The sequence below is a fragment of the Gulosibacter sediminis genome, from assembly GCF_023370115.1.
GTDB lineage: Bacteria > Actinomycetota > Actinomycetes > Actinomycetales > Microbacteriaceae > Gulosibacter > Gulosibacter sediminis_A.
The window spans coordinates 1,780,226-2,010,911 of sequence record NZ_CP097160.1 but is presented as its reverse complement, the minus strand read 5'-3'; the positions used below and the strand labels follow the sequence as shown (position 1 = coordinate 2,010,911).

Here is a 230,686-nt window from a genome sequence, read left to right as displayed (position 1 = left end):
CCGACCTACGGGCCTACGCCGCGCGCATCCCTGCGGGTGCTGCGTTCTGCGGCGAGAGTGCCGCGCGAATCTACGGACTGCCGCATCCCGATAGTCCGAAACCCAGGCCCACGTCACAGATTCCTGCCACCCCGGCGCAACCGGCACTACCGCAAGCCGTCGACGAATCACCGCAGCAAATTTACGTTGCTGCCGCGCGCGGCCGCTCGAAGCCGCGGGGCGTTGGAATCGTCGGCCGCAGACTCAGCAAGCCGATGTTTCAGGTCCGCACGTTTCGACGGCTCCCGGTCCTGCAGCCCGTCGAGACATTCCTCAGTTGCTGCGGCAGCCTCACGGTTGAGGATGCCGTCGTGATGCTCGACGCGTTGCTGACGAATAAGTCTCACTACCCGGGCCTCAGATTGAATCAGCGGCCCGCAGCCACGATGAAGACACTCGAGGTGCGGCTGCAAGAAGTGGGCTCGATCCCCGGAATCGGCATTGCGAGACAGGCCCTCGCCTTAGCGCGCCGTCGCGTAGCGTCGCCGATGGAGACACGGCTTCGGCTCCTGCTCGTGCGATCCGGACTTCCCGAGCCCGAGGTGAACGGCATCGTGAAATCGCCCGCGGGGGACTGGTCGGCCGAGATCGATCTGCTCTATCGCGAGGCAATGATCGCCGTCGAGTACGAGGGCGATGTTCACCGCACCGACGAGAAGACCTTTCGGCGCGACCTCGAGCGAGAACGGCGGCTGCGGGCGCTGGGCTACGAGTACGTCCGCGTCACAGTGACCGCCATGGGCGAAGACGGTACCCTCATCGCCGACCTGCGAGCGGTCTTGACACGGCGCACGAACCCGCCCGCCGCATCCGGCGCACCGTCTGCGCACTAGCGAGCCCTCCGAGACTGCGACTTAGTGTCGCCGATGTCCCATTTCTGGCGGAAAAGTGGGACTTTGGGGACACCGTGCTGCGGCACCAGCTCGTGCTCGAGGGACCGGGACTCGGCGGAGCGAACTACGGATGCGCGGGCCAGGCGGGATGCGCGAGGCCGGGGGAGCGGACCCGCGCAGGGGGCGCCCCGTGGAAACGAAGCGGGCGCCCCACCGGAAGTGGGGCGCCCGCCAAAGCACAGGATGCGCGGCTTAGCCGAAGCGGCCGGTCACGTAGTCCTGGGTCTGGTTGTTGCTCGGGTTCTCGAAGATCGTGCGAGTGTCGTCGAACTCGATGAGCTTGCCGGGCTTACCGGTGCCCGCGATGTTGAAGAATCCGGTCTTGTCGCTGACGCGAGTGGCCTGCTGCATGTTGTGGGTCACGATGACGATCGTGTAGTCGGTCTTGAGCTCGTGAATGAGGTCTTCAATCGCGAGCGTCGAGATCGGGTCGAGGGCCGAGCAGGGCTCGTCCATCAGCAGCACATCGGGCTTCACCGCGATGGCGCGGGCGATGCACAGACGCTGCTGCTGACCACCCGAGAGGCCGCCACCGGGAGCGTCGAGGCGGTCCTTGACCTCTTCCCAGAGGTTGGCGCCGCGCAGCGACTTCTCGACGAGCTCGGCTGCCTCGTTGCCGCCGATGCGGCGGTTGTTGAGGCGCACACCGGCGAGCACGTTTTCACGAATCGACATCGTGGGGAACGGGTTGGCGCGCTGGAACACCATGCCAACCTGGCGGCGAACGTTCACCGGGTCAACGCCGGTGCCGTAGAGGTCGTCGCCGTCGAGGAGCACCTCGCCGTCAACCCACGCCTTGGGGATGACCTCGTGCATGCGGTTGAGGGTGCGCAGCACGGTTGACTTGCCGCAGCCCGACGGGCCGATGAAGGCAGTGACGCTCTTCGGCTCGATGGTCATGTTGACACCCTCGACAGCCTTGAACTTGTCGTAGTAGATGTCCAGGTCTTTGATTTCAATACGCTTCGACACTGTGAAAGATCCTTTGTTTCGAAGATAAGCCCGCGACCTAGCGGTCCTTCTTGGGCGAGAAGTAGTAGCTGATGATGCGGCCGATGATGTTCAGCACGACGACGATGAGCAGCAGCGCGAGCGCGCCGGCCCACGAGAGCATCTCGGCCTCGTCACCGGTGAACTTCCACTGCTGGTACACGAGGGTCGGCAGCGTCGACATGGCGCCCTGGAACGGGTTCAGGTTCATGTTGATCGTCATGCCGGCGGCGACCATCAGCGGCGCGGTCTCACCGATCACGCGGGCAATGGCAAGCAGCACACCGGTGACGAGACCACCGAGGCAGGTCGGGAGCACAACCTTGACGATGGTGCGCCACTTCGTCACACCGAGGGCGTAGGACGCTTCGCGGAGGTCCATCGGCACGAGGCGAATCATCTCTTCGGCCGAACGCACGACGGTCGGGATCATGAGCACCATGAGCGCGATCGAACCAACGAAACCGCTCTTGATCGTGGTGATGTCACCGCCGGCCATCTGCGTGAACATCATGAACAGCGCGAAGGCGAACAGACCGGCAACGATCGACGGAATACCCGTCATCACGTCGACGAAGAAGTTGAGCAGCTTGCTCAGCCAGTTACCGCGGCCGTACTCGACGAGGTAGATCGCCGTGAAGATGCCGATCGGCACCGACATGAGCGTCGTGAGACCGGTGATCCAGAGCGTACCGATGATTGAGTTGAGCGCACCGCGCTGGCCGGGCACCGATGCATCGCGCGTCCAGAAGTTCGGCTCAAATAGGCCAGGCAGACCGTTCACCACGAGGGTGAAGATGAGCGACAGCAGCGGAATCATCGCGATGATGAACGCAACGGTGAGCAGCCCCGTAATGAAGCGATTCGTCGCCTGACGCGGGCCCTCGACCTGGCGTGAGATGAAGTACACCCCGAGCAGGTAGAGCAGGCCGCCGAGCGCGAGCCAGCCACCCCAGTTGAAGTTGAGGGTGAGCTTGCCGGTCTGCTCGGTGAAGATGAAGAACGGGTCGCCGCTCATGAGCCAGAGCAGGCCGAAGATCACGGTCGAGATGACGAGCGCGCCAACGGCGATCATGGCGACCTGCGCGCCGGTGAGGTGACCGGCGGTGAGGGCGTTCTTGACGCGTGCCTTCGTCGGGGCCGCGGGAGTAGTCGTGGTAGTAGACATGAACTCTTCCTCTCTACTTCTTCACGTTGCGGCTGATGATCCAGCGGCCGATCGAGTTCACGAGCAGGGTGATCGCGAACAGCACGAGACCGCCGGCGATGAGCGTCGACGAGTTCTGACCGTGCGCTTCGGGGAAGTTGAGGGCGATGGATGCGGCGATGGTCGTGGGGTTCTCGGAGGTGAGCAGGTGGAACGACACCGCGCCGGTCGCCGAGAGCACCATCGTGATGGCCATCGTTTCGCCGAGCGCTCGACCGAGGGCGAGGATCGCCGAGGCGAACATACCCGAGGATGCGTAGGGGAAGACCGCCTGGCGCACCATCTCCCAGCGCGTGGCGCCGAGGGCGAGCGAGGCCTCCTCGTGCAGGCGCGGGGTCTGCAGGAAGATCTCGCGGCTCAGCGAGGTCATGATCGGGAGGATCATGATCGCGAGCACGATCGCCGCGGTGAGCATGTTCTTGCCGGTCGGGGTGGGGTTACCGGCAAACAGCGGGAACCAGCCGAGGTACTCGCCGAGCCAGGTGTAGAGCGGGCCCGCGATCGGGGCGAACACGAGGATGCCCCAGAGACCGAAGATGACCGAGGGGATCGCCGCGAGCATGTCGATGACGAAGCCGAGCACACCGGTGAACTTGCGGCTCGCGAAGTGGCTGATGAACAGCGCGACGGCGACGCCGACGGGGAAGGCCATGATCATCGCGAGCAGCGAGGCCCAGATGGTGCCGAAGACGAGCGGGCCGATGTAGCCGAGGAAGCCGCCGTTCTGGCGGAGCGAGTCGGCGGAGTCTTCGGTGACCGGGGTCGTGAGGGCGGGCAGGCCCTGAATGAGCAGGAAGAAGAACACGGCGGCGAGAATCGCCAGGATGAGCGCGCCGGAGGTAGTGGAAATGGTCTCGAAGACGGTGTCGCCGACGCGTCGAACCGCTTTAACTCGGCTCGGGGGCGTCGGAGTCGCCGTGTCAGTGGTGGTCATCTGACGTGCCTTCCTCGATGAAACGTGGGGGAGAGGTAAGTCTCAAGGTGTCGGGATGTTCTACGCAGTAGGTGCCCGGGGCCGGCATAATGCACGGCACCGGGCACCTTACTTCAGCGCGTAGAACGCAGCAGGAGAACTACTGGATCGAGTCGATCGCGGTCTGCGCGGCGGTGCGGATCTCGTCCGAGATCGGGGCGTTGCCGGCAACCGAAGCAGCGGCGTCCTGCGCCTCAGCGGTGATCACGTAGTTGAAGTACGCCTTCACGAGCTCACCCTTGGCGTCGTCCTGGTAGTCGGCGCAGCCGATGAGGTACGACACGAGGACGATCGGGTAGGCACCGTCAACGCCGGTGTAGTCGAGCGCGTAGGCGAGGTCGGTCTCAGAGCGACCCTCCTCGAGCGACGAGCCAGCGACGACCTGCGCGGCAGCCTCGGGGCTGTACGGCACGAAGTCCGAGCCCGACTGAATCGACGCGGTCTGGAGGTCGGTCGCCGCCGAAGCGTCGAGGTAACCGATGGTGCCCTCACCAGCGGCAACGGCCTCAGCAACACCAGCGGTCTGGTTCGCGGCCTCGCCACCGAGGTCGGCGGGGAAGTCGTCTTCGTCGCCGTAGGTCCAGGCGTCGGGAGCGGCCTCGGTGAGGTACGCGGTGAAGTTGCCGGTGGTGCCCGAGGTGTCGGCGCGGTGCACGGCGGTGATGGTCGTGTCGGGGAGCTCGACACCCTCGTTGAGCGCGGCGATTGCAGCGTCGTTCCAGGTGGTGATCTCGCCGGCGTAGATCTTCGCGATGGTCTCGGCGTCAAGGTTGAGGCCGTCGACACCCGGGAGGTTGTACGCAACCGCGATCGGCGAGATGTAGGCGGGGAACTCGACGAGGTCGCTGCCATCGGCGCAGAGCGGGAACTCGCTCGACTCGATCTCTTCGAGGTCGTAGGGGCGGTCCGAACCGATGAAGTCCGACGAGCCGGCGACGAAGTTCTCGCGGCCGGTGCCCGAGCCGGTGGCCTCGTAGTTGACGGTCACGCCCGACTCGACGCCCTGGAAGCCAGGAACCCAGGCGTTAAGCTCGGCCTGCTCCTGCGAGCTCGCGCCGGTGGCGTTGAGCTGGCCCGAGAGCGAACCACCCGACGCAGCGGTCGAGTCAGCGCCGCCGGTCGAATCGGTACCTGCGTCGCCGCCAGCGCAGCCGGCAAGAGCGAGCGCGGCAATTGCGGTCATGGCGACCGATGCGCCAACACGCGAAAGCTTCATTGAGTTTCCTCCATAAGAAACGTATGTGGTTTCGAACCAGTTCGGGTTCGTGAACCGAAGCTATGCGTGGGCGGTGACATGCTTGCAGCGGAAACATGAACGCACGGTGAACGATCCCTGATGGCCGCGCGAAATGAATGCAATCTGTCATTGATGCGTACGCAACGTGAATCGGCGCTGATCACGGCGCGAATTTCGCGCGGGTAGGGATACTCTCCCCACCCTAGGCGTGCTAGATGCGCGGGCCCTGAGTTTCGACCGCGACGAGGCCGCGCTCGGTGCCCTCGGCGGGCACATGCAGCAGCGTGAACTCGGCGGTCGAGAGCATCGCGTAGCGCGACAGCGGCGCCGGCTCGTTGCCGCAGGCGCGCGCGACGGAGCGCACGATGTCGGGCATCACCGGTGAGTGGCTGCAGATGACGACGGTGCTCGGCTCGGCGAGCGCTGAGAGCACGACTTCGTCGACATCGCCATCGCCGGGGCCTGCCGACTGCGAGATCGCCCGCTCGCTTGACAGCACGAGGCCGAGCGAACCCGCGACCGGGCTCACGGTCGTGAGGCAGCGCACTGCCGAGGACGACACGATGCGCTTCGGCCCGTAGGCCTCGAGGATGCCCGCGACCTGCTCCGCCTGCTCCTGGCCGCGCGCGGTGAGCGGCCGCGACTCATCGTTGCCGGGCCACGACAGCGGCGGCACGGCCTGCGCGTGCCGCAGCGCGATCACCGCGAAGGTGCGTGCGGTGCCCGCCTCGATGCGTTCGCGCAGCACCTCGAGCAGCTCTTTGTCACGCGCGTAGGTGAGGTGCTTGCCGGCCTTCTTCAGGCCCATCCACTCGAGCTTGTCGACCTCGTCATTCGGCACGAACTGATTGCGTGCGAACTCCTCGGCCGAGACCTCGGCGGCCCAGTAGTGGACTTCCTTCGGCCGGCCACTCGGCAGGGTGTACTCGATCGAGCCGAGGGGCGCATCCAGCGTCACCCGAAAGCCGGTCTCTTCGCGGATCTCACGCACCGCCGTCTCGGGCAGCGTTTCGCCCGGGTCGACCTTGCCCTTGGGGAACGAGTAGTCGCCGTGGCGATCGCGGTGAATCACGAGCACCCGCGGCTTCTCACCATCCATGCGCCAAAGAATGGCGCCGGAGGCATAGACGGTGTCGTCACGAAGTGCGGTGGTCATCGCGGAGGTGCTCCAGAGGGTCGATCAGGATGCGCGGGCTCGGCCGCGCGGGGGTGCTTCCGAATGCTAACGCAGGGCGTGGCGCATCGGTCGCGCCTGGATGCGACGCATCAGCTCGTCGTGGAGCTCGGGCAGCCGGCGACCGTTCTCGTCGACGCTGCGGCGCACCCACTCGCCGCTCGCCTCGAGCGCCCAGGTCGCGTAGTCGTTCGACATGCCCATGTCGAAGAAGTCCTCGAGCTCCTTGACGTGGTGCGGGTCGGCGAGGCGCACGAGTGCTTCGATGCGACGGTCGAGGTTGCGGTGCATCATGTCGGCCGAGCCGATGTAGGTGTGCGTGTCGCCGCCGTTGTGGAACGTGAAGATGCGCGAGTGCTCGAGGTAGCGGCCGACGACCGAGCGCACGCGGATCGTCTCGCTGAGGCCGGGCACGCCGGGGCGGATGCCGCAGATGCCGCGCACGTAGATGTCGACCGGTACGCCCGCCTGCGCCGCGGCGTAGAGGGCGTCGATGATCTCCTCGTCGACCATCGAGTTCACCTTGATGCGGATGCGGCTTTCCTCACCGCGAAGCGCTGCCTGGCGCTCGCGCTCGATGAGGTCGAGCAGCCCCTTGCGCAGGTGCAGCGGTGCGACGAGCAGGCGCTTGAAGTCGCGCTCGATCGCGTAGCCCGAGAGCTGGTTGAACAGGCGGGTGACGTCGCCCGAGACCTCGGGGTCGCAGGTGAACAGGCCGAGGTCCTCGTAGATGCGCGAGGTCTTCGGGTTGTAGTTGCCCGTGCCGATGTGGTTGTAGGCACGCAGCTTGCCGTCTTCGCGGCGCAGCACCTGCAGCAGCTTGCAGTGGGTCTTCAGGCCGACGAGGCCGTAGACGACGTGCACGCCGGCCTTCTCGAGCTTGCGGGCCCAGACGATGTTGTTCTGCTCGTCGAAGCGCGCCTTAATCTCGACGAGCGCGAGCACCTGCTTGCCCGACTCGGCCGCCTTGATGAGCGCCGCGATGATCGGCGAGTCGCCCGAGGTGCGGTAGAGCGTCTGCTTGATGGCGAGCACATCCGGATCGGCTGCGGCCTGCTCGATGAACTCGACCACGCTGGTGGAGAACGACTCGTACGGGTGGTGCACGAGCACATCCCGCTCGGCAATCGCGCGGAACATGTCGGCCGACTCGTCGGAGTCGGAGGTGCGGAACGCGGGGTGCGTCACCGGCACGTGCGTCTCGAACTTGAGGTCGGGGCGGTTGATGCGGCCGAGCGCGAAGAGCGAGGTGAGGTCGAGCGGGCTCGGCAGCACCGTGACTGCGTCGTTGTCGACGTCGAGTTCGTCCTTGAGCAGGGCGAGGGTCTCGTCGTCCATGTCTTCCGACACCTCAAGGCGGATCGGCGGGCCGAAGCGGCGACGCAGCAGCTCCTTCTCGAGGGCCTGGAGGAGGTTCTCGGTTTCGTCTTCTTCGATCGTCACGTCTTCGTTGCGGGTGACGCGGAAGGCGTGGTGGTCGAGCACCTGCATGCCGGGGAAGAGCGCGTCGAGGTGCTGTGCGATGAGGTCTTCAAGCAGGATGTACCAGGTCTCGCCCTCGGGAGAGTCGAGGGGGAAGAGGCGCGGCAGCATGGGCGGCACCTTGAGCCGCGCGAATTCGGCCTTGCCCGCATCCGGGTTCTGCACGCGCACCGAGAGGTTGAGCGAGAGGCCCGAAATGTAGGGGAACGGGTGCGCGGGGTCGACCGCGAGCGGCATGAGCACGGGGAAGATCTCGGTGCCGAATATCTCGGTGAGCTTCGCCTGCTGCTCGGCGCTGAGGTCGTTCCAGGCGAGAATGTGGATGCCCTCGGCCGCGAGCTTCGGCCGGATCTCGTCGCGGAAGTGCTCGGCGTGGCGAATCTGGAGGTCGCGCGCGGAGGCGCGGATGGTCGCGAGCTCCTGGCGTGGGGGGACGCCCGCCGGGGTCGGCACGGCGAGGCCGGTGTCGATGCGGCGCTTCAGGCCCGCGACGCGCACCATGAACCACTCGTCGAGGTTCGAGGGGAAGATCGCCATAAAGTTCGTGCGCTCCAGCAGCGGCACGTTGGCGTCCTCGCCGAGCTCGAGCACGCGCTGGTTGAACGCGAGCCAGCTGGTCTCGCGGTCGATGTAGCGGTCGAGGCCGATCGTGTCGTTCGTCACGGGGGTTCCGGTGTCCATAAGACGCATCTTTCCTAGTGCCGGTAAACGGTGGGTAATGCAGTGGGCGAGCGCCCTGGGGTGGTTGTGGTGGCGTTGTGGTTCGCGGCCTGGCGGCTTGGTTGTGTGGGGCCTGGCGGCTTGCAAGCGCGCGGCTCGGTGGCGATGCGTTAGCGGTATTGCACGTCAAGCGAGCGCGGCGTGAAGCCGAGCTTGCGGTAGAGCTCGACGGCGCGCTCGTTGTCGCCGTCAACGTAGAGCACCGCGGTGTCGGCGCCCGTCTCGCGCAGGCGGGCGAGGCCGGCCTGCATGAGCGCCTTGCCGAAGCCGGTGCCCGCGGCCTCGGGCGCCACGCCGACGACGTAGATTTCGGCCTCGTCGTCGGTCACCTTGAGCCAGTTGTAGCCGAGCAGAATGCCGCCCGCGCCCTCGAGCACGAGGAAGTTGTCGGCCGAGAACCACGGCTGCGCGATGCGGTCGGCGAGGTCGTCGCGGGTGATCGAGCCCTGCTCGGGGTGGTCGTGGAAGACGCGAGCGTTGAGCTCGACCCAGGCCTGCGCATCCTTTTCTTCGTTGAAGGGGCGGATGTGCGCGCTTGGCGGCAGCTGTGCCGGCGCCGTGTCGTCTTCAGTGAGCGGGCGCTCGAGCACGTAGAGGCGGCGGGTGGCGGTGAGGCCGGACTTCTGCGCGAGCTGCTGGGCCTGCGGCAGGTCGCCGTGGGCCCAGAACACGCTCGGGCCAGCAGAGCGGATGCGGTCGACGAGTTCGCGGCCGAGGCCGAGTCCGCGGGCGGTCGGGGCGACGGCGAGCTCCGCTTCGATCGTGCCGTCGTCGAGGGTGTGGGTGAGCGCGAGGGCGTCGATGTCGCCGCTGTCGCCGCGGATGACGCGCGCCTCGCGGTCGGCCGGGCTGAGCAGGGTCGCCTCGTTAAACGGGGCGACTCCATCGGCCGTGGTGATGAGGGTGCTGAACTCCTCGAATTCGGGGCCCAGATCTGCTGCGGTGAGGTGAGGTGAGGCCATTGCTTCACTGTAGTGGGCGTCGGTGACGCGTGTGGGTGAGCTTGCGTAGACTGTGGCGCATGTCCGATGCACCCACGCCGCGCGCGGCCGATGAGCGACCCGAATCGCGGGCGTCGCGCTTTCGCATCGTGGTCGTATGGGCGGTCGCCGTGGTCGCGGCGGTGCTCGTGGGGGTGCTCGCGTCACCGGAGCGGCAGCTGACCTGGGTGCCCATCGCGATGCTGTTGCTGCTGTTCTTCACCGCGATTATGCAGCTCATCGAGGGCAAGCCCGAGGGCTTCATCCACCGCTTCGCGCTGAGCCTCACCGGCGCGGGCGTCGTCATGGCGATCGCCTCGCTCGTCTTCGTGCTCATGGGCGCGAGCGCGACGGTCCTGAACCCGTAACGCAGGGCGTCGAGGCCGCGCGGGCTGCCGGCCGGGGCATCCGCGGATTGCTGTGCCCGGGCATCCGTTAGTTGCTGCATCGATGCGTCCGACCGCTTCTGAACCACCGGACCTTGGCGTCACAGCAACCAACGAGCGCACCCGACCGAAACGGTCGCGATGCGGTTTTCTAGGATCGACGCGGTTGTAAGCGCATCATTTCTAGAAAACCGCGTCACGGATGCGCGGGTCGGGATGCGCAGTCGCGCCCAGCAAGGGCCGCGCTCCGCGCGCGCTACCCCTACGCCAGCGGCCGGAGGGCCGCCGCGACGCGGTGCTCGATTGATTCCGGGCCGATGCCGAGCGCCTGCATGTCACGCAGGAACGCGACGGTCAGCGCCAACGCGCGCGCCTCGTCGGCCGCGCTGAGCTCGCGCTCCGCGATGTGGGTGCCGTTGCGGCCCGCGGTCACGACGTGCCCGTCGACCTCGAGCTCGCGGTACGCGCGCGCCACCGTGTTCGCGGCCAAGCCGATCTCACTCGCGAGCGCGCGCACCGACGGGAGGCGGTCGCCTGGCGCGAGCCGTCCGTCCGCAATCGCCGCGACCACCTGCATCCGCAGCTGTTCGTACGGCGGCGCGGCGGACGACTCGTCGATTCCTTCGAAGGCGATCGTCATCGAAGCGGCCCGCCCGCTACTTCTTGACCGGCGGCTCGCCGAGTTCGATGTCGCGCACGTCGAGCACCGCGCCCTCCGCGAACGCGGCATCATCGGCCGCGCCCTCGGTGAACGAGAACGACTCGATGCGACCCACCGCGGCGATGTCGCCCGCGGCGCCCTCGAGCAGCGACAGCACGCTTGCGCCCTCACCGCCCGGCTTCGTCACGAACGTCGCCTGCAGCATTGGCGTCTTCTGCGAGACCTTCGCCGCGGTCTTCGCCCCGCGAATCGAGGTCAGCGCGGCCGACGCGAGGTCGAGCATCCGCGGGTCGCCGTCGCCGGCCGCCGCGAGCTCCTCGACCGTCGGCCATGCGGCCTGGTGCACCGAACCCTCGTTCGACCACGACCACACCTCTTCGGTTGCGAACGGGATGAACGGGGCGAGCAGGCGCAGCAGCACGTCGACCGCGCGGCGCATCGCGGCCACGGCCGAGCGCTGGCCCTCGGGGGTCGCGCCACCGTAGGCGCGCTCCTTCGCGAGCTCGAGGTAGTCGTCGCAGAACGACCAGAAGAACGACTCGGTCACCTCGAGGGCGCGCGCGTGGTTGAACGCGTCGAACGCGACGGTCGCCTGGGCGACCACGTCGCGCAGCTGCGCGAGCATCGCCTGGTCGAGCGGGTTCGTCACGTCGGCCTCACCGGCGTCGCCGGCCTCGTAGCCGAGCACAAGCTTCGCGGCGTTGAGCACCTTGATCGCGAGGCGGCGGCCGATCTTGATCTGCGTCGGGCGCTGCGGGTCGAAGGCCGCGTCGGTGCCGAGGCGGCTCGACGCCGCCCAGTAGCGCACCGCATCCGAGCCGTGCTCGTCGAGCAGGCCCTTCGGCGTCACCACATTGCCCTTCGACTTCGACATCTTCTTGCGGTCGGGGTCGACGATGAAGCCGCTGATGGTCGCGTTGTCCCACGGCAGGCGGTCGTCCTCGAGCAGTGAGCGCAGCAGCGTCGAGAACAGCCAGGTGCGGATGATGTCTTGGCCCTGCGGGCGCACCGAGAACGGCGCGACGAGGTTCCAGAGCTCGTCGTCGCGCATCCAGCCGCCGGCGAGCTGCGGCGTGAGCGACGAGGTCATCCACGTGTCCATCACGTCGAGCTCGCCCTCGAAACCACCGGCCTGGCCGCGCTGCGACGCGTCGAACCCGGCCGGCGCATCCGACGACGGGTCGACCGGCAGCTGCTCGGGCGCGGGTACGATCGGCTGGTCGTACTGCGTCACGCCGTCGGCGTCGATCGGGTACCAGACGGGAATCGGCACGCCGAAGTAGCGCTGGCGCGAGATGAGCCAGTCGCCCGAGAGGCCCTCGACCCAGTTGAGGTAGCGGACGCGCATGAACTCGGGCCAGAACTCGAGCTGCTCGCCGAACTGCAGCAGCTTCGCGCGCAGCTCCTCGTCGTTCGCACCGTTCTTCACGTACCACTGGCGCGTCGAGACGATCTCGAGGGGCTTGTCGCCCTTCTCGAAGAACTTCACGGGGTGCGAGATCTTGTTCGGCTCGCCGATGAGTTCGCCCGACGCGGTGAGCGCCTCGACGACGGCCTGCTTCGCGCTGAACACGGTCTTGCCAGCCATCGCGGCGTAGACCTTACGGCCACGCTCGCTCGTGATCGCCTCGGGAGCGTCGGCAATGATGCGGCCGTCTTCGCCAAGGATCGATCGGTTCGGCAGGCGCAGCTCGCGCCACCAGATGACGTCGGTGACGTCACCGAAAGTACAGATCATCGCGATGCCCGAACCCTTGTCGGGCTGCGCGAGCGGATGCGCGAGCACCGGCACCTCGACGTCGAACAGCGGCGTGCGCACCGTGCTGCCGAACAGCGGCTGGTACCGCTCGTCGTCGGGATGCGCGACGAGCGCCACGCACGCGGGCAGCAGTTCGGGGCGGGTCGTCTCGATGAACACGTCGCCGTCGGCACCGTGGAACGCGAGGCGGTGGTAGGCGCCCGGCTGCTCGCGGTCCTCAAGCTCGGCCTGCGCGACGGCGGTGCGGAACGTGATGTCCCAGAGCGTCGGCGCCATGTCCTGGTACGCCTCGCCGCGCTCGATGTTGCGCACGAACGCGAGCTGCGAAACGCGGCGCGCGTCGTCGTCGATGGTGCGGTAGGTCTGGGTCCAGTCGACCGAGAGGCCGAGCTGGCGCCAGAGCTCTTCGAAGGCACGCTCGTCTTCTTCCGAAAGCTTCAGGCAGAGCTCGATGAAGTTCTGGCGCGAGATCGGCTGCTGGTCGGCGGCCTTGATGCTCTTGCCGTCGCCACCCTCGTGCGGCGGCACGAAGCCCTCGACGTACGGCAGCGACGGGTCGCAGCGCACGCCGTAGTAGTTCTGCACGCGACGCTCGGTCGGCAGACCGTTGTCGTCCCAACCCATCGGGTAGAACACGCGCTTGCCCTGCATGCGCTGGTAGCGAGCCACCACATCCGTGTGCGTGTACGAGAACACGTGGCCGATGTGCAGCGAACCGGATGCGGTGGGCGGGGGAGTGTCGACCGAGTAGACCTGCTCGCGGGTCGCGCCGTCGCGTCGGAACGCGTAGGTGCCCTGTGCATTCCAGGCGTCACCCCACTTCTGCTCGAGACCTTCGAGGGCGGGGCGGTCCGGGATGTTCGCGGGCGTGGCCGTCATTCGTGCTCCGATCACTATGGGCGGCACCGAGTCTGGGGTGCCTGCTGTAGGTGCGCCCAAGTCTACCGGCGCGGCGCCGCGCTTGGGCCCGACGCGGACTAGGCTCAAGTCAAAGCGCAACGATGCGCGCGCATCCTTTCTGTCAGGAGCTCTCATGTCCGATCCACGCACCCTCCGCACCCGGAGTGCTTTGCAACGTGCGGTCGTTGAGCTCGCGTCGGCACAGGACCCGAGTTCGGTCACCGTCGCGTCGCTCACGCAGGCCGCAGGCATTAACCGTGCCACCTTCTACGACCACTATGACTCGCCACAGGAAGTGCTACTCGAGGTGCTGCGCGAAGACCTCGACCGGGCCCGGCAGCACGACCTCGAGTTGCGCGACGCGTCGGATGGCCCGCGCGGCGAGATCTTCCGCGCGACGATGGCCGACGTGCTCGACCACGTTCGTCGCTTTCGACCGGTGTACGAGCAGTCGGTGCGCAGCCCCGTCGACTCGACACTGACCCGCGCGGTGAGCTCGCACTTCGTGGAGTCGATCAGCGGCATCCTCGCGCGGCAGGCCGTGCTGCCCGGGGGGGGTGGATGCGGAGATCGCGTCGGCCTGCATCGGCAACGCGGTGCTGGGCGGCATCGGGGTGTGGCTGCACCGGGACGATCTGTCGGATGCGGAGTTTGCCGACGCCGTCGCCGCCTGCCTGCCGGTGTGGTGGGGCGAGCTGCGGTAGCGGTTCGCGGTGCCGCGCGCGGCCCGAAGCTGAGGACTTGCCGAGTCTCAACGCCACCTGTTGGTTAAATCACGGGTGTCAAATAGTGTCCTAAGACATCGCTTATGTGCTCGCGCGTCAACGACGACGCCCGAGGCATTGGCAGATTCGAGTGCAAAGGAGCTCTCCCATGAAGGCAGCGGTACTCAACGGAGTCGGCCAGGACTTCGTTATTGAAGACGTCGACATCGCCGATCCGATCGGTCGCGAAGTACTCATCGATGTCAAAGCCTGCGGCTTGTGCCACAGCGACGCGCACATCCGCACCCACGACTTCGGCTTCCCGATGCCAACCGTGCTCGGTCACGAACTCGCCGGCGTCGTCACGAAAATTGGCCCCGACGTCAAAGAAATCTCGGTCGGCGACCACGTCGTCGGCTGCCTCGTCGCGTTCTGCGGCCACTGCCGCAACTGCGCGGCCGGCAAGCCGTATCAGTGCGAGCATCCCGAAGAGACGCGTCGCGCAGAGGGCGAACCGCCGCGCCTCAGCCGCAACGGCGAGGTCGTCACCCAGTTCTCAGAGCTCTCCGGCTTCGCCGAGCAGGCCCTCGTGCACGAGAACTGCGTCGTGCGCGTCACGAAGGACATCCCGTTCGAAAAGGCGTGCCTGCTCGGCTGCGGCGTTGTCACGGGCGCGGGTGCCGCGATCAACACCGCGAGCGTGCGCGTCGGCGACACTGTGGCGGTCATCGGCTGCGGCGGCGTCGGCCTCAACGCCGTGCAGGGCGCGCGGCTCGCGGGGGCGCACAAGATCATCGCGATCGACCTGCAGCCCGAAAAGCTCGAACTCGCGAAGACCTTCGGCGCGACCGACACGATTAACCCGAACGAGGTGGACGACGTCGTCGCAGCGGTGCGTGAAATCACCCAGTCGAGCGGCGTTGACCACGCCTTCGAGGTCATCGGCCTCAAGCCCACCGCCGAACAGGCCATCAAGATCCTCGGCGTTGGCGGCGGCGCCTACCAGATCGGCATGATCCCGATCGGCAAGCAGCTCGAGATCGATCCCTTCGTCGACATCCTCATGCAGCAGCGCAAGTACCAGGGCGTCTACATGGGCTCGACGAACTCGAAGCGCGACATCCCGCTCTACGCCGACCTCTACCAGCAGGGCCGCTTCAACCTTGACGACCTCGTCTCGAAGACGATCCGCCTCGATGACATCAACGAGGGCTACGCCGAACTCGAGGGCGGCAAGATCGCGCGCAGCGTGATTGTCTTCGACTAGGCGCCTGCGCCTCGCGGGAGCGGCCGGATGCGCACCCCGCGCACCCCGGGCCGCTCGCCGCCCGCACCTGCCACCACCATCCGCAACGACGACCCAACCGCGAACCACCACCCGGGGGCGGATGCGCAACTCGCGCATCCGCCGCCGCTCGCGTGCGTCGGTGACTAAGCTCGACGCGTGAGTAAGCGATCTGTCACCGACGAATCTGCCACCCCCGCCGCGAGCCCGGCGCCCGCATCCGGAGCGCCCGGCTGGCTCGAGCGCATCTTCAACTTCTCGGGCCGCGGCACGACCATGGGCCGCGAGCTGCGCGGCGGCCTGGTGACCTTCGTCACCATCTCGTACATCCTCGTGCTCAACCCGCTCGTGCTCGGCGGCGCGGCCTCGGCCGACCTCGAGGGCGGCGTGCTCGACTCGATTCAGGTCGCGTCGACGACCGCGCTCGCGGCGGGCCTGCTCACGATCGTGTTCGGCTTCGTCGCGAACCTGCCGTTCGCGCTCGCGGCGGGCCTCGGCATCAACTCGTTCCTCGCGGTGTCGATGGTGCAGCAGATCACCTGGCCCGAGGCGATGGGCCTCGTGCTGCTCAACGGTGTCGTCATCGTCATCCTCGGGGCGACCGGCGCGCGCACGGCGATCTTCAACGCGGTGCCCGCGGGCCTGAAGTCGGCGATCACCGTCGGCATCGGCATGTTCATCGCGTTCGTCGGCCTCGTGAACTCGGGCTTCGTCACCCGCACCGAGGGCGGTCCGCCCGTGCAGCTGGGCCTCTCGGGTTCGATCTCGACGATCCCGACGCTCGTGTTCATTGTCACGCTGCTCATCATGGCGGTGCTGCTCATCCGTAAGGTGCCCGGTGCGATCCTCATCGGCATCGTCATCGGCACCGTGCTCGCGCTCGCGGCCGAGGCGATCTGGCACCTCGGCGCATCCGGCGCCGACAACCCCGGCGGCTGGCACCTCACCGTGCCGAGCCTGCCCGAGCAGCTCGTCGCCGTGCCCGACCTCAGCCTTGTCGGCGCAGTCGACCCGGTCGGCGCCTTCACCCGACTCGGCCCGGTCGCGGCGCTCATGCTGCTGCTCACGCTCGTGTTCATGAACTTCTTCGACGCGATGGGCGCCATGACCGGCCTCGCGCGCAACGCGGGCCTCGCGCACGCCGACGGCACGTTCCCGCGCATCCGCCACGCCTTCATCATCGAGGGTTTCGGCGCCGTCGTCGGCGGCGCCACCTCGAGCTCGTCGAACACGATCTTTGTCGACTCGGCCTCGGGTATCGGCGAGGGCGCGCGCACGGGCTTCGCGTCGGTCGTCACGGGCGCGCTCTTCCTCATCGCGATGTTCTTCACACCGCTCGCGGTCATCGTGCCGATGGAGGTCGGCTCGGCCGCGCTCGTCATCGTCGGCGCGATGATGATGGTGCAGGTCGCCGACATCGACTGGCAGGACTTCTCGATCGCCCTGCCCGCGTTCCTCACCGTCATCGCGATGCCGCTCACCTACTCGATCGCGAACGGCATCGGGGTCGGCTTCATCGCCTTCGTCGTCGTCAACGCCCTCGCAGGCAAGATCCGCGAGATCCACTGGCTGCTCTGGATCGTCGCCGCCGGCTTCGTCATCTACTTCGCGCGCTCGCCGATCGAGGCGTTGCTCGGTTAGCTGCGGGCCTCGGGCACGGATGCACATGCGCTCCGGTTGTGCCTCGGCTCGCCGAGTCGTTCTTTCGCGTGAGGTTGTGGACCGTGTGGAGTGGGGGGCACTTCCGCCGCCGCGTCATGGCCGATGCGCGCTGATTCGTGCTTTGTGACCCAACTGTCCCACTATTCGACCAGAAGGGATATATACCCCCTGTCGCGTATATGGGACACCTGGGTCACCGCGCCCCACTGCTCGGCGCAATGGGGTCGCAATCTGCTTCGCGGCGTCGCCCAGCTGTGCGCTGGGGACAGTCGCGGGACGGGTGGCGCGTTCAGCGACAACTGGCGCGTTCAGCGATGGTGTGTGTGTGTGTGGCGGTGGCGCTGTCAGCGATGGGGCATGACGAGATGGGGCGCTGTCAGTGACGAGTGGCGCGATCGTGACGGCGCCACTTGTTGGTAACGGCGCCACTTGGCGCGGTGGTGGCGTGAACGGGCAACGCGAGCGCGCGCGAGGCTACCAGCGGGCAAAGGCGAGCGGGATTGCTCATTCGCTGACCGCACGTATTGGTCGACTTGCGACGCTCACCACGTCCCAGGGAACTCCATCCAGCGGTGTCGGCCGGGTGATCCACCCCGCGCCTCGGCCGATCGGGGCGCTCGGTTAACCACCGGCAAACGGCCACCCCGCGAGGCGGTCGGGCGATGGGATGCGCGGCGCGTTACCTCAGGTTTGCTCGGCGTACATATCCTTAGAGATATGCGAACTCTGCAGCTTCAAGAGAAATTCGGGAGTCGGGAACTTTTCGCGCACCGCGCGCATCCAATTCCCAGATCGCGTCACGACGGCGCGAGCTCACCACCCCCGAACCCGAGGAAGCATCATGGGCGAAGTTGACTACGAGTACTGCGAAGAACTCGTCGTCGCCATCCCAATGGCGGCACTCACCTGGTACCCCCCGATTGACGTGAGCGACGAAGCCACCCGCTTCATCGCCTAGCGCATCCGCTCCGTCTCACCGACCCACACCGACCTCCCGCTCCGCGCCTCCCGGCCTCGCGCATCCCGACCCGTCTCCCGCGGCCACGCGCAGCCGCGCCCCAAGTCATGGGTGTTGCGTTTAGCCCCATTCGGGGGCTGATTTCGCCGTGGAATGGGGCCAAACGCAACACCTATGCCTCGCGTGGCGCACGTCGAATGGCGACCGCCCCGCAACGCGCGAAGCGCCCACAAAAAATCCCACCCGGCAGCCGAGGCTGGTCAGGTGGGATTCTTCGTTGCGAGAGCTAGCTGTCGAAGCCGGCGCGCACCTTGCTGAGCTGCTCGTGCAGCTGCGCGGGCACACGGTCGCCGATCGACGCGAAGTACTCGTCGGTCTTGCGCAGCTCTTCGACCCAGCCCGCGGCCGGCACATCGAAGAGCGCCTGCAGCTGCTCGTCGCTCACGTCGAGGCCGCTCACGTCGATGTCGGAGATCTCGGGCAGCAGACCGATCGGGGTCTCGACCGCGGTGACCTTGCCCTCGAGGGCCTCGATGGCCCACTTGATGGCGCGGATGTTTTCGCCGAAGCCCGGCCAGAGGAAGCTGCCGTCCTGGTCGCGGCGGAACCAGTTGACCTGGAAGATCGCCGGCGCCTTGTCGCCGAGCGTCTCGCCCATCTCGAGCCAGTGCGCCCAGTAGTCGCCCATGTGGTAGCCGGTGAAGGGCTGCATGGCGAAGGGGTCGCGGCGCAGCACGCCCACGGGGCCCTCGGCCGCGGCGGTCTGCTCGCTGCCGAGCGTCGCGCCAAGGAAGCAGCCGTGCTCCCAGCTCTTCGAGCGGTAGACGAGCGGCACGTTGGTGCGGCGGCGGCCACCGAACAGGATGATGTCGACCGGCACGCCGTCAGCGGCCTCCCAGTCGGGCGAGATGGTCGGGCACTGCTCGGCGCGCACGGTGAAGCGCGCGTTCGGGTGCGCGGCGGGCAGGTCGGATGCGGGGGTCCAGCCGTTGCCCTGCCAGTCGGTGAGGTGCGCGGGCGCCTCGTCGGTCATGCCCTCCCACCACACGTCGCCGTCGTCGGTGAGCGCGACGTTCGTGAAGATCGCGTTCTCGCGGATCGTCTCCATCGCGACCGGGTTCGTCGACCAGCCGGTGCCGGGGGCGACGCCGAAGAAGCCGAACTCGGGGTTGATTGCGTTGAGGCGGCCGTCTTCGGCGGGGCGCATCCAGACGATGTCGTCGCCGATGGTCTCGACCTTCCAGCCGTCGAGCTTCGGGCGCATCATCGCGAGGTTCGTCTTGCCGGTGGCCGACGGGAACGCGCCCGAGATGGTGTACTTCTTGCCCTCGGGGCTCGTGGCCTGAATGAGCAGCATGTGCTCGGCCATCCAGCCCTCGTCGCGGGCCATCACCGAGGCGATGCGCAGCGCGAAGCACTTCTTGCCGAGCAGCGCGTTGCCGCCGTAGCCCGAGCCGTACGAGATGATCTCGAGGTCGTCGGGGAAGTGGGTGATGTACTTCGTGTCGTTGCAGGGCCACACGACGTCGTCGCGCTCGACGCCATCGGCGCTGACGAGCGGGTAGCCGACCGTGTGCAGGGCCTTGACCCATTCACCCTCGGGCTTGATGTAGCTGAGCGCCTCGGTGCCCGAACGGGTCATGAGCGCCATCGAGAGCACAACGTAGGGCGAGTCGGTAATCTCGACGCCGTACTGCGTGATCTTGCCGCCGAGGGGGCCCATCGCGAAGGGCACGACGTACATCGTGCGGCCTCGCATCGAGCCGTCGAGCAGGCCGTCGAGCTCGGCACGCATCTCGGCGGGCGCGCGCCAGTTGTTCGTCGGGCCGGCGTCCGCTTCCTTTTCGGAGCAGATGAACGTGCGGCTCTCGACGCGGGCGACGTCGGCGGCGTCGGAGCGCGCGAGATACGAATTCGGGCGCAACTCGGGGTTGAGCTTGATCAAAACACCCTGCTCGACGAGCTCCGCGGCGATGCGGTCATACTCCTCTTGCGAACCATCCGCCCAAACGACGCGGTCGGGCTTGGCGAGCTCAGCGACCTTCACCACCCATTCGTTGACCTCTGGGTTGGCCGACAGCTGTTCAATGTCGGCGGCGGTGACTGGCGCATGGGTCGTCATGGCAAAGCAACTTTCATTTGGCCGATTGGGGCTTTTCACCTGATGGCCTCAGCTATCCCGACTATGGGCGCGAGGCACGGGGCGAAGGTTGTTCAAATCAGTATTGCACGCATATCGCACACAAGAGTTGGCGAGCGGTCCAAGGATAACTACGTTCTGTCGTAGTTTCTCGACGAGGCCTCAAGCCCGAGCAGACGGCGCGTCGCGCGATGTTTCGGGGCTGAAAACAAACCGCTGGTGGGGCCGGATTCGACGATTGAGCCCGCCTCGACGACCGCGACCCGGTCGGCGATTTCGCCGACGACGTCGAGATCGTGCGAGATGAACACGACGCTAAGTTGTCTGGATTCTTGCACGCGTTGCAATAAATCGAGCACTTGGCGACGAACGGTCGCGTCGAGCGCTGACACCGCCTCGTCGCAGATGAGCACCTCGGGGCCGGCCGCGAGCGCCCGCGCGATCGCGAGCCGCTGGCGCTCGCCGCCCGACATTCGGCTCGGGCGCACCTCGAGATGCTCGGCGCCGAGACCGACCTCTTCGAGCATCCGCACGAGCTCGCCGCGCTGGCGGCCGACGCGACGCGAGCGGCCGCGGCTGCGCGCATCCGCGAGAATCTGGCCAGCGCGCAGCCGCGGGTTAAAGCTCGCGAGGGGGTCCTGCGACACGAGCCCGATGCGGTGGCGCTCGGGGCGGCGGGCGCGCTCGCTCGCCGGCTGCCAGGTGAACTCACCGAGGCGGATGCGCGCGTCGGCCCGCTCGGGCGGCTCGAGCGCGAGCAGCTCGCGCGCGAGGGTCGACTTGCCCGAGCCCGAGGCGCCGACGATGCCGAGCGTCTCGCCGCGGTGCAGCGTGAGGGCGTCGACGTCGAGCGCGGTGAAGCGCGTGCCGTCGGGCCGGGCGTAGCTCCGGGCGACGTGCTCGGCCTGCAGCACAGGTGCGGTCTCGGCCGGGGCGCCGGCCTCGGGCGGCCGGGGGAGCGCCTCGACGAGGGCGCGGGCCTGCGGCGTGGTCGGGGCGGTGAGGATGCGCGCGGTCGGCCCGGTCTCGACGATTTCGCCCGCGTCGATCACCGCGACCCGCTCGCAGAGCAGCTGCACCGAGGCGAGGTCGTGCGAGACGAACAGGATGCTCATACCCGCGTCGGCGAGCTCGCGCAGCAGGGCGAGCAGCTCGCGGCGGGCGCTCGCGTCGAGCGCGGTGGTCGGCTCGTCGGCGATGAGCAGCTCGGGTTCGTGCGCGATCGCGGTGGCGATGAGCGCGCGCTGGCGTTGGCCACCCGAGAGCTGCACGGCGCGTTGACGCAGCCGCACCTCGGGTTCGGGCAGGCCGACGCGGCGCAGGAGCTCGAGCGAGCGTTCGTGCACGGCGACGCGGCTAAGGCGGCGGTCGTGTGCGGTGATCGCGGTGGCGAGCTCGGCGCCGATCGTGCGCGCGGGGTCGAGCGATCCGAGCGCATCCTGCAGCACGAGGCCGACGCGGCGGCCGCGCAGCCGCTGCCAGCCGGGCTCGCGGAGCTCGAGCAGATCGGTGTCGCCGAGCCGCAGCCGCTCGGCGGTCACGCCGGCGTCGGGCGCCGACAGCGTCACGAGCCCGAGCAGCGCCTTCGCGGTGAGCGATTTGCCCGAGCCCGAGGCGCCGATGAGGCCGAGCGCCTCGCCCCGTTCGATGCGCAGGTCGATGCCGCGCACGACGTCGCGGGCTTCGGCGCCGCGGCCAAAGCCGATGCGTAGGCCCTGAACTTCGAGTGTCATCGCGGCCTCCTCGCGTCGTGCTCTGCGACGAACGCGCCGCCTCCGGCGAGCCCGCCAACGCCGACGCCCGGCCCTTGAACTTCAAGCGTCATCGCGATCTCCTCGCCTCGGCCTCAACAAACCGGCCGAGCAGCGTGCCGGTGACGGCGACGAGCGCGATCGCGGCGCCGGGGAACACCGACATCCACCAGCCACCTGCGGGCAGGTACGTCGCGCCGGCGTTGAGCATGGCGCCCCACTCGGCGCTCGGCGGCGGGTCGCCGAGGCCCAAGTAGCTCAGCGCGGCGGCCCAGACGACGGCCTGGCCGACACCGAGCGTCGCGAGCGCGAACAGCGGTGCGAACGCGTTCGGCAGCACGGTGTGCCAGAGCCGCCAGCCCCAGGTGCGGCCGAGAATGCGGTCGGCCTCGACGTAGCCCGACTCGCGCACGCGCAACAGCTGCGAGCGGAGCATCCGGGCGTAGCCGGGCGCGGTCGCGAGGCCGACGGCGATCGTCGCGGGCACGACGCCGGGGCCCGTGAGCGAGAGCAGCAGCAGCGCGAGCAGGATGCCCGGCAGGGCGTAGAGCGTCTCGATGAGCCGCGTCGAGAGCCAGTCGCCGATGCGGCCGCCGAACGCCGCGATGAGCGCGAGCAGCGTGCCGAGCGCGAGGCCGATCACCGTCGCGACGACGCCGATCGTGAGCGAGCGGGCGGCGCCGTGCACGACGCGGGTATAGATGTCGCGGCCCGATTCGTCGGTGCCAAACGGATGCGCGAGGCTCGGTGCCTGGTAGGCCTGCGTGGGGTCGATCGCAAGCGGATTCCCGGGCGCGAGCAGCTGCGGCGCGAGCGCCGCGACGACGTACCAGGCGACGATGATAAGGCAGAGCAGAATGCCGACGCGCATGCCGCGGCCGGATGCGCGCTGCCGCTGGGCGGGCAGCGACGCGGTGATCGGGGGCACGGTCATGCGCGGGCCTCCTTCGCCGGCGGCATCACGGCGCGCTCGAGCACATCGGTGACGAGGGTCACGACGACGTAGGCGACGGCGACGACGATGAGCACTCCCTGCACCATCGGCACGTCGCGCGCGAGCACCGCGTCGACGAGCGCGCGGCCGAGTCCCGGGCGTGCGAACAGCTGCTCGACGACGACGGCGCCCGACACGAGCGAGCCGAACGCCCAGCCGGTGAGGCCGATCGCAGGCACCGCCGCGCGTCGCAGCAGGTGGCGCAGGAATACGCCGGCCCGGGTCTCGCCGCGGGCTCGAGCCGCGAGCACATACGGCTCTTCGAGCGTTGCGACCAGCGCATCCCGCATCACCTGCGCGAGGTAGCCGCCGAGCGGCAGCGCGAGCGTGAGGGCGGGCACGATGAGCCCGCCGAAACCAGGGCCCGAGATCGCGACGGGCAGGCCGAGGCCGGTCGCGAGGAAAGAGATGAGCAGCGCGCCGAGCCAGAAGTGGGGAAGCGCCGAGGCAACGATGCCGATGAAGTCGGCGGCGAGCGCCGAGCCGCGGCCGCCGCGCACCGACCACCAGGCGAGGCCGAGCGCGAAGACCCAGCCGAGCACGAGCGCGAGGGAGGCGAGGGCGAGGGTACCCGGCACGAGCTGGCCGACGATGTCGGCGACGTCGCGGTGCAGCCGGTAGCTCTCGCCGAGGTCGCCGCGCAGCAGCTGGCCGAGGTAGTTGAGGTACTGCTGCCCAAGCGGCAGATCGAGCCCGAAGTCGGCGCGCGCCTGCGCGATCGCCTCCTCGGAGGCATTCGAGCCGGGGCCGCCGAGGATCGCGGTGACCGGGTCGCCGGGCACGGCGCGCACCGCGAAGAAGGTAAAGGTGACGACCGCCCAGACGACAACCGTGGCCGCGACGAGCCGGCCGGCGACCCGCAGGCCGATGCGTCGCCACGAACGCCCCGTCGGCGGCACCCGGGTGGGCGCCGCCGACGGGGCGTTCGTGGTGACGGTCACGTGCTACGAGGCGATGACGACGTTCGTGAACGTGACGAGGTTGAGCGACGGGTCGAGGCGGAAACCCTGCACCGCGTCGCGGTAGGCGAACTGCACCGTCTGGTCGTAGAGCGGCACGACATAGTAGTTCGCGACGAGATACGCCTGCACCTGCGCGTAGAGCTCGGCGCGGGCGGTTTCATCGGTCGTCGAGCCGGCTTCGTCGAGCATTGCGTCGATGTCGAGGTCGGCGAGCCCCGTGTTGTTCGCGTGGTAGCCACTCGGCGCGGGGGTGTTGCCATCGGAGTGGTAGACGATGCGCAGCACGTCGGCCGACGACTTCGAGTACGGCGCGATGATCGCGTCGAAGTCCCACTCGCCGCTCGCGGCGTACCAGGAAGAGATATCGAGTTGTTCGATCTGCACGTCGAAGCCGACCTCGGCCGCCGACGCGGCGACCTGCTCGACGAGCGAGATCTCGGCCGGAATCGACTGGTTGGTCGAGAGCGGGAAGCTGACGGTGAGCGGTTCGCCGTCCTTGAGGCGAATGCCGTCGTCGTTGCGCTCGGTGTAGCCGGCCGCGTCGAGCAGCTCGTTTGCGCGGTCGGGGTCGGCCGCGAGCACGGCCGAGAAATCGGTGCCGTCGTACGAGTCGACGGCCTCAGGCAGCGACGACGAAAGCGGCGAGTAGGCCCGGTCGAGCGTGCCGAAGTAGAGCGACTCGACGGCCGCGTCGATGTCGGTCGACACCGCGAACGCCTCGCGCACCTTCGGGTCATCGAACGGCGCGCGGGTCGAGTTGAGCTCGATGCGCGCGGTCGTGCCGGGACGCGCCGCGACGACGGTCTCATAGCCCGCCTCGTCGCTGAGCTGGCTCAGAGTGTCGGGCTGTACCTGGTCGATCACGTCGACCTGGCCCGCCTGCAGCGCGGCGGCGCGGGTCGCGGCGTCGGGGATGAACCGCCACTCGAGGCGCTCGAGGCGCGAGCCCTCGTCGGGCAGAATCTCGCCCGGCATGTTTGCCTGGTGCGTCTCGTTGCGCACGAGCGTCACCTGGTTCTGGCGCTCCCACGAGTCGACCTTGAAGTAGCCGGTGCCGATCGGGTCTTCGCAGTTCGCGTCCTGCCCGCGGTCGAGGCCGGCGGGCGACATGATCGCGAGCCAGGTCTGGGCGAGGGATGCGGTGAGGGCCGAGTCGGGGGTGTTGAGACGGAACTCGACGGTGTGGTCGTCGGTCGCGACGATCTCGTCGACCTTCGCGAGGGCGAGGATGCCCGTCGACGAGGCCGTGTCGGGGTCGCGCACGTGCTGCATGTTCGCCACCACGGCATCCGCGTCGAACGGCGTGCCGTCGGAGAACTCGATGCCCTGCTTGAGCGGCACCGTGAGCGTGAGGCCGTCGTCGCTCAGTGACGATGACTCGGCGAGCCAGGGCACGATGTCGCCCTGGTCGTCGCGGGCGAACAGCGACTCGAGAACCTGGTGGCCGAGCTCGGCCTGGGGCCAGTTGCCGCCGACGTGCGGGTCGAGACAGTCGGGCTCGGACTGGCCGGTGGCGTAGACGAGGGTGGTCGTGGCGGCTTGTGCGGAGCAGGCGGCAAGGGGCGCAAGAAGCGCGAGACCCGTTGCCACGGCGAGCGCACGCCGAAGAGGAGCAGGCATAACTCCCAGCTTAGCCGTTTGTAGACCGTGTTTAGAAACGGCGGGTTGCGCGCAGAGCGTTAGAACCGGCAGTAGTCGACGAGGTCGTTGATGCGGTCTTCGACCGCGTCCGCGCCGTCGGCGATCTGGTCGAACTCGAGCAGAATTGTGCCGTTGTCCATCACGCGCTCGATCGTGTCGACGAGGCCATCACCCTCGACCGCGACTTCGTTGAGCATCCCCTCGAGCTCGACGTCTTCGGCGACATCGCGGAGGTCTTCGATGTAGCCGATCGCGACGCGCATGCGGTCGAGCGTCGCGTAAGGGTCGTCACCGAAGTTCTGCGCGGCCTCCGACACGATCTGGTTCGCGTAGGCGAGATCGCTCTCGATCGTCGCGCACGAGACCGAGGTCGGCGCTGGGTGCGTGCTCGTCGGGGGCACAGTGCCGCCGTCGACGACGCCGGTGGGCGGCGACACATTGCAGCCGACGAGCAGCGTGGCGGCGGCGGCGAGGGTGGCGGCGACGGTGAGGGTGCGGCGAGACGAAAACATTGCTCCCTATCTTCCTATGTCGCCGAGCTGCAGTAGTCGCTCACCGCGGTGACGGCGTCGCCGACCTCCTGCGCCTGCTGCTGCAGTTCGCCAAGATCGCTCAGGCCCGAGCCGTTCGACACGCTCGCCACGAGCTCGCCGATCGCGGTCTCGACCGCCTCCATGCGCGTGCGCAGCTCGGGGTCGGTCGTGCTGTCGGTGAGCTGCGTCACCCGGTCGGAAAGCTGCTGGAGTTCCGCGATGAAGCCCTGCGGGTCGGTGAGGGCCGACTCGGCGGCCGCGCTGAGGTCGTTGCCGATGCGCTCGAGCTCGCTGCCGATGTTCGCGCAGGTGATCTCGCTCGCGACCTCTTGCTGCGTCGTCTCGCGATCGCCACCCGATTCGGGGCCGACGGCACCGCAGGCCGTGAGGGCGAGCAGCGAGATACCGGCCGCGAGGCCGGTGAGCGCGCGGGGAACGCTGCGCATGGAAATCCTCCAAAAGTGATGCTGGTGCGCCCGATAGCATCGCATACGAACACGAGAGAACACGGAGTCATGCATGTCGCAGCGCAAGGGCCGCATCGGCCGCCCCGCCGCCTCGAGTCGGGTCACGCTCGAAGAGGCCGCGGGCGAGCTTGCCCTCGAGCAGGGGTGGGACGCGATCTCGGTGAACGACATCGCGACGCGCGCGGGTGTGAGCCGTTCCTCTTTCTTTAACTACTTCACCGCGAAATCCGACGTGCTCTGGTCGACCTTCGATGAGGCGGCCGAGACCGGCACCTCGCTCGTCGACGTCGTCGAGCGGCTCCAGCTCGCGGGCCCACCGGCCGCGCTCACGCACGCCGAGGCGATGGGCGCGCAGAACGCCATCGCCGAGACGGCCCTGAGCCGCGCGCGCCGGCTGCTGCGCCACATCGCCCCGCATCCGCAGGGCGCGGGGGAGCGCATCCGCGCCGAGATGGGCGCGCTCGGAGTCGTGCTCGTCGTGGTCGACTGGGCGGGCGACGGCGTCACCCGCGGCGCGCTCGCCGAGCGCATGGATGCGGTGCTCGGCACGCAGTGGCGCGGCGAGTAGCGCTCACGGCTGCGCTGAAGGTAGGGAAAACCGCATTGGCGGCGCCCGCCGCGCCTCGTAGCGTTACGGGCATGAAGATCACGCCCGCGCGCTTGCTGCTCTCGGCAGGGCACTTGGTGCTCGAAGCCACCGTGGTGCTCGGCGTGCTGTTCGCCGCGCTCGTGCTCGCGCAATCGATCGGCTGGGCCATCGGCACGACGTTTGCCTACGTCGCCGCGACCCTCGTGCTCCTCGCGGTGATCGCGGTCGCGTCGCCCTGGGTGATTGCCGGCGCGGCTCGGGTGCAGGAGCGGTTCGGGCGCGAGACGTACGGCCTGGCCGTACCCGAGCATCCGGTGCGCCGCGGCGGGGGCGGCAGCGAGTTTTCGGTGTCGGCGAGCTCGCTCGCGCAGTTCGCCGACCCGCGCAACTGGTGGGGCTTCGCGAACGCCGTCGTCGCCGTGCTCACGGGCACCGCGGTGCTCGTGCTCGCGATCGCCGTCGGCATCGGCGTGGGCTACCTCGTGCGGGCGCTCGCGCAGCCCTCGGGCTTCGTCGCGGTGTTCACGGTGCCCGTTGACCGCGGCACCGTCATCGGCATCGCGATCGGCGCGATCGTCGTCGGCCTTGCGCTCATCGTCGGCATCCTCGCCCTGTTCGCCCTCCTCACCCGCGCGATGCTCGTGCCGTCGAAGGAGGCCGAGCTGCGCGAGGCCGCCCGCGCCGAGCGTGACCGCCGCCGGCACGCGATTTCGGCGGCCGACATCGAGCAGGGCCGCCTCGAGCGCGACCTCCACGACGGCGTGCAGCCGCAGCTCGTCTCGGTCGCGATGACGCTCGCGCTCGCGAAGCGCAAGCTCGCGAGCGATGCGCAGGGCGCCGAGGAGCTCATCGACGAGGCGATCCGCACCACGAAGCTGAGCATCGGCGACCTCCGCGCGCTCGTGCGGGGCATGCGCCCCGCGATCCTGAGCGACCGTGGTCTCGACGCCGCGCTCTCGGCGCTCGTCTCGTCGAGCGCGGTGCCCGTGCGGCTCGTCAACGAGGTGACCGAACGCGTCGACGTGACGACCGAGCTCGTCGTCTACTTTGCCGTCGCCGAATCGGTGACGAACGCGATGAAGCATTCGGGCGCGACGAACATCGACGTGCGCATCTGGCGCAGCGAGCACGGGCTGCGCGCCGACATTCGTGACAACGGGCGCGGCGGGGCGCTGCTCACGCCGGGCGGCGGCCTGCAGGGCGTGCGCGAACGCGTCGCGGCCGCCGGCGGTTCGATGGTGTTTTCGAGCCCCGCGGGCGGCCCGACCGAGATCGAGGTGATGGTGCCATGCGCGTCGTAGTGTGCGAAGATCACGCGCTGCTGCGGGAGGGCCTCGTGCGGCTGCTGCGCGAGGCCGGCCACGAGGTGGTCGCGACGCTGTCGGATGCGCGCGGGCTCACCGCGGCGGCGGCCGACGCCGACATTGCGGTGCTCGACGTGCGCATGCCGCCGACGTTCACGAACGAGGGCGTGCTCGCCGCGCTCGAACTGCGGCGCGAGCGCCCCTGCTTCCCGGTGCTCGTGCTCTCGCAGTACGTCGAGGAGCGCTACGCGACCGAGCTCATCCGCCAGCCCGGCGCCGGGCTCGGCTATCTGCTCAAAGATCGCGTCGCCGACATCGACATGTTCCTCGACGCGCTCGAGCGCATCCATGCTGGCGAGCACGTGCTTGACGAGGATGTGATTGCCCAGCTGCTCGCGCGGCGCACCAATGACGACCGGCTCGCGGCGCTCTCGCCCCGCGAGCGCGAGGTGCTCGGGCTCATGGCGCAGGGCCGCTCGAACGCCGAGATCGCGGCGCAGCTGTTCGTGTCGAACGGCGCGGTCGAGAAATACAGCGCGCAGATTTTCCAGAAGCTCGACCTCTCGACCGACCGAGCGGGCAACCGCCGGGTGCAGGCCGTGCTCACCTACCTCGAGGTCGAAGCGAGGCAGCCATGACGACTCCCGCCGTTCACCCGCGCGCAGGCTGGGCCGCGCGCATCCTCGCCGCCGTCGGCATCGCCATCGTGCTCGTTGGCGCAACCGTCGCGGGTCTTACCGCCTACGGCGCGGCCCGCGAGTTCGACGTCACGAGCACCGTCGAGTTGCCCGTAGCCCAGCGCATCGTGCTCGAACTCGGCACGGTGTCGACGCTCTCGGTTGAGCGCGACAGGGAGATCTTGCGGCCGACGCTCGAGGTGTACGGCACGGGCATCGACGGGCAGGCCCCCTTCGGGGTCGACACCTCGGAAGAAGGCACGCTGCGCATCACCTCGCTCGAGCAGGAGACACTGCCGTGGCAGAACGAAGGGTACGCCCTTGCGACCGGCGTGCTGCGGCTGCCGAGCAGCATGACCGATCTCGACATCGACGTGACGCTGTCGAACGAGGCGAACCTCTGGCTCGACACCGATGCCGAGCGCGTGAGCGTGCGGGTGACCGGCCCCAGCTGGGCCGACGTACGGGGCGACATCGGCACCCTCGAGCTCGCCGGCCCCACCGCGACGTTCAGCGTCCGCGGCGAGATCGGCTCGCTCACCGCCTCGGGCGACTCGCTCGACGTGAACTTCGACGGCGTCGCGCCCGAGCGCGCCGCACTCGACACCAACCTGCTCACCGTCGCGGGGCTGCCCGAGACGACGCCGCTCGCGCTCACGGCCCCCGACTGGCTCGTCGAACGCTTCGGGCAGGTCGGCTACACGATCGATGCCGAGGCGCCGAACGCCATCGTGATTCCCGAGCGGCTGCCCGAGGAATCGTTCGCCTGGGGCGACGAGTACTGGTAGCGGCTGCCGCCCGGCGGCGGCTAGACTTGGCGCCAGTGACGATGATCCGCCATCAACGGGGAGTCTTCGGAAGAACGGCCGCCCGCGGCCAAGTAGAACCGAACGGGTAGGCCCGAAACAGCCGTAACGAAGTGGCAGCGCACGCTGCAATCGGGGTGGTACCGCGCGAAAGCGCCCCTGGGCCTGACAAACCAGTCATCTGCAGGAGACCACCCACATGAGCGCGACGTATCCCAAGTCCTCCGCCTCGGCGTTCGGCGCCGACGTGCCCGCTTCGCCCTCCTTCCCGAACCTCGAGCAGCAGGTGCTCAAGTTCTGGGGCAGCGACGGCACCTTCCAGGCGTCGATTGACCAGCGCGAGGGCGCCGAGGAATGGGTGTTCTACGACGGCCCGCCGTTCGCGAACGGCCTGCCGCACTACGGCCACCTGCTTACCGGCTACGCGAAGGACGTCTTCCCGCGCTACAACACGATGCGCGGCAAGCAGGTCAACCGCGTCTTCGGTTGGGACACCCACGGGCTGCCCGCCGAACTCGAGGCGATGAAGCAGCTCGGCATCACCACCAAGGACGAGATCGAGGAGATGGGCGTCGCGGAGTTCAACCGCGAGGCGCGTGAATCGGTGCTGCGCTACACGCAGGAGTGGCAGGACTACGTCGAGCGCCAGGGTCGCTGGGTCGACTTCGACAACGGCTACAAGACGCTGAACATCACTTACATGGAGTCGGTGATCTGGGCGTTCAAGCAGCTCTACGACAAGGGCCTCGCCTACGAGGGCTTCCGCGTGCTGCCGTACTGCTGGAACGACGAGACGCCGCTGTCGAACCACGAGCTGCGCATGGACGACGACGTCTACCAGGATCGTCAGGACAACACGGTCACCGTGTCGTTCCCGCTCACCGGCGCACGCGCATCCGAGCTCGGACTCGAGGGCGTTGCGGCGCTCGCGTGGACGACGACGCCGTGGACCCTGCCGACGAACGCGTCACTCGCCGCCGGCCCCGAGATCGTCTACCTCGCGGTGCCGACCGCCGACGGCTCGGCCACCTACCTGCTCGCCGAGGCGCGCATCCCCGCCTACCTCAAGGAGCTCGGCTACGAGAAGGCCGAGGATGCGGTGGCCGCGTCGACCGCGCGCGTGATCGGCGCCGACCTCGCCGGCGTCACCTACGAGCCGCTCTTCGATTTCTACACCGACACCGCGAAGTGGGGCACCGAGAATGCCTGGCAGTTCCTCGTCGACGACTACGTCACGACGAGCGACGGTACCGGCATCGTGCACCAGGCGCCCGCCTACGGTGAGGACGACAAGCGGCTGGGCGACGCCGCGGGCATCCCGACCATCCTCTCGCTCGACGCGGGCGGCAAGTTCCTCGGCGACGTGCCACTCGTCGCCGGCCTGAACTGGCAGGACGCGAACAAGCCGCTCGTGCAGGAGCTCAAGGCACTTGGCCGCCTCGTGCAGCAGAAGTCGTACGTGCACTCGTACCCGCACTGCTGGCGCTGCAAGCAGCCGCTCATCTACAAGGCGGTCTCGAGCTGGTTCGTGCGGGTCACCGAGTTCCGCGACCGCATGGTCGAGCTCAACGAAGACATCACCTGGGTGCCCGAGAACGTGAAGCACGGCCAGTTCGGCAAGTGGCTCCAGGGCGCCCGCGACTGGTCGATCTCGCGCAACCGCTACTGGGGCTCGCCGATCCCGGTGTGGAAGAGCGACGACGACAACTACCCGCGCGTCGACGTCTACGGCTCGCTCGACGAGCTCGAGCGCGACTTCGGCGTGCGCCCGACCGACCTGCACCGCCCCGCGATCGACGAGCTCGTGCGCCCGAACCCCGACGACCCGACCGGCAAGTCGATGATGCGTCGCATCCCCGATGTGCTCGACGTGTGGTTCGACTCGGGCTCGATGCCGTTCGCGCAGGTGCACTACCCGTTCGAGAACGGGCCGTGGTTCGACACGCACTCGCCCGCCGACTTCATCGTCGAGTACATCGGGCAGACGCGCGGCTGGTTCTACATGATGCACGTGCTCTCGACGGCGCTGTTCGACCGCCCGGCGTTCTCGAACGTCATCTCGCACGGCATCGTGCTCGGCTCCGACGGCCGCAAGATGTCGAAATCGCTGCGCAACTACCCCGACGTGAACGAGGTGTTCGACCGCGACGGCTCCGACGCGATGCGCTGGTTCCTCATGTCGAGCTCGGTGCTGCGCGGCGGCAACCTCATCGTGAGCGAAGAGGGCATCCGCGAGTCGACGCGGCAGTTCCTGCTGCCGCTGTGGTCGACGTACTACTTCTTCACGACCTACGCGAACACCGCGAACGGGCCGGATGCGCCCGGGTACGAGGCGCAGTGGCGCACCGACTCGCAGCACGTGCTCGACCGGTACATCCTCGCGAAGCTCGGCGAGACGATGCGCGGCGTGCAGGCCGACCTCGACGAGCTTGACGCCTCGAACGCCACCCAGCGCCTGCGCGACTTCGCCGAGGTGCTGACGAACTGGTACGTGCGCCGCTCGCGCGACCGCTTCTGGGAGGGCCTCGAGGGCGACAACGCCGAGGCGAACCGTGATGCGTTCGACACGCTCTACACCGTGCTCGAGACGCTCTGCCGCGTCGCCGCGCCGCTCGCGCCGTTCGTCACCGAGACGATCTGGCAGGGGCTCACGGGCGGTCGCTCGGTGCACCTCGAAGACTGGCCCGACGCCGAGGCGTTCCCCGCCGACGTCGAGCTCGTGTCGTCGATGGATGCGGTGCGCGAGATCGTCTCGGCCGGCCAGGCCCTGCGCAAGCAGCACCAGCTGCGCGTGCGCCTGCCGCTGCACCGCCTCACCGTGCTCACCGAGCGCGCCGGCGAGCTCGAGGGCTTTGCGTCGATCGTCGCCGACGAGCTCAACGTGCGCGAGGTGCTGCTGCAGCCGCGCACCGACGAGGCCGCTGCTGCCTACGGCGTCTCGCGCGTGCTGCGCGTGAACGCACGCGCCGCAGGACCCCGCATCGGCAAGCTCGTGCAGCAGGCCATCAAGGGCTCGAAGTCGGGTGACTGGCAACAGGATGACGGGGGCAACGTCGTCGCCGGCGGCATCGCGCTTGAGCCGAACGAGTACGAGGTTGACCTCCAGGTCGCCGACTCGCAGGGCACCGACGTGCTCGGGCTGCTGCCGAACGGTGGCATCCTCGTGCTCGACGCCGAAGTGACCGGCGAGCTCGCGGCCGAGGGCACGGCCCGCGACGCCGTGCGCGCGGTGCAGGATGCCCGCAAGGCCGCCGGGCTCGAGGTGAGCGACCGCATCCGCCTGCGCCTGCGCGCCGACGACGCGTCGGTGGCTTCGCTCGAGGCGAACCGCGATCTGCTCGCGGGCGAGACGCTCGCTACTAGCCTGGAGATCACTGGCGGCGCCGCGCCCGACCCGGCGCGCGCATCCGTGGCGCACAGCTACGGCGCCCTCGAGATTGAACTGGAGAAGGCATGAGCGATGACCGCAATCGCGACGAGTCCGACGACAACCTCCCCGAAGAAGAACTGACCGCCGAAGACATCGCGAAGCTGCTCGGCGGGGCGCCGTTCGACGACGGCCTCGACTTCGACACCGACTTCGCCGACGACTTTGCCGCCGAGGAGGTGCGCCTCAGCGACCGCGAGGCCGAGGAGCGCCGCCGACTCGAGCAAACCGACTGGCGCGAGGAAGCCGACGCCGTGTTCGACGAGCTCATGGAGCGCGTCGGCGAGGGCCAGCCGCAGCCGCGGCTCGCGCCCACGCGCCGCGCGTGCGAGCTGCTCGGCGACATTCACCGCGCGTGGCCGATGATTCACGTCACCGGCACGAACGGCAAGTCGTCGACCGCGCGCATCACCGAGTCGCTGCTGCGCGCCCACGGGCTGCGCACCGGCGTGCTCACGAGCCCGCACCTCGTGCGGCTCAATGAGCGCATCGGCATTGACGGCGCACCGATTTCCGACGAACGACTCGTCGCGAACTGGCGCGACATCGAGCCGTTCCTCTCGATCGTCGACGCCGAGCTCGAAGAGGCCGGCGAGGTTCGGCTGACGTTGTTCGAGGCCCTCACCGTGCTCGCGTTCGCGTGCTTCGCAGATGCACCGGTCGACGTCGCCGTCGTCGAGGTCGGCATGGGCGGCGAGTGGGACTCGACGAACGTTGCCGACGGTGCGGTCTCGGTGTTCACGCCGATCTCGCTCGACCACGTCGGCCGGCTTGGCTCGACCGTCGCTGAGATCGCGCGCACGAAGTCGGGCATTATCAAGCCCGGCGCCTCGGTCGTGTCGGCCGCGCAGCCTGCCGAGGCCGCCGCCGAAATCGCCGCGGCCGCCGAGCGGCTCGAGGCCAAGCTCTACGTCGAACCCACCGACTTCGCTGTGACCGCCGATCACATGGCAGTCGGCGGCCGACTCATCTCGGTGCGGGGCCTCTCTGGGCAGTACGACGACCTGCCGCTCGCGATTGCGGGCGACTACCAGGCCCACAACGCGGCGCTCGCGCTCGCGGCGGTCGAGGCATTCTTTGGCGGCGAGCGCGAGCTGCTCGCCGAGAACGTCGAGGCAGGCATCGCCGAGGCTCTCTCGCCCGGCCGGCTCGAGCTGGTTGGCGCATCCCCGGCCGTCATTATTGATGCCGCGCACAACCCGCACGGAGCCGCGCACCTCGCGCAGGCCGTTACCGAGACGTACGCCTTCGACCAACTCACGCTCGTGCTCGCGGTGCTCGAGGACAAGAACGTCGAGGGCATCGTGCGCCCGCTCGCGGCGATCGCCGACCGCATCATCGTGACGCAATCCGACTCGCCGCGCGCGATCGACGCCTACGATCTTGCCGAGATGGTGCGCGACGTGCTCGGCGAGGAGCTCGCCGAGCAGAAGCAGGTGCGCGTCATCGACCGCTCTGAGGATGCGCTGCTGCAGGCGCGCGCCGAGGCCGCGACGTTCGAACTCGGCGAGGACGACCACGGCCTGCCGCAGTCAGCCGGCGTGCTCGTAACCGGCTCGATCACGCTCATCGGCGAGGCGTACACGCTCGCCCACGAGGGCGGCTGGAAGTTGCCGCCGGAAGACGCGGGGGAGTAGGCGTGGCGCGGAGGTATCGCACCGTCACCGAGCAGCTTGGCTCGATTCTCATCGCGTTCGAGGTGATCTCGGTCGCGCTCGTCGCGCTCGCACTGTTCGGGCTGCGGGCGCTGCCCGCCGGCATCGCGCTCGGCGGCGGAGCCGTGTTTGTGCTCGCCTTCATTGCCGGCGTGTACTTCCTGCGGTTCAGCTGGGGCCGCTGGTACGTGCTCGCGCTGCAGATCGTGCTCACGCTCGGCGGCTTCCTCGACCCCATCGTGTTCGTCGTGGGCGGGCTGTTCTTGGCCGTCTGGCTGTTCTGCATGATCCGCGGCGGCAAGATCGATGCTGAGCGGGCGCCCGTCATCGCCGAGTTCGAACGCGCCCTCGCGGCGGGCGAGATTGACGAAACCGGCGCCCCGCTTGACGACACTGGCGCCCCGCGCGCCGCAACCACCACCGACTAACGTCGACAGCGATATCCGCTGCAACGAATAGGAGCAGGAATGACCGAACAGACCCTCGTTCTCGTGAAGCCCGATGGCGTTCGCCGCAACCTCATTGGCGAAGTAATCGCCCGCATTGAGCGCAAGGGGTACGTCGTCACCGACCTGCGCTACGTGAGCGCGACTCGCGAGCTGCTCACCGAGCACTATGAGGAGCACGTGGGCAAGCCGTTCTTCGAGCCGCTCGTCGAGTTCATGATGTCGGGCCCGACCGTCGCCGTGCGCGTCGAGGGCAACGGCGTCGTCGAGGGCTTCCGCTCGCTCGCCGGCGCGACCAACCCGACGACTGCCGCGCCCGGCACGATCCGCGGCGACCTCGGCCGCGACTGGGGCAAGGCCGTCATCGAGAACATCGTGCACGGCTCCGACTCGACGCTCTCGGCCGAGCGCGAGCTCGGCATCTGGTTCAGCTAGCGCTGCTCGCGCCAACGCGAATGGTCGCGCCGGTTCCCCGGCGCGACCATTCGCGTTTGGGAGCCGTGAATAGCGTTGTGGCGAGTCATGTGCTGTCTACTGCTCATGGTTGGCGCAACCGCTAGTGGCTTCGCTGCGAGTCTGGCCGCTCGCGCTCTCTGCGCGCTTGACGCCGCCTGAATACGGACGCTGTGGCGTGGGTTCCCGAGTGCCATCGCCGACCGGTTTCCGGGCGGCCGAGTTTGAGCAGCATTTCGTGCGTCAGGGCCCGAGTGCCGCGCAGATTCTTGGACGAACGCCGAGATTTTGGGGGTTTGAACGGGCTCAGCCCGTTCAAACCCCCAAAATCTCGGCGTTCGTCCGTGTTTCCCGAGGTCACCGGCCTCACGAGGCCGCAGTTCTTCGCAGTGGCGCGCCAGAACACGCGATAATTCGACCCAACGACACTGCGCGTCGCTCTTCCTTGCCTTGCGCGCCACGTGTGTCGACCCGAGTCGATCCGTGAGCTTCGTCTCGACAGTCCTTTGGGTTAGACGGCGAAGGGGGCGACTCGGCGCGACGACGGGTAACGGTGCCGTTCGGCGCGGACCATCGCGAGGATCTGCAACTCGCACTCGTCCCAGCGTTCGATGATGTCCCAGTACGTGAACCGCAGCATCGAGTAGCCGAGCGACTCGAAGTAGCGGTCCTTCTTGCGATCGCGGATCACATCAGCTTGATTCGAATGGTAGGCGAAGCCGTCGCACTCGACGGCGAGGTAGTCGCCGATGAGAAAGTCGAGCTCGAACACCCCCACCTTCACATGCCGACGGTGCTTGATGCCGAGTTGGTCAAGCCGCACCCGCACGAGTGACTCGAGCGCCGAGTCGGCGCGATGCCCCGACAACGCGATGGCGCGCTGCAGCTTCTCTTTCGCGAGCGGGTGCGCATCAAGCGCCGTGACGTCGAGTTCGCGCCTGGCCATCTCGTCGAGGATCGCCACGAGTTCGTCGAGTTCACAGCAGTCCTGGGCGCACAGCAAGATGCCCTCGTGGCTGTCGAGGGCGTCTTCGGGGAGGTCGAGCGTGGGCAGATGGTGCCACGTTTCACCAAGTCCGTAGGCGCCCACGTGCAGATGCAGTTCGTTGAACTCCGGTGTCCAAAAGCCGAGGTGCTGCAGCGCGCTGAGGCAAGTGACGGCGCCGCCGGCGATCCGGGCACGCCCGAACATCGTGAGCGGCGTTGTGGGCAGGCGGTACCAGCCGCGTTGCTGCTTCTTTAACCGCCCAGTCGCGACGAACTTACCGATGGTGTGCCGATCGTAGCCAAGGGCATGGAGTTCCTCGGTCGCGATAACCTGGTGCTTGCGGTTGAGATAGGCGTCGAGATCGTCGTGCATGGCGGCAGCCTGCCTCTCGAGCCGCCGAAGGCGGCGTGGCATGGAGGAGAGCTGTGGACAGCTACGTATCCACAACGCGTCCGGAAGCTGGCCCTGCACGTGCGTCAAGCGCAGAAAGCGGTGCGGCCCTCGCCTCTGGTCGAGACGAGGGCCGCACTGTTCGTGGCTGCTTTGTTATGCGCTAGCTTGCTACGGGCGGGCCGCCATGGCGCTCACGATTTCGTAGGCGACGTGCGAGGCACTCACCGCGGTGATCTGCGCGTGGTCGTAGGGCGGCGACACCTCGACGACGTCGGCGCCGACGAGGTTGAAGTCCGAGAACTGGCGGATCATCCGCAGCAGCTCGCGGCTCGTCATGCCACCGGCCTCGGGCGTGCCGGTGCCGGGCGCGTGCGCCGGGTCGAGCACGTCGATGTCGATCGAGAGGTACACGGGCCGGTCGCCGAGCCGGGTGCGCATCCGCTCGATCGCGGCGGGCACGCCCTCGTTCTCGATCTCGTCGCTCGAGATGATCGCAAAGCCGAGGCGCTCATCGTCGCGGAGGTCCTGCTTGCTGTAGAGCGGGCCGCGGGTGCCGACGTGCAGGCTCGCCTCGAGGTCGATCAGGCCCTCTTCGGAGGCGCGGCGGAACGGCGTGCCGTGCGTCACGGGCGCGCCGAAGTAGGTGTCCCAGGTGTCGAGGTGGGCGTCGAAGTGCACGACCGCGACGGGCCCGTGCTGCTTCACGACGGAGCGCAGCATCGGCAGCGCGAGGGTGTGGTCGCCGCCGATGACGACGAGGCGGGCGCCGTCGGCGCGCAGCTGGTCGGCGCCGGCTTCCATCTCGGCCACGGCCTCCGTGATGTCAAAGGGGTTCACGGGGATGTCGCCGCCATCGACGACCTGCACCTCGTTGAACGGCGCGATGTCGACGGCCGGGTTGTAGGGGCGCAGCAGGCGCGAGGCCTCACGAACGTGCGACGGGCCGAAGCGCGTGCCGGGGCGGTAGCTCACGCCGCTGTCGAAGGGGATGCCCACGACGATTACGTCGGCCGACTCGACATCTTCGAGTCGGGGCAGGCGCGCAAACGTCGCAATGTCGGCGTAGCGGGGCGACTTGCTCGCGTCGGCGGGGCCTAGCTTGCCGCTCTCAAACTGCACGTACTCGGGACGCATCTCAACCTCACTGTCAGATTACAAAAGTTGTCTATAGCGAAACTACGCGCGAGGTGCGGCGCGCGCAAGTCCTGAGCATCCGACTTGCGGCAGATTGCTTAGTGGCTGTTGCTCCACGGGGCGGGGATGAGGATCCACATGAGCCGGGTTTCTTCGTCGCAGTGCCAGCTGTGTGGTTCGGCGCCATGGAACGTGACGGTGTCGGTCGCCTTGAGTTGCAGGGTCGAGGTGCTGAATCGCAGATCGATCGACCCTGAGATCACATGCAGCACCTCGACGTCGCAGTTGATCGTGTAGAGCTCATCGCCACCGTCGGCGCCCGCCTCGATCGTCGAGTGAATCACCTGCACGGCCGACTGCCCGCGGGGCGTCACCATCTGCTCGCGCGCGCCGGAGCCGCCGAGATTGATGTGCGGCGCCGAGTCGAGGTGCACCACCGCGGTGTCGGGTTCGTCAAAGAGGCTTCCGATCGTCACGGAGAGCACCTGGCACAGCGAGTGCAGCGTCGCCACACTCGGCGAGGTCTCGTCGCGCTCGACCCGCGAGATGTACCCCTTCGACAGGCCGGTGCCGCTCGCCACCTCGGCGAGTGTGAGTCCTTGCGCGCGACGGGCGGCGCGCAGCTTCGCGCCGATTCGGGCCGCCTGGGATTCTGCCTGAGGGGAGACGCCGCGCATCGATGGTCCTTCCGTTGGGTGGACTCCAGTATCCACCAGGATGCGCGACGTCGGCGTGCGACGTGGGTTGCGTGATAGAAAACAAAGATTGCATAATTGTGAAATGTTGCGCGAGCTGCGCGCCCGCCGATTGCCGGCGATCACCTCCCGGAGGACTCAATGACGAACCCCACCATCACCGTCGACGACATCGCGGCGGCCGCGCAGGCGATCGTCGCCGCCTTCGCCGCGAACGACGAGGCAGACTATTTCGCCCGCTTTGCGCCCGATTGCTCGTTCGCGTTCCACACCGACGGCGAGATCCACACCGCTCGCGATGAGTGGCAGCAGGGCTGGCGTGAGCTGCGCGCCGAGGGCTGGGAGGTCGTCGACTGCCACAGCCTCGTGACGCACATTCAGCTCATCCCCGAGGGTGGCATCTTCGTGCACGAGCTCGAGACCACCGCGCGCACCGGCGACGAGACCGAAACGTACAAGGAGCGCGAGACGATCGTCTTCACGCGCCGCGACGGCGAACTCATCGCCATTCACGAGCACCTCTCGACGATCGACGAGGCACCGGCCGCAACAAGCGAGGCAGGGGCATGAGCCACGACGTCAACACTGAATCGGCCGACGCGACCCAGGCTGAGGGGCCGATCCGCGGCACGCTCGGCGGCGGGCGCATCCTGCTCATCTGGCTCGCGGCGAACCTCGTCGTCACGACGCTGCTCACCGGCACGCTGTTCGTGCCGGGCGTCACCTTCGCTGAGTCGGCGCTCTGGATCGTCGTCGGCACGGTGCTCGGCGCCTGCGTGCTCACGCTCATCGCGGTGATGGGTGTGCGCACCGGCCTGTCGACGATGGCGCTCACGAAGGGCTCGTTCGGCCTGCGCGGCTCGATCGTGCCGGCGCTGTCGAACCTCGTGATTCTCATGGGCTGGTCGTGGGTGCAGGCGATGCTGGCCGGCATCTCGCTCGACTACCTCATCTTTAGTTGGACCGGCTTCACGAACCCCGCGCTCTTCGCCGCCCTCTGCGAGATCGTCGTCGTGCTGCTCGCGATCTTCGGGCACGAGGGCATCGCGAAGATCGAGCCGTGGCTCGGCCTCGTGATTCTCGGCTTCATGGCCTACGTCTTCATCTCGGCGTTCGGGCAGCACTCGCTCAGCGAGTACCTCGCGATTCAGGCCGATGCCGAGCTCGGTATGACCGGCCTCAGCGTGTTCGACATCGTCTTCGCGACCGCGATTTCGTGGACGGTGCTCTCGGCCGACCTCACCCGCACCGCGCGCACGCCGCGCGCCGGCGCGACCGGTGCGGCCATCGGCTACACGCTCTCGACCGTGCTCGCGATGCTGCTCGGCGCCGTCGCGATCTCGTACGTGTTGCTTGAGGGCAACGAGGCGATCCCCTTCGACCCGACCGTCGTCATCGACGCGTTCGGCGCGCCGCTCGCGATCGTCATGTTCCTCTCGGTGATGGCGACGAACACCATGGTCGTGTTCGGCATGACGCTATCGCTGCAGCACGCGTTCCCGCTGAAGAAGCCGCTGCCGTTCGTGCCGACCGCGCTCGGGCTCGGCATCGTGTCGGTCATCGGCTCGACCTGGCTCGGCCTGCTCGACCAGTTCACGACGTTCCTCTCGACCATCGGCGCGCTGTTCATCCCGGTGTTCGCCGTGATGATCATCGACTACTACGTCGCGCGCCGCGGCGTCTACGACCGCGACATTCTGCGGCACAGCGGCGGCAAGTACTGGTTCGCTGGCGGCTGGAACATCGGCGCGATCCTCACCTGGGTCGTCGGCGGCGCGACCTACTGGGTGCTCGCGTTCGTGTGGCTCTCGCCGATTGGCGCGGCGCTGCCGACGGTGCTCGTGTCGGCGCTCGTCTACTTCGTGTGGGTGAAGGCGACCGGCATTCGTGCCGAGGAAGGTGCGCGCTCGCAGCACCTCGCCGAGGCGGCGTAGCCGCGAAGTTCATGGCCGTCCTGCCCGCTCCCTCGCGCGGAATTCGTTCCGCCGGGGCAGCGGCAGGTTCACCGAAGACACCGAGGTAGCGTGACCCCATGTTGATCGACCTTTCGCACCCGATCGGCACCGGCATGCCGGTATTCCCCGGCGACCCAGAGGTCACGGTGCGGCCGTCGGCCGAGCTTGAGCGCGACGGCTTCGAGGTTGCCCGGCTCGAGCTCGGCAGCCACAGCGGCACGCACGTCGATGCGCCGGCCCACTCGATTGCCGGCGGCCGCACGATCGACCAGGTCGCGCTCGACGAGATCGTCGGCGAGGCGGCCGTGCTGCAGCTGCCCGGGCTCGCGCCGCGCGAGGTGATCACCGTCGAGCGGCTCGCGCCGCTGTTGGATGCCGGGCTCGGCGGCGCGCGCATCGTGCTGCTCGCGACGGGCTGGGATGCGCACTGGGGCGAGGCTGCGTATTTCGAGCATCCGACGCTCGGCACCGATGCGTGCGGCGCGCTGATCGAGGCCGGCATGCACGTGCTTGGCATGGACACGCTCAACCCCGACCCGAGCGACGGCGGCGAACTCGAGGTGCACCAACTCGTGCTGGGCAGCGACCGGCTCATCATTGAGAACCTGCGCGGGATGACGGGCTTGCCGTCGCGCGTGCGCTTTGCGGGCGTGCCGCTGCGCATCGACGCCGGCGACGGCAGCCCGATCCGCGCCTACGCCGACGCACAGTAGGAGTGCTCGGTCGCGGTGAGCGGGTGCGTAACGCGAAGTTCTTGGACAAACGGCGAGATTTTGGGGGTTTGAACGGGCTCAGCCCGTTCAAACCCCCAAAATCTCGCCGTTCGTCCGTGTTCTGCGGGGTGACCGCCGCGATCCGCGTTGGTTTCGTGGCGGCTACGTCGTCTGAGCTCGGCGTGGTTCGTTGCGTACTGCATCCCTGCCGCAGTCGTACAAAGGGGTACCGACAAAGTGCCGAGTTCGGGGTCACTGGCCGAGCCAGTCGGAGCGGCACCGTGCGATACTGTCAGAGTGCGCGAAAGCGTACTGAGACTTTCGGAGCAACCGCTCCCGCCGCACCAGCGGCACGCCGTACCCACGACGACAGATTTCCCGCGGGCTGACCGCGGCCAAGACAGAGTTCCGACCAGGAATCGCGCCAGCGACTGGTCGGCGACAGCAGGAGCACCCCAGTGACGGTGGACAACCACAACAACGATTCCAATAACTCCAACGACGAAGCGAACCAGGTAGACGACGCCACGCAGCCTCAGACCGAGGCGACGAGCGACGCAGTCGACGCCGCAGCGACCGACGCAGAGTCGCAGCCCGCGCCCGACGCCGAGGTTGACGAGACGGCCGAGGAAGCTGACCAGGCTGCCGGCGAGACCGAAGCCGCCGATGCAGGCACTGCCGCCGAGTCAAACGAGGGCGAAGCTGCAGCCGACGTGACTTCGGACGACGCAAAGACCGACGCCGACGCAGAGGCGACCGAGACCGCCGACTCGGCTGAGACCAGCGACGCCGACAGCGCAGTCGCTGCCAAGGCTGACGCCGCAGAGGGTGACGACGCGGCCGCAACTGCTGACGACAGCGCGAAGGGCGATGCCTCGGCAGACGCTACGTCAAAGGCCGAAGACACCGACAAGGCTGGCGACGCAGAGAAGGCCGACGACACCGCAAAGGCAGCCGACGCCGAGGGCGCTGACGACGCCACCAAGGCCGACGACGCCGAAAAGCCCGAGGACGCTCGCGACCCGCGCATCCCCGAGGTCATCACGCAGCGCACCCTCTTCTTCCTCGCGCCCGATCTGCCGCCGCTGCCCGAGGCACCGCGCGGCCGCCGCAACGAACCGCGCGAGCCGCAGCGTGACGACTCGAACGACGACGGCGACGACAACGAGACCGGCAGCGGCAAGCGCCGCCGCACCTCGCGCCGCGGCCGCCGCGGTGGCGAGCAGGAGCGCGAGCAGCGCGAACCCCAGCGCCGCGACCGCGCGAGCGACCGAGGCCGCGACACCAGCGACTTCGACGACGACACCGACGACGAGGTCATCGACGAGCCGCAGGCCGTCAAGGGCTCGACCCGTCTCGCCGCGAAGCGCGCCCGCCGCCGCGAGAGCCGCGAGCTCGGCCGCCGCCGCACCGTCGTCACCGAGAGCGAGTTCCAGGCCCGCCGCGAGTCGGTCGACCGCAAGATGCTCGTGCGCGCCAAGGACGGCCGCGTGCAGATCGGCGTGCTCGAAGACAACATCCTCGTCGAGCACTACGTCGCCCGCAATGAAGACGTCTCGCTCATCGGCAACGTCTACCTCGGCCGCGTGCAGAACGTGCTGCCGAGCATGGAGGCCGCGTTCGTCGACATCGGCGAGGCCCGCAACGCCGTGCTCTACTCGGGCGAGGTCGACTGGAGCGCCGCGAAGCTCGGCCCCAACACGGCCCGCAAGATCGAGAACGCCCTCAAGCCCGGCGACAAGGTGCTCGTCCAGGTCACGAAAGACCCGGTCGGCCACAAGGGTGCCCGCCTGACGAGCCAGATCTCGCTGCCCGGCCGCTACCTCGTGTACGTGCCCGGCAACACGCTCAACGGCATCAGCCGCAAGCTGCCCGAGACCGAGCGCACGCGCCTCAAGAAGATCCTCAAGGAGGTGCTGCCGGACGGCGTTGGCGTCATCGTGCGCACCGCCGCCGAGGGCGCGACTGAGGAGCAGCTGCAGCGCGACGTTGAGCGCCTCACGCGCCAGTGGGAAGACATCCAGAAGCAGGTCGCCTCGGCAGGCAAGGGCCCGAAGACGCTCCACGCCGAGCCCGACATGCTCATCAAGATCATCCGCGACGTCTTCAATGAGGACTTCCACCAGCTGATCATCCAGGGCAACTCCGAGCTCGAGACGATCAAGACCTACCTCGGTCAGGTCGCCCCCGACCTGCTCGAGCGCGTCGAGAAGTACACCGGCGACGACATCTTCGTTGAGTACAAGGTCAACGACATGATCGACAAGGCGCTCAGCCGCAAGGTCTGGCTGCCGTCGGGTGGTTCGCTCGTCATCGACCGCACCGAGGCGATGACGGTCATCGACGTCAACACCGGCAAGTTCGTCGGCTCGGGTGGCAACCTCGAAGAGACCGTCACGAAGAACAACCTCGAGGCGGCCGAAGAGATCATCCGCCAGCTGCGCCTGCGCGACATCGGCGGCATCATCGTCATCGACTTCATCGACATGGTGCTCGAGACGAACCGAGACCTCGTCCACCGCCGCCTCGTTGAGGGCCTCTCGCGCGACCGCACGAAGCACCAGGTCGCCGAGGTGACGAGCCTCGGCCTCGTGCAAATGACTCGCAAGAAGATCGGTCTTGGCCTCCTCGAGACCTTCTCGGAGCCCTGTGCTGCCTGCGCCGGCCGCGGCGTCGTCGTGCATTCGCACCCGGTCAACCACGGCGGCGGCAACAGCAACCAGTCGAAGGGCCGCTCGCAGTCGCGCCGCGGCAACAACAAGGGCCAGAACGACAACGGTCGCAACCAAAACCAGGGCCAAAACCAGAACCAGACGCAGAACGGTTCGAACAGCGGCGGCACCCACGAGATCACCGACGACGCCCGCAACGCGCTGACGAAGATCGCCGCGTCGACCATGGTGTCGGCGAAGGACGACGAGGCGGTGCGCGAGGCGGCTGAAAAGCTCGCGGATGCGGCTGCCGCGGCAGCGTCCGGCAAGCCGGCCGCCGATGTGCTCGCGGCCGGTGGCGAAGCGTCGAACGACAACGACTCGAACGGTGAGGGCCGTCGTTCGCGGCGCTCGCGCCGCGGCGGCCGCGGTCGCAACCGTAACGTCGAGCAGCAGGGCGATGAGTCGCAGAACTCGAACGCCGAGCAGGCCGATGGCCAGCAGGATGCGCGCGACAGCCGCGACGCCCGCGACAGCCGCGATTCGGCCCAGCAGGATGCGTCGGCCGGTGACCGCAACGGCAACGACCGCTCGGCAAACGACCGCGGCGCCAGCGACCGCACCAATAGCGACCGCAGCGGCAGTGACCGCAATGCAACCGACCGCACTGACGCCGCCACCGCCGCGCAGCACGCGACGAAGGCCGAGGAGGCGCCCCGCGCATCCAAGCCGCGTCGCCGCCGCGTGAGCACGGGCACGGTGACGGCTGACGCCTCGAGCAGCGAGGCGCGCCGCGAGTCGGCGCTCTCGATTGAGCTGCCCGAAGCGAAGGAGCCGGCGCCGAAGGCCGAGCTGAAGGTCGATGCGTCGCTGAGCCTCGCATCCCTCGACGCCGCCCTCGACTCGCTCGCGGGCACCAGCGCCGAGCCGAGCGAGCCCGCCGCCGAACCGGCCGAGCCCAAGGAGCAGCCACAGGCCGCGCCGCAGGCCAGCGCCGAGCCGGCTCCGGCCGCCGAGGCGCCAAAGACCAGCTCGCCGAAGCGTCGTCGGCGCATCACGACGGGCCCGATCACGGGGGAGTAGCTCCCCGCGAGCGGGTCGACTCCGAGGGTTGACGCTCACCCGAAGAATCGACTAAAGTAGGTCGCTGTTGCACGCTCTTCGAGCGACGCGGCGTCGGCCGCGCAATGAGAGCGTCAGGGTACGTGCACCGGCACGTCACGCAAATCGTTCGCGAAGCGACTTCGGTCGCCGAGCACAAAGAAAAGGTAGCTGAAGTGGTATTCGCAGTAGTGCGCGCCGGTGGCCGGCAGGAAAAGGTCGAGGTTGGCTCGGTCGTTACGATGAACCGCGTCGTCGCAGACGACAAGGGCAAGGTTGTTCTGCCCGCCGTGCTGCTCGTCGACGGTGACAAGATCACCAGCGACGCTGACAAGCTCGCAAAGGTGACGGTCTCGGCCGAGGTTGTTGAGAACCTCCGCGGCCCGAAGATCCGCATCATGAAGTACAAGAACAAGACCGGTTACAAGAAGCGCCAGGGCCACCGCCAGGAGCTCACCACGGTCAAGATCACCGACATTAAGTAAGTCGTCAGGAGCATACTGAAATGGCACACAAGAAGGGCGCAAGCTCGTCCAAGAACGGCCGCGACTCCAACGCTCAGCGTCTCGGTGTGAAGCGCTTCGCTGGTCAGGAAGTCAACGCCGGTGAGATCCTCGTCCGCCAGCGCGGCACCAAGTTCCACCCCGGCGTTAACGTCGGCCGTGGCGGCGACGACACCCTTTTCGCTCTCGCGGGCGGCAAGGTCGAGTTCGGCGCCAAGGGCATGCGCAAGGTCGTGAACATCGTCGCAGCAGCCGAATAGGGTGCTGTGAGCCGGCAAACCGGCACACTTTGAAAAAGGGGCGGACACTCTCCGCCCCTTTTTCATTGCCGCACGTGGCCTGAACACGGGCGCCACGCGGGGCGGCACAATGGAACGGGAACGAAGGAGCATTCATGGCAACGTTCGTCGATGAGGTACGTCTGTACCTGCGCGCTGGCGACGGCGGCAATGGCTGCATGTCGATTCGCCGCGAAAAGTTCAAGCCGCTCGCTGGCCCTGACGGCGGCAACGGCGGTGACGGTGGCGACATCGTGCTCGTCGCCGACCCCGATGTGACCACCCTGCTCACCTACCACCACACGCCGCACCAGCGCAGCGACTCGGGTGGCTTCGGCATGGGCGATTACCGCAACGGCACGAAGGGCGCCGACCTCGAGCTGCCCGTGCCCGTTGGCACCGTCGTGCGCGACGGCGATGGCGAGGTCATCGTCGACCTCGACACGGCCGGGATGCGCTTTGTCGCGGCCGAGGGTGGCCTCGGCGGCCTCGGCAACAACTCGCTCGCGAACTCGAAGCGCAAGGCGCCGGGCTTCGCGCTGCTCGGCACGCCGGGCGAGACGACCGAGCTCGTGCTCGAGCTCAAGACGGTCGCCGACGTTGCGCTCGTGGGGTACCCGAGCGCCGGTAAGAGCTCGCTCATCGCTGCGATGAGCGCCGCGAAGCCGAAGATTGCCGACTACCCGTTCACCACGCTGCACCCGAACCTCGGTGTCATCGAGACCGGCAACAGCCGCTTCACAATGGCCGACGTGCCGGGCCTCATCGAGGGCGCGAGCGAGGGGCGCGGCCTTGGCCTCGAATTCCTTCGCCACGTCGAGCGCTGCGAGGCGCTCCTCCACGTGCTCGACTGCGCCACGCTCGAGCCGGGTCGCGACCCGCTCAGCGACCTCGACATCATCCTCGCCGAACTCGACGCCTATGAGGTGCCCGAGGGGCAGACACCGCTCACGCAGCGGCCCGCGATCGTCGCGCTGAACAAGATCGACGTGCCGGATGCGCGCGAGCTGGCCGAGTTCATCCGCCCCGATCTCGAGGCGCGAGGCTACAAGGTGTTCCTCGTGTCGACCGTTTCGCACGAGGGCCTGCGTGAGCTCGGCTTCGCGCTTGGAGACATCGTCGAGCAGGCCCGCGCCGCGCGTGCCGAGCAGACCGATCAGCGCGAGCGCATCGTCATTCGCCCGAAGGCGGTTGACGAGAAGGACTACACAATCCGCGTCGAGGGTGGCACCTGGGGTGACATTTACCGCATCCTCGGCCGCAAGCCCGAGCGCTGGGTGGCGCAGACCGATTTCGCGAACGACGAGGCCGTCGGCTACCTCGCCGACCGCCTCGCGAAGCTCGGCCTCGAGGATGCCCTCGTCGCGAAGGGCGCGCAGGCCGGCTCGACCGTGGTGATCGGCCCGGGCGACGGCATGATCTTCGACTGGGAGCCGACGCTTTCGTCGGCCGCCGAGGTGATGACGGCGCGCGGCTCGGACATCCGCTTCGAGGACCGCACGCGCCGCACCACGAAGGAGCGCCGCGAGGACTACTACCGCTGGATGGACGCGAAGGCGGCCGCCCGCGAGCAGCTTGAGGACGAACGCAAGGCCGGCATCTGGAACGGCGACGACGACGCGGCCGAATCGGCTGAGAACTCGCGCTAGGATGGTAGCTATGTTCGAGCTTCCCGCAGTGATCCAGTCGGCCGGTGAAATGATCGTGCACCCGGGCGAGATGTGGTTTCCCCCGATCGTGTTCGGCATCATCACCCTCGTGATTCTGCTGGTCTGCGCCCTCGTGACCTTCTCGTTCCGCAACATGGCCGCGAGCCACCCCGAGAACCCGACGGTCTATGTGTATGAGCCCATCGGCCACCCGGGTCACCCGATTGCCGCTGGCGCCCACGAGGGTGCGCAAGCTGCCCCCGGCCACGAAGACGCACTCGTCCGCGACCAGATCGGCCGTTCGCAGGGTGAGCAGCGTGCTGCACAGCGGCACCAAGATCACTAGCGAACCACTGGCGTGACGCCGAACGAATTCGAGCCCGCCCAGCGCCGACGACACCGCGTCGGCATCATGGGTGGCACCTTCGATCCGATTCACCACGGCCACCTCGTCGCGGGCAGCGAAGTTGCGCAGCACTTCGACCTCGACGAGGTGTTCTTCGTTCCTACGGGCAACCCGTACATGAAAGACGGCGTCTCGCCGGCCGAGCACCGCTACCTCATGACGGTGATCGCGACCGCGTCGAACCCGCGCTTCAAGACGAGCCGCGTCGACATCGACCGCCCGGGGCCGACCTACACCATCGACACGCTGCGCGACTTTCACCGCCTCATGCCCGAGGCCGAGCTCTTCTTCATCACGGGCGCCGACGCCGTGACGCAGATTCTCGAGTGGAAAGACGCCGACGAGATGTTCGCGCTCGCGCACTTCGTCGCCGTCACGCGACCCGGGCACGAGCTCGACCTCGCGGGCCTGTCGCTCGAGAACGTCTCGGTGCTCGAGATTCCCGCGCTCGCCATTTCGTCGACCGACTGCCGTGCGCGCGTCCGCGCTGGGGCCCAAGTCTGGTACCTCGTGCCAGACGGCATCGTGCAATACATCACCAAGAACCGGCTCTATCGGCCGGATGAACAGCGCAGCATTTAGCTGCCGGGTTGGAGCCTTGATCTATGACCGCTTCTGAGAACGCCATCGCATTGACCAAGGCGGCCGCACTGGCCGCCGACGAGCGTCAGGCCACCGAGCAGATCGGCCTCGACGTGAGCGAGACGCTGCCGTACGCCGACGTGTTTCTCGTCGCTTCCGGCCGCAACGAGCGCATGGTGCTCTCGATCGCCGAAGAGATCGAAGACAAGCTGCGCGAGGATTTCGGCGTGAAGTCGCTGCGCAAGGAAGGCACCGAACTCGGCCGCTGGGTGCTGCTCGACTTCGGCGACCTCGTTGTGCACGTGTTCCACGAAGAAGAGCGCGAGTACTACTCGCTCGAGCGTCTCTGGCGCGATGCGCCGGTCGTGCCGCTGGGCCTCGCCGAGGCGGCGGACGTGGCTGCCGCGGCGAGCGACGCCGAGGCCGAGGGCGACGACGAGCCCGACGCCGACCAGGCGCCGGAGTAGCAGCGTAGGGTGACGACCCCCGCGATTCCCGAGCAGCGCAACTGGCTCGGGCTCATCCTCGTCGGCGTTGCCGTGGGCGTGGCCTCCGGCCTGTTCGGGGTGGGCGGCGGCATCATCATCGTGCCGGCGCTCGTCTACCTGCTGCACTATGACCACAAGATCGCCTCGGGCACCTCGCTGCTCGCGATCGTGATTCCGGCCGCGGTCGGTGTGGTGAGCTACGGGCTGCGTGGGGATGTGGATTACCTCCTCGCGCTGCTGCTCGCGATCGGTTCGATCGTCGGCGCGCCGATCGGGGCCTGGCTGCTCAAGCGGCTCGAGAAGCGCATCGTGCAGATCGTGTTCATCTGCTTCCTGGTGATCGTCATTGTCACGCTGTTCTTGGTGGTGCCGTCGCGCGATGCCGAGGTGCACGTCGACCTGCTCAGCGGCGCGCTAATCGTGCTCGTCGGCCTCGTGGCCGGCATCGCGGGCGGCCTGCTCGGCATTGGTGGGGGAGTGATCGTCGTGCCCGCGCTCGTCGTGCTGTTCGGCGCGAGCGACCTCGTCGCGAAGGGCACCTCGCTGCTCATGATCATCGCGACCGGCATCTCGGGCACCGTCGCGAACATTCGCAATCGCAACGTCGACCCGGTTGGCGCGCTGATGCTGGGCGTCGCCGCGGGCGTCGTGACGCCCTTCAGCGTGTGGCTCTCGACCGTGTTGTCGCCGTTCGCTGCGAACATGGCGTTCTCGGTATTCCTCGTGCTCGTGATCATCCGCATGATCTGGGATGTGCGTTCGCAGTCGAAGAAGTAGGGCGGATGCGCGGGGCTTGGCTCACCGAGGCGGGCTCAACTTGCGCGGTCGTTCAGATCTGGGCTATATTCGTTGAGTTGCTTCCCCAGTGGGAAGCCCCAAATTGGGCCTATGGCGCAGCTGGTAGCGCACCTGCATGGCATGCAGGGGGTCAGGGGTTCGAATCCCCTTAGGTCCACCATGTGATGAGTCGGGACACAAGCGACAGTTTGTGTCCCGACTCATTGGGTTTCCGCCCCTGGCCATCGGCCGGGGGCATTTTGTTGGTTGCGCCAGTACGCTTTCGCGTCGTTGATGGTGTGGGTTGCGACGAGTTCGCCGGATTCGAGGTGGATGACGGTGACGTCGTGTGTGGTGACGAGCATGATCACGGGCTTTTCCGCATGGATGATGCCGACGCCGAGGTGGCGGAGTCGGCCGTTGTGGCGGAGGGTGAGTTTCCCGAACTTGTCGATGTGGTCGTGCCGGATTCGAAGCAGCCGGTCCGTTGAGGTGCCGGTCGGGGTCGCTTTCGCGGTCGCGTGGTAGGCCGTGGCCGGGGTGCGGCGGCCGAGGGCGCGGTGGGGTCGTTCAGTGTTGTAGATGTGCCGGAACTCGTCGAGTTGTGTTTGGAGGGCGGGGAGGTCCTTCGCGTCGGGGCGTTGGCGGAGGTACTGCTTCAGGGTTTGGTGGAAACGTTCGATCTTGCCTTGGGTTTGTGGGTGGCCGGGTGACCCGTTTTTCTGTGTGATGCCTAGCACGATGAGGAGGCGTTCGAACCGGTTGGTGCCGCCGACGAAGCGGGCGGTGTAGACGACGCCGTTGTCGGTGAGGGTGCTGGCGGGCAGGCCGTAGGTGTTGACCGCGGTGGTGAAGGTGTCGATGACTTGGGTGATGGACTCGGTCGTACTGGCGGTGCAGATCGTGACCGACCAGGCAGTGCTCGTTGACCTGTGGCTGAGGTACCGGATGGCGACGCTGGCGCCGTGGCCTATGCGGGTTCAACGATCGGCTCTTCACGAAAGAGGCAGGTCATGAGATAATTGGGGTAGATCGTGACGCTCGGTCGAGCCCGTCCGGCTCCCATCGCGACACCTCTCTCGGCACCGCCTCCGGCGCGGCACCTTAGCAGTCTCAGTGGTCGTCGGTAGCGTAGGACACGCCCCGAGAGCACAACTTAAGACGCGCCCTGCGGCGCAGAGGAGACCCACAGCATGGCACGCGCCGCGACGCCGAAACCGAAGAAGACACTCGAGCAGACCCTCTGGGAGGCTGCCGACAAGCTGCGCGGCAACCAGGAGCCGAGTGAATACAAGCACGTCGTGCTGGGCTTGGTGTTCCTCAAGTACATCTCCGACCGTTTCGAAGAGCGACGGGCGACGCTGGAGGCAGAACTGGCTGCAGAGGGCATCAAACCCGAGCGGCTGCCCGACTTCCTGGAGGACCGTGACGAATACACCAGCCACAACGTGTTCTGGGTGCCGGAGCTGGCGCGCTGGGGTTACATCCAGTCGGTAGCGAAGCAGCCCGAGATCGGTCAGCAGATCGACCAAGCGATGGATCTCATCGAGAAGGAGAACCCGTCGCTGCGCGGTGTGCTCCCGCGCAACTACGGCCGTGACGGGCTTGATAAGCGGCGCCTTGGCGAGCTCGTCGACCTGATCGGTTCGATCGGCTTCACCGAGACGGACGACCACGGCGCCGACGACGTGCTGGGCCGCGTGTACGAGTACTTCCTCGGCCAGTTCGCCGGCAAGGAGACCGGCAAGGACGCCGGGGCCTTCTACACGCCGCGTTCGGTGGTCAAGACGTTGGTCGAGATGCTGGAGCCCTACCAGGGCCGCGTGTATGACCCCGCTGCGGGATCGGGCGGCATGTTCGTGCAGTCGGCCGAGTTTGTGAAGGCGCACGGCGGCAAGGGCACCGACATCTCCGTCTACGGGCAGGAGTTCACGGACACGACGTGGAAGCTCGCGAAGATGAACCTGGCGCTGCGCGGCATCGAGGCCGACATGGGGCCGCGCTCGGCGGACTCATTCACCGATGACCTACACCCGGATCTGCGCGCGGACTTCGTGATCGCCAACCCGCCATTCAACGTCTCGGACTGGTGGGACGCGAAGCTCGAAGGCGACCCGCGCTGGCAGTATGGCACCCCGCCCCAGGGGAACGCAAACTTCGCGTGGGTGCAGCACTTCATCCACCACCTGAGCCCGCGGGGCACGGCGGGCTTCGTGCTGGCGAACGGATCGCTGTCCGCCAAGACAAGCGGCGAGGGCGACATTCGTCGCAAGCTCGTCGAGACCGACCTGGTCGACTGCATCGTGGCGATGCCCGACAAGCTGTTCTTCAACACCGGCATCCCCGTCTCACTCTGGTTCGTCTCCAAAGCCCGGCACGGCAACGGGCACCGCGAGCGCCGCGGCGAGGTGCTCTTCATCGACGCCCGAAAGCTCGGCACGATGGAGTCACGCCGCCTGCGCGTGCTCACCGACGACGACATCGCGAAGATTGCCGGTATATACCACGCCTGGCGCAACCATGATGGCGGCTACGAGGACACGCCCGGCTTCGCGAAGGCTGCGTCGCTGGAAGAGATCACTAAGCACGACTTCGTGCTCACGCCGGGCCGCTACGTCGGCGCTGCCGAGGCCGAGGTAGACGACGAGCCGATCGACGAGAAGATCGAGCGCCTCACGAAGGAGCTCTTCGCGGAGTTCGAACGCGGACGCGAGTTGGAAGACGAGGTTCGTCGGCGGTTGGGAGAGCTATCAAGATGATCAGCATCCCTTTACGTGAAGCAGCGCAGCTAGTAATAGATCACCGTGGCAAGACACCTAAGAAGCTCGGCGGAGATTGGACAGAGTCGGGTCATCGCGTTGTATCGGCGCTAAACATTAAGAACAGCCGCGTAGATAGTAATGAACATCACTACATCAGTACTGAAATGTACGAAAAATGGATGCCTGATCCCCTTCGCGCAGGCGATGTCTTGGTAACTTCCGAAGCGCCACTCGGCGAGGTCGCATTCCTGGATCGTGATGTTGAATGGGCGCTCGGTCAGCGCCTTTTTGCGCTCAGGGCGAGGCCGGAGATTCTGGATGGCCGTTACCTGTACTACCTCTTGAAAGGTGGCAAGCCACGAGAGGAGCTCTTTGCTCGGGCTACGGGCACCACCGTTTTAGGCATACGTCAGGCAGAGCTAGTAAGGATTCAGCTCGAGCTACCCTCGCTCGGTGAGCAGCGTGCCATCGCCGCGACACTGGGTGCGCTCGACGACAAGATCGAGTCGAACCGGCAACTTGCTGAACGAGCGTCGGCGGTGATCGATGCATCTGCCTCGCAACTTCTGGCGCGCACATCGACGGAGGTTCTTCCTCTCGCCGACCTTGTGGAGTTCAATCGGCTGAGCGTGAAGCCACACTCGACCGATGCCTTGCGCTACATCGACATCGCGTCAGTATCACCGGGGCAGATCGACTCGGTTCAGGAGCTGACTTGGGATGAGGCGCCGAGTCGGGCACGACGTGGTGTGAGCGATGGTGACGTAATTTACTCGACCGTGCGCCCTGGCAACCGCGCCTTTGCTCTGATTGTTGACCCGACCCCCGGCAGCGTCGCCTCGACCGGTTTCGCCGTCATGAGCCCGAGCGTCCGATTGGGCTCATCGATGTTAACGAGCGTGGTGGGAGCGCCCGAGTTCGCTGAGTACCTCGAATCGGTCGCACACGGTAGTGCGTATCCCGCCGTCGGTATTCAGGCGATGGGCAGCTATCCGGTTGTTGTACCGAAGGAAGCCGTTGTCGCCGAGCAGTTCGAGGCAGACACGATGCCGCTGCGGCGCCGTGTCGCTCAGGCTCGGGCTGAGTCGGAACGTCTTGCTGCGCTGCGCGACACCCTCCTCCCTGAACTCCTCTCCGGCCGCATGCGCGTCCCTGTTGAAGGAGTCGCAGCATGACAGGAGTTAACCTCGATTGGGTTGTTGATCAACTCGACATCTTCATTGAATTGACCAAGGGGCATTGGGAGGGGAATCCGGAAGATGTCGGTGTGTGGTGGGTGGTCGAAGGAGACGAAGACTCCATCAAGTTGCAGCTTCCAGTCGTTGAACGCATCCTTGATCGTTACCTGCCCGGATGGCAGAAAGAAGATCTGTCATATGACCGTGAAGATCCGCAGGAGCAAGTATGGGCGAAGCACCGTAATCTAGCGCTCCGGGCGCGTGGGATCGTCGATCGTGAAGATGAGGTGCGAAAGAACCTTGGCGATGACGCCCCGGAGATATCCGCTGCAAACCTGCATCCTTGGGTCTGGAGTGGAGCACAGTCGCTCTGGCGATCTGGTCACTATCGCTCAGCCGTCGAGGATGCCGCCAAAAAGCTGAATGCCGAGATTCAGAACAAGCTCGGCCGCCGAGATGTCAGCGAAACTGATCTCTTTAAGCAGACCTTCAGCCTCGACTCGCCTGTGCCCGGCAAGCCACGCCTGCGCCGGATGAAGGATGACGGCAGCGATACGTACAAGTCGATGCAACGCGGAGCTATGGCGCTAGCCGAGGGATTCTACGCGGGCATCCGCAATCCGTTCAATCATGAAGATCCCCGCGATATCGACGAGCAGATCGGGCTCGAATACCTCGCTGCGCTGAGTGTTCTGGCGCGCTGGGTGGATGAATCGACGTTGGAGGTTGCATCGTGAGCGCGTTCAACGAGAACACCGTCGAGCTGGCGGCGTTGGAGTACTTCGCGGAGCTGGGCTACCGCACCCTGCACGGCCCGGACATCGCTCCTGGCGAGCCGGGAGCGGAGCGCGATTCCTATGAGGAGGTGTTCCTCTGGGGACGGCTGCGTGATGCGATCGGACGGATCAATCCCGGTACTTCCCCTGCCCTTGTCGACGAGGCGATCAAGCGGGTGCGTCGTGCGGAGTCGCAGAGCCCGATCGATGAGAACTACCGGCTGCATCAGCTCATCACGGAGGGCGTGCCTGTTGAGCATCGGGATGCCGACGGTGCACTGCGCACGACACGCCTGTGGCTGGTGGACTTCGAGCGCCCGGAGAACAACGACTGGGTGGCGATCAACCAGTTCACGATCATCGACAACGGCAAGAACCGCCGGCCTGACGTGCTGGTGCTGGTCAACGGTATGCCGCTGGCGCTGCTGGAGTTGAAGAATCCGGCTGCCGAGCACGCGACGTTGAAGTCAGCGTGGAACCAGGTGCAGACGTACCGGCAGGACATCCCGTCCGTGTTCGTGCCGAATGCGGTGACGGTTATCTCCGACGGTACTTCGGCAGCGATGAGCAGCTATGCAGCGGCGTTCGAGCACTATGCCCCGTGGAAAACGATCGAGGGCCGCGAGGTTGTGAGCGACCGCCCCGCCCTTGAGGTGCTGATCAAGGGAGTGTTTGAGCCGAAGCGGTTCCTTGACATCGTCCAGAACTTCGTTGTGTTCAGCGACGAGACGGCGACGGACAAGGCCACTGGGCAGCCGACGCGGGTGCTGGTGAAGCGGGTGGCGAAGTACCACCAGTACTGGGCGGTGAATGCGGCTGTCGAGTCGACCGTGCAGGCGTCTCGGCCTGATGGTGACCGTCGTGGTGGTGTGGTCTGGCACACCCAGGGGTCGGGCAAGAGCTTCGAGATGGTGTTCTACGCCGCGAAGATTATGCGGGATCCTCGGATGGCGAATCCGACGCTGGTGTTCATTACCGACCGCAACGACTTGGACGACCAGCTCTTCGGGGAGACATTCGCCCCTGCCCGCATCCTGCCGGAGACGCCGGTGCAGGCCACAACGCGTACTGACCTGCGGACGAAGTTGAAGCGCGCGTCAGGTGGCATCGTCTTTACGACGCTGCAGAAGTTCGCTCCCGGTGAGGATGGCGATGCCAACCCGGTGCTGACCGACCGGCGCAACGTCGTCGTCGTGGCCGACGAAGCGCATCGCAGCCAGTACGGCTTCGGAGAGACACTGGATCGTCACGGACGCTTGCGCTCAGGCTTGGCGAAGCACATGCGCGACGCCCTACCCGGCGCCACCTATCTCGGCTTCACCGGTACACCGATCGAATCGAACGACAAGTCCACGCGCTCGGTGTTCGGTGACTACATCGACGTCTACGACCTCACTCGTGCGGTCGAGGACGGCGCGACGGTGAAGATCTTCTACGAGTCGCGCCTGGCGAAGGTCGATCTGTCCGACGACGACCTTGCCGCGCTCGACGAACTGGCGGACGAGATCACCGAGACCGTCGAAGAGGACGCCGCCACGGCCGCGAAGTCCCGCTGGTCACGGCTGGAAGCCATCGTCGGCGCCGACTCGCGGCTCGACCTCATCGCCCGTGACATCGTCGAGCACTGGGAGAAACGACGAGAAGCGCTGCTCGGCAAGGGCATGATCGTCACGATGAGCCGCCGTATCGCGGTGCGGCTCTACGAGAAGATCGTCGCGCTTCGCCCGGACTGGCATTCGGACGATCCCGCCAAGGGCAAGATCAAGGTCGTCATGACCGGCTCGGCTGCTGACCCGGCCGAGTTCCAGCCGCACATCCACTCCAAGGACGTCCGCAAAGATCTCAAGCTCCGGGCGAAGAACCCCGACGACGAACTCGAGCTGGTAATCGTCCGCGACATGTGGCTGACCGGCTTCGATGCGCCCAGCATGCACACGATGTACGTCGACAAGACCATGCAGGGTGCAGGGCTCATGCAGGCTATCGCTCGAGTCAACCGCACCTTCCGGGACAAACCCGGCGGCCTCATCGTCGACTACATCGGCGTGTTCTCGAACCTCCAGGCGGCCCTCCAGGAGTACTCACCCTCCGACCGTGACCAGGCAGGCGTACCGATCGACGAGATGGTCGCCGTCATGCTGGAGAAGCACGACATCATCCGGGGACTGCTGCACGGCGTCGACTACGACTCCTCGCCGACACTCACCGCCTCCCAGCGCCTGGCGGAGTACGCCAAGGTGCTCGACTTCGTCATGGCCGACCCCGACCGCACCAAGCGCTTCAACGACCAGGTGCTCGCACTGGCCAAGGCGTTCGCTCTGGCTGGAGCGCGCGACGAGGCGGCAGCGATCCGCAACGACGTGCGATTGTTCACCGACGTGCGTGCAGCCATCTTGAAGATCCAGAACCCGGATTCTGGGCGTGGCGGCTCCGGCGCGGTTGAGATCGACACGGCACTGGGGCAGCTGCTCAACGAGGCGGTCGCCGCCGACCAGGTGGTTGACATCTACAAGCTCGCCGGCGTCGAGACGCCAGAGCTGTCGATCCTCAGCGACGAGTTCCTCGACTCGCTCGCGGAGAAGGACAAGCCCAACCTCCAGATGGGGTTGCTGCGGCGCCTCCTCAACGACCAGATCCGCACCGTGCAGCGCACCAACCTTGTGCAGGCACGGAAGTTCTCCGAGCTGCTTGACGAGGCGATCAATCGGTACACGAACCGATCGCTGACGACGGCGGAGATCATCGCGGAGCTGGTCAAGCTCGCCAAGCAAATGCGCGACGATGCCAAGCGCCAGGACGACCTCGGCCTGTCCGCTGCCGAGGTCGCTCTCTATGACGCCATTGCCCAGAATGATGCTGCCGTGCTGGAGATGGGCGATGCCACCCTCAAGAAGATCGCCGTCGACCTTGTCTGGGCCGTGCGCACCAGCGTCGTCATCGATTGGGATCAGAAGGAGAGCGTCCGCGCCTCGATGCGCTCGAAGGTGCGGCGTCTGCTCGCCAAATACGACTACCCGCCCGACGCTGAGGCAAAGGCGATCGAACTGGTGCTGGAGCAGGCGGAGCTGTTCGCTAAGGGGGAGGCATCGGAGGGATGAACCACGCGCCGAAGGAGCCGACCGAGAAGTCCAAGTGGAGCCTCATCCCACTTACCCCTGAGTATCTCGAAGCTGAGCACAGTGGCTACGTCTCGGCGCTTGAGGCTGCACTTGAAGACGATGAAATCCGTAACATCGCGCTGTCCGGAAACTACGGTGTCGGCAAGAGCAGTATCTTGCGGGAGCTCGGGAAGCGACTTGACGGCCGCGTTGTCGAGCTTTCGCTGTCGACCCTTGCCCCGATTGAAGCGTCCAAGTTAGACGAGTCGGTGCCGCTGCAGGCCACGACTCCGACGAACCGTATCCAGCAGGAGATCGTCAAGCAGCTGCTTTACCGGGAGGATCCGAGCAAGACGCCTGCGTCCAGATTTCGTCGAATCGAGCGCTTCCGGTGGTGGAGAGAGTTCGGCACGGCTGCACTGATCGGTCTGGCCGTTGCCGTCATTTTCTTGCTGACTGGCTGGACTGCGCAGGTTATAGCGACCTTCACGGCGATGAACGACCTCGGCGTCTGGACGCATCTGATCGTTTGGGTCGTGGCAACGACTGCGGTGCTCCTGGTGCGCTGGCTGTTCTACGGGAAGATCCGCATCAAGCAGCTGTCCGCCGGCGCAGCGACTGTCACCCTCGATGACAACGCTGTGTCGTACTTCGACCAGTACCTCGACGAGATCGTCTACTTCTTCGACGTGTCGGATCGTGACGTCGTGATCTTCGAGGACATCGACCGCTTTAACGACTCACACATCTTTGAGACGCTGCGTGCGCTGAACACGTTGCTCAACGCCTCGCCTCAGATCGAGAAGCCGATCCGCTTCATCTACGCGATCAAGGACAGCATCTTCGACCGGATCGGGCTGGAGGCGGAAGGCCGCAAGCTCGAGACAGGCGTACTGGCAATCGAGGATCCGGCGCAGGCTGAGGCGGTGCGTGCTAACCGCACCAAGTTCTTTGATCTCGTGATTCCGGTGGTGCCGTTCATCACGCATCGCAGTGCACGGAACCTGGCGACTCGGTTGCTGGGCGAGATCGAGCACAAAGTGGAGCCGGAACTGCTCGATCTGGCTGCGCAGTACGTCCCTGATATGCGGCTACTGAAGAACGTCCGCAACGAGTTCATCGTCTTCCGCGATCGAATCTTCTCAGGCGACGGTGAGCAACTCGACCTGAGCGAGACTGACTTGTTCGCGATGATGCTCTACAAAAGCACGCACCTCACGGACTTCGAGACGATCCGACTCGGTAAGAGCAATCTGGACACCCTCTACAAGCTCAGTCGCGAGCTGGTAACCGAGAACATCAAGCGGATCGAGGGCAAGCGTCGTACGCTTCGGCAGCGGCTTGCACGCAAGAGCGGCGCAGAGTCGCGCAGCTCCCACCTTGGGGACTTGCTGGCGGCGCACATCGAACGGACGGCAGCTTCGGCCTCAGCGCTAGGAAGCCGACGTCGGAACGGTTTGACATCCTCGGTTGATGGCGCCCCGAAGTCGGACGCGGATCTACGAAGTGCGGAGTTCTGGGCGGCTTTCGTTGCGGCGGATGGTGACCCAGAGCTCCGTCAGCAGATGTCGTCTGGCTACGTACTAACGTTCTCGCGATCCAGCCTTGTCGGCGCGCTCGGTGATCCATTGGATGCTGACAGCTGGAGCGATGCAGATCGGGATCCGCTGAATGAACAACTCAACGAGAAGTTCGAGGACATCAAGTTCCTGCGCGGTGCGGACATGGGTGATCTGATCAAGCGCCCGGAGTTTCTAGTCATGTTCAAGGAACTCGACACGCCTGCGAGCGAAGGTACGTCTGCGACCTACAAGGAGACGGCGCAGTCGCTTGAGTACGTCGCCAAGGCACTGCTCAAGCCCGGCTTGGCCTATCAGCTTGTTCGGGCCGGACACATCAACCGCAATTTCACGCTGTACACCTCGACGTTCCACGGCGACCGCGTAAGCCCAGCGGCGACGAACTTCATCATCCACCACGTCGAGCGAGGCCTGATGGATGCGCACTTTGAACTTGGCCCGGAGGATGTCGATGCCGTCGTACGGGAACGTGGCAAGAGCGCACTGAAAGAACCAGCGCTCTACAACATCGCGATCCTTGATCGTCTCCTTGCAGCCAACGTTGATGCAGCCGACATCATGGTTCGTTCGCTGGTTGGCCTGGGAGAGAGTCAGACGCAGTTCCTGCAAGCGTACTTGACCGCCGGTGAGCAGCGCGCACAACTCGTCCAGCGGTTTGTGACAGTGTCGCCGAGAACGCTTCTCTACCTCGTGAACCAAGCGGAGCTGGACGACGCTTCGCAGCTAGAACTAGTAGACGTTGCACTGGCGAATCTGTCATCGTCAGCGCAGCGCACGGACGCGCGGGTCGTCGATTATCTACGAAAGCACTACGCGGAGTTCTCCGTCCTCACGAACGACGGGATGTCCGCCCAGGCACAGCGAGTTGGAGCGCTCTTCGCCGAGGCGAGTATCACGCTGCCTAGCCTGACGCCGCTCTCGGCAAGTGCCCGTCCGTCGTTCGTCTCGCGCAGTTTGTACGACATCACGCATGAGAACCTGACCCTCGCGATTGGCAATGACGAGACGGTTGCTCTCGACGTCATCCGAGCGGCGAACAAGACGGTCTACGACTACGTCCTCGAATATATCGATGTCTATCTGGGCGCGATCGAAGGCTCTTCCGCAGCGGTCGATACAGGTGAGCAGTTCATCGCAGTGCTCGAGGAACTACTCGAGCAAGGGACGCCGCGCCTGGCCGACGTGGTTGAGCGCGCTGCGCCAGCGTGCCAGGTTGTCGATCTTGGCGCCATCTCCGAGGGAGCGTGGCCGGCGTTGGCTATGCATCAGCGGTTCCCTGCAACGTTCAACAACGTCAGCCGATACGTTGCTGCTCTTGGAGTCGATGCCCACCTCACTCCGCTGCTGGCCGCAGCAGGCACGCTCACCGAGGCTGAGTCGGCCGACGAGGGCGAGAAGACCACGTTGGCGACCACGATCCTTGCGGCGCGGGAGCAGCTGCCAGCCGCAACACTGCGCGCGGACCTTGTTGCGAGCTTGAAGCTGGGCAGCCACCTCGAGATTGGGGAGATTGCTGCCGAGACCGGCGACTTGTTCGCGCTACTCCTCAAGTACGACATCATCTCGGACACCGCCGAGTCATACGCGCACCTTGCGGCGACTGAGTGGCCAACGCGAAGGGCGTTCATCCGCGAGTCGGAGAAGTTCGCGAGCTACATGACGCCGGAGCTGGTGCAGCCGGATCTGGCGGCGCTTCTCGCCGACAATGAGATCGAGGACGCGATCAAGCGGGTGAGCGTCGAGCAGTCTGAAGCCTACGCCGAGGTCGCTGGGCAGCGAGGGCTGAATGAACTGGCGCGCCTTGCTGTGAAGCACGGGCACACCATCCCGTCCGTCGTCGTGCAGAAGATGGCGCAGGGTGGCGCTTCTGCGCAGTACGTAGTACCGCTTCTCGAACCGCACCTCGGCGACCTTGCCCGCGCAGACCTCTTCGCGATCTTGCAGGAGCTGGGAGGCGACTATTCGAAGCTGACCGCAGTGGGACGCACCGCCCTGCATGTCGCAAATACACCTGCAGACCGAGCCCTCCTTGAGTGCTTGAAACAGCACGGAACTGTCAGCTCGTACGACGCGGACGTGTCGCCTATCAAGGTGAACAGGAAGCATAAGTAGAGCGGCCATGACTGACCTCATCACTGGCCGTGTGCGCGCCGTCTTCCGCGACGCCGTCTCGCAGCGCATGGTGCTCCGGGAGATCGATCGCATATGGCAAGCCGAAGGCTTCGCTCCGGGGACAACTACATTTCTTGGTGGCCAGCGCGTCACACTCTGGGCCGAGTACGAGGCATCCGTTGACTGGGCAAGCCTTGAACACATCCGTCGTGTCCTCCGCGTCTACGAGAGTTTCCTCATCGAGTTTGGCGGTGACGACATCACTCCGTTCACTCGCGTGCTCGAACTCGACGGCCTCTCGGTCGACCCGAGTCGCAAGATCACGATGGTCGGCGGTGCGCTCTCGAGCCTCTCGGGCTTGGACGGGCTACGTGATTCCTCAGGAATCCGCGACGCCTTCCGCCGTATCGAACTGCTGCTCGACTCCGACCCGGCCGGTGTCGTCGGGGCAGTCAAGGAACTCATCGAAGCGACCGCCAAGACGGTGCTGGAGCACCTGGGGGAGACGGTAGTCAGGGACGCAGACCTCCCTGCGCTCCTGACTCAGACGCAAGACGCCCTCGGACTGTCGGCGTCAGGCGTGAGCGGCACTGCCGACAGCTCGGGGTCTATCAAGAAGGTGCTCGGCGGGCTCAAGGGAATCGCTATCGGGATCACCGAACTGCGCAATGCCGAGGGTAGCGGCCACGGTCGCACGCGTGCATCCAATCTGACCGCCAGGCATGCGCGCCTCGCGGTCAACGCCGGACGCACCTGGTGCGAGATCGTGCTCGACACATACGGCGACCAGTCAGCGCCGTGGCGACGGAAAGTGAAGTAACCGTGGGGCATCGCGACTACACGACAGCCGGATTTGACTCACCGGAAGTGCAACACAATATCATGGCATTCGTTGGCAACGGATTTGACCTCCAGGTGGCGAGCGACTACCAGATGCCGATTGATACTCGGTATGCCAGTTTTTACCACTTCCTCAAACTCCGATCATTTGATGAGACAAACCCGATTCTCCAGGAGATGGAGGAATTGCAGCGCGCGAGGAAAGACAACTGGAGTGACGTTGAAGCAGTTGTCGAAAAGATGCTTCGAGAGAATCGGGTGCGACCCCGCGAACTCGGCGAATCACTCAGGCGGATACAGGAGCAGTTCTCGCAGTTCCTCGAACTTGCGGTGCCGAGCTCCCTACTCGTTCGACTTGGCGCGGATTCAATGAACAACAACTCGGCAGTAACGTCGTTGCAGGAGTTCTTGGGGGATCTCGATCGTGACGACTACGCCCGACTGCAATTCCCCAAGCGAATCAACAACTTCGACGTATTCAACTTCTTCTTTGTCAATTTCAACTACACGTCACTGCTCGATGACTTTGTCTATCTTGATCAGCAGCAGTTCGATCCGAGGCCCTACAAAACCGTGGACCGGAACTTCGACTTCAAGATCGACCCGGGTGCCGTTGCTGGCGAGTGGGGAGACCATTTCTCTTCCTATGTCACGTCGGACGTCGTTCACCCTCATGGACACCAGAGCATCCCTCGGTCGCTCTTGTTCGGCGTAGACACTCCGCAGCATGTGCGTGGTAACCAAGATCCGGCGCTCAGGCTCGCCAAGCCATTTTGGGCTCAGAATGACCTGCGGTATCGCCACTTGTTTGATGATGCCGAACTCTTCATCATCTTTGGTTGTTCGCTCGGCGAATCCGATCGATGGTGGTGGAAACATATTGCCGACGCTCTCGGAACTGAGCGCACTCGATCCGATGGGGTGAGAAAATACTCACCGGAACTCATTCTCTACTGGTTCAATGGGGGCGGAAACGTATGGGATGTCGATGCGGTCTGCGACAAATTCCTTGAGTTTGCTGCGCCATCCGAACGCGCTCGGCTGAGGGAGTATGTCCATGTCGTTATGCACGACGTCGGAACTGCCAGAAACTGGCTCAATACCTCTCCAGCAGATGGCAGTAAACTCTAGCGTGAATGTTTGGTGTTTGCCGGTCGCCTGGATTTGACACCTGAAACCCGAGGAGCGTCGGCTGATATGCGCTCGCTTCCCGTTCCCGCCCCGCGCTGGCCGCATCTCGATCCCAGCCGCCATCAGCGCCGTGCGGATCGTTGTTGGAGTCGAGCCGAACTCCTTCGCGACTGTCGCGAGCGACGCACCCTGGACATACCGGAGCGCGGCGCCCTGTACTTGCTCCCGTGTCAGTCCTCGGCTCTCGTTGCGGAGCGCAACGCACCTGCGATTGCAGATCTCGCTGACCGTGGCGCGGTGGATGTGGAAGCGCTCAGCGATTTCCTTGACCGAGACACCAGCCTTGTACAGCTCAACAACTTCGAGCTGCTGCTCGATCGGCAGGTGCAGCTGCGGCTTGCGCCCTCGCCGCCCAGAAACGGCCTGTGGGGCCGTATCTGGCGCTTCCGGGGGCTCCGCTTGCTCTCGCCTAGGTTTGGGCGGGCAGCCCGCCCTGTAGGCCAACAGCAGCCGCCATTCTTTGTAATGGTCGCTGCCGAGGTCCATGAATGTGATGAGTCGGGACATATGTCCCAGATGAGTCACGAGATATGTCACTCAACGAGAGCCTGGCCATCGGCCAGGCTCTCGTTGTTTGTTTCTCCAGTAGCCGCGGTCGGGGTCGATGTCGTGGGTGGAGAGCACTTCGCCGGTGGTGAGGTGGGTGACGGTGACGGTGGTGTCGTCGGCGATCGCGAGGACGCGTTTGCCGTTGTTCGCGGTGCCGATGCCGAGGTGGTGCATGCGGCCGGCGCGGCGGAAGCTGATCGTGCCGTCGCTGACGCGGTCGTAGCGCAGTCGGTAGTGTGCGGTGTCGGTGGGATCGCTGGGGACCGCTTTCGGGGTCGCGGCGAAGGCCTGGGCCGGGGTGTGCCCGGTGAGGGATCGGTGGGGTCGGCGTTCGTTGTAATGCTCGCGAAACGTGGTCAGCTGGGTTTGGAGTTCGTGGGTGGTGCGGGCGCGAGGCCGGGCCGTAAGCCACTGTTTCAGGGTTTGGTGGAAGCGTTCGACTTTGCCCTGGGTTTGTGGGTGGTTCGGGGCGCCGTTTTTCTGTCGGATGCTCAGGAGCGCGAGGACGTATTCGAAGGCGTTGCGGCCGCCGCCGTGGCGGGTGGTGGAGACGCGGCCGTTGTCGGTGAGGGTGGACGCGGGTGGGCCGTCGCGTTCGATGTTCGCGATGAAGCTGGTGACGACGTCGTCGCCGGTGACTGGGGTGTGGGCGGTGCAGGAGAGCAGGTATCGGGCGTGATCGTCGAGCCAGTTGAGGATTTCGACGTCGGTGTTGTCGGCGAGGCGCCAGTGGGTGAAGTCGGATTGCCAGGTCTCGTTGGGTTGCGCGGCTTCGAAGCGGAGGTAGGAGGAGCGGGGGGCGTTTGCGGGGTTCGGGGACGATGAGGTTTGCGGCGTGCAGGATGCGGCGGATGGTGGAGGTTGAGGGTGGGGTGAGGCCTTCGTTGTTGAGGTGCCAGGCGATGGCGGCGCCATCGGCCGTCGATGCCGCGATGGCGGATGCGAGGGCCGAGCGGCCGGGCGGCTGACGGCGCGAATCGAACTTCAGCGGCCCGCGACCGCGCCGACGCGAACCCCCGCTGAGTCGCCGCGGAGATTCATCTTGAGAGGTGTGCCTTGCCCTTCGCGCGCCTTTCGGCGGCGCAGCGTCTAGCGGGCGAGGCATCCCGTCACCCAACGGTCGAGGCGGGCGTACGCCTCATTGCGTGCCTCACGCCTCGAGAGAAAGACGTCGTGGAGCGCACCGTCGATGCGCTCGACGGTGACCGATGACCCGAGCTTGAGCGAGGCGCGCGCGATGTCGTCGACGACGAGCACCGTGTCGGCGCGAGTGAGGTCCTCCGACCAGCGGGCGGGCACGGCGGAGCGCTGCGAGAGCAGGACACAAATTGGCGCGGCGATGCCGAGCCCCTTTGCGACTTGCGCGTGAGCGCTCAAAATCGCGTGCAGCCAGCCCGTGTGCACCGGCATCGTCTGCGCGGGGCGCCAGGGGAGATACACATCCATGAGGTCGTCGGGGTCGGCGACCTCCGCCTGGGCGCGCGAGTAGAAGCCGAAGTCGACCTGCGGTGAGGTGCTGAGCGGGCGAACGCGTGACTGCAGGTCGAGCACGGGCGAGATCACGCCGCGCGTGATGCCGCTAAGCTGAAACTCGAGCCAGGGGCTGTTGAGGATGAGCGCCGACGCGACGCCCGGGTGGCGCGCGGCCCAGAGGCTCAGGGTGAGGCCACCGGTGGAATGGCCGATGAGCACGAGGCGGCGGTCGCTGCGGGGTTCGTCCACCGACCAGCCCATCGCGGCGAGCGCGGCGGCGAGGTCTTCGTCGTAGGCGGCGAGATCGGTGATGTAGCCCGGTGTCTGGTGCTCGCGCAGGCTGCGGCCATACTTGCGCAAGTCGAGCGCGAAGAATCGCGCCCCGCGGTCGGCCCAATAGCGGGCGAGCCGACGCTGAAAGAAATAGTCCGACCAGCCGTGCACATAGAGCACGTCGACATCATCAAGGGGTTCGCGTGGCGCCCACCATCGACGCTTCGGTGGCAGCAGCCGCACGAGCGTCGCCTCGACTTCGCCCTCGTCGTCGGGCGCGAGCGTCAGCGTGAGCTGCTCGAACGGGGCCCCGAGCACATCGGGACGCCACTCGCTAGCCATGCGATTCAGCCTACGACAGTGCCGACCCGGTCATGCGTGGGAACGTGCCGGGGCACCTCGGGCGACCCTACGCATCCGTTGGTTGCGGTGACGTGACGGCCGGCGCGGGCTCAACCACGCGGAGCCCGCCACGCTGCGCCGCGGCCCCCGCGACAAACACGATCGTGACCCCTACAACCTGCATCAGCGTGGGCTGCTGCGCGAGCACGACCACGCCGATGAGGATGCCGAAGGCGGGTTCGATTGAGAGCAGCGTGCCTAAGGCGGTGTGGGTCATGCAGCGCAGGGCGAGCATCTCGAGCCCGAACGCGATCACCGGCGTGATGAGGGCGATGCCGGCAGTGACGGGCAGGAGCCACCAGGTGAACTCGCCGCCGATCACCTGCGGCAGGCCGACCGGCAGGGTGGCGAGCGCCGCGACCGGAATCGTGAGCGTGAGGCCGCTGATGCCCGCGAAGCGGTCGCCGACGTGCTGCGTGAGCCGTTGTACAGCCCCCAGCAGACGCCCGCCATGACGGCGAAGGCGACGCCGACGAGGTCAATGTGACCGCGCCACGGCTCGGTCAGCAGCACGACGCCGACGAGCGCGAGCGCCGGCCATATGAGCGACTTGCGCTGCTTACTCATGAGCCCGGCCACCATGAGCGGCCCGAGGAACTCGATCGCGACGGCGGTACCGAGCGGGATGCGCTCGACCGCGGCGAGGAAGAACGTCGTCATCATGCCCGTCACGACACCGAGGCCGATGAGCGTCGCAAGCGCCGCGATCATGACGACGCCGAGCACCGGGATGGCGAGGAAGGTCGCGCGCCAGCCGAGCTCGTGGCCGAGCCAGGTGCCGAGCGGCACGCCGGCGAGGTTCGCGAGAGCGATACCGCTGAACATGACGGCGACCGCCTTCGAACGGCGCTCGGGCGCGACGAGCTAGGCCGCGACGACCGAGCGAATGCCGACGTCACCGAGGCGGGCCGCAAGCTGCTCGAAGCTGCACGTCCACTGAATGATGCCGCGCTTGAAGCAGCGCTCGCCGAGCTCGGTGAGGACCCCGAGTTCGCCGACTTAGTGGGCGTCTTGCGCGGTTGACCTGCGCGCTCGCGGCTGATGGCGCGGTGTGAGGATGCCCAGCTTTCTCACCAAGCGCTCATGTGCCACCGAGGCCGGTTCGCTAGTCAGAGATACGAGCGAGCAAACCTGCGCTCGCGACAATCGCCAATCCTGTCGGGAGGCAACTGACTATGACGAACCAAAACACCTTTAGCGATCTTGCCAACGCCGATGTCTACGACAGCGCCGGGCACAAGCTCGGTGGCGTCAATAATGTCTCCGTATTCGATGGCACCGAGGAGCCCTCGTGGGTCACGGTGAACACGGGTCTCTTCGGCAGCCACGAGACCTTCATTCCGCTCGCCAACGCGCAGTTCAATAGCGGCGGACTCGTCGTGCCGTACGAGAAGTCGTTCATTAAGGATGCGCCAAATATCGGCCCCGACGGCGAGCTCTCGGTGGAGCAAGAGAACGAACTTTTCCACTACTACGGCATCGACAATCCGAACGCGGTGCGCGGCAACGCCGGTGTGCCCGGGACGGATTCGCGCGACGGTGAGCGAGATGCGAGCGACACCAATGCTCGCCAGGGCGACGCGGATGCGCGTGACACTGGCGTTCGCCACGACCGCGCGGATGCGCGTGACGCTGACGTTCGCCACGACGGCGTGAATGCGCGCCAGGACGAGCGGGATGCCGGCGCGGCCGGGGATCGCGCGGCGCTCGAGCAGGAGTTCCAGCGCGGCGATGGCCGTCACGAAGGCCGCGGTGCCGAAGCGGGTGTGGGCGTCGCGGGAGCTGCCGCCGCGGCGGGCGCGCATCCGGGTACGGGAGCCGAACCACTCGACCCGAACGCGAACGCTGTGCCTCGTGATCGACACGCCGACCCGAACGCGAACGCTGTGCCTCGTGACCGACGCGTCGACCCGAACGCGAACGCTGTGCCTGGCGACCGACGCGTCGATCCGAACGCGAACGCTGTGCCCGGCGACCGACGCGTCAACTCGAACGCCAATGCGGTGCCCGCTGGGGAGCGGCTTGACTCCGGCCAGGATGCCGCCGCGGGCGAGGAGCGACTCGACCCGAATGCCGCCGGGCGCCATGCCGCGACTGGCGCGGGCGTTGCATCCGACCCCAACACGGCGGGCAGCGCAACGGCTCCCGCGGGTGGTGCCTCGCAGCAGAACGCGGGCGGCAACCTGCGCCTGCGCAAGCGGGTCGTCACCGAGACGAAGCTCGTCGAGGTGCCGGTGCAGCGCGAAGAGATCGTCGTCGAGAACCCCGACGGCAGCGTGAGCCCGGTCGACGGCGCCGACGGCGGCGCCCCGATGCGCTAAAGCCTGACGAGTCTGCGCGGCGGTGGCGAGTGCGCCACCGCCGCGCGGTTCTTTGCGCCACGGGCCGGGGGAGATGCAGGCGCATCGAAGTCATGTCGGAGGCTCGACATAACTTCCGGAGTGAGGCACGACATGCGTCGAAACCTGCCTCGCTACCTATGGAGTAACCGTGTCAAACTTCCAAAACCCGCCCCAGCAGCTCTACCCTCCCGCGCCGCACCAGGCGTCTGGGCAGCCGCCGATGGGCGAGCAGCCGAAGCGCACGAACGGGCTCGGCATTGCCGCGTTCATCGTCGCGATCGTCGGCTTCATCTTCGCCTGCATGCCGGGCGCCCTCATCATCGGGTGGGTGCTGCTGCCCATCGCGTTCATCCTTGGCCTCGTCGCCATCTTCCTCAAGGGCAAGGTGAAGTGGCAGGCGGTGAGCGCCGTCATCATCTCGGTCGTCGGCACCATCGTCGGATTCATCGTCTTCTTTGTCGCCGTCGGCAACGCCATTGGTGACGCGGTTGAAGAGAACAGCAACGTCAACGTGACCTCGAGCGAGGCCGCTGAGGTCGACTCAGCCGAGCAGGATGCGCCGGCTGAGGAGGCGGACGAGGCCGTGGCCGAAGAAGCCGAGGCCGGCACCCGCGAGAACCCGGTTCCGCTCGGCTCGTCGCTCGAGGGTCGCGACTGGACCGTCACCATCAACTCGGTCACGCTCGACGCGACTGACGCGGTGCTGGCCGAGAACCAGTTCAACGACGAGCCCGCCGAGGGCAACGTCTACATCCTCGTGAACTACACGATCACCTACACCGGTGACGATGCCGATGGATCGACCCCGATTTCGGTCGGCCTCGACTACGTCACGGCTGGCGGCAACACCGTCGAGTCATACGACAGCCTCGTGGTCGCCCCCGACGCAATCGACACGATGAACACCCTCTATGAGGGTGCGTCGACGACCGGCAACGAGGTATTCGAGGTACCGGCTCCAGTTGACGGTGTGCTGGGGGTGAGCCCCGGCATATCGGCCGAGACCGTGTTCGTCGCGATTCAGTAGTTCAGTAGTAACGCCGCAGAAGCGGTGAAGGCCCGCGCATCCACCCGGATGCGCGGGCCTCGTGGTTTGTCCGAGGGTGAGGCCACCGCCGTCTGCCAGAATCGACCCATGTTTGAGGTCGAACTGCGCGGCACCGTGATCACCGATATCGCCTCGCTCTACGACGAGCTCAACCGCGGCTTCATGCAGAGCGAAGACTGGCGGCTCGGCGAGAGCCTGGACGCGCTCGACGATCTCCTCTACGGCGGTATCGGCGACGCCGTCGGGCACGACCGCATCCGCGTCACGTGGCGCGACCACGAACTTAGCCGCGCCGCCCTCGGCGTCGACACCACCGCATCCTGGTACCAGGCGAAGCTCGCGCGACCCGGCACCTTCAACGCCGAGAAGATCACCCGCGACCTCGCGGGGCTGCGCGCCGCGGGCGAGCCGACCTACTTCGACCTCGTGCTCGACGTGTTCGCGAGCCACGACAACGTCGAGCTCGTACTCGCCTGACGTTGCAAGGCGTGCCGTCTCAGGGCACAGCCAGGTGAGGTGGCACAAGGTGCGCGAGGGCACCCGTGCATAGATTGCGAGCGTCTTCGCGCATCTCCTGCCCGGAGATCGTTGCGGACCGCAGACGTTCACAGTGCGGCAAGGAGTTCCACCTAGGCCGCGGCGACGAGCGGCGGCGGTTTGCGCAGTTGGGGCTGGCGGAACGCGAGCAGCGTCGCGGTGATGACCCCCGAGGCGAGGATGCTCGCGAGCACGATGAGCTGGAACGTACCGGCCTCGATCGGCGAGGCGCCCGCGAACACCGCGCCGACGAAGGCGCCCGGCAGTACGACGAGGCCGGTCGTGCGAGTCTGGTCGATCGACGGCATGAGCGCGTTGCGCACCGCCGGCCGCGCGATCGGCGCGAAGGCCTGCCGCGGAGTCGCGCCGAGGGCGAGCCAGCCCTCGATCTCGTCCCAGTGATCGCGCGCTCCCGCGTCGAGCAGCCGCAGCGTCAGCGTCGCGATCGTCATGGTGTTGCCGACGACGATGCCGCCGACCGCGAGCAGGTACCGAGGCTCAAAGGCGAGCGCGCCGGTGCCGAACACGATCGCCATCGCGACACACGGGCCGAGCGCCATCGAACTCGCGAGCAGAGCAATCGGGACGCCCATGCCGCGGGTGCGCCGGGCCGACGTGAACACCGCCGCCGCGAACATCACGACGAGCCCGAGGCCAACCCAGAGCGGATGCGTGATGACGCCCGACAGCACGAGGCTCAGTGCCGCGAGCTGCAGAGCGGCACGGGCGACGGCGACGATGACCTCGTGCGGCGCCGGGATGCGGAACGCCGCGAGCCCGCCAAACGCGATGCCGGCGAGCAGCACGATCGCGGCGACGGTCGGCAGCCACCCGAGCAGCTCCTGCCCGGTCACGATGCGCGCCTAGTTGTCACCCCGAGAGTGTGGCACACCCAATCGACGCGCGGCGTCGGGCACGTCGGTGGGGCGGCGGGGCTACGCGAGCGACTCGGCGAGCGCCTTGAGGCGCGACACGGATGCGCCGCCCCTCCTCGAACGCGACGACGCGGGGCTCGGTGGTGTCAGTCATGGGCGCCACAGTGGCACCGCCGGGTGAAAGCGGCCACAAGGTGTTCGACAGGAGCGGGTCTCAGCGACCCGGCCCGAGGCCTCAAGCACGACATCCCGCTGCGCCACGTTAGCGCTCCGGCGCCGCGGTTGAGCGGCGGATCGCGAGGGTCGGCGTCGCGATCTCGTGCCGCGCATCCGCCCCATCGAGCATGTCGGTGAGCTGCCGCAGGGCGAGCGACCCCATCGAGCGGCGCGGCTGGTCGACGCTCGTGAGCGTCGGCCGCATCCGGGCCGCGAAGTCGATGTTGTCGTAGCCGACGATGCTGAGGCGGCCGGGCACCTCGACGCCGGCGTCGCTGAGCTCGCCGATGAGCTCGACAGCGATGCGGTCGGTGGCGCAACACACCGCCGTCGGGGCGTCGGCGTCGCCGGGGGCGAGCATGCCGAGCAGCGACTCGATGCCGGGCACGACGCTCGCGTGGTCTTCTAAGCCGAGTTCGCGCATGGTCTCAAGATAGGCCTCGCGCCTGGCGACGGCCGCCGGGCGCGGCGAGCCGGGCAGATGCACGATGCGGCGGTGCCCGAGCGACGCGAGGTGGTGCACCGCGAGGCGCATGCCGGCGCGGTCGTCGTTCGACACCTGGCCGATGCCGGGCGAGAGTTCGGCGGGGCGGCCCACGACGACGAGCGGCACCCGGCGCGCGAAGTCGCCGATCGGCGCGCTGTCGGCCCGACCCGAGACGATCACGACCCCGTCGAGCCCGAGCCCGATCATCCGCTCGAGGCGGGTGCGCAGCAGCGCCGGGTCGCGGCGGGCATCGGCCATGACCACCGACATGCCGTTCGTCTCGGCCTCGTCTTCGATGCCGTGCACGACGTCGGTGTGGTAGCCGCTGCGCAGGTCGTCGAGCAGCACGCCGATCATCTGGCTGCGGCCGCGCACGAGCGAGCGCGCCCACGGGTTCGAGTGGTACCCGAGCCGGTCGGCGACGTCGAGAATGCGCGTGCGCGTCTCGGGCCGCACGCCCACGTCGCCGCGCACGGCGAGCGACACGAGCGACTTCGATACGCCCGCCTCGGCGGCGACATCGTTGAGGGTCGGCGCGCGGTGGCTCTTTGCTCCCATGGCACTGTTCTAGCAGCGTTGGAGCGTTCCAGGAATTTCCAATTGGAGCGTTCCACAACCGTTCACATAGCGGTGCCAAGCCGTACACGGGTCCTTCGTACGGTCGTTGCGAACGCGACAGAAAGAGACCCACTCGTGCCGACCACCGCATCCCCCCTGCTTTACGCGCCCCGCGCCCTGCTGCTCGACTTCGGCGGCGTCATCTTCGAAACGGTGAAGCGACCCACCGGTCGAGACGAGCTGGCTGCGTCGATCGTGGCGCGTGCCGCGCGAGCCGGGCACAGCATCGAGCAGGCCGAGGTGCGCACCTCGCTCGACTCGGGACTCACCGCGCTGCGCCACTGGAAGCACGCGTCGAGCCGCCGCCTCGAGCCGCGCGAGATGACGCACCGCGAGGTCGTCGGCGACTTCCTCGCGGCCGAGCTGCCCGAGCCCATCCGTGCCCTGCTCGTCGCCGAGGCGAGCGCGCTGCTCGAGGAGCAGAACACGACGATCTCCGACCACAACGTGCGCCCGGGCATCCCCGAACTGCTCGCCGAGGCCGAGCGCCGCGGCATTCCCCTCGGCATCGTGAGCAACGCGCACTCGGGCCGCAGCCACCGCCGCCTGCTCGCGAAGCACGGCCTCGACGCGTACTTCAAGGTGCAGGTCTACAGCGACGAGGTTGGGATGCGTAAGCCGCACCCGCGCATGATCGAGCTCGCGTCGGCGGCGCTCGGCGTCTCGCCCGCCCACGCCTGGTACGTCGGCGACACGCAAGACCGGGATGTCGTGGCCGGCCGCCGCGCGGGCGTCGGCGCGGTGGTGCTCACGGTGAGCAAGCACACCGACCAGCCGCCGTTCGGCGTGGCCGAGGTAGCGGATGCGGTGTTCCCGACCCCCGAGGGGCTGCTCGAAACGCTGCGGGCGGCGGCCGACCCCGCGCCCGCCTCGGCGCTGCCCGCAGCGACCGACGCGCTGCCCGCGGGCCGGCAGGCAGCGCTGCTGCTCGACCACGGTGGGGTCATCTCGACCTCGCAGCCCGACGGCGCGCTCCTTGATGCGTTCTGCGACTCGCTCGCGGCGCTGCTCGACGCCGAGGACGAGCCGGTTGACCGCATCCGCGCCCGGGCGCTCATCTCGGCGGGCATCGACCGCTACCGCGAGTTCAAGGTGACCGAGCGCGAGCGCCCCGACGGCTGCCACGAGATCGGCGCCGCGCGCTTCTGGCGCGACCTCGTCGGCGGCGACCTCAGCCCGCGAGCCCGGGCGCTGCTCGAGGCCGAGGCACACGATCTGATGTTCCGCTTCGGCACCGCGAAGAGCAAGCGCACGCCGCGCCCCGGCATCCGCGAGCTGCTCGAGCACGCCGAGCGCGAGGCGATGCCCGTTGTCGTGGTCTCGAACACGATTAGCGGCCGAGCCGTGCGCGCCGAGTGCGCCGCCCAGGGCATCGACCACCTCATCGCCGCCTACGTGTGCTCCGACGAGGTCGGCGTGCGCAAACCGGATGCGCGCATTCTGCGCGAGGCGCTCCTCGTCGCCGACGCCGACCCGGCCCGCACCTGGTTCCTCGGCGACAAGCCGCGCAATGACGCGGCCGGTTCGCTCGCCGTGGGCATCGCCCGCCGCGTGCTCGTGCGCGGCGGCTCGACCGGCGACGCCGAGATCGACGCCGCCGTCGCCGAGGGCATCGCCACCGACGCCATCGACTCCGCCGCCGACCTCATCGACCTGCTGACCCCGAGCCGCGACGCCGCCACCGCGGCAGTGTCGTGACCACATCCCTCCATTAGCCGACGCTGCGTGACCCCCGAATCAAGGAGCACCCCCGTGACTGACACCCAACAGCCCACCAAGCCCCACTCCGCCGAGCCCTCCGACTACCGCCGCGCCGGCGCCCTGCGCGGCAACGGCGCCCCCGGCGGCGACATGACCATGCCGCAGAAGCTCATGGTCTTCGTGCTCGCGATGGCACTGAATGGCCTCGCGAACATCATCCTCGAGGTGATTCCCGACGTCTCGATCGGCCCGATCGACGTCTCGGTGAGCAGCTTCATCTTCGTGCCGCTCACCATGGTGGCCCTGTTCAACCCGTTCTGGGCCGCGCTCGGCGCACCGCTCGGCGAGATCGTCTTCACCGACCTGCTCATGGGCGACTTCTCGGGCCTCGCCGAGGTCGAGGGCTTCCTACAGATGTTCCTCGCGCTCTACGTCGGCGGTATGCTCATTCGCAACGCGAACTCGCGCGTGCAGATCTGGATCGCCGCGATCACCGTGGTGCTCATCGACAAGGTGCTCTCGGCCATCGTCGACCTCTCGAAGGTCTGGATCGGCCTCGAAGACGCCGAGTACGTCGAGGGCCTCCCGCAGTCGATCCTCGCGATCGAGGGCATCGGCCTCGGCGTCGACGTGCTCATCAGCGGCATCCTCTTCGGCGCCATCCCCGCCATGTGGCTCATCCCCGCGCTCTACGGCAAGATCGAGCCGCTGCTCGGCCTGCGCCCGCGCGTTCCCGGCGAGCGTGCGCCCGGCTCGGTGCAGCACGTCGGCTGGTTCGTCGTCGTCGCCCTGCTGCTCTCGATCGCCTCGTTCTTCTTCGCCTTCCTCGAGGCGTGGGACCTCTCGTTCGGCGCCGTCGACACCGAGCTGCTCGACCAGTACGGCCCCGGCTTCCTGTGGGTGAGCGTCGGCGTCATCGTCGTCATGCTCGTCGTCGCGATCCTGCTGTTCCGCCGCTCCCAGAAGAACCGAAAGCGCTAATTGTGGCCGACCCCATCATCGTCATCGAGAACCTGTCCTTCCGGTATCCCGGCGCCGAGGCTGACGTGCTGCGCAACGTCAACCTCACCATCGAACGCGGCGACTTCGTTGCCGTGGTCGGGGGCAACGGAGCGTCCAAGACCACGCTCTGCAAGAGCATCAACGGTCTGATTCCGCACTACTGGTCGGGCGACTTCGCCGGCTCGGTGACGGTGGATGGGGTCGACACGTACACCTCGAGCGTCGCCGAGCTCTCGACCCGCGTCGGCTACGTCTACCAGGACTTCCAGAACCAGCTCGTGCGGCCGACGGTGCGCGACGACGTCGCGTTCGGCCCGATCAACTTCGGCCGCGACTCGTATAAGGCTGACACCGATGCGGCGCTCGACAGCCTCGGCATCGCGCACCTTGAGGACCGCTACATCTGGCAGCTCTCGGGCGGCCAGGCGCACCTCACCGCGCTCGCCGGTGCGCTCGCGCTGCGGCCCGAGGTAATCATCGTCGACGAGCCCGTCGCCGAGCTCGACCCGGCGCGCGCCGAGGAGATCTACGAGCGACTCGCCGAGCTCAACCGCGAGCACGGCGTTACCGTGATCACGATCGAGCACCACGCCGAGTTCGTCGCGAAGTACGCGAAGTCGGTCGTGCTGATGGCGCACGGCAGCCCGGTCTGGCACCTGCCGATCGAGGATGCGCTGCGCCGCACGGACGAGCTCGAGCAGCACGGCATCCCGGCACCCCAGGCGGTGCAGGCGGTGCGCGCGCTCGGCTTGGATGCCGCGCCGCGCACCCCGGCCGAGGCCGCGGAGCTGCTTGGCGCGCATCCGGTTCGGGCGGATGTGGTGGTCGAGGACCGTGCTGAGGCCGCGGATCTGCTTGGCGCGCATCCGCTTCGTACGGATGTGACGGGCGACTACGCCCCGGTCGTGGCCCAGGTCGAGAACGTGACGCACGGCTACAAGAGCGTCGGCGGCAACATCACCCCGGTGCTGCAGGGCCTCGACACGACGCTGCGCAGCGGCGAGCGCATCGCCCTCGTCGGCGGCAACGGCGCGGGCAAGTCGACGCTGCTCAAGCTCCTCGCTGGCATCATCGTCGCCCGCGAGGGTGAGGTGGTCGTCGACGGCAAAAGCACGCGCTCGGTCTCGGCACGGAAGATGGCCGACACCGCCGCCTACCTCTACCAGCATCCGCAGCTCATGTTCCTCAAGGGCACCGTGCGCGACGACGTCGCGCTGTTCCCGCGCTCGCGGAAGGTGGCCGACACCGACCAGATCGTGCAGCGCGTGCTCGAGCGGGTCGCACTGACGCCGATCGCCGAGCGCGACGGCCGCACCTTGTCGGGCGGCCAGCAGCGCCGCGCGACCCTCGCGATCGGCCTCGCGATGCGGCCGAAGCTGCTGCTGCTCGACGAACCCACGTCAAGCCTCGACACCCAGAGCCGCGACGACGTGACGACGATGCTCGCCGAGCTCGCCGACACCATCGAGTGCACCGTCGTCGCCACGCACGACATGCAGCTCGTCGCCGAGTGGGCGAATCGCGTGCTCGTGCTCGAGGGCGGGCGCATCCTCGCCGACGTCACCCCGCGCGAGCTGTTCACCGACGCGGCGCTGCTCGACCAGGTGCGCCTGCGGCCGCCGCAGATCGCTGTGCTCGGCCGCGAGCTCGGGCTCGACCCGGTTCCGCTGTCGGTGGGCGAGCTCGTCGCCGCGGTCGCAGCACCGCTCAACCACTTGGAGGAGACGCACTGATGGCACGCGCACACCATGACGTCCTGTCGGTCGAGTTGGTCAAGCTCGAGCTGATTCGCACCGCGTACGCGACCCGCGGCGGCCTGTTCGCGGCGATGGACCCGCGCGCGGTGGTGATTTGGTACATCCTGCTCGCCCTCGTGCCCTGGTTCACCCACAACATCACGGTGCTCGCCGGGCTCTTCGTCATCGGCGCCGCGTCGATCTTCCTCGCACGCGTCGGCCCGCTCATTCTCGGGCTGTTCGTGCTCGGACTCGGCGCCGAGGTCATCTACATGGCGGTTGCCGCGTGGCTATTCGGCGGCAACCTCGAGACGCTGATCGCGCTCGCGGCGCTGCACCTCAAGCTCGGCGTGGTTTCGCTCGCGAGCATGGCCGCGTTCGTGTCGCTCGACCCCGAGAAGCTCTCGGATGCGCTGCTCGCGTTCCGCGCGCCGCAGATGCTCGCGTTCGGTGTCAGCTACGGCTACCGGATGCTCCCAATTCTCGTTGAGGAGTTCAGCACCGTCTTCGAGGGGTATCGACTGCGGACGGCGCCGCCCGAACGGCGCGGGATTCTTGGCTGGCGCGTCATGGCGCAGTGGGCGAAGCTCGCGGTGCTGTCGTTCTACCCGATCTTCCTCAACACCGCGAAGTCGGTGCGCACAACCGTGGAGGCGCTTGAAACCCGCGGCTTCACACGCGCCGGTTCGGATGCGCGCGGGCGCCAGATTCGCATGGCCAAGCTGCAGATTCGGCGACTCGACCTCGTCGTGCTTGCCGTGACGGTGCTTGCGGTGGTCGGCGCGTTCGTGGCGGGCTCGGCCTGGCCGGTGTACCGATAGGTGCACGTCCCCGTGAGGGCGGGAACGTCTGGGTGGCGCGGTCAGCGACAAGTGGCGCTGTCATCATCGCGCCACTTGTCGCTGAGCGCGCCACTGCCGAGGTGGCTGTGTCGTTGAGCGCGCCACTACTGTTAGCGCAGCATTACTGGCGGTGCCCCTACGGGGCCCGCGGCGGCGCTACGACAGCGCGCGCACGTAGAACCAGCGGCCCCGCTCGCGCACAAACTCGCTGTTTTCGTGCAGGGTTCCCCGCTCATCCGCATCCCTGAAGTGCGCGATGAACTCGACGGTGGCGGTCGCATCGAACGGCGTACCGGTCGTGCCGAGCACCTCGAGGCGCTGCCACACGAGGTCGGCGTCGAGGTCGAGCCGCTCGGGGCGACGGCTCGGATGCCACGTCGAGCGCAGGTACTCGGCGTTGCCCGTGACGAAGGCGGTGAAGCGCGAGCGCATGAGCGCCTCGGCACTCGGGGCGGGCTGGCCGGCGTGGAAGCGGCGGCAGCATTCGCCGTAGGTGAGTCCGGTTCCGCAGGGGCAGCGAGTGTCGTTGGCAAGCACGCCCACCAGCGTAGCCGCGCTCGATTAGCCTGACAGGTGTGGGGTGCGCACCCGGCGGCCCCAGGTTCCCCAAGGAAGAGGACTCCCCATGGCGCTGCTGCCCGACCTCGTTGCCGCCCTCGCGAGCGGTTGCGTTCGTATTGTCGATCTGACGAACCGCCTCGAAGCCTCGACGCCGACGCTGCGCCTGCCCGAGCCGTTCGCGAACCTCATCGACTTCTCGCTCGAGACCGTGAGCGAATACAACGAACCCGGGCCCTTCTGGAAGCACGCGAACATCCACACCGGCGAGCACATCGGCACGCACATTGACGCGCCCGTGCACTGGGTGAGCGGCCGCGAGGGGCACGATGTGTCGCAGCTGCCGCCCGAACGGCTCGTCGGCCCGGCGGTCGTGCTCGACTTCTCTGCCGAGGCGGCGGCCGACGCCGACTTCCTCATCGACGTCGAGCACATCGAGCGCTGGGAGGCCGAGCACGGCGCGTTCGAACCGAACACCTGGCTGTTGCTGCGCACTGGCTGGGACCAGTTCTCCGACGACCAGGAGGCGTTCCTCAACGCCGACGAAACCGGCTCGCACACGCCGGGCTGCACCGCCGAGCTCGCCGAATGGCTCGCCGCACGACCCGAGATTTCGGGCGTCGGCGTCGAGACGGTCGGCATCGACTGGGGCCGCGGCGCCGAGCTCGACCCGCCGTTCCCGATGCACTACCACCTGCTCGGCGCCGACAAGTACGGCATCACCTCTCTGCAGCGCCTCGCCGAACTGCCGGCCCGGGGCGCCGTGCTCGTCGTCGCACCGCTGCCGATTGTTGGCGGCACCGGCAGCCCGACGCGCGTCTTCGCCCTCGTCGAAGCGCAGGCATGAGCGGCCTCACCGTCGCCGAACTCGTTGGTCGCGCTCTCGCCAAGCTGGGCGCCCGGCACTGCTTCGGCGTCGTCGGCTCGGGCAATTTTGCCGTGACGAACGCGCTGCGGGATGCTGGGGTCGAGTTCACGGCGACGCGGCACGAGGGCGGCGCGGCGACGATGGCCGATGCGTACGCGCGCATGAGCGACACCGTCGCGCTCGTCTCGCTGCATCAGGGTTGCGGCCTCACCAACGCGGTCACCGGCATCGGCGAGGCCGCGAAGAGTCGCACGCCCGTGGTCGTGCTTGCCGCCGAGTCGGCGCCCGCGCCGGTGCCAACGAACTTTTCGATCGACCAGTCTGGGCTCGCCTCGGCCGTGCTCGCGAGCCCGCAGCGGGTCAACTCGCCGGCGAGCGCGCTCGGCGACGTCGTGCACGCGTTTCGCTTGGCCCGCGATGAGCGCCGCACCGTGGTGCTCAACCTGCCCATTATCGTGCAGGATGCGCTCGTGCCCGAGGCGAGCATCCGTGCGCTCGAGACGCTGACGTCGCCGCCGCGACCCGCGCCGCCGCGCGCCTCCGACGCATCGGTGCGTGCGCTCGCCGACCTCATTCGGCAGGCCGAGCGGCCGGTCATTGTGGCCGGGCGCGGTGCCCGAGGCGCGGGCCGGGAACTGCGTGAGCTCGGCCGCGTCGCGGGCGCGCTGCTCGCCACCTCGGCCGTCGCGAACGGACTGTTCGAGGGCGAGGCGTTCTCGCTCGGTATCTCGGGCGGATTCTCGTCGCCGCTGTCGGCCGAGCTCATTTCGCAGGCCGACCTCATCGTGTCGTTCGGCTGCGCGCTGAACATGTGGACGATGCGTCACGGTCGCCTCATCGGCGACGACACCCGCGTCGCGCAGGTCGACCTCGAGCCGCTCGCCCTCGGCGCGCAGCGGCCGATCGATCTCGGCGTGGTGGGGGATGCGGCGCTCACGGCCCGCGCCGTCGCCGACGAACTCGCGCGCTCGGGTGCGGGGGAGCGGTATCGCACCGCCGAGGTCGCCGAGGCCATCGCCGCCGAGGCGCGCTGGAACGACGTGCCGCACGGCGAACCCGGGCTCACCGACGTGCACGTGCCCGGCGATCTTTCGGTCATCGGCGACGACGGCGAGCGGCGCATCGACCCGCGCATCCTCACCGACGCGCTCGACCGCATCCTGCCCGCCGAGCGCGTCGTGTCGATCGACTCGGGCAACTTCATGGGGTATCCGTCGAGCTATCTGCGCGTGCCTGACGAGTATGGCTTCTGCTTCACCCAGGCGTTTCAGTCGATTGGCCTGGGGCTCGCGACGGCGATTGGCGCCGCGCTCGCCCAGCCCGAGCGACTGCCGGTGCTCGGCGTCGGCGACGGCGGCTTCTTGATGGCGATCGCCGAACTCGAGACCGCCGTGCGGCTCGAGCTACCGCTCGTCGTGATCGTGTACAACGACGACGCGTACGGCGCCGAGGTGCATCACTTCGGCGCGGATGGGGTGCCGCCCGACTTCGGCACGGTCACCTTTCCGCGCGTCGACATCGCGTCGATTGCGCGCGGTTTCGGCGCGGCGGGCGTGACGGTGCGCTCGGTCGACGACCTCGAACCCGTGCGCGCGTGGCTTGAGGCGGGCGACGGGCCGATCGTGATTGATGCACGGATCGCCTCGGACGGCGGGGCCTGGTGGCTCGCGGAGGCGTTTGGGCACTGAGTCTGTCGTGGCGCGGCGGCCGCGCTGGCTGTCGCGCTGGTTCGCTGGCCGGGTGGTTGGCTGCGACACGGCGCTGCGGCCGGGCTGGCCGCCCGGCGCTGCGGGCCGGCGTTGCGGCCGGGCGCTGCGGTGGTTTGCGCTGGGCTGCTCGCTGCGACACGGCGACACTGGCGCGTTCGGATGCGCCGGCCGGGGCTAGGTTGTTGACATGACGGGCGAGGAGACCGGCTATACGCCACGACTGTTGCGGCCAACGTGGGCGCAACTCGTGACCGCGGCGGTGCTCGGGGTGGCCGCGGCGCTCGTGGCCGGCTTCTGGCTCGACGGCTACGTGGCGGCGTTGCTCGGCATCTGCGTGGGTGAGCTCGTCTTCGTCGTGCTCTCGATGCTGACGCTCTGGCCGATGGATGCGGCGGCGACTGAGCGCAACGTTGGCCGTGAGGATCTCAGCCCGATCTTCGACGAGGTGCTCGTCGCGATCGTTGCCGTGCTCGCGATCGTGAGCGTGCTCATCGTGCAGCAAAGCGGCAACACGCCGCTCGGGGCGGTGCTCACGCTCGTCGGCGTCTTCGGCGCGTGGGCGTGCATTCACCAGACCTACGCCGTGCACTACGCGTACGAGTACTACCGCGATGACGATGGCGGCATCGACTTTCACTCGAAGTCGCCGCCGTGCTTCGCCGACTTCCTCTACCTCAGCTACGCGGTCGGCATGACCTATGGCGCAACCGACCCCGAGATCAACGACACGCGCATCCGCAAGATTCTGCTGCGGCACGCGGCCGTGTCGTTCCTGTTCGGCATGGTGATTCTCGCGGTGGCGATCAACCTCGTGGCCGGGGTGCTGGGTATTGGTGGGTAGCTGCCGCGTGTCGCCGGGAGACCGCGCGACGGGGGAGAATTGGGGATTATGACGCCACCGGCACCCCGCGAATCTGCCCTCATGCGTGACTTTTCGCTCGAGATCACGAGCCGCGATGTGGCGGCGATTCCCGCGGCGGCCGAGCTGATTCCCGCGGGCACGCGCATCAACGTGACGTTTCTCAGCAACGAGGAACCGGCGACGACGGTGGCTGCGGCGCGCGCCGTGCTCGACGCCGGGTTCGTGCCGGTGCCGCACCTCGCGGCCCGGCGCATCCGCTCACTCGACGTGTTCATGAGCCTCCTCGAGCAGCTGCAGGCAGCCGGCGTTGCCGAACACCTGTTTCTCATCGCGGGCGATCCGGCGCAGCCCGAGGGGCCGTTCTCCGACGCGGCCTCGCTCATCCGCGCGGTGCGGCTCGCCGACTATGGCGTGCGCGAGGTCGGCATCGCGGGCTACCCCGAGGGGCACCCGAACATTGCGACTGACGTGCTCTGGGCATCCCTCGACGAGAAGCTCGGCGAGCTGCGGACCCAGGGACTCGCGCCCGTCGTCGTCACGCAGTTCGGCTTCGACGCGGATGCGGTGGCGACGTGGGTCGGCGAGGTGCGGGCTCGCGGCTACGACGGGCCCATTCGAGTCGGCGCGCCCGGGCCTGCCGGCGTGAAGCGGTTGCTACGGTACGCGAGCCGCTTCGGCGTTACGTCGAGCGCGGGCATCGTGCGCAAGTACGGCTTCTCGCTCGCGAATCTGATGGGCACCGCGGGGCCCGACACGTTCATCCGCTCGCTGCAGGATGCCGTGGCTCGCGACGCGGCGCTCGGCGAGGTCGCGATGCACTTCTACACCTTCGGCGGGCTTGACGCGACGGCCGCGTGGGCGCGCGACTTCGTCGCGGCGTCGGGCGGCGCGAGCTAGTCGAGGAGGCTGGCGCGGAGCTCGCCGTCCCCTCCGCATAGGTGTTGCGTTTGGCCCCAAAAACTCGCGGAATCGGGCGTGAAATGGGCCTAAACGCGACACCCATGGAGAGCGCGAGCCCTTCGGCGCGGGCTAGTCGAGGAGGCCAGCGCGGAGCTCGCTGAGCTGCTTCTCCTCGGACTCGCGCTTCGCCTCGGCGCCGGCGAGCACCTCGGCGACCTCGCCCTGCGGCACCACAGCGATGCCGTCGCGGTCGCCGACGAGCCAGTCGCCCGGATGCACGACGACGTTGCCGATCGCGACCGCCTCGTGCAGGCGGCCGGGTCCGTTGCGGTACGGGCCGGCGGGGGAGACCGCGCGGGCGTAGGCGGGCAGCCCGATCTCTTCAAACTCGAGCGCGTCGCGGATCGCTCCGTCGAGCACGACGGCGACGGCGCCGTGGCGCTGCATCCGCTCGGCGATGATGCCGCCGAGCAGCGCGCGGTTCGTGACGCCGCTGCCATTTACGACTACGACGTCACCCTCGGCGAGGTCGGGCACGAGCTCGTGCAGCACCTTGTTGTCGCCGGGCGCAACGTAGGCGGTGACGGCGCGGCCGACGAAGCCGGGCGACGGCCACATCGGCGCGATGCCGCTGTCGACCACGTTGAGGCGGCCCATTGCGTCGCTGAGTTGGCTCGGCGCGAGGGCAGTGAGGCGGCGGCGAATCTCGGAGTCCGGCAGATCGGTCATGGCGCATCCCTTCCGCGAGCGACCTCGGTGACGCCCGCGCTGCAATTCACTCTAATCCGAGATTGTTTCGTGGCGCGAGGCGGATGCGCGACTCGCGCTGGCGAGCCGGGCCGAGCATCCGTCGGCCCGAGCAAAAAATCCCCGGTGCGCCGGGCGAGATGTGTTGGCGCGCATCCGGCCCCGCGAACCGGGGATTTCGTCAGGCGACGCTAGGCCGCGACCGACTCATTCGTGTAGTCGTTGTGCTTCGTTTCCTTCGAGAACAGCAGCGCAACGAAGGTGAGCAGGGCCGCGCCGGCGAGGTAGACGCCGACCCAGAACGGCGAGCCGTCGCCCGCGCTCCAGAGCGCGACGAACACGGTCGGGGCGATGCCCGCGCCGAGTACCGACGAGAGGTTGTACGCTATCGCCGAGCCGGTGTAGCGCGTGTTCGCGGGGAAGTACTCGGGCAGCACCGCGCCCATCGGGCCGAACGTGAGACCCATGAGCGCCATGCCGATGATGAGCTGCGTCTGCACGCCCGTGTGGCCGAGGCCGAGCAGCGGGGTCATCACAAAGGCAAAGATGAAGATGAGCGCCGTGACCGAGAGCAGCATCTTGCGGCGGCCGAACTTTTCGGCGAGCGGGCCCGAGACGAGCGTGAAGATGCCGAAGAAGACGACGGCAACGATGAGCATGAGCAAGAAGTCGGTCTTCGGGTAGCCGAGGCCGCCGACGTGCGTCGCGGCGTCGAACGCCGTGCCCGCCTCGGCCGCGGTCGCGGCGGCCTGATCGGTCGTCGGCGTCGAGCCAAACGTGAGCATGAACGAGGTCATCATGTAGAAGAGCACGTAGGTGGCGAGCATCACGAAGGTGCCGAGGATGATCGCGCGCCACGACTTGCGGAAGACTTCGACGAGCGGGGCCTTGACGACGTGGTCTTCGCGCACGACCTTCTGGAAGGCGGGCGTCTCGGTGAGCTGGATGCGCACCCAGAGGCCGATGATGACGAGCACGGCCGACACGAGGAACGGCAGGCGCCAGCCCCACGTGAGGAACTGCTCTTCGGTCAGCGTGTAGTTGAGCAGCACGAAGAGGAGGTTGCCGAGGATGAAGCCGATCGGTGCACCGAGCTGCGGGAACGTGCCGTAGATGGCGCGCTTGTTCGCAGGGGCATTCTCGGTGGCGAGGAGGGCGGCGCCCGACCACTCACCGCCGAGGCCGAGGCCCTGGCAGAAGCGCAGCAGCACGAGCAGCGCCGGCGCGAGCACGGTCATGTTCGTGTTGATCGAGCCGTCGGCATTCGCCGCGGTCGGCAGGCAGCCGATGAGGAAGGTCGCGATGCCCATCACGAGCAGCGTGCCGACGAGCGTGCCCTTGCGGCCGATGCGGTCGCCGAAGTGGCCGAAGAGGATCGAGCCGAAGGGGCGCGCGATGAACGCGACGCCGAAGACGGCGAACGACGAGAGCAGCGCGGTAATCGGGTCGGCGCTCGGGAAGAAGAGAATGGGGAAGACGAGCGAAGCCGCGGTGGCGTAGATGTAGAAGTCGTAGAACTCGATCGACGTGCCGACGAGGCTCGCGACGATGACCTGCCAGGGCTTGTTCTGCTTCGCGCCGGATGCGGCGGGCGTGGCGCCGGTGTTGATGGTCGAGGTGTCGTGTGACACGAATGTGCTCCTGAGCTGACGATGAACGGCGCGCCGGAAACGCTGTACCCGCCCTGGTGGGGCGAGGCCTCGAACGCGGTGGCGCGGCCCGACCACCTGCCTCAGCGGGGTTGGGGAGTGCAGGAGTCGAACGGTGTCGGTCAAGTTGGCGACGATTCAGGTTACACCCAGCCAGGTATGCAGAAAAAGCCGCATCCCCTCCTCTGTACCGTTCGTTGGGGTTGAGTGGTCGTTTTTTGTAGTTCTGGCGGTGCCAGAACTACAAAAAACGACCACTCAACCCCCTGCGATGGCGGCGGCGAGGTGCGTGCGCAGTTGCCGCATCGAGAGGCCGGTGCGGCGCGCATCCTTCGGCACGACCGCGAGCAGGGTCCGCGCGAACGACTCGTCGGCGATCGGCACGAGCGCGACGCCCGGCGGCGGCGCTGGCGCCGCGAGCCGGGGCACGAGGCAGACCGCGAGCCGCGCGGTGACCATCGCGAGCATCACCTGCATGTCGTCGGTGCGAATCGACACCTCGGGGCTTAGGCCGGCCTCCTCGAACGTGGCCATGAGCAGCACATCCATGGGGTCGCGCTCGCTCGAGCCGAGCACCCACGGCAGCTCGTGCAAGCTCCGCAGCGCAGCGGTGTCGAGCGCCTCGGCCGCGGCGAGCGGGTGGTCGGCGGGCAGGGCGACGAGCAGGGGATCGCGATACACCTCGGCCACCTCGAACTCGGGCCGCACCCCGAGCGCAATCGTCGGCACCGAGTACGCAAGCAGCGCGTCGAGCTCGCCGCGATGCAGGTCGTCGAGCAGCTGCGGCACCTCCTTGAGCACGACCTCGAGCTCGCGGCCGGCGCCCCGCACGCGCGCGACGATTTCGGGGAGCAGCGCGGCGGCGGTCGGATAAGTGCCGAATCGCAGGGTCGTGCGGCCGCTGCGCTGCAGCTCGCGCGCATCCGCCACCGCCCGCTCGCTCAGCGCGAGAATCTCGTCACCGCGCTCGACGAGCAACGCGCCAACCTCGGTCGGGGTGCTGCCGCGCGGCGTGCGCTCGAGCACGAGCCCGCCGACGAGCTGCTCGAGCGCGTGCAGGTGATAGTCGACGGTCGGCTGGCTCCAGCCGAGCTCGCGGGCGGCGCGCGTGACCGAGCCGGCCGCGTGCACGGCCCGTAGCGCCTGCAATTGACGTAGGTCGAGCATCCGCGCCTCACTAATACCACAGCTTTTGCTTACAGCGAGGCTAACAGCCTGCGTATGTGGGTCGGCAGGCAAGTGCGGGATTCTGCCGGGCGCGGCGCCGCACCAGACTTGGCCACATGTCGATCTCCGAACTCGCTCGCCCCACTCACCGCGACATCGACGCGACCATGGCGACGCCTGCGGCCCCGAGCGCCGCGCAGAGCACGACGCCGTACGCGGATGCGCTCGAGCAGCACGCGCGCTCGGTCTCGACGCAGCTCATGGTGCCGGGCCACGGCGGCACCGCGGCCGGCGTGAGCGGGCGCCTCGCCGACTTCTTCGGCGAGCGACTGCTCCAGCTCGACATCCCGATGCTCGTTGACGACGTTGACCTCGGCGACAACTCGCCCTACGACCAGGCGCTCGCGCTCGCGGCCGAGGCCTGGGGCGCGCGCCGCACCTGGTTCCTCACGAACGGTGCCTCGCAGGCGAACCGCACGGTCGCGCTCGCGTTGCGCGGCCTCGGCGAGGGCATCGTCATGCAGCGCAGCGTGCACTCGAGCTTCATCGACGGGATGCTCGTGGCCGACCTCGTGCCGACGTACGTCATGCCGAGCATCGACCACGAGCACGGCGTCGCGCACGGCATCACGCTCGCGTCGCTCGCCGAAGCGCTCGAGCGAGCCGACGCATCCGGCGTGCCGCTCGCCGCGGTCTACGTCGTCTCGCCGAGCTACTTCGGCGCGGCCGCCGACCTCGCCGCCCTCGCCGAGCTCGCGCACGCGCACGGCGTGCCGTTCATCGTCGACGGCGCCTGGGGGCCGCACTTCGGCTTCCACGACGGGCTGCCCGCGTCGCCGATCGAGCTCGGCGCCGACCTCGTCATCTCGAGCACGCACAAGCTCGCGGGCTCGCTCACGCAGTCGGCGATGCTCCACCTCGCCGACGGGCCCTTCGCCGACGTGCTCGAGGCACAGATCAATCGCGCCATGTCGATGACCGCCTCGACCTCCTCCTCGGCGCTGCTGCGCGCATCCCTCGACATCGCCCGCCACGCGCTCGTGAACGGTCGCGAGCAGATCGGCGCGTCGATCGAGGCCGCGAACGCGTTCCGCGACGTCGTGCGGGCCGATGGCCGCATCGGCGTACTCAGCGACACGTTCGGCCGCTTCGACGACATCGTCGACGTCGACCCGCTGCACATCGTGCTCGACGTGTCGGTCGCCGGGCTCAGCGGGCACTGGGTGCGGCAGCAGCTCATCAACCGGCACGCGCTCTTCTTCGAGATGTCGACCGCGACGTCGATCGTCGCAATCGTGGGCGCCGGCAAGGTGCCCGACTACGCGGCCGTGTTCGACGCGCTCATCGAGGTCATCACGTCGCCCGAGGCCGCCCTCGTGCGCGGCGAGACGAAGGTCGCGTTCCCGACGCTGCCCGAGCCTGGCGTGCTGCGCCGCACGGCACGGCGGGCCTACTTCGCCGACTCGGAGCTCGTCGACGCGAGCGCCGCGATCGGCCGCGTGTCGGCCGACACCCTCGCGGCGTACCCGCCGGGCATCCCGAACGTGATTCCCGGCGAAGAGATCACGGCCGAGACGGTCGCGTTCTTGCAGGCCGTCGCGGCGTCGCCGACCGGGCACGTGCGGGGTGCGATCGACCCCACCGTGCAGCGGATGCGAGTGCTGCGCGACCGCTAACCCCCCGCCGAAATGGCGCACCGACAACGAAGTCTGGAGTAAAACAGTACGATGCCTCGATCGACCCTCGCGCAACAACTGTTTCGGGTGAAGCCCGTTCCCGCCGAACCCGGAACTAGCACGGGGTTGCTGCCTCGCAGTATGGGACTGCTCCAGCTCACGTTTATGGGCGTCGGTGCGACGGTCGGCACGGGCATCTTCTTCATCCTGTCGGAGGTCGTGCCGATTGCTGGCCCGGCGGCGATCTGGTCGTTCGTCATCGCGGGCGCCGTCGCGGGGCTATCGGCGCTCTGCTATGCCGAGCTTTCGAGCAGCGTGCCGGTCGCCGGATCGTCGTACAGCTACGCGTATTCGACGCTCGGCGAACTGCCGGCGATGGGCGTCGCCGCCTGCCTGCTGCTCGAGTACGGGGTCTCGGCCGCCGCCGTGGCGGTGGGCTGGGCGCAGTATGTGAACCAGTTGTTGCTCAACCTGTTCGGCTTTGAGCTGCCGCAGGCGATCTCGGCCGCGCCCGAAGAGGGCGGCGTCATCAACCTGCCTGCCGTGCTGCTCGTCGTCATGTGCATGCTGCTGCTCATTCGCGGTACCTCGGAGTCGGCGATCGCGAACACGATCATGGTGTCGCTCAAGCTCGCCGTGCTCGTGTTCTTTGCTGCGATCGCTGTGACCGGCTGGAACGTCGACAACTTCGCCGAGTTCGCGCCGTTCGGTTTCTCGGGTGTCATGACGGGCGCCGGTATCGTGTTCTTCTCGTACGTCGGGCTGGATGCGGTGTCGACGACGGGCGAGGAAGCGAAGAACCCGCGGCGCAACCTGCCGATCGCGATCATCGCCGCGCTCGTCATTGTCACCGCGATGTACCTCATGGTCGTCGTGACGGCGCTCGGCGCGCAGCCGGCCGACGAGTTTGAGGGCCAGTCGGCCGGGCTCGCCGTGATTCTCGAGCGGATTGTCGGGGCCTCGTGGCCCGGCACCGTGCTCGCGATCGGCGCGGTCATCTCGATCTTCTCGGTGACGCTCGTCGTGCTCTACGGTCAGACGCGCATTCTCTACGCGATGTCGCGCGACGGCATGGCGCCGCGCGTGTTCGGCCGGGTGAACAAGCGCACCGGTACCCCGATCGCGAACACGGTGATTGTCGGCGTGGCCGTCGCGCTGCTTGCCGGCGTGATTCCCATCAACTTCCTCGCCGAGATGACGAGCATCGGCACGCTCATGGCGTTCCTCGTCGTCGCGATCGCGGTCATGGTGCTGCGCCACCGCGAGCCCGGCCTTGACCGCAAGTTCCGCCTGCCGCTGCATCCGCTCATTCCGGTGCTCACGGTCGCCGGTTGCGTCTGGATCATCAAGGATCTTCGGCCCATCACGATCCTCATGTTCGCGCTCTGGACTGCCGTCGTGCTCGTCTGGTATTTCCTGGTCGGGCGCAAGAATTCGGAGCTCGGCCGCCAACTCGAGACCGGCCTGATCGTGCTGGTCGGCCCTGGCAAGTATCGGGCGGGGGATGCTGCTAGCAACGGAAACGCGGCTGCTCGCGCCACTGTTCCTCGGGGCCCGGACGCTGCGGGTGTGGATGCGATGCGCGCCAACGAAAACGCGTTGGCCGAGGACCGGAACCGGAGGCCCCGCTCGTAACGAAACTCTCGGCCATAGGCGACAGCCGTTCGCGTGGCCAGCAGGGGGTTGAGTGGTCGTTTTTTGTAGTTCTGGCGCCGCCAGAACTACAAAAAGTGACCACTCAACCCCCTCACGCGCGGGGCAGGGCCGTTGAGGCTCGGGGGATGAGGGTGGGCATGATGCGTTCCGGGGCGCGCGGGGGCTCGGCGTCACCTGCGAGCAGCAGCTCGATCGCGGCCGACGCGATCTGGTCGAAGGCCGTGTGCACCGAGGTGAGCGGCACCGGCAGGCGCGAGGCGAGCGGAATGTCGTTGTAGCCGACGATCGAAATGTCGCGCCCGGGCGTCAGCCCGCGCTCGTGGGCGGCGCGCAGCGCGCCGATCGCCAGGTTGTCGTTCGCCGCAAAGATCGCGGTCGGTGCCTCGGTGTCGATCAGTTCGGCGCCGGCCCGGTAGCCCTCCTCGAGGCTGTAGCTCCCGCTGCGAATCCGCGACTCCGGCAACTCGAGGCCGGCCTCGGCGAACGCGCGCCGCGCACCCTCGAGCCGATCGACGGCACTCGACGCGAACTCCGGCCCCATGATCATCGCGATGTCGCGATGCCCGAGGTCGACGAGGTGCCGCACCGCGAGGTAGCCGCCGGTCTCGTCATCACCGAGCACCGAGGGGCTGCGGCGGTCGGTGCGCAGCGCGAGCACGTGCGGAATCTGCCGATCGCGCAGCGACGAGGTGAGCACATCATCGAGCCGAGCGGTCGCGAGCACGAGCCCGTCGACGTTGCGGTCGAGCAGCGTCTCGGTCGCGCGCTGCTCATCCGCCTGGTCATCGCCGCAGGTCGCGACGACGGCGAAGTAGCCCTTCGCCCTGCCCGCGCGCTCGAGCGACTCGAACAGCATCGACATCACCACATCCGTCAGCCGCGGCACGAGCACGCCGATCGTGCCGGTCGCGCCGCGGCGCAGGCCGGAGGCGTACACGTTGCGTCGATACCCGAGCGAGCTCGCGAGCTCACGGATGCGCTCGGCTGAGGCCCCCTTCGAGCTCGGCAGTCGGTCGTCGAGTGCGCGGCTCACCGTCGACACGCTCACGCCCGCGGCGGCGGCAACGTCGCGGAGCGTCACCACCTGACCTGATGCGTTGGTCATTCGTGGCCTCCTTCGCCTCGGAATTTCGAGCATAGCGCGGAGATTTTTTCGAACCTCGTTGACATGTCTCCACGATTCTGTCATTGTTGCAATCGTTCCTGCAAACGTTTGCAACAAACCAAGCGGAGCACGACACCAGCGAAGCCACCACCACTCAACGACGAGCAAAGGAGACACCATGTCGCTCGACCTCCGCGGACTCAACCCCGCACCCGTAACCCCGTTCACCGAAGCCGGCGAAGTCGACTTCGACGCGATCCAGCGCCTCGGCTCCTGGCTCGGCTCGATCGACGGCGTCAAGAGCCTCACCGTGCTCGGCCACGCCGGCGAGGGTACCTTCCTCACCGAAGCCGAGCAGCTCGACGTCATCCGCGCGTTCGTCGCCTCGACCGACGGCCGCATCCCGGTCATCGCCGGCATCACCAAGGAAGGCAACAAGACCGCCGCCCTCGAGGCGAAGGATGCGGTGGCCGCCGGCGCCTCGGCCGGCCTCGTCTACCCGTCGCACGGCTGGCTCCGCTTCGGCTACCAGGACGGCGCGCCGCAGACCCGCTACCGCGACATCTACGAGGAAAGCGGCCTCCCACTCATCCTTTTCCAGTACCCCGACAACACCAAGGCGAGCTACAACCTCGAAACCCAGCTCGACATCGCCGGCCAGGAGGGCGTGTTCGCCACGAAGAACGGCGTGCGCAACATGCGCCGTTGGTACACCGAGATCCCCGCGCTGCGTGCCGCGCATCCCGACCTGCAGATTCTCTCGTGCCACGACGAGTACCTGCTGCCCACGATGTTCGATGTCGACGGCCTGCTCGTCGGCTACGGCAACATCGCGCCCGAGGCGCTCGTCGAGCTCATCGAGGCGGGCAAGGCGCACGACTACGACCGCGCCCACGCCATTCACGAGCGCCTGCTGCCCGTGACGCAGAACGTCTACCACCGCGGCTCGCACATGGAGGGCACCGTCGCGCTGAAGTGGGGCCTCGTGCACCGCGGCATCCTCAACCACGCCACCGTGCGCACCCCGCTGCTGCCGCTGGCCGAGGGCGCGGACGCGGAGATCGCGGCCGCGTTCGACGCGGCGGGCATCGGCCAGGTCGCGTACGCCTAGAACCACGCGGTTCACCGGATGCGAGGAGTTGGCGACCGCTCCTCGCATCCGGAACACTTGGGGTACTTCCACCCCAGCCCGGTCGCCACCCCCTAACTCGCGTCAATGGCGACGTGTCGGCAATGAGGCCGACGCAGAAATGAGGAAGCTGAAATGGCGAACTCCAAACAATCTCTTCCGCGCGTGCAGACCCCCGGAACCGGTTACGGACGCGTGAGCACGCAGGCGATCGACACGATGATTCACACCGAGCGCAAGCGCCGAGGCATGTGGCGCACCCTCGCGCTCATGGGGCCGGCCTTCGTCGCCGGCGCGTGGCAGTTCGGGCCCGGCAACCTCACGACCGCGGTGCATGCGGGCAGCTCGTACCAGTACACGCTGATCTGGGTCATCGCGGTCTCGACCCTGCTCATGATTTTCATCACCGACATGTCGGTGCGACTCGGTATCAAATCGCCGGTGTCGCTGATCACCTCGATCAAGGAGCACCTTGGCGGTGTCGTCGGCGTGCTCGCCGGCGTCGGGGTGTTCCTGATCTGCCTCTGCTTCTCTGTCGGCAACGCGGTCGGCTCGGGACTCGGGCTGTCGATGCTGATTCCCGGATCGTCGCCGGTGATGTGGACGGTCATCGTGAGCGTCCTCGTGGCCGCGCTGCTCATGCTGCGGTCGGTGTACAAGGTGATCGAGCGCGTGCTCATCGTGATCGTCGCGCTCATGGCCGTGTGCTTCATCGTGAGCGCGTTCGTCGCGAACCCCGACTGGGCGGCAGCCGGTTCGGGCCTGCTGCCGACCGCGCCCGACGGCTCGTGGCTGCTCATCGTCGCGCTGGTTGGCACCAACCTCTCGATTAACGCCGCGTTCTTCACGGCGTACGGCACGAAGGAGCGCGAGCGCACCGAGGCCGACTACCGCGACATCACGCTCGTCGACACGATTCCGGGCATCATCGCGCCCGGCGTCATGACGGCGCTCGTCATCGTGGTCGCCGCGTCGGTGCTCGGCCAGACCGGCGAGGGCGCCGAGTCGATCGCCGCGCTCGCGAAGATTTTCGAGCCGCTCGCGGGGCCGATTGGCGGATTCATCTTCGCGCTCGGCTTCTTCGGCGCCGCGTTCTCGTCGATGATCACGAACGCGATGGCCGGCGGCACGCTGCTCTCGGATGCGTTTGGCAAGGGAGCGAGCGCGAGTACGACCGTCGCGCGCATCGCGGCCGGCGCGATTCTCGCATGGGGCGTGGGCATCACGCTCGTGTTCCAGAGCTCGCCGGTGCAGCTCATCGTGATCGCGCAGGCGCTGACCGTGTTCATTGCGCCGGTGCTCGCGATCATCATCGTCGTCATGGCGAACCGCCGCAGCCTCATGCACGAGATGACGAACACCTGGTGGCAGAACCTGTTCGGCATCCTTGGCATCGCCGCGGTGCTCGCGCTCTCGATCCGCCTCGGCTTCTCGCTCTGGGCGTAGCGCCCCGCCCAAGCCGCCCCACCCATGGGGCTGAGAAGGGGGTTGAGTGGTCGTTTTTTGTAGTGCTGGCGGCGCCAGCACTACAAAAAACGACCACTCAACCCCCTCCTGCTCGAAACAGTGTGACGGGTCAGTCGTCAGCGTCCCGGTGCTGGTGAGCGTATTGGCCACCTTGCCGCGCGGATATGTAGCCGGAAACTAGGCGGGCAGGGCTTCGAATGACCCGTTTGCCTCGGACTCTGACCACATCATTCAGTCGAGCGCCTGCGCTGGGTGGGTGTCCTACATCGAGACGATGGCGTGGGGCTGGCGGGAAATCCTCTGGTCGGTCTTCGGCAACAGTGGTTTCACACCCGCAATGATGAGGACGCGGATGGTCACTGAGACGCATCGCACTGACAATGCTGCCGAGGACTGAACCCCTGAGGTTTGCTCCGTCATTAATTGCGAGTTAGGGTCCGCCGATATCTTGTGAATCTCTAAGCGCGACGGTAGCTTGAATCTGTCAAGCAGGTTGACAGATTGAACCCCGGCAGGGGAGTGAACATGGCACTGGACGACGACGTTCGCCCCAATGGGACTCACAGAAGAGGAGCGGCAGATGGCAGACCACGAGCAAAACACTAAGAACCGCTGGTACCGAAACGACGACGTAACGGGAATCCCCGGGCCAGATCGGGAGATTCCGGGATACGGCCCCCGGCCGCCGCGCGTGCGCTGGAACGGGGACGCGAAGCTCGCGATCAACGTCGTCGTCAATTACGAGGAGGGCTCGGAACACTCGTTCGCGATGGGCGATGGCCACAACGAGGGCATGCACGAGATCCCGTTTCATGTTGAAGGTCAGCGCGATCTCGCCAAAGAGTCCTTCTTCGAGTACGGCTCACGGGCGGGGATCTGGCGCTTGTTCCGCGTCTTTGACCGTCACGAAATCCCCGCGACCATTTTTGGTTCGGCGGTGGCGCTGGAGCGCAACCCTGCCGTCGCAGAAAAGATGATTGAGCGCGGTGACGACCTCGTCGGCCACGGCTACCGCTGGATTGACCATTACGAGTACTCCCGTGACGAGGAGAAGGTAGTGATTGATCGTGCAATGAATTCTTTTGAGAGTCTCGGCCTAGCGACCAACGGATGGTACTGCCGAGAGATGTCGGTAAATACCCGCGAACTGCTCGTCGAGGACGGTCGCTTCGCCTTCGACTCTGACTACTACGGTGACGACATCCCGCATTGGACTCAGGTGGGAGGCAAGTCACACCTTGTAGTGCCGTATTCGCTGGTTGTGAACGATTGTCGCTACGTCATGGGCACTGGGTACGCTTCTCCCACCGACTTCGTCGATACAGCCAAGCGCACGGTACTGCAGTTGCTCGACGACGGAGACGATTGCGGGCGCATGATGTCGATCGGCCTGCATCCCCGGATTACTGGCAATCCAGCCCGGGCACACGCACTTGCCGAGTTCATCGCTTGGGCGAAGGGACTTGACGGCGTCACTTTCATGCGCCGCAGCGACATCGCGGATCAGTTCATTGCCCAGGTGCCGGCTCCCGCGGCCACCCATAGCCGTTCCGGGGTCCAGGACAACCAGCGGGAGCCCGATCTTGTTGCATGAGGAACTGATTCGTCGTGACGCCGCGGCAATTGCCGGTGTCGAGAAGCTGCGGTTTTTTCCCGCCACCATGAAGTCGGGCTCCGGTGCACATCTGACGGCACTAGATGGTCGAGACTATCTGGATCTCACGGCCACGTGGACTGCGGCAGGACTCGGCTACGGGCATCCGAGAGTCGCTGCTGCCGTCACGGAGGTGTTGCGGGGACAGCCTGGGGCCGGTTTGTCGATCATGCACGAGCCGGCGGTCTTGCTGGCTGAGCGATTACTCGCCCTCGCACCTGGTCAGGGCGATCGCCGCGTTTATCTTGGCCATGCTGGTTCTGATGCGTGTGATGTCGCGCTCAGGTGCGCTCGGCACGCGACGGGCAAACGAAAAATTGTCGCGTTCAACCACTCATATCATGGTGGCTTCGGTGTTGCGCAAGCAGTCTCTGGCGTGCTCGTGGAAGGGGGTGCTCAGGTTGATCCGGATGCAGTTTTTGTACCGTATCCCAACCCCCTGCGTCCGCACAAAGGAACGGTGGCAGAGTCGGTAGCGGATGCGCTCGCGCAAGTCGAAACCGCCCTGGCGGGTGGCGACGTTGCGGTGGTCGTGGTCGAGCCAATCCTTGCAGATGGGGGCCTCGTCGTGCCGCCGCCGGGCTTCCTCGCACAACTGGCAGAACTCGTGCACCGGTTCGACACGCTGCTGATGATTGACGAAGTCAAAGTGGGGTTAGCGAGGACAGGCCGGATGCACGCCTACGAGCACGACGCAGTCACCCCCGACATCGTCTGCTTCGGAAAGTCCCTCGGCGGCGGCCTCCCGATTGGTGCCGCGGTAGGGCCCGCTTGGGTGCTTGATGCACCATCAGCCTCAGCACTGCTGACGATGGCGGGCAACCCCGTATGCGCAACTGCTGCGCTTGCGGTGCTCGATGAACTCGAGGAACAAGACTACGCGTCTCGCGCAGCATCGCTCGGCGCCTATTTCGCTGAGCGACTGCGTGACCTAATGGCTGGCGGTGGCGTTCAGGGTGGGCGGAGTGCCGGGTATATCGGCGACGTCCGCGGACATGGCCTCTACATTGGGCTAGAACTCGTCCTCGATCGCGACACCGCAGCCATCGCTAGTGATATGACCCGCAAGGTTATCTACCGCATGTGGCAACTCGGGGTGACAGTTTTCTCTGTCGGTGAGAATGTCCTCGAGATAACACCCCCGCTGGTAATAACTCGCGCGGATATCGACACAGCTATCGGTGTCATCGATCAGGCTATCTGCGACGTCGCCGACGGCGCAGTCAACGATGCGGAGGTCGCTGCATATTCGGGTTGGTAAATGGGGCCTGAGGACAAAGAGGACAGCCCGTCAAGGTGTGGGCGGTTTCTAAGAGTCCTCGCGACGCCTGATGGTTAAGAGGCCATCAGTACATCACGCAGACGCTCGGCTGGGGTATCCCAGCCGAGCGTCTTGCGTGGACGACCATTGTGCTCTTGAACGACGTGCTCGAGGCCCTAGTGCTCGTACGGGCGGAGGTCTGTGTTCTTGGGGATGAACCGGTGCAGGAGCCCGTTGTCGTTGTCGTTGCTACCTCGCTGCCAGGGTGAGTGGGGATCACAGAAGTAGACCGGAACCCCGGTCGTGATGCTGAATTGCTTATGAGCGGCCATCGCGGTGCCCTGATACCGGGACGGCGACCCCCCGCAGATGCTCAGGTATCGTTCCGATCAATCCGGTGAGGGCGCCACGCGCCTTCCCTGCAGTATTCCCACCAGGCAGATGCCCCCGGGCAGGTACCGAGTCGTTCGTTCCACCAGTGTCGCAATCGCCGAAGCGCTGCCTGGCTAAACGATTAGATCGCCTTCCCAATGCCCAGGCAACGCGCGGTCCTCGACCTTGGGAAACTCCCTCCTCAGAGAGTGACTGATCTGCTCCGGCGGCAACCGCGCCGACAACGTCTCTTGCACGTACTCTCGCAATGATACGCGAGCGACGAGCTTCGAACTATTCGGTCCCGACCTCGACGCAGCCCAGGCACGATGCGCGATATAAGGCTGAAAGCGTCCTGCTTTGAAACGGCCATCGAGCTCACGCTTGATCGTCGAAGGTGGCCTGCGCAGCACGCCACCAATCCTCCGCAGCCTCACGTCACTCCGGTGCGGGTCAGTGATCGTCTCCCGCTCCTCGAGCGTGAAATAACGGGGATTCAGCACAGCCGCCACCGGCGGCAGGACGGGAGCAACTACCTGCATGGTCTTGCCAGTGTTGTAATCGACAACGGAGCCATCATGAGAGAGGCGCGAGTTACGCGTGTGCCGGATCCCTTGGTCCCGGTCACTCGCTGAGCACACGTTAACACCCACTCTGGCCGCAGCGTCTCCCTGCGGCATGCCGTCGGCACGGAGTTGCATGTACTCAGACTGACGACGTGGGGGATGGTTTCCGCCGCACCATGTCCTCGGAGCCTGGTCCGTTGCACCTACCCGAACGCGGTGTTCGGGTTGACACCGACCTCGCGAGCGGCCGTTGAGATTCCGACGTCCGAGCGCCTTTGCGTCTCAAAAACTTCTCTTTCAACTCATTGAATGACAAGACCCCCGCAACTCCTTAAAGGTCAAGGTGTTGCGGGGATCGCGAGAACCCGCCGTGTAGCGGGGCAATCCCTTCCGGGAGTCTGTCGATTAGTGAATACCTGCGTCCGCCGAGACCACTTCCTGCTGTTCGGGTCGGCGAGCCATGGCCTTGGAGAGCGCGATGTGAATCACGAACGTGACGATAAGAGCGGCGAGGCCGGCTGGGAAGTCTCCCGGCAACGGCATCCAGTACTGGAAAGTGATGCCGAGGACCGCGCCGATCAGGAACGAGACGATGCCGGGCCACCGAACCGGCGGCAGGTCGTTGACGTTCGCCTGGGTGTACTCGCGGCGTCGCACCACGAAGAAGTCTGCCAGGATCGGCCCGGCGAGGGGTACGAACGCGGCGCCAAGCACGGTGATGAAGTCGGCAAAGAAGTACGAGTAGAACCCAAGGGCGCCCAGGATGCTACCGATAGCGCCGATGACGATGACGATCGTCGTGCGCGAGATCTTGAAGCCCAGTGCGTTCGCGGCGGGGCCGAGGTAGAGGGCGTTGCAGTACAACTCAGACATATTTGTCGTCCACAGGGCGACGACCCAGAGAATCACACCAAGGATGGCGAAGACGATGCCCTTGGTCACCATCCAACTGATGAAGTTTGCGTCGCCAGTGGAGATAGCGCCGGTGTAGCCGACGAGGTTGAGCAGTGGATTGGTGAGAATGAAGCAGGCGCCGGCACCGATAAATACGTGAGCTGCGGTCTTTGCATATCTGAAGATGTCGACGCCCATGATGACGCCCGCGATCCATGCGCCAATGATCAGCGTGATTCCCGTGCCAATTGAAGTGCCGGTGCGGGTCGCGCCCTCGGCGATAACGTTGCCCATGCCACCGAACTCCGACGTCATCATGACCGCCGCCACGATTGCAACGATCAAGACAAAGGGTGCAGCCGGTGCGGAGATGCGTTCGAGGGCGACGATGCCCTTATAGGCCGACCACGTAAAGATCGCGCCCCAGATGAGCGAGAAGATGACGAACTCAAGGCTCAGTCCGTTGAACAAGATGATTCCGGTGAAGCTCCCAAACGCCGCGTCGAAGATCTCACCGACCATGCCGACGATTGAAGCGAACCAGCCCAGCGTAAGTAGCCCCATGACGAGCATGGGGAGCACCATTCCTTTGGCGCCGTATGAGAAGCGTGAGATGAGTGACAGGTTAAGACCGGTCTTCATCGCGGCGAAACCCAAGGCGAACGTGAGCAACAACAGGATGCCTTGTCCGAGCACGATCGTCAGGATTGCTTCGTTGAACGGCATGCCGCCGCCGTCGGAGGTGCCTGCCAATTGTCCGCCCACGATGAGGCCTGTTGGCACGTAGCCGAACCCGACCCAGATCACGAACTGTGACCACCAAGAGCGCCGAGCCTTCTTTGGGACGCGTTCCAGCATGAATTCTTCGTTGGATTCATCGACCGCAGGCTTTCGCTGCGTCTCGAAATCAGCCTGTGCACCCATGTGCAGGTCTCCTCTCCATTGTGGATCACAAATAATGTGGGAGCGAGCGTCGGAAGTCGCGCAGTTGTCAACGTGCGGCTCGGCGCGGCGCTGCTCTCGTTCAGCAGGGTATCGTCAACTGAAGTAATCTGTCTAGCAGGTTGACAGGTTAATTTGCGAGAGAGGAACTGGATAGTGTCGATGCTCGTCGTCTACACCGGTGGCACATTCGGCATGTTCGATAACGGGCAGGGCCTTGAAGCTTCGACAGATCTGGAGACAGACCTGGCCGAGATGGTGCAGATCGCCCAGGTCACAACGGGTGTGCATCCCTGGAGATATGTCGCACTCGGGGAGGTAATTGACAGCGCCGATGCTGATCTTGATCATGCCTTGTCAATCGCCGGGCTGCTGCGTGAAGGCTCGGCGCAGGCACGAGGGATAGTTGTCGTACACGGCACTGACACGCTCGCTTACGTGGCATCTGTCTCAGCCTTCGCATTGCGCGATCTTTCGATCCCCATAGTCTTTACGGGTGCGCAACGTTCCTTCCGTGAAATTGAAACGGATGCGACATCCAACTTCCTGGCCGCCTATGAGGCCGCCAGTGACGGTCAGCCAGGCGTACGAATCGCGTTCGGTGGTGTCATCCTTCCTGCAGTTCGAGCGGTGAAGCGCTCGAGTGATGAAGATGCGGCCTTCGTGGACTATCGTTCTGCATCACGCCGCAATCTTGGAGACACGGCGCCCGGGACATATGTCCCGGCAGCCGTCACGACTCGTCCGGTTGATAGCGACAGTGTTCGGCCGTCGGTCGGGCTTCTGCGGGTGTTCCCCGGGTTCGGTGCTGAACTCCTGCGCGCGGCGATTCGCCTGTACCCTGATGGCCTCGTGCTCGAGTGCTACGGTGCGGGAACGGCGCCGATGAGTAGTCCTGGCATGTACGAGGCTGTCGCGGATGCCGTTAAAGCTCGGACGCCGATTGTGATTGTCACACAATGCCAGACTGGGGCGGTGCAACTTGGGCGGTATGCGGTCGGTGCACAGTTGTATCAAGCCGGTGCTTGGAGCGGCGGAGACCTGACCGCTGAAGCCGCATTAGCGAAGCTGGGCGTGCTTGCGGCAAGCGAGCTTGACTGGGAACAGCGACGCTTAACCTTCGCCAAAAACCTCGTCGGTGAGCGGATTGGCAGCTGACAGTTCCGGTTCGTCAGTCATTTTCGAGCATCGGCCGGACGACATCTTCGACGTAACCGAGGTGCGCTTGCATGGCCGCGGCTGCTCGCTCCGAGTCGCGAGCGATGATCGCCTCGACGATTTCCCGATGCTCAATGTTTGACGGCTGACGCCGGTCCGCGACGAGGTTAATGAACTCGGATTGCTGCGACAAGGCCTTGCGTGCGTCAGCCACTATCATCGAGAAGACAGCGTTGCCGGATGCAGCCGCGATGCGAGCATGCAATAGGGAGTCCAAGTCGACCCAGGCGCTGGACTGGCTCTCGTGATCGAGGCGATCACAGAGGTTCATCAACTCGGCTGCATCCGCCTCGGTGCGACGGCGTGCTGCGAGTCGTGCGGACGGGACCTCGATTGCTGCTCGGGCCTCCATAAGATCGCGCGTCGTGTAATCGCCGAATCTTTGCGGCGATCGAGGCTGTGTGGCGATGACGTAGGTGCCGCTACCGGTGCGGGTCTGCGTGAGCCCCAGAGTCTGTAACGACCGGAGCGCCTCGCGGACGATAGGTCGGCTCACCCCGTAGTGCCCTGCGAGGTCAAACTCGGACGGAAAGCGCGTGCCGACCTCGATTTGTTCCGTTCGGATACCTTCTACAAGATCCTCGAGAATAGCCTCCGCGGCGTTGGAACGAGGCAGTTCTCGCTCGCGAGAAAACCAATCCTTGCGACCGATCATGCCTACATTCTGACACGTCCAGGTCGACCGCTTGCCGAACCAGAGACTAGCGATTCCGTAATCGTGCCGGCGTCGGAGTTTCCCGCCTACTTTTAGGGGCGGTGCGCAGAATGCATTGTGAGCCGTCCGAGGTTCTGTGCCGCTTCTATGAAAGGGATCGGCGCTCGCGTGAGTGCCGCGTAGTGGGCCGCCTTGTACTCGTCGGGGATGACCTCGCCGGGGCTACCGTGGAGCCATCGGTGGTCGTGCCCGTCGACCCAGCCAGTTGTCGCTAGTCGACGTCGGCGATGGTCTTATGGGTGCCGTCGTGAATAACGGTGGTGCGGACGAATTCGGCTTTGTGCAGGCCGTTGATCGTTCCCATGAGGTCGCGGTCGTGCGCGTCGCCGACGGACTCGATCGATGGCGCGATCTGCTCGAACTCGAGGTGTTCGGCTAACACGACCGAGGCGTATCGGGGCCCTGCACCGGTGTGATGCCGCGGTTGCCGGCACCGAGTGCATGCCCGTGCCGCTTGTGTTCCTGCTACGCCATCCGCAGGGGGTCATGACCAAGTCGGTGTGCTTGCTGGTTTGGGTGCGAGGCCACGATTCGTTGCGAGAAGACATCGAGGATGAACGCGACATTCACCCAGCCGGTCCACGGACCACGGTTCGCGGCCTTGAGCCGATTGATCTATGCGGCTTCTGCGTTGGTCTGCCCATCGCGGATGCGTACGTCGGTATCCGCTTGCCGGACCAGCGCTGGTGCGATCCCGTGCCGATACCGTCCTACCGAGCGACCCCAGCCATTGCTTTCGTGATCGAGAAATACTCGGCACGGTGGTCGAGCATGAGTCGGACTGTTCGTCCGCGGAGCGCGGGCTCAATTCTTCATTGGTATGACGCCATCCTTTCAAATCAAAAATGAGCAGCATCAATCCCTGGACGGTTCAAACGCCTCAACAAATTCCTTGTTGCATCCACCATGTGACACCCCAAGCCACCCCACCCATGGGGGCTGAGGAGGGGGTTGAGTGGTCACTTTTTGTAGTGCTGGCACCGGGGTGTTCAGTCGGTGAGTGCAACTCCATCGATAAGTTGTTGGAGTCTTTCAGCTGGCGTGTAGCCCTGCAACACGACACGGGGCCGGGAGTTCAAGCTGTCTTGAACGGCTTGTAGCTCCTGGTCCGTGATCGTGTTGAAGTCAGTGCCCTTCGGGAATTCCCACCGCAATTGGCCATTCAAGTTCTCGTTACTCGGCCGCTGCCACGGCGAGTGCGGATCGCAAAAGAACACGGGGCACCCGGTCGCGACCGTGAACTGTCGATGCTGCGCCATTTCCGTGCCCTGGTCCCACGTCACTGACGCCCGCACCGCGGCCGGGAGTCGTTCGACCATGCCCGTGAGCACATCGATCACGGTCTGCGAGTCCCGCGCTCCGGGGAGTCGGCCGATCAGGCACACCCGACTCGCGCGTTCCATCAATGTCACGATCCCGGAATTGTTCGGCCCGACCACGAGGTCGCCCTCCCAATGCCCGGGCACGGCCCGCCCGGCGTGTTCGGCCGCGCGTTGCTCGTCGCGGTCCGCGAGCCGGTATCCGTCCAGCCACGGCCGGGAGTTGCGTGGCGGGAGTTTCGATTGAGGTTTCCGGCCGGTGCGGCCCGACCGTAGTGCTTGCGCGACGGTGAGTTCGTGGCGCAGCCCGCTCGTGCCTTGGACGTACAAGGCTTGATAGATCGCTTCGTGACTGATCCTCATGGCCGCATTCTCCGGGAACACGACCGGCAGGCGCGCAGCGATCTGGGGCGGGGACCATTTCTTGTTGAGGTAGCCGATGACCACGTCCCGTAACGGCGTGTTCGTGTCGAGTTTGCGGGGTTTCGGGCGGGCGCGGGCATGTTCTGCACGGTACTGCGCCAACTTGGCGCTGTACTGCTGTTGTGTCGTCCCGCTCGTGTCGAGCGTGAGCTGGGAGCGACGGATTTCTCTGGACACGGTTGCCGGGGAGAACCCGATCAGCTTCGCGATCCGGGCCTGGGACAGGCCCTCGTCCAGGCCGAGCTGGATCAGCATCCGGTCGCCGAGTTGGAGGCGGCGCCCGTGCCCTTCGTGCGGGAGCGTGTCCGGGTCGAGCGGGGTCGGGAACACGACCGGGGAGCGGGTCGCGCTTGGTCGTCCTTGTTGCATGCGTACTCCTGCCCATCGAAGCCAACGCGACAACGTTGCCATGCCCAGGCCCGGACACTGCTGTCGCAGTGCCCGGGACCGTGCCGGGATCCCGTCCAGCACCAACTCGATCACGCGTACCCGGTACGCCAGTGGATACATACCAACTCCCTGAACTTCAGGGAATTGCACTCACCCCAAGAACCCGCCGTTGCCAGAACTACAAAAAGTGACCACTCAACCCCTCGCTGTCGTGGGTTAGGGGCGGGTGGCGGCCGATTGGTGGGCGCGGCGGTAGACGCTTGGGCTCGTGCCGAAGGCCGACTTGAACGTGCGGCTGAAGTGCGCCGCATCCACGAAGCCCCACTCCTGCGCAATCTGCAGGATCGTCAGCGAGGCCTGGGCCGGGTCGAGTAGCGACTCGCGGCAGCGCTCGAGCCGCCGCGTGCGAATGAAGTCCGACACCGTCGTGCCGTCCTCGCTAAACAGGTGCTGCAGGTACCGCGTCGAGAGGAAGTGCGCCGCCGCCACCGACTCAGTGCAGAGTTCGGGGTCACCCAGGTTCGCCTCGATGAAGCTCCGATACTTGTCCATGTCGGCGCGGTACCCCTCGGGCTGGATGCTCGCCTGGGCCGCCAGCTCGGTCGAGAGCAGCGTCGAGATGAGCCCGAGCGCGCTGTGCATGACCTTCACGCCCGTGTGGTCGGTGAGCATGTTGAGGTTCTCGGCGATGTGCTGCATGAACGGGCTGATCACCTTGCCGATGCCCTCGTCGCCGCGCAGCCGCAGCGCGGTTGCATCCGCGAGCAGCCGGCGGGGAATGCCGAGCAAGTGCATCGGGAAAATCAACACGAACGTGCGCATTGGGCCCGCGTACTCGAGCGTGTAGGGGCGGCCGGTGTCGTAGACAGTGACGTCGCCAGGCCCGAGTGACGCGCTGTTTTCTCCTTGCGTCACGACGCACTCGCCCTCGACCAGCAGCGAGAGCTTGAGCAGCTGCGGGTCGTCGGGGTCGGTGTCGGTGCTGAGTCGATGCACCGAATGCTGGTCGGCCGACATGTACGTCGCGCACATGTCCTCGACCCAAATGCGCTCGAGCACCCCCTCGAACGAGTCCGACGTCGTGCGCAGGTGCAGCTTGATGAACTGCTTCGCGACCACGCGCTCCCACTGCGCGAACGAATGCACGACGGCGCGCTGGCGGATCGCGCCGCCAGGCGTCGTTGGTGGGATGAGTTCGTTCACCACCGCGTCGACGGTCGAGGTCGGCGGCAGCTGGGATACGGGGGAGTGGAGCGTCGGCATGCGTGTCTCCTGATGCGTCGCTGAATCAAGGGATGACCTCGTAAGTTTACGCCCCACGCGAGCAACGACGCGGGGTGCGGCTTTCGAGCATCTGGCGTGCGCCGCTGGATAACTCGGTGTGCGGCGCAGGTCAATTCTTCTCGGCGCGTGACGGCAATACTCGGATGTGGGGTGCAAACCCGTCGGCTGTCAGCAAAGAAGCGCAGCGGCGGGACCACTGAATTCGGCCGGCGCGCAGAAGTGACCGGTGCGACGAAAAAGTAAGGAGGCGAGGTGGCCTTGAAACGAATTATCACTGGAATCAGTCAATTCATGGGCGTTATTGCGGCGCTGAGTCTGGTGGTACTCATGTTGGCAATCACGCTCGACGTCATTAGTCGCTACATCACAAAAGCGAGCATTCCGGGAGTGCTCGAACTCGCGGAATCGTGTCTCGTGATTTCGATTTTCTTTGGGCTGCCGATCGCGGCCGTCCGAGGCGAACACGTCGCCGTCACGCTCGTGACCGATCGACTCAACGACGCCTGGGCGCGAGTATGTTTTCTCGTGGCCTGGTCGGTAACCACGCTGTTCTTAGCCTGGATGACCTGGGCGTCGATTACGCGGGCGATCGAAGCGACCGAGCGCGCCGAGGAGCGCTTCGGCCTCGTGCGCTGGCCGGTCTGGCCAATGCGCTGGGTCATCGTCATCGGGCTGCTCGGCTTCCTCGCCGTCGCGATCGTGAACCTGATCCGGCTCATTACGAAGAAGGACCCGCTCGGCGCGAAAGACGACGTCGAGCTCGCGACCAGCCAAATTGCCGTCGCTGACGAACCCGAAACCTCGACACCGTCGCCAGACGAAACAACCGACAGCGACCTCCGAAGGGCCCGAGTATGACCACCATCGCAGTAATCATTGCGCTCGTCGCGCTGCTCGTGCTGCTCGCCATCAAGACCCCGGTGGCCATCGCGCTCGGCGTCTCCGGCGCCCTCGGCCTCATCCTGCTGCAGGGCTTCGGCTTCGCCGGCAACGTGCTCGGCTCGACACCGTTCTCTGACACGGCGAACTACAGCCTCACGATCGTGCCGATGTTCATTCTGATGGGCATGTTCGCGGTGCGCGCGAACCTGGCCGAGCAGGTATTCGCCATCGCGAGCCGGGTCGCGCGCCGCGCCCCTGGGGGCCTCGGCGTCGCTACAGTCATGGCCTGCGCCGGCTTCTCGGCGGTCTCCGGCTCGAGCATCGGCACGGCCGCGACGATGTCGAAGCTCGCGGTCGGCGAGATGCGCCGCCACGGCTACCCGGCCCACTTCGCGGCGGCGCTCGTCGCGGTCGCCGGCACCCTCGGCGTGATGATCCCGCCGAGCACGTTCCTCGTGCTCTACGCGATCCTCACCCAGCAGTCCGTCGGACAGATGCTCGCGGCCGGCATCATCCCGGGCCTGCTCTCGGCGCTCGCCTACACGATCTACATCATGGCGCGCGGCCGCAAGCTCACGACCTCGGCCGACGCGAGCCTCGCATCCGTGTCGGCGAAGGCCCACACCGACGCGGCGCAGCTGCGCGGCCTGCGCTCGAAGTCGTCGGTCGCCTCGGGCACGACGGCCACGGCCACGGTGGATGCGCCGGCGCAGCAGCCCGCCGGCGACACCACCCCCTGGCGCGAGCTGCCCTGGCGCGGCGCGATCCGCGTCGTGATCCTCTTCGCCATCGTGCTCGGCGGCATGTACTCGGGGTTCTTCACCTCGACCGAGTCGGCGGCAATCGGCGCCGTCGCGGCCCTCGTGATCCTTATCATCGAGAACCGCAAGAAGGGCTTCAAGGCTGTGCTCGCGGCCTTCCGCTCGGCGCTGCAAGACACCGGGTCGACCACCGCGATGGTCTTCATGATCATCGTCGGCTCGGGCATCCTCTCGACGTTCTTCATCGCGGCCCGCGTGCCCGACACGATCACCTCGGCGGTCGCAGGCATGGGGCTGCCGCCGATGCTCACGATGGCACTTCTGCTTGTGTGCCTGATTCCGCTCGGAATGGTGCTGGAATCGCTGTCGATTCTCGTCATCACCGTGCCGATTCTCTACCCGATCGCGATTGAGCTCGGCTTCGACGGTATTTGGCTCGGCATCCTCATCGTCAAACTCATCGAGATTGGCATGGTCACGCCGCCGGTCGGCATCAACGTATTCGTCGTTGCGGGCACCTCAGGCGTGCCGAGCGAAACGGTATTCCGCGGCGTCACGCCACTCTTCTTTGTGGATCTCGCCGTCGTGACGCTGCTCTTCCTCGTGCCACAAATCTCCCTATTCCTGCCAGGCCTCGTCGCGTCGACCGCCGGCTAATGACCACCAAAATGACCCGAATCGAGAGGAAGCAATATGCAGCGAGACGAGTTGTATGAAATCGGCCTGGCGCAGCGCCGGAATATGTTTGGCGTGCAGGGCGCCGAAGACCAGGTCGAACACACGACGGATGTGAATGACAAGATTCAAGAGTTCGTCACCCGAGTCTGCTTCGGCGATATTTGGCAGCGGCCTGGTCTCGCGCTGAAAGATCGAAGCAAAATCACCCTTGCGATGCTCATCGCGCAGGGCAAGTCGCACGAAATTCGCATTCATATTCGCGGTGCCCTCGCGAATGGCGTTACGCCGCTTGAGCTGCGCGAACTTATCGTGCATTCGATCCTGTACATCGGCATCCCCGGCGCCGTCGAGGGAATTCGCGCGCTTGAAGAGATACTGGATGAGCAGGGCTTGACGTTCGAGCTCGACGGCGAATCGCACCGTGACGGCGATGACACACTGGCCGATGCGACGAGCGGAAAGGCTGGGCAAGCATGACCACCTCTTCAACACCGAACGGCGACACCGCCACCAAGGTCGGCTTCGTCGGCCTCGGCACCATGGGCGAGCCGATGTCGGCGAACATCGCGAAGGCCGGCTTCGACCTGCGCGTATACGACGAGGATGCGGGGCGCGCGCACGCGGTCGCTGACCGGATCGGCGCATCCGCCCTCGACGACGCCGCCGGCCTGGCCGAGTGCGACGTCATCGTGCTCATGCTGCCGACGAGCAAGATCGTGCGGAGCGTGCTCGTCGACGACAGCGGCGCGGGGCCGGCCCTCCGGCTGCCGCTGCGGCCAGGCACGGTCGTCGTTGACATGAGTTCGTCGAATCCGCAGGACACCCTCGCGACCGGCGAGGTGCTGAGCGCCGCGGGCGTGCACCTCGTGGATGCGCCGGTGTCGGGCGCGAAGGAACGCGCGCTCAGCGGCACGCTCGCGATCATGCTCGGCGGCAACGACGATGCGGCGATCGCCCGTGCGACCCCGGTCATCGACGCGATGAGCGCGCAGATTTATCGCACCGGGGCCCTCGGCACCGGCCACGCGATGAAGGCGCTGAACAACTTCGTGGCTGCGGCCGCCTATACCGCGGCGAGCGAGGCGCTCATCTCGGGCGAACGATTCGGGCTCGACCGCCAGACGATGGTCGACATCTTCAACAACTCGACCGGGCAGAGCTTCGTCACGCTGAATGTACTCGGCCCGCACATTGTCGACGGCGCGTTTGCGTCGGGCTTCGCGCTGCCGCTCATGACGAAGGACGTCAAGATCGCGCAGGCCGTGCAGGCGGCCGCCGAGCACGAGGCCCCGGTGTGCGCCGCCGTCGTGGGCGCGCTCGACGATGCGCTCACCGAACTTGGCAATGTGGACCACACCGAAGCCTATAACTACTGGAATTTGCGATAACTCCCCAATGAATTAACCCCGAATTCGGTGGCGTCAGAGTCGACGCCCGAATTCGGGGATGAAAGGAATGCGCTCATGTTGAGAATGAAAAGTCGCCGGAAAGGCGCGTATTACGCACTCGTGGCCGCGGCCACGTCGTCGCTGCTGCTCGCCGGCTGCTCCGACGGGGCCTCGGGCGGCGACGGTGCCGCCGAGTACACCTTCACGTTGGCAACGGCGGCCACCGACGGCACGCCGAACGCCGCGGCTCAGGACTGGTACCTCGATCGCCTCGAGGAGGCGAGCGACGGTCGCATCTCGATCGAACGCACCACGGCTGAGGCGATCTGCGCCGCGCCCGAGGTCGTCGAGTGCCTGCGTGACGGCCGCGCCGACATCGGCGTCACCGTGCCCGACTACACGCCGCAGTACTTCCCGACGCTGAGCGTCGTCGGCATCCCGTTCATCAACCAGAACTCGCAGGCCGTCACGGCGGCGCTCTACGAGCTGCACACGACGAACGAAACGGCGATCGCGAGCATGGACTCGGCGGGCCTGCACTACGTCTCGGCCTGGCCGGTTGGTCGCCTGCTCATCGGCACGATGGAGCAGACCACGAGCGTCGCCGACCTCTCGGGGCTGCAGGCGCGCGCCTCGGGCCCCGTGATTCAGGAGGTGCTGCAGGACGCTGGCATGAACATCAACGCCATCACCGCGAGCGAGACCTATGAATCGGTCGAGCGCGGCGTGATCAACTCGACCGCGGGCGCCATCGACTTCCCGGTCAACTACCGCCTGATGGAGCTGATTCCGAACTGGGTCGACCCGGGAATCGGCCAGTACTCGACCTTCGGCATGTGGTTCTCGGCGAGCGCCTACGACAGCCTGCCCGACGACCTCAAGCAGATCGTCGACGAGGTCACGGCCGAGTTCAATGGGGGAGAGGCCATCGCGGCCTTCAACGGCTCGGCGGCGGGCCAGTGCCAGGAAATGCTCGATTCGCCCGACGTCGACTCGGTGACGGCCTGGGATGAGTCGGCCACGCAGGAATGGCAGGACCAGGTCGGCGACTCGGCCGAGGCAAGCTGGGAAGAGATCGCCGGCAGCTACGGCCTTGAGGATGCGGGCTCGTTCCTCGACGCCTACAAGGCCGCCTACGCAAAGTACGAGGACGCCGAATACGACGACGCCACCATCGACTGCGTCGACCAGTTCGCCGAACGCTAACCCACCCGCCCGGCCCCACCCATGGGGGCTGAGAGGGGGTTGAGTGGTCACTTTTTGTAGTGCTGGCGCCGCCAGCACTACAAAAAACGACCACTCAACCCCCTTACTTAGTTGGCGGAGGGGGTGAAGCCGAGGTGGGTGGAGAGGCGGTCGGCCGACTCGGCGACGTAGACGCCGAGCTGGTGTAGCCGGCTCGCCATGCGGCTGCGCGGCCCGCTCACGTTGATCGCCGCGATCACGTGCCCCGTGAAGTCGCGAATCGGCGCCGACGCGGCGACGACGCCCGACTCGAGCTCCTCATCCGACAGCGCGAAGCCCTGCTGCCGAATCAGCGTCACCTGCGCGAGCAGGCTCTCGAGATCGCGCACGAGCACGCGCTCGTGCGTCGGCTCGTCGAGAATCGGATACATCGCCCGGGGGTCGTCGTCGAGCACCGGCGCATCCGTGCCGTGCTCGCCGTACCAACGCGTAATCGACGCCGCATCCCAATCGCTGAGCAGCACGCGCCCCGACGGCGTGCGCCAAGCCGACGTCGTCACGCCCTCCCACCCGTTCGTGCGAATCTGGTGCGGGCTCAGCTCGCTCGCGATCGTCAGCACATTGCCGCCGCGCAGCACGCAGAGGTGGCTCGTCTCGCCGGTCGCCAGCGCGATCTGCCGCAGGGCGGGCCGGATGCGCTGGGTCAGCGCCGTCTCGGCCGAGCGGCTCGCCATCGCGAAGATCCGCGGCCCGAGTCGATACGTGCGCGACTCCTCGATGCGCTCGACAAAACCAAAGTGGCCGAGCGTCGCGAGCGCCCGCGAGATCGCGCCCTTGTCGCGCCCCGTCGCGGTCGCGATCGCCGTGACCCCGAGCCCGGCCTCGCCCTGCGCATCCTCGCCGGCAAGCAGCTCGAGAATCTCGAGATCTCGAGCCAGCCCTGAGCTATTTCGTCGCGTGTTCGTCGTCGTTGACATGTCGCCATCGAAACACGCAGTTGCCATAGTTGCAACACTTGTTGTTGTTATTTACCTTCGTTGCTACCTTCGAGGCAACGGCATTCGTGCGTGGTCGCGCACTCTCAACGACGAGACCGAGGTGCTCATGAGCGGGTTTTCTTTCGAGAGGTTGATGAACTTTCTCGAGTCCAGGTGGAGCGACATTCTGGTGCTCATCGGCGAACACTTCGCCGTGACATTGCTGTCGGTCTTCATCGCCTTCATCGTCGGCATGCTCATCGGCATCTTCGTCTGGCAGCGGCCGTTCTGGCGCGAACTGTCGATCTCGACGGCCGCGATCCTCATGACCGTGCCCTCGCTCGCGGTGCTCGCGCTGCTCAGCCCGGTGCTCGGCCTCGGCTGGGGCCCCACCATCGTCGCCCTCGTCATCTACGCGCTGCTGCCGATCATCCGCAACACCGCGGTCGGCCTCCGCGAGGTGTCGCCCGCGGTGCTCGAGTCGGCCCGCGGCGTCGGCATGAGCGACCTGCGCGCGCTGCTCACGGTGCAGCTGCCCCTCGCATGGCCGGTGATCCTCACCGGCGCCCGCGTCGCCACCCAGCTCGCGGTCGGCATCGCCGCCATCGCGGCCTACGTCGCCGGCCCCGGGCTCGGCCAGTACATCTTCCGCGGCCTCTCGTCGCTCGGCTCGGCCCACGCCCTCAACTACGCACTCGTCGGCACCGTCGGCGTCATCATCGTCGCGCTGATTCTCGACGGCGCCTTCAACATTCTGATTCGGCTCACGACCTCGAAGGGGCTCAAATGACTTCCTCCAACACCGCAGTGCTTGACCGCATCGCTTCGTCAGGCGGCGCAGTCGACATCGAGCTCGACGCCGTCACGAAGATCTACCCCGGCCAACAGGCCCCCGCCGTCAACGAGTTCAACATGCGCGTCAACCCGGGCGAGCTCGTCGTCTTCGTCGGCCCGAGTGGCTGCGGCAAGACGACGACGATGAAGATGATCAACCGCATCATCGAACCCACCTCGGGCTCGATCAAGATCGGCGGCGAAGACGTGCTCTCGCTCGACCCGAACGAGCTGCGCCGCCACATCGGCTACGTCATTCAGCAGATCGGCCTGTTCCCACACATGACCATCGCCGAGAACATCGGCATCGTGCCGAAGCTGCTCGGCTGGTCAAAGTCGCGCATCGCCGACCGGGTCGAAGAGCTGCTCACCACGGTCGAGCTCGACCCGGGCACCTTCGCCACGCGCTACCCGCGCCAGCTCTCGGGTGGCCAGCAGCAGCGCATCGGCGTCGCCCGCGCGCTCGCGGCCGACCCGCCGATCATGCTCATGGACGAACCGTTCGGCGCGACCGACCCGATCACGCGCGAGCGGCTGCAGTCGGAGTTCCTCGAGATTCAGGCGAACGTCGGCAAGACGATCATCTTCGTCACGCACGACTTCGAGGAGGCGATTCGCCTCGGCGACCGCATCGCGGTGCTCGGGCAGCAGAGCAAGATCGAGCAGTTCGACACCCCGGCTGAGATCCTCGCGCGCCCCGCGAACGACTACGTCGAATCGTTCATCGGCTCGGGCGCCGCGCTGAAGCGGCTCGCGCTCGTGCCGATCGCCCGCTCGACGCTCGGCCAGGTACGGGCGGATGTGTCGGGCACGGTCGACGCGAACCTCACGCTCCGCGACGCGCTCGACACCCTCGTCGTCACGGGCGAGCCGGCCGTCAACGTCGTGCGCGACGGGGCACCGGCCGGCTCGGTCGCCTACGCCGAGATCTCCGCGGCGCTGCGGGGCTCGGATGCGCAGCCAGGGTCGGGTGAGTGACGTGCCGAGCGTCATCGAAAGCCCGACCACGAGCATCCCGCTCTCGCAGCAACCCGCGCGCAAGGGCGGCGCGAGCCGGGTGCTGAAGAAGCTCATCCCGCTGTTCATCATCGCGATCGGCCTGCTCGCGCTGTGGCTGTGGGTGTCGTCGCTCGAACTCGACTCGATCGAGCAGCGCACGCTCAACGCCGACTACATCGGCGCGCGCATCCGCGAACACCTCGTGCTCGCGATCCTCGCCTCGGTGCTCGTCGCCGTGCTCGCGATCCCCGCGGGCATCCTCGTCAGCCGCACGAAGTCGCCGATCGTGCGCTCGATCATCATCGGCATCGCGAATATCGGCCAGGCCACCCCGGCCGTTGGTCTCGTGATTCTGCTCGCGATCTGGTGGCAGACCGGCTTCTCGACCGCGCTGATCGCCCTCGTCGCCTACTCGTTCCTGCCGGTGCTGCGAAACACCATGACCGGCCTCGAGCAGGTCGACCCGAACATGAAGGAGGCGGCGCGAGGCATGGGCATGCGGCCAGCGCAGGTGCTCTTCCGCGTCGAACTTCCGCTCGCCGTGCCGGTGATCCTCGCCGGCCTGCGCACCGCCCTCGTCTTCGCGGTCGGCGTCGCCACCGTCGCCACCTTCATCAACGCCGGCGGCCTCGGCGACATGATCGTCAACGGCCTCAAACTCCAGCGCTTCCCGGTGCTGCTGACGGGCGCCGTGCTCGTCGCCGCCATCGCCATCTTCATCGACTGGATCGCCGGCCTCATCGAAGAAGCCGTCACCCCCGACGACGCGAAATCGCGTCGCTAACCCACCCCGCAATGAGCCGCCGACCTGCCCGGGGTCGGCACGTGAAAGGACCCCTCATGAACCAGCACGCCACCCTCAAGCGCACCTCGCGCATCGCGGCCGTCGCCGCGGTCGCCATGCTCGCCCTGACCGCCTGTTCGGGCGGCGGGGGCTCGACCGAGCCCGCGAGCGACGAGCTCTCGGGCCTCACCGGCGAGGTCGGCTCGAAGGACTTCGCCGAGCAGTACATCCTCGCCCACATGACCACCGAGCTGCTCAACCACCACGGCGCCGACCTCACCGCGAACACCGACCTCGTCGGCTCGACGAACGTGCGCCAGGCGCTCGAGAACGACCAGTTCATCGGCTACTGGGAGTACACCGGCACCGCGTGGATCACCTACCTCGGTAACACCGAGCCGGTGCAGGGCGTCGAGGCCCAGTTCGAGGCGATCAAGGAGGCCGACGCCGAGAACGGCATCGCCTGGCTCGACCCGGCCGACTTCAACAACACCTACGCGTTCGCGATTCGCGCCGAGAAGGCCGACGAACTCGGCATCACGAAGCTCAGCGAGATCGCCGCGCTGCCCGAAGAGGAGCAGACGTTCTGCATCGAGAGCGAGTTCTCGACGCGCGACGACGGCTGGCCCGGCCTCTCGGAGGCGTACGGCATCGACGTGCCCGACAGCAATGTCGTCATGCTCGACACCGGGGTGATCTACACGGCCACCGCCGACGGCGCCGACTGCAACTTCGGCGAAGTCTTCGAGACCGACGGCCGCATCCCTGCCCTCAACCTCACCGTGCTCGAGGACGACCAGGAGTTCTTCCCGGCCTACCAGGGCGCATTCACGATGCAGCAGTCGATCCTCGACGAATACCCCGAGGTGGCGGATGTGCTGGCCGAGCTGACCCCGCTGCTCACCACCGAGGTCATGCAGGAACTCAACCAGCGCGTCGACGTCGACGGCGAAGAGCCGCAGGACGTCGCGATCGACTTCCTCACCGAGAACGGACTCATCTAGTGACGGCCCTGCAACTTGGCGAATCGTTCGTCGGTGAGGGCGTCAACGCGGCGCACATCAACACCGTGTTCGGCGACCGCGAGGGGCCCGCGGGCTCGGCCTGGGCCGGCGCCCTCGCCTCGCCGAGCGCGGGGCACGTGCCCTTCGTCGCGGTGCTCGCGCCCTCGCTGCCGGTGAAGCCCTTCACCCTCTTTGTCACGAAGTCGGCGCCCGCCGACGACGCGCACGGCAACCACATTTGGGGGCCGGCGCAGGCGGGCGTCGCGGCGGGCGTCGCCGACGCTGTCGCCGATGGCGTCATCGCCGAAGCCGAGGTCGACTCGACGGTCATCATCGCGGCCGTCTGGGTCAATCCGGGCGCCGACGACGCCGACACCGTCTACCAAAACAACCGCACCGCCACGCGCACCGCGCTGCGCAACGGCGCGACCCAGCTCCCAGCGCTCGGCGACGTACTCGCCGCCCGCGCGCATCCGAGCAACCCCTTCTATACCCCCGAAACGACGGCTGAGGAGCCTGAATGACCACTTCGGACCTGCCGGTGATCGGCTTTATCGGTCTCGGCAATATGGGTTCGGGCATGACCCGAAACATCCTGCGAGCGGGTTTCCCGCTCATCGTCACCGACGCGCGGCCCGAAGCGGCCGATGAACTGGTGGCGCGCGGCGCCACGTGGGCGGAAGACCCGCGCATGGTCGCCGCGAACAGCGACATCGTCATCACGATGCTGCCCACCCCGAAAATCGTCGACGCGGTCGCCCGCGGCGAGCACGGCATCCTGGCCGGCATTCGCGACGGCGGCACGTGGATCGACATGTCGACCTCGGTGCCGGAGGTGCTCGCCACGATTCGCGCCGAGTTCTTCGACCGCGGGCTCGTGCTCATCGACGCGCCGGTGAGCGGCATGTCGGTGGGCGCGGCGAACGGCACGCTGCAGATCTTCGTCGGCGCCGAGGCCGCCGAATTTGCGCGGGTGCGGCCCGTGCTCGAGGCGATGGGCGACCCCGAGCGCATCTTCCTCGTGGGCGGCGCCGGCGCCGGCTACGCCGTGAAGCTGCTCATCAACCAGCTCTGGTTTTCGCACCTCGTCGCAACGTCGGAGGTGCTCGCGATCGGGGCCTCGGCCGGTGTCGACCTCGGCGTGCTGCGGTCGGCGCTCATCGCGAGCCCGGCGCGCAGCAACTTTCTCGAGCAGGACGTGCTGTCGATCCTCAACCAGGGCGACTACGACGAGGGCTTCGCGATCACGCTCGCGTGCAAGGACCTCGGGCTGTCGATTGACCTCGCCCGCTCGGTGGGCGTGCCGGTCGAACTCTCGAGCCTCGTCGAACAGGTCTACCGGCGCGCGCTCGCCCAGTACGGGCCGACCGCGGGTGAGATGACGCCGTTCAAGCTCTACGAAGACCTCATGCGCCGCGAGCTTCGGCTGCCGCAGCTCGGCGAGCCGGTCGGCGCCGCCGGGCCGGGCACCGTGCACGAGACCGTGACCCTGACAGAAGGGCAGATGCCGCATGTCGCAGGCTGACCTCACCGACTTCTCGCTCGACCTCTTTTCGCTCGCGGGCAAGACCGCGCTCGTGACCGGCGGCAACACCGGGCTCGGGCAGGGCTTCACGGTCGCGCTCGCGAACGCCGGGGCGAACGTTTACGTGCCATCGGTGCTCGAGGATGCGGGGGAGACCGCCGCGCTCGTGCGCCCCGGCGGCGGCGAGGTGCGCTGCGCCGTCGCGAACCTTACCGACGAGGGCGTGCCCGAGCGGGTGATCGGCGAGTGCGTACGCGAGTTTGGGCAGCTGGATGTGCTGGTCAACTCGGCCGGCATCGTGCGGCTTGGCGGGGTGACCGAGTTCGGTCGGGCCGAGTGGGACCCGATGCTCGCGGTGAACCTCACGGCCGCGTTCGAGCTGAGCCACTTCGCGGCGAAGCACATGATTCCGCGCGGCAGCGGCAAGATCATCAACATCGCGTCGCTGTTCACCTTCCTCGGCGGGCTCGACTCGCCGGCCTACGCCGCGACGAAGCACGGCATCGCGGGTCTCACGAAGGCCTACGCCGACGAGCTCGGCGCCCACGGCATTCAGGTGAACGCGCTCGCGCCGGGCTACTTCGCGACGGCGATCACCGCCGAAACCCGTAGCAAGCCGGGCGAGAACCAGCGCATCCTCGACCGCATCCCGGCCGGGCGCTGGGGCGAGGTGCGCGACCTCATGGGCCCGCTCGTGTTTCTCGCGAGCGACGCCTCGAACTACGTCAACGGCCACGTGTTGTCGGTCGATGGCGGGTATCTCGTGCGGTAGGCGCATCCGTTCTTTTCTTCTTTACTTCCCAACTGTTTTCACTCAACTGCTCGACCCGAAATGGAGATCAACCATGGTGGCGTCCCGCGCTGACCTATCCGCCCCCGAGATCGTGACCGGCCTCGCCGAAATTCTCGGCGCATCCCAGCTCGACACCGACCGCGATACGCTTCGCGCCGCGAGCGTCGACCGCTTCAAGAAGTACTCGGCCGCGCACGGCATCTTCGACGGGCCGTTCCCGTCGGTGATCGCCTACGTGCGCTCGACCGACGACGTTGCGCGCGTGCTCGAGTTCGCGAAGGCGCACCGCATCAACGTCGTGCCGCGCACCGGGCGCACGGCGACCGAGGGCGGGCTCGAGACTGTCGTGGCCGACTCGATCGTGCTCGACGGCTCGCAGATGAACGAGATTCTCGACATTAACGAGACCGACATGACCGTGACGGTGCAGTGCGGCGTGCCGCTGCAGCACCTCGAGGACGTGCTGCGTGAGCGAGGCCTGACCACCGGCCACTCGCCGCAGTCGAAGCCGCTCGCGCAGTACGGCGGGCTCGTCGCGACGCGGTCGATCGGCCAGTTCTCGACGCTCTACGGCGGCATCGAAGACATGGTGCTCGGGCTCGAGGCGGTGTTCCCCGACACCGGCGTCGTGCGCATCAAGTCGGTGCCGCGGCGCGCTGCCGGGCCCGACATTCGCCACCTCGCGATCGGCAACGAGGGCGCGCTCGGCTTCATCACCGAGGTGACGATCAAGGTGTTCGCCTACCAGCCCGAGAACCTGCGGTTTCTCGGCTACCTCGTCGACTCGCTGCCGGTGGGCACCGAGGCGCTGCGCCGGGTCATCGTCGAGGGCTACCGGCCGTCGGTCGCGCGCGTGTACTCCGAAGAGGATGCGGGGCAGCACTTCTCGCACTTCGCCGACGGCAAGGCCGTGGTCGTGTTCGTGGCCGAGGGCCCGCGCGGGGTCGCCGATGCGACGGCCGCGGGCATCGAGGAGATCTTCGCCGAGGTGCCGCACGAGCGGGTCGACCCGGCGCTCATCGAGGCCTGGTTCGACGGGCTCAACTGGGGCCAGGACAAGATCGACGCCGAGGTCGAGCACATGCTCGAGCACCACGAGCTCGGCTACACGACCGAGGTCTCGGTGAACTGGAGCCAGGTGAAGAACCTGTTCGAGGCCGTGATGTCGCGCATCCGCACCGAGTTTCCGCGGGCCGCAGATCTCACGCTGCTCGGCGGCCACTCCTCGCACTCGTACCAGAGTGGCACGAACCTCTACTTCGTGTACGACTACCGCATTCAGGTCGAGCCGCGCGACGAGATCGCCGAGTACCACGTGCCGCTCAACGCGATCATCGTCGAGGAGGCGCTGCGCCACGGCGGATCGATGGTGCACCACCACGGCATCGGAAAGTACCGCACGCCGTGGACGCTCGAGGAGCACGGTTCGGCGTACGCGCTGCTCGAGGTGCTCAAGCGCGGGCTCGACTCCGAGGGGATCATGAACTTCGGCACGATTTATCCGGGGGTCGAGTGAGTCGTGGTGGGGTGAGCGAGGCTGGCGCGTCCGGGACGAACCCGGCCGGCGCGTTCGGGACGAACCCGGCTGGCGCATCCGCGGGTGGCCCGGGCTCCGCATCCAAACCGCTGATCGTCGGGATCGACTGCGGTTCGCAGTCGGCGAAGGTCACGGTGTTTCGGGGCGACGGCGAGGTGGTTGCGCAGGGGCGCGCGGCGCTGCAGCCGTATGTCGCCGGGGGCGCGGGCGAGTGGATGCACCCCGACGACGACGTGTGGGATGCGGTGGCGCGCGCGAGCCGGGCGGCGATGCATGAGCTGTCTGCGGATGCGGCGATTGCCGCCGTGGGGCTGTGCGGCATTCGCTTTTGCCGCGCGGTCTTGCGGCGCGACGGCACGCTCGCGCGGCCGATGATGAGTTGGATGGACGTGCGCGTCGGGCGTCCGCACGTCGCGGAGTCGGCCGACGAGTTCTTCGTGACGACATGCTCGGGGTACCTGACGCATCGGTTGACCGGGCAGGCGGTCGATACGGCCGGCAATTATCTCGGCGCGTGGCCGGTCGATGCCGCGCGGGGAGCGTGGCTGGGGGCGGATGCGCTCGCGGCCTTTGGGGTCGCGCGCGAGCAGCTGTTTGAGCTCGTGCAGCCGGGGGAGTCGCTGGGTTTTGTGACGGCTGCTGCTTCGGCGGCGACCGGGCTTCCCGCTGGCGTCGCAGTGTTCGCGACGTCGAACGACAAGGCGGTCGAGGCGCTCGGGGCTGGGCTCGCGGATACGGGGGCCGCGCTCGTGTCGCTCGGGACGTACGTGACGGGCATGGTCGTCGGCGACGCGTTTGCGCCCGATGGCGACGCGTTCTGGGTGAACGCGGCGGCGGAGCCTGGCCGTTTCTTGTTTGAGTCGGAGGGCATTCGCCGGGGCATGTGGACGGTGAGCTGGCTGCGCGACCTCTTCGGCGACGCCGACGAGGAGTCGCTGACGCGGCTCGCGGCGGATGCACCGGTCGGCTCGGGCGGGCTCGTGGCGGTGCTCGACTGGCTGGCGCCGGATGCGCATCCCGAGTGGCGCGGGGCGTTCATCGGCTTCGACGGTTCGCAGCATCGCGGCGAGCTGTTTCGGGCGGTGCTCGAGGCGATCGCGTTCACGATGCACCGCAACGTGGTCGCTGCGGCGTTGGAGCTGGGGCGGCCGGTCGACAGCGTGATTCTGAGCGGCGGCGGGGCGAAGAACCCGCTGCTCGTGGAACTTTTCGCGGCGCTGTTTGGCGTGTCGGTGCGGGTGCCCGAGCTGACCGACTCGGCCGGGCTCGGTGCCGCGATGTGCGCGGCCGTCGGCAGCGGCATCCACCCCGACTTTGCGGCGGCCACTTCGGCGATGGTGCGCTGGGGCAGCGTCACGCCCCCCGACCCGACGCTCGCGTCGGCCTACGCCCCCCTCGCGCTCCACCACGCCCACCTCACGACAGGCTTACGCGCTCTCCTCTCAGAGGGTTGAGTGGTCGTTTTTTGTAGTTCTGGCGGTGGCGGGTTCGTGGGGTGAGTGCAATTCCCTGAAGTTCAGGGAGTTGGTATGTATCCACTGGCGTACCGCGTACGCGTGATCGAGTTGGTGCTGGACGGGATCCCGGCACGGTCCCGGGCACTGCGACAGCAGTGTCCGGGCCTGGGCATGGCAACGTTGTCGCGTTGGCTTCGATGGGCAGGAGTACGCATGCAACAAGGACGACCAAGCGCGACCCGCTCCCCGGTCGTGTTCCCCACCCCGCTCGACCCGGACACGCTCCCGCCGACCGGGCACGGGCGCCGCCTCCAACTCGGCGACCGGATGCTGATCCAGCTCGGCCTGGAACAAGGCCTGTCCCAGGCCCGGATCGCGAAGCTGATCGGGTTCTCCCCGGCAACCGTGTCCAGAGAAATCCGTCGCTCCCAGCTCACGCTCGACACGAGCGGGACGACACAACACCAGTACAGCGCCAAGTTGGCGCAGTACCGTGCAGAACATGCCCGCGCCCGCCCGAAACCCCGCAAACTCGACACGAACACGCCGTTACGGGACGTGGTCATCGGCTACCTCAACAAGAAATGGTCCCCGCCCCAGATCGCCGCGCGCCTGCCGGTCGTGTTCCCGGAGAATGCGGCCATGAGGATCAGTCACGAAGCGATCTATCAAGCCTTGTACGTCCAAGGCACGAGCGGGCTGCGCCACGAACTCACCGTCGCGCAAGCACTACGGTCGGGCCGCACCGGCCGCAAACCTCAATCGAAACTCCCTCCACGCAACTCCCGGCCGTGGCTGGACGGATACCGGCTCGCGGACCGCGACGAGCAACTCGCGGCCGAACACGCCGGCCGCGCGGTACCCGGGCATTGGGAGGGCGACCTCGTGGTCGGGCCGAACAATTCCGGGATCGTGACATTGATGGAACGCGCGAGTCGGGTGTGCCTGATCGGCCGACTCCCCGGAGCGCGGGACTCGCAGACCGTGATCGATGTGCTCACGAGCATGGTCGAACGACTCCCGGCCGCGGTGCGCGCGTCAGTGACGTGGGACCAGGGCACGGAAATGGCGCAGCATCGACAGTTCACGGTCGCGACCGGATGCCCCGTGTTCTTCTGCGATCCGCACTCGCCATGGCAGCGGCCAAGTAACGAGAACTTGAATGGCCAATTGCGGTGGGACTTCCCGAAGGGCACTGACTTCAACACGATCACGGACCAGGAACTCCAAGCCGTTCAAGACAGTCTGAACTCCCGGCCCCGTGTCGTGTTGCAGGGCTACACGCCAGCTGAAAGACTCCAACAACTCATCGATGGAGTTGCACTCACCGACTGAACACCCCAGTGCCAGTACCACAAAAAACGACCACTCAACCCCCTGAGGTGACGGGACGGGCGGCGAAATTGGGGTGAATAGGCGCGGGCAGGAGTTCTACAATTTTTCCGTGAGCACTTCGATTACCCAACTCCGCGAACTCGCGAAACTCGAACGCGAAAGCAAGATCGAGCGCCGTGTTCGCGCGGGCGAAGACCCGGCGCACGTCGTCGCCGAGGAGCCAGGCGTCGATGAACTCACTGTTCTTATGTTGCGCGACGAAGCCCTCGAAGAGCAGGGACTTCACGCCGAATATCAGCTCGCGCGGCTTGCTGCGCAGACGCGCCAGGACGGAGCCGCCCAGCTCGGCACGACTGCCGACGGCATCGACGCGAAGCTGTTCCGACAGATCGCGCAGCGGCATCCGAGCCTGTCGCGTGCCGTCTGGACGTTGCTTGGCGACGTCGATCACCGCGGCGCTCCGGAAGGGTCGTAGGCGCGCGTTTCGGCGGGCGATAGGGCCGGGCATTCGCCGCAACTGGCTGGGCGAAGCCGCTGGCGAGCTGTCGGCGCATCCCGCTGAAACTTACCGCCGCATCCAGCAATGAGCGCGGCCGTGGAGGTCGCAGCCAGCTGAGGCCCCGGATCCCGTTGAAAACTCGCGGGAAGTTTTTTTACTTGCAGCGGAATGCAATTCTCGGCTCGGTGGTTACCGTCTGTGGACCAGGCATCACCGCCACAGAAGGAGTTCCCGCATGACCATCGCAGTATTCGGCGCAACCGGCCAGCTCGGCGCACACATCATCGACTCGCTCATCGCTCGCGGCACCGACGCCGGCACCATCCGCGCCCTCGGCCGCAACACCGAGCGACTCGCCGAACTTGCCGCGAAGGGCGTGGAGACGGCCCAGGTCGACCTCGATGACGCCGCTGCGGTTGCTCCCGCGCTCGAGGGCGCCGAGACGGTCGTGCTTGTCTCGACGAGCGTTCCCGGACAGCGCATGCCGCAGCACACCAACGCGATCAACGGCGCGAAGGGGGCCGGCGTGCAGCACCTCGTCTACACCTCGCTGCTTCGCGCCGACACGTCGGAGCTCGCGCTCGCGGCCGAGCACGTCGCGACCGATCAGCTCATTGCCGAGTCGGGCATCCCGGCCACGATTCTGCGCAACGGCTGGTACACCGAGAACCACCAGCGGGACTTCGAGATCGGCCGCTCGGGCACCATCGCGAACAGCGTCGGCGATGCCAAGCTCGCCACCGCGAGCCGCGCCGACTACGCCGAGGCCGCCGCGGTCGTGGCCGCCGACGCGAGCCACGCGGGCAAGACCTACGAGCTCGCCGGCGACGACGCCTGGACCTTCGCCGACTTCGCCGCGGTCGAGGCGGATGTGCTCGGCCAGCCCGTCGCCTACCAGGCGATCTCGGCCGATGAAGACCGCGCGCAGCTGCTGGCCGCGGGCCTCGACGAGGGCAGCGCCGGCTTTGTTGCCGGCATGAACCAGGCGATCGCCGGCGGCGCGCTCGACAGCTCGTCGCGCGAGCTGTCGCAGCTCATCGGCCGCCCGACGACGCCGCTGCGCGACGTGCTCGCCGCCTGGGTGTAGCGCTCGGGTAGGGCTTCGGGTCGCCCCGTCTCGCTTGGTTGCGAGGCGGGGCGGCGTTGAGTTTCCGGGCGGATGCGCGGGGCCGGATCGGAGGCGACGCCGCTGGCTTCAGGCCAGCGCGGCGCGGAGTTGCTCGCTCGACAAAGCTCGGTCGGCGTAGATCAAGCGGATCGCGTTCGGGTCGGGATTGCCGGCGTCTGGGCCTCGGTGCTGCAGCGTTAGTCCGCATTTTTCGGCGACCCGGGCGCTCGCATGGTTGTGCTCCAACAGATAGGCGACCATGGGCAGGTCTGGGTTGACCTGCATCGCGCGACGAATTGCCACCATCGAAACGCGGGTGGCGATGCCGCGTCCCTGTGCCTCGACCGAGAGCCGGTATCCCAGGTTCCAGAAGGCTCTGCGCCGCACGGAGCAGCCGACGTGCCCGAGGACAGCTCCGGTGGTTGCGTCGCGAACGATCCACGCGGCCCGGCCGTCGCGTTGCCATGCATCGATCCATGAGCTGACCTTGGCCGCGGTGGTTTCGAGGTTCGTGTGTCGGCCGGAGGGGAGGTGCCCCCAAACTCGCGGATCTCCATAGATTTCGTGAATCGCTTGGACGTCGCGCAGTGCCGGTGGGTCGAGCCGAATGTCGTCGAGATCCGACGTGGCAGCAAGCTCCTCACCCATGAGTCGAATATATAGCTCGGCAGTACCGCGACCCCGTCGTGTGGCATGCACGCGCGCTGGTCCAGCTGCGTTGGGGCGTGCGCCGGTGGGGCATGCATTTGATTTCTCGGGCGGAGGCGGCAGGCATGTGCGGAACGGGATGCCCGGCTAGCTCGGTCGTCGGCCAGAGGATCTTGCTCACCGTGACTCCGAGGCGCCTCGGTCGTGTCGGTTGCTCGGGTGACAATGAGTTCGTAGTAGGAAACCGGTGTCCACAGGGGTCAGCGGTAGGCGCGAGAAATCGCGAACCTGGGAGCCAGCTTCGAACATACATACTAAACATATTGACTTGCCGCGTGTATCTCGTAGAATAAAAGTACGCACTGATGCAGTCGCCCGAGGAGGTGATTCCGATGTCCGTCTCCAATTTTTCTGACTTCTCGTTCGCCGACCACTCCCACGCGGGCCGCCTGCGCACGAAGTTCACCGAGTTAATGGGGTCGTGGGAATCCCTCACCCACGGGCGCGGTTCGTCGGAAGACCTCGCGTACTCGTTGACCGCGGCGGATGACGCCGACGTCATCGACTTCCTCCAGCACCTTGGCGCGCTGCAGCGCCAGCTGGGTGCAGCGGTCGCGGTGGTCGCGAACGAGGTCGCGGTGCGCTCCGACGTGACGCGGGGCGAGGACGCGTTGGCGCGCCGCCACGGCTGCCGCGACGCGGGTGATCTCGTTGCCGAGAGCCTGCGCACCGAGAAGCGTGATGCCGACGCGTATGTACGTATTGGGAAGGACGTCGTTGGCCAAGAACGCTGGAATGGTGAGCGTGATGTGCCGCGGGCGCCGCATGTCGCGGGCGCGCTGCAAGCGGGCGAACTCGGCATCGCGCACGCGAACGAGATCGTGAAACTCCGCCGCCGCATGGCACCGCGCGTGCTTGAGGAAGAACTCGCGGAGGGGGAGCGGGAGATTGTGGAGGTCGCGAAGAGCGGCATGCGTCTGCCCGATTTCCGGAAAGTCGAGGCCCGACTCGAGGCGCAACTCGACCCCGACGGGCTGGAGCCGTCGTTCCGGAAGCAGCGGCGGGAGCGTTCGGTGAAGATGCACACCAACCCTGACACGGGCATGTTGCATGTGAAGGCGAAGCTTGACCCGGAGTCGGGCATGTATGTGGCGAAGTTCTTCGAGTCGTACACGACGAACGCGCTGCGTACCTCGCGGGGCCACAATGTGAAGGGCGACCCCGAACTCCCGACCGATGGTGAGGTCGCGGGGTCGACGGTGATGTTCCGTCCGACCGGCGGCGGGGAGCCGGTCGCGGTCGACGACGGTGCTGAGCCGGTTGCGGTCGACGATGGTACTGCGCCGGTTGCGGTGGAGCAGGACACGCGGTCGATTGCGCAGATGCAGGCCGACGCGCTCGTTGAGGCCTGCAAGCACCTCCTGGGGTGCGACCAGGACGAGGTGCCCGGGGTGACGACGACGGTGCTGATTCGGATGCATGCCGACGGCCTGCGAGACCGCCTCACGGGCAAGGGCGAGGCAGCCGAGTCCGAGGCTGGGGCGATGTTGGACGCGGGCAACCTGCGTCGTCGGGCGGCGGCGGCGAACATCATTCCCGTCGTGCTCGGTGGCGACAGTGAAGTGCTCGACCTGGGTCGGGAGCACCGGCACTTCTCGCGGGCGCAGCGCCTCGCGCTGGTCGAGCGCGATGGCGGGTGCGCGTTCTGTGGCCTGCCGCCCGGGATGACGGAGGCGCACCATATTGAGTGGTGGAAAGCCCACGACGGCACCACGGATCTCGATAACGGGATCTTGTTATGTACCTCGTGTCATCACCGGGTGCATGAGGGGTGGGATGTCCGGATCACGCACGAGCCCGGACCCCCGGAACAAGTCGCGCGTGAAAAGTCGCGGGGTGGTGGCACGGTGTGGTTCATCCCGCCCGAGCATCTGGATTGGACGCAGGAGCCGCGCCTTGGCGGGCGCAAACGCTTCGACATCGGGTACCGGTTCGAGCATCCACCGACCCCGCTACCCGAGACCGTCGGGCGCGGCTGGTAACACCGGGGGAGAACTCCGCCTCGAGCAGCATGCCGCTGCGCATTTGGGGCCCGCACCGTCGATCGGTGCGGGCCCCACTTACGTCAGTCGTCGAGCAGTGCCGCCGCGAACATCGGCCGCGCCACATCCCACGAGGAAGGGTGGAACATGCCGGCCAGCGCATCCCGATACAGGCGATTCAACTCGGTCCCGTTGTCGAAGCCTCGGCCGCCCGCGCATCGATACGCCGCCTCAACGCTCGACCGCGCGGCCTCGGTGGCGTTGAGCTTCGCGCTCACGAACTTCCGTGGCCAGGCGCGACCGTGGTCGACCAACTCATCGAACTCGCGCGTATACGTTTCCAACTGCGCGGGCACGGCCTCGAGCTGCATCGCCGCATCCGCGAGCCGAACCCGAAACTCCGGAATCTCCGCGAAGCTCGACTCGGCCTTCGCCGACGACTTGCCGCGCAGCGCCGCCGCACCGACCTCGAGCGCCCGCGCCGCGAGCCCCGCGTACACCGACGCAATCAGCAATTGGAAATTCGCGTTGATCGCGAACGGCAGCGAGTCGGGGTTCAACCCATCGGGCAACCGCCGCACGACCCGATCGGCGCGCAGCGGCACCGCATCCAGCTTCGTCGAGCGGCTCTGCGTCGCGCGCATGCCCATCGGATCCCAGTGCGACGACACCGAAATGCCATCCTCGGACCGATCGACCACGCCGTACACGATCGTCGCGTCCTCGGCACCCGAAACATCCTTGCCGTGCGTGATGAGCCGCGTCCACACCGGCGACAACGAGGTGAAGATCTTCGTGCCGGTCAGCAGATATCCGCCGTCGGGCTGGGGCGCCGCCTCGGTATTCGAGCTGTACAGCACCCAGTCGTTGCCGGCCTCGCTGATGCCGAACGCGTACACCTCGTCGGCCGCCGCATCCTCGAGCACGAACTGCAGCGAGCGGTCATCGCGCTCAAACAGGGCGCGGGCAACGCCCGTGCACACGAGGTGCATGTTGATGCCGAGCGCGGTTGCCGGCGCCGCCGTCGCGAGCCGCTGCTGCAACCGCGACACCTCATTCAGCGAGAGCCCCGGGCCGCCCAACTCCTCGGGCACGAACAGGCGCAGGTATCCGGCGTCGCGCAGCTCCTCGAAGTCCTCGGCGAAGAAGCGATTCTCGCGGTCGTATTCGTCGGCACGGACTCGGAAACGCTCAAGGCGTTCCTGCGGCAGATACCGCTCGGCCAGCTCGGCATGGCGCGCTTCACGATCAGACAATTTGGCCCCTCTTCCTCAACAGACTCATCGCTTTACAAATTCAGTGTCCGTCCGCGTCGGCGGCGCGCAGCAGCACGGCGCCGTTGTGGCCGCCGAATCCGAACGAGGTCGACAGCACGCTCGCCACGGCGGCCTGGCGGGGCGACGTCACGACATCAAGCTGCGGAAACGCCGACTCGTCGAGGTTCAGGGTCGGCGGCAGCACGCCGTCGCGCATTGTCTGCACGGCCAACACTGCCTCGAGCACGCCGGATGCGCCGAGCAGGTGCCCGGTCGACGACTTGGTTGCCGAGATGGGCAGCCCGGCGAGCGAATCGCCAAAGACTCGCTCGAACGTGAGCGCCTCCATCTCGTCGTTCAGCTTCGTGCCGGTGCCGTGCGCGTTGATGTGCTCCACCTCGCCGGGCCGTACGCCGGCGTCGGCGAGACACGCCTGCACCGCCGCGATTGCGCCCCGAGCCTCGGGATGCGGTGCCGTCGGGTGGTGGGCATCCGACGCCGCGCCGAACCCGGCGAGCTCGGCGAGTGGCCGCCCGCCGCGGGCGAGCACGGCATCCTTCGACTCGAGCAAAATCGCGGCCGCGCCCTGCGCCATGACGAATCCGCTCCGACCTGCATCGAACGGGCGACTCGCGGTCTCGGGCGCGTCCTCGTAGCCGCTCGCGAGGGCGCGCAGGTTCGCGTTCGACGACAGGTTGATGGGGTTGAGGCAGTCCTCGTATCCGACGACCAGCACCGTGTCGGCATAGCCGTGACGGATGCGCCGCAGCCCCTCGCCGAGCGCCATCGCGCCGCTCGCGCAGGTTGCCGAGATGGCGCCGCCCGCGCCGAGAGCGCCGTATCGTTCGCTGAGCAGGGCGGATGCGGCGTCGGGAGCCCCGTGCATCGCGAGCGCCGCCGGCACCGCGCGTGGCCCGGCCTCGGCGATCGCGATGGTCGCGTTCTGCATCGCCTCCACGGGGCCCGATCCGGTCGCCGCGATCACCGAGAAGCCGTACTCGCTGCCGGCGGGCATCGGCGGGTCGGCCTGCGCCATCGCCTCGTCGGCGGCAGCGATCGCCCAAAGCAGCACATCCGAAAGACGGCGAGCCTCGCGCGGCGGCAGCAGCTTCGAGCCGTCGAAGCCGCGCACCTGCCCGCCGATGCGCACCCGCAACTTGTCGAACACGTCGCCCTCGAGGCGCGTGATCGCCGATTGCCCCTCGCGCACGCTCTGCCACGTCGTTTCCGCGCTCCGCCCGCTCGGCGTCACCGCACCGACGCCGGTCACGACGACCTCGCGCCGCCCGACCGACGCCGCAGCGCGCCGCCCTCTCCGCGTGTCACTCATCACCGCACCGCCTCGCTGGCCGCGTCGATGACGGCTGTCTCGCCGGTCGTGTTCGGGACGGCCGCCACCCCGGCCTTAGCGACACCGGCGCGCCTGCCGATGCCGAGCATCCGCGTCGCGCTCATAGCCGCACCGCCTCGCCGCCGGCAACCAGCTCGGCCGTCGCCGCGCGGCGAACCTTGCCGCCGACGGTGCGCGGTAGCTCGCCAACGCGATATACGCGACGCGGCACGAACTGCGGCGCCAAGCGCTCGCGGGCATACGCGAGCACCGTCGCCTTGTCTGGCGCATCCGCCCCCTCGAGCACGAGCGCAATGACGCTGCCGAGACTCGCGTCGGGCGCCGAGACGGCGCACACCGCATCCGCGCCGGGCAGCAGCTCAAACGCTCGCTCGACCTCGGGCAGTGACACCTTGTGCCCGCCCGTCACGACAATGTCGCCGGCCCGCCCGAGCAACTCGAGCTGCCGTCCGCGAAGCCGTGCCTGATCGTGCACCGTCGCCCAGCCCTCGGTGTCGCGCAGCTGCTCGTCGGTGGTCGCGGGCAGGTAGCCGTCGGAGCAGGCGTCGGCGCGAATCCAGAGCTCGCCGATCTCGCCGTCGGGCAGCACGTCGCCGAGCGGCCCGCGCACCTGCGCCTCGATGCCGTCGTAGAGCGTGATCGCCGTGCCGTCGCCGCCGCGACTGTCGCCGATGAACCCGATCTCAGCGGCGCCGTAGTAGCTCACGAGTCGGGCACCGGGCAGCGCCCCGGCAACGGCAGAACGGATGCGCGCCGACAGGTTCGCGCCGCCGGCCACCAGCAGCTCGACCCCGGCAAAACGCTCGGGGGAGCGGCGGGCGACGAGCGCGAGCGACTCGATCACCGCCGGCACCGCGACGACCCGCGTGACGCCCTCGTCGGCGATGCGGCGCGAGGCGGCGAGCGCGTCAAAGGTATCCGCGACGTGGCAGGATCCGCCCGACGCGAGGCACTCGACCAGCGCGTACAGCGTCAGCGAATAGCTCAGCGGCCCGGGCGCGAGCGTCGCGACGCCCGGCAGCGGCTCGAGGTAGGCGCTCGACACGGCGAAGTTCGCGCGGTACTGCGCCCGCGTCTTCAAGAAGGCCTTCGGATTGCTCGTCGTGCCCGAAGAAAACAGCATCAGGAACGGCTCGTCGCCCGCCCGCACCGACGGCGCCCCGGCCGGCGGCAGCTTGCGCTCAAGCCGACGAAACTCGTCGAGCGAAACCTGCGCACCGGCCCAGCCGGCGCGTGCGAGGGCGTCGCGCAGCGCATCCGAGTCGCTCACGAGCACCGAGATGCCGGTGCCGAGCACGACGCGCACCTGATGCTCGAGCGGCCAGCGTGGATCGATCGTCGCCGAAACACAGCCAAACCCCGCGAGCCCCGCGATGATGCGCGCCGTGTGGAACGCGTCGGTGCTGCTCACCGCCACGACCGGCTGGGCGCGGGCATCGACGTGATCGACGCCCGAACGCTCGCTCGGTTCCGCTGCCGGGGTCTCGTCGACAAGCTGAAGGCCCGACGGCGACTCAGCGCGGCCGGGCAACTCGCGCGACCGCAAGCGAACGCTCACTGGCGGATGCGCATCCCTCAGGTGCTCGACGACGGCGCGCACGCGACGGCCGTCTTCGGCGAGTTCGCCATAGGTAATGCGTGCCTCAGCACCAACGATCGCGAGCCGCTCGGGATGCGCTTGCGCGACCTCGAGGATTTTGCCGGTAATCGGCACCCGTGACCTCCTGGAATCGCCCCGCGCGGTCGCCGCAACGGGCACCGCACAAACCATCACTGTATCCCTGTGGACACAGGTGTTGCCGAGATTCGGGGCGAACTCTAGGGAAGCGTCGCGGCGGCTGAGTTAGGCGTCGCGCTGGCGTGCGTCATCGTTCGCCGAAGGGCCGGGATGCGCATCCCCGCTCGGCGACCCGGCCGCGCGCTCGGTCTTAGACTTCGCCGCTGATTCAGCAGTTGAGCCCACCGCGGAACTTGCCGCCGATGTGGCCGTCGAGCCAGCAGCTGAAGCAACCGCGAAGCCATCCTCCGACTCTGCCGCCGACTCAGCAGAAGGACTCGGCACGAGTTTCAGCCCGACGACGGCGGCGATGACGCCGACCAGAAACACGACCTTCCAGACGCTCACGGCCTCGGCCCCGGTCACCATCGCCCACGTCACGGTGAGCGCGGCGCCGATGCCGGTCCACACGGCATACGCCGTGCCGATCGGAATGTGCTTCACCGCCCAGCCGAGCCCAAGCATCGAAACGACGCAGAACACGAAGAACACGATGGTCGGCACGGGCTCCGAGAACCCGTGGCTCGCGCCAAGCGCGGTCGCCCACACGGCCTCGCAGAGACCGCTCAACACCAGAATGATCCAAGGCATCACGACACCACCTTGAGTCCGACGACGCAGCTGATGAGCACGACGATGAGCGCCACGCGCATCACCGTGGCGCGCTCGGCACCCGACACCATCGACCACAGCGCCGTCAGCGACGCGCCGATGCCGACCCAGACGGCATACGCGGTGCCGGTCGGCAGCTCGGTCATGGCATACGCGAGCAGCACCATGCTGACCGTCATGGCAACGACGAATACTACGCTCGGCCAGAGCTTCTTGAATCCCTGCGACGCGCCCAGCGCGGTCGCCCACACCGCCTCGAGCATGCCGGAGACGACCAATATGACCCACATCATGAGTGACTCCTCAATGAGTCAGTCTTGTCGTGCTGCGGGTACTGCTCCCTCGTCCGCAGGCTCGAATGCCGAGCCTCGCGCCCAGGTTAGCAAACCCGACCGCTCCGAGGCGAGGTTTCGCCGAGGGCAGACCCTCTCGGCCGAAGGCATCATGCTCGTCGGCGGCGGGGCCGCGATTCTGCTGCAGCTCGCGCATCCGACGGTCGCGGCTGGCGTGGCCCACCACTCCGCGTTCGCATCCGCGCCGCTCGGCCGCCTTGAGCAGACTCTGAACTACGTCATGGCGGTCGTGCACGGCACCGATGCCGACCGCCGCATCGTACGCCGCCACGTGAACCGCCGCCACGCCCACGTGCCCGGCGCGTACGACTCCGGACCGCAGCTCTGGGTCGCCGCGACCCTGCTCTGGGCAGGGGAGCGCGCGTACGAGCGCGCGTTCGGCCCGCTCAAGGACGCAGATCGGGAGGCGCTCCGCTACACCTTCGCGACCCTCGGCACCGAGCTGCAGCTGCCGGCCGACGCGTGGCCCGCATCCGTCGACGAGTTCGACGCCTGGTGGCAGTTGGCCCTCGCGGATGCGCGAGTCACCGACGACGCCCGCCTCGCTTTCGCGCGCCTGCGGCGCCCCGACGTCGCGCCGTGGTGGCTCCGCGCTGCGCTGCCGCTGATCTGGCGCGTCGCCCTCGAATTGCTCTCGCCGCGGCTTCGACGTGAATTCGACCCAAGCTGGTCCCGCGCGGACCGCTTCATGGTCGAGCTGTTCTGGACGGTCACGACGCCGATCTACCGCATCCTGCCCCGCCGGATGCGCACCTGGCCCGTACGCCGTCAGCTGCGCGCGTTCCGCCGCGCCTGAGCGCCACTGCTGCCCGCATCCGCCGCTCAGGCACACCTGACACGATTCAGGCTGCCAACCCGCGAGGAGACCACCGTGACGACCGTGCCCGCAACGACCCCGAGCATCCATGAGGGCCAGAGCATCCCCGAAACGCTGCGCAAACTGCGCGCGACCTTTGACGCAGACGTCACGAAGCCGCTGCGCTGGCGGCTCGAGCAACTCGACGCCCTCGAACGGATGCTCCGCGAACGCGGGCGCGAATTCGCCGATGCGCTCGAGGCCGACCTCGGCAAGTCGCCGATCGAAGCGTTCATGACCGAGACGTCGGTCACCATCAGCGAGGTCACGCACCTGCGCCGCTACCTGCGCCGCTGGCTCAAGCCGAAGCACGTGCGCCCGAACCTCGCGGTGGCGCCGGCCGTCACCTACACGGTGCGCGAACCCCTCGGGGCCGCGCTCATCATCGCGCCGTGGAACTATCCGTTGCAGCTCGCTCTCGCGCCCCTCGCCGGAGCGATCGCCGCCGGAAACGTCGCCGTTGTGAAGCCGAGCGAGCACGCACCGGCGACGTCGGCCGCGCTCGCGAGGCACGTCGCGGAGTACCTCGACCCGAGCGCGATCCGCGTCGTCGAGGGCGCCGTCGAGGCCTCGACCGAGCTGCTCGCCCAGCGCTGGGACACGATCTTCTACACCGGAGGCGCAAAGGTTGCCCGCATCGTCGCCCGCGCGGCCGCCGAACACCTCACGCCGGTCACCCTCGAACTTGGCGGCAAGTCACCCGTCTTCGTCGACGACACCGCCGACTTCGACGTCGCGGCCCGCCGCATCGCGTGGGGCAAGCTCCTCAACGCCGGCCAGACCTGCGTCGCGCCCGACTACGTGCTCGCGACGCCGCGCGCGGCCCGCGAACTCGCCGAGCGCATCCCGGCCGCGGCCAAGGAAATGCTCGGCGAGCACCCCGAAGAAAGCGGCGATTACGCCCGCATCATTCACGACGCCCATTTCGAACGACTCGAGGGGCTGCTTGAGGGCGGCCGAATTCACTCGGGCGGTGCGCGCGACGCGAGCACCCGTTTTTTCGAACCGACCCTGCTCGTCGACGTTGACGAGACGGCGCCGGTCATGCAGGAAGAGATCTTTGGGCCAATTCTTCCCCTCATTCAGGTGAACGATGAAAACGTAGCCATTTCGTTCATCAATTCGCGCGAGAAGCCGCTCGCGCTGTATCTGTTCTCAGCGCGCAAATCGGTGCGCCAAAAGTTCCTTCGCCGAACGTCATCGGGTGCCCTCGCGGTCGGCCTGACGGTCGCGCACGTGAGTGTTCCCGAATTGCCATTTGGCGGCGTCGGGGAAAGCGGAATCGGAGCGTATCACGGGGAAGCCTCGCTCGACGCATTTAGCCACCGACGGGCGGTTCTGCGAAAGCCGAGTTTCCCGGATACGCTCCGACTCGTGTATCCGCCGTTTGGGCGGAAGAGCGCGCGGCACGAAGTGATTCGCCGCGTGCTGGGGAATTAACTAGTTGGCGGCGTCGAAGGCGTCGAGCACGTCCTGCGGCACGCGGCCGCGGTCGGCGACGGTGTAGCCGTTCGCCGAGGCCCACTTGCGAACCGCCGCGAGGTCGCGCTTCGGGCCGGTCGAGGGGAGCTGCGTGCGGGTGCCGCGCTGAGCGCGACCGCCGACGCGGCGGGCGGTCTTGACGTAACCCTCAAGTGCTTCGCGCAGGCTCTGTGCGTTGGACTTGCTCAGGTCGATTTCGTAATCAACACCGTCGAGCCCGAACTTGACGGTTTCACCCTGACCCTCGTCGAGCTGGGTGCCATCGAGATCATCGATCAGCTGGTAAACGACTTTGCGTGCCACGGATGCACTCCTTGATTTGGCGATCTTTATCGTGATAAGTGTGAAGGGCGATAGGAGTATTCCGCAAATCGAATTCATGCATCCGGGAGATTCACAGCAACGAGCGCCACGAATCTCCCGGACGATATTGAATTTGCGTCGGACTTCGCCCGAGCCCTAGGCCCGGGCCAATGCCTGCGCCGGAGCGATGCGAGAGGCGATCCACGACGGTCGCGCCCCCGCAATCACGCCGAGCACAATGGCGCTGCCAATTACCGCGCCAATTCCAATCCACGGCAGCGAGATCGCAATTGTGCCACCGTCGGCGATCATTGCCGGCACCGCGCTGATTCCCATTGGCACGCCGATAAGAATCGAGAACACCGCACCGATGAGCGCGAGCGAAACCGCTTCAATGAGCACCATGGTGCGCACCCGGGCTCGCGTCATGCCGAGTGCTCGCAGCAGGGCAAGCTCGCGGCGACGCTCGGCGACGGCGAGGGCCACGACGCTCGCGAGGCCGATGACCGAGATCACGACGGTGAGGCCGAGCATCGCAAGCACGAAGGCGACCACGAGCGTCACAATCTGCTCGTAGAGCTGCTGTTCGGCGATCGGCCCGAGCAGCTGCAGGTCGGAGTTCGTGTCCTGCGCGGCCGAGACCGCGTCGACGAGTTCGCTGATCTTGCCGTCGGCCGCGAACAGCCAGAGCCCCGCATCGGCCGTGACGTCGTCGAACTCCGCAAGGGTCGACTCGGTCACCGCGCCGTAGGTGCTGCCGGTGTTCGGGTTGTAGAGCGTGTCGAGCAGCTGATCGGTCACGACCGTCAGGTCGACGGTGGCGCCCGACGCATCCGTCAACGTCACGGTGTCGCCGTCGGTCGCGCCGAGCGACTCGGCATCCCACTCGCTCAGCGCGACCTCGCCGTCGGCGAGTGGATGCTCGAGTGCATCCGCGGTCGATGAGGGCAGCGTGAGCAGCGCCGCGAGCGACGACGGATGCTCGAGGTCGGCCTCCAGCCGCACGGCGGAGGTGAGGGCGGACGACTCGAGGCCCTCCGACTCGAGAATCGGCGCGAGGTCGGCCGCATCGAGCGACTCATCGGAGCGCGCCGTGATGAGCGCGTCGAATGCGTAGTTCTCGTCGAGCCGGGCATTCAGCGTCGCGTTGACCGACTGCACCCCGGTGAGCATCGCGAGAATCAGGCTGCCGCCGAGCGAAATCGCGAGCACGATCGTGCCGGAGCGGCGCGAGGTGCGCACGAGGTTCTCGCCCGCGAGCTTCGCGACGGGGCCGAAGGCGCTGAGCAGCCGCGCGATGCCGGGCATGACGACCCGCACGAGCAGCGGTACGAGCACGATCAGGCCGATCGCGAGCACGACGCCGCCACCGATGAGCACGAGCGGGTTGCCGAGCGCCGACGCAGCCCAGAGGCCGAGCGCGCCGAACGCCGTGATGAGCACGCCGAAGATCCACGCGACGACGCTCGAGCGAGAGCGCTCAGCACCGGCGGCGTTTGCTTCCGACAGTGCCGCGATCGGCGCGAGCGAGCGCAGTCGGGCGGCCGGTGCCCACGCAGCGAACACGGTCACGCCAACGGTGACGATGAGCGCGGCGATCGCCCAGAACCACGGGAACACGAGGCCGCCGCCGTCCATGTCGGCGACTATGGCAATGACCCCGCCGAGGCCGAAACCGACCGCGATGCCGACGAGCGCGCCGACGAGCCCAATGAGCAGCGCCTCCGCGAGCACCGTGCGCTGCACCTGCCCGCCGGTCGCGCCGACGAGGCGCAGCAGGCCGTTTTCGCGCAGTCGCTGCGCGAGCAGTACCTGGAACGTATTGCGGATCACCATCGACGCCGCGAGCAGCGCGATGAGCACGAACAGCAGGAACATTACGGCGAGCGCGTTCGTGCCGCCGGTGAGCCCGTCGATGAGGTCGGCCGTGTACTCGTCGACCGTGACCGCCTCGGGCGCGTCCTCGGCACCGTAGACCTCGACGAGCCGCTCGTTGATCGCGGCAATCGCATCCGCCGCGCTCGTGCCCTGGGGGAGGCGCACGACGAGGGCGGACGACGAGCCGTCGTCGACCGAGAAGTAGTCCTGCGCGGCGTACAACTCGGTCGAGGCGGCGACCGTGCCGCCAACTGTCTCGACGAGCCCGACGACGCGCACCTTGGCCGACTGGCCGGTGCCGTCGAAGATCTCGATCGAGTCACCGAGCGCGATGCCGAAGCGGTCGAGGTCGTCCTGCGTCGCGGCGATTTCGCCGGTGCCGACCGGCCACTGGCCGCCGGTGAGGGTCATCCAGCGCAGGTCGCCGTCGTCGGCGATGCTCGAAATGTTGATGTTGTGGATGCGGTCGCCGGCCTGGGCCTGCGCGTACATCGTGTGGCTCGGTTCGATTGCCGCGATGCCAGGCACCTCGGCAACGGCGTCGACGACACCCTCCGAGTCGCCCGAGGGAATCACGACGTCGGCGTTCGTGTAGGGCGCCGCCACGGCGACGTTGAGCCCCTGCTGCATCGTCGTAATGAAGGTTCCGGTGGCCATGATCGCCATCGCGCTGAGCAGTGCGGCGAGCACGATCGCCACCACTCGCCGGGGGCCTCGACGAATCTGCTGCGTCGCCAGCCGCATCGTCGCGCTCATGCGCCGACTCCCGCCATGACGCCGCTGATCTCTTCGTAGCCGGCGCCCGAAAGCTCGTGCGCGATGCGTCCGTCGACGAGGATGAGCACCCGGTCGGCGTAGGCGGCCGCGGCCGGGTCGTGGGTCACCATCACGATCGTCTGCTCGCGCTCGCGGGCGGCGCGCTGCAGGCTCTCGAGCAGGCCGCGGCCGGTGCGCAGATCGAGCGCGCCCGTGGGCTCGTCGGCGAACACGACGGCGGGCTCGGTGATGAGGGCGCGGGCCACCGCGATGCGCTGCTGCTGGCCACCCGAGAGTTCGTGCGGCATGTGCTTGAGGCGGTCGAAGATGCCGAGCTGCGAGGCGAGGCGCTCGAGCGCCGCGGTGTCGACGCGGCCGCCCGCGAGCCGCACCGGCAGCTCGATGTTCTCGCGTGCCGACAGGGTCGGCACGAGGTTGAACGACTGGAACACAAAGCCGAGCCGGTCGCGGCGCAGCTTCGTGAGCTTCGCATCCGGCATACCGACGATCGACTGTCCGTCGATCGCGACGTCGCCACTCGTGGGGGAGTCGAGCCCCGCGAGCAGGTGCATCATCGTCGACTTGCCAGAGCCCGAGGGGCCCATAATCGCGGTGAACTCACCGCGGGCGAACGCGGCGTCGACACCCGCAACGGCGTGTACCTGCGCATCCGCTTGTCCGTAGGTTTTCGTGAGGCCGCGGCAAACGACGGCCGGTTGCGTGGTCATGGGAGCTCCTTCAGAGCGGTGAATTTGCTGACAATTCGAACGTAGGAGCCGCGGGGTGCGGCTCACATGGTGCGCAAGTCTCGTCCGGGCGGACGACCCCCAACCAACGGATGTATACCCGAGGAGGAGGGCCCTTGCTCCTAGGCTTGGGGGCATGCTCGACACCTTTATCGCCACCCGTGAGCGGCCGATGCGCGTGCTGCTCACGGACTCGGTCGGTGCGGTTGTGGCGGGCGTTCTGTTTCTGCTCTTCGGCAGCTGGGGCATGTCGGTGCCGACGGTGCTCTACTACCCGGTCATTGCCCTGCTCTGCGTGCGCCGCTCGGCCCCGCTCGTGTTCCTCTGGGGCACGACGGTGCTCAGCGGCATTCAGTACTTCTCGGCTGCCTACTACTTCGACGTCATCGTCTACGGCGTGACGCTCATTGGGGTCTTCGGCATGGCCGCGTTCGGCGCGAGAAAGCTGCGCTGGACCTGCGCCGTGCCGCCCGTGCTCGCGATCACGGTCGTTGCGCTACAGACCTTGACGCCGTGGATGACGTCGCTGCCCTTCGGCATGCAGCCGGAATCCGTCACCAACTTCCGCGAACGCCTGCAGGCGTTCGCGCTGCTCGCCGTCGTAATCGCCATCGCGTTCATCGCGGCGTGGGCCCTGGGAATGCTCCGCCGCCAGCAGCTCGTCGAAGTCGTGCGGGCGCAGGAGCGTGCCGAACTGATGGAGCGGGATGCACACCGCATGGCGGAGCTCGCGGTGTCGGATGAGCGCAGCCGCATCTCGCGCGAGATGCACGACATCATCGCCCACTCGCTCGCCTCGATCGTGACGCTCGCCGAGGGCGGCCGCCTTGCTGCGCGCGAAAAGCCCGAGCTCGCGACCGAGCTGTTCGGCAAGATCAGCGACACCGGCCGCGGCGCCCTTGGCGACGTCAAACTGCTGCTGCGCAACGTCGACGCGACCCAGGACGACGCCCCGGCGCGCGGCGTCGCGAACATCCGCGACCTCGTCGACGCGGTGCGCGTCGGTGATGCTCCCGAATCCGGCATCACCTACCGCGAGCACGGCACCCCGGTTGAGCTGCCCGCCGGCATGCAGCTCGCGCTTTACCGCGTCGCGCAAGAGGCAGTCACGAACATGCTCAAGCACGCGCCCGGCTGTCGCGGCGAGATCGAGCTGCGCTGGGGCGATGACGAGGTGCTGCTGCGCGCCGTGAACTCCCGCACCGACGGCGCCGACGCCCCCTCGAGCGACCGCCGGGGCATCGCCGGCATGCGCGAGCGCGTCGAGCTGTTCGACGGCGTACTCCGCGTCGCCACGACCGAGGCGAGCTTCGAGGTGCTCGCGAGCATCCCCATCCCCGCCATTGCATCGAAGGGCCAAGCATGACCATCCGAGTTCTCATCGTTGACGACCAGTCGCTCGTGCGCGAGGGGCTCGCGCTCATCGCGGGCTCCGTCGACGACATCGAGGTGGTCGGCAAAGCCGAGAACGGCCGCGACGGCGTCAACCTCGGCCTCAAGCTGCGGCCCGACGTCGTGCTCATGGACGTGCGCATGCCGGTCATGGACGGCATCGAGGCGACCGCGCGACTGCTGCAGCACTCGGGCGAGCGCTCCGAGCTCCGCGTGCTCGCGCTGACGACGTACGACTCCGAAGATTTCGCGGTGCGGATGCTCGCCGCCGGCGCCTCGGGCTTCCTCCTCAAGGACGCACCGGGGGAGGACCTGATCCGCGCGATTCGGACAGTGGCCGCCGGTAATGCGATTATTGATCCGAGCATGACGCGCACGCTGCTGCACCGACTCACCACCGAGCGGCCGCAGCAGACCGCGGCGGCCGACCGGGACGCGCTGGTGGCGAACCTGACGGAACGCGAGCGCGATGTGCTCGCGCAACTCGTGCAAGGCGTCTCGAATGCGCAAATCGCGAAGGAACTGTTCCTTGCGGAGGTCACCGTAAAGACCCACGTTGGTCGGATTCTCGACAAACTTGGGTTGCCAGATCGCGTGCACGTTGTGATTTGGGCCTACGAAAGCGGTTATATAGACAGGTAGTGCACGTGAGAAGGAAGCAGCAATGACGCAGAAATCGGTCACCGACCTCGAGGTCGTCGGCGTCGAAGAGTGGGGTCACACCATGACCCAGTTGCTGTTACCCATGGCCGTCACGGCGCCCGACCCCGAGAAGTATCGGGCGCGCATCCGCGCCGCGGTCGTCGGCGGCATTCGCTTCTTCACGATCACGTCGACCCCGCACTCCTCAGGCCGATCGTCGCGCCTGTTCGCCGAGGGTGGCGACCCGTTCTATGCCGTCGTCAACCAGATCGAGGGCCAGTCGCGTCTGCGTCAGCTCGGCCGCGACTCGGTGCTCGAAGCGGGCGACTTTGCGATTTATGACACCGCGTTGCCGTACGACCGCGAGTTTGCCGACGGCACGTACATGGTGATCATGGTGCCGCAGCAGCTGCTCACGCTGCCACCGCGCGCGTTCATCGAGATCGCCGGCATGAAGGTGCCCGCCGACGAGGGCATCGGCCGCGTCGCGGGCCCGATGCTCGCCGGCGTCGCGAAAGACATGTCGGTGCTGCTCGGCCACGGTGGCCTCGCGCTCGCCCACACCGTCGTCGACCTCATCGCGGCGGCCGTCGCCGAACGCCTCGGCATCGACGCCCCGACCCGCGCGAACGCGCAGCTCGCGCAGCTCATGGAGGTGCGCGACTACATCATGGCGCACCTCTCGGACCACGACCTCACGCCGCAGACGATCGCCGATGCCCACTTCATCTCGGTGCGCACGCTGCACTCGCTATTCAAGGAACAGGGCACTTCGGTGTCGACCTGGATTCGCGAGCGCCGGCTCGAGATGGCGCGCCGCGACCTCGTTGACCCGGCACTGACCGACGCGATTCGCGCTGTGGGCGAGCGCTGGGGCTTTGCCGACGCGACCCACTTTTCGAATGCGTTTAAGCTGGCCTACGGTGTCTCACCGCGGCAATACCGCAAGACGGCACTCGACGAATTGCGGCGCAGCAGCATCGACAGGGAGTAGTGCGTGACGGGAGTACTTGAGGGCTTCAGCGTCATTGCCCTCATTATTCTCGTCGGATTTATCATGCAGCGTGTCGGTCTTCTCGGTGACCGCGGCCGCGAAATGCTCAACAAGCTCGCGTTCAACGTCGCGACACCGGCCCTGCTGTTCGGCCTCATGTTCAGCGCCGACCTCAACGTGCTCTTCAGTGGCCAGTTTCTCGTCACCGCGATCTGCATGGTCATCATGGCGGTGCTGTTCGCTGTCGTGGCGATCATCTTCCGCTGGGGCACCGGCAACGCTGCGGTCGGGGCCCTCGCCTCGAGCTTCGTGAACTCGGGCAACCTCGGTATTCCGATTGCCGTCTACGTGCTCGGCGACGGCACACTCGTCGCGCCCGTCATGCTCGTGCAGCAGCTCATCCTCGCGCCGGTCATGCTCTCGGTGCTCGACATCGCGGGCCGCGACCCGCAGGCGCCAAAGCTGCGCTGGTGGCAGATGCTCTATCGCCCGTTCACGAACCCCGTCGTCATCGGCGCGCTGTCGGGCCTGCTCCTGAACATCTTCTCGGTGCCCGTGCCGAACTTCCTGCTCGACCCGATCGAGCTCGTCGGTGGCATCAGCGTGCCCGCCGTGCTCATGGCGTTTGGCATGTCGCTCCACGACAACGCGATGCCCCTGCGCGGCCAGAATCGCTGGCAGGTGCTCACCGCGACGGTGCTCAAATCGTTCGTGCACCCGGTGCTCGCGTGGCTCCTCGGCAAGTTTGTCTTCGGTCTCGATGACGCGATGGTCCTCGTCGTCGTCGTGACCGCCGCGCTGCCGGCCGCCCAGAACATCTACAACTACGCTGCGAACTACCACGTCGGCGAGTCGCTCGCGCGCGAGAGCATCCTGCTTACGACCATCCTGTCGGTGCCGGTGATTCTCATCGTCACGCTGCTGCTGCACCCGTAGCGTGCCGCGCTCACGGCGAGAGGGTGGGCGGATGCGCTGGCCGACCCGGCTCGCGATGGCCCGGATGCGCAGCCCTACCGGCCGCCAGCCGTCGCGTACGATTAGCCCAACTGGTCAATCGCGCCAGCGGCCACACGAAAGGGAGGCTCATGTCGGAAACCGACAAGATGCTCGAAGCAAACCGCGTCTATGGTGAGGGCTACCCGGGGCCGCGCGAACTTCGACCCAAGCGCAAGGTCGCCGTCGTCGCCTGCATGGACTCCCGCCTCCAGATCTTCCCGATGCTCGGCCTCGACCTCGGTGAGGCGCACATCATTCGTAACGCGGGCGGCGTAATCACCGACGACATGATCCGCTCGATCACGATCTCGCAGCGCATGCTCGGCACCGAAGAAGTCGTGCTCATTCACCACACGAACTGCGGTCTATCGACCTTCAGCGAGGACGAATTCGACGAATTGCTTATGCGTGAGACCGGCGCGCGGGCGCACTGGAAGGCCGAGTCGTTCAAGGACGTCGATGCCTCGGTGCGCGAGTCGATTCGCCGCATCATGCAGTCGCCGTTCATTCAGCATAAGAACGTGCGCGGCTTTGTCGCCGACGTCGACACCGGCCTGCTCCGTGAGGTCGAGGCTGCCTAGTGTTCGCAGCGCGGGTCGTCGACAGCCCCGTCGGCGAGCTCGGGCTCGAGGCAACGGATGCGGGCATCTGCCGCGTCTGGCTGCCCGGCTCGGCACCGCTCGGCTTCGGCCCGCACGTCGGCTCTGAGATCGCAGAGGCCCACCTCGAGCGCGGCGTCGCCCAGCTCGGGGAGTTTTTCGCGGGCGAGCGGGAGCACTTCGAGGTCACCCTCGATTGGTCGCAGGCCTCCGACGGCTTCGGTGGCGAGGTGCAACGCGCGCTCGTCGACATTCCCTACGGCGAGACGTACAGCTATGGCGAGCTCGCCGACCGGCTCGGCCGACCGCGCGCGGCCCGGGCGGTCGGCACCGCCTGCTCACATAACCCGCTGCCGCTGTTCGGCGGCTGCCACCGGGTGATCCGCTCGAACGGCGACGTCGGGCTCTACGGCGGCGGTGAGCATATGAAGCGCGCGCTCCTCGACCTCGAGGTGCGTGACTGAGGCGTGGCGAAACCCTGGCGGCAGCGGCTGCGCTGGGCGCGGCTCAAGACAGTGTCGGTCGTGACCGACAGCGCGTTTTGGGCTTTCCGGCAGGTCGACGGGCTGCTCGGCATGACGCCGCTGCTCACGGGCGCAGGCATGCGCACGCGCTATTCGCCGCGTTCGCACGGTTGGCGCGGAGACGGCCCGGTTGTCGTCGTGCTGGCGGGGCTGTCGACGCCGTGGCGGTTCATGCGGCCGGTGCTCGACGCGCTTTCGGATCGCGGGTATCGCGTTGTCGTGCTGCCGCAGCTCGGCTGGAACCTCAAGTCGGTCGCGTCACTTGCCGCGATCGTGGAGCGGTCGTTACTCGCGCATCCCGAGTACGGGCGGGTGTTGTTCGTCGGCCACTCGAAGGGCGGGCTGATCGCGAAGCAGGTGCTGCTTGACGACCTCGCGGGCGAGCACACGATCGGCGCCGTCGCGATCTCCTCGCCGTTCGCGGGCGCGAAGGCGGCCCGGTACATCCACGGCTCAAACCCGATCGCGCGCGAGATGATTGGCCTGCGCGCCGGCACGCCGATGCAGCTCGCGTTGTCGATGCGCGACGAGGTGGATGCGCGCATCACCTCGATCATGCCGCTCTACGACCAGATCGTCGGCTATCCGGGCGTGCTGCCGAACGGCCGCAACCGCACGGTGCGCGCGCTCGGTCACAATCTGCTGCTCGCCGACCGCCGCGTGCACGACATCATCGACCGCGAGCTGCGAGCGATTATGGAACGCGATGCTGCGCGAGCAGCGAGTACTCCTCCCACGCTCGCTTGAGGTCGCGGGCCGACTCGGCCTGTACCGACACCCCGCGCTCGCCGGTGCGTCGCACGGTGCCGTGGATGAGTAGCAGGGGGGTGCCGAAGAGCACGTCGCCGCTGCGCTCCTGTGCCTCGTCGAAGAACGCGGCGTCGGCGCAGCCGGTGCCGTCGTCGACCGAGATGAACACGACCCGCTTGCCGGTGCGCATCGGCGGGGTCTGCGTCGCGACGCGCACGCCCGCGACGATGACCTCGGCGCCGCCGCGCAGGCTCGCGAGCTGCTCGGCCGGCGTCACCCCGAGCTCGTCGAGCAACGGCCGGTAGCCGTCGATCACGTGCTCCGACAGGTCGAGCGCGAGCACCTCGAGTTCGGCCTGCACGCGCTCGCGCGAGTCGAGTTCGGGCGCCCCGCTCGCCTCGACCGCCGCGTGGGAGCCGTGGAGTTGCAGCGGCAGTTCGAGCGCATCCGGGCTGGTCTCTCGCGGCTTCGCGCGCGGCGCGCGGCGCACGGCCGCGAGCAACTCGCCGCGCGTGAGCGTCTGTGACTCGAGCGAGTCGAGCGCGCCGATGAGCGCGAGCCGCTCGGCGAGTGGCCGCGAGGGGCGGGCGCGGGCGATGAAGTCGCCGAGTGACTCGTAGGGGCGCTGCTGCAGAATGCGGTCGATCTCGGGGTCGGTGATGCCGCGGATGTCGCTCAGCGCGAGCCGGATGCCGAGGTCGCCCCGCCGCGTCGCCCATCCCGGCGGCGTCGCGCGAACTCGCTCGACGACGAACTCGCGTGTCGAAGCATTGACGTCGATGGGGAGGATCGGCACGCCCATGCGCCGCGCGTCGCCGAGCAGCAGCCGCTTCGGGTACATGCCCGGGTCGTGGGTGAGGATGCCCGCGAAGAACTCGGCGGGGTAGTGGGTCTTCAGCCACGCGCTCTGCCAGGTGGGCAGCGCGAAGGCGGCCGCGTGGGCCTTGCAGAAACCGAACGAGCCGAAGCCGCGGAGTACCTCCCAGATCGCGTCGATCTGCGCATCGGTGAAGCGTCGCCGCCCGCGCTCGTCGACGTTGCGCCGGGTCGCGGTGCGGAACATTTCCTCGATGTTCTCGCCCTGTTTTTCCATGCGGCGCCGGAGTTCGTCGGCGTCGGCGAGCGAGATGCCCATGCAGGTGTGGAGGATGCGCAGTACCTGTTCGTGGTAGACGACGACCCCGTACGTCTCGCGCAGAAATGGGCGGAACGAGGGGTGTAGCCAGTTTGGCGTCGCGAAGCCGTGTTTCACCTCGAGGAACGGGGTGACCATGTTGCCCTTCATGGGGCCGGGGCGGAACAGCGAGATATCGGCGATGAGGTCGTCGTAGACGTCGGGCTGCATCTTGCCGATGAGCTCGCGCTGCCCGGGCGACTCGATCTGGAACATGCCGAGCGTGTGCGTTGTGCGGATCTGCTCGAACGTCGCCTCGTCGTCCTTCGGAATCTCGTCGAGCACGAGCTTGCCTTGCGCCGACACGTACGGGGTGTCGGGCGGGAGCCCGCCGCGCACCGCGGCCTGTGGGCCGTGCAGCCGCTCGATCTCGCCAACCGAGTACGCGAGCGTCGACTGCATCCGCACCCCGAGCACGTCGAGCTTGAGCAGGCCGAGGTCGTCGATGTCGTCCTTGTCGAACTGGCTCATCGGCAGGCCGATGCCGCTTGGCTGCACCGGCGTCGTCGAGAGCAGGCTCGCGTCGCCGAGCAGCACGCCGCACGGATGCATCGAGAGATGCCGGGGGAGCCGGTCGAGTCGTTCGGCGAGGTCGATGAGCAGATTGAGGTCGCGGTCTTCGCGCGCCTGGGTCGCGAGCTGCGCGAGCTCGGGCTTCTGCTCGAGCACGGCGCGGAACTCGCCCGCGTTGAAGCGCCACAGCGACTTCGCGATCTCGTCGACCCGGTGCTCGTCGAGGCCGAGCGCGAGGCCGGCGTCACGGGCGGCGCCGCGCGCCCGATAGGTCGAGTGCATCGAGAGCAGCGTTACCCGGCTCGAGCCGTACTTCGCGAAGATCGCCCGGTAGACCTCGTGCCGGCGGGCCGATTCGACGTCGATATCGATGTCGGGCAGCGTCGAGCGCTTGTGGCCGAGGAACCGCTCGAAGAGGAGGTCGTGCTCGATCGGGTTCACGTTCGACACCCGCAGCAGGTAGTTCACGAGGCTCGAGACGCCCGAGCCGCGGGCCTGGGCGCGGATGCCGCGGTCGCGGATGAGTTCGGCGACGTCGGCGACGGTGAGGAAGTAGGTCGCGAAGCCGAAGCCCTCGATCGTGCCGAGCTCGTCGCGCAGCCGAACGTCGAGCACGCGCCGAGATTCACCGACGGCGTCGGGGAACCGCTCGCTGAGCGCTGCCTCGCAGCGCCGCCGCAGCACGAGGTTCGGGTCGTCGCGGATGCCGAGGGCCTCGGGCTCGGGGGTCTTCGGCTGCCGCCAGCGCACATCCGTCTCGGGGTCGAGCATGCAGCGTTCGGCGAGCTCGCTCGTGGTCGCGAGCAGGCGGTCGCGGGCGTGCCCGCCGAGCCCGGTGCGCGCGACGATGAGTTCGGCGAGGGCGTGCATCCGCTTCGCCGGCTTGAGCCAGGCTTGCCCGTTCGGCTGCACGGGCAGCTCGTCGAGCGGCCGCAGCGCGCCGGCCGCGTCGAGCACGTCGCCGGTGAGGGCATCGTCGGGGTCGAGATACCGCACCTGATTGGTGAGCACGGCGGGGATGCGCAGCTCGCTCGCGAGTTCGAGCATCGCGGCCGCGTGGCCGAGGGATGCGGAGGAGCCGGGCTCGGTGAGGTGGCAGACGAGCTCGACCGCGATCGCCCCCGGCAGCTGCTGCTGCCACCGCTGCAGCCGCGCCCGCGCGACGACGTGGTCGCCGCGTACGAGCGCCCGCCCGACATCGGAGTTTGGGCCGAGCAGCACCGTGCCCTGCACCTCGTGCTCGCCGAGGAGGAACGGCGCAAACCGCGACGCCGGCAGCTTCGGCCGCCACTCGCGCGAGGGGGGCGTGCCGCGCGGTGGCTTGTGCGCCGCCGAGATGAGCCGGCTCAGGCTCGCCCAGCCGGCGCCGTCGAGCCCGCCGTGCGCGAGCACGGTGACGCGGGGGAGGTTGGCGTCGGCGGGTGGTGTTTTGGGGGTGGGGGTGGCTGATGCCGGGGTGTGTTCGTGCTCCTGCCCGTGGCTCTCGGCGCGCGGCTGCGGTGCGAGCGCGAGGTCGACCCCGACGATCGGCGCGATGCCGGCGGCGATGCAGGCACGGATGTGCCGCACCGCGCCGTAGAGCCCGTCGCGATCGGTGAGCGCTGCGGCGGGCGCACCCCAGCTCGCCGCCCGGGCAACGAGTTGCTCGGGGGTGTTGGTGCCGTGGTGATTCGAGTGTGCCGAGGCCACGTGCAGGTGCACGAAATCAGTCATCTTATGCGAACAACCGTTCGTCAAGTTCGCCGCTCCACGCCTGCTCGAGTTGCCAGCTGCCGTCGCGCTGACGGCAGAGGTCGAAGCTCGTGTCGCCGGGCTGCAGCATGCCGCGCAGTGGCACGGCGTCGACCCGCCACATCTCACGTTCGAGGGGAGTGTTTGACCCGCGGGTGGCGCGGTCTGCCGTGTGCCACCAGGCTTCGCGGGCGAGCCAGGGTTCGGGTGCGCTGATGATGCCGTAGGTGCTGCCGCGCCAGAAAAATCGCACGGGCGCACCGCTCGGCGAGAGTTCAACGTCGACGGGTTCGCCGATGAGCATGGGTCCTCCAAGGGTGAGTGTTTCAAACATCTGTTCGATTCACCGTACGAGCAGCCTACGACACGAGACTCGGACCCGCCAGCCGAATTCGTGGCGCTGGCGCGCTCGTGCGCGGTCTGGTTTCACACCCGCAACACGGGCCTCATCCGCCCCGCGCGTCCGTCGCCATATCGGCGCATCCGCTGCATCCGCCGCCGTATCCGCGCATCCGCGTGACCCCTGACGCAGTTTTCTACGATCGATGCGCCCACAACCGCAGCCCTCGTAGAAAACCGCATCTCAGTGCTGTCGCTCGCACCCGGACCGTGCACTTTTCTAGGAGCGATGCGCTTGCGACCGCAGCGATCGTAGAAAACCGCATCACACGCGTCGGCGGATGCGCGGGGCAGTGGCGCGGGGGCGCCGTCCCGGGCGCAAATCGGGCACCACCGGGATGCGCACCTAAGCGGCCCATGCACTCGGCATAGCTCGCGCATAGCTTCGCGCCGCTTACTAAGAGCGTCGCACCACCGCGGCACCACCCCCAAGTCCGAGGGAAGGACTCATCATGATCGCGCTGCTACTTCTCACCGCGAATCTCGCCGCCATCGGCGTGCTGAGCTTCGCCCTGTTCACCCGCCGCCGGCACCGCACGGAGCTCATCCTGCTGCTGCTCAGCGTGAACGTCCTTGCCTTCGTCGCCACCACCCTCCTCACGGTCTCGTCACTCGCGGCGGGCATCGAAGTCATCGCCGCACTCGCGATGACGCTCGCCGGACTCCTCGGCCTCGTGCACCTCCAGTTCACGAAGCTCGGCACCCGCGACGTGCTCTACGCCTCGGCCGCCGTCGTCATCGGCTTCGCGGCCGGACTCACCACGGTCGTCCCGTTCGCGCAGCTCGCTGCGGTGCTCGTCACCGTCGCCGCCACCGGACTGCTCGACTGGGCACTCGCAATCGCGACCCGTTCATCCCGCGCGAAGGTGGATGCGCAGGCCGAGGCCGAGCCCGCATCCGCAGTAATCGCTGGCGCGACCGTCCCCGTCCCGGCCTTCGCCGGAGTCGCCTACGCGGCCGCAACCCCCGCATCCGCCGGCGCCGCCTTCGCAACTGCGGCACCCGCCTCCACCGGCACCACCGCATCTGCCGCAACGCCCGCATCCGACCCGATCTTCGACGCCCCCTTCGACCACGCCGAGCCGATCACGCTGCCGCTCGACTTCATCCCCGAGCCCGGCCCGGTCCGCGACTTCGAGCCCGCCGCTCCCAAGCCGCGGCAGAAGAAGCCGGTCGTGCCGGTGTTCCTCCCGCCCATCACCGCGCCCGAGCAGGTTAAATAATGACCATGGCTCTTACCGGTGCACGCCCGCAGCTCCTCCGCCCTGACGGCACTCCCGCCAGGGCGGTGGTGGCCGATGACGAGGAATACCTTGCCGATCTGCTGCGGATGACCCTTGCCGCCGAGGGCCTCGAGGTGCGCGTCGCCGCGACCGGGCGCCAGGCGCTCGACGCGATCACCGAGTTCTCGCCCGACATCGTCGTGCTCGACATCATGATGCCCGGCCTCGACGGCATGGAGGTCATGCGTCGGGTGCGCGAGCGCGGAAACTCGGTGCCCATCCTCTTCCTCACGGCGAAGGATGCGGTCGAGGATCGCATTGCTGGAATCGGCGAGGGCGGCGACGATTATGTGACGAAGCCGTTCAGCCTCGAGGAGGTCGTCGTGCGCGTGCGCGCCCTGCTGCGCCGCAACCTCGGCTCGGCCGAGGCCGAGGCCGAATCGGTGCTGCGCCTTGCCGACCTCGAGCTCAACGAACAGACCCACGACGTGACACGGGCGGGGGAGCGCATCACGCTCACCGGCACCGAGTTCGAGTTGCTGCGCTACCTCATGCAGAACCAGCGCCGCGTGCTCTCGAAGGCGCAGCTGCTCGACGAGGTGTGGGGCTACGACTTCGGCGGCAAGACGAGCGTCGTCGAGCTCTACATTTCATACCTGCGCAAGAAGATCGACGCGGGGCGCCCGCCGCTCATCCACACCCTGCGGGGCGTCGGCTACACGATCCGCGAAGAGGCATGACCCGCCAGCCGCGCACCCTGCGCCGGCGGCTCGTTGTGAGCATCGTCGGCATCGTCGCGCTGTTCGCGATCGCGGTCGGCGTGCTCTCGATCACGGTGCTCTACCGCAGCCTGAGCGACCGGCTCGACGACCGGCTCGACCAGCTGCTGCGTGCACCGTTCATCACGAGCATCGACCAGTCGGGCCAGCAGCCCGAGACCGATCCGCTCGACCAGGCGGGGCAGCAGCTTGACACGATCGTCGTGCAGCTGCTCGGCACCGGTTCGGGCACCGGCACGGTGCTCAAGGCGAAGTACACCGACAGTTCGGGCGACACCGCCGATCTCACGACTGCGCAGCTGCAGCAGGTGCTGCAGGCGGTGGCCGACTCGGAGCCGGGCACGCCCGAGACCGTCGACGTCGACGACATTGGCGTGGTGCGGGTGATGGCCGATTCGACGCCGTCCGGCGTCATTGCGGTCGTTGGGGTGCCGACGGATGAGGTGCTCGCGACGACCTGGCTGCTCGCGGTGATCTACACGCTCGTCGCGGCGGTCGCGATCGCGCTCGTCGGGGCCGGCGCCTCGGCGCTCGTCGCGCGGCAGTTGCGGCCGCTCGAGCGGGTCGCGGATACGGCGGTGCGGGTATCGCAGAAGGAGCTCGCAGCCGGGCAGGTCGCGATTCCCGAGCGAGTGCCGCCCGAAGACACCGACCCGGGCACCGAGGTCGGCCGCGTCGGCGCATCCCTCAACCGACTGCTCGTTAGCGTCGAGGATGCGCTCGGCGCGCGCGAGGCGAGCGAGGCGAAGCTGCGCCAGTTTGTCGCCGACGCGAGTCACGAACTGCGCACCCCGCTCGCCGCCGTGCGCGGCTATGCCGAGCTCGCCGCCCGCGAGCCCGAGCGGCTCAGCGAGCAGCAGCGCACGAGTCTCGACCGCATCCAGGGCTCGTCGCAGCGCATGTCGTCGCTCGTTGAGGACCTGCTGCTGCTCGCGCGGCTCGACGCCGGTCAGCAGCCGACGCACGTGCGGCTCGACGCGAACGAGGTTGCGGTGGGTTGCTTCGAGGATGCGGCGGTCGCGTATCCCGACCACGAGTGGGAGCTCGACGCCGAGGCGGAGTCGCTCGAGGTGATCGGCGACCGCACGGCGCTCGCGCAGGTGCTCGGCAATCTGCTGCGCAACGCCGCGGTGCACACGGATGCGGGCACGCGCGTGACGCTCGCGACGTCGTTTGCCGATGGGGCGACCGGCCCGCGCACCGACAGCGGTAGTTGGGTGCGGCTCACAGTCACCGACACGGGCGGGGGCATTGATCCCGAGGTCGCGCCGCACATCTTCGAGCGGTTCATGCGCGGGGATGTGTCGCGCACCCGCGCATCCGGCCAGGGGTCGAGCGGCCTCGGCCTCGCGATTTCGCAGGCGATCGTGCAGGCGCACGGCGGCTCACTCGAGGTCGCGAGCCGGCCCGGCCACACCGTGTTCACGGTGCTGCTGCCGGCGGCGCCGGCTGCCGCCGCTTGATGCGGTTTTCTACGATTGCTGCGGTTGTAACCGCATCGTTTCTAGAAAACCGCACGAATCGCTCGCGAAGCGCCCTACACCTCGCCGTCGCGCCGCACGAGCGGCCGCGCGACGCGCTTGTCAGCAAGCGACTTCGAGAGGTCGACCAACTCGGCGGCCTGCTCGTCGTAGTCGAGGATGCCGTACTTCGCGAGTTCCTGCACGAGGGCGGCGCCGTTCGGGCCGTGCACCCACGGCACCCGCACGCGTCGACGCCACCGTGCCGAGCTGCCGGCGCGCCCACCCGCGAGCACCGACTCCGTATTCGACAGCTGGCGAATCACGACGGCGAGCACGTGGTCGGGGTACTCGGCGGCGAACTCGCCGTAAATCGACTCATCATGCTGGCCGTCGTCGCCGATGAGGATCCACTTCACGTTCGGCAGCGTTTCGACGAGCAGCCGCAGGCTCGTGCGCTTGTGCTCCGTGCCCGAGCGGAACAGCCGCTTCGTCGTTGGCCCCCAGTCGGTGAGCAGCAGTGGCCCGTACGGGTAGAGATTGCGGCCGAGAAACCGACTCAAAGTTGGGGCAACGTTCCACGAGCCCGTCGACAGATAGAAGAAGGGCGTCGACTCCGCGCCAAACTTCTCAATCAGCCGCTGGTAGAGCACATTCATGCCTGGCACCGCCATGCGGGCGTGTTCGTCGAGCACAAAGGTGTTCCACGCCGCGAGCAGGGGGCGAGGCAGCGACGTCACCATGACGGTGTCGTCGATGTCGGAGATGATGCCGACCTGCTGCTCGGCCGGCGTGACAATCACCTGTGAGGTCGTGACCTGGTCGTCGACGGTCTCGAACGTGACGTCGTGCGAGCCCGGCTCGAGCACCACGTCAAAGGTGCCGTCGAGCACACCGCCCCGGTCGGCCTTGAGTTCAAACTCATGGTGCTGGATGCGCACCCGCACGGTCGAGTTCGGCACGGCAACGCGCACGAAACTGCGCCAGCCACGCACCGAGCGTTCTTTGCTCCGGCGCAGCTTCAGCAACGCGAAGCGTCGCAGCCCAAACCGTCGCACCGCCTCGGGCACAAGGTGCACGCGTCCGAGCACCCGCACCTGCGTCGTCGAGCCGTAGCCGGTGTAGGCCTCGACCTGCTCGACGTCGCCGCGTCGCCGCGCCCGCCGCATTCGCCACTGCTTAAACGAATCCTCAACGCGAAACGCATTGCTCACGGCGAGTTCGACGAACGGAATGCGCTCAAGCAGGGAGCGTCGCGTGCGGGGTTGCTTCGCGGCTGGAGTCACTGCGACATCCTTGCATGCCCACGCAAACGAATGAAACTCACTCGGCTGCCTCCGGGGCTGCCTCGGGCGAGACCTCGTCGATCAGGTGTTCGTCGTTCTCGCGCACATTGCCGACGCGCTTGCCGACGGGCCGCAGCTGCAGCGTCTCCGACACCGCGAGCGCGCGGTCGGCGAAGTCGGTGACGAGCTCGCCGTTGCCAGCCACCGCTGGGTCGAGCCACTCGTCGACGTCGCCGCGGTCGAGAAAGACGGGGGTGCGGTCGTGCAGCCACTGCAGGTTTTCGGTCGCCGAGGCCCGGGTGAGAATCGTCGCCGACAGCAGCCACGCATCCTCGCCCTCGGCCGCGTCGGGCCGCTTCCACCACTCGTAGAGGGCGGCGAGCAGCAGCGAGCCCTCGCCCTGCGGATGCACGTAGAACGGCTGCTTGCTGCCGTCGGCCCGCTTGTGCCACTCGTAATATCCGTCGACAGGAATCACGCCGCGGCGCTGCTTCACCGCGGCACGGAACGTCGGCTTCGATGCCGCCGTCTCGCTGCGGGCGTTGAAGGCGCGCACCGCGACCGATTCATCCTTCGCCCAGCTCGGCACGAGCCCCCACTTCGCGGCCTCGAGGCGGCGTACGGGTTCGTCGGCGGGCGCGTCGACGACCACTCGGATGCGCGTGGTCGGGGCCACGTTGTAGGAGGTACCGGGTGCGTCGTCGCTGACCCGTTCGATGTCGAGCTCGGCGGTGAGCTCGCCGGTGGCGCGCGCCACCACAAATCTGCCGCACATGGCGCCGAGCCTAGGGCACCGTGCTTGGGTCGGGCTTAGTGTCGGCCGCGAGCTGCGCGGCCACCCGCTTCGACAGCCAGCGCTTGACGAACCACATCACGAGCACGAACACGGCGATGATCGCGGCGAAGATGAACCCGGCCCAGTGCAGTTGCGTGCTGAGTTGCTGGAAGCTCGACGTGGCGAAGGCGCCGACCGAGACGTAGGCGACCGCCCAGAGCAGGCAGGCGGGCAGAGTCCATGCCATGAACTTGCGGTAGCGCATCCGTGCCATGCCGGCCGTGACGGGCACGAGCGAGTGGAGCACCGGCAAGAACCGCGAGACAAACACCGCGAGCCCGCCGCGCTGCGCGAGCAGGGTCTCGGCCTGCGCCCAATTCTCGAGGCCGATGCGCCGACCGAGCCACGAGCGTTTCAGCGTTGGCCCAAGCCAGCGGCCGAGCGCGTAGCCGATCGATTCGCCGGCGAGTGCGCCGAGCACGGCTGCGATGACGATGAGCCCCCAGCGCTCGAAGCTCGTGACGCTCGTCGCGGTGACGAGCAACGTCGCATCGCCTGGCACGAGGAAGCCGACAAAGAGGCTCGTCTCGAGCAGCAGGCCAAGAAATGCGATGCCAGCGACGAGCCACAGGTTCATGCCCTGCACCGTTTCGATGACGGTGTTGAGCAGGTCGGCGAGCATGTCGACAGCCTAGGCAACAAGCATGAGAACGAGGTGTGGATGCGCCCGCTCTGCCGCGCTACAACGCTCGAGTTCGAGATTCTCGAGGTCGAGATATCTGAACGTTTGCTGACGAATTGCTCTACAATTTGTAGTTGTTCGGCGCGGGGTCTCCGAACGTCACTTTCCCACTCATTTCTTGATTGTAGGGAGCGCTTGTGGAAGCACTATTGGATCCGCTCATTCTGTCGCGCTGGCAGTTCGGTCTCACGACGCTGTACCACTTCCTATTCGTGCCGATCACGCTCGGCGTGGTGCTCTGCGTCGCGATCTGGCAGACCGCGTGGCTGCGCACGGGCAAGGTGCAGTACCTGCAGCTGACGAAGTTCTTCGGCAACATCTTCCTCATCAACTTCGCGATGGGCATCGTCACCGGCATCGTGCAGGAGTTCCAGTTCGGCATGAACTGGTCGAACTACTCGCGCTTCGTCGGCGACATCTTCGGCGCCCCGCTCGCCTTCGAGGGCCTCGTCGCCTTCTTCATGGAGGCGACCTTCATCGGCCTGTGGATCTTCGGCTGGGACAAGCTCAAGCCGGGCCTGCACCTGCTCACCATCTGGATGACCGTGCTCGGCACCTGGATCTCGGCCTACTTCATCCTCGCCGCGAACGCGTTCATGCAGAACCCGGTCGGCTTCGAGTTCAACCCCGACACCGGCCGTGCCGAGCTCGTCGACTTCATGGCCGTGCTCACGAACCCGGTCGCGCTGACGCAGCTGCCGCACACGCTCGCCGCCTCGGTGATGCTCGCCGGCACGATCATCGTCGGCGTCGCGGCCTGGCACCTGCGCAAGGGCCAGCACTTCGACGTGTTCCGTCCGGCCATGCGATTCGGGCTCTGGACCGTGCTCATCTCGGGCTTCGCCGTCATGCTCTCGGGCCACGAGCTCGGCCTCGCAATGACCGCGACGCAGCCGATGAAGATGGCGGCGGCCGAGGCGATGTGGAACACCTCGTCGGGCGCCGACGCCTCGTTCTCGCTCTTCTCGATCGGAACCCCCGACGGCACCGAGGAGGTGTGGTCGCTGCGAGTGCCCTACGTCTCCGCGTTCCTTGCGACGAACAGCTTCAGTGGCACTGTCGAGGGCATCAACGACCTCCAGGCGCAGTATCAGGAGCTCTATGGCGCCGACCAGATCTATTACCCGGTCATCTGGGTCACCTACTGGTCGTTCCGCTGGATGATGTTCTTCGGCATGGCGTCGATGGCCATTGCGCTCGTGGGCCTTTGGGTGACGCGCAAGAACTACGCGACGAAGAACTGGCACTACCAGATCGCGATCTGGACGGCGACGTTCCCGCTCTGGGGCATCCTCATCGGTTGGGTCTTCACCGAAATGGGCCGACAACCGTGGCTCGTGTTCGGGCTCATGCCCACCGAGGCCGGCGTCTCGCCGAACGTGTCGGGGCTGAGCGTGCTCATCTCGCTCATCGCCTTCACACTCATCTACGGCATCCTCGCCATCGTCGAGGTGAAGCTCATCCTGCGCGCGGCGCAGTCCGACCCCATCCAGGTGCCCGGCGTGAATGACGAGGGCATCGTCGAGAACGTCGAGGACGTCAAGGTGAAAGCGAGCGTCTACTAATGGAACTTCAGGTCGTTTTCTTCTGGATTATCGCCTTCATGTTCATCGGGTACTTCGTGCTCGATGGCTTCGACTTCGGCGTTGGCATCGCGCTGCCGATCATCGGCAAGGACGACACCGACCGGCGCATCCTCATCAACACCATCGGCCCGATCTGGGACTTGAACGAGACCTGGGTGATCGTCGCCGGCGCGCTCATGTTCGCCGCGTTCCCCGAGTGGTACGCGACGGTGTTCTCGGGTGCCTACCTCGTGCTGCTGCTGATTCTGCTCGCGCTCATCCTGCGCGGCGTCTCGTTCGAGTACCGGCACCAGGGCAAGGGCGTGCGCTGGACGCGCAGCTTCGACTGGATGATCTTCATCGGCTCGGCACTGCCCGCGTTGCTCTGGGGTGCGGCCTTCGCGAACATCGTGCGTGGCATGCCGATGGAGTCGGTGCAGCAGACCGTCGGTGACCTCAACTTCGAGTTCCACTTCAACTACACGGGCACCTTGCTTGACCTGCTCAACCCCTACGCGCTGCTCGGCGGGCTGACGACGCTTGCGCTGTTCAGCTACCACGGACTCACCTTCATTACGCGCAAGACGGATGGGGAGCTCCGGGAGCGCGCGCACCGCGCGGCCACCTGGGTCGGCGTCGCGGTCGCGGTGCTCGCGCTCGCGTTCCTCGGCTGGACCGTTGCCGCGTACTTCTCGGTCGCCGGGCTCATCCTCTCGCTCGTGGCGGTCGTGTCGTTCCTGGCGTCGTGGGTGGCCAACCTGCTGCGTCGCGACTCGGCCGCGTTCGCGCTCGGCTGCGTCACGGTGATCTCCGCGGTGTGGTCGCTGTTCGCGGCGCTGTTCCCCGTGCTCATGCGCAACCTCGCGGGCGGTGACGACCTCACGATCTGGAACGGCTCGGCGAGCGACATGACGCTCTCGATCATGTTCTGGTCGTTCGTCGTGATCATGCCGCTCGTGCTCGGCTACCAGTGGTGGAGCTTCTGGACGTTCCGCAAGCGGCTGCGGCGCACCGACTTCGAGTCGCACGCCGAGGCGCCCGCGATCGCCTAAGCCCGGTTACGCCCAGGCGGCCGGGGGAGGATGTTCGCAGCCAATTTCAGGAGGTAGCAATGGCTGACAACGTCTACGGATCAACTCCCGAGGTGCCCCCGCTTGCGGTGTCGTCGCCCGATTTCGCCGACGGCGACCGCCTGCCGGATGCGCAGGTGAGTGCCGGCGTGCTCGCGACGGGCGAGGACCGCTCGCCCGCGCTCGAGTGGGGCCCCGCGCCCGAGGGAACGCAGAGCTTCGCGGTGACGTGTTGGGACCCGGATGCGCCGACCGGCTCGGGTTTCTGGCACTGGGCCGTCTACAACATCCCGGCCGACGTGACGTCGCTGCCGGCGGGCGCCGGTGCCGCCGACTCGGATGCGCTGCCGAGCGCCGCGCGCAGCGTGCGCAACGACGGCGGCGTGTTCAACTTCGTCGGCGCGGCTCCGCCCGTCGGTCACGGCGACCACCGCTACATCTTCGCGGTGCACGCGCTCGACACGACGCTCGACCTCGGCGAGGGCGCGTCGCCGGCAGCGCTCGGCTTCAACATGTTCGGCCACACCCTCGCGCGCGGCCTCGTCACCGCCACCTGGAACCGCTAGCCGCAGGCAGTTGAGTGGTCAGTTTTTGTAGTTCTGGCACCGGTGGATTCATACGGTCGTTGCAACATGAGGAGGATGTTGCATGCCGAAGAATCCCCACGGGAACCGATACAAGCAGGCCGTTCGGGACCAGTTCGTTGACCTGATCTGCAAGGACGGGTTGCCGCCCGCCAGGGCGGCAACCCGTCTCGGCATCGGGTCAGGCACTGCGGCCAGGTGGCGACGGAAGTATGTCGGAATGACCGCGTTCGAACTCCGCCACCACACCCCAATCACTATCGATCAAGAACACATCGGACGCGGCCTCACGTTCGAAGAACGCGTGCTCATCCAGGCCGGGATCCGTGACCAATGGACCCAATCCCGCATCGCGGCAGAGATCGGCCGGGACCGGTCCGTGGTCTGCCGCGAACTGCACCGCAACACCCACGCAGACGGCCAGTACTCGGCCGCGGCCGCGCACCTGAACGCCCGCCACCGACGACGTCGGCCAAAACCCCCGATCCTGTGCCGCGAGGACACCGCTCCGTTACGCGGGTTCATCGAAGACGCGATGGATGTGGGCTGGTCCCCGAAACTCATCGCGGACATGTTGCGCCGGGAACCCGACGCCACAATGGGGCGTGTGAGCCACGAAACGATCTACCGCGCCCTGTACGTCCAAACCCGGGGCGGGCTGCGGCAAGACCTGGCAAAACAGCTATCCCTGGGGCGTAGCCAACGCAAACCCCAGGGCACGACCGAGCGGCGGGGCCGGTCAATCTACCAGGATGCGTTCACGATCAGTGAGCGCCCGCCCGAGGTCGAAGACCGCGCCATCCCCGGGCATTGGGAAGGCGACCTCATCGTCGGGCCGGGGAGTAAGTCCGCGATTGGCACGCTCGTGGAACGCGCGACCCGGTTCGTGATCCTGCTCCACCTCCCCGACGGGCACACCGCGAACCAGGTCGCGACGCAAATGATCCAACAAATGCGCCAACTCCCAGAACAACTACGGCAATCGATCACCTGGGACCGCGGCACCGAATTAGCGGAGTACCGGCGCATCCAAACCGAACTCGTGGACGCCGTGTACTTCGCCGACCCCCACTCGCCCTGGCAGCGCGGATCGAACGAGAACACGAACCGACTGCTGCGGCACTGGTTCAAAAAGGGCACCGACCTGTCCGGGCACACGCAACAGGACCTGGACGAGGTCGCACGCAAACTCAACACACGACCCCGCCCAACCCTGGACTACGACACCCCAGCCAAGCGCCTCAACCAGATCCTTGTTGCATCCACCAGTTGACAATGCCCACCGCCAGAACTACAAAAACTGACCACTCAACTGCCCGTCGGGGCGTCGGGGCGGTACTTGGCGAAGTCTTCCGGGGTGATGGGGTAGTAGTCGGCGGCGTAGAACGTGGTCGGGTTGTTCTTGTCGATGGTGATGATTGGCGGCGGCGCGTTCTCGGGCCGTTTCGGGGAGACCTTCGGCGGAATCGTCGCGGCGACCAGTGCGTCGAGCAGCTCCTGCGGCGGGAGCTCTTCCTCGAGCATGGGCGCCGTGTGTTCGTTGCCCTCCCAAAGGATGCCGCCGACTGGCGTCGGCTGATACTCCGCGGGCTCGTCAACGGCGAGGTCGAGGTCTGCGGCTGCCCACCGCAACTCTTCATCCGAGAACTGATGACCGGGAACGCGCGACCCGCCGACGTTGACCCGGATGCCAAAGACACCACCTACGCGGCGGCGATAGATCACGTAGACATGCGCCTGATCCCCGCGCCTCGCGACGTAGGCCATCGCCAGGTTGTCGCCAAAGACGAGTTTCGGTTCATCGTGCGGTCGGCCTTCGTAAAAGTGGCGCACGACCGCCTCGCATTCGGCGAGCATCCGTGGCGTCCCAGGATATTCCGTCATGCCCGCACCCTATCGCGGCCCATCCCCGCCACCCGGAACATGCGGGGCAGGCAGTTGAGTGGTCAGTTGTTGTAGTTCAGGCGGTGCCAGAACTACAACAACTGACCACTCAACTGCCTAGGGCACAGGGCGGGGGTGGGGTGGCCGCGGGGTCGGTGCGCAGGTGCGATCGGGTAATCTGAGAGCACCGTGAAGCCCCTTGATCCGCGCCTGCTTCGATACGCCAAATCGTCGCGAGCCTTTCTCGTTATCGGCGTGCTGCTGGGGCTATTCCAGACCGCCGCGATGGTCGGCGTCGCGTGGGCCATTGCCCGCGGCGTGACCGGTGCGATCGCCGGCGAACCCCTCGCCGAGCTTGCCTGGGCGCTCTGGCTGCTCGTCGCTTGCGTCGTCGTGCGCGGCCTCGCGCAGTGGGGCATGGAGTGGGCGGGTGCCCGCGCCGCCGCCACTGCGAAGTCGGAGCTCCGCGGCCACGTCGTCTCGGCCCTCGCTCGACTCGGCGGGCGCTCGGGCGTCTCCAGCGCCGAAGCGACGACGCTCGCGACGCACGGTCTCGAGGCCCTCGACTCCTACTTCGCGAAGTACCTGCCGCAGTTGCTGCTCACCGCCATCGCGATGCCGCTGCTCGTCGTCGTCACCTTCTTCGCCGACCCCGTGTCGGCCATCACCGAGATCATCACGATCCCGATCATCCCGCTGTTCATGATCCTCATCGGCCTCGCGACGCAGCGCGTGCAGCGCGCCCAGCTCGACTCGCTGACGCGACTCGCGAACGCGTTCCTCGAGATCGTCGAAGGCCTGTCGACACTGAAGATCTTCGGCCGCGCGCGTCGCCAGCGCGACCGCATCCGCGAGGTCACCGACGACTACCGCCGCTCGACCATGAAGGTGCTGCGGGTCACGTTCCTCTCGGGTTTCGCGCTCGAGCTGTTCGCGTCGCTCTCGGTCGCGCTCGTGGCCGTGCAGATCGGCATTCGCCTCATCGACAACGAGATGTCGCTCTTCGTCGGCCTGTTCGCGCTGATCCTCGCGCCCGAGGTATTCGCGCCGCTACGGCAGGTCGGCGCCCAGTTCCACGCCGCCTCCGAGGGCGTCGAGGTGTCGCAGCGTGTCTTCGAACTCGTCGAACGCGCCGACGCGGAGGCCGGCGCAGCGCCCACAGGCGCAACAACGGCGCCCGCGACTTCGAGCGCCGCGTCGACGGCGGCGGGTACCGCGCACGTGAGTCCAAGCACCGCGCAGACGGCCGCGCCCTCAACCGGAACCACCACCCCGGCAACCACGAGCATCCCCACGCCCCAGACCCGAGCCGAGCTGCGCATCCGCGACGCCCGGGTGCGCTACGGCGACCGCGAGATCCTCGCGGGCCTCGACTTCACGGCGAAGCCCGGCGAGATCACGGCGATCGCGGGGGAGTCGGGCGCGGGCAAGTCGACGCTGCTCGACCTCATCCGCGGCGAACACTCCGCCGACAGAGCGCTCGGCGCCACCCCTATTCCTGACTCCGAGGCCGCGACTCACGTCGCCTGGATGGGCCAGTCCGCCGGCCTCATCGAGGGCACAGTGCGTGAGAACGTCGCGCTCGGGCAGCCCGCCCTTGCGCCCGAGGCAGTCCAGGCCGCGCTCGCCCGCGCCGGCGCGACGGGCATCAGCGCAAACCTCGAACTCGGCGTCGGCGGCGACGGCCTCTCGGGCGGCCAGGCGCAGCGCGTCTCGCTCGCCCGCACCATCGCGCGCGCCGAGGGCCGCGACTGCCCGATCGTGCTGCTCGACGAGCCGACCTCGGCCCTCGACGCGGAGCGCGAGCAGCGCGTCATCGAGGCGATGCGCGAGCTCGCCGACGAGGGCCGCATCGTCATCGTCGTGAGCCACCGCCGGCCGGTGCTCGCCGCGGCCGACCGCACCGTCACCCTTACGGCCGCGGAGGTGCGCGCATGAGCGTCGCCGAACGACTCGTCCCCGGTCTCGGCGCCGATGAGGCCCGTGTGCTCGACGCCGCGCTGCCCGCGCCGCGCCGCATCTGGCCGGCTATCGCCTGGGGCATCCTCTGGGGCCTCAGCGTCGTGCTGCTGCTCGCGACGAGCGCCTACCTCATCACTCGCGCGTCGCTCATCATTCACATCCTCTGGCTCGGCTGGGCGATCGTCGCGGTGCGCGCCTTCGCGCTCGGCCGCGCTGTGTTCCGCTACCTGCGGCAGCTCATGGGCCACGATGCGTCGTTCCGGCAGCTTGCCGAACTCCGGGTCGACCTGCTCGACCGACTCATCCCGCTCGCGCCCGCGGGCTTGCGCACGACCCGCCGCGGCGACCTGCTCGCGCGCCTCGTCGACGACGTCGACGAGCTGCAGTTCTATCCGCTCCGCGTCGTCGAGCCGCTCGTGTCGTCGCTCGCCGTCGCCGTGCTCGCGGTCATCGGCGTCGGCCTCGTCTCGTGGCCCGCGGCGCTGACGCTGCTCGCGTGCCTCGTCGCCGCCCTGCTCGTCGCGACCGGCGCGCAGCTGCGCATCGCCGGCCAGGCCGACCGCGCCGTCGCGCCCCTGCGCAGCGCACTGAGCGACCGCATCCACGACACCGTGACGAACCTCGCCACCCTGCGGGCCTACGGGGCCCTCGACGCGCAGCTCGCGAAGGTGCGCGATGCCGACGCGCAGCTGCGCCGCGCCCTCGTGCGCCGCTCGATCGGCGAGGGCATCGTCACGGGCACCGTCACCGTTTTCGCCGGGCTCGCGACCGCCGGTGCGCTGTTCTGGGGCATCGAGCCGACGGTGCGCGGCGAGCTCGCGCCCGAGCTGCTCACCCTCACCGCGCTCGTGCCGCTCGCGCTGTTCGAGGTGTTCGCGCAGGTGCCGCAGGCCATCGCCGCGTGGCGCCGCGTGCGCGTCTCGGCGCAGCGCGTCGCCTCGGCCGCGCCGGCCGACGTGCCCGCCGAGCTGCCGCAGGAGTTCGAGGGCGGCACGGAACTCCCCGACGGCCCCCTCGACCTCGAGCTGCGCGGCGCATCCGTGCTCTGGCCGGGCGCGAGCGAGCCGGTGCTCGACGGCCTCGACCTGCGCATCCCGGCCGGCAGCCGCCTGCTCGTGACGGGGGAATCCGGCGCCGGCAAGACCACGTTCGCGAACGCGCTCGTGCGGTTCCTCGACTACCGCGGCAGCTACACGATCGGCGGCGTCGAGGCGCGCGAGCTCTCGCCCGACGCGGTGCGCCGCGGCATCGGCCTCATCGAGCAGCGCGCGCACCTATTCGACGAGTCGATTCGCCAGAACCTGCTGTTCGCGAACACCGAGGCGACGGATGCGCAGCTCACGGCCGCGCTCGAGCGCGTCGGCCTCGGCGCGTGGGTGCGTGAGCGGGGCGGCCTGGATGCGCCGGTCGGCGAACGCGGCACGCTCGTGTCGGGCGGGCAGGCCCAGCGCATCGCGCTCGCCCGCGCGCTGCTCGCCGACTTCCGGGTGCTGATTCTCGACGAACCGACCGCGAACGTCGACCCCGGCCGGGCCGACGCGCTCGTCGCCGATCTGCTCGGCGCGGCCGCCGCCGACCGCACCGTGATTCTTATTTCGCACACCCCGGTCGACCCCGCGCTCGTCACCGCCACACTTCGGCTCTAGCGGCGGCCTAGAATAGGGAGCTTGTAGGCTCCGGCACATTCGAAAGAGGACGCAGTGACCACTGAGGTGACCCGCGAAGACGAGTACGACTTCCGTCGTCTCGAGGCAAAATGGCGACCCATCTGGGACGACCTTGCCCTATTCGACGTGGACCGCGCCGACGCCGAGCTTCCCCGCAAGTACGTGCTCGACATGTTCCCGTACCCCTCGGGCGACCTGCACATGGGCCACGCCGAGCAGTACGCCCTCGGCGACGCCTGCGCGCGCTACTGGCGCCACCGCGGCTTCAACGTGCTGCACCCGGTCGGTTGGGACTCGTTCGGCCTGCCCGCCGAGAACGCCGCGATCAAGAACGGCGGTGACCCGCGCGACTGGACCTACGAAAACATCGCGCAGCAGGCCGAGTCGATGCAGCGCTACGGCGTGAGCTTCGACTGGTCGCGCGTGCTGCGCACCTCCGACGAGGAGTACTACCGCTGGAACCAGTGGCTGTTCCTCAAGATGTACGAAAAGGGCCTCGCGTACCGCAAGTTCTCGGCGGTGAACTGGTGCCCGAACGACCAGACGGTGCTCGCGAACGAGCAGGTGCTCGCCGACGGCACGTGTGAGCGCTGCGGCGCCGTGGTCGAGAAGAAGAAGCTCAACCAGTGGTACTTCCGCATCACCGAGTACGCCGACCGCCTGCTCGACGACCTCGACCAGCTCGAGGGTCACTGGCCGCACAAGGTGCTCGTCATGCAGCGCAACTGGATCGGCCGCTCCGAGGGCGCCGACGTCGAGTTTGAGATCGAGGGCCGCAGCGAGCCGGTGACGGTGTTCACGACGCGCCCCGACACGCTCTACGGTGCGACCTTCATGGTCGTTGCGCCCGACAGCGACCTCGCGGCCGAGCTCGTCGCGGGTGCCTCCGCCGAGGTGCGCATGAAGTTCCAGGACTACCTCGAGTCGACGCAGAAGCTCAGCGCGATCGACCGCGCGAACGCCGAACGCCCGAAGACGGGCCTATTCATCGAGCGCTATGGCGTCAACCCGCTCAACGGCGAACGCCTGCCGATCTGGGTGGGCGACTATGTGCTCGCCGACTACGGCCACGGCGCGATCATGGCCGTGCCGGCGCACGACCAGCGCGACCTCGACTTCGCGCGCGAATTCAACCTGCCGGTGCGCGTTGTCGTGCGCCCCGACGAGGCCGAGGATGAGCTCGACCCCAAGGCGAGCGGCGAGGCCCTCGCGGGCGACGGCGAACTCGTGAACTCCGGCGAACTCGACGGCCTGCGCAAGGTCGAGGCGATCGCCCGCGCCATCGAGATCCTCGGGACGCGCGGCACGGGCCGCGCTGCGAAGAACTTCCGTCTGCGCGACTGGCTCATCTCGCGCCAGCGCTACTGGGGCACGCCAATCCCGATCATGTACGACGAGGACGGCACCGAGATTCCGGTGCCCGCCGAGCAGCTGCCGGTGCGCCTGCCCGACGGCGCGGGGCTCGACCTCAAGCCGAAGGGTAAGTCGCCGCTCGCGGCCGCCGAGGGCTGGGTACAGACGACGACGCCCGACGGGCGTGCGGCCACGCGCGACTCCGACACGATGGACACCTTCGTCGACTCGTCGTGGTACTTCCTGCGCTTCGTGTCGCCGAACAACGCCGACGCGATCCTCGACCCCGAGCAGCTGCGCAAGTGGGCGCCGGTCGACCAGTACATCGGCGGCGTCGAGCACGCGATCCTCCACCTGCTTTACGCACGATTCATCACGAAGGTGCTCTACGACCTCGGCATCGTGCCGTTCGAGGAGCCCTTCACTGCGCTGCTCAACCAGGGCATGGTTATCATGAATGGCGCCAAGATGTCGAAGTCGAAGGGCAACTCGGTGAAGCTCGGCGACGAGCTGAACAGCCACGGCGTGGATGCGGTGCGCACGACCATGCTGTTTGCCTCGCCGCCCGAGGATGACGTCGACTGGGCCGACGTGTCGCTCGCCGGTTCGGGCAAGTTCCTCGCGCGCGCCTGGCGAATCTCGGGCGAGGTCACCTCGCGGGCCGGGGTGGACTTTGCCGAGGGCGACCTCGACACGCGCCGCGCCGTCGCCCGCTTCTGGGACGACGTGCGCCAGCTCGGCGAGGGCTTCAAGTACAACGTCGTTATCGCGCGCCTGATGGAGCTCACGAACACGATCCGCAAGGCGATCGACCAGGGCCCCGGCGCCGCCGACCCTGCCGTGCGCGAGGGTGCCGAGGCAATCGCGCTCGTGCTCGACCTGTTCGCGCCCTACGTCGCCTCCGACATGTGGGAGCGGCTCGGCCACCCGGCCGACACCCGCGGCGGTGCCCTCGCGCACATCGTCTGGCCTGAGGCCGACCCGTCACTGCTCGTGGCCGACACCGTCACCGCGATCGTGCAGGTCAATGGCAAGCTGCGCGACAAGCTCGAGGTGTCACCCGACATTACGGATGCGGAGCTCGAGCAGCTCGCGCGCGACGCCAAGGGCGCCCAGCGCGCGATCGGCGACGCGACCATCCGCAAGGTGATCGTCAAGGCGCCGAAGTTCGTGAACATCGTCGCGAAGTAGGCACAGTGGCGTCGCGCCGACGACGCCACGTCCCACCTCATAGGTGTTGCGTTTAGCCCCAAGTTTCGGCGAAATCAGCCGCGAAATGGGGCCAAACGCAACACCTATGGCGGTGGAGCTTCGTTAACCGTTCACGATTGTGGCGAGTGCATCGACATCAGATTTGTCGTCGCCGACGACGATCCAGTCGTCGCCATACACAATCTCGTCGCCGTCCTGGTAGAACATGAGGTCCCCGCCTTGTACCTCGTCGGAGGAATCGAACACGACGAATAGGCTCTCTTGGTCGTCGGCATTGCGGCAAGTGGTGATGGTCGTGACCCGCTCGTCATTTGGCACCGTCGCAGTGCATCGATACCCCGCGTTAGCCGCAGCCTCGATGAAGTCGTCCTGGCTGATTGACGTCGATGACGCGCAACCAGCGAGCAGCGTGAGCGCGCCGACGGCTGCGATTGATGAGAGGAGTCCGCGTGACGATTGGTCTGAATACATGCGGTCGAACTCCTACTTGCGGCAGCTTCGGCGGTCTGAGTCGACGCTAGCTTTTTTTTGTGGCCGAGTCCATGGCTGGTTGCGGAATCCGTGAGAAGTCAGCTCAGGAAGGAACAACTGAGCTGCCCTCTCGGCGCCCGCCCGCGGTGCTGCACACATAGATGTTGCGTTTAGGCCGAAGTTTCGACGAAATCAGCCGCGAAATGGGGCTAAACGCAACACCTATGGATTGATGGGGTGGGATGGGCCCCTGGCGGCGAGCAGACTTCGGCAGGCAGGCCTAGGCGAGCAGCTCGGGGTGGAGCAGCTGGGCGGCCGCGCCGACGAGCGGTGCCTCGTCGCCGAGGCCCACGCGCACGACGCGGAGCGCGCGGCCGAACTCGTTGACGGATGCGGTGTGCGCGGCCCGCTCGACGCGCGCCGGGTAGTCCTCGGTCACGTGCGCGAAGCCGCCACCCATGACGGCGAGCTCGCTGTTGAGCAGGTTCGCGCAGCTCGCGAGGCCGCGCCCGAGCGCCTGCACCGACCGCTCGACAGCGGCGAGGGCTGTGTCATCGCCCGCGGCGTGCGCGGCGGCGAGCTCCTCACCGGTCGAGCCCGACCAGCCGTGCGCGCGCGCCCAGGCGACCGCGTGCATCCCTGAGGCCTGGCCCTCGACCGTCGCGCGCTCGGGATGCTCGGGATCGACGACGTCGACGACCATCTGCCCGAGGTGGCCGGCATTGCCGCTCGCGCCGGCGACGACGCGGCCGTCAGTAACGACGCAGCCGCCGATGCCGGTCGAGACGACGAAGATCACGGCGTTGCGCACACCCTGCGCGGCGCCCTGCCAGAGCTCGGCGAGGCCGAGTGAGGTGCCGTCGAGCCGCAGGCTTACGCGCTGCAGGCCGCTCGCCTCGCGCGCGGTGCGCACGACCGGGAAGGCCCGCACGCCCGGCAAGTTGATGGGGCTCACGGTGCCGGCGCCGAGGTCGAGCGGCCCGGCCGAGCCGATGCCGACGCCGACCACGTCGTCGAACGCGGGGTGCGCGCTCGCCTGGGCCACGGCATCCCGCAGCGCTGAGTCGAAGCCCTCGGGGGAGTTCGCGGCCGCGCCGGTCGCGACGCGCGCGCGCGAGTCAGGCACCAGCGTGCCCTCGGCGGTGACGATGCCCGCCTCGATTTTCGTGCCGCCAATGTCGATGGCGAGCACACTGCCGCGCTCGGTCGGGGCAGTCGATGACATCCGCGAGCCTCTTCCTTGAAGTTCGAGTGAATTCGGCCAGTTGTTTTCATGTCTTGACAGCAACGACCGCAGGAACCACTATAGCCACATGCGTTCCGGCCATCGACGTCCAGGTTCAACCGCCGCCCTGCGGGTGAGCAATGAGCGCGCCATCTTGCGCGAGCTCATCAGTGCGGGCCCGGCCACGCAATCCGAACTTGCCCGGCGAACGCAGCTCTCGAACGCGAGCGTCTCGTCGATCGTGCGCACCCTGCGCGAACGGGGGATGGTCGACACGAGCGACACCGTCTCGTCGGGTCGCAAAGCCACCCTCGTCACGCCGCGCATCGCGAGCCGACGCATTGCCGTCGGGGTCGATATCGGCCGCAGCCACGTCGGCCTCGTGCTCGCGACGCCGGGCCTCGAACTCGTCGCCGAACGACGGGTGTCGATGCCCTCCGGCAGCGCGGCCGAGGAGTCGCTGCGCCGGGTGCGCGAGCTGCTGAGTGCATCCCTCGCCGAGTACGAGCGCGACGATGATGACGTCGCCGCGATCGTCGTCGCGATCCCCGGCCCCATCGACGGCGCGAGCGGCCAGGTGCTCGACGGCACGATCCTGCCCGAGTGGCTCGGGCGCACCGCGAGCGACGTCGAACGCGCCCTCGGCATGCCCGTGCAATTCGCGAACGACGCCGATGCTGGCGCGCTTGCCGAGCGCACCTGGGGCGCCGCGATCGACGAACGCGACTACATGTTCGTCAAGGTCGGCACCGGCATCGGCGCGGGCATCGTCGTCGGCGGTTCGCTCTACACGGGCGGCTTCGGCATCGCGGGCGAGATCGGCCATTCGACGGTCGACTCGTCGGGCAGCCACTGCCGCTGCGGCAACCGCGGCTGCCTCGAAACCGTCGCCTCGACGCCGGTCGTGCTGCAGCACCTCACCGAGGCGCTCGGCCGTGAGGTGAAGCGGGATGAGCTGGTGACGCTCGCGAACGAACGGCATCGCGCGACGGTGCGTGTGCTGCAGGATGCGGGCACCGCGCTCGGCCAGTCGATCGCGTCAGCGGTGAACCTGCTCGGGCCCCGGCTCGTCGTCGTCGGCGGGCCGCTCAGCGAGACCGGCGACGTATTCATCGAGGCGATTCGCGATGGCTTCGCGCGGTTTGCGATTCCCTCTGTGGCCGAGCGTACTCGGGTCGAGCTCTCGACGCTCGGCGAGGGCGGCGGCGCGCGCGGCGCGGCAGCAATCGCGTTCGAACGCGCTGACGAACTGGCCTACCTCGTGCAATCCGACGGCACGAGTTTGCATTCAGGAGTTGACAGCAACAAACCACGGCCGTAGGTTTTTTCATTGAACGCATCACGCCGACGTGCTGCGAGAAATCCCTAACACTGCACGAGGAGGTGCCGGTGTCCACGAGTCAGGCGAACCTGCTCGAAATGGTGAATATCACCAAGGAGTTCCCAGGTGTCAAGGCGCTCGAGAACGTGAATCTCCGCGTTCGCGAGGGCGAGATCCACGCGATCTGCGGCGAGAACGGCGCGGGCAAGTCGACGCTCATGAAGGTGCTGTCGGGCGTCTACCCGGCCGGCACCTACACGGGCGACATCGTCTTCCAGGGTGAGGTGCGGCGATTCAACAACATCGCTGCGAGCGAGGCCGCCGGCATCGTCATCATCCACCAGGAGCTCGCGCTCATTCCCGAGCTGTCGATCACCGAGAACATCTTCCTCGGCCACGAGCTGCGCCGCGGCATCGCGATCGACTGGGACACGGCGCGACGCCGCACCATCGACCTGCTGCACCGCGTCGGGCTGGACGAAGACCCCGACACCCCGATCAAGTACCTCGGTGTCGGCAAGCAGCAACTCGTCGAGATCGCGAAGGCGCTCGAGAAGGACGTGAAGCTGCTCATCCTCGACGAGCCCACAGCGGCGCTCAACGACAACGACTCGCAGGCGCTGCTCGAGCTACTCGAGGAGCTCAAGGCGGGCGGCATGACGTCGATCATGATCTCGCACAAGCTTGGCGAGATCGAGCAGATCTCCGACACGATCACGATCATCCGCGACGGTCACAGCATCGAGTCGCTCGTCGTCGACGGCACGATCGACGAGGACCGCATCATTCGCGGCATGGTCGGCCGCACGCTCGGCAATCGATTCCCCGAGCACGAGCCCACCATCGGCGACGTGCTGTTCGAGGTGCGCGACTGGACGGTGCAGCATCCGGTCGACCCGACGCGCCTCGTCGCGAAGTCGTCGAACTTCACGGTGCGGGCGGGCGAGGTCGTCGGCTTCGCGGGCCTCATGGGCGCCGGCCGCACTGAGCTCGCGATGAGCATCTTCGGCCAGGCCTACGGCAACAAGCTCGAGGGCGAGGCGTTCATGCACGGCAAGCCCGTGAAACTGCGCACCGTCAAGGAGGCGATCAGCGCGGGTATCGCCTACGTGAGCGAGGACCGCAAGTCGCTCGGCCTCAACCTGCTCGACCCGATCAAGACCTCGGTCGTGAGCGCGAAGCTCTCACGCATCGCGCGCGGCCAGGTCGTCGACGACCTCGCCGAGGCGAAGTACGCCGAGCAGTACCGGCAAGAGCTGCGGATGCGCGCCCCGTCGGTCGAGGTCGGCGTCGACACGCTCTCGGGTGGCAATCAGCAGAAGGTCGTGCTCGCGAAGTGGATGTTCACCGAGCCCGAGCTGCTCATCCTTGATGAGCCCACCCGCGGTATCGACGTCGGAGCGAAGGCCGAGATCTACCAGATCATTCGCCGCCTCGCCGACTCGGGCAAGGGGATCGTGCTCATCTCGTCCGAGCTGCCCGAACTCATCGGCATGGCCGACCGCATCTACACGATTTTTGAGGGCGAAATCACGAGCGAACTCGACGCGAATGGCGTCGACCAAGAAGAGCTCATGCGCCACATGGCACCAGTAAAGAAAGGCACCCCGGCATGATGGCCGACAACTCGACCGAAAAGCGCGGATTCCGATTCGGCGACGTCTGGCAGATCTTCGGCCAGCGGGGATCGCTGAAGAAGCTCGGCATCCTCTTCGCGCTCGTCGCGATCATCCTCATCTTCCAGGTCTGGACTGGCGGTACGACGCTCTCGCCGGGCAACGCGATCAACCTGGTGCAGGCCTACTCGTTCATCCTGCTGCTCTCAGTCGGCATGGTGATGGTGATCATCGCCGGCCACATCGACCTGTCGGTCGGCTCGGTCGCCGCGTTCGTCGGCATCGTGGTCGCGACATCGATGCGCGACTGGGGCCTGCCCTGGTGGGGCGGCATCCTGCTCGGCATCCTCCTCGGCGCCGCGATCGGTGCGTTCCAGGGCTTCTGGGTGGCCTACGTCGGCGTCCCCGCGTTCATCGTGACGCTCGCGGGCATGCTCATCTGGCGTGGCGCGCAGCAGTGGGTCGGCCAGGCACAGACGGTGGCCGTGCCCGACGAGTTCAAGCAGGCGCTCTACGGCTTCATGCCCGAGGTTGGCCCCTACACCGGCTTCAACAACCTCACGCTGCTGCTCGGCGCGATCATCATCGCGGCGATCATCTACAGCCAGGTGCGTAACCGCGCGAAGCGCAAGAACATGGAGGCGGTGCTCGAACCGAGCTGGGTGACGATCACCCGCACGGCGATCCTCGTCGCGATCGTGATCTACGCGACCCTGCTGTTCGCCTCCGGCCGCCTCGGCACGAGCTTCCCGATCTCGGGCATCATCCTCGCCGTGCTGATCATGTTCTACGCGTTCATCACCTCGCGCACCCGCACCGGCCGCCACATCTACGCAGTGGGCGGTAACCGCCGCGCCGCGCAGCTGTCGGGCGTGAACGACCGCCGCACCGACTTCTTCGTCATGATGAACATGTCGACGCTCGCCGGTATTGCCGGGATGCTCTGGGCAGCCCGCGCTGGCGCGGCCGGCCCCGCCGACGGCACGGGCTGGGAGCTCGACGCCATCGCCGGTGTGTTCATCGGTGGCGCCGCGGTCGCCGGTGGTGTCGGTACCGTGATGGGCTCGGTCATTGGTGGTCTCGTCATGGCCGTGCTCAACAACGGCCTGCAGCTCATCGGTGTCTCGACCGACCGCATGCAGATCATCAAGGGCCTCGTGCTGCTCGTCGCCGTCGGTATTGACGTCATGAACAAGCGCGCCGGCGGCCCGTCGATCATCGGCACGATGATGGCGAAGATGAAGGCGAAACAGGCGGCCGTCGAGCTCGAGGCGACCACGGGCGAGGCACAACCGGCCGACCCGACCGACCCGCTCGCCGCCAAATCCGACTCAGTTGCCGCATCCGACCCGAAGTCCACCACCTAACTCAACAACTCCATCCCGCACATCCTCGACAACGACAGTCGAGGTTGGACACCCTGAGAAGAAGGAAAACCCCATGAAGAAGAAACTGTTTGGCGCCGTCGCGCTGGCAGCGGTGGCGGGCTTGCTGCTCGCCGGCTGCAGCACAGGCCGTGGTGGCGACCCGGCCTCATCGGGCGACTCGACCGACGCACCCGCCGCGGCCATCGACGCAGATGCCCGCATCGGTGTGGCGCTGCCCGACAAGACCAGTGAGAACTGGGTGCTTGCCGGTGACCTGTTCGTCGACGGGCTGCAGGAGGCTGGCTTCACCGACGACGTCCAGTACGCTGGCTCGGCCTCGGCCGTGCAGGACCAGCAGGCGCAGATCGAGACGATGATTCAGAACGGCGCGCAGGTGATCGTCATCGGTGCCGCTGACACCTCGCAGCTCGGTTCGCAGCTGCAGGCCGCGAAGGACGCTGGCATCACCGTCATCGCCTACGACCGCCTGATTCAGGACACCCCGAACGTCGACTACTACATCGCCTTCGACAACTACAAGGTTGGCGAGCTGCAGGGCCAGGCTCTGATTGACGGCATGAAGGAGCGCTTCGGCGAGCAGGATTCGTACAACATCGAGTTGTTCTCGGGTTCGCCCGATGACTCGAACGCCCCGGTGTTCTTCGAGGGCGCGATGAGCGTGCTCCAGCCGCTCATCGACGACGGCACGCTCAACGTGGTGTCGGGTCAGACCGAGATCGCGCAGACGGCGACGCAGGACTGGCTGGCTGAGAACGCGCAGGAGCGCATGGACAACCTGATCCAGCAGAACTACTCGGACGGCACCGAGCTGCACGGTGTGCTGTCGCCGAATGACACCCTCGCTCGCGCGATCCTCGCCTCGGCGAGCGACGCCGGCCTCGAGACCCCGGTTGTGACCGGTCAGGACTCGGAGGTTGAGTCGGTGAAGTCGATCATGGCTGGCCAGCAGTACTCGACGATCAGCAAGGACACGCGCAAGCTCGTGGCCGACACGATCGAGCTCATCCAGCAGCTCCAGCAGGGCGAGACCCCCACGACCGAGCCGATGGACAACGGCAGCACCGAGGTGCCGTCCGTTCTGCTTGACCCGGTCATCGTGACGAAGGACAACGCCGCCGAGGTGTACGCCGACGACCCGAACCTGGCACCGCTCACCGAGGGCTAATCTTCAGCCTTGGCTTAGCCGACTGACTCCCGCAGCGCCTGTGGAAACGCGAGTTTCCACAGGCGCTGCTTCGTTGGCGGTCGGGGGCCGGATGCGCTGGCTAGCCTGCCGCGCGTGCGCCCCAAATCTCCTTCCGCAGCCCCGGTTCCCGACGACGAATGGCTCCGCGTGCCCTGGGCCGGGCTCGAGGAGTTCGCGCCGCCGGGGGAGCCGCCCGAAGATGCGTATGCGGAGGCGGAGGAGCCCGTCGAGCGGGAGGCGGCCGAAGAGCGCGCCGAGCGGCTGGACAAACCCTCCCCGCTCCTCACCGACAACGAGCTCGACCAACTCTTTGCCGCGCCCCAGCGGCCGCGGTGGAAGCTCGGCCTCGGCGCCGTCGTCGTGCTCGCGCTCGTGGTCTGTGCGATCGTCGTGCTCGCGATCGCGCTGCAGCCGCGGGCGAACGCGATCCCCGCCCTCGATGAGCTCGGCGACGCGGCGACGCCCGCGGCCACGGGCAGTGGCGAGCCCGGCGTCGTGGCCGAGCCCGGCGCATCCGAGGCGGGCACCGTGCTCGTGCACGTCGCCGGCGCCGTCAACGCGCCCGGCGTCTACGAACTCGCGGCCGGCGACCGCGTGATCGACGCGATCGAGGCCGCGGGTGGCGTCACCGACGCGGCCGACGCCGAGCAGCTTAACTTCGCACGCCCGCTCGTCGACGGCGAACAGATCTACGTGCCCGAGCCCGGCGAGGCGCCGCCCGCCGGAAGCTCGGACGGTGGCGGCGGTTCGGTGAGTGGCGGCGGCAGTGGCAGCTCGGGCGGCCTCATCAACCTCAACACCGCGAGCGCGACCGAGCTCGAGACGCTGCCGCGCATCGGCCCGGCGATGTCGCAGCGCATCATCGACTATCGCGAGCAGCACGGTGGCTTCACGAGCATCGACCAGCTCAAGGATGTCGCGGGCATCGGCGACGCGACCTTCGACGGCTTGAAGGAGCTCGTCACCGTATGAGCGCCGCGAGCGAGGCTCCGGCGCGGGATGCTCCGGCGCCGCCCGACTACCGCCTGCTTGCGCCGGCCGCGGTCGGCTGGCTCGCGGCGTGGTGCGCGACGCAGTGGTCGGGCGCCGCGTGGCCGATCGCGCTCGGGCTCGCGGTGGTTTCGGCGGCGGCACTCGGGTGGGCCTGGCGGGGCGGGATGCGCTGGCGCGGACTCGGCGCGACGCTCGCGCTCGCGGCGATCGCGGGCGTGCTGACGGCCGGGCTCGCGGCGGTGACGGCGGCCGGGCGCATCCCGGCGGAGCTCGCGGAGGCGCTCGAGCGCGACGCGTCGCTCACCCTCGAGGTCGTGACGACGAGCCCGCCGCGCGAGGGGGTGCGTGGCAACTTTTACTCGGCGAGCGCGACTTCACTCGACGGTGCGCCGCTGCTGCTGTTCACGCCGCCCGAGCTCGACGCGCAGCCGATCGGCACGGGGCTGCGGCTCGACGCGAAGCTCGTCGCGGCCGAGGACGGCGACGATGTCGTGGCGCTCGCGTTCGGGCGCGGCGAGGTCGAGGTGACAGGTGTGCCGCATCCGGTGCTCCAGCTCTCGAACGGCGTGCGCGAGCGCTTCGTCGAGATCGCCGGCGCGCTCCCGGCGCCGGGCGCGATGCTCGTACCCGGCCTCGCGGTCGGCGACGAATCGCTCGTCGATGACGACCTCGACACCGCGATGAAGGTGAGCTCACTCAGCCACTTGACCGCGGTGAGCGGCTCGAACATCGCCATCATTGTCGCCGCGCTCATCGGCATCGGGCGGCTCGTCGGCTGGTCGCGGGCGGTGCGCGCCGCCGTCGCGAGCGCGGGCCTCGCGGGGTTCGTGCTGCTCGTGACGCCGCAGGGCTCGGTGATTCGCGCAAGCGCGATGGCGCTCATCGTCATCGCCTTGGATGCGCTCGCCCGGCCGATCGCCGGGGTGCCGGTGCTCGCGCTCGCGGTGCTCGTGCTGCTCGCCGCCGACCCGTGGCTGAGCCACGACTACGGCTTCGCCCTCTCGACCGCGGCGACCGCGGGGCTGCTGCTCGGCACGGGCCCACTCGCCGGGTGGCTCTCGCGCTGGCTGCCGCCGCCGATCTCGCTGCTCATCGCGGTGCCGCTCGTTGCGCAGCTCGCGTGCCAGCCCATCCTGCTGCTACTCGAGCCGAGCCTGCCGCTCTACGGCGTCGTCGCGAACCTGCTCGCGGCCCCGGCGGCGCCGCTCGCCACGATCGTCGGGCTCATCGCCTGCCTCGTCGGGCTCGCGCTGCCGCCGCTCGGTGTCGCGCTCGCGTGGGTGAGCTGGCTGCCGGCGCAGTGGATTGGACTCATCGCCGAGACCGTGACGGTGCTGCCCGCGGCGTCGGTGCCGTGGCTCGGTGGCGGGGTGGGAGCGCTCTCCTTTATCTGCACCTGCGTCGGCATCGTCATCGTCGTGCGGCGGGGTCGGGGTGTGCGGTGGCGGCGGTTGCAGCGGGTGACGTCGGTCGTGCTCGTCGTGGCGCTGCTCGTGGTCGTCGCGGGCACGGTCGGGCGCCTCGCCGTGCGCCTGCGCGACCTCCCGGAGGCGTGGCGGCTCGTCGCCTGCGACATCGGGCAGGGCGACGCGCTGCTGCTGCGCGCGGGCGACGCGACCGCGCTCGTCGACACGGGCGACGACCCTGCCGCGCTCGCGGCCTGCCTCGACGAGTTCGGGGTCGCGCGGCTCGACGTGCTGCTCGTGAGTCACTTCGACCGCGACCACGTCGGCGCCGCGGGCGAGCTCTCGGTACCCGTCAGCGAGGTGTGGCTGCCCGACACCGAGGAGGCACGGGGCGAGTCGCTCACGGCGCGGCTCGACGCCGCCGGCATCCCCGTGCGCTTCGTCGGGGCCGGCGACACGCTCGCGCTCGGGGATGTTGTGGTCACGGCACTCGGCCCGCGCCGGGGCGACGGGGGAGCGCCGTCGACCCTCGAGGGCAACGATTCGAGCCTCACGGTGCGGGTCGACCCGGCCGCGAGCTGCCGCGTTTCGTGCCTGCGCATCCTCTTTCTTGGGGATCTCGGCGAGGAGGCGCAGGCGCAGCTCGACCTCGACCTGGTGCCGGTCGACGTTGTGAAGATGTCGCATCACGGCTCGAGCGATCAGCTCGCCGAGCTCTACGAGCGCACCGGGGCGCGGCTCGCACTTATCTCGGTCGGCGCCGACAACGGCTACGGGCACCCGACCGACGCGGCGCTGTCGCTGCTGCGCGCGGCGGGCATCCCGTGGCTGCGCACCGACGAGTCGGGCTCGATCGCGGTGTTCGAGGTCGACGGGGCGGTCAGCGCGTGGACGGCTCGCCGCGCCACACCCCCGTATCCGCGATGCCGAGGACCATGCGGGTGAACAGTTCCGGGTCCTGCTGGTTCCACGGGTGGTGCATGCCCGGGACAACCCAGGTCTGCAGCTGCGGCACCACGGCGCGCAGCGGGCCGAACGCGCGGCGAATCGAGCCGGTCTCGCGGCTGCCGCTCGCGGCGAGGAACGGGCCCGTGAACGGGGTCGGCGTCGGCGGCAGGGCACCGGCCGTGACCTCGGCAAACATCCGCGCGTTCGTGTCGGCGGTCGGCGCGGTCGCGACGTCGACGAAGGCCTCTTGCTCGGTCTTCAAGATGCCGAAGAAGCGCGCCTGCGCGGCCCAGTACCAGCGCTTGCGCCACAGGGGCAGCTGGGGCTTGATCAGCGTGCGCTCGAGCCACGAGTAGCCGTCGAGTGCCGAGCCGGTGATCGTGATCGAGCGGACGAGCTCGGGGTGGCGCCACGCGAGCTGCGTGGCCACGAAGCCGCCGAGCGAGAGCCCGACGACGTGCGCGCGGCCGTCGACGGCGCGGGCGCGGATCAGGTCGGCGATGTCGTCGGCGCTGCCCGCGAGGCCGCGCCACGGCTCGCCCGCGCGGGCGCAGTAGCCGGGCAGGTCTGGGGTGAGTAGGTGGCGGTCGGGCAGGCGCTCGACCTGCGGCTGCCACATCCAGGCCCCGACGTTGCCGCCGTGCAGCAGCACGATGGTTTCGCCGGCGGGCGTGCCGTGTTCGAGCGGGAAGGTGGTGAGTTCGGTCGTGTCCGTCATGCGCTGGTCCCGTCGTTCGTGAGTTCGATGGTGAGTTCGTTGAGCCAGGTGAGTTCGGCCTCCGCCTGGGCGATGCCGTTGCGGAGGGTGGCGGTGCGGAGTCGGGCGGCGAGGTCGTCGCCGTGGGTGGGGATCGCGCGCAGGCTCGCGATGAGGTCTTCGGCCTGCGCGCGGCGTTCGTCGAGGAGGGCGAGCACCGCCTGTGCGCCAAGGGGCGCGGCGAAGAAGAGGCGTGCGAGGAACGGCTCCTTCGCCTGCTCGGTCTCGAGCGGGCTGCGCAGCCAGCGCTCGAGCTCGTCGCGGCCGGCGTCGGTGATCGTGTGTTCCTTGCGGTCGGGCTTGCCGGTCTGGGGGATGAGCGTGGTGTCGATGAGGCCCGCCTTGTCGAGGCGGCCGAGGGTGCGGTAGATCTGCGACTGGTCGGCGTGCCAGAAGTGCGCGACCGAGCCTGCGAAGGCGCGGCCGAGGTCGTACCCGCTCATCGGTCGGAGTGAGAGGAGTCCGAGAATCGCGTGCTGAAGTTCCACGCTCATAGCCTACTGCGCATCTATAGGACAATGCACCTATAAATCGAATTCTCAGGAAAGCGAGCCGCCCGGCTAGCCTGAGACGCGAGAAAGTGAGGCGCCCATGACCACAACGCTGTTCCGCCATCCGCACATTCACACCCTGGCCGCCGAGGCGCCCATCGACGGGGCGATCGTTGCCCGCGACGGCCGCATCGTGTTCGTCGGCGAGGCGGATGCGGCGCGCGAGTTCGCGGGGCCCAACGCCGAGCTCGTCGAGCTGCCGGGCGCGGCGGTCCTGCCCGCGTTCCACGACGCGCACATCCACTCGGGCGCGCGCGTGCTGGAACGGCTCGGCCCCGACCTACGCGACACCGAGTCGTACGCCGAGACCCTCGAGCTGCTGCGCGAGTGGGCGGACGAGCATCCGGGCGACGCGTGGGTGATCGGCGGCGCGTGGAACGCGAACCCGTGGACCGACGGCGCCCCCGACCGCCGCGACCTCGACACCATCTTCGGCGCGCGGCCAGTACTGCTCAGCACGATCGACGGCCACGCTGCGTGGGCGAACACCGCCGCGCTCGAGCTCGCCGGCGTGACCGAGGCCACGGACGATCCCGACGGCGGCCGCATCGTGCGCGACGGCACGGGCCGCGCGACCGGCCTGCTGCTCGAGGGCGCGGCCGACCTTGTCGGCGAACACGTCACGGGCGCGACGCCCGAGCAACTCGCCGACCTCCTCGACGAGCAACAGGATGAGCTGCTCGCGCTGGGCCTCGTGCACCTCACCGACATCGACGATCTCGAGGTGGGCGACGCCTACCTGCAGCTGCAGCGCGAGGGGCGCCTGCGCATCCGCGTGCACAAGATGCTCCGCGACGAGGAACTCGAGGGCGCGATCGCCGACGGCTGGCGCAGCTACGACGGCGACGAATGGCTCACCCGCGGCGCAGTGAAGCTGTTCTCGGACGGCGCGCTCGGCCCACACACCGCCCACCTGCACGAGGACTTCGAGGGCGAACCCGGCAACGCCGGCATCGCCGTGACCGACGACACCGAGCTGCGTGCGCTGACCCGGCGCGCGGTCGACGCCGGCATCGCCGTCGCGGTGCACGCGATCGGCGACCGCGCGAACACGCGCGTGCTCGACGTGTTCGAGGAGGTCGCGGATGCGGCGCGAGCCGCCGGCCTGCGACTGCGGCTCGAGCACGCGCAGCACCTCAAGCCGCGCGACGTCGACCGCATCGCTGCGCTCGGGGTGGTCGCGTCGATGCAACCGACGCACTGCACCACCGACTATCCGCTCAGCGTGCAGCTGCTCGGCGGGCGGGCGACGCAGCATTACCCGTGGCGCAGCCTGCTCGACCGCGGCGTGACGCTCGCGTTCGGCTCGGATGCGCCGGTCGAGCCCGCGAATCCGTTCTTCGCGATCCACGCCGCGGTGACGCGGCAGCGTCGCGACGGTGAGCCCGCCGGTGGCCGTGAGCCCGAGGAGCGCATCTCGGTGCGCGAGGCGCTGCGCGCGCACTCGCTTGGCAGCGCATCCGCCGCCGGACTCGAGCACGAGACCGGCACGCTCGAGGTGGGCAAGTTCTGCGACTTCATCGCGGTCGACGCCGACCCGTTCGATAGCGACCCGTCGACGCTCTGGACCACCCAGGTCGAGGCGACCATTGTCGCCGGCGAGGTCGCCTTCCGCCGCTGACGCTGACGCTGACGCTGACGCTGACGCTGACGCTGACGCTGGCCCGTGCCGCGCGCCGCCCCGCGCCGTCCCCGCCCCGCGCATCCCTCAGCCATAGGTGTTGCGTTTAGACCTAAAGCCTGCCCGTTTCGAGCGAATAATGGGCCCAAACGCAACACCTATGGCCAGGCGCGCGGCGGCTGGCTACGGCAGCGGGATCGCGCCGCGCAGCGTTGCCGGGTCAGCTACGGGCTCGGATGCGGTGCGCTCGACGAGCTCGCGGGCGAGCTGCACTGAGTCCCAGACGTTCCAGAGCAACACGCCGCGCACGTGGCCTGCGTCGTCGACGTAGTAGACCACGCCGGTCGTGTAGTCGGGGGCGCCGTCGTCGCCGGTCGCGTAGTCCTCGACCACGGTGTGGCGCGTGTCGAGCTCACCGACGGCCTCGTAGCCGTAGTCGTACATGTCCGACCAGAAGAACGGCGTGGTGCGGTACGGCTTGTCCGCGCCCGCCATGTTGCGGCCGGCGAGCTTACCCTGGGTCTCGGCAGCGTTCGCGTGCTCGACCCGGCGCTCGCCGAGGCGGGCATCGGGATAGCGGGCGACGTCGCCGGCCGCGAAGACGTCGGCCGCGGATGCGCGCAGCTGCTCGTCGACGACGATGCCGTCGCGCACCGTGAGCCCGGCCGCCTCGGCGAGCGCCGTGCGCGGGGTCACGCCAACACCGACCACGACGGCATCGGCCGAGAGCTCGGTGCCGTCCTCGAGGGTGACGGTCACGCCGTCGTCCGTCGCGGTCACGCCCTTGAGCCGCCCGGCGACGACCTCGGCGTCGTGCTTTCCATACTCGGTGGTGATCGCCTCGGCGAGCGCGGCCGGCAACCGGTGCGTGAGCACCGGCACCGCGCTCGCGACGAGGGTGACGCGCACCTCGTTCACCGAGAGCACGGCCGCGACCTCGCTGCCGACGAAGCCGCCGCCGACCACGACGATGTGCGCGCCCGGCGCCGCGAGCTCGCGCAACCGGCGGTAGTCGCTCACGGTGCGGTACTCGATCACTCGCGGGCCGGGCTCAACGCCCGCGACGGCGCGCGGCTCGGCGCCCGTCGCGAGCAGCAGCGTGCCGAAGCCGACGCGGCGGCCATCGGCGAGCTCGATCTCGTGCGCATCCGGGTGGATCGCCTCGACCTCAATGCCGAGGTGGATGCGCGTGCTCGAGTCCGGCGCCGATTCCGAGCCCTCGGCGCCCGAGATCATGAGCGACGCCTCGATCGTCGCGTCGGCGTCAACCCAGAGCGTCTTCGAGAGGTCGGGCCGATAGATGGGCGCCGAAATGTCGGCGCCGAACATACCGATCGTCGCGTCGACGGACTCGGCGCGGATGCCCGCAATCGCCGAAGCGCCCGCCATGCCCGCGCCGACGATGACGTGGTCGTAGCGCTCGGCGACCTCGTCGGTGTGGACGCCGATCGCCGTCGCATCGAGCTCGGAGGCGGAGGTGGTGTTCTGCTCAGTCATGACGCTCCTCTGGCGATTCCGTCACGCCAGCGCCCAACGCGCCGGCGGCGGTGCCGAACGAGCGGCCCCGCTCCTGCGCATCCTAGGCACGCGCGCCCGAGACACCCTGGGCGCGATGCCGCGGCTAGCGGAGCGTCCAGGGGAAGGCTTGTGCCTTCTCGCTGAGCGCGCCGCCGAGCACCCGCGCGCGGTCGCCCTCGCCGAGGGTCGACGTGATCTCCTGCCCGAGCCCGACGAGCGTCGCAAACGACTCGGGCGTCGCCCACGAAGGCCGCAGACCGAACGCGAGGTCCTCAGTCGCGGTGTTGCCCGACGCGCCGGGCGCGAACGGGCAGCCGCCGAGGCCGCCGAGCGCCCCATCCAGCGTCACCGCGCCCGCCTCGACCGCGGCGAGCGCGTTCGCGACCCCGAGCCCCCACGTGTCGTGCCCGTGGAACACTACGGGCAGTCCGCGCCGTTCGACCGCGAGCGCAACGCGTCGCCGCACCTCGGCGGGGTCGGCCTGACCGAGCGTGTCGGCGATCACGACGTGGCTCGCGCCCTCGGTGCGCGGGTCGCCGAGAATCCACTCGAGCCGCTCGATCGGCACGACGCCTTCGAACGGGCACGTGAACGACGTCGCGATGCAGAGCTGCACCTGGCCGTCGGGGCCGGCAGCGGCAATCGCCTCCGGCATCGCCGCGAGCGAGGTCTCGGTGTCGCGGCCGATGTTCGCGCGGTTGTGCGAATCGGACGCGCTGAAACAGTACTGAAAGCGCGTCGCGCCGGCCGCGCGGGCGCGCTCGACGTGGCGGGGCGTGGCCAGCCAGATCCAGCAGCGCGAGAGCTCCTCGGGCGTGAGCTGCGCCACGACGTCGAGCGTGTCGGCGACGGCGGGTACGAGGTCAGGCCGCGCCATCGAACCGATCTCGAGCTCCTCGACGCCGAGCGCGAGCAGCTCGCGCACGAGGGCGACCTTCCGCTCGGTCGGCAGCGGCTTGCCCGTGAGCTGCAGGCCGTCGCGCAGGGTCACGTCACGAATCGTCGGGGTCATCGAATTTCCTCCTCAAGTGCGGCACGCTGCGCCGCATCCCAGCCGAGCCACGCCTCGAGCACCTCGCTCGTGTGCGCGCCGAGATCGGGCCCCGGATGCGATACCGGCAGCGAGCGCTCGCCGAGCACCGGCACGATGCCGGGCATCGCGACGCCCTCGCGCAGTGCGGCGCCGTCGTGAATATCAAAGCGCTGAATCATGTCGCGCGCCGCGAACTGCGGGTCGACGGCGACGTCCTCGGCCGTCGAGATCGGGCCCGCGGGCACGCCGACCTCGTCGAGGATGCGCAGGGCCTCGGCCGCGGTGCGCTGGCCGGTCCACACGCCGATCGCGGCGTCGAGTTCGTCGCGGCGCGCCCAGCGGCCCTCGTTCGAGGCGAGCGTCGGGTCGTCGCCGAGATCGGGCCGCTCGATGACCTCCATGTAGCGCTTGAAGATGCCGTCGCCGTTCCCGGCGATGACGATCGACTTGCCGTCGCGGCAGAGGTACGCGTTCGAGGGCGCGATGCCCTCCATGCGCCCGCCGGTGCGTTGACGGCGCGTGCCGTAGGCCGACCAGTCGGCGACGAGCGACTCGGTGAGCGAGAGCACCGCCTCATTGAGGCCGACATCGACGAGCCGCCCGGCGCTCGCGGGGCGACCCTGCTCGCGCTCGAGCAGCCGCATCACGGCGCCGAACGCGGCGTAGATGCCCGCGACGGTGTCGCCGATCGAAAAGCCGGTGCGTGCCGGCGGGCGGTCGGGGTCGCCGATCATCTCGCGCATCCCGCCGTAGGCCTCGGCAACGGCCGCGAAGCCGGGCTGGGGCGACATCGGGCCGGTCTGGCCGAACGCCGAGATGCGCACGATCACGAGCCCCGGGTTCGCCTCGGCGAGCGCGGCGGGCGACATGCCCCACTTCTCGAGCGTGCCGGGGCGGAAGTTCTCGACGAGCACGTCGGCCTCGCGCGCGAGCCCGAGCACCGCATCCCGCCCGTGCGGCGAACGCAGATCGAGCTCGATCGAGCGCTTGCCGCGGTTGATGGTGCGGTAGAGCATCGACGTGTCGCCGGCTTCGAGGCGCCAGCGGCGCAGCTCGTCGCCGGTGCGCGGGCGCTCGACCTTGACGACGTCGGCGCCGAAATCGGCGAGGATCTTGCCGGTCGTGGGCGCTGCGATGTAGTTGCCGAGTTCAAGCACCTTGAAGCCGCTCAGCGGTAGGGATGTGTCGGTCATGGCCGGGACTCCTTCGCGACGATTAGAGGAAGACGGAGAGCACGAGGACGCAGCACAGCGCGACGACCGACGACACCGAGACGCCGACCGTGACGCTCTTCAGCGCGCCGCGCACCGACTGGCCGAGGAACGACTGCAGCAGCCAGAACGTGTTCGAGGTGACGTGCACGAGGAACAGCGCGCCGGCGCCGGCCGCGAGGCCGATGAGCACGGGGTTGATGCCGAGCTGCACGGCGACGGGCGCGAGGATGCCCGCGGCGGTCATCGCCGAGAGGGTCACCGAGCCGACCGCGACGTGGAGGATCGCGGCGATCACCCAGACGAGCAGGATGGGCGCGAAGGCGCTCGCGCCGAAGTAGCCGGTGAGCAGGTCCCCGAGCGGGGTCGCCGCGATGACGCCAGCGAGCGCGCCACCGACACCGGTGAGCGCGAAGATCTGGCCCGCATCCTTGAAGCCGTGCACGAGGGTGCGCTCGAGCTCGTCCTTCGGCAGGGCCCAGCGACAGATGAGCGCGGTGCCGATGACGCCGAGCAGCAGGGCGATCTCGGGCGCCCCGAGGAACTGGATGGCCGGGATCTCGACCTCGAGGATGTCGAGGATTGCACCGGTCGCGATAAGCAGCAGCGAGAAGATGAGCGGGCCGAACTGGGCGAGCAGCGGCATCGTGCGCGAGCGGTCGGCGAGCTCGGGGTCGAGCTCGTCGACGTCGATGCCGGTCGTGGTGTCGGCGGCGTAGTCGACGGTGTCGCGGCCGCGGGCGACGGGCACCGCGCGGGTGGCGCCGGCGACCGAGCGCGCGTGCTCGTGCGCGACCTCTTCGACGACGGTCTCGTCGTCGATCATCGCGAGCTCGTCCTTCTCGGGGTTCCAGAAGCCGGCCTTCATGACGATCGTCATGATGAACGTCGTGATGAGCACGGTCGGCACGACCACGACGAAGCCCCAGAGCATCATCTGGCCGATCGGGATGCCGAGCGCGGCCGCGATCATCACGGCGCCGATGCCCGGCACCATGAGCGCGATGCCGGTCTCGAGGCTCACCGCGAAAACGGTGCTCATGATGCCGACGCCGACCTTGCCGAGGCGCGGCGCGATGCGGCGGGCGAGGGGCGCGGCGATGACGATCATGACGTCGACGAAGATCGTCTGCAGGTACGTGGCGAAGGATGCGGCGATCGCATACGGCACGCCCTTCGGCCCGAAGATGCGCAGCAGCGTTTCGACGAGTCGCGACACGGCGCCGAGGCGGTTGAGCATCGAACCGATGAGCACGCCCCAGGCGATGAGGAGGCCCGCCTCGGCCATCGTTTCGCCGAAGCCGGTCGCCATGGTTTCGACGGTGCCGGTCGCGCCGAGCCCGCCGCCGAGGCCGATGGCGGCCGCGCCGATCGCGAGGGCGATGACGGGGTTGACATGGAAACGCACGATGAGCAGCACGACGCCGACGATGGCGACGCCGACCACCGCAAAGATGGACCATTCGGGCATGGGGGAGACCTCTCCGTTGAGGTAGCAGATTCGGGACGTCTCACATCGTAGAGCGATTCCCGCCATGTGGAAACTTCGGGTGCGCGCTGGCTAGGCTGGTGGCATGCAGGAAGCACCGCTGTTGGTGCTCGAGAAGATCACCGCGATCCTCGACGCCTTTTCATTGCGCAACGATGCGCTCACCGCCGCAGACATTCGTCGCGCGACGGGCATCCCGAATTCGACGGCGCACCGCCTGCTCGGCAACCTCGTCACGAACGGCTTTCTTGACCGGGACGGCGACCGCTACTCGATCGGCTCGCGCATGGCGTACTGGGCAGGCCCGGCCGTGCGTCGCCTCGACATCGTCGACCTGCTCGCGCCCGCGCTCACCGCGCTGCGCGACGAGACCGAAGAGACCGCCGTGTTCTTTCGGGCCGAGGGCCTGTCGCGCGTCTGCATCGGCGTCGTCGAGACCCGGCACGGCCTGCGCCGCGAGATGCGGCTCGGCCGCATCATGCCGCTGCACGTCGGCTCAAGCGCGCGCGTGCTGCTCGCGTGGACGCCGGGCCTGCTCGACGAGGTGCTCGCGCATCCGCTCGAGGCATTGACGAGCGAGACGATCATCGACCCGGATGCGCTGCGCCGCGTCGTCGATGAAACTCGCGCGCAGGGCGTCGCGATCACCACGGGGGAGCGGGTTGAGGGCGCGAGCGGCATCGCGGCGCCCGTGTTTGACCGCAACGCGACGCTCGTGGGTGCGCTCGGCATCATGGGTCCCACGCTGCGGCTCGACGCGGGTCGCCTCGCCGAACTCGTTGACCCGGTCGTCCTCGCTGCCGACCGCCTCACCCAGTCGATGGCCGGCCGCGCGCCGTAGCCGCGGCCCGCATCCGCCCAAGCAGAGGATGCGCGGGGTGCGGCCGCGCGCCGCGTCGCCGAGCGTGTGGACAGCGGGGCCGCGGCCAGCGCGTGCCGACTACCATGGGCAGTCGGCAGAAGGAGCGCGATGGCACAGCGAAAAGGCGCGGCGAAGACGAAGTCGCAGAAGGCGACGCTCGTTCCGTGGCGCGAGGTGCGCCCCTCACCCATCGTGCTCGTCAGCGGCGCCGAGGACTTCTTCGCGAGGGAGGCGACCTCGCTGCTCCGCACCCACCTGCGCACCGAGGATCCGTCGCTCGAGGTGCACGAGTTCAACGCGAAAGAGTACGTGCCGGGCGACCTGAGCACCGTAGTGACCCCGTCGCTGTTCAACGAGCCGCGCCTTGTCGTCGTCGACCAGGTGCACGAGGCCGTCGAGGGCTTCATCGAAGAAGCGCTCAGCTTCGTCGCCGCACCCGTCGACGACACGACCCTCGTACTGCGTCACAAGTCGGGCAATCGCGGTAAGAAGCTGTTGGATGCGGTGCGCGCGAGCGAGTTCGCGATCGAGGTCTCGTGTCAGCCGCTCAAGGCGAACGACCTCTTCGGCTTCCTCCGCGACGAGTTCCGCATGCAGCAGCGGCGCGTCGACAACGACGCCGCGCAGGCGCTCATCGCTGCGTTCAACACGAGCCTCGAGGAGCTCGCAGCGGCCGCGCGGCAGCTCATGAGCATTGCGCCCGACACCGACATCACCGCCGAGATCGTCAACCGCTATTACGGCGGTCGCGTCGAAACCACGGGCTTCAAGATCGCCGACTCGACGATCGCCGGGCGCCTCGCCGACGCCCTGATGCTCGTGCGTGCCGGCTTCGACACGGGGCTCAACCCGGTGCCGATCGTCTCGGCGATCGCGATGAAGCTGCGCATGATGGCGAAAGTGTCGGGCCTTGGCGGCTCGGATGCGCAGCTCGCCGGGCAGGTCGGCGCGGCCCCCTGGCAGGTTGGGCAGGCGCGGCGTGAGCTGCGTGGCTGGAGCGATCCCGAGCTCGGGCGCGCGATTCGCCTCACCGCCGAAACGGACTTCATGGTGAAAGGCGGCTCGCGCGACGCTGAGTTTGCGGTCGAGCGCCTCGTGCGCCGCATCGCGACCCGCGACCTCTAGTCGCGCGCCCGCTGGGGCACCCGAGGCCGAGGCTCGCCCCAACGTCTCCTCAGGCAACTTCGATGACATGTGGATCGTCGGGGTCTTCAATCGCAAACGGCGGGCCAGCGTTATGCAGGCCTCGCCGGAAGACTATCGAGAAGTATCAACGAATCGGAGTAGTCATGAAAGCAGTTGTCTACGAAGGACCGCGTCAGGTCAGCACGAAGGACGTCCCGGACGCGAAGATCGAGCGGCCCACCGATGTGCTGGTCCGCATCACGACGACGAACATTTGCGGGTCGGACCTCCACATGTATGAGGGGCGAACCTCGTTCGAGGAAGGCCGCACGTTCGGTCACGAGAACATGGGGGAGGTCGTTGAGGTCGGCAATGGCGTCGAGAAGGTCAAGGTCGGCGATCGAGTTGTGCTCCCGTTCAACATCTCGTGCGGATTCTGTAAGAACTGCGAACGCGGGTTGACCAACTACTGTCTCACCACCCAGCCCGAACCATCATTCGCCGGAGCGGCTTATGGGTTCGCCGACATGGGTTCCTATGGCGGTGGTCAAGCGGAGTTGCTGCGTGTGCCGTTCGGTGATCACAACGCGCTGCGCCTGGGCGAGGATGCGCAGGAGCGGGAGAACGACTATGTCATGCTCTCCGACATCTTCCCCACCGGTTATCACGCCACCGAGATGGCTGGCGTGGTCCCCGGCGACAGTGTGGTGATCGTTGGTGCGGGTCCGGTCGGGCTGATGGCCGCCCTGTCCGCGATGATCAAGGGCGCTGCAAAGGTGATGGTGGTCGATCGCCACCCTGACCGGCTTGCGCTGGCCGAGGAGATTGGCGCGATTGCTATCGACGACTCCAAGGTCGACCCCGTCCAAGCCGTTCTCGACGAGACGATGGGGCTCGGAGCTGACCGTGGCTGCGAATGCGTGGGCTACCAGGCCCACGACCCCCAGGGCAACGAGGACACCGCCGCAACGCTGAACATGCTTATCAATTCGGTCCGCTTCACCGGCGGGATCGGCACCGTTGGCGTGTTCATCCCCCAGGACCCGTCGGCCAAGGACGAATTGGCCAAGCAGGGAAAGGCGGCCATCGACTTCGGCACCCATTGGTTCAAGGGGCAGACCATGGGAAGCGGCCAGGCCCCGGTCAAGCGGTACAACCGTCAACTGCGGGACTTGATCGCGGCTGGCAAGGCGAAGCCGTCGTGGATCGTCTCCCACGAGATCTCGCTGGACCAGGCGGCCGATGCCTATAAGAACTTCGACGCCAGGTCTCAGGGGTGGACGAAGGTCCTCATCAAGCCCGGCATGTCGACCGAAAAGAAGGTGAGCTGATATGACCAAGACGCTACAAGGCCGGAAAGTCGCGATCCTCGCCGCCGACGGTGTCGAGCGAGTCGAGCTTGAGAAGCCTCGCGAGGCACTGGAGCGGGCGGGTGCCCAGACCGAAGTTCTGTCGATCCATGACGGTGAAATTCAGGCACGTGAGAACGATCTGGATGCGGCGGGCACGTTCACCGTTGACGGGTTGGTCGCCGACGCCGCGGTGGGCAACTACGACGCCCTGCTGCTCCCCGGCGGCACAGTGAATCCCGACCAGCTCCGGGTGGACCCCGACGCGGTGTCGTTCGTCCGCGACTTCGTCGAGAGCGGCAAGCCCGTTGCGGCGATCTGTCACGGGCCGTGGACGTTGATCGAGGCTGGCGTGGCCGCCGGCCGCACCCTGACGTCGTTCCCGAGCATTCGCACGGACCTGCGCAACGCCGGCGCCGACGTCGTCGACCAGGACGTCGTGGTCGACGGAAACCTGATCACCAGCCGCTCGCCGGAGGACCTGCCTGCGTTCTCCGAGGCGATCGTGTCCCAACTGGCGGGCACCACAACAAAGGAAGAGGAGAAGTCATGAGCGTGACCAAGGGATTGCTCGTCAAGCTCGAGGCTCTGCCCGGCAAGGAAGACGAGGCCGAGGAATTCCTCGGCATCGGGCGCGGGCTCGTCGACGAGGAACCGGCCACCGTGGCATGGTTCGCGATCCGTTTCGGCCCGTCCTCATTCGGGATCTTCGACGTGTTCCCCGATGACGCTGGGCGCGACGCACACCTGTCCGGCGCAGTTGCGGCCGCTCTCGGCGAGCAGACCGGAAAACTGTTCAGCGAGCCCACGATCGAGAAGTTGGACGTCCTGGGTTCGAAACTCCCTGCCTGAGGCCACAACCGCGTCGAGCGTCACCGGCACCTCACCATCCTTGGCTGCGAAGTCAATGCGGTGAGGTGCCGGTGACTGCGAGTGGGTGTCCGACGCGCGTCTCGGCTTCGGCCACTCGAACCGCCACCTCGGCCGCGACGAGCTTCGCTTCGCCCTCGAACCGCCTAGCGCGGGGGTGGGCAGCCCCCGGAAACGACGAACGCCCCGCAACACAGCGGGGCGTTCGAAAAGCCGGGGTGAAGGCGACTAGGCCTCGACGCCGTTCACGAGCTTCGCGATGGCCGACTTGCGGTTCGCGGCCTGGTTCTTGTGAATGACGCCCTTCGACACAGCCTTGTCAAGCTTCTTCGAAGCGTAAGCAAGCGCGGTAGCGGCCTGCTCCTGGTTGCCGGTTGCGACGGCCTCACGCACGCGACGAATCGCGGTGCGCAGCTCCGACTTGTAGGCACGGTTGCGCTCGGTGGCCTTGCGGTTGGTGCCGATGCGCTTGATCTGCGACTTGATGTTTGCCACGTAACTACTTTCGTGAAGAGAATGAATGGATTCGCCTCGAGCGGGTAGAGGGGCCGCCGTCAGCATCGCGTCGAGTGGGGTACGCGTAAGCCAGCGCCCAACTTTACCAGGAATCCGCCCCTCGCGCGCCCCCAACTTTCGCGAGCGCGCACCAGTGGTGCTCCGCAGGACAGGGCGCGTGAGTTCATTGCCTCAAGAACCATGCAACGGCGCGCATCCGCCCCCAAGACCATGGGACAATGGCCGGTACCATGCCGAATCAGCCTGAGATCCTGCAGCCGCTCGCGACACCCGCCGAGCGCATCCGCAACTTTTGCATCATTGCGCACATCGACCACGGCAAGTCCACGCTGGCCGACCGCATGTTGCAGCTGACCGGCTCGGTCGAGGACCGCGTGATGCGCGCCCAGTACCTCGACAAGATGGAGCTCGAGCGCGAGCGCGGCATCACGATCAAGTCGCAGGCCGTGCGCATGCCGTGGCACACCGACGACGCCGGCGACTTCATCCTCAACATGATCGACACCCCGGGCCACGTCGACTTCTCGTACGAGGTGTCGCGCTCGCTCGCGGCGTGCGAGGGCGCGATTCTGCTCGTCGACGCGGCGCAGGGCATCGAGGCGCAGACGCTCGCGAACCTCTATCTCGCGATGGAAAACGACCTCGAGATCATTCCGGTGCTCAACAAGATTGACCTGCCGGCGGCCGATCCTGAGCGAGTGTCGCTCGAAATCTCGAACCTCATCGGCGGCGACCCCGCCGACGTGCTGCGCGTCTCGGGCAAGACCGGCGCGGGCGTGCCCGAGCTGCTCGACCGCATCGTCGAGCGCATCCCGGCCCCGGCAGGCGAGAAGGATGCGGCCCCGCGCGGCCTCATCTTCGACTCGGTCTACGACACCTACCGCGGCGTCATCACCTACGTGCGCATGGTCGACGGCTCGATCCGCGCGGGCGAGAAGATCAAGATGATCTCGACCGGCGCGACCCACGACCTGCTTGAGCTCGGCGTTTCGGCGCCCGAGCCGAAGCAGGCGAAGGGCCTCTCGGTCGGCGAGGTCGGCTACCTCATCACGGGTGTGAAGGATGTGCGCCTCTCGAAGGTTGGCGACACCGTCACGGCCGCGAAGCACGCGGCGAGTGAGGGCCTGCCCGGCTATGTCGACCCGAAGCCGATGGTGTTCTCGGGCCTGTATCCGATCGAGGCCGGCGACTACACCGACCTCCGCGAGGCGCTCGACAAGCTCAAGCTCGAGGATGCGGCGCTCAGCTACGAGCCCGAGACCTCGGTCGCGCTCGGCTTCGGCTTCCGCGTCGGCTTCCTCGGCCTGCTCCACCTCGAGATCATCACCGAGCGCCTCCAGCGCGAGTTCGACATCGACCTCATCACGACGGCGCCGTCGGTGACCTACGACGTCGTGACTGAGGACGGCGAGACCCACCACGTGACGAACCCCTCGGAGTTCCCCGAGGGCAAGATCAACGAGGTGCGCGAGCCGATGGTGAAGGCGTCGATCCTCGTGCCGAAGGACTACATCGGCAAGGTGATGGAGCTGTGCGAGCAGCGCCGCGGCCGACTCGAGTCGATGGACTACCTCTCGGAGGAGCGCGTCGACCTGCGCTACGTGCTGCCGCTCGGCGAGATCGTCTTCGACTTCTTCGACCAGCTCAAGTCGCGCACGCAGGGCTACGCCTCGCTCGACTACGAGCCCGTCGGCGACCAGGCCGACGACCTCGTCAAGGTCGACATTCTGCTGCAGGGCGAGAAGGTCGACGCGTTCAGCGCGATCGTGCACCGCGACGCGGCCTACAGCTACGGCACGATGATGGCCGAGCGCCTGCGCAAGCTGATTCCGCGCCAGCAGTTCGAGGTGCCCATTCAGGCGGCCATCGGCGCGCGCATCATCGCCCGCGAAACGATCCGCGCGATCCGCAAGGACGTGCTTGCCAAGTGCTACGGCGGCGACATCAGCCGCAAGCGCAAGCTGCTAGAGAAGCAGAAGGAAGGCAAGAAGCGCATGAAGATGGTTGGCCGTGTCGAGGTGCCGCAGAACGCGTTCATCGCGGCGCTCTCGGGCGACGTCGAGGAGTCGAAGAAGTAGCGGCGGCGCGACCCGGCCACGCTGGGTCGCGCGTCACGCGTGCTTGGTACCGTCTGCCGCATGCGACTCGGCATCGATTTCGGCACCACGCGCACCCTCGTCGCGCTCGTCGACCGCGGGAACTACCCGGTCGTCGGCGTGGAAGACGCCCTCGGCGACCCGCACGAGCACATTCCGTCGGTCGTTGCGCTCGCGGGTGACCGCATGGTGTGCGGCTGGGATGCGCTGGCTCAGCCGGGCGCGCACGCCCGCTCGTTTAAGCGCCTGCTCGGCACGGCGGATGCGTCGGCGAGCACGCCGGTGCCGATCGGCGACGAAACGCGCCCGCTCGGCGAGGTGCTCGCCGCGTTCGCCGCGCACGTCGTCGAGCAGCTGCGCCAGCATCCGCTCGTGCGCGACCGCGAGGCGAGCGGCGACCGCGAGCTCGAGGCCGTCGTCGGCGTGCCGGCGAACGCGGGCAGCGCGCAGCGCCTGCTCACGCTCGACGCCTTCGCCCGCGCGGGCGTGCACGTGCTCGCGCTCGTCAACGAGCCGAGCGCGGCCGCGTTTGAGTACAGCCACCGGCACGCGCGCACGCTCAATTCGCGGCGCACGGATGTGGTGGTCTATGACCTCGGCGGCGGCACGTTCGACGCGTCGCTCGTGCGCATCGACGGCGCCGAGCACGAGGTGCGCATGACCTCGGGCGATCCGCACCTCGGGGGCGACGACTTCGACGAGCGACTCGTTGAGCTCGCGCTCGGCGCGGGGGAGCGGCCTTCGGCTCTCGCGCCGGCCGAGCGCGAGCTACTGCTTGAGGAAGCGCGCACCGCGAAGGAGCGCCTGACGCCGCAGACCCGCCGCCTGCTGCTCGAGCGGGGCGACGACGACGTCATCGTGCCCGTCGCCGACTTCTACGAGGCAGTGACCCCGCTCGTCGAGCGCACGATCGCCGTGATGGCACCGAGCATGGCGGCCGCGGGCGCCGAGGCCGACGATCTCAGCGACTCCGACATCGCCGGCATCTATCTCGTCGGGGGCGCGAGCGCGCTGCCGCTTGTGCCGCGCCTGCTGCGCGAGCGCTTCGGCCGCCGCGTGCACCGCTCGCCGTACCCGGCCGCATCCACCGCGATCGGCCTCGCGATCGCCGCCGACGCGAAGTCCGCCTACTGGCTGCGCGACCGTTCGTCGCGTGGCATCGGTGTGTTCCGCGAGCGCGAGGGCGGCCGCGCGGTCGACTTCGACGTGCTCGTCGAGGCCGGCGACGCCGTGGCCGGCGCGACGACGACGCGCGAGTACCGGGCCGCGCACAACGTCGGCTGGTTCCGCTTCGTCGAGTTCACCCGCGCCGACTCGGGCGTCGGCAACCTCACGACGCTCGCCAAGGTGCTCGTGCCGTTCACCGCCGAGCTCGCCGCGCGCGAGCAGGCGGATGCTGTGGCCGAGCCGCTCGCGCAGGTGCCGGTCGAGCGACGCGAGGGCGGCCCGCTCGTGCGCGAGGAGGTGTCGATCGACGCGAACGGCATCGTGACGATCACGCACGAGATCCCGGAACTCGGGCTGCGCAAGGTCTCGCGGCTGCGCGGCGACGCGAGCTAGCGACCTGGCCGGGCTCGACCCGGCCCGAGGCTAGACGCGCACCCCGACGATGTCGTGCGGCGGGCGCCCGGCCAGCTCGCCGCGCTCTTCAAAGTGGGTGAGCAGCCGGCCCTCGTAGCGCGGCGCGAAGCCGCCGCGTTCGGGCTCGCGGTCGGCCGCATCCGGCCGCTCACCGAGGTGCGGGTTCGTGAAGAACTCCGACGCCTCGATGACGTCGCGCATCTGCCAGGCGTAGTTCTCCCAGTCGGTCGCGAGGCGCCAGGTGCCGCCCGGCTCGAGCACGCCCGCGATCGTCGCGGCGAAGAGCTCGTTCACGAGGCGGCGCTTGTGGTGGCGCGCCTTGCGCCAGGGGTCGGGGAAGAAGGTCCACACCTCGTGCGCGAGGGGGTTCGCCGAGTTCGGATGCGCGGGGTCGCGCCGCCCGGTCGTGCGCCCGGTGCCGTCGACGCCGACGCCGTAGCCGCCCTGAACGTCCTCGTCGGCCTGCGCCACCTCGAGGCCGAACACGATCGGCAGCGCCTGCGCCGCATCCGCCTCGATGACCCGCACGTTGTCGACGCCCGCGCGCGCGAAGTTGCCGACGCAGCGCGCCGCGCCCGGGTGCCACGCCTCGAAGGCGAGGAAGTTCCAGTCGGGGTGCTGCTGGGCGGCGTGCGTGAGTTGTTCGCCGTTGCCGGGGCCGATTTCGACGACGAGCGGCGCCTCGCGGCCGAACTCGGCGCGCAGGTCGATGCGCGCATCCGCGGCGATCGTCGCGATCGTTGGCCCGGCGGGAAAGTCGATGAGGTAGCGCGGGCCGTGCTGCTCGAGCACCTCGTCGAAGTCGCGCGACATGCGATTGTGGCCGCGCATCGAGAACGAGCGCACGCGAAACTTCGCGCGCGAGCTCGCCGACGACTTGCCGGTGCCGGCGTGGTCGGCGGGCTCGGGCTGCGATTCGGTGGCGTCAGGCTGTTCTGGCATGACACCTATTGTCGCGGCAACGCGCCCGGGGCGTGAACCCGGCACGACGAGCCGCCCCGCCCCACCCGGCCGCGCCGCGTGTTTCCGGGGGCGGACTCGGCCGGGCAGCACGGCACGCGGTACCCTGGATGCCGTGACTGCAGCAAATCCCTTCGGCCAGGTTCTCGTCGCCCTCATTACCCCCATGGACCACGATGGGGAAGTTGCGTGGGACGACGTCGAGCGACTCGTCGACCACCTCGTTTCGAACGGTGCCGACGGCATCGTCGTCTCCGGCACGACCGGTGAGACTTCGACGCTCACCGACGCCGAGAAGCTGCAGCTCATCAAGGTCACAAAGTCGGTGGCGAACGGCCGCGCGAAGGTGATTCAGGGCGGCCCCTCGAACGAGACCGCCCACGCGATCCAGCTCGCGAAGCAGTCGGCCGAGGCCGGCGCCGACGCCGTCATGGCGGTCACGCCGTACTACAACAAGCCGACGCAGGCAGGCCTGCTCACGCACTTCCGTATGGTCGCCGACGCAACCGATCTGCCGATGATCGTCTACGACATCCCCGGCCGCGCGGGCGTGCCGGTGAAGCGCGAGACCATTCAGCGCCTCGCGAAGCACCCGAACATCCTCGCGGTGAAGGACGCCAAGGGCGACCTCGCCGAGGTGTCGCAGGTGCTCAACGAGACCGAACTGCTCTATTACGCCGGCGACGACGCGATGGCGCTGCCCGAGCTCGCGATCGGCGCGACCGGGCTCATCGGTGTCACCGCGAACATCGCCCCGCAGCCGTACCGCACCATCATCGACGCCGTGAACCGTGGCGACCTCGCCACGGCGACCGCCCAGCACAAGCTTCTCGAGCCGCTCGCCCGCGCGACCATGACGCATATCCCCGGCACCGTCTCGACCAAGTACATCCTCCACGGCCTCGGCCGCATCTCGACGCCTCGCGTCCGCCTGCCCCTCGTCGGGCCGGAGGAGTGGGAGGCCGAGATGATCGAGAACGACATCGCCAAGGTGCAGGGCCTCGACGGCATCGACTTTTCCAACTTCCGCCCGGATCGCAACGCCGCCGCAGGTGGCGCTCTGCCGAAGATCGCGGGCACGACGCGCTAGGCGTCATCCCACCGCGACCGCGCCCGCCGGGCCATCCCGCGCATCCTGCGGTTGCCAAACCGACAGGTAACTATGACAAACGAAATAACTGAATCAATCCCGGTGCAGCTACCGCCACTCGCCCGCGACACGATGCGGATCATCCCGCACGGCGGTCTCGGCGAGGTCGGCCGCAACATGACGTCGTTCGAGCTCAACGGCAAGATCTTCATCATCGACGTCGGCGTGCTGTTCCCCGAGTCGACGCAGCCCGGCGTCGACCTGATCCTGCCCGATATCGAGATCATCCTCGATCGCCTCGACGACGTCGTTGGCATCTTCCTCACTCACGGCCACGAAGACCACATCGGCGGCGTGCCGTACCTGCTCAAGCGCAAGCCCGACATTCCCCTCATCGGCTCGCCGCTCACCCTCGCGCTCGTCGAGGCGAAGCTCAAAGAACACCGCATCACGCCGTACACGCTCACGGTGCACGAGGGCGACGTCGAGGAGTTCGGCCCGTTCCGTGCTGAGTTCTGGGCCGTGAACCACTCAATTCCCGACTCGCTCGGCGTGCACGTCACGTCGAAGGCCGGCAGCTTCATCCACACCGCCGACCTCAAGATGGACCCGACGCCGATGGATGGGCGACTCACCGACCTGCGCGCGCTCAGCCGCTTCGGTGAGCAGGGCGTCGACCTGTTCCTCTGCGACTCGACGAACGCCGAGGTTGCGGGCCACTCGGGCTCCGAGATGTCGGTCGCCCCCGCGATTAACGAAGCCGTCCGCACGAGCACGGGCCGCGTCATCGTCTCGAGCTTCGCGAGCCACATTCACCGAGTGCAGCACGTCATCAACGCCGCCGCCGCGAACAACCGGAAGATCGCGCTCGTCGGCCGCTCGATGGTGCGAAATATGGGCATCGCGCTCGACCTCGGCTACCTGCATGCGCCCAAGGGCCTCATCATCGACTACAAGAAGGCGCTCGACCTGCCGCGCGACCGCGTCGTGTTCGTCTGCACCGGCTCGCAGGGCGAGACGCTCGCGGTGCTCAACCGCATTGCGCAGGGCGACCACGCGATCGAGGTGGGGGAGGGCGACCGCGTCGTGCTCGCCTCGAGCCTCGTGCCGGGCAACGAGGTGCCCGTGTCGAACATGATCAATAACCTCATGAAGGCTGGCGCCGACGTGGTGCACAAGGGCAACGCCCGCGTGCACGTCTCGGGCCACGGCTTCGCCGACGAGCTGCTCGCGGCGTACAACGTCATCAAGCCGAAGTACGCCATGCCGGTGCACGGCGAGTTCCGCCACCTCACCGCGAACGCGAACATCGCCGTCAAGTCGGGGGTCGACCGCGACCACACGATCGTCACCGAAAACGGCGGCGTCATCGACCTCGCCGGCGGCGTGCCGAAGAAGGTCGGCGAGGTGCCGGTCGGCTTCGTCTACGTCGACGGCAAGACCGTCGGCACCGTCACCGAGGACGACCTCAAGGACCGCCTCGTGCTCTCCTCCGAGGGCTTCATCTCGATCTACACCGTCATCGACCCGGCCACCGGCAAGATCATCGCGGGCCCCGAGTTCCACGCCCGCGCGTTCGCGCCCGACGACCGCGTCTTCGAGCCGCTCGTGCCGCAGGTGCGCAAGGCGCTCGAGGATGCGCTCGATGACGGCGTGCGCGACACCTACCGCCTCTCGCAGGCCGTGCGCCGCGTCGTCGGCCGCTGGGCCGGCACGAAGCAGCGTCGCCGCCCGATGATCGTGCCCGTCGTTACCTTCGCGAACACGGGCGAATAACGCCCGGAAGGCAATTCTCGGCCACTCCGTGGTAGTGCCGGGGCGCGCTCGCGCCGCGGCACTACCCTGGTAGTTATGCCGAATACTGCCTCCAACCGTGGGAAGAAGGGGTCCGGGTCCAACTCCACCCGCTCCCGCGGCACCGCGAAAAACGACACCAAGGTCCAGTTCACCAACGAAGAACTGGGGCTCGGCGCGCGTGCCTGGAACGGTTTTGCCCACAGCATGGGTGGGGCCGCTCGGGCGCTCGGACGCGACACGCTCGCGAAAGAAGACCGCCGGGACACCTTCCCGACCGCCCTCGTGCTGCTCGGCATCATCGGCGGCGTCACGCTCTGGTTCTTCCCCGGCAACGTCATTGCCGAAAACCTCAACGCCTTCAGCTTTGGCGGCCTGTTCGGCCTCGTCGCCTACGCGATGCCGGTCGTGCTCGTCGGCCTCGCGCTCTGGCTGTACCGGCACCCCGCATCCGTTTACGACAACGGGCGAGTGTTCACCGGGCTCGCGATGGCGCTGTTCAGCGCCGCCGGCATCTGTCACCTCCATGCGGGCCAGCCCCAGCCCGCCGAGGGGATGCCCGCGCTCGCCCGCGCCGGCGGCATTTTCGGGTGGATGGTCGGTGGTTCGCTCGGCTTCATCATCACGATGATCGGCGCGACGATCGTGCTCGCGCTCATCTTCCTCCTCTCGCTCTTCGTGCTCACGAAGACCCCGCCGCGGCAGTTGCCCGCGCGCATCGTCGAGGGCTGGAACTGGCTCGTCGGCGCCGAACGCCCGGCCGAGGCGAAGGGGCAGGATGCTCCTGCCGAGCAGGATGCGCCGACCCGCAAGCTCGCCGACGACGACGTGCCGTGGTGGCGCCGCAACGACACCGGGCGCGAAGAAGACCCGGCCTACGACACCCCGCTCGTCGACCCGAATGATCGCGAGGGCACCGAGGCGACGAAGGTGCTCGACACCGAGGCGAAGGGCCGTAAGGGGCGTAAGCGTCGCCGCCGTGACGATGCGACCGAGGTGCTCGGCCTCGAGGTGTTTGACGAGGTGCAAGCACCGACCGACGGCTCGGCACCGCAGAACTTCGGCGACCCGGCCCCGCTCGAGAATCCCACCGAGGTGCTGCCGCCGATGCGCGGCAACACCGCGCCGGTCCCCGAGGCGCCGAAGCGTTCGGCACCCGCCGCCGCATCCGCCTCCGCCCCGGCCCCCGTTCCGGCACCGGCGGCCTCGAGCGAGCCGAGCGAGGCCGACGCGCTCGCGGCGGTCGAAGAGGATGAGACGGCGAACTGGGACACCCGGGCCGAGCCGAGCGACGAGCAGGCGGCCTACCAACTGCCCGCCACGCGCATCCTCGAACGCGGCGAGGCGCCGAAGTCGAAGACCGAGGCGAACGAGTCGACCATCGAGGCGCTCAACCAGACCTTCAAGTCGTTCAACGTCGATGCGCAGGTCACCGGCTTCTCGCGCGGCCCGACCGTGACGCGCTACGAGGTCGAGGTGGCGCCCGGCACGAAGGTCGAGAAGGTCACGAACCTCTCGAAGAACATCGCCTACGCCGTGCGGTCGAACCAGGTGCGCATCCTCTCGCCGATCCCCGGCAAGTCGGCGATCGGTATCGAGATTCCGAACACCGACCGCGAGACGGTGCAGCTTGGCGACGTGCTCGCCTCGCAGAAGGCGCTCAAGGCGCACCACCCGATGACGATCGGCGTGGGCAAGGACGTCGAGGGCGGCTTCGTGCTCGCGAACCTCGCGAAGATGCCCCACCTGCTCGTCGCCGGTTCGACCGGTTCGGGTAAGTCGAGCTTCGTGAACTCGATGATCGTCTCGCTGCTCATGCGCTCGAAGCCCACCGAGGTGCGCATGGTGCTCGTCGACCCGAAGCGCGTCGAGCTCACGCCGTACCAGGGCGTGCCGCACCTCATCACTCCCATCATCACAAACCCGAAGAAGGCCGCCGAGGCGCTCCAGTGGGTCGTGAAGGAGATGGAGATGCGCTACGACGACCTCGAGAACTTTGGGTTCCGGCACATCGACGACTTCAACGCGGCGATCCGCGCCGGCCAGGTCGAGGTGCCCGAGGGGTCGAAGCGCAAGCTCAAGCCCTACCCGTACCTCCTCGTCGTCGTCGATGAGTTGGCCGAGCTCATGATGGCCGCGCCGCGCGACGTCGAGGACTCGATCGTGCGCATCACGCAGCTCGCGCGCGCCGCGGGTATTCACCTCGTGCTTGCGACGCAGCGCCCCTCGGTCGACGTCGTCACCGGCCTCATCAAGGCGAACGTACCCTCGCGCCTCGCCTTCGCCGTCACGAGCTCGACCGACTCCCGCGTGATCCTCGACCAGACCGGTGCCGAGACGCTGATCGGCCAGGGCGACGCGCTGTTCTCGCCTCAGGGGTCGAAGCCGATTCGCGTGCAGGGCGCGTGGGTGAGCGACAAGGAAATTCACCAGGTCGTCACGCACGTGAAGTCCGAGGCGAAGCCCGAGTACCGCGCCGACGTCACCGCGCCCGCCGAGAAGCGCGAGATCGACTCCGACATTGGCGACGACCTCGAGCCGCTACTCGCGGCCGCCGAGCTCGTCATCACCTCGCAGTTCGGCTCGACCTCGATGCTGCAGCGCAAGCTCCGCGTCGGCTTCGCAAAGGCCGGGCGGCTCATGGACCTGCTTGAGTCGCGCGAGATCGTCGGCCCCTCCGAGGGCTCGAAGGCACGCGATGTGCTGGTGGCGCCCGACCAGCTCGCCGAGGTGCTCGCGATGCTGCGGGGCGACGGCCCGCCGCCGGCCGCGCCCTCGGGTGACGACGACGAGGACGACCCGTACGGCGACGACCCGATCGAGGCAAAATACGACGGCCTCGAGGTCGTTGAGTCCTCAGAATCCGAAGACGCATGGGAGCTGACCGGTCGTGACTGACCCCCGCAACGCCGCCGAGCGGCCCCGCATTTGGCGCCGCGGCGACGGGCCGGTGAGCCCTTGGGCGGTGCCCAACCTCATCACGATGGTGCGCATCCTGTTCGTGCCCGCGTTCGTGTGGGTGATGCTCGCGGACGCGGGCGAGCACGGCCCCCTGCGCTGGGTCGCGCTCGCGCTGTTCGTCGTCGGCATCAGTTCGGATGCGGTTGACGGCCACCTCGCGCGCAGCCGCAATCTCATCTCCGACCTCGGCAAGCTGCTCGACCCGATCGCGGACAAGGCGCTCACCGGGGCGGCACTGATTCTGCTCAGCGTGCTCGCCGAGCTGCCGTGGTGGGTGACGATGCTCATCCTCGTGCGCGAGCTCGGCATCACCGTGTGGCGGCTCATCGAGGCTCGCCGCATCGTGCTGCCCGCCGGCCGCGGTGGCAAGCTCAAGACCGTGCTGCAGGCGATCGCGATTTCGCTCGCGATCGCGCCGTTCCCGGCGCTGCTCGGCGAGTGGATGCACTGGGTGAACGGCGCGTTCATGACCGCCGCATTCGTTCTCACCATTTGGTCGGGAATCGACTACCTCGTGCGGGCATACTGGCCAAAGAAGCACGACGGTGACGCACCGTCGGCCACGGCAGCGGGGGAGCAGGCATGAGTGATTCATCCTCGAGCAACGACGGGACCCAGCCGGTCGACACCGAGCACGCCGAGTACTGGGAGGCCGAGGTGATCGACCCGATCAACGTCGAGGGCGACGCCCAGGCGGTGCCGCTGCCCGAGGGGGTCGGGGCCGCGTCCATGCCGTCGGAGCCCGCCGAGGTCCCGACCGACGATGCGATGCCGCCGCTGCCCGCGGTGCCAGCCGAGATCAACGTGATTCCGGCCCAGACTGCCGAGCTCGGCCGCGTGCTCATCGAGGCAGGTCTCACCATTGCGGTCGCCGAATCGCTGACCGGCGGCGAACTCGCCGCCGAACTCGTGCGCGTGCCGGGCATCTCGGCGTCGTTCCAGGGCGGCACAGTCGCGTACAAGTTTGCGGCAAAGCGGGAGTTGCTCGGAGTCGAACGCTCGCTGCTCGCGGCGGCCGGCGCCGTGCATCCTGAAGTTGCGCAGCAGATGGCCGCGGGTGTGCGCAGGCAGTTCTCGTTCAAGGGCGAACGCGCGGTCGACATCGGCATCTCGACGACCGGCGTAGCCGGGCCCGACCCGGCGGCCGACGGCCAGCAGCCCGGCACGGTGTTCGTCGGCATCGACTCGATCTTCGGCGACCGCGTCGTGCAGCTCGACTTCAGCAACCTCGTGCGCGACGACGACCCGGTCGGCTCGCGCCACCGCATCCGCATCGCCACGGTCGAGGCCGCGATCTTCAATCTGCTCGAACACCTGGCCGAAGCGCCGCGACGCTGAAAATTTTCCGAGCGAGCTGACGTGATCGGGAATGCGCACGATCAGTTCATGGTTATACACTTCATGGTTCGTGATCCATGCGAGCCAACGAACTTGAGGAAGGGAGGTTCCGTATGGTGCTAGTTCGACACGAAATGGGCGAGGTGCTGCGGGACGTCCGTCTACGCCGCGGCGACACACTCCGACAGGTGGCAGGCCGTGCATCGGTGGCGCTCGGATATCTCTCCGAGATTGAGCGTGGGCAGAAGGAGGCCTCGAGCGAGATTCTCGCTTCGGTCGCTGAAGCTCTCGACACACCGCTGTCGACGATCTACCACGAGGTTGGCAACCGCCTCGCGAAGAGCGAAACGCTCATCGCGCGCGAACGCCAGCTGGCGCAGGTGCAGCAGGTTATTCCAGACACCGTTCCGGACAACCTGCTCAACGGGCCCGCTCGTCACGAGCAGGCAGTCTCGACGCACTAACCCGAGCTACCGCTCGGCCCCGATCAGCTTTGCTGCTCGGGGCTGAGTTCGTTTTCCTGGGCGGCGTGGCCGCGGGTCGATAGGCTGGTGGGTATGCGATTGAGCGAGTTTCAGCGAGCGGTCCGCGACGAGTTCGGCGAGGCCTACGGGGCGTCGGTCGTGCGCGACGTCGTGCTCGGCCCGCTCGGCGATCGCACCGCGAAGCAGGCGCTCGACGAGGGCGAGGATGCGCGCGACGTCTGGCTCGCGCTCTGCGCCGCGATGGATGTGCCGCGCAACCGCTGGTACGGCGTGGGCCTGCTGCCGCCCTCGAACTAGGCGGTCGCGGCCGGCTGCTCGGTGACCTCGGCCGTGGCCACCCGGCGGCGCCGGACGAAGCCCGGCCTGTCGACCGGCACGGATGCGGTGACCGAGCGCCGCGTCGTCCACGGCCAGGTCATGAGCGCCAAGACGATCGCGACGAGCAGCAGCTCCCAGAGCACGTAGATCGGCCACGGGCCGAGCGCGTCGAGCAGCGAGATGCCGCGCGGCGGGTGCGAGAGGTAGCCGTAGTTCGCGCCCGTGATCGCGTTGACGATCATCGCGATCGCGGCCCAGGCGCAGGTGATGAGGTACGCGAGCACGAAGCCCTTCCAGGTGGGCCGATACCCCGCGCCCCAGATGAGCACGAACGGCACGAGGAACACGGCGACGTGAAGCACCCAGTAGAGCGTGAACTCGAGCGTCGGGTTGACGAAGTAGTTGAGGTCGGGCGTGAGCACCGACATGAGGTTGAGGGTGAGGCCCCAGAAGTACGAGACGAGCACGGCCCACGGGGTGCGGGTGATGAGCGCGATCGCGGCGAAGATGCGCAGGCCGTCCGAGAAGTGGAACGGGAGCGACTCGTTGAGGTTCCAGTTCACGGGCAGGAAACCCCACGCGAGCCAGAAGACCGCGATGGTGAGCAGTACCCAGCCCGAAACGGTGAGGATGCGCTCGAACCGCTCGGTGCCGTTGGCACGCCGCGCCCATGCGGTAAGTACGACGGCAAGCACGACAGTGGTCGCGAGCACGACGAGGTGTTCGGCACCGTATGCGGTCATGTGGCCGATTGGTTCGGGCGCCATGGTCACTCCTGCAGGTCTTGTCCGGCTTGCAGCACCAGCCTAGGCGGGCGCGGCGGGGCGGATGCGCGTTCGCGAGATTCGAAAGTTGGGTGCGACACGCCCGCGGATGTTCGAAACATTGTTCGAGCCGGTGTAGTGTCAACCGTGCGAGCTGTGGAGTGGATCTTTTCCACAGGCAGGGGAGCGACTTCGGTGCATGTCGGAGGCGCGACCTAGCCTGACGGCATCAGGTTCGAAACCCGGTCGCAGCCCTGTCGAAGTGCTCTACATCAGCGCAAGACAGCCTGTGGGCAACAACATACCGACTCCAAGGAGCACCCAAAATGGCAGCACCAAAAGACCGCGAGAAAGCACTCGAAAGCGCACTGACGCAGATCGACCGCCAGTTCGGTAAGGGGTCGGTTATGCGACTCGGCAGCGAAGAGCGCGCCCCCGTTGACAGCATCCCTACCGGCTCGGTCGCGCTCGACGTCGCGCTCGGCGTTGGCGGTCTGCCCCGCGGCCGCGTCGTCGAGATCTACGGCCCGGAGTCGTCGGGTAAGACGACGCTGACCCTGCACGCAATTGCGAACGTGCAGCGCGCGGGCGGCATCGCCGCGTTCATCGACGCCGAGCACGCGCTCGACCCCGAGTACGCGAAGAAGCTTGGCGTCGACATCGACCAGCTGCTCGTCTCGCAGCCTGACACGGGTGAGCAGGCGCTCGAAATCACCGACATGCTCGTGCGTTCGGGCGCCGTCGACCTCGTCGTCATCGACTCGGTCGCAGCGCTCACCCCGAAGGCCGAGATCGAGGGCGAAATGGGCGATGCCCACGTCGGCCTTCAGGCCCGCCTCATGTCGCAGGCCCTGCGCAAGCTCACGGGTGGCCTCAGCCAGACGAAGACCACCGCCATCTTCATTAACCAGCTGCGTGAAAAGGTTGGCGTCTTCTTCGGCAGCCCCGAGACCACCTCGGGTGGTAAGGCACTGAAGTTCTATGCCTCGGTGCGCCTCGACATTCGTCGCATCGAGACGCTGAAGGACGGCGGCGACGCCGTCGGTAACCGCACCCGCGTCAAGGTCGTCAAGAACAAGATGGCCCCGCCCTTCAAGCAGGCCGAGTTCGACATCCTCTTTGGCGAGGGCATCTCGCGCGAGGGCTCGCTCATCGACTTCGGCGTCGAGCACGGCATCGTCACCAAGTCGGGCTCGTGGTTCACCTACGAGGGCGACCAGCTCGGCCAGGGTAAAGAGAACGCGCGTCGCTTCCTCAAGGAGCACGACGACGTCGCGCTCGAGATCGAAGACAAGATCCTCGTGAAGCTCGGCGTCCGCCAGGGCGCCGAGGCCGAGGCTGACGAGCCCGTCTACGACGAGGCAACCGGCGAGATCATCGAACGCATCGCGTAGTTGATTCCGGGGCGGGCATGGTCATTCGTGACGATGCCCGCCCCACTTCGATGCGTCGAACGATGACGCATCGACGCGTTCGCCCACATCTCACGGAAGGTGTTCTTAGATGACCAACGATCCGAACCGCGGCGACGACGGGCTCGCCCCGGTCATCGCGTTCCCCGGCCGCCCCGCCGCGGCCGCCGATGCCGCCCCTGAGGGTGCTGGCGGTGGCCTCAGCGAGGCCGACAAAGCGACACAGCTCGACCGGCTGCGCGCCCGCATCACGAGCGTCGAGCAGGGCGCATCAGAGCAAGCAGCCGAGCTGGGCGACGCACCCCGGTCGAACGTCACGGCGCTGCCGTCGGCGTCGCTATCGCAACAGGCCGTTTCGCCAGACTCCGCGCCGTCGCAGCCGGCGCCGTGGGGTGCCCGGCAGTCTGCGAAGTCTGCGGGTCCGCGATTCGCGCCAACTGATGACGACGACGCACAGCCCGCTGGCGGCGATGAGGTTCGTCGCGGCACGCAGACTGGCGCGGGCGCCTGGGCGCGCGGCCGGGGCGGAAAGCGCGTGGGCTTCAGCAATGCCGAGCCCGACGAGGGCGCCGAGACAACCCCGCCGCTCACCGGCGAGGAAGCGATCGAAGACGGCGTGCAGCGGCTCACGCGCGTGCTCGCGCGCAGCCCGAAGTCGGCGCAGGAGTGCGACGCGCACCTGCAAATAAACACCGAGCTTGACGAGGCGCAGCGCGGCGAGGTGCTCGACCGCCTCCGTGGCTACGGCTACCTCGACGACGAACGCCTCGCCGAGCAACTCGTCACCGGCAAGCTCGCCCGCAAGGGGCTCGGCCGCGCCGGCATGGCGCGCGAGCTGCGCCAGCGCGGGCTCGACAGCGACATCATCGACGACGCGCTCGAGTCCTCCGACTCGAGCGAGTTCGACCTCGCTCTCGAGCTCGCGACGAAGCGGGCGCGCAGCCTGAGCGACCTCGACCCCGAGGTCGCCCGGCGTCGCCTCTATGGCTACCTCGGCCGCCGAGGCTTCTCGGGCTCGGTCGTGAGCCAGGTCGTGCACCTCGCGCTGCAGCCACCCAAGTCGTCGGGGCCCCACTTCAAGTAGCACGCTGCGGCCATCACGAGGCCGTCGCCGGCGCGAGCTCGAGCCGACCGTGCTGCCACCGCTCGCGCAGCCAGCGGTCGTGCGAGGCGATCACCACCGCGCCCGGGTAGTCCTCGAGCGCGGCCTCGAGCTGCGACACAAGCTCGATCGCGAGGTGGTTCGTCGGCTCGTCGAGCAGCAGCAGCGCGGGCGGCTCCGCCACGAGCGGCGCGAGGGCGACGCGTCGGCGCTGCCCATACGAGAGCTTGCCGAGCGGGCGCTCCGACGCCGCCGCATCCAGCAGCCCGAGTTCCTCGAGCGAGGGGGCGCGCCCGGGGTGCCGCAGCGAGCGCCTGTACGCCTCCGCGGCCGTGACCGAGAGGTCGGACCACTCGTCGTCCTGGCGCAGCATGCGGATGCTCCGGCCATGCTGGGCCTCACCCGAGCTCGTCGGCACCGTGCCCGCGAGCACGCCGAGCAGCGTTGACTTGCCCGCCCCGTTCGGCCCGGTGACGAGCAGGCGGCTGCCTGCCTCGATCTCGAGCGAGATCGGCGCGAGGCGACCTCGCACGCCCGCCTCGGTGAGCTGCGCGAGCATCCCCTCGCCCGTGACGCTACCGCGTGCGAAGCCCGCAAAGCTCAGCGGCCGCGGCGGCACCGGCACCGGCGTGCGATCGAGCGCGTCGAGGCGCGCCCGCGCCTGGCGAAGCCGGCCACCGACGGTCTTCGCCGCGCGATCCGACTCGAACTTCGCGTTGATGCGTGAATCGCCGCGCGGCTGGTCGGTGTGGAAGATCTCGCGCGCGTCGACGTCGATGACGTGCGCAAGCCGGGCGCGCTCGGCCTGCTCGTCCTCGTACTCGCGCGTCCACCGCACGACGTCGCGGCGTCGGGTCGCGAGATATTGGGTGAGGTTGCCACCGAAGCGGCGCCCGCGCACCATGCCGTGGCGGATCCCCTCCTCGGCCGGCGTCGGGTCGAGGTCGATGATCACGGTCGCGACCTCGTCGAGAAAGCTGCGGTCGTGCGAGGCGAACAACACCGGCCCGCGCCACGCGCGCAGCTGCGTCGCGAGAAACGCGAGCGCCTCCGCGTCGAGGTGGTTCGTCGGCTCGTCGAGCAGCAGCGCCGTCGGTTGCTCGAGCAGCAGGGCCGCGACCGAGAGCCGGTGCCGCTGCCCGCCCGAGAGCTCCGAAATGGGGCGGCCGCGATCGAGCCCGCCGAGCTGGAGGCCGGCAAGCACTGTCTCGATGCGCGCGTCGAGCTCCCAGAGGCCGAGCTGCTCGGCCGCATCCAACAGCCGCGAGTACCCGTCGGCCGCGGCCGGATCGCCCCCGGCGAGCGCCACGCCCGCGGTCTCGAGCTGTGCCTCGAGCTGGCGGATGGGCGCGACGGCCGCCGCGACGACCGCGTCGATCGTCGTATCGCCGGGCAGCTCCATCTCCTGCCGCAGGAAGCCGAGCTCGGCTGGGGCCGTCACGTCACCGTCGGCCAGCTCGAGTTCGCCCGCGAGCGCTGAGAGCAGCGTCGACTTGCCGGCGCCGTTCGCGCCGATGAGGCCCGCCCGCTCGCCGGGGCTAACGCGAAGATCGAAACGGTCGAGCACGCGCCGCTCGCCACGGAGCACCGTGAGCTCGCGCGCCTGCAGGTGGGCGCCCTTGTGGTGCGTCGAATGAAGAGTCGTTGAGTGGGTCAATTGCCTGTGCCTTCCGCGCAGTGATCGCGCGTACGTCGGCGCGATGCGCCAATCGAGAAGGTTCGCCGGGCCTGCCCGAACAGGGCGCCGCACACGAACCGAGACACTAGGAAATCTTCATAATCGGCAACCTTAGGGCAGCCGAACGCTGAATACAATGCCGCCGTCCCGAGGTGCGGTCGGGACGGCGGCAGTGGTCGCGCGGTACATCGTCGACCGCGAGGAGCTGGACGCGATCCAGGACGGCTTCAATGTCGGCACAATCGGGGACTGACCAGCGAGCATCGCCTCGTGTCAGGGATCGGCACGGGGTGATGCTCGCTGGGTGGTATGAGTCCGTGCTTCCTAGTCAGGAGATGGCGTCGTCGGTACGGGGTCGTGACGTCGTGCCGTCGAGTTCTGGGACGAGCCCGAAGTCGGTGAGGAGTTGTCCGATCTGAGTGTGGTCGAGGTGTTTGATGATGCGGTTGCCGACGAATTTCGGGCCGGGCAGCTCCACTTCCTCGCCGTCGCGGAGGCGCGAGGTGGCCTTGAGCAGGAACCTGAGATCGTAGGTTGAATTGAACACCTCCGGCACGCCGCGATCAATGCCCAGCAGCTGGTATGCGGCCTCCATCCCAGTACGCACCGAGTACTCGGTGGTGAAGATCGTGTCGCGCGTGGTTTCGGCGAACTGGCCGATGAACGCGAAGTTCACTGCGCCCTCAGGCACCACATCAGGGCGGTCACCGCTGGTGCGTGGCATGAAGAATGAGGTGACATAGGGCATCATGACGGGCACGGTCTTCGCCCCGTTTGCTGCGAGATCCGGGATTTCCTCGACGGGTACGCCGAGGTGATAGAGCCATTCTTGGGTGATCTCTTCGCCCGTCGAGTCCTGCATTGTCTTGCCGGTGAAGTCGCCGGGCACGTCCACGAACAGGCCGTAGATCCAGACGACGATCTCATCGGGTGCTTGCGCTTTGAAGTGGGGTTGGCGGTTGACTGTCCAGCTGAGCAACCAGGACGAGTCTTTCGCGGTAACGATGCCACCGGTGACGACGTTGCCCGAGAACGGGTCGCGCTTGGCGATCTTCTCGATATACCTCGGGATCTCAGGCCCGATGGTGGTGACGGTCGCTGACTCCCATTTGGTCTTCGGGATGTCGCTGGCGAACACCTCGGGCCGGCCGAACGAGGGGTGCTTGGCCGCGATGCGTCGCCACAGGTCCCACGCCGGCGCGGGACCTTCGTCGAGCCGGGCGGCAGAGTGGTGCGTTCCGTCGTTGGAGTTCTCTGTGAGCGAACCGATCGTGGCGAGCACCAGGTCGTCGGGGCCGAGGTCGACGCCGCCAGGCACGCCGTCATTCGTCCAGTGGATCCGGGTGGCCTGCTTGCGGTCGCCGTCGAAAGAGAAGTCGATGTCAGTGACTTCAGTGGAGAACTGGAACCGCACACCTTGATCCACGAGCCACCGATACATGGGGAGCACGAGCGATTCGTACTGGTTGTACTTCGTGAACTTCAGCGCCGAAAGGTCGGGGAGTCCGCCGATGTGGTGCACGAAGCGGTGCAGGTAGAGCTTCAACTCGAGGGCGGAGTGCCAGTTCTCGAACGCGAACATGGTCCGCCAGTAGAGCCAGAAGTTGCTGCTCAGGAAATCTTCACCGAAGACCTCGTCAATGCGCTTCCCTTCCATCTCCTCACGCGAGGCGAGGAAGACCTTGACCATCTCCTTCTGAGCTTGCTCGCTCAGGCCAAACTCGTTGTTGGTGGCGAACTCCTCGCCCTGCCGGTGAGTAACCCGGTTGAGTGAGTAGTTCGGGTCGTCCTTGTTGAGCCAGTAGAACTCGTCGAGGACGGAGCCGTCGACCTCGAGCGACGGGATGGTGCGGAACAGATCCCACAGGCACTCCATGTGGTCCTCCATCTCGCGTCCGCCGCGGATGACGAAGCCTTTCTCTGGCTTCTTGATACCGTCCAGCGCGCCGCCGGGCAGGTCGAGGCGCTCGAGGATGGTGATCTTCTCTCCGGGGAGTTGCCCGTCTCGGATCATGAACACCGCCGATGCCATCGAGGTGAGCCCTGCGCCGACGAACCACGCGGTCTTGTTCTCGACACCCTCGGGCTTGCGGGGGCGAGCGAAGGCTTCGTAATTTCCGCTGCTGTAATACATCTGTTGTGCACGTCCTCTCGTGAAATGTTTGGCTGCTGGACTGGGGTGAGTTGTAGGTGTGCAAGCGCATGTCGGTGGCGACACCGAGCTTGCCGTGGTCGAGGTATCCGCTCGTCAGTCAGGCTGCGAGTGTCTGGGCCTCCTCTCTGTCGCCGGGGTGTGGTGCAGCGCGGCGCAGGGTGTCAGACAGCGACGCTTCGAGCGCGAAGATCAACTCCATGCCTTCTGCCCGGAACTTGGCGTCGTGTGGGCCGAAGGGTAACGCCCGCTGATAGGCAGCACTAGTCGCCGGCACCCGTGTGGCAGCGGCGACGAGCGGGCACAAGCGGTCGAAGATGGCGGCGGCAGGATCCACCGTGGATGCCGCCCGCGCGGCGCCTTCAGCTCTCGACGACCGGAGTGCCTCGTTGTAGACCATGAGCATCAACTCGCTCCCGGTCGCCGCGGAGCGGAATAGGATGCCGGCCCCGACCCCAGCCGCTGCCGACACCTCCTGCGTTGTCACCCCCGAGAACCCCCGCGCACGCAGAAGGTCAGACGCGACGCGAAAGATCTGCTCTCGCTTGAGGCGCATGTTCTGCTCACGACGGGACTCGATTTCCCCTCCGCCTGCACGATGTCCGTGTCCTGACAGCTGCGGCGTGAAGCTCACAAGACTGAGCGTACTCAGTTTTCTGAAGGGCGCATGGGAGAGGCGCACGCCCGGAATGGTCGACCCCAAACGAGCTCGAGGTGGCCTCCTGCGCGGCGCGCACCAGAGAGCTGCAACCCGCACAGCGGCTGCAAAGCAGCTGGGCCGGTTCACGTCGTCATCATCGGCAACGGCCGGCCACACTCGCGCTGCACACAATGCCGCCGTCCCGAGGTGCGGTCGGGACGGCGGCAGTGGTCGCGCGGGGCTGTGGGGCTACGCGAGGTGCGGCGCATCCCACAGGTTGAGCTTGGTGCCGAGACCCTGCTTGAGGGCGTTCTCGTACACCGTCTTGCCCCACGCGACGTCTTCGACGCCCATGCCGCCGACGCTAAACAGCACCGGCTGCTCGGGGAATTCGCGGCCCTCGGCGGTGCCCTCGAGCACGTCACCGATGTTCACGACGCGGGCCTCGTCGAGCTCGCCGAGTTCGATCAGGTCTTGCCAGTAGAGCCCGATCATGCCGAACGCGGTTTCGTGTGAGGGAGCCGGATACTCCTCAGCCCACGCCTCGTAGATCGCCTTCGCGTCGGCCACGAGGCGGGCCTTGCCGCTGAGCGTGTAGTCCTTGTCCATCTTCAGGTTCGCCGGCAAGCTGAGGAACGCGCCGGGCTTGATCCAGTCGCCGTTGATGTACGGGTAGTTCTCCGAGCCGACGAGGCCGGTGACCGCGACGCTGACGATGTCCGACTCGCGCACGGCCTCCTCGGCAGTGTCGACGACCTCGATCGTCGTGAACTGGGGGAAGTTCTCGCGCACGAAGCCGGCGAAGCGCTCGGAGGTGACGCGGCGGCGGCCCTGGATGCGCACGGTGGTGAGGCTCGGGCGCACCTTGACGAAGGTGTCGAGCGCCGACTTGTTCATCGCGCCGGGACCGATGAGTCCGATTGACTCGGCATTCTCCGGGGCGAGCTTGCGCGCGGCGGCGCCCGGCACGGCAGCGGTGCGGTAGGCGCTCTCGAGGTTCCCCGACATAATCGCGAACGGCGCGCCCGTCGTCGGGTCGTTGAGCACGATGAGGTGGATCGAGCGCGGCAGGCCCTGCTCGCGGTTGTCGATGTTCGAGCCGTACCACTTCACGCCGGCGACGTCGAAGCGGCCGCCGAGGTACGCATCCATCGCCATGAAGCGGCGGTCGGCCGCGTCGGTCGGCATCTCGGGGAAGGGTGAGCTCGCGGGGAACGTGATCATCGCCCCGTGCGAGTTCGCGGTGTTGCCCGCCATGCGGTACGCGCCCTTGGCGACGAGCACGAGCACCTCCTCCATCACGTCGATGCAGGCGTTGATGTCGGTGACGCCGGCGGCGATCATGTCGGGTTCGTTGAGGTAGAGCATGTCGATGCGGGTGGACGAGGTCATCGGGAAATCTCCTGAGTATTGCCGGGGTGAAGGATGCTGACGGTTAGTTGATGGCGTCGTCGCCGGTCTGGCCGGTGCGCACGCGTACGACCGAGACCACGTCGGTGACCCAGATCTTGCCGTCGCCGATCTCGCCGGTGCGAGCGGCGTCGGCGATGGCCTCGACGACGGCGTCGACGGTCTCATCGGTGACGACGATCTCGAGGCGCACCTTGTCGACGAAGTCGACGGTGTAGGTCTGGCCGCGGAAGAACTCGGTCTTGCCCTCTTGCGTGCCGCGGCCGCGCGCATCGGTGACGGTGATGCCCTTGACGCCGTGTTCGGCGAGGGCGAGCTTGACGGGCACGAGCACGCTCGGCTGCAGAATTGCGGTGATGAGTTTCACGGGAGTGTCCTTTGCTGGAAGCGGTGGGGCGCGGCGGCTTAGCGCTCGTCGGTGCCGACGTAGGCGGTTTCGGCGTGGATGGGCTGGTCGAGGCCCGAGATCTCGGTCGCCTCGGGCACGCGCAGGCCGATGGTGCGCTTGAGCACGATCGCGATGACGTACGAGATGACGAAGGTGTAAATCGCGACCGAGACCATGCCGATGAGCTGAGAGCCTAGGAACGACCAGCTGCCGCCGTAGAGGATGCCGACGAACTCGGTGTTCGCGCCGCCGCCGGCGGCCGGGTCGGCGAGGAAGGCGAGCAGGGCGCTGCCCACGAGGCCGGGCACGAGGTGCACGCCAACGGCGTCGAGCGCGTCGTCGTAGCCGAAGCGAGCCTTGAGGCCGACCGCCCAGTAGGCGACCGCGGCGCCGACGCCGCCGACAATGAGCGCACCAACGGGCGAGAGAATGTCGGCGCCCGGCGTGACCGCGACGAGGCCGCCGAGCAGACCGGTCACGGCGCCGGCCGTCGTGGTGGCGCCGCGGTGGCTGCGCTCGATGATGAGCCAGACGAGCAGACCGGCGCAGAGCGCGGCGAGCGAGTTGAGGATTGCCAGGGCGGCGAACTCGTTCATCGCACCGGTCGAGCCGGCGTTGAAGCCCATCCAGCCGAAGGCGAGCAGCCACGCGCCGAGCACGATGAAGGGCACGTTGCCCGGGCGGCCGGGGGTCGGGAAGCCCTTGCGGCGGCCGAGCACGATCGAGAGGGCAAGCGCGGCGGCGCCGGCGTTTGTGTGCACAGCAATGCCGCCGGCGAAGTCGTGCACGCCGAGGTTGTTGACGATCCAGCCACCGATGTGGCTGCCGTCCTCCGAGCTGAACGAGAACACCCAGTGCGCGACGGGGAAGTAGCCGAGGGTGACCCAGAGGCCCGCGAAGAGCAGCCAGGCGCCGAACTTCATGCGGCCCTCGATCGCGCCGGCGACGATCGCGGTGGCGAGGCCGGCGAACATGAGGTGGAACGCGGCGGTCGCGACGGCCGAGGCAACACCCTCGTCGGGCGTGCCCGAGAGAATCGACTGGATGCCGAGGGCCTCGGTGACGTCGCCGATGATGCCGAGGCCGCCGACCGAGTTGCCGAGGATCAAGCTGTAGCCGAACACCACGAACAGCACCGCACCGACGGCGAAGCCGCCGAGCACGATCATGATGCTGTTGAGCACGTTCTTCGTGCGGGACATCCCGCCGTAGTAGAGGGCGAGCCCGGGCACCATGAGCACCATGAACACACAGGTCACGAGGACCCACATGGTGTTGATCGCTGACGTTGTCTCCATGACAATTCCGCCTTTGCTTTGCGTGAATACTTGAAGATAGTTTGCGTGCAACATCAAGTTGAAACCAAATCAAATCGGTAACGAAATGATAACGATGAGGTGAGATAAATGCGCTCTGACCAGGGAAAACAAAAGCGCACCGAGATCACCTTCCGCCAAGTAGGCGAAAGGGAATCTCGGTGCGCTCGTGGTGCCGCGCGATTAGCGCATCAGGGCCTCCAGGGCGGTTGCGAGGGCGATCGATCCGGCCTCGGCATCCTCGTCGGAGGTGCCCTCGTCGGGGGCGTGCGAGGTGCCCGAGGGGTTTCGCACGTAGAGCATCCCGGTGGGAATCACGCTCGCGAGCACGCCGGCGTCGTGCCCGGCGCCGGTGTCGAGCACGGGGGCATCCGGCAGCGCCGCCTCGAGCTGCGCGCGGAGCCCGGCGTCGAAACGCACCTCGCCGCTGAACGATTCCTCCTGCAGCTCGACGGTGCAGCCTTCCCGCTCGGCTGCGGCGCGGATGCGCTCGGTGATCTGCGCGAGCAGCTCACGCACGACCGACTCGTCGCGGTGGCGCAGGTCGAACCAGAGATCGGACTGCGAGGCGATGACGTTCGTGCCGCCGGGGATCGCGCGGAGGCGACCGACGGTGCCCCGTGCGTCGGGCGTCTGCTCGGCCGCCTCGCGCACGGCGAGGATCGCGTCGGCGAGCACCACGACCGGGTCCTGGCGGTCCTGCATTCGGGTCGTGCCGGCGTGGTCGCCGCGGCCGCGGATCTCGACGTGCCAGCGGCCGTGCGCGAGGATCGAGCGGCCGACCGCGACCGGCCGCCCGAGATCCTCGAGCCCGCGGCCCTGCTCGACGTGGAGTTCGACGAAGGCATGAATGTCGGCGAAGCGCTCCGGGTCGGGGCCGATCGCGTCGGGATCGATGCCAGCCGCACGGGCCGCGTCGGGGAAGGTGACGCCGTCCGCATCCGCGAGGCTGCGCGCGCGTTCGGGTGTCAGTGCGCCCGAGACGAGGCGGCTGCCGAGGCAGGGCACGCCGAAGCGCGAGCCCTCCTCCTCGGGGAAAACGACGAGTGCGAGCGGCCGGGCTGGATACTCGTTGGCCTCGCGAAGGAGGTCGAAGGCGCGCAGTGCGCTGACGACGCCGAGCGGGCCGTCGTAGGCGCCACCGCCTGGCACCGAGTCGAGGTGGCTGCCGGTGATCACGGCGCCGGCGCGGTCGCCGCTCGCAGGGAGCCACCAAGCCCAGACGATGCCGTTGCGGTCGAGTTCGACCTCGAGGCCGCGGCGGGTGGCCTGCTCGATGAACCAGCTGCGCAGCTCGAGCTCGGCCTCGCCGAGGCCGGGGCGGGTGTAGCCGCCGCGAACCGGGTCGCGACCGATCTCGGCGAGCTCGGCGAGGAGGTCTGCGGTGGGCGTGCTCATCGGGTCACCGCCCAGGCCGGCGAGGTCACGGCGAAGCGCGGGTGCGCGGTCGCGCCGAAGACGAGCTCGGCGATGAATTCGCCGAGGAGCGGCGCGAACTTCGCGCCGTGACCCGAGCAGGGCGAGGCGATGACGAGGCCCTCGGCCGCGTCGAGGAGGAAGTCCTCCTCGGGCAACATCGTGAACAGGCACGTCGTCTCGGCGTAGGGCTCGGGCACGAGGCCCGGCACCTGCTCGCGCACGTAGTCGATGATGCGCTCGCGGTTTGCGGGGTCGATCTCGCCGGTCTGCGTGCTGCCGTCGGTGATCGGCGTGCCGCCGAGGAACTCGGCGAGCTTCTGGCCGCGGAAATTGGCGTCGCGACCGCCGGGCAGGCTGTAGGTAAGGATGCGCTCGGACTTGTGGATGAATGTCGGCCAGCTCGTCGGGGCCCCCGGCTTGGGCTCGCCGATATCGGCCGCGTCACGGTATGGGAAGTGGTAGGCGTTCTCCTGGGTCACGACCGCCTGGGGGAGTCGGTCGATGAAGGCGCTCGGCAGCTCGGTCTCGACGAGCAGCTTCGAGAGCCATGCGCCCGCGGCGATGACGACCTGCGCCGCGCGAATCGTGGCGCCAGTCGTCGAGGTGACGACGTAGCTGGTGCCGTCGCGGCGGATGCTCGCGGCCTCCCAGCGCTCGATGAGGCGGGCACCCGCATCCGTCGCGAGGCGCAGCTGCGCGCGCACGGTCGACTCGGCGTCGATGACCCCGCCGCCCGGCTGCCAGAGCACCTCCGTGTCGAAGTTGATGCCGGGCCAGCGCTCGGCCGCGGCCGACGCGGGCAGCAACTCGTGGTCGATGCCGACCTCGTCGAGCACGCCCGCGAGGTGGCGCGGGTCGCGCAGGGTGCCGAAGTCGAGGGCGCCGCCGGGGGTGATGAGCTGCTGGCCCGCGAGGCGTTCGAGCTCGTCGTAGCGGCCACGCGCCTGGTCGACGAGGCGCGTGTAGAACGGGTCGGGGTAGGCGTAGCGGAAGATGCGGGCCGAGCCGTGCGAGCTGCCGTGCTCGCTCGCGGCGGTGTCGCGCTCGACGACCGTCACCTCGGTGCCCCGTACGGCGAGCTGATGCGCCGCGGCCGAGCCCATCAAACCCGCGCCGATGATCAGCACCTGCGTCGAGTCCTGCTCCGTCATAGTGTGTGCCCACCCGTCTCGGCCTGTCGCGACCACCGTTCGTGGCCGTCGCGGCGCGTGGGATAAGTACATCGGTCGATAGGTTCGATGTCCAATACTTATGTCACGCCGATTAATAGTGTTCCGCTATCGTTTGGGGATGGAACTCCGCCAGCTTCGGTACTTCTCGGTGCTCGCCGAGGAACTCCACTTCGGCCGCGCGGCCGAGCGGCTGCACATGTCGCAGCCGCCGCTGAGCGTGCAGCTGCGCAAGCTCGAGGACGAGCTCGGGCTGCCGCTGCTCGACCGCTCGACGCGGCGGGTCGAGCTCACCGCCGCCGGGCTCGAGCTGCAGCAGCGGCTCGCGCAGGTGCTGCCGCTGCTCGACGAAGCCCTGACCGGGCTTGACGAGGTGCAGCTCGGCCTGCGCGGCCGCGTGTCGATCGGCTTCGTGAGCTCGGCGAGCTACACCCTGTTGCCCGCGGGGTTGCGACGCTTTCGCGAATTACGGCCACACGTCGAGCCGCAATTGTTGCCGCTCACGACGAGCGAACAAATCGAGCGGGTGCAGGAGGGGCAGCTCGACGCCGGCATCGTGCGCGACCCCGCCGCGAGCGCGCTGTATGCCTCGACACCGTTGCGCTCCGAGCGCCTCGTCGCTTGCGTTCCGCGCGACCACGCGCTCGCGGCGGCTGAGTTGGTCACGCCCGCTGAGGTGGTCGAGCATCCGCTCATCGGCTACCCGCGCCACCTCATGGCGGGCTTCGTCGACCTCGTGCACGCGGCGCTCGCGCCGGCGTGCAGGCAGCTGCGGTACGCCCATAAGGTCGTGCACGAGGAGACGGGCCTCGGCTTCGTCGCGGCGGGGGAGGGCATCACCGTTTTGCCCGAGACCGTGCGCGAGCAGCTGCCCGTGTCGATCCGCGCCGTCACCATCGACACCGAGTTGCGCTCGCAGCTCGTCGCCGTGACGGCGCCGGGCGGCGTCGAATCCGCGGCCGCCGCCGCGTTCGTCGAGTGCCTCGTGGCCGCGGCGCGGGGCTAGCGCTCGCGCAGGGCCGGGAACACCGCATCCGCCAGCAGTGGCGCGAGATCGGCGCGCTCGGCGTCGAGCGCGACCCACTCGAGCTCGTCGATCTCGGCGTTCACCGCGACGCCTTCGACGAACGGATGCTCGAACACGCTCGCGACGACGGTGTGGTTCGGCTCGTTGGCCGCGTCGGTCTCGAAGTCGCCGAGGTGAGTGAGCTGCGCCGCATCGAGGTCGATACCGAGCTCCTCGCGCACCTCGCGGACGGCCGTCTGCTCGGTCGTCTCACCGGGCTCGGGCTTGCCGCCCGGGAACATGAAGCGCTGCGTGCCGCGCTTGCGCACCGTGAGCACGCGGCCCGCGTCGTCGCGAAGCACGACCGCGCTGACGACGATCCTTGAGCGCAGCGGGGCCTCGGCGGCCGCGGCCTCGGTCGCGGCGATCGAAGCATCGGCGCCGGCCGGGTCCGCGGGAGCAGAACGCCGGTCGAGCACCCAGGCACCGAGGCTGAGCGCCCCATTCGCCGCGGCGAGTACGACGCGGGGCCGTCGAACGCCGCCGCGGGCGAGCCGGTCGACGAGCTTCGCGTCGAGCCGTTCGGTGAGCGGCGAGACGGTGGCCGACGCCACGGCAAAGCCCGCGGCGACGGCGCCCAAGGCCTTGCCTCTGACGGGCTGCGGCCGTTCGGAGCGCAGCGCGGCGACGGCCGACCAGGCGGCCACGGCACCGATTGCGCCACGGTAGAGCAGCTTGCGGGTCGTGGCTGCGCCCCGCGGTTCGACGAGCGCGAGGGCCGCGAGCGCGGCCGACGAGGTGACGCCGAAGAGGGTCGAGCGGGAGTTGCCGAGCTGGTCAAGCAGAGAGCGAAGCGATGCGGCCATGCCATCAAAACTACGGGCTCACGGTGCCGCGTCGCTGGGCGCGACGTGCACCGCGCATCCAGTCCCGAAGACTAGCTTCTCGGCCATGAAGGTTACGCAGCACTATATTGCGCTCGACGCCGCCGACCACCTTGCGGAGGCCGCGTTCTGGGCCGCCGTGTTCAACGGCGAGGTGGGTGACGAACCCGATTGGGACGACTGGCGCACCGTCAAGGTCGACGGCCGCACGATCATCGCCGTGCAGCAGGCGCCCGACCACGTCGCCCCCGAATGGCCGAGCGACAACCCAGCGCGCCAGCAGCAACAGGCGCACCTCGACATCTACGTCGAACAGTCTGAGGTCGCGTCGGCCGAGGCCGAGGTGCTCGCGCTCGGCGCCCGCCTGTTGCAGGCGCATGAGGACGTGACCGCGCCCGAGGGGTTTCGGGTCTATGCCGACCCGGCCGGGCATCCCTTCTGTATCTGCTGGTGAACGTCGCCGCGCGCCCGCCGAAACCGGCCTGCCGCCGGTAGAATTGCCGAATCATGACTGAAACGGCCACCGCTATCGCTCCGTCCGACGCCTCCCGCAACGCCGATGGCTCGCCACGGAGCTTCTACGTGCGCACGCTCGGCTGCCAGATGAACGTGCACGACTCCGAGCGCATCACCGGCTCGCTGCTCGCCGCCGGCTACGTCGAGGCCGATACCGAAGACGCCGACGTCATCGTCATCAACACCTGCGCCGTGCGCGAGAACGCCGCCACGAAGCTCTACGGCAACCTCGGCCAGCTCGCGAGCCGCAAACGCGAGCACGAGGGCATGCAGATCGCCGTCGGCGGCTGCCTCGCGCAGATGGAGCAGCAGCAGATCGTCGACAAGGCGCCGCAGGTCGACGTCGTTTTCGGCACGCACAACATGGGCTCGCTGCCGGTGCTGCTCGAGCGCGCCCGCCACAATGAAGAGGCGCAGGTCGAGCTGCTCGAGGCCCTCGAGACGTTCCCGTCGACGCTGCCCACGAAGCGCGACTCGACCTATTCGGGCTGGGTGTCGATCTCGGTCGGTTGCAACAACACCTGCACCTTCTGCATTGTGCCGTCGCTGCGCGGAAAAGAGAAGGACCGCCGCCCGGGCGACGTGCTCAGCGAGGTGCGCGCGATCGTCGACCAGGGCGCCATCGAGGTGACCCTGCTCGGCCAGAACGTCAACTCGTACGGCGTCGACTTCGGCGACCGCCAGGCGTTCTCGAAGCTGTTGCGCGCCACCGGCGAGATCGAGGGCCTCGAGCGCGTGCGCTTCACGAGCCCGCACCCCGCCGCCTTCACCGACGACGTCATCGCCGCGATGGCCGAGACCCCCAACGTCATGCCGCAGCTGCACATGCCGCTGCAGTCGGGCTCCGACCGCGTGCTGCGCGAGATGCGCCGCTCGTACCGCTCGAAGAAGTTCCTCGGCATTCTCGACCGCGTGCGCGAGCAGATTCCGCACGCCGCGATCACGACCGACCTCATCGTTGGCTTCCCCGGCGAGACCGAAGAGGACTTCGAAGAGACGATGCGGGTCGTCGAGGCGTCGCGCTTCGCGAGCGCCTTCACGTTCCAGTACTCGATCCGCGAGGGCACGCCCGCCGCGACGATGCCGAACCAGGTGCCGAAGGAGGTCGTGCAGGAGCGCTTCGAGCGCCTGCTCGAGCTGCAGCAGCGTATCTCGCTCGAAGAGAACGAGAAGCTCGTCGGCACGACGCAGCAGGTGCTCGTCTCGGTCGACGAGGGCAAGAAGGATGGCGCGACGCACCGCCTCACCGGCCGCGCCGAAGACAACCGCCTCGTGCACTTCGCGCTGCCCGAGGGCGGCGAGCAGCCGCGCCCGGGCGACGTCGTCACCGTCGAGATCACGCGCGGCGCCCCGAGCTACCTGCTCGCCGACGGCAACGCGCCCCTGCGCATCCGTCGCACGCGCGCGGGCGACGCCTGGGACGCAGCGCAGGCCGCGTCCTGCGGCACCGGCGACACGGCGGCCGAGGGTGGCCGCGCCGTCAACCTTGGCCTGCCGACCCTGCGAGTGGGCGCGCCCGTCTCGCCGTCGAAGTGGCAGTAGCCGCCGAGCTCATCGTCATCGGCGGGGCGACGGGCACCGGCAAGACGGGTCTGTCGCTCGACGTCGCTGAGGAGTTGGCGCGCGCCGGGCGAGCGGCCGAGATCGTGAACGTCGACGCGATGCAGTTTTACCGCGGCATGGATATCGGCACGGCGAAGCTGCCGCCGCACCAGCGCCGGGGCATTCCGCACCACCTCTTCGACGTGCTCGACGTGACCGAGCCCTCGACGGTGGCCTGGTACCAGCCGCTCGCGCGGGCGTGCATCGACGAGATCATCGGGCGCGGGGCCGTGCCGATTCTCGTCGGTGGCTCGGGGCTCTACCTCGCCTCGGTCGTGTTCGACCTGAGCTTCCCCGGCCGCGATCCCGAGGTGCGCGCCGCCCTCGAGGCCGAGCTTGAGCAGTGGGGGCCGGGCATGCTGTTCCGGCGGCTGCAGGAGTTCGACCCCGAGGCGGCCGAGCGCATCGACCCGAAGAACGGCCGTCGGGTCGTGCGCGCCCTCGAGGCGATCAAGGTCACCGGCGAGAAGTTCTCGGCGCAGCTGCCCGAGCAGGATTCGTGGTGGCGGCCGACGGCGATGGTGCTCGCCGAGACGCCGCGCGCCGAGCTCGTGCAGCGGTTGGATGCGCGGGTCGAGGACATGTGGCGCGACGGCCTGGTCGACGAAACGGCCAGCCTCGTCGAGCGTGGCCTGAGCTACGACACCACGGCGGGCAAGGCCATCGGCTACGCGCAGGCGGCCGCCCAGTTGCGCGGCGAGCTGACGCAGGACGAGGCGATCGCGCAGGCGCAGGCGCTCACCCGGAAGTACGCCCGCCGCCAGGTCTCCTGGTTCCGCCGCTACGACACGGCCCTCCGACTCGACGCGACGGCCCCGGGCGCCGCCACCCAATCCGTCACCCACTTCGCAATCGGTTGAGTGGTCGATTTTTGTAGTGCTGGCGCCGCCAGCACTACAAAAATCGACCACTCAACCGATTCGGGAGAAAATGGGGGCATGACGCGCGTGCAGTTCACCAAGGGCCAGGCCACCGGCAACGACTTCGTATTCATTGCCGACCCCGACGGTGAGTTGAACCTCACGCCTGACGAGATCGCACGGCTCTGCGATCGCCACTTCGGCGTCGGCGCCGACGGCTACATCCGCGCCGTGCGCAGCGCCAAGCTGCCCGAGGGCGAGGAGATCCTCGCCGAGGCGCCCGAGGCCGAGTGGTTCATGGACTACGCGAACGCCGACGGCTCGATCGCCGAGATGTGCGGCAACGGCGTGCGCGCCTACGCCCGCTTCCTCACCGAGCGCGGCCTCGCGCGGCTCGCGCCGGGGGAGACGCTCGCGATCGGCACCCGCGCCGGCGTGAAGGATGTGCAGCGCACGGGCACCGGCGGCTTCCAGGTCGACATGGGCCGCTGGCGCCTCGCCGGCGGCGAACCTGTCGTCAGCGCATCCGGCCTCGACGTCGCCCGGCCCGGCCTCGGCATCAATGTCGGCAACCCGCACGTCGTCGTCGCCCTCGCGAGCGTCGACGAGCTCGAGCAGCTCGAGCTCGGCCGCCAGCCGGCGCTCGACCCCGAGCCGGTCGACGGCGCCAACATCGAGTTCGTCGTGCCGAGTGAGCCGATGGTGCGCGACGGCGTCGGCCGCGTGCAGATGCGCGTGTTCGAGCGGGGCTCCGGCGAAACGCTCTCGTGCGGCACCGGCGTCGTCGCGACCGCGCTCGCGGTGCGGCACTGGGCTGGCGCGGGCGCGCCGAACAACTGGCAGGTCGAGGTGCGCGGCGGCACGCTGCAGGTGCGCATGTTCCCCACCGAGGAGGGCGAGCACGTCGGCCTCGCCGGCGCGGCCGAGCTCTCGTTCGACGGCGAGCTCGAACTCGACGAGCTGCGGCGCGCTCGGTAACCATCCCGTAACCGCAGGGCCACATCGCGTATCCGCCCGTTCTCTAGGCTCGATCGTCGTGGGCGGGGTCGCCGCCCTTGACTGAGAATCGGAGCAGCGATGCGCGTAGCAAGCAAACTCTCCGCCCTCCTCGCGACCGCGGCACTCGTCGCGGCGGGTACTCCCGCCGTGGCCCAGGCCGCGTCGCCGATGGCGCAGACGGTTAACGAAGATGGCACCGTGACGGTGCAGCTGATCACCGTGAACGACGTTCACGGCCGCATCGGCGCCATGACGGTGCCTTGGGCGGGCACGATCGAACAGGCGCGGGCCGAGAACCCCGACTCGGTGCTCATCAGCGCGGGCGATAACCAGGGCGCGAGCCTGTTCGCTTCGTCGATCGCGAACGACGAGCCGATCATGGACGTCCTCAACACCGTCGGCGTCGACGCGATCGCCGCCGGTAACCACGAGTTCGACAAGGGCCTCGCCGACGTCGAGCGCATCGAGGAGTACCTCGGCCAGTCGCTCCTCGCCGCGAACATCTACGACGAGGCCGGCAACACGGTGCTCGACTCCTACAAGATCGTCGAGCGCGGCGGCCTGCGCATCGGCGTCATCGGCACCGCGCCCGAAGACCTCGCGACCCTCGTGTCGGCCGAGGCCTTCGACGGTCTGCAGGTCGGCGACGCCGTCGAGGCAGTGAACCGCGTGGCCGCCGAGATCGAAGACGACGTCGACCTCATCGTCGCCGACTTCCACGACGGCGCCACCGCTGGCGAGCCCGAGGGCGCGACCTGGGACTCCGAGCGTGCGAAGCCCGGGCTCATCCAGCAGATCGACACCGAGCTCACGCCGGCGGTCGACGTCGTGCTCAACGCACACACCCACCGCGTCTACAACTGGACCGACACGGTCGAGGAGACCGGCGCCACCCGCCCGGTCATCCAGACCGGTGAGTACATGAACAACATCGGCGTCATCGAGGTCACCTACGACCCGGCGAGCGGCGAGGTCGTCGACTTCACGAGCGAGCTGCGCGCACGCACCACGACCCCGACCGACGAGCTCATCGCGACCTATCCCGTCGTCGCCGAGGTGAACGACATCGTCAACGACGCGCTCGCCGACGCCGAGGTGCTCGGCGGCGTGCCCGTCGGCAACATCACGACCGACATCACCCGCGAGGGCGTCGCCGCCGAAGACACGAGCTACCCGGGCGAATCGGCCCTCGGCAACCTCGTCACCGACATGATGGTGCAGGAGGGCGAGCAGTACGGCGCCCAGATCGGCATGGGCAACGCCGGCGGCGTGCGCGCCGACCTGCTCTACGGCGAGGACGGCGTCGTCAGCTACTCCGAGCTCCAGGCCGTCATGCCGTTCGTGAACAACCAGTTCGTCGTCGAACTCACGGGCGAGCAGGTGCGCACGCTCATCGAGCAGCAGTTCCGCGAGGACGGCAGCTACACGCACATCTCGTTCTCGAGCAACCTCACCTACACCTACGACCCCGAGGCGGAGTTCGGTAACAAGGTGAGCGACGTCTACTTCGAGGGCGCGCTGATCGACCCCGACGAGGTCTACAGCATCATCACCTACGGCTTCCTCGCGAGCGGCACGACCGGCTTCCCGGTGTTCCAGGACGCGATCTCGAAGACCGACACCGGCCGCATCGACCTCGACATGTTCCGCGACGCGTTCGCCGACTCGCTCGAGGGCGACGCAATTGCGCCCGACTTCTCGCGCCGCAGCGTGCAGCTGACGGGTGCGCCGGATGCTCCGGTCGCGGCCGGCGAGCAGGTCACCTTCGCGCTTGGCGACCTCGACCTCACCTCGGCGGGCACCCCGCTCGCGAGCGAGATCACGGGCACCCTCGTGACCGCCGACGGCACGCGCATCGAGCTCGGCTCGTTCACGGCCGTTGACGGGGCTGCCGACATCTCGTTCGCGCTGCCCGAGGCTGACGCGGGCGACGCCACGATTGAGCTCGAGGTGGCGGATGCGGGCACTCTCGTCCGCGTGCCGCTGACGGTCGAGGCGGGCGCCGAGCCGACCCCCGCGCCGACCGCGTCGACCCCGGCCGAGACCGAGCAGGCAACGGACGGCCCCGAGACCACCGCACCGGGTGCATCGGCTTCCGCCACGTCGACGAGCACAGCGGCCGCTGATGGCAGCGACGACTCGCTCGCGACGACCGGTGCGCAGGTGCTGCCGCTCGGCCTGCTCGCCGCCGCGACGGTCGTGCTCGGCGCCGTGCTCGTGCTGCGCCGCCGCACCCAGGCGTAGGCGCACGCCGCACTCACGACGATGCCCGGGTCACCGCGAAGGTGACCCGGGCATCGTCGTGCTGTGAGCATCCGCGGTCGAAGGCGACCCACTCAGCAAGCTGCCAGCATCCGGCTCTTGCCACGGGCATCCGCGCACCCTAACGTATAACCAAATGGTTGAACGAATCGAGCTCACCGATGAGCAAATGGATCGCATCTTTCACGCCCTGTCTCAGACGACGCGGCGGGACATGCTCCGGCGCACGCTCGAGGCCGAGCGATCGGTCTCGGAGCTCGCCCGCGAGTACGACATGTCGTTCGCCGCGGTGCACAAGCACCTCAGCGTGCTCGAGCGTGCCGAGCTCGTCATCAAACGTGCCGAGGGCCGCGAACGCCGAATCCGAGCGAACCCCGACATGATCGCCAGAGCGCGCACCCTGCTCGCCCAATACGAGGCGATGTGGCGCGCCCGCATCGCCAGACTCGACGAGCTGCTCGCCGAGGACCCGAAGCCATCCGACCCCAACACCTCCGCCTGATCTGCCCCACCGCACGGCCCAACCGAAGGAAAGCTCATGCCGGTCACCGACACCACCATCGACACCGAAAACCTGACCATGACGCTCGTCGCCGAATTCGCCGCCCCCGTGTCGCGAGTTTGGCAGGCGTTCACGACTCCCGAACAGCTCAACCGCTTCTTCGGGCCGCCCACGTGGCCCGCCACATTCACCGAGTTCGACCTGCGCCCGGGCGGCAAGGCCCAATATCACATGACCGGGCCGAAGGGTGAGACCTCCGCGGGAGCGTGGGAGTTCATCGAGGTGACCGAGGGGCAGAGCTTCACGGTGCTCGACATGTTCACCGACGACACCGGCAACCCGCAGACCGAGCTGCCGCAGATGCGCGTGACCTACGCATTCGAGCCGAACGGCAAGGGCACGCGCTTCACCAACGTGACCCACTTCGAGTCGCATGAGGCACTCGAACAGATCGTCGCCATGGGCGGCGTCGAGGGCTCGAAGCTCGCTTTCAACCAGCTCGACGCGGTGCTGCAAGACCTCCGCGAGTTTGCCGAGGGCAAGGGCACGACGCTCGAGCTCCTCAGCGAGACGTACGCGCGCATCACCCGCCTCATCAACGGCCCGCGGCACCTCGTGTGGCGCGCCTACACCGAGCCCGAGCTGCAACGGCGGTGGGCGCTCGGCCCGGATGGCTGGGAGATGACCGTCTGCGAAATCGACCTCACGGTCGGCGGCAAGCAGCGCACCGAGTGGGCCCCCGTCGGCGACACCGAGGGCGAGGGCTTCGGCTTCGAGGGCGAGAACCTGCTCATCGAGCCCGAGAGCCGCCTCGTCTCGACTGAGCGCATGATCGGCACCGAGGGGCCGACGAACGTGAACGACCTCCACCTCTTCGAGGAGGACGGCGCGACGCTCGTCACCCTCGTTGTCGAGTACGAGAGCGAAGAGGTTCGCGACACGATCCTCGCGACCGGCATGGTCGACGGCATGGAGCAGAGCTACGCCCGCCTCGAGCGCGTCATGGGCGGGTTCTAGCTCACGCGCTTGACGAGCAGGATGCGGAACCCGCCGTCGGTGCGCGGGCGCGAGACCTCGTACCCCGCACCGAGGGCCTCGGCGAGTCGTCGCTGCAGCGAGTCGGCGCCGAGGTTCTTGCCCACCACGAGCCAGGCCTCGCCGCCGACGCGCAGCCGTGGCAGCCACGTCAGCAGCAGTTCATCGAGCGCTTCCTTGCCGATACGGATGGGCGGGTTTGACCAGATCACGTCGAACTCAAGCTCCGCCGGCAGCTGCTCGGCTTTGACCGCCCGCACGCGGTCGAGGCCGAGCCGCTTCGCGTTCGTGGCGGTGAGCTCGAGGGCGCGTTCGTTCACGTCGAGCGCCCACACGTCGAGCTGCGGAGAGGCGAGGCCGAGGCTCAGGCTGATGGGGCCCCAGCCGCAGCCGATGTCGAGGGCCGTGCCGGTCTCGGGCGGCGCGGGCACGTGGTCGAGCAGGATGCGCGTGGCCTTGTCGAGTCGGTCGGCCGAGAACACGGCGCTCGCGGTGGCGAGGCGAACCTCGCGCCCCTGCAGCACTACGTCGATCTCGCGCTGGTTCGCGTTCGCTGTGGGCTGCGCGGCAAAGTAGTGCTCAGACATGTTTCGAACGTAGCGCAGCGCGTATCCTGGTCGCAGCATGCCCCTAGACGAAACCAGCGCCAACGGCGCCCCAAATTCTGACGACGCTCGCGACGATGCGACCGAATCGCTGCTCGACCGAGTTCTGCGCAGCGCCGAACCAAACCGCAGCCGCACGACGATGTTCCACGACGAGCGGCGCGCCAGCGCGCTCCAGAACGACGACACCATCTCGCACAGTGATGCCGACGGCCTCCAGCTCGACCGCGAGGAGCGCCGATCGCTCCAGCACGTCGACGGCCTCTCGACCGAGCTCGAGGACGTCACCGAGGTCGAGTACCGCCAAGTGCGCCTCGAGAAGGTCGTGCTCATCGGCGTCTACGCCGCCGGCACGATCGAAGACGCCGAGAACTCGATGCACGAGCTCGCCGCGCTCTGCGAGACGGCCGGCGCGGCCGTGCTCGACGGCATCCTGCAGCGACGCCCGCATCCCGACGCCTCGACCTATCTCGGGCGCGGCAAGGTCGAGGAGCTCGCCGACATCGTCCGCTCGGTTGGCGCCGACACCGTCGTCGCCGATACCGAGCTCGCCCCCTCGCAGCGCCGCGCACTCGAGGACCAGGTGAAGGTGAAGGTCATCGACCGCACCGCCGTCATCCTCGACATCTTCAGCCAGCACGCCAAGAGCCGCGAGGGTAAGGCGCAGGTCGAACTCGCGCAACTCGAGTACCTCCTGCCGCGCCTGCGCGGTTGGGGTCAGTCGATGTCGCGACAGGCCGGTGGCCAGGTCGGTTCGGCCGGCGCAGGTATGGGCTCGCGCGGCCCCGGTGAGACGAAGATCGAGCTCGACCGCCGCCGCATCCACACCCGCATGGCGCGACTGCGCCGCCAGATCGCCGGCATGAAGACCTCGCGCGACACGAAGCGCGCCGAGCGCGGTCGCAACCTCGTGCCCTCAGTGGCGATCGCCGGCTACACGAACGCGGGCAAGTCGTCGCTGCTCAACCGCATCACGCGCGCTGGCGTGCTCGTCGAGAACCAGCTGTTTGCGACGCTCGACGCGACGGTGCGCCGCACCGAGACGCCCGAGGGCCGGCCGTACACGCTCGCCGACACCGTCGGCTTCGTGCGCAACCTGCCGCACCAGCTCGTCGAGGCGTTCCGCTCGACGCTCGAAGAGGTGGCCGATTCGGATGTGCTCGTGCACGTGGTCGACGCGAGTCACCCCGACCCGGCGGGCCAGATTCGCACGGTGCGCGAGGTCATCTCCGAGATCGACTCGCGCGACGTGCCCGAGCTCATTGCCTTCAACAAGGCCGACCTCATCGACGCCGACACGCGCCTCATGCTGCGTGCCCTTGAGCCGAACTCGGTGTTCGTTTCGGCGCGCACGGGGGAGGGCGTCGAGGAGCTGCAGGAGCGCATCGCCGAGATGCTGCCGATGCGCGAGATCGAGGTCGAACTCGTCGTGCCGTACCAGCGCGGCGATCTCGTGTCGATGCTGCACGACCAGGGCGGCGTGCTGCGCGAGCTGCACGACACCGACGGCACGCACCTGCGCGCCCGCGTGCATCCCGACCAGATGGGCCTGTTCGAAGAGTTCAGAGTCGCCGGCCGCTCGGCGCCCGAGGGCAAGAAGCCCACGGTGCGGCACAAGCCGCGCGCCCGCGTCGAGGAGTCGACCGAACGGGTGCTGAGCCTGCCGCGGGTCGACTACGACAACTAGTACGACAACGAACTAGGGCGAGCGGCTAGACCGAGCGCAGCACCGCGACGACCTTGCCGAGCACCGTCGCCTCGTCGCCGAGGATCGGCTCGTAGTTCGAGTTGCGCGGCAGCAGCCAGGTGTGGCCGTCGCGCTGGCGGAACACCTTCACGGTGGCCTCGCCGTCGAGCATTGCGGCCACAATGTCGCCGTTGTTCGCGGTTGGCTGCTGTCGCACGACGACCCAGTCGCCGTCGCAGATCGCGGCGTCGATCATCGAGTCGCCCGACACGAGCAGTAGGAACAGCTCGCCGTCGCCGACGACCTGGCGGGGGAGCGGGAAGACCTCTTCGACTTGCTGCTCGGCCGTGATCGGCACGCCGGCCGCGATGCGCCCGACGAGGGGCACGAGCGCGGTGGGGCCGGGCGTGATGCTCGGTTCGACCTCGTCGATGGCGACGTTCACGAGCAGCTCGATGGTGCGGGCCTGGTTCGCGTTGCGGCGAATGTAGCCGCGCTTCTCGAGCTGGTTGAGCTGATAGGCCACCGACGAGGAGCTGATCAGGCCCACGGTGTCGCCGATCTCTCGGATGCTCGGGGCGAAGCCATTGCTGTTCTGGAACGTCGCGATGAACGAGAGAATGCGCTGTTGTGTGTCCGACAGGGGCTTGATCTGCTTGGCCATCGGCCCTCCTGAGGTGGTGGTCACGCGGCCATGTCGTAGGCCCGTGGTCAGCTGTGTTCCGTTGAAGTCACCCTACGTGGCATCAGCACCGGACTCAAACATCTTTTCGAGCGTGTCGCCCTCATTTTCGAGAAAGTGTTTGCTTTTCGAACAAGTCGAATCTATATTCGAAACAGATGTTCGCATGCGCTTCGCATGCACGTCGAAAGGAAGCGACCAACATGACTGCTCTCACTGCACGCACCAGCGCCACCGCGCAGCCCCGCCTGCGGCTCACGAGCCGTGGTCGTCGCCTGCTCGGCGCCGTTCTGCTCGCTCCAGTTGCCCTCGGCATCGGGGTTGGCATCGCCCAGGTTCCCGCCGCGCTCGCCTCGAACACGAGCAGCGCATCCGCAACCACGTTCGAACACCACACGGTGCTCGCGGGCGAGACGCTCTGGAGCATCGCCGACGACATCGCCGACGGCCACGACGTGCGCGACGTCGTGCACGAGATCATGCGCCTCAACCTGCTCGAGAGCTCCTCGGTGCAGGCCGGCCAAGAGCTCGCGCTGCCGAACTACTAGACCCCACAGATTTCCGGGCCGCGGACACGGCCGCGGTCCGGAAGCCACGCACCACCACCATTTCCGTGCCGGGCGCCGCAGCCACCCCTTCCGGAGGCGGCGCCCGCGGTGGTTTCCGGGTGCCTAAGATAAGGGGGTGACGAGCTTCGAAGACCTCCCGATTCGCGACGACCTGCGTGGGCTGACGCCGTACGGCGCGCCACAGGACGCGCTGCCGATCACCATCAACGTCAACGAGAATCCATTCTCGGTGCCGGAGGCCGTCGCGCTGTCGATCATCCAGCGCATCTCGCTCACCCTGCCGGGGCTCAACCGCTACCCCGACCGCGAATTCACCGAGCTCCGCGAGCGCCTCGCCGACTACCTCGGCCACGGGCTCACCCCCGCGCACATCTGGGCCGCAAACGGCTCGAACGAGGTGCTGCAGCAGCTGCTCCAGGCCTTCGCCGGCGCCGGCCGCAAGATCATGAGCTTCGCCCCGACCTATTCGATGTACCCGCTGCTCGCGAAGGGCGTCGGTAGCGAGTGGGTCGCAGCACCGCGCGACGAGAACTTCGAACTCACCCCCGAACGCGTGCGCACAGCTATCGAGGCCGAGCGTCCCGACGTCGTGCTGCTCTGCACGCCGAACAACCCCACGGGCACCCCGCTCGACCTCGACACCATCGCGGCCGCCTACGACGCGACCGACGGCATCGTCATCGTCGATGAGGCGTACGCCGAGTTCCGTCATGACGGTGCGCCCACTGCGCTGAGCCTGCTCGAGGGGCGCCCGCGGCTTGTCATCTCTCGCACCATGTCGAAGGCCTTCGCTTTCGCCGGCGTGCGCCTCGGCTACTTTGCCGCCGACCCGGCCGTTGCCGACGCCGTGCGGCTCGTGCGCCTGCCCTACCACCTCTCGGCGATCACGCAGGCCGCGGCGATCGCGGCGCTCGAGCACCGCGACACGATGCTCGCGCAGGTCGACCGCATCCGCAGCCAGCGCGACCGCATCGTCGACGAAGCCGCCGCGCTTGGCTACCGCCCGTACCGCTCCGACGCGAACTTCGTGCTCATCGGCGGCGTCGCCGACCCCGCCGAAATGTTCGAGGAGTTCGTGCGCCGCGGCATCCTGATTCGCAACACCGGCCCCGCCGACTGCATCCGCGTCACCGCCGGCACCGAGTCCGAAACCGACGCGTTCCTCTCGGCCCTCGCCGAGATCACCGCCGCCCGACCCGAGCTGCAGCTCACTGGTTCCGAAGGAGTCAGCGCATGACCGAACCCCGTACCGCCACCGTCGAACGCGCCACGAGCGAGTCAAGCATCCGCCTGAGCCTCAATCTTGACGGCACCGGCGCCTCGAATATCAACACCTCGGTGCCGTTCTACGACCACATGCTCACCGCTTTCGCGAAGCACTCGCTCACCGATCTCACGATCGAGGCAAAGGGCGACGTGCACATCGACGAGCACCACACCATCGAAGACACCGCGATCGTGCTCGGCGAGGCGATCCGCGAGGCCCTCGGCGACAAGCGCGGCATCGCGCGCTACGGCGACGCCCTCGTGCCGCTCGACGAGGCGCTCGCGCAGTGCGTCGTCGACATCTCGGGCCGGCCGTTCCTCGTGCACTCGGGCGAGCCCGAGGGCTTCGAGTTTCACCGCATCGGCGGCCACTTCACCGGCTCGATGGTGCGCCACACGTTCGAGGCGATCACGTTCCACGCCGGGCTGACCGTGCACCTGCGCGTGCTCGGCGGGCGCGATCCGCACCACATCGCCGAGGCCGAGTTCAAGGCATTCGCCCGCGCCTTCCGTGCCGCGAAGCGACTCGACCCCGAGGTCGACGGCATTCCCTCCACCAAGGGTGCCCTGTGACCGGCGCCCGGCCGAACGTCGTCGTCTTCGACTACGGCTTCGGCAACGTGCACTCGGCGGTCAAGGCGCTCGAGGCGGCCGGCGCCGACGTCGAGCTCACCGCCGACCGCGACAAGGCGCTCGAGGCTGACGGCCTCCTCGTGCCGGGCGTCGGCAGCTTCGCGAGCGTCATGGACGGCCTCGCGAAGGCCGACGGCCCGCGCATCGTGGGCAGCCGCCTCGCGGGTGGCCGCGCCGTGCTCGGCATCTGCGTCGGCATGCAGGTGCTGTTCGCGCACGGGGTCGAGGGTACGAGCGCCGATCCGAACGCGCCGCAGCTCGAGCGCGAAGAGACCGAGCGCATCCACGCCCGCAACGCCGATGAGTTCTGGTGGAACGATGACGCCAACGATTCGGCCGCGGGCACGCCCGGCCTCGGCGAGTGGCCCGGCGTCGTGCGCGAACTGCGCTCGCCGCGGCTGCCGCACATGGGTTGGAACACCGTCGAGGTGCCCGAGGGCTCGCAGCTATTCGCGGGCATCGAATCCGAGCGGTTCTACTTCGTGCACTCGTACGCCGCGACCGAACTCGAGATCCCCGAGATTCTGCCGGGCGTGAAGGGCCCGCTGCGCACCTACTCGACCTATGGCGAGCGCTTCATCGCCGCGGTCGAGAACGGCCCGCTCACGGCGACCCAATTCCACCCCGAAAAGTCGGGCGAGGCGGGCATCGCGCTGCTGCGCAACTGGCTCCGCACGCTGTAGCAGGCGAGCGCCTTTCCGTTCCTCGAAGGCGGCCTGCGCCGCCCCATTGGGGCCTCGTCGCGCTCAGCGGCGCTGTCAGCGACAACTGGCGCTGTCAGCATCGCGCCTATTGTCGCTGACGGCGCCACTGACATTTGCGCGGTGTCGCTGAGAGCGCCACTTCCATTCGCATTGCGTCGCTGACAGCGCCACTGCTCACGCGACTGCCACCAGGGTGCAGTTGGGCGACGGCCGCGGCAGAGATGAGCACCCCACGGGCATCAAAGTTCGCGACCCCACCGCGACGTGTGTCGGGTCACGTTGCCTCGTTGAGCCGTTCAGGCAATGAATTTGACGCCACATCGTTTACAGCGTCACGGGGAAGAGCCGCTAGGCGCGCACCATCGCCCAGATCGGTGACCGCGACGACGTCGGCGCGGCGCCCGACTCGACCCAGTTCGCCTGGGCGAGCAGCATCGGCAGCGCGTGCTCGATCGCGATGTCGCCACGGCGAGCGCGCTGCACGGGATGCCCGGCGGGCATGCCGCCGCTGCGGCTCGCCTCGAGCAGGGCCTCGTAGAGCACGCGGTAGTGCGTCGCCGTGACCGGCCGGCAGGGGCTGCCGTGCAGCATGAGCCGCGCGATGCGCCGACGAGAGTCGCGCAGGTTAATCCACCAACCGCCTCGACTCACGACCATCTGAAACGAGGTGAGGTCACCGAGCGGAATCTCGGTGCGCCCGACGCGCAGGATGCGCTGGCCCGGGTCGAGAGTGACGGGTCGCGGCTGCAGCAGGCGCGCCGCGCCGGCACCGAACAGCAAGAGCAGCGGCACCGAATACACGGTGGCGATCGCGATGTCGCGGGTGAGCGACGTGAGGAAGATGCCAATGCCGAGCCACACGAGCAGGGGAGCGAGCACCACCCAATAGACGGGGTGGCAGCCGCGGTTAAAGACCGCGACCGCGGCCGGCGCCGGCTGATACGTCACGCAGCTTCCTCATCGTTCGGCCGAGTTGGCGGATATCCCTTAGGCTGGTCAACGCTAACAGGCCCGCTGCGGCCTGAAATCGTTGAGTGACCAAGGAAGCCAATTGAGTGAATTCAGTGCGCAGCCGGAGCTGACGCTGTTCCCCGCCGTCGACATCGCCGACGGCAAGGCCGTACGACTCGTTCAGGGCGAGTCTGACTCGGCCACGAACTACGGCGACCCGGTCGACGCCGCCGCCGACTTCGCCAAGCAGGGCGCCGAATGGATTCACCTCGTTGACCTCGACGCCGCGTTCGGCCGCGGCGAGAACCGCGCCGTGATTCGCCGCGTCATCCGCTCGTTGCGTGACAAGGTTCAGGTCGAGCTCTCGGGTGGCATTCGCGATGACGAGTCGCTCGAGCGCGCCGTCGAGATGGGCGTCAAGCGCGTCAACCTCGGCACCGCGGCTCTCGAGAACCCCGAGTGGGCGGCGAACGCCATCAGCCGCTACGGCGAGCTCATCGCGGTCGGCCTGGATGTGCGGGGTACGACCCTCGCCGCGCGCGGCTGGACCCGCGAGGGCGGCGACCTCTGGACCGTGCTCGACCGCCTCGAAGAGGCGAGCTGCGCCCGCTACGTCGTCACCGACGTGACGAAGGACGGCACGCTCAAGGGCCCGAACCTCGACCTCCTGCGCCAGATCCTCGAGCGCACCGACCGTCCGGTCATCGCCTCGGGCGGCGTCGCGAACCTCGACGACATCGCCGCGCTGCGCGAACTCGTGCCGCTCGGCCTCGAGGGCGCCATCGTCGGCAAGGCGCTCTACTCGGGTGCGTTCACGCTGCGTCAGGCGCTCGACGTCGCCAGCGACTAGGCGGCGCATTCGACGTGGCCGAGCTTCCCGAGCACCTCAGGGGACACCTCACCGACTCCGCCGGCCAGCCCTGGCAGGGGCGGAGCTTCACCGACAACCGCTGGTCAGATGACGACGGCACCGCG

General features: G+C 67.7%; 200 protein-coding genes, 1 tRNA gene, 5 pseudogenes and 1 riboswitch (2 of these 207 cut by a window edge). Of the genes and pseudogenes, 126 read left to right on the top strand and 80 right to left on the bottom strand.

The window, feature by feature from the left end; all coding sequences use genetic code 11:
• Positions 1-872: the 3' portion of a hypothetical protein gene (locus tag M3M28_RS09255; RefSeq protein ID WP_249386187.1), read on the top strand. 160 nt of this gene lie to the left of the window's left edge; the window shows 872 of its 1,032 coding nt (coding positions 161-1,032); the start codon falls outside the window, past its left edge; it ends in the stop codon at positions 870-872.
• A gap of 252 nt (positions 873-1,124) precedes the next feature.
• Here the strand turns inward: M3M28_RS09255 and pstB are convergent, their stop codons facing one another.
• From pstB to mshD, 7 genes are all read right to left on the bottom strand, one after another.
• Complete coding sequence (gene pstB, locus M3M28_RS09250) at positions 1,125-1,904, bottom strand: phosphate ABC transporter ATP-binding protein PstB (RefSeq protein WP_249386186.1); 780 nt, start codon at positions 1,902-1,904, stop codon at positions 1,125-1,127.
• 37 nt (positions 1,905-1,941) lie between these two features.
• Complete coding sequence (gene pstA / locus M3M28_RS09245; protein WP_249386185.1) at positions 1,942-3,090, bottom strand: phosphate ABC transporter permease PstA; 1,149 nt, start codon at positions 3,088-3,090, stop codon at positions 1,942-1,944.
• A gap of 13 nt (positions 3,091-3,103) precedes the next feature.
• Positions 3,104-4,063, bottom strand: a complete 960-nt coding sequence (gene pstC / locus M3M28_RS09240) for a phosphate ABC transporter permease subunit PstC (RefSeq protein ID WP_249386184.1) — start codon at positions 4,061-4,063, stop codon at positions 3,104-3,106.
• A 139-nt stretch (positions 4,064-4,202) separates the two neighbouring features.
• A complete protein-coding gene (gene pstS / locus M3M28_RS09235) occupies positions 4,203-5,318 on the bottom strand; it encodes a phosphate ABC transporter substrate-binding protein PstS (protein WP_249386183.1) in 1,116 nt (371 codons plus the stop codon).
• A gap of 232 nt (positions 5,319-5,550) precedes the next feature.
• A complete protein-coding gene (locus M3M28_RS09230; protein WP_249386182.1) occupies positions 5,551-6,495 on the bottom strand; it encodes an NUDIX hydrolase in 945 nt (314 codons plus the stop codon).
• 66 nt (positions 6,496-6,561) lie between these two features.
• Positions 6,562-8,676 (bottom strand): RNA degradosome polyphosphate kinase, encoded by a 2,115-nt coding sequence (locus M3M28_RS09225; protein WP_249386181.1) that lies wholly within the window; start codon positions 8,674-8,676, stop codon positions 6,562-6,564.
• 149 nt (positions 8,677-8,825) lie between these two features.
• Complete coding sequence (gene mshD, locus M3M28_RS09220; RefSeq protein ID WP_249386180.1) at positions 8,826-9,677, bottom strand: mycothiol synthase; 852 nt, start codon at positions 9,675-9,677, stop codon at positions 8,826-8,828.
• A gap of 59 nt (positions 9,678-9,736) precedes the next feature.
• Here mshD and M3M28_RS09215 point away from each other — a divergent pair, with 59 nt between their 5' ends.
• Positions 9,737-10,063: a hypothetical protein gene (locus tag M3M28_RS09215; RefSeq protein WP_249386179.1), complete on the top strand. Its 327-nt coding sequence runs from the start codon at positions 9,737-9,739 to the stop codon at positions 10,061-10,063.
• A 280-nt stretch (positions 10,064-10,343) separates the two neighbouring features.
• Here the strand turns inward: M3M28_RS09215 and M3M28_RS09210 are convergent, their stop codons facing one another.
• The gene (locus M3M28_RS09210) at positions 10,344-10,721 is read right to left on the bottom strand and encodes a GntR family transcriptional regulator (RefSeq protein WP_249386178.1); all 378 of its coding nucleotides are present in this window, start codon (positions 10,719-10,721) and stop codon (positions 10,344-10,346) included.
• 16 nt (positions 10,722-10,737) lie between these two features.
• Positions 10,738-13,380: a valine--tRNA ligase gene (gene valS / locus M3M28_RS09205; protein ID WP_249386177.1), complete on the bottom strand. Its 2,643-nt coding sequence runs from the start codon at positions 13,378-13,380 to the stop codon at positions 10,738-10,740.
• On the opposite strand from valS, the pseudogene M3M28_RS12805 reads away from it, so the two are divergent.
• A pseudogene (locus M3M28_RS12805) lies at positions 13,358-13,651 on the top strand (hypothetical protein); the annotation flags it as partial. The gene valS and the pseudogene M3M28_RS12805 sit on opposite strands and share 23 nt — an antisense overlap.
• Before the next feature lie 48 nt (positions 13,652-13,699).
• On the opposite strand, the gene M3M28_RS09200 reads toward M3M28_RS12805, so the two are convergent.
• A complete protein-coding gene (locus M3M28_RS09200) occupies positions 13,700-13,903 on the bottom strand; it encodes a hypothetical protein (RefSeq protein ID WP_249386176.1) in 204 nt (67 codons plus the stop codon).
• Between the two features lie 55 nt (positions 13,904-13,958).
• Here M3M28_RS09200 and M3M28_RS09195 point away from each other — a divergent pair, with 55 nt between their 5' ends.
• The 4 genes from M3M28_RS09195 to M3M28_RS09180 all read left to right on the top strand — a co-directional run bounded on the left by M3M28_RS09195 (position 13,959) and on the right by M3M28_RS09180 (position 17,031).
• The gene (locus tag M3M28_RS09195; protein WP_249386175.1) at positions 13,959-14,105 is read left to right on the top strand and encodes a hypothetical protein; all 147 of its coding nucleotides are present in this window, start codon (positions 13,959-13,961) and stop codon (positions 14,103-14,105) included.
• 169 nt (positions 14,106-14,274) lie between these two features.
• The gene (locus tag M3M28_RS09190; protein WP_249386174.1) at positions 14,275-15,372 is read left to right on the top strand and encodes a Zn-dependent alcohol dehydrogenase; all 1,098 of its coding nucleotides are present in this window, start codon (positions 14,275-14,277) and stop codon (positions 15,370-15,372) included.
• A gap of 27 nt (positions 15,373-15,399) precedes the next feature.
• Positions 15,400-15,540, top strand: coding sequence for a hypothetical protein (locus M3M28_RS09185; RefSeq protein WP_249386173.1), 141 nt, complete (start codon positions 15,400-15,402; stop codon positions 15,538-15,540).
• A 9-nt stretch (positions 15,541-15,549) separates the two neighbouring features.
• Positions 15,550-17,031 carry an NCS2 family permease gene (locus M3M28_RS09180; protein WP_249386172.1) on the top strand — a complete coding sequence of 494 codons (1,482 nt, stop codon included), beginning with the start codon at positions 15,550-15,552 and terminating at the stop codon, positions 17,029-17,031.
• A 1,265-nt stretch (positions 17,032-18,296) separates the two neighbouring features.
• On the opposite strand, the gene M3M28_RS09175 is transcribed toward M3M28_RS09180, so the two are convergent.
• From M3M28_RS09175 to M3M28_RS09145, 7 genes are all read right to left on the bottom strand, one after another.
• A complete protein-coding gene (locus M3M28_RS09175; RefSeq protein WP_249386171.1) occupies positions 18,297-20,132 on the bottom strand; it encodes a phosphoenolpyruvate carboxykinase (GTP) in 1,836 nt (611 codons plus the stop codon).
• A 149-nt stretch (positions 20,133-20,281) separates the two neighbouring features.
• Positions 20,282-21,883, bottom strand: coding sequence for an ATP-binding cassette domain-containing protein (locus tag M3M28_RS09170; RefSeq protein ID WP_249386170.1), 1,602 nt, complete (start codon positions 21,881-21,883; stop codon positions 20,282-20,284).
• An 88-nt stretch (positions 21,884-21,971) separates the two neighbouring features.
• Positions 21,972-22,835: an ABC transporter permease gene (locus M3M28_RS09165; protein WP_249386169.1), complete on the bottom strand. Its 864-nt coding sequence runs from the start codon at positions 22,833-22,835 to the stop codon at positions 21,972-21,974.
• Positions 22,832-23,836: an ABC transporter permease gene (locus M3M28_RS09160; protein WP_249386168.1), complete on the bottom strand. Its 1,005-nt coding sequence runs from the start codon at positions 23,834-23,836 to the stop codon at positions 22,832-22,834. The genes M3M28_RS09165 and M3M28_RS09160 overlap by 4 nt, the downstream gene beginning before the upstream one ends.
• 3 nt (positions 23,837-23,839) lie before the next feature.
• Complete coding sequence (locus M3M28_RS09155) at positions 23,840-25,477, bottom strand: ABC transporter substrate-binding protein (RefSeq protein WP_249386167.1); 1,638 nt, start codon at positions 25,475-25,477, stop codon at positions 23,840-23,842.
• Positions 25,478-25,536: 59 nt separating this feature from the next.
• Positions 25,537-26,010, bottom strand: a complete 474-nt coding sequence (locus M3M28_RS09150) for a hypothetical protein (RefSeq protein WP_249386166.1) — start codon at positions 26,008-26,010, stop codon at positions 25,537-25,539.
• Positions 26,011-26,024: 14 nt separating this feature from the next.
• A complete protein-coding gene (locus M3M28_RS09145) occupies positions 26,025-26,477 on the bottom strand; it encodes a hypothetical protein (RefSeq protein WP_249386165.1) in 453 nt (150 codons plus the stop codon).
• A 73-nt stretch (positions 26,478-26,550) separates the two neighbouring features.
• Between M3M28_RS09145 and M3M28_RS09140 the strand changes: the two genes are divergently transcribed.
• The 8 genes from M3M28_RS09140 to ndk all read left to right on the top strand — a co-directional run bounded on the left by M3M28_RS09140 (position 26,551) and on the right by ndk (position 35,837).
• Positions 26,551-27,066, top strand: a complete 516-nt coding sequence (locus M3M28_RS09140) for a TetR/AcrR family transcriptional regulator (protein WP_249386164.1) — start codon at positions 26,551-26,553, stop codon at positions 27,064-27,066.
• A 71-nt stretch (positions 27,067-27,137) separates the two neighbouring features.
• A complete protein-coding gene (locus M3M28_RS09135; protein WP_249386163.1) occupies positions 27,138-28,388 on the top strand; it encodes a histidine kinase in 1,251 nt (416 codons plus the stop codon).
• Positions 28,376-29,029 (top strand): LuxR C-terminal-related transcriptional regulator, encoded by a 654-nt coding sequence (locus M3M28_RS09130; protein ID WP_249386162.1) that lies wholly within the window; start codon positions 28,376-28,378, stop codon positions 29,027-29,029. Before M3M28_RS09135 ends, M3M28_RS09130 begins: the two co-directional genes overlap by 13 nt.
• Positions 29,026-29,856, top strand: coding sequence for a hypothetical protein (locus M3M28_RS09125; RefSeq protein WP_249386161.1), 831 nt, complete (start codon positions 29,026-29,028; stop codon positions 29,854-29,856). Before M3M28_RS09130 ends, M3M28_RS09125 begins: the two co-directional genes overlap by 4 nt.
• Before the next feature lie 217 nt (positions 29,857-30,073).
• Positions 30,074-33,331, top strand: coding sequence for an isoleucine--tRNA ligase (gene ileS, locus M3M28_RS09120; RefSeq protein ID WP_249386160.1), 3,258 nt, complete (start codon positions 30,074-30,076; stop codon positions 33,329-33,331).
• Positions 33,328-34,938, top strand: coding sequence for a bifunctional folylpolyglutamate synthase/dihydrofolate synthase (locus M3M28_RS09115; RefSeq protein WP_249386159.1), 1,611 nt, complete (start codon positions 33,328-33,330; stop codon positions 34,936-34,938). The genes ileS and M3M28_RS09115 overlap by 4 nt, the downstream gene beginning before the upstream one ends.
• Before the next feature lie 2 nt (positions 34,939-34,940).
• A complete protein-coding gene (locus M3M28_RS09110) occupies positions 34,941-35,384 on the top strand; it encodes a DUF4233 domain-containing protein (protein ID WP_249386158.1) in 444 nt (147 codons plus the stop codon).
• A gap of 39 nt (positions 35,385-35,423) precedes the next feature.
• Positions 35,424-35,837, top strand: a complete 414-nt coding sequence (gene ndk / locus M3M28_RS09105; protein WP_249386157.1) for a nucleoside-diphosphate kinase — start codon at positions 35,424-35,426, stop codon at positions 35,835-35,837.
• A gap of 529 nt (positions 35,838-36,366) precedes the next feature.
• Here the strand turns inward: ndk and M3M28_RS09100 are convergent.
• From M3M28_RS09100 to M3M28_RS09090, 3 genes are all read right to left on the bottom strand, one after another.
• Positions 36,367-37,215 carry a DUF559 domain-containing protein gene (locus M3M28_RS09100; RefSeq protein WP_249386156.1) on the bottom strand — a complete coding sequence of 283 codons (849 nt, stop codon included), beginning with the start codon at positions 37,213-37,215 and terminating at the stop codon, positions 36,367-36,369.
• 189 nt (positions 37,216-37,404) lie between these two features.
• Entirely contained in the window at positions 37,405-38,370 is a 966-nt protein-coding gene (gene speB / locus M3M28_RS09095; protein ID WP_249386155.1) for an agmatinase, read from the bottom strand.
• A 98-nt stretch (positions 38,371-38,468) separates the two neighbouring features.
• The gene (locus tag M3M28_RS09090; protein WP_249386154.1) at positions 38,469-39,047 is read right to left on the bottom strand and encodes a helix-turn-helix domain-containing protein; all 579 of its coding nucleotides are present in this window, start codon (positions 39,045-39,047) and stop codon (positions 38,469-38,471) included.
• A gap of 159 nt (positions 39,048-39,206) precedes the next feature.
• On the opposite strand from M3M28_RS09090, the gene M3M28_RS09085 reads away from it, so the two are divergent.
• The 12 genes from M3M28_RS09085 (at position 39,207) to M3M28_RS09030 (ending at position 50,349) form a co-directional block, all read left to right on the top strand.
• Positions 39,207-39,635, top strand: coding sequence for a nuclear transport factor 2 family protein (locus tag M3M28_RS09085; protein WP_249386153.1), 429 nt, complete (start codon positions 39,207-39,209; stop codon positions 39,633-39,635).
• Positions 39,632-40,999 (top strand): purine-cytosine permease family protein, encoded by a 1,368-nt coding sequence (locus M3M28_RS09080; protein ID WP_249386152.1) that lies wholly within the window; start codon positions 39,632-39,634, stop codon positions 40,997-40,999. Before M3M28_RS09085 ends, M3M28_RS09080 begins: the two co-directional genes overlap by 4 nt.
• A 98-nt stretch (positions 41,000-41,097) precedes the next feature.
• On the top strand, positions 41,098-41,733 hold the full coding sequence (locus tag M3M28_RS09075; RefSeq protein ID WP_249386151.1) for a cyclase family protein: 636 nt from the start codon (positions 41,098-41,100) through the stop codon (positions 41,731-41,733).
• Between the two features lie 458 nt (positions 41,734-42,191).
• Positions 42,192-45,467: an Rne/Rng family ribonuclease gene (locus M3M28_RS09070; protein ID WP_249386150.1), complete on the top strand. Its 3,276-nt coding sequence runs from the start codon at positions 42,192-42,194 to the stop codon at positions 45,465-45,467.
• Positions 45,468-45,661: 194 nt separating this feature from the next.
• A complete protein-coding gene (rplU, locus tag M3M28_RS09065; protein ID WP_249386149.1) occupies positions 45,662-45,970 on the top strand; it encodes a 50S ribosomal protein L21 in 309 nt (102 codons plus the stop codon).
• Positions 45,971-45,990: 20 nt separating this feature from the next.
• Positions 45,991-46,248, top strand: coding sequence for a 50S ribosomal protein L27 (gene rpmA / locus M3M28_RS09060; RefSeq protein ID WP_125107128.1), 258 nt, complete (start codon positions 45,991-45,993; stop codon positions 46,246-46,248).
• Positions 46,249-46,382: 134 nt separating this feature from the next.
• Positions 46,383-47,915, top strand: coding sequence for a GTPase ObgE (gene obgE, locus M3M28_RS09055; RefSeq protein WP_249386148.1), 1,533 nt, complete (start codon positions 46,383-46,385; stop codon positions 47,913-47,915).
• Positions 47,916-47,925: 10 nt separating this feature from the next.
• A complete protein-coding gene (locus M3M28_RS09050) occupies positions 47,926-48,261 on the top strand; it encodes a hypothetical protein (RefSeq protein WP_249386147.1) in 336 nt (111 codons plus the stop codon).
• Positions 48,262-48,327: 66 nt separating this feature from the next.
• The gene (gene nadD, locus M3M28_RS09045) at positions 48,328-48,903 is read left to right on the top strand and encodes a nicotinate-nucleotide adenylyltransferase (protein WP_211198313.1); all 576 of its coding nucleotides are present in this window, start codon (positions 48,328-48,330) and stop codon (positions 48,901-48,903) included.
• 23 nt (positions 48,904-48,926) lie between these two features.
• On the top strand, positions 48,927-49,370 hold the full coding sequence (gene rsfS / locus M3M28_RS09040) for a ribosome silencing factor (protein WP_249386146.1): 444 nt from the start codon (positions 48,927-48,929) through the stop codon (positions 49,368-49,370).
• 9 nt (positions 49,371-49,379) lie between these two features.
• Complete coding sequence (locus M3M28_RS09035; protein WP_249386145.1) at positions 49,380-50,168, top strand: sulfite exporter TauE/SafE family protein; 789 nt, start codon at positions 49,380-49,382, stop codon at positions 50,166-50,168.
• 105 nt (positions 50,169-50,273) lie between these two features.
• Positions 50,274-50,349 (top strand) — tRNA-Ala (locus tag M3M28_RS09030).
• A gap of 40 nt (positions 50,350-50,389) precedes the next feature.
• On the opposite strand, the gene M3M28_RS09025 is transcribed toward M3M28_RS09030, so the two are convergent.
• Positions 50,390-50,908 (bottom strand): transposase, encoded by a 519-nt coding sequence (locus M3M28_RS09025; protein WP_249386144.1) that lies wholly within the window; start codon positions 50,906-50,908, stop codon positions 50,390-50,392.
• A 453-nt stretch (positions 50,909-51,361) separates the two neighbouring features.
• On the opposite strand from M3M28_RS09025, the gene M3M28_RS09020 reads away from it, so the two are divergent.
• Genes M3M28_RS09020 through M3M28_RS08990 form a run of 7 tightly spaced genes read left to right on the top strand, consistent with a single transcriptional unit; the run spans position 51,362 to position 63,645 of the window.
• Complete coding sequence (locus M3M28_RS09020; RefSeq protein WP_249386143.1) at positions 51,362-52,927, top strand: class I SAM-dependent DNA methyltransferase; 1,566 nt, start codon at positions 51,362-51,364, stop codon at positions 52,925-52,927.
• Positions 52,924-54,105 carry a restriction endonuclease subunit S gene (locus tag M3M28_RS09015; protein ID WP_249386142.1) on the top strand — a complete coding sequence of 394 codons (1,182 nt, stop codon included), beginning with the start codon at positions 52,924-52,926 and terminating at the stop codon, positions 54,103-54,105. The genes M3M28_RS09020 and M3M28_RS09015 overlap by 4 nt, the downstream gene beginning before the upstream one ends.
• Positions 54,102-54,845 carry a TIGR02391 family protein gene (locus M3M28_RS09010; RefSeq protein ID WP_249386141.1) on the top strand — a complete coding sequence of 248 codons (744 nt, stop codon included), beginning with the start codon at positions 54,102-54,104 and terminating at the stop codon, positions 54,843-54,845. Before M3M28_RS09015 ends, M3M28_RS09010 begins: the two co-directional genes overlap by 4 nt.
• A complete protein-coding gene (locus M3M28_RS09005) occupies positions 54,842-57,982 on the top strand; it encodes a type I restriction endonuclease subunit R (RefSeq protein ID WP_249386140.1) in 3,141 nt (1,046 codons plus the stop codon). Before M3M28_RS09010 ends, M3M28_RS09005 begins: the two co-directional genes overlap by 4 nt.
• Complete coding sequence (locus M3M28_RS09000; RefSeq protein ID WP_249386139.1) at positions 57,979-61,674, top strand: YobI family P-loop NTPase; 3,696 nt, start codon at positions 57,979-57,981, stop codon at positions 61,672-61,674. Before M3M28_RS09005 ends, M3M28_RS09000 begins: the two co-directional genes overlap by 4 nt.
• Positions 61,675-61,681: 7 nt before the next feature.
• Complete coding sequence (locus M3M28_RS08995) at positions 61,682-62,494, top strand: abortive infection family protein (protein ID WP_249386138.1); 813 nt, start codon at positions 61,682-61,684, stop codon at positions 62,492-62,494.
• Positions 62,473-63,645, top strand: a complete 1,173-nt coding sequence (locus tag M3M28_RS08990) for an AbiH family protein (RefSeq protein WP_249386137.1) — start codon at positions 62,473-62,475, stop codon at positions 63,643-63,645. Before M3M28_RS08995 ends, M3M28_RS08990 begins: the two co-directional genes overlap by 22 nt.
• A 315-nt stretch (positions 63,646-63,960) precedes the next feature.
• Here M3M28_RS08990 and M3M28_RS12800 read toward each other — a convergent pair.
• The 5 genes and pseudogenes from M3M28_RS12800 to M3M28_RS08970 all read right to left on the bottom strand — a co-directional run.
• Positions 63,961-64,191, bottom strand: a pseudogene (locus M3M28_RS12800) (hypothetical protein); the annotation flags it as partial.
• A 51-nt stretch (positions 64,192-64,242) separates the two neighbouring features.
• The gene (locus M3M28_RS08985) at positions 64,243-65,169 is read right to left on the bottom strand and encodes an integrase core domain-containing protein (protein ID WP_249386136.1); all 927 of its coding nucleotides are present in this window, start codon (positions 65,167-65,169) and stop codon (positions 64,243-64,245) included.
• A 174-nt stretch (positions 65,170-65,343) separates the two neighbouring features.
• Positions 65,344-66,342, bottom strand: coding sequence for an alpha/beta hydrolase (locus tag M3M28_RS08980; protein ID WP_249386135.1), 999 nt, complete (start codon positions 66,340-66,342; stop codon positions 65,344-65,346).
• 67 nt (positions 66,343-66,409) lie between these two features.
• A complete protein-coding gene (locus M3M28_RS08975; RefSeq protein WP_459076726.1) occupies positions 66,410-66,745 on the bottom strand; it encodes an EamA family transporter in 336 nt (111 codons plus the stop codon).
• Positions 66,721-67,227 carry a DMT family transporter gene (locus tag M3M28_RS08970; protein WP_249386134.1) on the bottom strand — a complete coding sequence of 169 codons (507 nt, stop codon included), beginning with the start codon at positions 67,225-67,227 and terminating at the stop codon, positions 66,721-66,723. The genes M3M28_RS08975 and M3M28_RS08970 overlap by 25 nt, the downstream gene beginning before the upstream one ends.
• 350 nt (positions 67,228-67,577) lie before the next feature.
• Between M3M28_RS08970 and M3M28_RS08965 the strand changes: the two genes are divergently transcribed.
• The 3 genes from M3M28_RS08965 (at position 67,578) to M3M28_RS08955 (ending at position 70,269) form a co-directional block, all read left to right on the top strand.
• Positions 67,578-68,723, top strand: coding sequence for a DUF2382 domain-containing protein (locus tag M3M28_RS08965; protein ID WP_249386133.1), 1,146 nt, complete (start codon positions 67,578-67,580; stop codon positions 68,721-68,723).
• 169 nt (positions 68,724-68,892) lie between these two features.
• On the top strand, positions 68,893-69,771 hold the full coding sequence (locus tag M3M28_RS08960) for a DUF308 domain-containing protein (protein WP_249386132.1): 879 nt from the start codon (positions 68,893-68,895) through the stop codon (positions 69,769-69,771).
• Positions 69,772-69,879: 108 nt separating this feature from the next.
• Positions 69,880-70,269, top strand: coding sequence for a barstar family protein (locus tag M3M28_RS08955; protein ID WP_249386131.1), 390 nt, complete (start codon positions 69,880-69,882; stop codon positions 70,267-70,269).
• 152 nt (positions 70,270-70,421) lie between these two features.
• On the opposite strand, the gene M3M28_RS08950 is transcribed toward M3M28_RS08955, so the two are convergent.
• Together M3M28_RS08950 and M3M28_RS08945 are read right to left on the bottom strand one after the other, a co-directional pair.
• Entirely contained in the window at positions 70,422-71,183 is a 762-nt protein-coding gene (locus tag M3M28_RS08950; RefSeq protein ID WP_249386130.1) for an ABC transporter permease, read from the bottom strand.
• 283 nt (positions 71,184-71,466) lie between these two features.
• Positions 71,467-72,465: a LacI family DNA-binding transcriptional regulator gene (locus tag M3M28_RS08945; RefSeq protein ID WP_249386129.1), complete on the bottom strand. Its 999-nt coding sequence runs from the start codon at positions 72,463-72,465 to the stop codon at positions 71,467-71,469.
• Between the two features lie 135 nt (positions 72,466-72,600).
• Between M3M28_RS08945 and M3M28_RS08940 the strand changes: the two genes are divergently transcribed.
• From M3M28_RS08940 to M3M28_RS08925, 4 genes are read left to right on the top strand one after another with little or no spacing between them, the layout of a single operon-like run.
• Positions 72,601-74,223, top strand: a complete 1,623-nt coding sequence (locus tag M3M28_RS08940; protein WP_249386128.1) for an HAD family hydrolase — start codon at positions 72,601-72,603, stop codon at positions 74,221-74,223.
• Positions 74,224-74,277: 54 nt separating this feature from the next.
• Positions 74,278-75,207 carry a cell division protein FtsQ gene (locus tag M3M28_RS08935; protein ID WP_249386127.1) on the top strand — a complete coding sequence of 310 codons (930 nt, stop codon included), beginning with the start codon at positions 74,278-74,280 and terminating at the stop codon, positions 75,205-75,207.
• Between the two features lie 2 nt (positions 75,208-75,209).
• Positions 75,210-76,961: an ABC transporter ATP-binding protein gene (locus tag M3M28_RS08930; protein WP_249386126.1), complete on the top strand. Its 1,752-nt coding sequence runs from the start codon at positions 75,210-75,212 to the stop codon at positions 76,959-76,961.
• Positions 76,961-77,785, top strand: a complete 825-nt coding sequence (locus M3M28_RS08925) for an energy-coupling factor transporter transmembrane component T family protein (protein WP_249386125.1) — start codon at positions 76,961-76,963, stop codon at positions 77,783-77,785. The genes M3M28_RS08930 and M3M28_RS08925 overlap by 1 nt, the downstream gene beginning before the upstream one ends.
• Positions 77,786-77,962: 177 nt before the next feature.
• Here M3M28_RS08925 and M3M28_RS08920 read toward each other — a convergent pair whose 3' ends face one another.
• A complete protein-coding gene (locus tag M3M28_RS08920; RefSeq protein ID WP_249386124.1) occupies positions 77,963-78,343 on the bottom strand; it encodes a YchJ family protein in 381 nt (126 codons plus the stop codon).
• Between the two features lie 88 nt (positions 78,344-78,431).
• Between M3M28_RS08920 and M3M28_RS08915 the strand changes: the two genes are divergently transcribed.
• The 4 genes from M3M28_RS08915 to M3M28_RS08900 all read left to right on the top strand — a co-directional run bounded on the left by M3M28_RS08915 (position 78,432) and on the right by M3M28_RS08900 (position 82,700).
• Positions 78,432-79,211, top strand: coding sequence for a cyclase family protein (locus M3M28_RS08915; RefSeq protein ID WP_249386123.1), 780 nt, complete (start codon positions 78,432-78,434; stop codon positions 79,209-79,211).
• On the top strand, positions 79,208-80,920 hold the full coding sequence (locus M3M28_RS08910; protein ID WP_249386122.1) for a thiamine pyrophosphate-binding protein: 1,713 nt from the start codon (positions 79,208-79,210) through the stop codon (positions 80,918-80,920). Before M3M28_RS08915 ends, M3M28_RS08910 begins: the two co-directional genes overlap by 4 nt.
• Before the next feature lie 208 nt (positions 80,921-81,128).
• Positions 81,129-81,782, top strand: coding sequence for a DUF1345 domain-containing protein (locus M3M28_RS08905; protein WP_249386121.1), 654 nt, complete (start codon positions 81,129-81,131; stop codon positions 81,780-81,782).
• 81 nt (positions 81,783-81,863) lie between these two features.
• A complete protein-coding gene (locus M3M28_RS08900; RefSeq protein ID WP_249386120.1) occupies positions 81,864-82,700 on the top strand; it encodes a methylenetetrahydrofolate reductase in 837 nt (278 codons plus the stop codon).
• A gap of 132 nt (positions 82,701-82,832) precedes the next feature.
• Here the strand turns inward: M3M28_RS08900 and M3M28_RS08895 are convergent, their stop codons facing one another.
• From M3M28_RS08895 to M3M28_RS08885, 3 genes are all read right to left on the bottom strand, one after another.
• Complete coding sequence (locus M3M28_RS08895) at positions 82,833-83,432, bottom strand: RraA family protein (protein WP_249386119.1); 600 nt, start codon at positions 83,430-83,432, stop codon at positions 82,833-82,835.
• Between the two features lie 209 nt (positions 83,433-83,641).
• Positions 83,642-85,081: an MFS transporter gene (locus M3M28_RS08890; protein ID WP_431193842.1), complete on the bottom strand. Its 1,440-nt coding sequence runs from the start codon at positions 85,079-85,081 to the stop codon at positions 83,642-83,644.
• A gap of 276 nt (positions 85,082-85,357) precedes the next feature.
• Entirely contained in the window at positions 85,358-86,266 is a 909-nt protein-coding gene (locus tag M3M28_RS08885; protein ID WP_249386118.1) for a LysR family transcriptional regulator, read from the bottom strand.
• 116 nt (positions 86,267-86,382) lie between these two features.
• Here M3M28_RS08885 and M3M28_RS08880 point away from each other — a divergent pair, with 116 nt between their 5' ends.
• Entirely contained in the window at positions 86,383-87,942 is a 1,560-nt protein-coding gene (locus M3M28_RS08880) for an aminotransferase class I/II-fold pyridoxal phosphate-dependent enzyme (RefSeq protein ID WP_249386117.1), read from the top strand.
• A gap of 51 nt (positions 87,943-87,993) precedes the next feature.
• Positions 87,994-89,577, top strand: a complete 1,584-nt coding sequence (locus tag M3M28_RS08875) for an APC family permease (protein ID WP_249386116.1) — start codon at positions 87,994-87,996, stop codon at positions 89,575-89,577.
• Positions 89,578-89,689: 112 nt separating this feature from the next.
• Here M3M28_RS08875 and M3M28_RS08870 read toward each other — a convergent pair whose 3' ends face one another.
• Entirely contained in the window at positions 89,690-90,703 is a 1,014-nt protein-coding gene (locus M3M28_RS08870; protein ID WP_249386115.1) for a LacI family DNA-binding transcriptional regulator, read from the bottom strand.
• A gap of 178 nt (positions 90,704-90,881) precedes the next feature.
• On the opposite strand from M3M28_RS08870, the gene M3M28_RS08865 reads away from it, so the two are divergent.
• The 4 genes from M3M28_RS08865 to M3M28_RS08850 all read left to right on the top strand — a co-directional run bounded on the left by M3M28_RS08865 (position 90,882) and on the right by M3M28_RS08850 (position 96,214).
• Positions 90,882-91,814 (top strand): dihydrodipicolinate synthase family protein, encoded by a 933-nt coding sequence (locus tag M3M28_RS08865; protein ID WP_249386114.1) that lies wholly within the window; start codon positions 90,882-90,884, stop codon positions 91,812-91,814.
• A gap of 153 nt (positions 91,815-91,967) precedes the next feature.
• The gene (locus M3M28_RS08860) at positions 91,968-93,278 is read left to right on the top strand and encodes an Nramp family divalent metal transporter (RefSeq protein ID WP_249386113.1); all 1,311 of its coding nucleotides are present in this window, start codon (positions 91,968-91,970) and stop codon (positions 93,276-93,278) included.
• 601 nt (positions 93,279-93,879) lie between these two features.
• On the top strand, positions 93,880-94,893 hold the full coding sequence (locus M3M28_RS08855) for a polysaccharide deacetylase family protein (RefSeq protein WP_249386112.1): 1,014 nt from the start codon (positions 93,880-93,882) through the stop codon (positions 94,891-94,893).
• Complete coding sequence (locus M3M28_RS08850) at positions 94,883-96,214, top strand: aspartate aminotransferase family protein (protein WP_249386111.1); 1,332 nt, start codon at positions 94,883-94,885, stop codon at positions 96,212-96,214. Before M3M28_RS08855 ends, M3M28_RS08850 begins: the two co-directional genes overlap by 11 nt.
• Before the next feature lie 74 nt (positions 96,215-96,288).
• Here M3M28_RS08850 and M3M28_RS08845 read toward each other — a convergent pair.
• Positions 96,289-97,266: pseudogene (locus M3M28_RS08845) on the bottom strand (IS30 family transposase).
• Positions 97,267-97,557: 291 nt separating this feature from the next.
• Complete coding sequence (locus M3M28_RS08840) at positions 97,558-98,970, bottom strand: purine-cytosine permease family protein (RefSeq protein ID WP_249386110.1); 1,413 nt, start codon at positions 98,968-98,970, stop codon at positions 97,558-97,560.
• A gap of 180 nt (positions 98,971-99,150) precedes the next feature.
• Between M3M28_RS08840 and M3M28_RS08835 the strand changes: the two genes are divergently transcribed.
• A complete protein-coding gene (locus M3M28_RS08835; RefSeq protein ID WP_249388033.1) occupies positions 99,151-100,146 on the top strand; it encodes an asparaginase in 996 nt (331 codons plus the stop codon).
• A 13-nt stretch (positions 100,147-100,159) separates the two neighbouring features.
• Here M3M28_RS08835 and M3M28_RS08830 read toward each other — a convergent pair whose 3' ends face one another.
• The 4 genes and pseudogenes from M3M28_RS08830 to M3M28_RS08815 all read right to left on the bottom strand — a co-directional run bounded on the left by M3M28_RS08830 (position 100,160) and on the right by M3M28_RS08815 (position 104,316).
• Complete coding sequence (locus M3M28_RS08830; protein ID WP_249386109.1) at positions 100,160-100,861, bottom strand: FadR/GntR family transcriptional regulator; 702 nt, start codon at positions 100,859-100,861, stop codon at positions 100,160-100,162.
• A 92-nt stretch (positions 100,862-100,953) separates the two neighbouring features.
• A pseudogene (locus M3M28_RS08825) lies at positions 100,954-101,503 on the bottom strand (hypothetical protein); the annotation flags it as partial.
• A 407-nt stretch (positions 101,504-101,910) separates the two neighbouring features.
• Positions 101,911-103,173: an IS30 family transposase gene (locus M3M28_RS08820; protein WP_431193841.1), complete on the bottom strand. Its 1,263-nt coding sequence runs from the start codon at positions 103,171-103,173 to the stop codon at positions 101,911-101,913.
• 96 nt (positions 103,174-103,269) lie between these two features.
• Positions 103,270-104,316: a helix-turn-helix domain-containing protein gene (locus M3M28_RS08815; RefSeq protein WP_249386107.1), complete on the bottom strand. Its 1,047-nt coding sequence runs from the start codon at positions 104,314-104,316 to the stop codon at positions 103,270-103,272.
• A gap of 348 nt (positions 104,317-104,664) precedes the next feature.
• Here M3M28_RS08815 and M3M28_RS08810 point away from each other — a divergent pair, with 348 nt between their 5' ends.
• From M3M28_RS08810 to M3M28_RS08790, 5 genes are all read left to right on the top strand, one after another.
• On the top strand, positions 104,665-105,195 hold the full coding sequence (locus M3M28_RS08810) for a TRAP transporter small permease (RefSeq protein ID WP_249386106.1): 531 nt from the start codon (positions 104,665-104,667) through the stop codon (positions 105,193-105,195).
• On the top strand, positions 105,192-106,637 hold the full coding sequence (locus M3M28_RS08805; RefSeq protein ID WP_249386105.1) for a TRAP transporter large permease: 1,446 nt from the start codon (positions 105,192-105,194) through the stop codon (positions 106,635-106,637). Before M3M28_RS08810 ends, M3M28_RS08805 begins: the two co-directional genes overlap by 4 nt.
• A gap of 36 nt (positions 106,638-106,673) precedes the next feature.
• On the top strand, positions 106,674-107,135 hold the full coding sequence (locus M3M28_RS08800; protein ID WP_249386104.1) for a carboxymuconolactone decarboxylase family protein: 462 nt from the start codon (positions 106,674-106,676) through the stop codon (positions 107,133-107,135).
• Positions 107,132-108,046 (top strand): NAD(P)-dependent oxidoreductase, encoded by a 915-nt coding sequence (locus tag M3M28_RS08795; protein WP_249386103.1) that lies wholly within the window; start codon positions 107,132-107,134, stop codon positions 108,044-108,046. The genes M3M28_RS08800 and M3M28_RS08795 overlap by 4 nt, the downstream gene beginning before the upstream one ends.
• A gap of 75 nt (positions 108,047-108,121) precedes the next feature.
• Positions 108,122-109,252: a TRAP transporter substrate-binding protein gene (locus M3M28_RS08790; RefSeq protein WP_249386102.1), complete on the top strand. Its 1,131-nt coding sequence runs from the start codon at positions 108,122-108,124 to the stop codon at positions 109,250-109,252.
• 107 nt (positions 109,253-109,359) lie between these two features.
• Here M3M28_RS08790 and M3M28_RS08785 read toward each other — a convergent pair whose 3' ends face one another.
• Positions 109,360-110,208 (bottom strand): IclR family transcriptional regulator, encoded by an 849-nt coding sequence (locus tag M3M28_RS08785; protein ID WP_249386101.1) that lies wholly within the window; start codon positions 110,206-110,208, stop codon positions 109,360-109,362.
• A 127-nt stretch (positions 110,209-110,335) separates the two neighbouring features.
• Here M3M28_RS08785 and M3M28_RS08780 point away from each other — a divergent pair, with 127 nt between their 5' ends.
• The 10 genes from M3M28_RS08780 to M3M28_RS08735 all read left to right on the top strand — a co-directional run bounded on the left by M3M28_RS08780 (position 110,336) and on the right by M3M28_RS08735 (position 120,476).
• Positions 110,336-110,998 (top strand): ABC transporter permease, encoded by a 663-nt coding sequence (locus M3M28_RS08780; RefSeq protein WP_249386100.1) that lies wholly within the window; start codon positions 110,336-110,338, stop codon positions 110,996-110,998.
• Entirely contained in the window at positions 110,995-112,020 is a 1,026-nt protein-coding gene (locus M3M28_RS08775) for an ABC transporter ATP-binding protein (RefSeq protein ID WP_249386099.1), read from the top strand. The genes M3M28_RS08780 and M3M28_RS08775 overlap by 4 nt, the downstream gene beginning before the upstream one ends.
• Position 112,021: 1 nt before the next feature.
• Complete coding sequence (locus M3M28_RS08770) at positions 112,022-112,825, top strand: ABC transporter permease (RefSeq protein WP_249386098.1); 804 nt, start codon at positions 112,022-112,024, stop codon at positions 112,823-112,825.
• 56 nt (positions 112,826-112,881) lie between these two features.
• Entirely contained in the window at positions 112,882-113,829 is a 948-nt protein-coding gene (locus tag M3M28_RS08765) for a glycine betaine ABC transporter substrate-binding protein (protein WP_249386097.1), read from the top strand.
• Entirely contained in the window at positions 113,829-114,353 is a 525-nt protein-coding gene (gene fae / locus M3M28_RS08760; RefSeq protein ID WP_249386096.1) for a formaldehyde-activating enzyme, read from the top strand. Before M3M28_RS08765 ends, fae begins: the two co-directional genes overlap by 1 nt.
• Positions 114,350-115,354: an NAD(P)-dependent oxidoreductase gene (locus tag M3M28_RS08755; protein WP_249386095.1), complete on the top strand. Its 1,005-nt coding sequence runs from the start codon at positions 114,350-114,352 to the stop codon at positions 115,352-115,354. Before fae ends, M3M28_RS08755 begins: the two co-directional genes overlap by 4 nt.
• The gene (locus M3M28_RS08750) at positions 115,341-116,126 is read left to right on the top strand and encodes an SDR family oxidoreductase (protein ID WP_249386094.1); all 786 of its coding nucleotides are present in this window, start codon (positions 115,341-115,343) and stop codon (positions 116,124-116,126) included. The genes M3M28_RS08755 and M3M28_RS08750 overlap by 14 nt, the downstream gene beginning before the upstream one ends.
• A 73-nt stretch (positions 116,127-116,199) precedes the next feature.
• Entirely contained in the window at positions 116,200-117,663 is a 1,464-nt protein-coding gene (locus M3M28_RS08745; protein WP_249386093.1) for an FAD-binding oxidoreductase, read from the top strand.
• A gap of 11 nt (positions 117,664-117,674) precedes the next feature.
• Positions 117,675-119,138, top strand: a complete 1,464-nt coding sequence (locus tag M3M28_RS08740; protein ID WP_249386092.1) for an FGGY-family carbohydrate kinase — start codon at positions 117,675-117,677, stop codon at positions 119,136-119,138.
• Between the two features lie 75 nt (positions 119,139-119,213).
• Positions 119,214-120,476 carry an IS30 family transposase gene (locus M3M28_RS08735; protein ID WP_431193840.1) on the top strand — a complete coding sequence of 421 codons (1,263 nt, stop codon included), beginning with the start codon at positions 119,214-119,216 and terminating at the stop codon, positions 120,474-120,476.
• Positions 120,477-120,510: 34 nt separating this feature from the next.
• Here the strand turns inward: M3M28_RS08735 and M3M28_RS08730 are convergent, their stop codons facing one another.
• Complete coding sequence (locus M3M28_RS08730; RefSeq protein WP_249386090.1) at positions 120,511-120,927, bottom strand: hypothetical protein; 417 nt, start codon at positions 120,925-120,927, stop codon at positions 120,511-120,513.
• Positions 120,928-121,210: 283 nt separating this feature from the next.
• Between M3M28_RS08730 and M3M28_RS08725 the strand changes: the two genes are divergently transcribed.
• Complete coding sequence (locus M3M28_RS08725; protein ID WP_249386089.1) at positions 121,211-122,062, top strand: NmrA family NAD(P)-binding protein; 852 nt, start codon at positions 121,211-121,213, stop codon at positions 122,060-122,062.
• A 108-nt stretch (positions 122,063-122,170) separates the two neighbouring features.
• Here M3M28_RS08725 and M3M28_RS08720 read toward each other — a convergent pair whose 3' ends face one another.
• Positions 122,171-122,731: a GNAT family N-acetyltransferase gene (locus M3M28_RS08720; RefSeq protein ID WP_249386088.1), complete on the bottom strand. Its 561-nt coding sequence runs from the start codon at positions 122,729-122,731 to the stop codon at positions 122,171-122,173.
• Between the two features lie 392 nt (positions 122,732-123,123).
• Here M3M28_RS08720 and M3M28_RS08715 point away from each other — a divergent pair, with 392 nt between their 5' ends.
• Positions 123,124-124,773 (top strand): HNH endonuclease, encoded by a 1,650-nt coding sequence (locus M3M28_RS08715; RefSeq protein WP_249386087.1) that lies wholly within the window; start codon positions 123,124-123,126, stop codon positions 124,771-124,773.
• 83 nt (positions 124,774-124,856) lie between these two features.
• On the opposite strand, the gene M3M28_RS08710 is transcribed toward M3M28_RS08715, so the two are convergent.
• From M3M28_RS08710 to M3M28_RS08690, 6 genes and pseudogenes are all read right to left on the bottom strand, one after another.
• Complete coding sequence (locus M3M28_RS08710; RefSeq protein ID WP_249386086.1) at positions 124,857-126,029, bottom strand: acyl-CoA dehydrogenase family protein; 1,173 nt, start codon at positions 126,027-126,029, stop codon at positions 124,857-124,859.
• Positions 126,030-126,069: 40 nt separating this feature from the next.
• Positions 126,070-127,359, bottom strand: coding sequence for a beta-ketoacyl-[acyl-carrier-protein] synthase family protein (locus M3M28_RS08705; RefSeq protein WP_249386085.1), 1,290 nt, complete (start codon positions 127,357-127,359; stop codon positions 126,070-126,072).
• The gene (locus tag M3M28_RS12735) at positions 127,359-127,484 is read right to left on the bottom strand and encodes a hypothetical protein (RefSeq protein ID WP_283255700.1); all 126 of its coding nucleotides are present in this window, start codon (positions 127,482-127,484) and stop codon (positions 127,359-127,361) included. Before M3M28_RS12735 ends, M3M28_RS08705 begins: the two co-directional genes overlap by 1 nt.
• On the bottom strand, positions 127,481-129,094 hold the full coding sequence (locus M3M28_RS08700; protein ID WP_249386084.1) for a class I adenylate-forming enzyme family protein: 1,614 nt from the start codon (positions 129,092-129,094) through the stop codon (positions 127,481-127,483). The genes M3M28_RS12735 and M3M28_RS08700 overlap by 4 nt, the downstream gene beginning before the upstream one ends.
• A 345-nt stretch (positions 129,095-129,439) precedes the next feature.
• Positions 129,440-129,748, bottom strand: a pseudogene (locus tag M3M28_RS12795) (DMT family transporter); the annotation flags it as partial.
• Positions 129,748-130,062, bottom strand: coding sequence for a DMT family transporter (locus tag M3M28_RS08690; protein WP_249386083.1), 315 nt, complete (start codon positions 130,060-130,062; stop codon positions 129,748-129,750). The gene M3M28_RS08690 and the pseudogene M3M28_RS12795, both read right to left, overlap by 1 nt.
• A gap of 12 nt (positions 130,063-130,074) precedes the next feature.
• Positions 130,075-130,141: riboswitch (guanidine-III (ykkC-III) riboswitch) on the bottom strand.
• A gap of 72 nt (positions 130,142-130,213) precedes the next feature.
• On the opposite strand from M3M28_RS08690, the gene M3M28_RS08685 reads away from it, so the two are divergent.
• Together M3M28_RS08685 and M3M28_RS08680 are read left to right on the top strand one after the other, a co-directional pair.
• On the top strand, positions 130,214-130,918 hold the full coding sequence (locus tag M3M28_RS08685) for an oxygenase MpaB family protein (protein ID WP_249386082.1): 705 nt from the start codon (positions 130,214-130,216) through the stop codon (positions 130,916-130,918).
• Between the two features lie 75 nt (positions 130,919-130,993).
• The gene (locus M3M28_RS08680) at positions 130,994-132,418 is read left to right on the top strand and encodes an aldehyde dehydrogenase family protein (RefSeq protein ID WP_249386081.1); all 1,425 of its coding nucleotides are present in this window, start codon (positions 130,994-130,996) and stop codon (positions 132,416-132,418) included.
• On the opposite strand, the gene M3M28_RS08675 is transcribed toward M3M28_RS08680, so the two are convergent.
• The 3 genes from M3M28_RS08675 to M3M28_RS08665 all read right to left on the bottom strand — a co-directional run bounded on the left by M3M28_RS08675 (position 132,419) and on the right by M3M28_RS08665 (position 136,125).
• Positions 132,419-132,763, bottom strand: coding sequence for a histone-like nucleoid-structuring protein Lsr2 (locus tag M3M28_RS08675; protein WP_249386080.1), 345 nt, complete (start codon positions 132,761-132,763; stop codon positions 132,419-132,421).
• 156 nt (positions 132,764-132,919) lie between these two features.
• A complete protein-coding gene (locus tag M3M28_RS08670) occupies positions 132,920-135,397 on the bottom strand; it encodes an ABC transporter permease (protein WP_249386079.1) in 2,478 nt (825 codons plus the stop codon).
• Positions 135,394-136,125, bottom strand: a complete 732-nt coding sequence (locus M3M28_RS08665; protein ID WP_249386078.1) for an ABC transporter ATP-binding protein — start codon at positions 136,123-136,125, stop codon at positions 135,394-135,396. Before M3M28_RS08665 ends, M3M28_RS08670 begins: the two co-directional genes overlap by 4 nt.
• A gap of 154 nt (positions 136,126-136,279) precedes the next feature.
• Here M3M28_RS08665 and M3M28_RS08660 point away from each other — a divergent pair, with 154 nt between their 5' ends.
• The 7 genes from M3M28_RS08660 to M3M28_RS08630 all read left to right on the top strand — a co-directional run bounded on the left by M3M28_RS08660 (position 136,280) and on the right by M3M28_RS08630 (position 142,037).
• Positions 136,280-137,509, top strand: a complete 1,230-nt coding sequence (locus M3M28_RS08660; RefSeq protein ID WP_249386077.1) for a sensor histidine kinase — start codon at positions 136,280-136,282, stop codon at positions 137,507-137,509.
• Positions 137,506-138,177: a response regulator gene (locus M3M28_RS08655; RefSeq protein ID WP_249386076.1), complete on the top strand. Its 672-nt coding sequence runs from the start codon at positions 137,506-137,508 to the stop codon at positions 138,175-138,177. The genes M3M28_RS08660 and M3M28_RS08655 overlap by 4 nt, the downstream gene beginning before the upstream one ends.
• A 22-nt stretch (positions 138,178-138,199) precedes the next feature.
• A complete protein-coding gene (locus M3M28_RS08650; protein WP_249386075.1) occupies positions 138,200-139,171 on the top strand; it encodes an AraC-like ligand-binding domain-containing protein in 972 nt (323 codons plus the stop codon).
• 3 nt (positions 139,172-139,174) lie between these two features.
• On the top strand, positions 139,175-140,107 hold the full coding sequence (locus M3M28_RS08645; protein ID WP_249386074.1) for an AEC family transporter: 933 nt from the start codon (positions 139,175-139,177) through the stop codon (positions 140,105-140,107).
• A gap of 149 nt (positions 140,108-140,256) precedes the next feature.
• Positions 140,257-140,748: a beta-class carbonic anhydrase gene (locus M3M28_RS08640; protein ID WP_249386073.1), complete on the top strand. Its 492-nt coding sequence runs from the start codon at positions 140,257-140,259 to the stop codon at positions 140,746-140,748.
• Positions 140,748-141,230: a methylated-DNA--[protein]-cysteine S-methyltransferase gene (locus tag M3M28_RS08635; protein ID WP_249386072.1), complete on the top strand. Its 483-nt coding sequence runs from the start codon at positions 140,748-140,750 to the stop codon at positions 141,228-141,230. Before M3M28_RS08640 ends, M3M28_RS08635 begins: the two co-directional genes overlap by 1 nt.
• 3 nt (positions 141,231-141,233) lie before the next feature.
• A complete protein-coding gene (locus M3M28_RS08630; protein WP_249386071.1) occupies positions 141,234-142,037 on the top strand; it encodes an alpha/beta hydrolase in 804 nt (267 codons plus the stop codon).
• Here the strand turns inward: M3M28_RS08630 and M3M28_RS08625 are convergent.
• Positions 141,985-145,440 (bottom strand): DNA polymerase III subunit alpha, encoded by a 3,456-nt coding sequence (locus M3M28_RS08625; protein WP_249386070.1) that lies wholly within the window; start codon positions 145,438-145,440, stop codon positions 141,985-141,987. The genes M3M28_RS08630 and M3M28_RS08625 overlap by 53 nt on opposite strands.
• Before the next feature lies 1 nt (position 145,441).
• The gene (locus M3M28_RS08620; protein ID WP_249386069.1) at positions 145,442-145,762 is read right to left on the bottom strand and encodes a DUF6504 family protein; all 321 of its coding nucleotides are present in this window, start codon (positions 145,760-145,762) and stop codon (positions 145,442-145,444) included.
• Positions 145,763-146,309: 547 nt separating this feature from the next.
• Here M3M28_RS08620 and M3M28_RS08615 point away from each other — a divergent pair.
• The 3 genes from M3M28_RS08615 to M3M28_RS08605 are packed head-to-tail and all read left to right on the top strand — an operon-like array spanning position 146,310 to position 149,322.
• Positions 146,310-147,080 (top strand): DUF4956 domain-containing protein, encoded by a 771-nt coding sequence (locus tag M3M28_RS08615; protein ID WP_249386068.1) that lies wholly within the window; start codon positions 146,310-146,312, stop codon positions 147,078-147,080.
• 5 nt (positions 147,081-147,085) lie between these two features.
• On the top strand, positions 147,086-147,820 hold the full coding sequence (locus M3M28_RS08610; protein ID WP_249386067.1) for a response regulator transcription factor: 735 nt from the start codon (positions 147,086-147,088) through the stop codon (positions 147,818-147,820).
• On the top strand, positions 147,817-149,322 hold the full coding sequence (locus M3M28_RS08605; protein ID WP_249386066.1) for a sensor histidine kinase: 1,506 nt from the start codon (positions 147,817-147,819) through the stop codon (positions 149,320-149,322). The genes M3M28_RS08610 and M3M28_RS08605 overlap by 4 nt, the downstream gene beginning before the upstream one ends.
• Positions 149,323-149,396: 74 nt before the next feature.
• Here M3M28_RS08605 and M3M28_RS08600 read toward each other — a convergent pair whose 3' ends face one another.
• From M3M28_RS08600 to M3M28_RS08590, 3 genes are read right to left on the bottom strand one after another with little or no spacing between them, the layout of a single operon-like run.
• Entirely contained in the window at positions 149,397-150,605 is a 1,209-nt protein-coding gene (locus M3M28_RS08600) for an App1 family protein (RefSeq protein WP_249386065.1), read from the bottom strand.
• A 37-nt stretch (positions 150,606-150,642) separates the two neighbouring features.
• Complete coding sequence (locus M3M28_RS08595) at positions 150,643-151,380, bottom strand: SOS response-associated peptidase (protein WP_249386064.1); 738 nt, start codon at positions 151,378-151,380, stop codon at positions 150,643-150,645.
• 10 nt (positions 151,381-151,390) lie between these two features.
• Entirely contained in the window at positions 151,391-152,062 is a 672-nt protein-coding gene (locus M3M28_RS08590) for a DedA family protein (protein WP_249386063.1), read from the bottom strand.
• 197 nt (positions 152,063-152,259) lie between these two features.
• On the opposite strand from M3M28_RS08590, the gene M3M28_RS08585 reads away from it, so the two are divergent.
• The 4 genes from M3M28_RS08585 (at position 152,260) to M3M28_RS08570 (ending at position 156,614) form a co-directional block, all read left to right on the top strand.
• A complete protein-coding gene (locus M3M28_RS08585) occupies positions 152,260-153,687 on the top strand; it encodes a cytochrome ubiquinol oxidase subunit I (protein ID WP_125107199.1) in 1,428 nt (475 codons plus the stop codon).
• Positions 153,687-154,739, top strand: a complete 1,053-nt coding sequence (cydB, locus tag M3M28_RS08580) for a cytochrome d ubiquinol oxidase subunit II (RefSeq protein ID WP_249386062.1) — start codon at positions 153,687-153,689, stop codon at positions 154,737-154,739. Before M3M28_RS08585 ends, cydB begins: the two co-directional genes overlap by 1 nt.
• A 59-nt stretch (positions 154,740-154,798) precedes the next feature.
• Positions 154,799-155,323 carry a YbhB/YbcL family Raf kinase inhibitor-like protein gene (locus M3M28_RS08575; RefSeq protein WP_249386061.1) on the top strand — a complete coding sequence of 175 codons (525 nt, stop codon included), beginning with the start codon at positions 154,799-154,801 and terminating at the stop codon, positions 155,321-155,323.
• An 82-nt stretch (positions 155,324-155,405) separates the two neighbouring features.
• Positions 155,406-156,614, top strand: coding sequence for an IS30 family transposase (locus M3M28_RS08570; RefSeq protein ID WP_249386060.1), 1,209 nt, complete (start codon positions 155,406-155,408; stop codon positions 156,612-156,614).
• Between the two features lie 35 nt (positions 156,615-156,649).
• Here M3M28_RS08570 and M3M28_RS08565 read toward each other — a convergent pair whose 3' ends face one another.
• Complete coding sequence (locus tag M3M28_RS08565; RefSeq protein WP_249386059.1) at positions 156,650-157,225, bottom strand: hypothetical protein; 576 nt, start codon at positions 157,223-157,225, stop codon at positions 156,650-156,652.
• 189 nt (positions 157,226-157,414) lie between these two features.
• Here M3M28_RS08565 and cydD point away from each other — a divergent pair, with 189 nt between their 5' ends.
• The 3 genes from cydD to leuS are packed head-to-tail and all read left to right on the top strand — an operon-like array spanning position 157,415 to position 163,398.
• A complete protein-coding gene (cydD, locus tag M3M28_RS08560) occupies positions 157,415-159,163 on the top strand; it encodes a thiol reductant ABC exporter subunit CydD (RefSeq protein ID WP_249386058.1) in 1,749 nt (582 codons plus the stop codon).
• A complete protein-coding gene (cydC, locus tag M3M28_RS08555; RefSeq protein WP_249386057.1) occupies positions 159,160-160,833 on the top strand; it encodes a thiol reductant ABC exporter subunit CydC in 1,674 nt (557 codons plus the stop codon). Before cydD ends, cydC begins: the two co-directional genes overlap by 4 nt.
• A 54-nt stretch (positions 160,834-160,887) precedes the next feature.
• Complete coding sequence (gene leuS, locus M3M28_RS08550) at positions 160,888-163,398, top strand: leucine--tRNA ligase (protein ID WP_249386056.1); 2,511 nt, start codon at positions 160,888-160,890, stop codon at positions 163,396-163,398.
• 123 nt (positions 163,399-163,521) lie between these two features.
• On the opposite strand, the gene M3M28_RS08545 is transcribed toward leuS, so the two are convergent.
• Positions 163,522-163,890 (bottom strand): hypothetical protein, encoded by a 369-nt coding sequence (locus M3M28_RS08545; RefSeq protein ID WP_249386055.1) that lies wholly within the window; start codon positions 163,888-163,890, stop codon positions 163,522-163,524.
• A gap of 280 nt (positions 163,891-164,170) precedes the next feature.
• Positions 164,171-165,115, bottom strand: coding sequence for an ROK family protein (locus M3M28_RS08540; protein ID WP_249386054.1), 945 nt, complete (start codon positions 165,113-165,115; stop codon positions 164,171-164,173).
• A 133-nt stretch (positions 165,116-165,248) separates the two neighbouring features.
• Here M3M28_RS08540 and M3M28_RS08535 point away from each other — a divergent pair, with 133 nt between their 5' ends.
• The 6 genes from M3M28_RS08535 to M3M28_RS08510 all read left to right on the top strand — a co-directional run bounded on the left by M3M28_RS08535 (position 165,249) and on the right by M3M28_RS08510 (position 173,970).
• Complete coding sequence (locus M3M28_RS08535) at positions 165,249-166,436, top strand: ROK family transcriptional regulator (protein WP_249386053.1); 1,188 nt, start codon at positions 165,249-165,251, stop codon at positions 166,434-166,436.
• Between the two features lie 98 nt (positions 166,437-166,534).
• The gene (locus M3M28_RS08530; RefSeq protein WP_249388032.1) at positions 166,535-168,052 is read left to right on the top strand and encodes a sugar ABC transporter ATP-binding protein; all 1,518 of its coding nucleotides are present in this window, start codon (positions 166,535-166,537) and stop codon (positions 168,050-168,052) included.
• Positions 168,049-169,419 carry a multiple monosaccharide ABC transporter permease gene (mmsB, locus tag M3M28_RS08525; RefSeq protein WP_431193839.1) on the top strand — a complete coding sequence of 457 codons (1,371 nt, stop codon included), beginning with the start codon at positions 168,049-168,051 and terminating at the stop codon, positions 169,417-169,419. The genes M3M28_RS08530 and mmsB overlap by 4 nt, the downstream gene beginning before the upstream one ends.
• A 73-nt stretch (positions 169,420-169,492) precedes the next feature.
• Positions 169,493-170,605, top strand: a complete 1,113-nt coding sequence (locus tag M3M28_RS08520; protein ID WP_249386052.1) for a substrate-binding domain-containing protein — start codon at positions 169,493-169,495, stop codon at positions 170,603-170,605.
• Between the two features lie 114 nt (positions 170,606-170,719).
• Positions 170,720-171,598 (top strand): helix-hairpin-helix domain-containing protein, encoded by an 879-nt coding sequence (locus M3M28_RS08515; RefSeq protein ID WP_249386051.1) that lies wholly within the window; start codon positions 170,720-170,722, stop codon positions 171,596-171,598.
• A complete protein-coding gene (locus tag M3M28_RS08510; protein WP_249386050.1) occupies positions 171,595-173,970 on the top strand; it encodes a ComEC/Rec2 family competence protein in 2,376 nt (791 codons plus the stop codon). Before M3M28_RS08515 ends, M3M28_RS08510 begins: the two co-directional genes overlap by 4 nt.
• Here M3M28_RS08510 and M3M28_RS08505 read toward each other — a convergent pair.
• Both M3M28_RS08505 and M3M28_RS08500 read right to left on the bottom strand, forming a co-directional pair.
• The gene (locus M3M28_RS08505; RefSeq protein WP_249386049.1) at positions 173,906-174,691 is read right to left on the bottom strand and encodes an alpha/beta fold hydrolase; all 786 of its coding nucleotides are present in this window, start codon (positions 174,689-174,691) and stop codon (positions 173,906-173,908) included. The two genes, M3M28_RS08510 and M3M28_RS08505, sit on opposite strands and share 65 nt — an antisense overlap.
• Positions 174,688-175,218 (bottom strand): PadR family transcriptional regulator, encoded by a 531-nt coding sequence (locus M3M28_RS08500; RefSeq protein WP_459076725.1) that lies wholly within the window; start codon positions 175,216-175,218, stop codon positions 174,688-174,690. The genes M3M28_RS08505 and M3M28_RS08500 overlap by 4 nt, the downstream gene beginning before the upstream one ends.
• Before the next feature lie 103 nt (positions 175,219-175,321).
• Between M3M28_RS08500 and M3M28_RS08495 the strand changes: the two genes are divergently transcribed.
• Positions 175,322-176,902 carry an amidohydrolase gene (locus M3M28_RS08495; protein ID WP_249386047.1) on the top strand — a complete coding sequence of 527 codons (1,581 nt, stop codon included), beginning with the start codon at positions 175,322-175,324 and terminating at the stop codon, positions 176,900-176,902.
• Between the two features lie 183 nt (positions 176,903-177,085).
• Here M3M28_RS08495 and M3M28_RS08490 read toward each other — a convergent pair whose 3' ends face one another.
• The 4 genes from M3M28_RS08490 to M3M28_RS08475 form a co-directional block, all read right to left on the bottom strand.
• Positions 177,086-178,399: an NAD(P)/FAD-dependent oxidoreductase gene (locus tag M3M28_RS08490; protein WP_249386046.1), complete on the bottom strand. Its 1,314-nt coding sequence runs from the start codon at positions 178,397-178,399 to the stop codon at positions 177,086-177,088.
• Between the two features lie 124 nt (positions 178,400-178,523).
• Positions 178,524-179,432 (bottom strand): beta/alpha barrel domain-containing protein, encoded by a 909-nt coding sequence (locus M3M28_RS08485; protein ID WP_249386045.1) that lies wholly within the window; start codon positions 179,430-179,432, stop codon positions 178,524-178,526.
• Complete coding sequence (locus tag M3M28_RS08480) at positions 179,429-180,646, bottom strand: CaiB/BaiF CoA transferase family protein (RefSeq protein WP_249386044.1); 1,218 nt, start codon at positions 180,644-180,646, stop codon at positions 179,429-179,431. Before M3M28_RS08480 ends, M3M28_RS08485 begins: the two co-directional genes overlap by 4 nt.
• 22 nt (positions 180,647-180,668) lie before the next feature.
• A complete protein-coding gene (locus M3M28_RS08475) occupies positions 180,669-182,135 on the bottom strand; it encodes a GntP family permease (protein WP_249386043.1) in 1,467 nt (488 codons plus the stop codon).
• 103 nt (positions 182,136-182,238) lie between these two features.
• Between M3M28_RS08475 and M3M28_RS08470 the strand changes: the two genes are divergently transcribed.
• The 5 genes from M3M28_RS08470 (at position 182,239) to M3M28_RS08450 (ending at position 186,341) form a co-directional block, all read left to right on the top strand.
• Positions 182,239-182,994 (top strand): IclR family transcriptional regulator, encoded by a 756-nt coding sequence (locus M3M28_RS08470; protein ID WP_249386042.1) that lies wholly within the window; start codon positions 182,239-182,241, stop codon positions 182,992-182,994.
• A gap of 129 nt (positions 182,995-183,123) precedes the next feature.
• A complete protein-coding gene (gene holA / locus M3M28_RS08465) occupies positions 183,124-184,140 on the top strand; it encodes a DNA polymerase III subunit delta (protein WP_249386041.1) in 1,017 nt (338 codons plus the stop codon).
• Between the two features lie 164 nt (positions 184,141-184,304).
• Positions 184,305-185,471, top strand: coding sequence for a glutathione-independent formaldehyde dehydrogenase (locus M3M28_RS08460; protein ID WP_249386040.1), 1,167 nt, complete (start codon positions 184,305-184,307; stop codon positions 185,469-185,471).
• Position 185,472: 1 nt separating this feature from the next.
• A complete protein-coding gene (locus tag M3M28_RS08455; RefSeq protein ID WP_249386039.1) occupies positions 185,473-186,042 on the top strand; it encodes a type 1 glutamine amidotransferase domain-containing protein in 570 nt (189 codons plus the stop codon).
• Complete coding sequence (locus tag M3M28_RS08450) at positions 186,039-186,341, top strand: putative quinol monooxygenase (RefSeq protein WP_249386038.1); 303 nt, start codon at positions 186,039-186,041, stop codon at positions 186,339-186,341. The genes M3M28_RS08455 and M3M28_RS08450 overlap by 4 nt, the downstream gene beginning before the upstream one ends.
• A 246-nt stretch (positions 186,342-186,587) precedes the next feature.
• Here M3M28_RS08450 and rpsT read toward each other — a convergent pair whose 3' ends face one another.
• Entirely contained in the window at positions 186,588-186,854 is a 267-nt protein-coding gene (gene rpsT / locus M3M28_RS08445; RefSeq protein WP_249386037.1) for a 30S ribosomal protein S20, read from the bottom strand.
• A gap of 251 nt (positions 186,855-187,105) precedes the next feature.
• On the opposite strand from rpsT, the gene lepA reads away from it, so the two are divergent.
• Positions 187,106-188,953 (top strand): translation elongation factor 4, encoded by a 1,848-nt coding sequence (gene lepA / locus M3M28_RS08440; protein WP_249386036.1) that lies wholly within the window; start codon positions 187,106-187,108, stop codon positions 188,951-188,953.
• Between the two features lie 60 nt (positions 188,954-189,013).
• Positions 189,014-190,531, top strand: coding sequence for an Hsp70 family protein (locus tag M3M28_RS08435; RefSeq protein WP_249386035.1), 1,518 nt, complete (start codon positions 189,014-189,016; stop codon positions 190,529-190,531).
• A gap of 30 nt (positions 190,532-190,561) precedes the next feature.
• Here M3M28_RS08435 and trmB read toward each other — a convergent pair whose 3' ends face one another.
• Complete coding sequence (trmB, locus tag M3M28_RS08430) at positions 190,562-191,494, bottom strand: tRNA (guanine(46)-N(7))-methyltransferase TrmB (RefSeq protein ID WP_249386034.1); 933 nt, start codon at positions 191,492-191,494, stop codon at positions 190,562-190,564.
• Positions 191,495-191,678: 184 nt separating this feature from the next.
• Here trmB and dapA point away from each other — a divergent pair, with 184 nt between their 5' ends.
• The 7 genes from dapA to M3M28_RS08395 all read left to right on the top strand — a co-directional run bounded on the left by dapA (position 191,679) and on the right by M3M28_RS08395 (position 199,477).
• Positions 191,679-192,602 carry a 4-hydroxy-tetrahydrodipicolinate synthase gene (dapA, locus tag M3M28_RS08425; protein ID WP_249388030.1) on the top strand — a complete coding sequence of 308 codons (924 nt, stop codon included), beginning with the start codon at positions 191,679-191,681 and terminating at the stop codon, positions 192,600-192,602.
• A gap of 72 nt (positions 192,603-192,674) precedes the next feature.
• Positions 192,675-194,378, top strand: a complete 1,704-nt coding sequence (locus M3M28_RS08420; protein ID WP_249386033.1) for a ribonuclease J — start codon at positions 192,675-192,677, stop codon at positions 194,376-194,378.
• A gap of 75 nt (positions 194,379-194,453) precedes the next feature.
• Complete coding sequence (locus M3M28_RS08415; RefSeq protein ID WP_431193838.1) at positions 194,454-197,294, top strand: FtsK/SpoIIIE family DNA translocase; 2,841 nt, start codon at positions 194,454-194,456, stop codon at positions 197,292-197,294.
• Positions 197,287-197,943: a CDP-diacylglycerol--glycerol-3-phosphate 3-phosphatidyltransferase gene (gene pgsA, locus M3M28_RS08410; RefSeq protein ID WP_249386031.1), complete on the top strand. Its 657-nt coding sequence runs from the start codon at positions 197,287-197,289 to the stop codon at positions 197,941-197,943. The genes M3M28_RS08415 and pgsA overlap by 8 nt, the downstream gene beginning before the upstream one ends.
• Entirely contained in the window at positions 197,940-198,695 is a 756-nt protein-coding gene (locus tag M3M28_RS08405; protein WP_349305325.1) for a CinA family protein, read from the top strand. Before pgsA ends, M3M28_RS08405 begins: the two co-directional genes overlap by 4 nt.
• Positions 198,696-198,808: 113 nt before the next feature.
• Complete coding sequence (locus M3M28_RS08400) at positions 198,809-199,159, top strand: helix-turn-helix domain-containing protein (RefSeq protein ID WP_125107227.1); 351 nt, start codon at positions 198,809-198,811, stop codon at positions 199,157-199,159.
• A 93-nt stretch (positions 199,160-199,252) separates the two neighbouring features.
• Complete coding sequence (locus M3M28_RS08395) at positions 199,253-199,477, top strand: DUF3046 domain-containing protein (protein ID WP_249386030.1); 225 nt, start codon at positions 199,253-199,255, stop codon at positions 199,475-199,477.
• On the opposite strand, the gene M3M28_RS08390 is transcribed toward M3M28_RS08395, so the two are convergent.
• Complete coding sequence (locus M3M28_RS08390; RefSeq protein ID WP_249386029.1) at positions 199,474-200,241, bottom strand: YwaF family protein; 768 nt, start codon at positions 200,239-200,241, stop codon at positions 199,474-199,476. The two genes, M3M28_RS08395 and M3M28_RS08390, sit on opposite strands and share 4 nt — an antisense overlap.
• A gap of 347 nt (positions 200,242-200,588) precedes the next feature.
• Here M3M28_RS08390 and recA point away from each other — a divergent pair, with 347 nt between their 5' ends.
• Both recA and M3M28_RS08380 read left to right on the top strand, forming a co-directional pair.
• Complete coding sequence (recA, locus tag M3M28_RS08385; protein ID WP_193127934.1) at positions 200,589-201,656, top strand: recombinase RecA; 1,068 nt, start codon at positions 200,589-200,591, stop codon at positions 201,654-201,656.
• A 109-nt stretch (positions 201,657-201,765) separates the two neighbouring features.
• Positions 201,766-202,758, top strand: coding sequence for a regulatory protein RecX (locus M3M28_RS08380; RefSeq protein WP_249386028.1), 993 nt, complete (start codon positions 201,766-201,768; stop codon positions 202,756-202,758).
• A gap of 13 nt (positions 202,759-202,771) precedes the next feature.
• Here the strand turns inward: M3M28_RS08380 and M3M28_RS08375 are convergent, their stop codons facing one another.
• The 8 genes from M3M28_RS08375 to M3M28_RS08340 all read right to left on the bottom strand — a co-directional run bounded on the left by M3M28_RS08375 (position 202,772) and on the right by M3M28_RS08340 (position 212,930).
• Complete coding sequence (locus tag M3M28_RS08375; protein WP_249386027.1) at positions 202,772-204,433, bottom strand: ABC-F family ATP-binding cassette domain-containing protein; 1,662 nt, start codon at positions 204,431-204,433, stop codon at positions 202,772-202,774.
• Positions 204,434-204,782: 349 nt separating this feature from the next.
• Positions 204,783-206,588, bottom strand: a complete 1,806-nt coding sequence (locus M3M28_RS08370) for an oleate hydratase (RefSeq protein ID WP_249388028.1) — start codon at positions 206,586-206,588, stop codon at positions 204,783-204,785.
• Between the two features lie 118 nt (positions 206,589-206,706).
• Positions 206,707-207,240: a TetR/AcrR family transcriptional regulator gene (locus tag M3M28_RS08365; RefSeq protein WP_249386026.1), complete on the bottom strand. Its 534-nt coding sequence runs from the start codon at positions 207,238-207,240 to the stop codon at positions 206,707-206,709.
• A 255-nt stretch (positions 207,241-207,495) separates the two neighbouring features.
• Positions 207,496-208,638: a tyramine oxidase subunit B gene (locus tag M3M28_RS08360; protein WP_249386025.1), complete on the bottom strand. Its 1,143-nt coding sequence runs from the start codon at positions 208,636-208,638 to the stop codon at positions 207,496-207,498.
• Between the two features lie 43 nt (positions 208,639-208,681).
• Entirely contained in the window at positions 208,682-209,023 is a 342-nt protein-coding gene (locus tag M3M28_RS08355; RefSeq protein ID WP_249386024.1) for a P-II family nitrogen regulator, read from the bottom strand.
• A 38-nt stretch (positions 209,024-209,061) separates the two neighbouring features.
• Positions 209,062-210,342: an ammonium transporter gene (locus tag M3M28_RS08350; RefSeq protein WP_249386023.1), complete on the bottom strand. Its 1,281-nt coding sequence runs from the start codon at positions 210,340-210,342 to the stop codon at positions 209,062-209,064.
• Positions 210,343-210,543: 201 nt separating this feature from the next.
• On the bottom strand, positions 210,544-211,758 hold the full coding sequence (locus M3M28_RS08345) for an allantoate amidohydrolase (RefSeq protein ID WP_249386022.1): 1,215 nt from the start codon (positions 211,756-211,758) through the stop codon (positions 210,544-210,546).
• The gene (locus tag M3M28_RS08340) at positions 211,755-212,930 is read right to left on the bottom strand and encodes an FAD-dependent oxidoreductase (protein WP_249386021.1); all 1,176 of its coding nucleotides are present in this window, start codon (positions 212,928-212,930) and stop codon (positions 211,755-211,757) included. Before M3M28_RS08340 ends, M3M28_RS08345 begins: the two co-directional genes overlap by 4 nt.
• Positions 212,931-213,069: 139 nt before the next feature.
• On the opposite strand from M3M28_RS08340, the gene M3M28_RS08335 reads away from it, so the two are divergent.
• Positions 213,070-213,954, top strand: a complete 885-nt coding sequence (locus tag M3M28_RS08335; protein ID WP_249386020.1) for a LysR family transcriptional regulator — start codon at positions 213,070-213,072, stop codon at positions 213,952-213,954.
• Here M3M28_RS08335 and M3M28_RS12760 read toward each other — a convergent pair.
• Positions 213,951-214,820 (bottom strand): NUDIX hydrolase, encoded by an 870-nt coding sequence (locus tag M3M28_RS12760; protein WP_349305324.1) that lies wholly within the window; start codon positions 214,818-214,820, stop codon positions 213,951-213,953. The genes M3M28_RS08335 and M3M28_RS12760 overlap by 4 nt on opposite strands.
• Before the next feature lie 85 nt (positions 214,821-214,905).
• Between M3M28_RS12760 and M3M28_RS08325 the strand changes: the two genes are divergently transcribed.
• From M3M28_RS08325 to M3M28_RS08295, 7 genes are all read left to right on the top strand, one after another.
• Positions 214,906-215,292, top strand: coding sequence for a VOC family protein (locus M3M28_RS08325; protein ID WP_249386019.1), 387 nt, complete (start codon positions 214,906-214,908; stop codon positions 215,290-215,292).
• Between the two features lie 53 nt (positions 215,293-215,345).
• Positions 215,346-216,896, top strand: a complete 1,551-nt coding sequence (gene miaB / locus M3M28_RS08320) for a tRNA (N6-isopentenyl adenosine(37)-C2)-methylthiotransferase MiaB (RefSeq protein WP_249386018.1) — start codon at positions 215,346-215,348, stop codon at positions 216,894-216,896.
• A complete protein-coding gene (miaA, locus tag M3M28_RS08315; RefSeq protein ID WP_249386017.1) occupies positions 216,887-217,816 on the top strand; it encodes a tRNA (adenosine(37)-N6)-dimethylallyltransferase MiaA in 930 nt (309 codons plus the stop codon). The genes miaB and miaA overlap by 10 nt, the downstream gene beginning before the upstream one ends.
• Before the next feature lie 78 nt (positions 217,817-217,894).
• Positions 217,895-218,794: a diaminopimelate epimerase gene (dapF, locus tag M3M28_RS08310; protein WP_249386016.1), complete on the top strand. Its 900-nt coding sequence runs from the start codon at positions 217,895-217,897 to the stop codon at positions 218,792-218,794.
• A 99-nt stretch (positions 218,795-218,893) separates the two neighbouring features.
• Positions 218,894-221,059 carry a bifunctional metallophosphatase/5'-nucleotidase gene (locus M3M28_RS08305; RefSeq protein WP_249386015.1) on the top strand — a complete coding sequence of 722 codons (2,166 nt, stop codon included), beginning with the start codon at positions 218,894-218,896 and terminating at the stop codon, positions 221,057-221,059.
• Between the two features lie 154 nt (positions 221,060-221,213).
• Complete coding sequence (locus M3M28_RS08300) at positions 221,214-221,579, top strand: ArsR/SmtB family transcription factor (RefSeq protein WP_249386014.1); 366 nt, start codon at positions 221,214-221,216, stop codon at positions 221,577-221,579.
• A 36-nt stretch (positions 221,580-221,615) separates the two neighbouring features.
• On the top strand, positions 221,616-222,596 hold the full coding sequence (locus tag M3M28_RS08295) for an SRPBCC family protein (protein WP_249386013.1): 981 nt from the start codon (positions 221,616-221,618) through the stop codon (positions 222,594-222,596).
• Here M3M28_RS08295 and M3M28_RS08290 read toward each other — a convergent pair.
• A complete protein-coding gene (locus M3M28_RS08290; protein WP_249386012.1) occupies positions 222,593-223,201 on the bottom strand; it encodes a class I SAM-dependent methyltransferase in 609 nt (202 codons plus the stop codon). The two genes, M3M28_RS08295 and M3M28_RS08290, sit on opposite strands and share 4 nt — an antisense overlap.
• Positions 223,202-223,238: 37 nt before the next feature.
• Here M3M28_RS08290 and hflX point away from each other — a divergent pair, with 37 nt between their 5' ends.
• Positions 223,239-224,906: a GTPase HflX gene (gene hflX / locus M3M28_RS08285; RefSeq protein WP_431193837.1), complete on the top strand. Its 1,668-nt coding sequence runs from the start codon at positions 223,239-223,241 to the stop codon at positions 224,904-224,906.
• Between the two features lie 25 nt (positions 224,907-224,931).
• Here hflX and lexA read toward each other — a convergent pair whose 3' ends face one another.
• Positions 224,932-225,570, bottom strand: coding sequence for a transcriptional repressor LexA (gene lexA, locus M3M28_RS08280; RefSeq protein WP_249386011.1), 639 nt, complete (start codon positions 225,568-225,570; stop codon positions 224,932-224,934).
• A gap of 221 nt (positions 225,571-225,791) precedes the next feature.
• On the opposite strand from lexA, the gene M3M28_RS08275 reads away from it, so the two are divergent.
• The 4 genes from M3M28_RS08275 (at position 225,792) to M3M28_RS08260 (ending at position 228,739) form a co-directional block, all read left to right on the top strand.
• Positions 225,792-226,136 (top strand): LysM peptidoglycan-binding domain-containing protein, encoded by a 345-nt coding sequence (locus M3M28_RS08275; protein WP_249386010.1) that lies wholly within the window; start codon positions 225,792-225,794, stop codon positions 226,134-226,136.
• Between the two features lie 136 nt (positions 226,137-226,272).
• On the top strand, positions 226,273-227,394 hold the full coding sequence (locus M3M28_RS08270) for a histidinol-phosphate transaminase (protein WP_249386009.1): 1,122 nt from the start codon (positions 226,273-226,275) through the stop codon (positions 227,392-227,394).
• On the top strand, positions 227,391-227,996 hold the full coding sequence (gene hisB / locus M3M28_RS08265; RefSeq protein WP_249386008.1) for an imidazoleglycerol-phosphate dehydratase HisB: 606 nt from the start codon (positions 227,391-227,393) through the stop codon (positions 227,994-227,996). Before M3M28_RS08270 ends, hisB begins: the two co-directional genes overlap by 4 nt.
• A complete protein-coding gene (locus tag M3M28_RS08260; protein ID WP_249386007.1) occupies positions 227,993-228,739 on the top strand; it encodes an imidazole glycerol phosphate synthase subunit HisH in 747 nt (248 codons plus the stop codon). Before hisB ends, M3M28_RS08260 begins: the two co-directional genes overlap by 4 nt.
• A 369-nt stretch (positions 228,740-229,108) precedes the next feature.
• On the opposite strand, the gene M3M28_RS08255 is transcribed toward M3M28_RS08260, so the two are convergent.
• Entirely contained in the window at positions 229,109-229,708 is a 600-nt protein-coding gene (locus M3M28_RS08255; protein WP_249386006.1) for a hypothetical protein, read from the bottom strand.
• Positions 229,709-229,811: 103 nt separating this feature from the next.
• Here M3M28_RS08255 and priA point away from each other — a divergent pair, with 103 nt between their 5' ends.
• Together priA and M3M28_RS08245 are read left to right on the top strand one after the other, a co-directional pair.
• Entirely contained in the window at positions 229,812-230,561 is a 750-nt protein-coding gene (priA, locus tag M3M28_RS08250) for a bifunctional 1-(5-phosphoribosyl)-5-((5-phosphoribosylamino)methylideneamino)imidazole-4-carboxamide isomerase/phosphoribosylanthranilate isomerase PriA (RefSeq protein ID WP_249386005.1), read from the top strand.
• Between the two features lie 14 nt (positions 230,562-230,575).
• Positions 230,576-230,686, top strand: partial view of an SseB family protein gene (locus tag M3M28_RS08245; protein ID WP_249386004.1) — the 5' end (the start) only. The gene runs 756 nt beyond the window's last position; the window shows 111 of its 867 coding nt (coding positions 1-111); the start codon lies at positions 230,576-230,578; its stop codon lies off the right edge, out of view.

Bases quoted from the DNA above. Each gene is read 5' to 3' on its own strand.
- M3M28_RS08380 (WP_249386028.1), top strand. From the start codon at position 201,766: ATGACCAACGATCCGAACCGCGGCGACGACGGGCTCGCCCCGGTCATC.
- lexA (WP_249386011.1), bottom strand. From the start codon at position 225,570: ATGGCCAAGCAGATCAAGCCCCTGTCGGACACACAACAGCGCATTCTC.
- M3M28_RS08305 (WP_249386015.1), top strand. From the start codon at position 218,894: ATGCGCGTAGCAAGCAAACTCTCCGCCCTCCTCGCGACCGCGGCACTC.
- M3M28_RS08290 (WP_249386012.1), bottom strand. From the start codon at position 223,201: ATGTCTGAGCACTACTTTGCCGCGCAGCCCACAGCGAACGCGAACCAG.
- hisB (WP_249386008.1), top strand. From the start codon at position 227,391: ATGACCGAACCCCGTACCGCCACCGTCGAACGCGCCACGAGCGAGTCA.
- mshD (WP_249386180.1), bottom strand. From the start codon at position 9,677: ATGGCCTCACCTCACCTCACCGCAGCAGATCTGGGCCCCGAATTCGAG.
- M3M28_RS08765 (WP_249386097.1), top strand. From the start codon at position 112,882: ATGAACCAGCACGCCACCCTCAAGCGCACCTCGCGCATCGCGGCCGTC.
- M3M28_RS08570 (WP_249386060.1), top strand. From the start codon at position 155,406: ATGCCGAAGAATCCCCACGGGAACCGATACAAGCAGGCCGTTCGGGAC.
- M3M28_RS08775 (WP_249386099.1), top strand. From the start codon at position 110,995: ATGACTTCCTCCAACACCGCAGTGCTTGACCGCATCGCTTCGTCAGGC.
- M3M28_RS08750 (WP_249386094.1), top strand. From the start codon at position 115,341: ATGTCGCAGGCTGACCTCACCGACTTCTCGCTCGACCTCTTTTCGCTC.
- M3M28_RS08495 (WP_249386047.1), top strand. From the start codon at position 175,322: ATGACCACAACGCTGTTCCGCCATCCGCACATTCACACCCTGGCCGCC.
- M3M28_RS09100 (WP_249386156.1), bottom strand. From the start codon at position 37,215: ATGCACGACGATCTCGACGCCTATCTCAACCGCAAGCACCAGGTTATC.
- M3M28_RS08510 (WP_249386050.1), top strand. From the start codon at position 171,595: ATGAGCGCCGCGAGCGAGGCTCCGGCGCGGGATGCTCCGGCGCCGCCC.
- M3M28_RS09145 (WP_249386165.1), bottom strand. From the start codon at position 26,477: ATGCGCAGCGTTCCCCGCGCGCTCACCGGCCTCGCGGCCGGTATCTCG.
- M3M28_RS08865 (WP_249386114.1), top strand. From the start codon at position 90,882: ATGTCGCTCGACCTCCGCGGACTCAACCCCGCACCCGTAACCCCGTTC.
- M3M28_RS08540 (WP_249386054.1), bottom strand. From the start codon at position 165,115: ATGTCATCGACTGCCCCGACCGAGCGCGGCAGTGTGCTCGCCATCGAC.
- M3M28_RS09010 (WP_249386141.1), top strand. From the start codon at position 54,102: ATGACAGGAGTTAACCTCGATTGGGTTGTTGATCAACTCGACATCTTC.
- M3M28_RS08835 (WP_249388033.1), top strand. From the start codon at position 99,151: ATGCTCGTCGTCTACACCGGTGGCACATTCGGCATGTTCGATAACGGG.
- M3M28_RS08590 (WP_249386063.1), bottom strand. From the start codon at position 152,062: ATGCTCGCCGACCTGCTCAACACCGTCATCGAAACGGTGCAGGGCATG.
- M3M28_RS08345 (WP_249386022.1), bottom strand. From the start codon at position 211,758: ATGAGCACGCCCACCGCAGACCTCCTCGCCGAGCTCGCCGAGATCGGT.
- M3M28_RS08880 (WP_249386117.1), top strand. From the start codon at position 86,383: ATGTCGATCTCCGAACTCGCTCGCCCCACTCACCGCGACATCGACGCG.
- M3M28_RS08660 (WP_249386077.1), top strand. From the start codon at position 136,280: ATGCTCGACACCTTTATCGCCACCCGTGAGCGGCCGATGCGCGTGCTG.
- M3M28_RS08450 (WP_249386038.1), top strand. From the start codon at position 186,039: ATGAGCGTGACCAAGGGATTGCTCGTCAAGCTCGAGGCTCTGCCCGGC.
- cydC (WP_249386057.1), top strand. From the start codon at position 159,160: ATGAGCGTCGCCGAACGACTCGTCCCCGGTCTCGGCGCCGATGAGGCC.
- M3M28_RS08985 (WP_249386136.1), bottom strand. From the start codon at position 65,169: ATGGCGCCGCCATCGCCTGGCACCTCAACAACGAAGGCCTCACCCCAC.
- M3M28_RS08415 (WP_431193838.1), top strand. From the start codon at position 194,454: ATGCCGAATACTGCCTCCAACCGTGGGAAGAAGGGGTCCGGGTCCAAC.
- M3M28_RS08855 (WP_249386112.1), top strand. From the start codon at position 93,880: ATGGCAGACCACGAGCAAAACACTAAGAACCGCTGGTACCGAAACGAC.
- M3M28_RS08370 (WP_249388028.1), bottom strand. From the start codon at position 206,588: ATGTATTACAGCAGCGGAAATTACGAAGCCTTCGCTCGCCCCCGCAAG.
- M3M28_RS09090 (WP_249386154.1), bottom strand. From the start codon at position 39,047: ATGCGCGGCGTCTCCCCTCAGGCAGAATCCCAGGCGGCCCGAATCGGC.
- M3M28_RS08470 (WP_249386042.1), top strand. From the start codon at position 182,239: ATGCAGGAAGCACCGCTGTTGGTGCTCGAGAAGATCACCGCGATCCTC.
- M3M28_RS08780 (WP_249386100.1), top strand. From the start codon at position 110,336: ATGAGCGGGTTTTCTTTCGAGAGGTTGATGAACTTTCTCGAGTCCAGG.
- M3M28_RS08885 (WP_249386118.1), bottom strand. From the start codon at position 86,266: ATGCTCGACCTACGTCAATTGCAGGCGCTACGGGCCGTGCACGCGGCC.
- M3M28_RS08915 (WP_249386123.1), top strand. From the start codon at position 78,432: ATGGCGCTGCTGCCCGACCTCGTTGCCGCCCTCGCGAGCGGTTGCGTT.
- pstS (WP_249386183.1), bottom strand. From the start codon at position 5,318: ATGAAGCTTTCGCGTGTTGGCGCATCGGTCGCCATGACCGCAATTGCC.
- M3M28_RS08460 (WP_249386040.1), top strand. From the start codon at position 184,305: ATGAAAGCAGTTGTCTACGAAGGACCGCGTCAGGTCAGCACGAAGGAC.
- nadD (WP_211198313.1), top strand. From the start codon at position 48,328: ATGGGTGGCACCTTCGATCCGATTCACCACGGCCACCTCGTCGCGGGC.
- M3M28_RS08945 (WP_249386129.1), bottom strand. From the start codon at position 72,465: ATGGGAGCAAAGAGCCACCGCGCGCCGACCCTCAACGATGTCGCCGCC.
- M3M28_RS08905 (WP_249386121.1), top strand. From the start codon at position 81,129: ATGACGGGCGAGGAGACCGGCTATACGCCACGACTGTTGCGGCCAACG.
- holA (WP_249386041.1), top strand. From the start codon at position 183,124: ATGGCACAGCGAAAAGGCGCGGCGAAGACGAAGTCGCAGAAGGCGACG.
- trmB (WP_249386034.1), bottom strand. From the start codon at position 191,494: ATGCCAGAACAGCCTGACGCCACCGAATCGCAGCCCGAGCCCGCCGAC.
- lepA (WP_249386036.1), top strand. From the start codon at position 187,106: ATGCCGAATCAGCCTGAGATCCTGCAGCCGCTCGCGACACCCGCCGAG.
- M3M28_RS08545 (WP_249386055.1), bottom strand. From the start codon at position 163,890: ATGTATTCAGACCAATCGTCACGCGGACTCCTCTCATCAATCGCAGCC.
- M3M28_RS08830 (WP_249386109.1), bottom strand. From the start codon at position 100,861: ATGATCGGTCGCAAGGATTGGTTTTCTCGCGAGCGAGAACTGCCTCGT.
- M3M28_RS08995 (WP_249386138.1), top strand. From the start codon at position 61,682: ATGACTGACCTCATCACTGGCCGTGTGCGCGCCGTCTTCCGCGACGCC.
- M3M28_RS08350 (WP_249386023.1), bottom strand. From the start codon at position 210,342: ATGGAGACAACGTCAGCGATCAACACCATGTGGGTCCTCGTGACCTGT.
- M3M28_RS09230 (WP_249386182.1), bottom strand. From the start codon at position 6,495: ATGACCACCGCACTTCGTGACGACACCGTCTATGCCTCCGGCGCCATT.
- M3M28_RS09225 (WP_249386181.1), bottom strand. From the start codon at position 8,676: ATGGACACCGGAACCCCCGTGACGAACGACACGATCGGCCTCGACCGC.
- M3M28_RS08595 (WP_249386064.1), bottom strand. From the start codon at position 151,380: ATGTGCGGCAGATTTGTGGTGGCGCGCGCCACCGGCGAGCTCACCGCC.
- M3M28_RS09050 (WP_249386147.1), top strand. From the start codon at position 47,926: ATGTTCGAGCTTCCCGCAGTGATCCAGTCGGCCGGTGAAATGATCGTG.
- M3M28_RS08965 (WP_249386133.1), top strand. From the start codon at position 67,578: ATGACGAACCAAAACACCTTTAGCGATCTTGCCAACGCCGATGTCTAC.
- M3M28_RS08980 (WP_249386135.1), bottom strand. From the start codon at position 66,342: ATGGCTAGCGAGTGGCGTCCCGATGTGCTCGGGGCCCCGTTCGAGCAG.
- M3M28_RS08790 (WP_249386102.1), top strand. From the start codon at position 108,122: ATGTTGAGAATGAAAAGTCGCCGGAAAGGCGCGTATTACGCACTCGTG.
- pstC (WP_249386184.1), bottom strand. From the start codon at position 4,063: ATGACCACCACTGACACGGCGACTCCGACGCCCCCGAGCCGAGTTAAA.
- pstA (WP_249386185.1), bottom strand. From the start codon at position 3,090: ATGTCTACTACCACGACTACTCCCGCGGCCCCGACGAAGGCACGCGTC.
- M3M28_RS08685 (WP_249386082.1), top strand. From the start codon at position 130,214: ATGCTCGTCGGCGGCGGGGCCGCGATTCTGCTGCAGCTCGCGCATCCG.
- M3M28_RS08690 (WP_249386083.1), bottom strand. From the start codon at position 130,062: ATGATGTGGGTCATATTGGTCGTCTCCGGCATGCTCGAGGCGGTGTGG.
- M3M28_RS09150 (WP_249386166.1), bottom strand. From the start codon at position 26,010: ATGTTTTCGTCTCGCCGCACCCTCACCGTCGCCGCCACCCTCGCCGCC.
- M3M28_RS08725 (WP_249386089.1), top strand. From the start codon at position 121,211: ATGACCATCGCAGTATTCGGCGCAACCGGCCAGCTCGGCGCACACATC.
- M3M28_RS08875 (WP_249386116.1), top strand. From the start codon at position 87,994: ATGCCTCGATCGACCCTCGCGCAACAACTGTTTCGGGTGAAGCCCGTT.
- M3M28_RS08490 (WP_249386046.1), bottom strand. From the start codon at position 178,399: ATGACTGAGCAGAACACCACCTCCGCCTCCGAGCTCGATGCGACGGCG.
- M3M28_RS09185 (WP_249386173.1), top strand. From the start codon at position 15,400: ATGCGCACCCCGCGCACCCCGGGCCGCTCGCCGCCCGCACCTGCCACC.
- M3M28_RS08900 (WP_249386120.1), top strand. From the start codon at position 81,864: ATGCGTGACTTTTCGCTCGAGATCACGAGCCGCGATGTGGCGGCGATT.
- M3M28_RS08295 (WP_249386013.1), top strand. From the start codon at position 221,616: ATGCCGGTCACCGACACCACCATCGACACCGAAAACCTGACCATGACG.
- ileS (WP_249386160.1), top strand. From the start codon at position 30,074: ATGAGCGCGACGTATCCCAAGTCCTCCGCCTCGGCGTTCGGCGCCGAC.
- M3M28_RS08805 (WP_249386105.1), top strand. From the start codon at position 105,192: ATGACCACCATCGCAGTAATCATTGCGCTCGTCGCGCTGCTCGTGCTG.
- M3M28_RS08565 (WP_249386059.1), bottom strand. From the start codon at position 157,225: ATGACGGAATATCCTGGGACGCCACGGATGCTCGCCGAATGCGAGGCG.
- M3M28_RS09170 (WP_249386170.1), bottom strand. From the start codon at position 21,883: ATGACACTCGAAGTTCAGGGCCTACGCATCGGCTTTGGCCGCGGCGCC.
- M3M28_RS08340 (WP_249386021.1), bottom strand. From the start codon at position 212,930: ATGACGGAGCAGGACTCGACGCAGGTGCTGATCATCGGCGCGGGTTTG.
- M3M28_RS08390 (WP_249386029.1), bottom strand. From the start codon at position 200,241: ATGACCGCATACGGTGCCGAACACCTCGTCGTGCTCGCGACCACTGTC.
- M3M28_RS08335 (WP_249386020.1), top strand. From the start codon at position 213,070: ATGGAACTCCGCCAGCTTCGGTACTTCTCGGTGCTCGCCGAGGAACTC.
- valS (WP_249386177.1), bottom strand. From the start codon at position 13,380: ATGACGGCCACGCCCGCGAACATCCCGGACCGCCCCGCCCTCGAAGGT.
- M3M28_RS08955 (WP_249386131.1), top strand. From the start codon at position 69,880: ATGTTTGAGGTCGAACTGCGCGGCACCGTGATCACCGATATCGCCTCG.
- M3M28_RS08800 (WP_249386104.1), top strand. From the start codon at position 106,674: ATGCAGCGAGACGAGTTGTATGAAATCGGCCTGGCGCAGCGCCGGAAT.
- M3M28_RS08745 (WP_249386093.1), top strand. From the start codon at position 116,200: ATGGTGGCGTCCCGCGCTGACCTATCCGCCCCCGAGATCGTGACCGGC.
- M3M28_RS08640 (WP_249386073.1), top strand. From the start codon at position 140,257: ATGTCGGAAACCGACAAGATGCTCGAAGCAAACCGCGTCTATGGTGAG.
- M3M28_RS08705 (WP_249386085.1), bottom strand. From the start codon at position 127,359: ATGAGTGACACGCGGAGAGGGCGGCGCGCTGCGGCGTCGGTCGGGCGG.
- M3M28_RS09155 (WP_249386167.1), bottom strand. From the start codon at position 25,477: ATGCCTGCTCCTCTTCGGCGTGCGCTCGCCGTGGCAACGGGTCTCGCG.
- M3M28_RS08300 (WP_249386014.1), top strand. From the start codon at position 221,214: ATGGTTGAACGAATCGAGCTCACCGATGAGCAAATGGATCGCATCTTT.
- M3M28_RS08970 (WP_249386134.1), bottom strand. From the start codon at position 67,227: ATGTTCAGCGGTATCGCTCTCGCGAACCTCGCCGGCGTGCCGCTCGGC.
- M3M28_RS08620 (WP_249386069.1), bottom strand. From the start codon at position 145,762: ATGCTCATCGGCGAACCCGTCGACGTTGAACTCTCGCCGAGCGGTGCG.
- M3M28_RS08715 (WP_249386087.1), top strand. From the start codon at position 123,124: ATGTCCGTCTCCAATTTTTCTGACTTCTCGTTCGCCGACCACTCCCAC.
- M3M28_RS08610 (WP_249386067.1), top strand. From the start codon at position 147,086: ATGGCTCTTACCGGTGCACGCCCGCAGCTCCTCCGCCCTGACGGCACT.
- recA (WP_193127934.1), top strand. From the start codon at position 200,589: ATGGCAGCACCAAAAGACCGCGAGAAAGCACTCGAAAGCGCACTGACG.
- hflX (WP_431193837.1), top strand. From the start codon at position 223,239: ATGCCCCTAGACGAAACCAGCGCCAACGGCGCCCCAAATTCTGACGAC.
- M3M28_RS08755 (WP_249386095.1), top strand. From the start codon at position 114,350: ATGACCACTTCGGACCTGCCGGTGATCGGCTTTATCGGTCTCGGCAAT.
- M3M28_RS09085 (WP_249386153.1), top strand. From the start codon at position 39,207: ATGACGAACCCCACCATCACCGTCGACGACATCGCGGCGGCCGCGCAG.
- M3M28_RS09000 (WP_249386139.1), top strand. From the start codon at position 57,979: ATGAACCACGCGCCGAAGGAGCCGACCGAGAAGTCCAAGTGGAGCCTC.
- M3M28_RS08530 (WP_249388032.1), top strand. From the start codon at position 166,535: ATGGTGAATATCACCAAGGAGTTCCCAGGTGTCAAGGCGCTCGAGAAC.
- M3M28_RS08400 (WP_125107227.1), top strand. From the start codon at position 198,809: ATGGTGCTAGTTCGACACGAAATGGGCGAGGTGCTGCGGGACGTCCGT.
- M3M28_RS09020 (WP_249386143.1), top strand. From the start codon at position 51,362: ATGGCACGCGCCGCGACGCCGAAACCGAAGAAGACACTCGAGCAGACC.
- M3M28_RS08895 (WP_249386119.1), bottom strand. From the start codon at position 83,432: ATGACCGATCTGCCGGACTCCGAGATTCGCCGCCGCCTCACTGCCCTC.
- M3M28_RS08650 (WP_249386075.1), top strand. From the start codon at position 138,200: ATGACGCAGAAATCGGTCACCGACCTCGAGGTCGTCGGCGTCGAAGAG.
- M3M28_RS09080 (WP_249386152.1), top strand. From the start codon at position 39,632: ATGAGCCACGACGTCAACACTGAATCGGCCGACGCGACCCAGGCTGAG.
- M3M28_RS08860 (WP_249386113.1), top strand. From the start codon at position 91,968: ATGGCGAACTCCAAACAATCTCTTCCGCGCGTGCAGACCCCCGGAACC.
- M3M28_RS09015 (WP_249386142.1), top strand. From the start codon at position 52,924: ATGATCAGCATCCCTTTACGTGAAGCAGCGCAGCTAGTAATAGATCAC.
- M3M28_RS09125 (WP_249386161.1), top strand. From the start codon at position 29,026: ATGACGACTCCCGCCGTTCACCCGCGCGCAGGCTGGGCCGCGCGCATC.
- M3M28_RS08840 (WP_249386110.1), bottom strand. From the start codon at position 98,970: ATGGGTGCACAGGCTGATTTCGAGACGCAGCGAAAGCCTGCGGTCGAT.
- M3M28_RS09075 (WP_249386151.1), top strand. From the start codon at position 41,098: ATGTTGATCGACCTTTCGCACCCGATCGGCACCGGCATGCCGGTATTC.
- M3M28_RS08670 (WP_249386079.1), bottom strand. From the start codon at position 135,397: ATGAGCGCGACGATGCGGCTGGCGACGCAGCAGATTCGTCGAGGCCCC.
- M3M28_RS09140 (WP_249386164.1), top strand. From the start codon at position 26,551: ATGTCGCAGCGCAAGGGCCGCATCGGCCGCCCCGCCGCCTCGAGTCGG.
- M3M28_RS08925 (WP_249386125.1), top strand. From the start codon at position 76,961: ATGGCACGCGCACACCATGACGTCCTGTCGGTCGAGTTGGTCAAGCTC.
- M3M28_RS08625 (WP_249386070.1), bottom strand. From the start codon at position 145,440: ATGACTGATTTCGTGCACCTGCACGTGGCCTCGGCACACTCGAATCAC.
- M3M28_RS08520 (WP_249386052.1), top strand. From the start codon at position 169,493: ATGAAGAAGAAACTGTTTGGCGCCGTCGCGCTGGCAGCGGTGGCGGGC.
- obgE (WP_249386148.1), top strand. From the start codon at position 46,383: ATGGCAACGTTCGTCGATGAGGTACGTCTGTACCTGCGCGCTGGCGAC.
- cydB (WP_249386062.1), top strand. From the start codon at position 153,687: ATGGAACTTCAGGTCGTTTTCTTCTGGATTATCGCCTTCATGTTCATC.
- M3M28_RS08655 (WP_249386076.1), top strand. From the start codon at position 137,506: ATGACCATCCGAGTTCTCATCGTTGACGACCAGTCGCTCGTGCGCGAG.
- M3M28_RS09165 (WP_249386169.1), bottom strand. From the start codon at position 22,835: ATGACCGTGCCCCCGATCACCGCGTCGCTGCCCGCCCAGCGGCAGCGC.
- M3M28_RS08435 (WP_249386035.1), top strand. From the start codon at position 189,014: ATGCGACTCGGCATCGATTTCGGCACCACGCGCACCCTCGTCGCGCTC.
- M3M28_RS08870 (WP_249386115.1), bottom strand. From the start codon at position 90,703: ATGACCAACGCATCAGGTCAGGTGGTGACGCTCCGCGACGTTGCCGCC.
- M3M28_RS08325 (WP_249386019.1), top strand. From the start codon at position 214,906: ATGAAGGTTACGCAGCACTATATTGCGCTCGACGCCGCCGACCACCTT.
- miaB (WP_249386018.1), top strand. From the start codon at position 215,346: ATGACTGAAACGGCCACCGCTATCGCTCCGTCCGACGCCTCCCGCAAC.
- ndk (WP_249386157.1), top strand. From the start codon at position 35,424: ATGACCGAACAGACCCTCGTTCTCGTGAAGCCCGATGGCGTTCGCCGC.
- M3M28_RS08785 (WP_249386101.1), bottom strand. From the start codon at position 110,208: ATGTCAACGACGACGAACACGCGACGAAATAGCTCAGGGCTGGCTCGA.
- M3M28_RS09215 (WP_249386179.1), top strand. From the start codon at position 9,737: ATGTCCGATGCACCCACGCCGCGCGCGGCCGATGAGCGACCCGAATCG.
- rsfS (WP_249386146.1), top strand. From the start codon at position 48,927: ATGACCGCTTCTGAGAACGCCATCGCATTGACCAAGGCGGCCGCACTG.
- M3M28_RS08910 (WP_249386122.1), top strand. From the start codon at position 79,208: ATGAGCGGCCTCACCGTCGCCGAACTCGTTGGTCGCGCTCTCGCCAAG.
- M3M28_RS08795 (WP_249386103.1), top strand. From the start codon at position 107,132: ATGACCACCTCTTCAACACCGAACGGCGACACCGCCACCAAGGTCGGC.
- M3M28_RS08420 (WP_249386033.1), top strand. From the start codon at position 192,675: ATGACAAACGAAATAACTGAATCAATCCCGGTGCAGCTACCGCCACTC.
- M3M28_RS08475 (WP_249386043.1), bottom strand. From the start codon at position 182,135: ATGCCCGAATGGTCCATCTTTGCGGTGGTCGGCGTCGCCATCGTCGGC.
- M3M28_RS08485 (WP_249386045.1), bottom strand. From the start codon at position 179,432: ATGACCCCGACGATTCGTGACGTGACCCTGCGCGACGGCCTGCAGCTC.
- M3M28_RS08820 (WP_431193841.1), bottom strand. From the start codon at position 103,173: ATGTATCCACTGGCGTACCGGGTACGCGTGATCGAGTTGGTGCTGGAC.
- M3M28_RS08395 (WP_249386030.1), top strand. From the start codon at position 199,253: ATGCGATTGAGCGAGTTTCAGCGAGCGGTCCGCGACGAGTTCGGCGAG.
- M3M28_RS08815 (WP_249386107.1), bottom strand. From the start codon at position 104,316: ATGCCGACGCTCCACTCCCCCGTATCCCAGCTGCCGCCGACCTCGACC.
- M3M28_RS08735 (WP_431193840.1), top strand. From the start codon at position 119,214: ATGTATCCACTGGCGTACCGCGTACGCGTGATCGAGTTGGTGCTGGAC.
- dapF (WP_249386016.1), top strand. From the start codon at position 217,895: ATGACGCGCGTGCAGTTCACCAAGGGCCAGGCCACCGGCAACGACTTC.
- rpmA (WP_125107128.1), top strand. From the start codon at position 45,991: ATGGCACACAAGAAGGGCGCAAGCTCGTCCAAGAACGGCCGCGACTCC.
- M3M28_RS08605 (WP_249386066.1), top strand. From the start codon at position 147,817: ATGACCCGCCAGCCGCGCACCCTGCGCCGGCGGCTCGTTGTGAGCATC.
- M3M28_RS09130 (WP_249386162.1), top strand. From the start codon at position 28,376: ATGCGCGTCGTAGTGTGCGAAGATCACGCGCTGCTGCGGGAGGGCCTC.
- M3M28_RS08575 (WP_249386061.1), top strand. From the start codon at position 154,799: ATGGCTGACAACGTCTACGGATCAACTCCCGAGGTGCCCCCGCTTGCG.
- M3M28_RS08275 (WP_249386010.1), top strand. From the start codon at position 225,792: ATGACTGCTCTCACTGCACGCACCAGCGCCACCGCGCAGCCCCGCCTG.
- M3M28_RS08405 (WP_349305325.1), top strand. From the start codon at position 197,940: ATGAGTGATTCATCCTCGAGCAACGACGGGACCCAGCCGGTCGACACC.
- mmsB (WP_431193839.1), top strand. From the start codon at position 168,049: ATGATGGCCGACAACTCGACCGAAAAGCGCGGATTCCGATTCGGCGAC.
- M3M28_RS08455 (WP_249386039.1), top strand. From the start codon at position 185,473: ATGACCAAGACGCTACAAGGCCGGAAAGTCGCGATCCTCGCCGCCGAC.
- M3M28_RS12735 (WP_283255700.1), bottom strand. From the start codon at position 127,484: ATGAGCGCGACGCGGATGCTCGGCATCGGCAGGCGCGCCGGTGTCGCT.
- M3M28_RS08480 (WP_249386044.1), bottom strand. From the start codon at position 180,646: ATGACCGACACATCCCTACCGCTGAGCGGCTTCAAGGTGCTTGAACTC.
- M3M28_RS09190 (WP_249386174.1), top strand. From the start codon at position 14,275: ATGAAGGCAGCGGTACTCAACGGAGTCGGCCAGGACTTCGTTATTGAA.
- M3M28_RS09210 (WP_249386178.1), bottom strand. From the start codon at position 10,721: ATGACGATCGCCTTCGAAGGAATCGACGAGTCGTCCGCCGCGCCGCCG.
- M3M28_RS08615 (WP_249386068.1), top strand. From the start codon at position 146,310: ATGATCGCGCTGCTACTTCTCACCGCGAATCTCGCCGCCATCGGCGTG.
- M3M28_RS08505 (WP_249386049.1), bottom strand. From the start codon at position 174,691: ATGACGGACACGACCGAACTCACCACCTTCCCGCTCGAACACGGCACG.
- M3M28_RS09135 (WP_249386163.1), top strand. From the start codon at position 27,138: ATGAAGATCACGCCCGCGCGCTTGCTGCTCTCGGCAGGGCACTTGGTG.
- M3M28_RS09115 (WP_249386159.1), top strand. From the start codon at position 33,328: ATGAGCGATGACCGCAATCGCGACGAGTCCGACGACAACCTCCCCGAA.
- M3M28_RS12760 (WP_349305324.1), bottom strand. From the start codon at position 214,820: ATGGCCGCATCGCTTCGCTCTCTGCTTGACCAGCTCGGCAACTCCCGC.
- M3M28_RS08360 (WP_249386025.1), bottom strand. From the start codon at position 208,638: ATGACCTCGTCCACCCGCATCGACATGCTCTACCTCAACGAACCCGAC.
- M3M28_RS08665 (WP_249386078.1), bottom strand. From the start codon at position 136,125: ATGACCACGCAACCGGCCGTCGTTTGCCGCGGCCTCACGAAAACCTAC.
- M3M28_RS08810 (WP_249386106.1), top strand. From the start codon at position 104,665: ATGTTGGCAATCACGCTCGACGTCATTAGTCGCTACATCACAAAAGCG.
- dapA (WP_249388030.1), top strand. From the start codon at position 191,679: ATGGACCACGATGGGGAAGTTGCGTGGGACGACGTCGAGCGACTCGTC.
- M3M28_RS08720 (WP_249386088.1), bottom strand. From the start codon at position 122,731: ATGGGTGAGGAGCTTGCTGCCACGTCGGATCTCGACGACATTCGGCTC.
- M3M28_RS09175 (WP_249386171.1), bottom strand. From the start codon at position 20,132: ATGACGACCCATGCGCCAGTCACCGCCGCCGACATTGAACAGCTGTCG.
- speB (WP_249386155.1), bottom strand. From the start codon at position 38,370: ATGCGTCCCGAGTACGTGCAGTTTGAGAGCGGCAAGCTAGGCCCCGCC.